The organism is Streptomyces geranii (assembly GCF_002954775.1).
Taxonomy (GTDB): Bacteria; Actinomycetota; Actinomycetes; order Streptomycetales; family Streptomycetaceae; genus Streptomyces; species Streptomyces geranii.
In genome coordinates, this window is sequence record NZ_PJME01000014.1 from 1 (window position 1) to 205,794 (window position 205,794).

Sequence of the window (205,794 nt, forward strand, 5' to 3'; positions counted from 1 at the left end):
CTCGTCCTCAAACGCCGGACGGGCTAGGTATTCAGCCCGTCCGGCGTTTGAGGACGAGCGCGTTCAGCGCGATGCGGGGGTTCGGGGGCGGAGCCCCCGAAGGATGGGACGGGTAGGGGCGGCGGGGGCGAGGAAAAGTCGGTCAGGCCGGACCTACCCGCCGTTCGCCGCCGCCAGCCCCCTCCCGAACAAACTCCCGTGCTCCGAACTCCCCCCGAACAACGCGGAGTCCGCACCCCCCGCCGCCGCCAGCCTCAGCCCGTACCACAGCACCGCCTGGTTGGCGGTGATCACCGGCAACCCCAGCTCCCGCTCCAGCGGCACAACCGCCCCCTGGGCACGGAATCCGCTGCCCGGGACGAGGATGCCGTCGATCGAGTCGCCCTCCGACACCCCCTCCAACATCTCCTCCGCCACCGCCTCCACAGCGGCCAGCGTCTGGCGGCGAACCTCCTCCGCGTCCACCACCCAACGAGCCCCCTCGTCAAAGGCGTTGTACTTCGCCACCCCCGCCCACTCCGCCCCCAGGTCGAACTGGGCGATCCGCACACGCTCGACGCCCACGGCGGTCAGGTACCTCTCCGTGGCCTCGAAGGTCGGGGGAGTGAACCACGGCGGCATCATCACCAGCGGTCGCCGCACCCCGGAGGCCCGAAGCGCCGCCGTGATCGCCACCGCCGCCGTGTGGACCGGCGTGCCGTGCGAGTGGGTCTCCGCCTCGGCGACGAACTCCGCGTCGAAGGCCGGCCCGCCGAAGAAACTGCTCGACCCGAAGCACAGCGCGATACTGTCCGCGCCGAGCCGCCCGAGATGGTCCAGGCCCCGGGCCACCTCCGGATCCGCCGCGAACGCCCGCGCGGGACTGCCGACATACTCGGTGTCGACCGGCCGGGGGCACTCGAAGCGGGCGGTGTGGACGGAGACCCCGGGCGGGGCCATCGTCCACAACTCGGTCTCGGGGACAGGGTCGTTGTGGATGACGAGGATGCCGATGCGCGGGCCGCTATCGCCAACTCGCCTGTCCGTAGCCGAGACTGACGCCTCCTCAGTTGCCGCGCCCGCCGTCATGCCGTCCGCCCCTTCTCGTGCGCCGTCACCGGGTCCCCGGCCGACGCCCGCTCACCAGCTCCCGCTGCCCCCGCAGCCCCCACAACTCCCTGCTCCCCGACCGGAGTACGGAAGCCGAACCACGACCACACCGTGCCGGCCAGCGCGACCGCGCCCGCCAGCAGGAACGCGGGCAGGAAGGCGCCGTCGTCCGGGTTCGTGCCCAGGACGATCACCAGGACCGCCACCCCGAAGGCGCCGCCCGCGTACTGGGTGGTGGTCATCAGGGCACCCGCGACGCCCTGGTTCTCGTCGGCCACGTCCCGCGTGCCGCCGACGAACATCGAGGTGTAGATCATGCCGTGGCCCAGGCCGCTCACGACCAGGCCCGGCAGCAGCGCCACCCAGTAGGAGTGGTTGTGCACGGACACCGCCAGCAGCACCAGCCCCACCGCGCCGATCGTGAACGCCAGCGGCAGCGTCCGCCCCACGCCCAGCGTGTTGACCAGTTTGCCCGCGATGATGTTGCCGAGGGTGATGCACACGGCCAGCGGCAGGAAGGCGACGCCCGCCGCCAACGGCTCGAAGTCGCGGTTCTCCTGGAGGAACAGGGTGACCAGGTAGAACTCCGAGCCCGCCACGCTCGCCATGTACAGCGCGGAGGAGCCGCAGCCGACCAGGAGCGTACGGGTGCCGCGCAGCGCCGGTTCCACCAGCGGCTGGGCGCTGCCGCGCTCCCGTACGACGAAGAGCGCGAGGAGGACGACGGCCGCGCCGAAGCTGCCCAGCGCCAGCGGGTCGGTCCAGCCGACGTCGGCTGCGAGGGTCAGGCCCAGCACCGAGACCAGCACGGTCGCCGTGCAGAGCGCCGCGCTGAGGACGTTCAGCGGCGACGACGTACGCGAATCGTTTCTGCCCGGCAGCAGTCGCGGCGCCGCCAGGGCGCAGACGATCGCGAACGGCAGGTTCACGAAGAAGGTCCAGCGCCAGGAGACCGTGGTGAGCAGGCCGCCCAGGACCACACCGGCGGCCAGGCCGCTCGCGCCCACCGTGCCCCAGACAGCCAGCGCGCGGGTGCGCTCCCGGCCCGGCGCGAACGTCGTGTTGACGAGCGCGAGGATCGACGGCTGCAGTGCCGCCGCCGCGACTCCCTGCGCGCCTCGGGCGATCAGCAGCAGCGACGCGTCCCCGGCGATGCCGCCGGCCAGCGAGGCCACGCCGAACAGCAGCAGCGCGGCGATGAACATGTTGCGCGCGCCGATCCGGTCGGCGGCCCGTCCGCCGACCACGAGGAACCCGGCGAAGAAGACGGAGTAGGCGCTGACCACCCACTGGATGGCGCTGGCGGACAGATCGAGGTCCGTGCCCATGCTGGGCAGGGCCACGAAGATGACCGAGAAGTCGAGCGCGATGAGGAACTGGGCCGCGGACAGCGTGACCAGCCCGCCGATGGGACTGCCCGGCACCGCCCGGTCCGGTGTCGTGGGTGACGTCATTTCTCGGTAACCGCCTTGTCGTATCGTCCAGTTGTGTGCCGGTATCGGTGCCGGCACGGGGGTCGCCACACCGGTGCGTTCATGGCGCGTGCTGCCTCGGTGCAGTGGATCAGCTGCGATGAGTGATCGCGGCAGAAGATCGAAGACTACCCAGCGCCTCGCCGAGCGCCAGTACGGATTCGGACACCGATTCCGCCCCCGCGCTGGTCAACTGCCCCGCCGTGGCCACCCCGTACGCCACTCCGAGCGCACGCATCCCGGCCGCACCGGCCATCCGCATGTCGTCCACCGCGTCCCCGACGACCACGCAGTCGCCGGGCTCACGGCCCAACTCCCGTGCGGCCAGCAGCGCGAGGTCCGGATGCGGCTTGCCGCGCGGCGCCATGCCGTGGCAGACGACGGCGTCGAAGTGGTGGACCAGCCCGGCCGGTTCGAGCAGCTCCAGGGCACTGGGCCGGATCTTGCTCGTCACGATGGCCAGAGCGAGCCCCTGCGCGCGCAGCCGCTCCAGCAGCTCCGGGACGCCCGGGAAGATCAGCGACCTCGCCCCCGGCACCACGTCCTCGCGGAACAACTCCCGGAAGCGGGCCACCGATCGCTCCACCTCCCCGTGCTCCTGCTCCAGCTCCAGCAGCTCGGCGAAGACGGCCGCCAGCGGCCTGCCCACGGTCGCCCGCACCCGCTCCGGCGACGGCACGGGCCGCCCCGACTCCGCGAGCACCTTGTCCAGTACGGACACGATGGCGCCCGGCGTGTCCAGCAGCGTCCCGTCGAGGTCGAACAGCACGGCGGTTTCCTGAGGCGTGCCCGGCGTGCCCGGCGTGTTCGGAGTGCTCATACGGCTGCCGCCTCCCGCCGGGCGGTCTCCTCCGCGAGCCGGACCGCGAACTCGCCCGCCAGCGCCGTCGTCGACAGCAGCACCGAACGGTTGGCGGCGGCCGTCCGGCCCTCCGTCGCCCGCGCGATCGCCTTCAGCAGGTACGGGGTGATGGCCGGGCCCGTGATGCCGTCGCGGGCGGCGAGCGCGGTGGCGTCGGCGAGGGCCGCCTCGACGTCCTCGGAGGGGATGCCGTCGGCCGCCGTGATCGGGTGCGTGACCAGCACCGAGGTCTCGGTACCGGTGTCCCAGTGGGCGAGCGCGGCCGACGCGATCTGCCCGAGGTCGTCAAGGCGGTGCGGGTTGCGGACCCCGCTGCTCACACTGAAGTACGCCGGGAAGTCGTCGCAGCGGTAACCGATCACGGGGACCCCGGCCGTCTCCAGCCACTCCACCGTCCACTGCGGATGCAGCATCGACTTGGCCCCGGCGCACACCACGGCCGTACGGCTGCGGGTGAACTGGACCAGGTCCGCCGAGATGTCGAAGGTGAGCGGGGCGTCCCGGTGGACGCCGCCGATGCCGGCCACCGAGAACACCCGGATGCCCGCGAGGTCGGCGGCGACCAGCGACGAGGACACCGTGGTCGCCCCGGCCCCGCCACCCGCCAGGGCGATGCCCAGGTCGCGGGTGCTGACCTTGGGCATCTCCGGGTCGGCCGCGAAGCGCTCCAGGTGCTCCTTGGTCATCCCGACGAGGATCCGCCCGCCGAGGACGCCGACCCGGGCCGGGACGGCGCCCGAGGCGCGGACGGCGGAGTCGATGTCGTGGGCCAGCGCCAGATTGGCCGGGTACGGCAGACCGTGCGGGATCACCGACGATTCGAGGGCGACTACCGGCCGCCCCTCGTGCAGCGCCTCGGCGACTTCCTCGTCGATGGCGAGGGGTGCGGTGCGGGGCATGCGGGACTCCTCAAGGAAGGAAAGGAAGGGTGAGCGACTCGGGTCTCAGGAACGGGAGTTGGCCTCTGCCGCCAGTGAGCCACCGGCGACCGTCCCCGAGCCGTCCAGGAAGCGGGGGTGCGAGCGGCGCATGCTGTCCAGCACGAACTCGTAGGGCAGGTCGTCGAATTCGCCGTGCTCCTTGAGGAACTCCATCTGCGCGGACGGGCCTTGTGCGCCTGTGCCGTCGTACGGGTGGTACTGGCTGTCGGTGACCCCGTCGAAGTCCAGCGCGGGCATCCCGTACAGCCGGCACAGCAGCTTGTTGAAGACCGGAGTCGCCCTGATCCAGCGGCCGTTGAGATGCACGGACGTCAAGGAGTGGAAGAAGACCTCGCCGCCCACCAGCTCCTTGAGGCGGTCCGAGGCGAGATGGTTGCGGACGTCGGCGTAGACCAGCCTGCTCGGTACGCCCACGGCCCGTACGGCGGCGGCGAACAGTACCGACTTGTGCAGGCAGAAGCCCTGCCCGGCCGCGAGCACCGAGCTGGCGCTCAGGCCCCGCCGGGACAGGTCGGCGCCGTACACCTCGTAGAACAGGCCGTCGCGGACGGCGTAGTAGAGGTCGACGACCTGGCGTACCGGGTCGCCGGCCGAGGAGTCCTGGACGGACTTCGCCACGAACTCCCGTATCTGCGGGGACTCGTGGTCCAGGAACTCGGTGGAGCGGAGGAGGGGCGTCAGATCCTCGTGCTCGTCACTGTCGGGCATGTGTGGCATCCCTTCTCTCACAGGCCGGTCTCTCACAGGCCGAGCATCGCGGCGATGCGGGTGCGCTGGATCTCGGAGGTGCCCGAGTAGATGGTTCCGGCGAGGGCGTTGCGGACGTCCTTCTCGATGCCGTACTCGGTCATGTAGCCGTAGCCGCCGAAGATCTGCAGCGCGGACAGGGCGCTCGCGGTGTTGCCCTCGCTGGTGAGGATCTTGGCGATGGCCAGGTCGACGGTGACGTCCTCGTGGCGCAGCAGCTTGGCCGCCGTGTCGTACAGCCACTTGGCGGCCGTCTCGGTGGCGATCTTCATCTCGACGATGCGGTGGGACACCGCCTGGAACTTGCCGATGCTCTGCCCGAACTGCCGCCGCTCGCCCGCGTATTGGATGCAGCGGTCGAGGCGGTGGCGCATCTCGCCGAGGTTGACGGCGAAGGAGCAGAGGATCTCCCACTTCATGACGTGGTCGAGGACCAGGAACCCGGCGCCGGGCGAGCCGACCAGGTTGCGGGCCGGGACCCGGCAGTCGTCGAGGAACACCTCGGCGAGCGGGGAGGTCTTGAGGCCCATCTTCTCGATGGGCTCACCCACGGTCAGTCCGGGCGTGCCGCGTTCGACGAGGAAGGCGCTGAGGGCGGCCGGGCCGGCGGCGGCGCCCGTGCGGACGTACACCGTGAACAGGTCGGCGACCGGCCCGTTGCTGATGAAGATCTTGCTGCCGTTGAGGACGTAGTCGTCGCCGTCGCGCACGGCGGAGGTGCGCATGCTCATCGCGTCGGAACCGTGGTCGGGCTCGGTGATGGCGTGCGCGCCGATCGTCGTGCCGTCGCAGATGCCTTGCAGATAGCGGGACTTGAGATCCCTGGAGCCGAACCGCTGCAAGGGCACGCCGACGCTGACCATGTGCGTCGTCACCGAGAAGCTCAGGCCGCCGTCGCGGTTGGCCTCGCCGAGTCCTTCGAGGACGTACATGGTGGTGAGGAGGTCCTGGGCGAGGCCGCCGTACTCCTCGGCGAAGGGGAGCCGCAGCAGGTCCGACTTCATGACGGCCTGCCACTTCTCCCGGGGGAACTCCCCCCGTTTGTCCCAGGCGAGGTGGTCCTCGCCCAGCGACTCGAACACCGGCCGCATGGCGCTGCGGAGTTCTCGCTGGTCGTCGTTCCAGATGGTCACGCCGTTGCTCCCTGGTCGGTCAGCGGCCGAGGTGGTCGGACGGTCCGGCTGGTGCGGCAGCCGGACCGGCGGAAGGGGTCTGCGCGGGGCTCAGTAACGGGAGAAGCCGTCGGCCGTCAGATCGTGGACCTCGTCCCCGCGCAGGGCCGGCGTGAAGACGCACACCAGCCGCAAGTCCTCGTCGGCGGCGGCCAGTTCATGGGCGTCGTGCTGGTCGAGGGCGTAGAGCGTGCCGGGGGTGATCGGGTGCCTGGTGCCGTCGGTGGCGACGACCCAGCCGCTGCCCGAGATGCAGTAGCAGGCCTCCAGATGGCGCTGGTACTGGAGGTTGGAGGAGGTGCCGGCGCGGACGACGGTGTCGGTCACCGAGTACCCCATGCCGTCCGACTCCAGCAGGAAACGGCGGCTGATGCCGTTGCCCCAGTCGACGGTCTTGACCTCGTCCAGGCTGCGAACGATCATTTTCTCCCCTTGATGTGATCGAGCGGTGTCCAGAGTTGAGCCGAGCCGGTGCGGGTGGCCGGGGCGCGGTGGTGACCGGGCTCCGGAGGCCGGAAGTCGCCGGGACGGCCGGTTCACCCGGTGGCCGCCGGACTCGCCTGGCTCTGGGCGCTGCTCTCGACGAACGCCCGGATCGCGTTGACGCTGCGGAAGTTGTCCGGGGTGATCGGGACCTCGTCCAGCGGGATGCCGTTGGCGTCGCAGACCCAGGAGATCAGCCGCAGCAGCCGCAGACTGTCCACCACCCCGCTGTCGATGAGGTCGTAGTCGTCGTCGAGATCGGCGGGCGTGATGTCGGGTACGAACTGCTGGACGATCCAGGCCTTCAGGGGCGCGGAGTTCATGTCATCCCTTCGCGAGCTGGTGCTCTTCGGCGAGTTGGCGCTCTTTGGCGGACTGGCGTTCCTTGATGGACTGGCGGTCGGGCTTCCCCGTCGACGTGCGCGGCAGCGGCTCGTCGGTGATCTCCAGGGAGCCCGGGATGGCGGTCCGGGGCAGATGCCGGGCGCAATGGCTGCGCAGGACAAGGCTGTTGAGGCGTGCGCTGTCCCGGGTGGGCCGGACCACCGCGTGCAGCCGCGCCCCGGCCTCCGGGTCGGGCAGCGCGACGACCACCGCCTCGTCGACGTCCGGGTGCAGCAGCAGGGCCTGTTCGACGTCCTGGAGGTTGGTGCGCACGCCGCGCACCTTGACCTGGAAGTCGCTCCGGCCCCGCAGGGTGAGCGTGCCGTCGGCGGCCCGGTGCACGAGGTCGCCGGTGCGGTAGTGCACGGCGTCGGCGCCCGGCGGACGCAGGAAACGGTCCCCGTTCAGCGCCGGGTCGAGATAGCCGTCGGTCTGGAAGGGGGTGCGCACGACGAGTTCGCCGGTGCCCTCGCCCGTCAACTCCCGCCCGTCGTCGGCGAGAAGGGTCCAGCTGACGCCGGGCAGGGGCACACCCAGGGGCAGTTCGGTCCGCCCTCCGGCGCGCTCGACCTCGTACACGAAGCTGTCGTTGGTCTCCGTGCAGCCGTACACGTTGTGGATCCGGGCCGACGGGAAGAGCCGGGCCGTCCGCGCCAGCAGCTCCGGCGGGGTGGCCTCGCCGGTCAGCAGGACATGCCGTACGTCGGGCAGGGTCCGGCCGGCGCCCTCCGCCGCGTCGGCCAGCAGCCGGAACAACATCGGTACGGACTGCACGAGTTGGACCCGGGCGGCGGTCAGCGTCGCCAGCAGCCGCGCCGAGTCGGTGGCCCGCTCCGGCGGTACGAGGACGACGGTGCCGCCGACGGAGAGCGTGGCCCAGACGTCGAGCAGCGAGAGGTCGAAGTTGAGGGGCGCGTACGAAAGCACCCTGGTCCCCGGCGCCGTACCGAAGTGTGTGGTGGCCCAGGCCATGAAGCGGTCCATGCCGTCCTCGGGCAGCGGCACGATCTTGGGCAGTCCGGTGGAGCCGGAGGTGGTGAGGAGGAGGGGTGCCGAGGGGGCGGGGGACGCGGGGGGTGCGGGAGGTGTGGGGATGGTGTTCAGCGGGGTGACGGACAGGGCGTCGGTCGTCCCCTCGGGCGGGATCGACACGAGGTGGGTGCAGCGGGCCTGGGCGGCCAGCCGGTGCAGTACGTCGGTGCCCAACTCCGGGGAAGGCAGGAGCACTTGGCGCCGGTCCCGGAAGCAGGCCAGCAACAGGGCGACCGCTTCGGGGGACTTGGGGGCCACCACGCACAGGGGGCCGGCGCCGGTGTCCGGCGGGAGCAGGCGGGCCAGTTCGATGGACCGGTCGGCCAGTTCGCGGTAGGTGAGCCGGGTGTCGCCGGACACCAGGGCTTCGGCGTCGGGCGACTCCTGTGCGTGACGGCTCAGTGACATGACGAGACTGCTCGTGGGCACGGCTGATCCCCTTCGGAACCCGGACGGCGGAGGTGGCGGAAAGGCCTGCCGCCGGAGTCGGGGCGACGGCTCGATGGTTGTTCAGTGATCATTGAGTGGTCAATCAGGCCCGGAAGGGTTGACCTGAATTTGATCGCCGGGATTGGCCACCGGAGTGCGCGGAAATCGGCCATCGCGCAATGTTCTGGAAATCAAGGACCCGTCAAGAGCCCCTGGATTTGCGCCCGCGAGGTGCGGAGAGAGGTATTCCGCTTGTCTGTCCGGCAGGTGCCGGAATCAATCGCTGCGCTGTCGCTTTCCGGCCAGGTCTACGCGGGTCACTTGTCAGTAACCTGTGCCGGAGGTTTCCATGGGTGCAGGTCAGGGGCATGGTGTGACCTGGGCCATAGGCGATTGTGTACGTAGGTCCACTGTACTGGCGAGGCCGATGTGTTTCTATCACCCGAAGGGGGCGCACGACCGTGCAAGGCAATGGGGGACGCGTCGAGGCGTTGCGCAGGTTCAGTTCGCTCATCGGTGAGAGCGAGACCGGGTGGATGCATGGTCCGATTCGACGGTCGGGAGAATTGACGGACCGTGAATTCGAGGTATTCATCCTGCTGGGCCGGGGACTGTCGAACCAGGGGATTTCCGAACTGCTCTTCGTCACCGAGCGCACGGTCAAGGCCCATGTGACCCGGATACTCGCCAAGCTGCAGCTGGAGTCGAGACTGCAGGTAGGCCTGGTCGCCCAGGCCTACCTGTTCGGCGTGGCACTCACCGCCCGCGCGGACCGGACGGAGCGGGCGGAGGCGCCGCAGGCCTACGCGGTCTGAGCGGCGGGTGCGCCCCCGCCGCCCGTTCCACCTGCTGCGCCTGTTGTGCCTGCCCCGCCCGTCCCACCCGTCAGGCGTTCGGGTCGAACGAGATGCCCGACGGCAGGGCCTTGGTGAGGTGGGCGGCGAAGTTGGCGTCCTTGAGGCCGAAGTTGGCGCTGCCGAAGTCGTACGCGCTCAGGATGTCGCGCAGCCCCGACGGGTAGCCGTTCCAGCCGACCAGGTCCGGGTACTGCCAGGTGCCGTAGGCGTTCTCCGGCGGCTCGTCGTTCGAGCCCGCGAGCCGGAAGGTGTGGGTGCTCACCCCGTCCTTGTGGTAAACGATCTTGGGGTGCTTGCCGTCCCAGAGCACCGCACTGGCGGCGTAGGTGTTGAACTCGCCGTGCGCGGACGTGGAGACGTACTTCGCCGCGCCGTCCTGCACCCACACCACGACGTGCTCCCAGTCGTGCCGGTGGCCGCCGATCGTCGCCTGGTCCTTCTCGAAGTACAGGGCGTACATGATCGCGCACCAGCCGTTGTTGCACTTCTCGCGCGAGTAGCCGTTGGTGTTGTCGAGGTCCGAGGTGTCGTGGCACTCGCCGCTGACCGAACCGGACGGGTTGAGACCGCCGTTGACGGTTCCGGTGGGACCGATGGCCGGTGTGGGGTAGCAGCCGTCGGTGTCGTAGTCGTAGGCCGGCTGCCAGGTGTTCTCCAGCGTGTCCGCGTTGGCGGGCAGCGCGGACGGCGGGGCGGCGAAGGCGCTGCCGGGAACGGCCACGACCAGCGCGACGGCGCTGCCGAGAACCAGCGAGGCTCTGCGGACGCGCGAGGTGATCTTCACTGCGTGCTCCTGATGACCGTGGGGGGTGCGGGTGGAGGGCAACGCTCCGGTTGGCGTGCCCGGGTCAAAGTTGCCGCATCACCCGAAGGTCGGGAAGGTGACAGGTGTCACTGTGATGAAAACTCAACCAATAGTGGGGGTGAGGGAGTTGGGGCCGGAGGGAGCGGCCTCTTGTCAGGCCGGGCCGATCTCTTTATTGTTTGACCTCAAATGAAATGATGGGAGTGTGTACGGCCATGACCATGACTCCTCGTATGCAACTGGTCCTCAGCGAGAACTGGACCATGACCGGCGGGCGCGTGGACCTGCCGCTGCTGGTGCGCTGGGCCCGGGAGGCCGAGGACGCCGGGTTCGACTCGGTGATGGTCAGCGAGCACATCGTGCTCGGGCCCGACGCCGGCGTGAACGGCGTCATGGGCAACCCGCGCGACTGGGCGCTGCCGGGCAACCAGGACCCGTACACCCCCTGGCCGAACTCCCTGATGCTGCTCAGCGCGATAGCGGCGGTGACCGAGCGGGTCCGGCTCGCCGCCTCGGCGGTGATCGCCCCGCTGCGGCATCCCCTGCTGCTGGCACGGGAGTTGGGCACCCTCGACCTGCTCTCCGAGGGCCGTCTGATGGTGCTGCCCAACGTCAGCTGGAGCCGGGACGAGTACGACGCGCTCGGGGTGCCCTTCGCCCGGCGGGGCCGGCTGCTGGACGAGCATCTGGAGATCTGGGCCAAGCTGTGGAGGGCCTCGCCGGTGTCCCACGAGGGCGAGCACTACCGCTTCGAGGACGTGTACTTCGAGCCCAAGGCGTACTGGCCGGATGGGCCCCGGCTGTGCTTCGGCGGGGCGGGGATGCACGCGGCGATGGTGCGGCGGCTGGTGCGGTACGGGCACGCCTTCAATCCGCTGGGGCGGCCGACCGCCGAGGAGATGGGGGTGCTCGCGGCGGCGATGAAGGAGGCCGGGCGGGACGTCTCCGAGCTGGAGATGATCGGGGGGATCCGGGTGGAGTTCCCCGACGACCGCTCCTGTGCGGATCTCGGGGCGGCGCTGAGTTCCATCCCGGAGCAGGTGGAGCTGGGATTCACGACGTTCTGCGTGAAGCCGTCGCAGTTCACCGACGACCCGGCCGGTGTCGGTGGATTCTGCCGGGAGGTGATGCGGCGGGTCGCCCGAGGTTGACCCTCGTACAATTCGGTGCCGAACGACAACGGGCGCTCGGAACGGACCCTCGGAACGGACGGGTGGAACGGACGGGTGGAACGGACGGGTGGAGGGGAATCGCCGGTGACGCAGCGACCGATCGTCGAGACCGAGCAGCTGGTCAAGGCCAAACTGGGGGACATCGCCATCCGGCACGACCAGATGGCCGTCGTCGCGAACATCCACCGGGCCGCCTCCGCCGTGCGGCAGCATGTCGAGAACTCCGTGCTCCGGGGCGCCGATCTGACCTGGACCGGGTTCGTCGTGCTGTGGGTCGTCTGGATCTCCGGGGAGACCGAGACGCGGCTCGTGGCCGAGGAGGCCGGGATCTCCAAGGGGACGCTCACCGGCGTGGCCCGGACCCTGGAGTCCCGGGGACTGGTCCGCCGTATCGAACACCCCTCGGACGGCCGGCGGGTGCTGCTCGGGCTCACCGACGAGGGCGAGGAGCTGATGCGGACGCTGTTCCCCGACTTCAACGCCGAGGAGGCGTTCGTCGCCGCGCCGCTCAGCGCCGAGGAGTGCCGGTCCACCGCCGACGCGCTCCGCAAGATCGTCGTCCAGGTCGAGACCCACGGCGAGGAACGCAGGCTGGAACTGCTGGACGGTGCCGAACCCGCGCCGCGCCGCAGCGGACGGCGGGCCAAGGGCTGAGCCGTCACGCGTGCGGGTGCGGAACACGTGTGCAAGTACAGAACTGGAGAACCTCCGTGCGTGCCCTCCTCATACGTCACGACCATCTCTCACTGTCCGGTCCCGTCGGCGACCGGATCGCCCAACTCGGCTACGAGACAGACGAGTTGACCATCGTCCCGCCCGACCGGCACGACACCCCCGGCGTCGACTTCACCTTCCCCGACCCGGTCGGCTACGACCTGGTCGTGCTGCTCGGAGCACCCTGGTCGGTCTACGACCGGGCCTCCGTCGCGCCCTGGATCGACGGCGAACTTGAGCTGCTGCGCACCGCGCACGCCGCCGAACTCCCCGTCCTCGGCATCTGCTTCGGCGCGCAGGCCCTCGCCGCGGCGCTCGGCGGCGGCGTCGAGGCGGCACCCCGGCCCGAGATCGGCTGGACGGCCGTCGAGTCGGACGTACCCGGGCTGATTCCGGCCGGGCCGTGGTTCCAGTGGCACTTCGACCGGTTCACGGTGCCGCCGGGCGCGGTGGAGCTGGCCCGCAGCGCGGTCGGTCCGCAGGCGTTCCGGGCCGGACGGGCGCTCGGGGTGCAGTTCCATCCGGAACTCGCTGAGGAAACGTTGCTGCAGTGGCTGGAGGCCGGCGGCCGACGCGAGGCGGTGGCACACGGCGAGGACCCGGACCTGCTGCTCGCCGAGACCCGCGCCCGGAGCGAGGAGTCACGGCAGCGGGCGTACGACCTCGTGGACGCGTTTCTCGCCCAGATCGCGGGGGTTGAGGGGGTTGCGGGGATCGGAGGGATCGCCGGTACTGGTGGAGCTGACGGGGCTGGTGGAGTTGACGGAGCTGGTGGGGCTGGTGGGACTGATGAGGCTGGCGGGGATGCGGGCCTGAACGCCGGTGGTCGGGAGCAAGTGGCCTGAGGGCCTCCGGTTTCCGGGTGAACGAATTCCGGCGCGCTCGCGTCGTACTGGTTGCGGGTGTGCCGCCAGTCACTGGCCGGCAGCCGTTCACTTGTACAGGGGGATCACCATGGGTTCGGTCCGATTGCTGTCGTCCGTCGTGCTGGTCGGAGGGCTGGTGTGCGCGGCGGTCGGCTGCGGCGGTGACTCCGGGGCCTCGGTGGCCGGGGCGGACCCCACCTCCCCGTCACCCTCGTCCTCGTCCTCTTTCCTGTCGTTCGCGGAGTCCTGGGAGGAACCCGCCGCGTACGTCTACACGTTGACGTCGAGCGAGGGCGAGCGCAGCCTGATCGGCACGTTCCGGGTGACGGTCAGGGACGGGAGCGTGGTGAAGGCGGTCGGGCTCGACGAGAGCGGGCGCGGCGCGGTGGCGCGGGCCCCCGAGGAGGTGCCGACCATCGGCGCGCTCCTGGACCGGCTGTCCCGGGCCCACGACGAGGGCGCGGACACGGCGGAGGCGGAGTACGCGCCGGACGGCCACCCGGTGCGGATCACGCTGGACCCGCTGAAGGACGCGGTCGACGACGAGGAGTCGTACGTCATCAGAGGGTACGAGCCCGCTCAGCCCTGACCGGCGCTGCTCTCGGGGACGGGCCCCTGGCTGGCGGCCGTGCCCTGGCCCGTACCGCCCTGGACGCTCAGGTCCTCGACCGTGCCGCCGACCTTCTGGCGCAGCGGTGCCAGCAGCTTGGGGGCCGCGCTGATCACCCACTTGGTGCCGACCAGGTACTTGCCGCCGTACATGGAGGCGCTGTCCAGCCAGGTCAGCTTGAACTTCTCCTGCGGGAACGTGGTGATCAGATAATCGCCCAGACTGGTGTGGCAGACGCCCTCGCGCAGTTCGGCGGCGTCGGTGCGGATCTTCACCTTGCAGCCGGTCAGGTCGGCGATCACCTCGACCTTGGCGGGCGCGACCACGGCGGCGACGGGAGCGGGCGTCATCGACGCGGACGCCGCCTTCTTGCCGCCGTCGCCCGAGTCCGACGTACAGGCGGTGGTGAGGGGGAGGACGACGGCGGTCAGGAGCGCGGCGAGGGCGACGCCCCTGCGGGGGGACGGTCGCCGGGGGTGCTGGTGGGACACTGCGCCTCTCCAGGTCGGGTGAGGTGGCGGCGGACGTACGACTCGACCGAAGGTACGGACGGGCGGTGAACCGTGTTCACAGCCAGCCGTTGCGTTTGAAGCCGCGGTGGACGAAGAAGCAGGCCGTGGCGATGACGGCGAGGACGAGCGGGTAACCGAAGCGCCAGCGCAGTTCGGGCATGTGCTCGAAGTTCATGCCGTAGATCCCGCAGACCATCGTCGGTACGGCGACGATCGCGGCCCATGACGTGATCTTCCGCATGTCCTCGTTCTGGGCGACGGTGACCTGGGCGAGGTGGGCCTGGAGGATCGAGTCGAGCAGCGCGTCGAAGGCGTGGATCTGCTCGGTGGCGCGGATGAGGTGGTCGGAGACGTCGCGGAAGTAGGCCTGTATGGCCGGCTCGACGGAGGGCATCGGCTCGGTCGCGAGTTGCTGGAGGGGCCGGCCGAGGGGCACCACCGCCCGCTTGAGTTCGAGGAGTTCGCGCTTGAGCTGGTAGATGCGGCCGGCGTCGGCGGTGCGCGGGCTCTGCGGGGAGAAGACGTCCGACTCGACCTGGTCGATGTCGTCCTGGACGGAGTCCGTGACGTTCAGGTAGTCGTCGACGACGTGGTCGGCGATGGCGTGCAGGACGGCCGCCGGGCCCCGGCCGAGCTGCTCCGGGTCGGCCTCCAGCTCCTCGCGGAGGGGGCCGAGGGAGCCGTGCCTGCCGTGCCGGACGGTGACGACGAAGTCGGGGCCCGCGAAGACCATGATCTCGCCGGTGGTGACGACCTCGCTGGTCGCGGTGAGTTCCTCGTGCTCGACGTAGCAGACCGTCTTGAACACGGCGAACAGGACCTCGCCGTACCGCTCCACCTTCGGCCGCTGATGCGCCTGGACGGCGTCCTCGACGGCGAGCGGGTGCAGCCCGAACAGCTCGGCGACACGGGCGAACTCCTCCTCGCCGGGCTCGTGCAGCCCGAGCCAGACGAAGCCGCGGTTGTGCTTGCGGACGCGGGCGACGGATTCCTCGACGGTGGGGGCGGTGTCCTGGCGGACGCCCTCGCGGTAGATCACGCAGTTGACGACGGTCGAGCCGAGCGGTGAGCGGGCGGGGTGACTGAGGTCCACCCGCCGCCGCCCGCGCCGCGCCAGACGGGCCACTTTGCGCAGGCTGCCGACCATCGACATGCGGTTGCTCCTTGTCCGGGGTGGGACGGACAGTGTGGCAGGTGGGGGTAAGGGGGCAGTTTTCCGCCCCCGCCGCCCTTACCCGTTCCCATCCTTCTGGGGGCTGCCGCCCCCAGACCCCCGCTGTCGCGCTGGACGCGCTTGTCCTCAGGCGCCGGACGGGCTGGGGGCGGGGGCTGGGGTGAGTGGGTGAAGGGGAGGTCGGTGGGTGGGGAGTGTCGGTTGTCAGATCGTCAGGGGTTCCAGGTCGTGGTAGACGCGTTTTCCTGTTGTTGCCCGGCGGGTGACGTCGTTCTCCTCGCCGAGCAGCCTTGGTAGTTCCTTGAGGGCGCTTTCGCGGATGCGGCGGGCCTCGCTCTCGCGGCCGAGGGCTGTAAGGGTGAGGGCGAAGTTGGCGGCTGCGGCCAGGACCACCGGATGGTGCTGGCCGAGGATGCCGCTCAGGCTGTCCACGGCGTGTCCCTCCAGGATGCGTGCCTCCTCCAACTGGCCCTGGTCCGCGAGGACGTTGGCTTGGTTCATGGCGCAGACGAGGGTGTACGGATGCTGCTCGCCCAGCAGCTCCGCCATGCGCGGGCCCGCTTGGTGGAACGCCTCCTGCGCGAGGGCGATGTCACCGCATCCCCAGTGGTAGATGCCCAGGTTGTTGAGCGCGGCCTGGGTGTACGGGTGGGCCTCGCCCGGCACCCTCCTGTACTCCGCCAGCACCTCCCCGGCGACCCGGCGGGCCTCCTCGCGCTCGTCGGCCGCGAACAGGTCGGCGGCGAGGTTGAGGTCGCAGGCCAGCGAGTCCGGGGTCGGGTCGGGGTACTGGGCGAGGTAGTGGGCGCGGGTCGCCGTGGTGAGTCGGCGGGCGTCCTCGAACCGGCCCGCCCGGCGGAGCGACACGGCCAGCGACTTGGCGCAGCGCAGGGTGCCCGGGAACTCCTTGCCGAGGAGGCGTTTGCACGCGTCGTACGTCCGGGACAACAGGGCGACGGAGTCGGCGTAGCGGCCGACCTCGCGCAGGTCGCGGCCGAGGCGTTCGGCGGAGGCCAGGGTGTAGGGGTGGTCGGGGCCGAGGACTTCCTTGCGGCGGTCCAGGGTGTCCTGGTCCACGGCACGGGCGTCGCTGTAGCGGCCGACCATGCGCAGCGCGAGCGCCAGGTTGTTGGCGGCGCTCAGGGTGCGGCGGTGCGACTCGTGGAAGATCTGGGCGAACCCGTCGTGCGCCTCGCGCGCGAGGTCCACCGCGGACCTGTAGTCACCGAGGGCGGCGAGGTCGCTGGCGAGACTGGAGGTGGTGACGTAGGTGTGCGGATGGGACGTACCGAGGACCTGGCGCTGGCGTTCCAGCGTCCCGGCGTCCATGTCGCGGGCCTCCAGATAGTGTCCCTGCGAGCGCAGGACGCTGGCCAGCTGGCAGCGCAGATAGAGGTACTGGACGTCGTCCTCGCCGAGCGACTCCTTCCAGTGGGCGAGGAGTTCCTCGGCGCGGCGCTGGGCGCCGGGGAAGTCGCCGCGCTTCCAGAGGTAGCGGATCCGGTCGATGAGCAGCCGGCGGGGTGCGGGGTCGACGCAGTCGCGGGCGTCGGAGGGGGCGAGGTGCGGCCAGACGACCGCGAAGCGCGGCCAGTTCTCCGGATCGTCGGTCGGTTCGTCGCCATCCGGGCGGGCTCCGGCCAGCACCGTGTGGACGACGTGCCGGGCCTCCTGCTGCTCCTCCTCCGTCAGCTGGGCGCGGATCACCGCCTGCACCAGCCGGTGCACCTGGATGCTGCCGCTGACCTGGTCGACCTTGGCGAGCGCGAACCGGCCGATCTCCCGGATGACCCGCCCGAGCAGCAGAGTCTCCTGGAGCGAGGCGTCGTACGGCCGCAGGGCGTTGATCATCTCCTTGCCGTAGAGGAGGCGCGAGGAGATCGGCTCGGGGGCGAGAAAGGCGCACAGCTGGAGCAGCCGTACGGACGCGGGGGAGCTTTCCCTGAGCCGGGCGATGGAGACGTTCCAGGCGGCGGCCACCGAGTGCGGGTAGTCGACGGGCTGGTTGAGGGCAAGTACGTCGGTGGTCCGGTCGGCGAGCAGACGCAGGTACTCGTCGACCGGGGTGGCCGTCTCGGCGAGCCAGGCCGCCGTTTGCTCGACCGCGAGGGGCAGGTCGCCCACCGCCTGCGCGACCAGGTCGGCCTCTTCGAAGCTGAGACCCGGGGCCCGCTGGGTGAGGTGCGTGACGCTCTCCTCGCGGAGGAACACCTCTATCGGGATGGATGCCCCCAGCCGCGCCCAGGCCTGGTCGCGGGAGGTGACCAGGACATGCCCGCTGCCCTGTGGGATGTGGCGGGCCAGTGACGCCGGCTCTTCGGCGTTGTCGAACACGAGGAGCCACCGCTTCGTCGGCAGGCCCCGGGCGAGCATCTGTACGGCTTCCTGACCGGCCAGTGTCAGGTCGTCGCCCCCAGGTGCGCCGATGCGGGCGCCGAGTTCGGCGAGGGAGGCGGTCACGTCGTCCTCGTGCTCGGCCGGGACCCACCAGACCAGGTCGTAGTCGGCCATGAACCGGTGCGCGTACTCGACGGCGACCTGGGTCTTGCCGACCCCGCCGAGGCCGAACAGCGCGAGTGGCTGCCGAGCCGTCGCGGCCGTATCGCTGCCGAGCAGGTCGCGGACCTGGTCGAGGACGGTGCTGCGGCCGGTGAACGAGGTGTTGCGCTGGGGCGCGTTCCAGATCGCCGGGGTCGATTCGGGGAAGCGCGGACCGCTGGATCCGGGGTCGGCGGTCTGTCCCGGCAGACCGACGGCGCCGAGCAGTGCGCGGAGACTCGATGCCTCGTCGAGCCGGTGCAGGTCGACCGGGTCGTGGTAGAGGTGGGCGGTGGGCCGCGGCCGGGCCTCGTCGACTCTGAGCGCCACCACCGTGCCGGGCGGGACGGCCACTTCGGTTTCGGTGCCGGTGTCGGTGCCGGAACCGGTCGGGGCGTGCCAGACCGTGTCCGCGTACCGGGATTTCTGGAAGGCGTTCGACAGCAGGACGAGGGTGCGGGTCGAGGTGCCCGGGCGGTCGACGGGGCCAGTCGAGATGTCATGCGGCAGTACATTGCAGCCGGAGCGCTTCAGCACGGCCTCGATCCAGTCCGCCCACATGCGGTTCTCGGCGGCGTACACGACGACGACGTCCAGCGTGGTGGTCGTCGGCCGGCGCCGGGTGAACGCGTCGCGGCAGCGCTGCCGTACCGGTTCGGGGACGCGCGGCAGCGAGGTCACCCTGCCTTCCGAGATCACCGCGGTGAGCCGTTCGAACGCGGACAGCAGCGAGTTGGCGATGCCGCTCTCGTCGCCGACGGTGGCGAGGGTCTCCTCGTAGGCGTAGTAGGGGCGGTAGGGGATCTCGACGTTGCCCCAGTACGCGGTCAGTTCCTCGGGGCTCAGCCGGCTGCCGTCGAGATGCGTCGGCAGCCCGTCGAACCTCAGCCGGGCCAGCGCCCGCCCGGCGTCGGCCTTCTCCTTCTCGCCCTCGTCGATGCGCATCGGTACGGGGAGCACCCGGATCAGGCGCCGACGGTAACCGGCCTGGACGCTGCGGGCCACGGCGGCGGCGCCGTCCATCGACTGGTCGCTGAGGGTGAAGCAGTCCACGAGGACGTCCGGCAGCTGAAGGGTGCAGATGTCGGCGGTGTCGGACAGCCCGGTCCGGCTGTCGATGAGCACGTAGTCGTACGACGCCTTCATGCTGTCGCGCAGCGCGTCCAGGAAGATCCCGCCGCCGAGCCGCTCGTAGAAGTTGTCCCATTCGAACGACGAGACCGTCGCCGTGTACGAGCGGTCCTGACGCCCCGCGGAGAGGAAGTCGAGTGAACCGCCGTCCGCGAACCGAAGGCCCAGCCGCTCCGGAGTGAGCGACACGGCGTGCTGCTCGGCATTCGCGAAGTCCAGGTGCCAGGGGCCCGAGCGCTGTGTTCCGGTGGTCGCGGCCCAGGCGTACTCGCTGATGATGTCGATGACACCGGGAGTCGCGGCCAACGCGTCGGAGTCCAGGAACGGATGGAAGAAGCGGTGCAGCCCGGGCGCCTCCAGGTCCCAGTCGACGGCCAGGACGCGTTTGCCGCCCGCGGCCAGGATCCACGCGGTGTTGGCCAGGGCCATCGTGCGGCCCGTGCCCCCCTTGTACGAGTAGAAGGTGATGATCCGTCCGTCCCGCACGGCCGTCATGCTTCTCCTTCTCCTCCGTTGCCGGGTTCCGCCTCCGGAGCCGGCGGGTGGGTGGGGTCCATCAGCCGGGGCCGGGGCACATACGGGCCGGCGGGCGGGTGGGCCACGGCGTGCTTGAGGTACTGCTGGGTCGTATGCGCCACGACGGTCGGGAGGATGTCGGTGAAGGCCTTGAGGCTCGACACACCGTTGACGGCGATCCGGCAGTCGGTCCGTCTGCCCCGGTCGAGGATCAGCGGCAGCGTGAGTTCCAGCTCGGTGGTCAGCTGCCGGCCCTCCTCGCTGTGGCACTGAAGGTCCGCCCGGTTCCAGGGGATGATCGCGCTGACCCAGGGGCGGGCGCCGAGGTCGAACGCCCGCAGCCGGTACCGGCGTTCCTCATCGGTGAGCGCCCACCGGTCGATGAGCAGGATGCCGGGCCGCCCGGGCGGCGCCTTCTCGATGTCGCCGTCCGCAGGGTTCGTGGCGCTGCCGCCGCCGTGCCTGCCGTGGTCCTCGTCGTCGAAGGAGGAGATCGTGATCCGGTAGTCCAGCGACCGGATCAGCTCCTCGGCGAGGGCGGGCAGCGGCCGGGTGCTCTCGGAGTGGTACGGGTTCCAGTCCTGCGCGTCCTCTCCGTAAGGGCGCTTGTCCCGATGCGCCGGGATGCTGTCCCGGGTCGGCGCCGCCACGGTCAGATGGATACGGCGGGGGCCCTCGCCGCGCGGTTTGAACGCGCTGGGTGTGGACTCGTACGGCCTGGGCCGTACGGCAGGCAGCGGTGAGTCCTCGGCGACCCGCACGATCCGCTGGGCGAGGTCGAGCACGATCTCCTCGTACTCGTCGCGCAGCCGCTTCAGCTTGATCAGCCCGTAGATCCCGTGCGTCGCGTACCGGTCCCCGTAGGCGGCCTGGTCGAAGTGGATGTGCCTTACGGAGTCCGGGAGTTGGCCGTAGTCGACGTGCGTCCACATGGCCGGGACGATGGCGGGCACGTCACCGGCTCCCATGTTCCGGGCGTGCAGGATGCGCTCGTTGAACGCGAACCACTCCCGCCCGCACATCTCGCTCGTGAAGTAGCGCGGCGAGAACAACGGCACGAACACCCGGCAGGCGGCGAGGTTCTCGCTGAGCTTCTCCGGCCAGCCGTCCCCGGAACGCATCTCCCGGTCCATGAACCCCACGGCGCCCGCGGGCAGATCGGTCAGCGCCATGATGTGGTCGCACAGATCCGTGAACAGCATGCGCACCCAGCGGTCGGGATCGCCCCCGCCCGATCCCCAGGCCGGTGTGTGCGCGTAACTCAGGAAGAAATAGGGCCGGTTGTCCGGCCCATGATCCCGTGCGAGTGTGTTCACACGCCCCCCTGCCTGTTGACGAGCCGACCGTGCGTGTCGTTGGTTTCACGTCATTCGACGGCGATATCCGGACGCGACCCGGTATTCCGGGGCCCGCTTCGCGTCGAATTCCCGGAGGGCCTCAGGAAGAGGCCTGTGCAACAGAATTAGCAGTGATCGCAAGCGATGTGCTTTGCCGTGGTTGGGATGGCTGGATTCCGGTCAGAGCGCGGAGACGAGCGGGGCGTGACGCCGCCGCTTCGGTTGGGAGTCGGTGCATTCGAGACGGCTCTGGGTGCTCTTGTGCATAGTGATCTCGTCGCTCCCATTCAGCAGTTCGGCGTGCCAGGTCATCATGGTAGGAGATTCACGCGGAACTTATTGCAAGCTCGGGGGAGCCATGTATACCGGAACTCCAGGACCAAGTGTCACTTTGAGCGACAGTGATCTCCCACCGCTCTTCCGGATAAGTGATCACCGCGCGCTCGCCCGCCAGGGAGAATCGTTTCGCGCGGTGCGCACCCAACTCGTCACCCTGCTGATGGCCACCGGCGCCGCCCAGGTCGCGGAACGCCTCGACAGCCATGTCCCAGCGGTGCTGGCCCTTCTGCTGTACGCCGCCGCGATCGGCGTGGGCCTGCACATCACCCGGCGCCGGGCCCGGGCCCACTGGCGGGCCCACCGGGACGTCGCCGAGCTGCTCAAGTCGCTGGCCTGGCAGTACATGGTGCACGGCGGCCCCTTCCACTCCGGGGTCGCCGATCCCGACGGGCTGTTCGCGGAGCGGCTCGAAGGGCGGCTCGCGGAACTCCGGAAGGTCGGGTGGGTCGACGAATCGCGGCAAGGCAGCCGGGCCCGGGGGATCGCCCAGATCACCCCGGCCATGCGGGCCGTACGCGCCAAGCCGTTCGAGGCGCGACGGGACATCTATCTCCGTGACCGCCTCCTCGAACAGTTCGTCTGGCACTGCAACAAGGCCGCCCTGACCCACCGTTCGTCCGTGCACTGGTCGTACGTCACCGCTGTACTGACCTTCCTCGCCCTGGTGTCCGCCGGTCTGAGGGCCTTCGGGGTGGTCGAGGGCTGGGATCTCACCGGACTGCTCAGTGCCGCCGCGGCGGCGGGCGTGGCGTGGCAGGAGGTGCGCAGGCACCGGCCATTGGCTTACGCGTACGGGCTCATCAAGGACGATCTCGACATGCTGCGCATCACGATGACCAGGACCGTGACGGAGGCGAACTGGGCGCAGGCGGTGGAGGACGCCGAGCGGCTGGTGTCGCCCCAGCACACCGACTGGGTGGTGCGGTTCGGCGGCTGAGGCGGCTGAGGCGGCTGACGCTGCTCAAGGGGCTGAGGTGGCGGTGGCGGCCGGGGGCCGACAGGGCCGGGGGCTTGATGGGTCGAGGGCTTGAGGGGTTGGGCGGGTCGGCGGATCAGGACCGTAGCGTCCCCGGTCGCCACAGCACCGTCACCGGAACCCCCGTGCGCCGCGCGTACGCCACCACGTCCCCGGTGCCGCCGAGGCCCCGCGCAGGCAGTCCGTCCCATACCGCTACCAGCCGGTCGGCGTGGTCGACGATCCAGCGGCCCGCCGCGAAGTAGGCCTCCTCGTGGGTCGCCTCGACGGGCAGATTCACGCGCCTGCGGCAGGAGTTGAGGAGGCGGCGGTACGAGGCGCGGGTGTCGGCGTCGCCGAGGTGGGCCTCGTAGTCCATGCCGGGGATCACTGCCGTGAGCGGGATGCCGCGCTCCAGCGCGATGTCCGCGAACAGCTGGTCGGCGCCGGCCGCGAGGCTGCTCAGCGCCTCCAACTCCTCGTCGCCGGGCAGGAGTCGGCGGATGCCCGTCCGGATGGCGGGCAGGACGGCGGCGGGGATCGAGCGATGTCCCGTCACGCCGATCCGGGTACGGACGCGCGAGGCGGCGCGCGCTCCCGTGCCGGTGCCGGTGTCCATTCCCGTGTCGATGCACGCGCTGATGCGAGTGCCGATGAGCGTGCCGTTACGCGTGTCAGTGTCCGTCACTGGCTGCTCCTCCGCGTCGACGTTCCGTCACATCACCCCAGAGTGCCGTCTTCGAGCGGTGTCTGCCAGGTCGCCGTCGTCCCCGCGTGTTCGCCCGGAGCGTCATCGCCGGTGCCGCCACCGTCGTCGTGGACCGTCAGCCGTACGCCGTCCCGTCCGTCCGGCAGAACCGCCGTCGCGTCGACCGTGATCTCGACGCGGGTGACCCCGGGGCGGCGTACGGCGGAGGCGAGCGCCCGGCGCAGCGCAGTGAGGAGTCGGGCCGCCACCGGAGGCGGGATGCGGTGCTCGACGGGGCCGGTGAAGTGCACGGACGGCCGGCGGCCGAGCACCGCCGCCGCACCGGCCGTCTCCCGAAGTACCCTGCCGCGCAGGCTCGTCGGCGCGTCGGCCGGCGGCTGCTGGAGGGCGAAGATGGTCGTACGGACCTCCTGGACCGTGGCCTGGAGTTCGTCGACCGCCCGCCCGAGGATCTCGCGCACCCGTTCGTCCGACCCGGCCCGGCGCTGGGTGGACTCCAGCATCATGCCGGTGGCGAACAGCCGTTGGACGACGAGATCGTGCAGGTCGCGGGCGATCCGGTCGCGGTCCTCGTACACCGCGAGCCGGGCCTGCCTGCGCCGGGCCTCGGCGAGGACGAGCGCGAGGGCGGCCTGCGAGGCGAACTGTGTCGCCAGCAGCCGTTCCGTGTCGGTGTACGGGCGGTCTCCGCGCCGGCGCGGCAGCGCGAGCGTGCCGATCAGTCGCCCCTCGGCCTGCAACGGCAGCAGCATGCTCGGCCCGAACCGGTGCCGTACCGGGGTCGTCATGCGCGGGTCGGTCGCCGAGTCGTCGACGAACACCGGCTCCCCGCCGAGGAGTTGGACGAGTACCGGGCTCCCGGGCGCGATGGTGGTCCCGACGATGTCACCGTCACCCTCACCGCCACCGGTACGGGGATCGCCGCCGGGGGCGTCGAGCGTGGCGGCGGTCACGATCTCCATGCCGCCCTCGTCCGTCGGCTGCAGGATGACACCGGCGGCGGCGTCGGCGAGGAACCGGGCGCGGTCCGCGACCGTGAGCAGCGCGTCGTCGTCGGCCCCGCCGGTGAGCAGCGCGGTGGTGACTGCGGCGGCGCCCTCGATCCAGCGCTCGCGCTGCCGTGCGGTCTCGTACAGCCGGGCGTTGCCGATCGCGATCCCGGCCTGTGCGGCCAGCACGCTCAGCAACTGCCGGTCGGAGTCGGTGAACTGGCCGCCGTCCCGCTTCTCGGCGAGATACAGCCGCCCGAACTCCCCGCCCGCCACCGGGATCGGCACGTCGAGGACGGCGATGCCCTCCCGCTCCGCGCGCGCCAGATCGGCCTTGCGGATCTCGACGAGTCCGTCGGGCCCGGGGTCGGTCATCCCGAGCCCCGCGTACCGGGCACCGGTCAACTCGGCGGCGCCGTCCACGATGTGCTGGAGCGTGGTGCGCAGTTCGAGATCGGTACCGATGCCGAGCACGGCTTCGAGGCGGGGCGGAAGCGGAGGGGGAGGAGGAGAAGGGGGAGGCGGCGCGTCGCCCGGCATGTGGGTGGAGGTGCGGTGGTCGGCTCAGGTGGCCAGCGGGTCCAGGACCAGCGGCTCGATCTTGCCCTCCAGCATGTACCCGAGGCCCTGCACCGCGCACACGTCCGGCCGTTCGGCGATGTGCACCGGCATGCCCGTGGCCTCGCGGAGCATCTGGTCGAGGCCGGGGAGCAGCGCGCTGCCGCCGACCATCATGATCCCGCGGTCGGCGAGGTCGGCCACCAGGTCGGGCGGGCAGTCCCGCAGCACCTTGCCGATCCCGTCGAGCACGGCGGTCAGCGGCGTCTGGATGGCGTCGCGTACGGCGGCGGTGTCGACCTGGACGGAACGGGCGAGCCCGGTGGCGACATCGCGGCCGTGGATCTCGGTGGACGACGGGCCCTGCGCGGTGAGGCCGTTGCCGGAGAGGGCGAGCTGCAGCGGGCGTACCGACTGGCTCGGCAGCATCAGCTCGTGCTGATGCCGGAGATGCTGCACGATCGCGTGGTCCACGGCCTCGCCGCCGACCGGGATGCGCTCGGCGGTCACGATCGAGCCGAGGGAGAGCACGGCGAGCTGGGTGGCGGCGGCCCCGCACACCATGACCATGGTCGCCTCGGGCTGCTCGACGGGCAGTCCGCAGCCCACGGCGGCGGCGATGAGCGTGTCTACCAGCTCCACGCGCCGGGCGCCGAGTCCGACGAGCGTCTCGATGGCGGCGCGCTGGGCGAGCGGGTCGGCGTCGTGCGGGTAGCAGGCGGCGGCCCGCAGGAAGGGCTTGCGGCGCAGCGTGCGCCGTACCTTGTCGCCGATCAGGTGCCGCAGCATGCGCTGCGCCATCTCGATGTCGACGACCGTTCCGCCGGACACGGGCCGTACGACGCGGATGTAGTGCGGCGTACGTCCCGTCATCTTCTCGGCGAACTCCCCGACCGCGATCAGCGCGCCGGTCTTGGTGTTCACGGCGGCGACGGACGGCTGGTCGACGACCAGCCCCGCCCCCTTGACGTAGACGCGGGTCCGCGCGGCCCCGAGGTCGACGGCGAAATGGCAGCGGCGCATCTGTTCCAGACTGACGGTCATGGCAGATCCTCCCGAGAGCGCAGACCGTACGGGCCCGCCGGTCGGCGGGCCTCCACTGGCATCGTGCGGGGGGTGGGGGAGGGGGCGCCTGTTGTAGGGGGCCGGGTGGGGTGCCGCCGTATGGGTAATTTATCCGTTATGTCGCAATCAGGACCAAGGTCCCGAGCCGCCGGGTCCTGAGTCGTCTATTCCTGTGATGCCGCGTACCACGCCCAGCTCCACCAGGTCCTGCGGCCGGATCCGGAGCTGGTCGGCCGTCGCCTCCACCTCGTCCTCCGGCCGCTTGAGGATGGCCGCCGCCAGTTCCGGGGCGATGACGGAGAAGTAGCTGTCCGGGGTGGCCCAGGTGTTTCCGGGGGCGGCCAGCGCCAGGGCGCCGCCCGAGCCGCCCTCGCCGATCAGGAGGGTGGTCACCGGCGTACGGGCTGCGGCGACCGCGCCGAACAGATCCGCGATGGCGGCGCCCGCGCCCTCGCGCTCGGCGTCCGCGTCGTTGGCGGCGCCCGGGGTGTCGACCAGGGTCAGCACCGGGATGCCGAGCCGGTCCGCGAGCCGGATCAGCCGGGCGGCGGTGCGATAGCCGGCGGGACGGGTGGCGGTGCCGAGCTGGGCGGCGTACGCGACGGTCCGCCCGTCCGCCGCACTCTCGCCGAACCCGCACGCCATCCCGGCGTCGGTCCCGCCGCAGCGGTCGCCGCTGATCGCGACACGGTGGGCGAAGTAGGCGTCCAAGTAGGCGTCGGCGCGGGGGCGTTGGGGGGAGCGGGCACGCTGCACCGCGTCCCAGCCGGTGGTGGGGAGGGGGGTGGTGGCGCCGGGGAGCGCGGGAGGTGGGGCGGCTTCCGCCAACTCCGGGGAGCCGCCTGCGCCCGCTGTGCCCGTCGTACCGGCTGCACTCGCCGTGCCCGTTGTACCGGTTGCACCTGCTGTGCCCGTCGTACCGGCTGCGCCCGCCCTAGCCGTCGAATCGGCTGCACCCGCCGTACTCGCCGTATCGGCTGTGCCCGCCGTCCCGCCTGTTCCACCGCCTGCCGTTGCCGTGCCCGTGCCCGTGCTCAGCAGCCGCAGCCACAGTGCCAGCGTCTCCCTGAGCGCCTCCGGCCGTACGACCGCGTCCGCCGCGCCCGCCGTCACCTGGGCCTCCGCCGTGTACGCCGTCGGGTCCGCGTCCGGTGGTCGGACCCGGGAACCCGCGAAGCCCACCTGGGCGCCGGGGAGTGCGAGCACGATGTCGGCGCCCGCGCCCAGGGTTGCCCAGCCGCCGCCGGTCGTCGGGTCGCGGAGGACCGCGATCTGGGGGAGGCCCGCCTCCCGCGTGAGCACCGACTGCCTTGCCACGCGCTGGAGTTGGGTGAGTGCGAGCATGCCCTCCTGTATCCGGCTGCCGCCTGTCGCGACGAGCGGGACGACGGGGAGGCGGTGGGAGCGGGCGTGTTCGTACGCCGACTCCAGGCGGTCTCCGGTGCGTTCGCCCAGGGAGCCGCCGAGGAAGCCGAACTCGAAGACGATCAGGAGGGCCGGGGTGCCGCCGATGCGCGCGGTGCCGCAGACGACCGACTCCTCCTCGCCGGTGCGGGCGGCGGCGCGGGCGCGGGAGGCGTCGTAACCCTGCCAGGCGAGGGGGCCGTCGGTCTTGGACTCCCGTACCGGGTAGGGGAGTTCGGTGAAGGTCGAGCTGTCGCAGACGAGGTCGACGATCTCGCGGGCGGAACGGCGTCCGGGGGTCTGGTCAGTCACCGGGCAGGGCCCGCTTCATGATCTTCCCCATGTCGTTGCGCGGGAGGGCGTCCAAGTAGCGCACGACCCGTGGGCGTTTGTGCGGGGCGAGCCGACCGGCGACATGGTTCGCCAACTCCTCGGCGTCCGGAGGCAATTGGGGATCGGCGGGCACGATCCAGGCGACGATCCGCTCGCCCAGGTCGGCGTCCGGCTCCCCGGTCACCGCCGCCTCGCGCACCCCCGGGTGCTCAAGCAGCGCGTTCTCGATCTCACCCGCGCCGATCTTGTAACCCCCGCTCTTGATCAGGTCGGTGGCCTTCCGGCCGACGATACGGACGTACCCGTCGGGATCGCGCACCGCCATGTCGCCGGTGCGGAACCAGCCGTCGGCCGTGAAGGCGGCGGCGGTGGCGTCCGGCCGGTTCAGGTACTCGGTGAACAGGTTCGGCCCGCGCACCTGGATCTCGCCCACGGTCTCGCCGTCGTACGCCGTGATGGGCGCCCCGTCCTCCTCGACGAGCCGCACCTCGACGCCCGGCAGCGGTACGCCGACCGTGCCCGCGCGCGGCTCGCCGTCCGCACGGACGCTCGTGTTCATCAGGGTCTCGGTCATGCCGTAGCGCTCCACGACCCGTCGGCCGGTCGCGGCCGTGATCCGCTCGTGGTCGTGGACGGGCAGCGCCGCCGAACCGGAGACGAGGAGGCGGGCCCGGCCGAGTGCCCCGGCGAGGTCCGGGTCGCCGGGGAGGGTCTCCGCGATCCGGTGGTACATCGTCGGTACGCCGAACAGCATGGTCGCCCCGTCGGTCAGCTCCCGGGTCACGCCCTCCGTGCTGAACCGCCCGAGATGCCGCACCGAGCCGCCGCGCCGCAGCGGGCCGAGGATGCCGAGAATCAGCCCGTGCACATGAAAGAGCGGAAGCCCGTGCACCAGCACGTCCTCGGAGGTCCACTGCCAGGCGTCGGCGAGCGCGTCCAGGGTCGTGGCGATGGCCCGGCGCGGGATGACGGCGCCCTTGGGCGGGCCGGTGGTGCCGGAGGTGTAGACGATCAGGGCGGGGGACTCGGGATCGAGATCGGGCTTGGGCTTGGGCTTGGGATCTGGGGCTTCGGCGGGCACGGTCTCCGCCCCGGACGTACCCACCTCCACATCAACGCGCTCCAACGAACCGAAGGCGGACGGGAGTTGCTCACCCGGCCCGGCGAGCACGAGCGCCGGTGAGCTGTCCTTGAGGATGTGCCCCAGCTCGCTCTCGCCCGACTTCGGGTTGAGCGGCACCGCGGGCACCCCGGCCAGCAGTGCGGCGACGACACCCACGGCCGTCTCCAGCGTCGGCGTCGCCCACACCGCGACCCGGCCGGAGCCGCCGCCCACCCCGGAGATCCGCCCGGCGAGGGCTCCGGCGGTGGCGGCCAGCTCGGCGTACGTCAGCGAGCGCTCACCGAAGCGGAGGGCGGGCCGCTCGTCCGGGGTACCGGTCGGGCCGCCGGTCAGGCCGGGAAAGAGGGAGGACACGGCTGTCGTACTCCTTTGGTCGTCGATCGTCACGCCAGTCGATCAGGTGTAGCGGCGACTGTCACCCCCAGCCGGGCACCGCGAGGGCTCGGACGGCACGTACATCCGTCCGAGCCCTGCGCGACACTGGTCCGGTGATCGTCGAACGCGCGTATGCCCATCTCTCCTCGTACGACGAGGACACCTGGCCCTGGTCGGTGCCCTGCGTCCGGCAGTTGCTCGACGAAGGGCTGCGCTTCACCGCACCCGTGACCTTCCTGGTCGGTGAGAACGGTTCGGGGAAGTCGACTCTCGTCGAAGCGCTGGCGGAGGGGTTCGGTCTGGACTCCTACGGCGGCTCCCACGACTGGCGTTACGCCTCCCCGCGGGCCAAGTCGGTGCTCGGCGAGCGGGTGCGGTTCGACGCCGCCGCGCGTGGGCGCCGTATGGTCACCAGCTGGTCGGCCCGCAAGGGGTTCTTCCTGCGGGCCGAGACCGCGCTGGACGCCCTGGACCGGGAGGGGTTCTCGCCGGAGTCGCGCAGCCACGGTGAGGGATTCCTCGCGGCGTTCCGCGGCAAGTTCCTGCACGCCGGGCTCTATGTCCTCGACGAGCCCGAGGCGGCGCTCTCCTTCTCCTCCTGCCTCGAACTGATCGGCCACATCGACCGGTTGACCAAGGAGGGCGGCCAGGTCATCTGCGCCACGCACTCCCCGCTGCTGACCGCACTGCCGGGCGCGGACATCGTCGAGGTGGGCGAGCACGGCATGCGGAGGGTCGCCTGGCAGGAACTCGGCGTCGTGGATCACTGGCGCCGCTATCTCGCCGACCCGCAGGCCTATCTACGGCACATCGTCGAGCCGTAGTCAGCCCGCCCGCACCACATCGGCCACCACACAACTCACGTTGTCCGGGCCCCCGTTCGCGTTCGCCGCCGCGATCAGCGCGGCCGTCGCCGCGTCCGGGTCCGGGATCGTGGTGAGGACGTGGCGGATCGTCGTGTCCGGCACCGCCCTGGTCAGACCGTCCGAGCAGAGGAGGTAACGGTCGTCGGGGTGTGTGTCGTGCAGGCGCAGGTCCGGGGTGGCCGGGGTGCTGGTCAACGCCTTGCGGAGCAGGGTGCGTTGGGGATGCGTCGCCGCCTCCTCGGGGGTCAGGCTGCCCTCGTCGATCATCGACTGGACGAGGGTGTGGTCGTGGGTGATCAGGAACAGTTCGCCGTCCCGGAGCAGGTAGGCGCGGCTGTCCCCGATGTGTACGAGGGCCAGGCGCGAGCCCGTCCACACCATCGCCGTCAGCGTCGTGCCGACCTCGTTCTCGCCCTCCGTTCCCGTCGGACCGGCGATGTCCCTGACCGCCTGGGCGGCGCCCTGGACCGCGTCCTCCAGGAGGTTCAGGATGCTGCCCGCGGTCGGCAGCGGTTCCGTGTCCAGGAACTTCAGCGCCGCCACGGCCGCCGTGCCGGCCTGTGCGCCCTCGGGGCCGAAGCCGTCGGCGACGGCCAGGACCCGGGAACCGGCGTACGCGGTGTCCTGGTTGGCGGCCCGGACCAGACCGATGTCGGTGCGGGCGGCGTAACGCAGTTCGAGCAGTTCGGTGCCTGTCATGGGTGGGGTGTCCTTCCTCGGTGGTGTCGAGAGGTGGTCGACGAGGAACATGGCGAGGTCCCGCCGGGTCGCCGTCTCCGCCTCGACCCGGGCCCAGAAGGCGCGGATCTCCTGGGCGGCGGCCGGCGGTTCCATGGCCCCCACCTCGCGGATACGGGCCAACGGCATCCCCAGCCGGCGCAGCCAGGCCACCAGCCGGGCCTGCTCCAGCTGCTCGGCCGCGTAGTAGCGGTAACCGGTGTCGGGGTCGACGCGGGCGGGACGGAGCAGGTCCAGCTCGTCGTACAGCCGCAGCGCCTTCGGCGACAGCCTGCACGCCCTCGCGAACGCCCCGATCGTCAGCGTCTCCGGCGTCTCCGGCGTCTCCGGCTTCTCCGACAGCTCCGGTTTCTCCGGCCGTGTCATGGAGTACCTCGCTTCCTCGTTCCGCCACCGATGCTGGGGCTTCCCCGAAGGTGAAGGTCAAGCACCGGTTAATCTTCATTCGATACCAACAACAGTGGTGAAATGGCAGTACGCGCCTTACAGCACGCTCTGCAGCCCGCCTTACCGAGGGAGTCCCCGTGGTCCGCATCGCCGTCGTCACCTACGACCCCCGTCCGGAGCCCAGCAAGGACCGTGACTTCCCGGTCCTGGTGGAGGCGCTGACGGCGGCCGGCGCCGACACGGACGCCGTGTACTGGGACGACACCGACATCGACTGGGCGTCCTACGATCTCGCCCTGGTCCGCTCCACCTGGGACTACACCTGGCGCGCGGAGGAGTTCGCGGGCTGGCTGGATCGGGTCGGGAAGGCCACCCGGGTCGCGAACCCGGTCGATGTCCTGCGCTGGAACATGGACAAGCGGTACCTCGGCGAGCTGGCCGCCGCCGGTGTCCCCACGGTCCCCACCACCTACCTCGCCCCCGGCGACGCCCCCGACCTGCCCGACGACCGCGAGTACGTCGTCAAGCCGACATCAGGCGCGGGCGCCCGGTACGCCGCCCGCTACACCCCCGCGGACCGGGAGACGGCGGTACGGCATCTCGCGCGCATGCACGCCGAGGGGTTCACCGCGATGGTGCAGCCGTACGTCGGGAGCATCGACGTCACCGGGGAGCGTGCCCTGCAGTTCTTCGGGGGGCGGCTGCTGCACGCCAGCCGCAAGGGGGCGGTGCTGGCTCCTGGCACGGCGTACGACGCGGACAAGGTCGCGCATCCCGACCTCACCGTGTGGGACCCGACCCCGGCGGAGCTTGCTCTCGCGGAGAGGGCGTTGGCTGTTGTGCCGGGTAACTCCGGGTTGCTGTACGCGCGTGTGGACCTTGTGGTCGGTGAGGGGGGTGAACCTCTGGTCATGGAGCTGGAGTTGATCGAGCCCAATCTGTTTCTCGATCTGCATCCGGGGTCTGTGGTGGGGGTTGTTGAGGCGGTTCTGCGGGCTGCTGTCGACTAAGGGGGCGGGAGGGGCTGTGGTGTGTCGGCTGCCGGCTCGTCGTGGCTGGTCGCGCAGTTCCCCGCGCCCCTTTAGGGCGCTTCCCTCACCTCCACTCTCTGCAGCAGGCCCCACGTGAACTCCGCCGCGCACTCCCGTCTCGTCCCCGTCCCGTCCGGCGCTGTGAACGACAGGCCCCAGCGGGTCGGGGCCGTGCCCTCCAGGGGGCGGGCCGGGGCGAAGGCTCGGGCTACCTCGTCGACCGTGCAGGTCCAGGGGTGGAGGTCGGCCAGGGTGGTCAGGGCGGGGGAGGGGGCGCCCGGGGCTCGTACCAGCCACTCGTTCCAGGCGACGCCGTTCGCTGCCACGAGCACCTCGAAGCGCAGGTCGGGCCAGAGCGGGACCGGCCACAGCCAGGACTCGCACTCCAGGTCGCCGATCCTGCGGGGTGTCACCGACTCGGGGGTGCCCAGGACCGAGCGGTAGCGGGAGGCGGCGGCGCGGGCTCGGGGGGAGCGGAGCATCGCCTGCCAGCGCTTGTTCGCCTCGCGCATGTCCGCGAGCGAGACGCCCAGTTCATGGCGGGCGTCCTCCACCAGGTCCGGGTTGTGGTCGGCCATGCGGCGCAGCAGCACCAGCTGGAAGTCGCTCACCGTGAACATGCGGACCATGTTCTCGTACCCCGCACGCCCATTGCCCGCCCGGGACCTAGTGGTTAGCCTGTGCTCTGTTCGTCATGCCGACCGCGTGTTGAAATCTCGAACGCCACCATCGCTGTCGTCACCGAAAAGCAATAAAAAACAGAGGGGGCCGTCATGGGACGCCTCGTACCTGCCGTGACCCGGGCTCTCGACATCCTTGAGCTCTTCCTGGACGGAGACGGCACGCTCTCCGCCCCGGACATAGTGCGCCGGCTCCAGCTGCCGCGCACCACCGTGCACGAACTGGTGACGACGCTCGCCGCCCGTTCGTACATTGTGCAGGTCCCCGGCCAGCCGGGCCGCTACCGCCTGGGCGTACGCCCGTACCAGCTCGGCAGCCGTTACGCCGAGCAGCTCGACCTCGCGGCGGAGGGCCAGCAGGTGGCCAGGTCCGTCGCCGAGACCTGCGACGAGACGGTGCACGTGGCCATCCTCGAAGGCACGGACGTCATCTACATCGCCAAGGTGGACTCCACCCACGCGGTACGGATGGTGTCGGCCGCCGGGCGCCGCCTACCCGCCCACTGCACCTCCGTCGGCAAGATGCTGCTGGCCTCGCTCCCCGACCACGAGCTGAGCGCCCGCGTCCCCGACAACGTTCCCCTCACCGGGATGACGCCGAACAGCATCACCGACCCGGCGGCCCTGCGCGAGGCCCTCGCGGAGATCCGCCGCCGGGGCGTCGCCGTGGAGAACCGGGAGTCGAACCCGGACGTGAGCTGTGTCGCCGCGCCGGTGCACGACCGGACGGGCCGGGTGGTCGCCGCGCTGTCGATCTCCGTCCCGATGATCCGCTGGAGCGACGACCACCGTTCGGAGCTGGAACAGCTCGCCGCCAAGGGCGCCGCGGAACTCTCCGAGCGCCTCGGTCACCGGAGCGTGGCATGACGACGTACGAACCCGGGCTCGAAGTGGCCGTCCAGGCGCAGGCGACCCTCGGTGAGGGCCCCACCTGGGACGCGGCGAGGTCCCGTCTCATCTGGATCGACATCCTCGGCTCCCGCGTCAACACCTACGACCCGGCGACGGACCGCCGCACGGTCACGGCGACGGAACAGCACGTGGGCGCCGCCAAGCCCCGCACGGGCGGCGGCCTGGTCCTGAACCTGCGCGACGGAGTCGCCCTGTACGACGGGGAGGACGCAGCCACCGGCTTCCGCTGGCTGCACCACGACCCGACTCCCGGCCGCCGCGCCAACGACGCGGCCGTGGCCCCCGACGGCTCGCTCTGGGCGGGCACGATGCGCTACGACGAGGCCCCGGGCGGCGGCACCCTCTCCCGGCTCACCGGCGACGGCGAGGTCACGACCGTCCTGGACGACGTCGCGGTCAGCAACGGCACCGGCTGGAGCCCGGACGGCCGGCTCATGTACTACATCGACTCCCCGACCCGCCGCGTGGACGTCTTCGACGTGTCCGCCGACGGTCAAAGTGTCACCAACCGGCGTCAGTTGGCGGTCATCGAAGAGGGCGCGGGCTTCCCCGACGGCCTCACGGTCGACGCGGACGGCTGCGTCTGGGTCGCCCTCTGGGACGGCGGAGCGGTCCGCCGCTACACGCCCTCCGGCGCCCTCGACCGTACGATCACGCTCCCCACGGTCCGCCCGACGGCCTGTGCCTTCGGCGGTGCGGACCTCACGGACCTGTACATCACCACGGCCCGCGTGGGCCTGTCCGCCCCGCACCCGATGTCGGGCTCGCTGCTCGTCGTACCGGGCGCGGGCAAGGGGGTTGCCCAGCCCGCGTTCACGGGCTGAACTCCCCCCGAACTCCCCCGACTCGCCTACTCCGAGGCGGCCTTCCACTCCTCCGGCCGCAACGGCGGCCCGCTCAACGGTGGTTTGAGCGGGCCGATCGCCGCCGCGAGGAGCACGCTCGGCGCGAGCAGCACCTCCGAGCCCCGCTCCAGCGACGTCACGTCGGTGACCCGGCGTGCGATACGGCCGTTGCCGGTGGCCGTGCGCATCAGCCGGCCCACGTACGCCGCCAGCAGCCGGTCCCGAACCGTCGGGCCCTGCTCGGTGGCGCCGGGGTAGAAGATGTCCTGGCTGGTCGCCAGGTCCCAGGCCGCCGCGACCGGACCGGCCACCGCCTTCTGGACACGACGGGACAGCCCCGGCGAGCCCCAGCCCTGACGGCGGATCACATCCCGTAGCGCCACGGCGCTCTGGGCCGCGACCGACATGCCGTGGCCGTAGATCGGGTTGTACGCGGCGAGCGCGTCGCCGAGGACGGTGAAGTTCTCGGGCCAGACCGGCATGCGTTCGTAGTAGTGCCGCCGGTTCGACGTCGTACGGGTGACGGAGACCTCCGTCAGGGGCTCGGCGCCCGCGAGCAGGTCGGCGATCACCGGGTGGCGCAGTTTCTCGCGTGCGAAGCGGGTGAACTCGCCGCTGTCGGAAGGGGGTTCACCGCCCCGGGTGCCGGACAGGGAGACCAGCCAGCAGCCGTCCTCGATCGGCATCAGCACGCCCGCGCGGCCCGGACCGCCCGCCCTCGGGTCCGCCTGGACGTTGACCACCGGGAAGCCGTGCCTGGCCGGTTCGGGCGCCCGGTACATCCGGCTCGCGTACACCAGCCCGGAGTCGACCACCCGGCGGGCCGGTTCGGGCAGGCCCAGTTCGCGCAGCCAGTGCGGGGCACGCGAGGCACGTCCGGTGGCGTCGACGACCAGGTCGGCGTGCAGGGTGCGGCTGCTGCCGTCGCGGCTCCGCAACCGGACGCCGGTGACGGCCTCGTCGGTGCCCTTGAGGCCCAACACCTCGGCGTGCTCGACCAGTTTGATCCGGTCGTCGTCCAGGATCTGGGCGCGGAGCGTCGCGTCCAGCAGGTCCCTGCCGCTCAGCAGGACGTGGTGCGACTCCTGCCAGCGCCGGAACCAGCCCTGCGGTGCCAGCGCGACCATGTCCGTCGTGACCGCCAGCCGGTGCGCACCGGCGTCCAGGAGCAACTCGCCCGCGCCCGGCACCAGTTCCTCGACGGCGCGGGCACCCCCTGACCACAGCATGTGCACGTGCCTGGCCTGCGGGAGGTTGCGGCGCGGCTCCGGGCCGTCCGGCAGGACGTCACGCTCCACGACGGTCACGCGGTCGGCGAACTCGACCAGGGCACGGGCCGCGAGCAGCCCGGCGAGCGATCCACCGAGCACGACGGCGGATCTGACAGGGGACGGTTGATCACTCATATACGTGCAGGCTCTCTGCTGGGGCGGTCGCGAGGGTGCGCACCGCCTCGATCTCATCGGGGTGACTCAGGACCCGCGACACGGACTCGATGCCCTGGAGCAGGTCCGTGAGCAGATCCGTGGGCAAGTCCGTTCCGTGGTCCGGGACTTGGGGCCTGGGCGGCCGGGACCCGGCCCGCGCCTCGATCGCCTCCCGGATCGTCACCGCCGCCGCCAGCGCCCGCGCCCGGCCCGGTCCGCAGCCCAGGTCAAGCGCGGCCCCGTAGGCCCGTCGCCGCAGTTCCCCGTCGAAGTGGCGGGAGAGCTGGAGCAGGGCGTCGCGGATGAACGTCTCCCTGCGGGTCAGCCGCAGCTCCGGGGTGGCCCGCAGCGAGAAGGGGACGCCCTTGCCGGTGGCGGTGCGCAGCAGCTCGTACAGCGGACCGAGCCGCAGATGGGCGCGGCGGAGCTGCCAGCGGTCGCGCAGGTACTGGCCGGCGTGCGGCAGCACGAACCCCGTGGCGATCAGGACGGCGGCGAACCCCCCTGCGGCCGGGGCCAGTTCGGTGGAGAGCGGGTCGAGGTCGTGGCCGGTCCAGCGGGCGGCCACGGCCGTGCCCTTCGCCGCGTCGAACACCAGGTTGGCGGCGTAGCCGACGGCCAGGGACCTGAGGCCCCGGCGCAGCCACACGTCGAGCCCGGCGGTGTGGATCCAGTCGCGGATCAGCCGGTACGTCAGCACGCAGGACGTGGTGTGCGCGAGCAGGTAGAGCACGATCAGCTCACGCATGAAGGGCGTCCGGGCGTAGTACGTGTCCAGGTCCCGGCGGCGCTCCACGGGTACGTCGGCGAGCCCGAACAGCGTCCACAGCGTGAGGATCACGCCCGCGTGGCCGACGGCGACCCAGCGCATCGCGCACCGCGCCCGGGCCGATCCGCCCGACGGCCCGGCCAGGCCCCCGCGCCAGGCGATCATCAGCAGCAGGCTCGCCCCGCAGAACGCGACGATGATGCTGTAGACCAGCGGCGCCGCGAGGTTGGGCACGCCGGTGGCCCGGTTGACCCAGGCGATGACCGGCGGCGCCGCGAAGACGAAGATGCCGCAGGCGAGTAGCAGCAGCCCGCCGACCGCCCGCCGCAGCGGATCGCGCCACAGCCTGACGATGCTGGGCAGCTTGAACACCAGGGCGGCGGTCAGCACCGCGATCGGTGTCCCGAACACGAGGACGGAGTACGGCTCGCCCAGGAAGCCGGAGCCGGAACCGGAGCCGAGGGGGTTCATCGCCGGGCGTTTCCGCTTCCCCGGCCGCGATACCCCAGGGAGGCCTGCACCCCGCTGCTGCCCGGACTCGCCGTACGGCCCGCCACCCACGGCCGGAAGACGGTGGCGAGCCGGTGCCCGAACTCCTCGGCGTCGGCCTCCTCGGCCTCGCGGGAGCCGTTGCGGGCGGCGACGGTGAGCGCCAGATCCGGCCCCTGCGCCCACTGTTCGTCGGCGAGGACACGGGCGGCGGTCGCGCCGACGCTGTGGTGGTGACAGTGCCCGGCGTGCAGATGCCACAACTCGTGGCCCAGGATGACGAGTTGCTGCACGGCCTCGGCGCGCTCCTCGACGATCACGAGGTCGAAGTCGTGGAACTCCACCCACAGACCGGTGACTTCGATCTCGTCCGGGAACCGCTCGAAACGCAGCTCGACCCGCCGCCCGCGCCGCTCGCTCATCTCCTCGCACAGGGCCCGGCACAACTCCCGCACCCCGGAAGGGCCGTTGTCCCGCTCTCGATCCCGCTCTCGATCCCGCTCTCGAACCCGGTCCCGCTCCTGCTTCCGCAGCGCGGTGGTGAGCGCGCCCGTGAGGTCGCGCATCGCACCCCGGGTCCGCAGCCGGTGCGCGGCCCGGGCGGGCAGCAGCGCCGCCAGCGCATCCCTCGCAGTTGCCCGCGTCCCCCGTTTCGGCGTCATCGTTCCGACTCCTCGTCCGGTTCCTCGGCGCCGCTCAGCAGCCCTTCGAGCATCACCGCGAGGGCCTCCTGCTTGCGCGGGGTCAGCCGCCGGCCGCGCAGGGCCAGGGTGACGACGCCGTGCCGGGTCGCGAGCCGGACCAGTGGGCCCTCCTCGGCGCCGCCGAGTTCCGTGAGCAGCCGCCGGAGTTCACGGTTCAGGACGATCGGCGCGGGGTCGGTGAAGAAGCCGGTGCCCTGCTCGACGCCGAAGTACGCGGCGAGCGCGGTGAGATCGGGGACGTTCGGCATCTTCTTGCCGAGGAGCAGCTGACGCGCCCACTCGGGGCTGATCGACAGCGCGTCCGCGACCTCCTTGCAGACCTCGGCGCGCTTTCTGCCGTTCGCCGCGAGCCGCGTCTCGTGCAGCGTGCGCACCCGGCGCCGGATGCGGCCCTCGATGTCGTCGGCCGCCGCCTGCGCGTCCCCGGCCAGCAGGGCCTGGATCTCGCCCTCGGTGAGCGCGGTACGGGCCGACAGTCCTCGTACGTCGAGGACTTCGGCGCGATCGAGACGGGCGTCGGCGATGCGCTCGTCGAGGAGCGCGAGGGTGTTCGAGAGGGGGTCCGGAAGGTTCTCACTCACGGGCCGACCTTACGTGCCCGGACCCCTCCGCACCAGGAAAATCCAACGATCGTTGGAGGCGGCGGAACGATCGTTGGACAGGCGGGCCATTGACGTGCGAACACTCCAAAATTACGGTTTTGTTCGAAGTTACGAGCGGATACCGAGATACCGAACGCCGAAGTATCGAACGCCGAGAGGAACCCATGTCCCGCAGCGCCCGCTTCACCCTCGACCCCGCCTTCAAGGTCGGCGAGGTCAACCCCCGGCTCTTCGGCTCGTTCGTCGAACACCTCGGCCGCTGCGTCTACACCGGCATCCACGAGCCGGGCCACCCCGCCGCCGACGAGGCGGGCCTGCGCACCGACGTGCTGGAGCTGGTCCGGGAGCTGGGCGTCACCGCGATCCGCTACCCCGGCGGCAACTTCGTCTCCGGCTACAAGTGGGAGGACTCGGTCGGCCCGGTCGAGGACCGCCCCCGCCGCCTCGACCTCGCCTGGCGCTCCACCGAGACGAATCGTTTCGGCCTCGCCGAGTACATCGCCTTCCTGAAGAAGGTCGGCCCGCAGGCCGAGCCCATGATGGCCCTCAACCTCGGCACCCGGGGCGTCGCCGAGGCCATCGAACTCCAGGAGTACGCCAACCACCCGGCCGGCACCGCCCTGTCCGACCTCCGTGCCGCCCACGGCGACAAGGACCCCTTCGGCATCAAGGTCTGGTGCCTGGGCAACGAGATGGACGGCCCCTGGCAGACCGGCCACAAGACGGCCGAGGAGTACGGCCGGATCGCCGCCGAGACGGCCCGTGCGATGCGCCAGATCGACCCGGGCGTCGAACTCGTCGCCTGCGGCTCCTCCAGCCAGTCGATGCCGACGTTCGCCGAGTGGGAGGCGACGGTCCTGGCGGAGACGTACGACCTGGTCGACTACATCTCGCTGCACGCCTACTACCAGCCCGAGAACGGCGACATCGACTCCTTCCTGGCCTCGGCCGTCGACATGGAGTCCTTCATCGAGAACGTGGTCGCCACCGCCGACCACGTGGGCGCGAAGCTCAAGTCGAAGAAGAAGATCAACCTCTCCTTCGACGAGTGGAACGTCTGGTACATCTCGGAGTGGCACGAGATCGAGAACTCCGGCGAGCGGGACTGGGCGGAGGCCCCGCGCCTCCTGGAGGACGTCTACTCCGTCACCGACGCCGTCGTCTTCGGCTCGCTCCTGATCGCCCTGCTCCGGCACGCGGACCGCGTCACGGTCGCCTGTCTCGCCCAGCTCGTCAACGTCATCGCCCCGATCATGACCGAGCCCGGCGGCCCGGCCTGGCGCCAGACGACGTTCTTCCCCTTCGCGCAGGCCAGCAGGTACGGGCGCGGCGAGGTGCTCGACGTACGGGTGGACTCGCCGACGTACGAGACGAAGAAGTACGGCGAGACGGACCTGCTGCACGCCACCGCCGTGCGCGCCGCCGACGGCACGGTCACCGTCTTCGCCGTGAACCGCGACCGCACGCAGCCGCTGCCCCTCGAAGTCGCCCTGAACGGACTCGACCTGACCTCGGTCGTCGAGCACAGCGTGATCGCCGACGCCGACCCGGACGCCCGCAACACCCTGACCGACCCGGAGCGCGTCACCCCGCACCCGGCCACGGGCACCGCCCTCCAGGACGGCACGCTGACCGCCGTCCTGGAGCCGCTGTCCTGGAACGTGATCCGACTGGCCTAGATCCGACTGGGCTGGCCCGTACGGCGGTTCAGCGGCCGGGGGAGGGCACCACCGTCACCGGAACTCCCCCGGCCGAGCTGCCCGTCAGCGTCAGGCGTACGTCCCCCGGTCCCGACTCCGTCGTCCCGTCCGAAAGCACCGCCAGGGCAAGGGTGTTGGTGCCCCGGGTGCGCAGGATGCCGTTGGGGAGGGCGAAGGTGTGCTGGGGGCCCACGTCGTTGATGTACTGGCCCATGTTCCAGCCGTTCAGGAAGAGTTGGACGCGGTACGCGCGCGCCGGGTCGTCCGTCAGTTCCAGGCCGATCGACGCGTCGACCCCCGGGTCCACGGCGAGCCGGAACCCGGTCCGGTACCAGGTCACTCCTTGCCGCCGCCCCTCGGCGCGCGGCAGGGAGACCGCCTCCCAGCCCTCGTCCGCGTGTCCCGGCAGATGCCAGCCCGACCGTTCCCCGTACAGCCCACCGGTGTTGAGCGGCCCGCGCACCGGATCGGCGGCCGTGTCGCCCTGCAGCCGCCACCGGACGGCGGGCTTCGCGCCCTCGAAGGTCACGGCAGTCAGCCCCCGCGCGACCTTGTGCGTGTCCAGCGACTTCCCGTCCATGTCGTGCTGCATCCGCCGCACCAGCACGGACAGCACATGTCCGCCGCCCTTACGTGCCTCCTCCGGTACGGCGAAGGTGGCCGTAGCCGCCCAACTCCCCTTCCGTACCGTCTTCTTGTCCGGCACCGGCATCCGGTGCGCCCCCAGCGGCACCCCGTCCAGCCAGGCCAGCAGCAGCCCCTGCGTCCCAGTGCTGTAGGAGAGGGACACGGACTCCGCGCCCGTGGCGTCGGTGAGGCGGCCCCGGTACCAGACGTCCCCGTAGTGGAAGCCGTAGTCGTCGGCGAACAGCACGGGCTGCCCGTCGGGTACGGCGGTCGTGCTGAACGTCGAAGTGCGGTCGGCGAGCGTCCACTTGGAGTCGTCGAAGCCGGGCTCGGCCTCGGGGTTCTCCGTACGCCGCCGCCAGCCGCCCAGCGCGGGAAGCGTGACCGCCGGGACCCCCGCCAGCCGCCGCCCGGCCCGCAGACTCCCGGAGCCGGTCGCCGACACCGGCAACACCCCCTGGTTCCAGGTCACTTCACGCGTCCCGCGCGGCGCCCACACCTCCAGGTCGGCCGCCTCGACGGTGTCCCCGGTCAACCGCGCGACCCCGTCCCGCAGTTCGACGGTCCGCACCAGCGACGGCCCGTACACCAGCACCGACCCGGACGGGGTCTCGCGCGGCCACAGCCGTACGGAGGTGTCGTCGTCGGCGAGGAGGAGCAGGAGAGGTGCCTGGACCCCGCCGCCCTCCACCAACACCCTGGTCAGGCCGTCGAGTCGGGCGCTCACCCGGACCAGCCCGGCCGTGTACGAGACCTCCGCGGCGCCCGCCAGTACGGTCACCTTCGGCTCGCTCGCGCACTCCAGCGCCGTCACCGTCGGCTCGCCCGAGCGTCCCGTGAGCACGGCGATGTCCTGGCGCCCGGCGGTCAGCCACAGCATCGGCTGGGCGTTGGAGTACGCCAACTTCCGCCGCCCCAGGGCGATTCCGGCGGCCAGGAGGCGGGCGTCGGCGGCGGGCACGGTGACCGGCAGCGCGGTTCCGGCGACCGGGAGCGTCGAAGTGACCGCCTCCGTCGTGTCGTTGCGCACGACGTACACGTGGGCGTGCGTGTCGGGGTTGGTGAGGTGGTAGACCCTGAGCCGGTTGTCGGCCGCCGACACCTGCCGGGCGGCCCGGTCCAGTTTGGCCAACTCCGGTACCCGGCCCACCAGATGGCCGAACTGGTGCATGGGCACGACCTTCGGGGTGGCCCGGCGGCCCTCGTCGAAGGCGGCGCCGTAGTCGTACGACGTGTACACCTGCGGGGCGGGCAGCCAGCCCCAGCTGGTGCCGCCGTAGGTCATGTAGACGTTGTGCAGGGTGATGCCGTTGGCGAGGTTGGTGAGGTAGAAGCGCCGCTCGTAGGCCGCGTCCCGGGTGCGGGCCGAGCCCGCGTAGCCCGCGCCGTCGAACTCCGCCCCGCCCCACGGATCGAACCAGCCGCCCCCGAACTCCGGGATGAACCCCGGGGTCCCCGGACTCGCCGTCGCCCCGCCCTTCCGGCCGCCGATGCCGAAGTGCCCCCAGTCCGGCGGGAGTTGCTCCGGGTCCGGGTAGCCGTCGAAGCCGTACAGCCAACGGCCGCGCTCGCCACCGGTGTCGAAGGTGCCGGGGGCCCAGTAGCCGTTCCTGCCCAGGTCGTTGTGGAAGAGGGGGACGTCGATGCCGTCGGCGCGGACCTTGGCGTAGAGGTGGGACATGTAGTCGATGCCGGCGCGCTGGGTGACGTACGAGCCGTACTCGTTCTCGATCTGGTAGAGCAGGACCGTGCCGTCGCCCTGCGTGTAGAGGTGCCGGGCGGCGATCTCGTTCACCGCCGTCAGCCATTCGTCGACGTACCGGAGATAGGTGGGGTCGGAGGTGCGGGCCCGGCCCCTTGTCGCGGTCAGCCAGCCGGGGAAGCCGCCCGCGTCGACCTCGGCGTTGATGTAGGGGCCGGGGCGCAGGACGACGTACAGGCCCGTCTCGGCGGCCTGGCGGAGGAACAGGTCCAGGTCGCGGACGCCCGTGAAGTCGTACCTGCCGGGGGCGGGGGAGTGGTAGTTCCAGGCGACGTAGACGCTGACGGCGTTGTAGCCGTGTGCGCGCATCTTCTGGAGGACGTCCAGCCACAGGGACGGGCTGGGCAGCCGGAAGGGGTGCTTTTCGCCCGACCAGAGGACCAGCCGCTCGCCGTCGACGAGGAGGGAGTGGCGGTCGAAGTCGACCGTGTGGCGGCGGCCGGTCGCCGGGCCGCCCGTTCCCGTGCCCGCGCTGGCGCTGAGGGAGAGGCCGAGGGCGGCGGCGCCCGCGGCTGCGGTGAAGGTTCTTCTGCTCAGCACCAACGGGAATCTCCTCGTACACGTGTCCGGTCATTGTCCACACACCGCGACGACCGACAATGACCGCATGAGGATCTCGGCACGGGCGGACTACGCGGTGCGAGCGGTACTGGAGCTGGCCGTCCGGCAGGACGAGGGGCCGGTGAAGGCGGAGACCGTCGCCGCCGCGCAGGTGATTCCGCACAAGTTCCTTGAGGGCATCCTCGGGGATCTGCGGCGCGGCGGGATCGTCGACTCCCGGCGGGGCGGGAACGGGGGGTACCGGCTGGCGCGGGCCGCCGGGGAGATCACCGTCGCGGACGTCGTCCGGGCCGTCGACGGGCCCATCGTGTCGGTGCGCGGCGAACGCCCGACCGGCCTCGCCTACACCGGACCCGCCGAACCCCTGCTGCCGCTGTGGGTCGCGCTGCGCGCCAACGTCCGCAAGGTGCTGGAGGGGGTGACCTTCGCCGATCTGGCGGCGGGGGAGCTGCCCGAGCCGGTACGGGGGCTCGCCGAGGAACCGGCGGCCTGGGAGAACCCGTAGCCGAACCGCCTTTGGAGGAACGGCTCGTTGGGGCTTTAAGACAATCTTTCAGTCTTTCAGGGCAGTTTAGTGTGCTCCATCGGAGCGCTCGTAAACCACCGTGAAGGATGAGGCTCCGAGTTGATTGTTGACGGACACCACTCTCCCGATACCTTGACCCCGGCATGTGCATGTAATGCGTGGGGCTCAAGTGAAGGGTGTGCGTACGGGGATGAGTCTGCTGAGATCGCGTCGAGGGTGGGGCATCGGGGCCGTCGTGGCCGCCGGAGTGTCCGGGGTTCTGATCGTGCAGGGCGTGGGCGGCGGTGGCGCGGACAGCGCGGCCGACGACGGCAAGCCGGGCTCCGGGCCGATCGCGAGCGAGGAGTACGCGGCGGCGCTGAAGGTCGACGCCGACGGCGACTCGGCCACGCTGGCCAAGCGGGACACCAAGCCGTTCAGCATGCTCGGCGTCACCTGGTCCGACCCCAAGGCCAGCATGGCGGGCAAGGTCGAGGTCCGTACGCGTGACGCCGGCACCGACAACTGGTCGTCCTGGCTGGAGCTGGGCACGGACAGCGGACCCGGCGAGGAGGGCGCGACCCGCGCCGGTACCGAGCCCGCGTGGGTCGGCGCGTCCGACGGCGTGGAGGTCCGGGTCGACGGCAAGGAGGCGGCCGAGCTGCCCGCCGGACTGCGCGTCGACATGATCGACCCCGGCACCGGCTCGGTCTCCGACCTGGAACCCGCCGCGTTCGTGGCGGACGAGACCGCGACGCCCGACGCGACGGTGTCGCCCGAGGTGACGGAGTCGGTCTCGCCCACGGCGACGGACGCGGCGTCGTCCTCCGCCACCCCGACCGACGCGGCTTCCTCGTCCTCCGCCACGCCGACCGGGTCGCCGAGCGCCTCCACGGTGACCTCCGCCCCCGCGACGACCTCGGCCCCGGCCTCGCCGTCCGCCTCGGCGAGCAGCGGCCCCGCCGCCCCGACGTCCAGCGCCGCCAAGCCACCGATCACCTCGCGCGCTGGCTGGGGCGCGGACGAAAACCTGAGCCCCGAATCGCCGGACTACCTGGCCAACGGGATCAAGGCGGTGGCCGTCCACCACAGCGCGGGCACGAACGAATACACGTGCGACGAGTCGGCGTCGATCATCCGTGGCATTTACACGTACCACGTGAAGACGAACGGCTGGAAGGACATCGGCTACAACTTCCTGGTCGACAAGTGCGGCACCATCTTCGAGGGCCGCAAGGGCGGGGTCGACAAGGCGGTCCTGGGCGCGCACACCTACGGCTTCAACACCCAGACCACCGGCGTCTCCGTCCTCGGCGACTACAGCAAGGTCGCCCCGCCGACCGCCGTACTGACCTCCGTGGCCCGCGTCGCGGCCTGGAAGCTCGGCCAGTACGGGATCGACCCGACCGGCACGACCACGCTCACCGCGGGCGCCGGCGGTACCAGCGAGTACAACACCCGGACCTGGAAGACGGGCGACCAGCTCAGCTTCCCGACCATCTTCGGCCACGGCGACAGCTACGCCACCGAGTGCCCGGGGGTCAACCTGCACGCCGCGCTGCCCACCATCCGCACCTACGCGGCGGGCCCGGTCACCGGTCTCGCCGTCAAGTCGGTTACGGGCGCCGGTACTTCGGGCACCCGGACGTACACGAAGTCGGCCGCGACGATCAGTTGGGCGGCGACCACGCCCGCCGCGCTGATCGCCAAGTACGAGGTGCTGGTCGACGGCAAGGTGGTCGCGGCCCCGGCCGGTACGGCGACCTCCGCGCCGGTGACCCTGGCGCTCGGCACGCACGCCGTGGCCGTACGGGCCGTCCACATCTCCGGGAAGACGACGACCACCCCCGCCGCGACCGTCGTCGCCGAGACGACCCCGCCGACCTTCACCACGGCGCCGAACCTCGCCCTGGCCACCGGCACGGTGAACACGACGGCCGTCCCGGTCACCCTGAAGTGGAAGGCCACGGACACCGCCGCCCTGAAGGAGGTACGCCTGACGGCCCCGGTCGCCAAGACGTACGGCCCGACGGTGACCAGCGCCGCCCTGACCGCCAAGTCCGGTGCTGCGACCACCTGGTCGATGACCGCCTACGACCAGGCGGGCAACACCAGGGCGGCCTCGGTCGCCGGTACGCCGGTGATCCTCCAGGAGACCTCGGCGACCCGCACCGGCACCTGGACGACGAAGTCGTCGACCAGCTACCTGGGCGGCAAGTCGTACTCGAGCACCGCCAAGAATGCCTCGCTGACCTGGACGTTCACCGGCCGCTCGGCCGCCCTCGCGGTGTCGCGGGCCGCGACGTCCGGTCAGGTCAACGTGTTCGTGGACGGCGTCAAGGCCGCGACGGTGGACCTGAAGTCGGCGACGACGAAGTACCGCGACGCGATCTGGACGAAGACCTGGAGCGCGAGCGCCAAGCACACGGTCAAGATCGTGGTCGTCGGCACGACGGGCCGCCCGGCGGTCACCACGGACGGTCTGGTCTACCTGAAGTGACGTACTGGATCAGCTAGTTGACTGGATTGCCCGAACAGCCTGAGCCCCGTCCTCGCACGGGGCTCAGGCTGTCGGCGTTCCCGGCCCAGCAGATCCGCTACGGTCGCGGACCTTCTGGCGGGCGGGGGGCGGGTCAGTCGCTGTCGACGCCCACGGTGAGGGTGGCCTTGTAGCCGTCCGAGACGCTGGAGCCGAGGGCGGTGAGCGTCAGCAGGCCGGAGGAGGCGCCACCGTCGTCGTAGATGCTGTCGTTGGAGAGGGTGGTCTCCCTGGTGGTGTTCGCGGAGTACGGCGAGGTCGCCTGGATCTCCGTGTTGATGGCCTCGTCGAAGAAGAGCTGACCGGTGTGGATGACCTCGCCGCCGGTGTACGAGGTGTCGGTGAGCGTGACGTCGGTGTGCACCTGCATGTGGACGTGGGTGCAGCGCGAGACGTAGTGCCCGGGCCAGATCGAGGTGATGTTGGCCTGGCCGTTGGCGTCGGTCAGCACACCGCCGCGCAGGAAGGTGCCGTTGTCCGCCTCGGTGTGGCCGTTCTTGCCGACGAAGCCGGAGTACTCGCCGAGCGCGTCGGCGTGCCAGATCTCGACGAGGGCGCCCGCCAGCGGGGCGCAGTCGTTGGCGACGTCGACGACGGTGAAGGTGTACTGGACCTCGAAGCCCTCCTTGTCCTCGCGGATGTCCTCACGGACGAGCGCGCCGTCGAGGGAGTAAGGGCCTTCGGTGACCTCGGCGTTGAGGACGCAGACGCTCGCCGTGGTGGACGTGGAGCTGTCCTCGGTGGTGGTGGAGGAGGAGTCGGACTCCGTGGTCGTCGTGGTCTCGCTGGCGGAGGCGAATCCAGCCACCGCGAGGCCGCCGACCACCGCTGCCGTACCGCCGCCGATCAGGACGCGACGCCGCTTGAGGGTCTTGTCCAGCCGGTGCTTGCCCACGGAAGGGGCGGAGTCGGAGGAGGCTTCGAGGGCGCTGTTCTGGGGGTTCGTGTTCTCTGTCATGTCCCGGAAACTTAGGGGCGCACCTGAGGATTACCTTAAAACCGGGCTATGAATGCCCTGGGGACCTACCGCCCAACTCCATTGGTTTGGTGCGGAGTTGGGGCACACTCCGCGTGGCGTGAGGGCCGCCTGGGTGTCGCGTGATTGGCCGGAGATCGACCTGCCCGGTATCCGCCAGGACACCTATGCTGCGACCGCTCGACCTTCACAGGTATTTCACTGCTCAATCACAGGTTGAGTGCACAGTTCGCGTGATTCTCACCCCCCACGGCACCACCACGAAAGGGAGAAACATGGCTGCTGGCCTGATAGTCGGCGGAGCGATAGCCGCTCTGCTCGCCGCTGCGGTACCGGCGCAGAGCGCCGACGCGTTCGACGACCCGCCCGCCGACAAGATCGTGATCAGAGTCGCCACCGTGAACGGCTCCGGCTGTCCCGCGGGTACGGCCGCGGTCGCCGTCTCCGGCGACAACACTGCCTTCACCGTCACCTACAGCGACTACCTCGCCCAGGCCGGCGGCAACTCCGACCCGACGGCGTTCCGCAAGAACTGCCAGCTCAACCTGCTGGTGCATGTCCCGGCGGGCTTCACGTACGCCATCGCGAGCGTCGACTACCGAGGCTTCGCGGCACTGCAGCGGGGCGCGAGCGCCATCCAGCGGGCCTCGTACTACTTCCAGGGCTCGTCGAGCACGGCGTTCCGCACCCACTCGTACAACGGCCCGCTGAACGACAACTGGCAGGCCACCGACTCCACCGAGTGGGCCCAACTGGTCTGGGCGCCCTGTGGAGTTCAGCGCAACTTCAACATCAACACGGAGCTGCGGGTGAACGCCGGCACCTCGACGGGCACCAGCTTCATGGCGATGGACTCGACGGACGGCGAGATCAACACCATCTACCACCTGGCCTGGCAGCCCTGCCCGGCGAAGTGAGCGATGTGGGCGTAAGAACCGCAGGGGAGTTGTAGACCCGGGCGGCGATACGTTCTCTGGCCGTGGCGGTCGGCCGGTTCGCCGGCCGGCCGCCCGGCTGGTAACCAGGTGACGCGGAGTGCGGGGTGTGGGCATCACGGTCGTGTCCACACCCCGCCTCGAAGGGCTTACGTCGGTGCTGCGGGCGTCAGCTGCTCTCGACACCCACGGTCAGTGTCCCCGCGTACCCCGCCGAGGTCGAACTCCCCAGTGCGGTAAGGGTGAGCAGGCCGGAGGCGGCGCCGCCCTCGTCGTAGATCGAGTCCTGGGCGAGGGTGGTGCGGGTGACGGTGTTGGCCGCGTAGGTCGAGAGTGCGGCGACCTTGGCCGTGATCGTCTCGTCGAAGAACAGCTGGCCGGTGTGGAGTTCCCGGCCGCCGGTGAACGAGCCGTCGGACGTGAGGGTGACGTTCGTGTGGACCTTGAGGTGGATGTGGACGCAGCGGCCCCGGTACCAGCCGGGGTAGACGCTGGTGATGGCGGCGACACCGCTGGAGTTGGTCAGCACGCCGCCGCGCAGGAAGGTGCCGTTGTCCGGTTCGGAGTGGCCGTTGTTGCCGACGAAGCCGGAATACTCGCCGAGGGCGTCGCAGTGCCAGATCTCCACCAGCGCGTTGCTCAGCGGCGCGCAGGTGTCGTCGTCGACGACGGTCAGGGTGAGCTTCAGCGGGATGCCGGTCTTGGTCTCGTGGATGTCGGCGCGGACGAGCTGGCCGTCGAGGTAGTAGGGGCCTTCGGTCATCTCCTTCGTGAGCGTGCAGACGGCCGCGGCGGCGACCGGGGCGGTGGTGTCCGCGGTGGGGGTGGACGATTCGGGTACGGCGGCTGCCACGGCCAGGGTGGCGGCGGTGGCGCCGGTCGCGATCAGTACGGTGCGGCGGCCGATCGCCGTGGGGGGCGTTTCCGAAATCTCTGTCATGAACACGGCAAGATAGAGGTGGTTGCTGTCGATGAGCTGTCGGAGAGCTGGGGATCAGGTAAAGTGACGGGCCGTCAAGTCTCTTGTGAGACAAGGAGATCCGTCCCGGAAGCGTCAGTATTTGAAGGGCACCGGGCGGCCGGTGAACGCGTCCAGGAGGATGCGGTCGCCCAGCGGGCGGTCCAGCTTCACGGTCACCTTCTTGGAGAGCAGTTGGGCGGTGCAGGCGCCCTCCTGGTGGCCCCCGTTGACCGACGCCGACAGCACGACACTGCCGTCCGTCTCCAGGACGTCCACGGCGGGGCCGTCGTCGCAGGCGCCGTGGTGGGCGGCGACGGTGACGGAACGGCCGTCCTCGGAGGCCTCGATGAACTGGTCCAGCTCCCAGAGCCCGTCACGTGTCGTGATTCCGCCCGCGGCCACGCCTATCGGCGGCTTCGGGGCCTTCGACGACTTCAACGCGACCCGCTTGAGCGGCTCGTCGTACCCCTCAAGCGTGAACAGCCAGGCGGGCACGGTCGCCGGGCCCCGGCTGGTGGGGATCGTCATCTCCCCCAACTTGGCTCCGGTGACGGTGAGTTGGGGGTCCTCGGAACTGTCCACGCGGTCCAGGGCGGTGTACGTCTGCCGCGCGTCCAGCAGCGGGAGGGTGAGCGACTTGCCGCCCGCCCACTTCACCTGCCCCTTCTCCGGTGCGGTGGTGGGGAGTTCGCCGCGCAGGACGTAGTTCTCCAGCATGTGGGCGATCTTGTCGTCGTCGCTGTGGAACCCGTCGGCGGGCGAGGGAGCGGCCGGGCCCATCGGGTAGTAGCCGCCGCGCCACACCTCGGCGGCCTCGGAACCGTCCCAGGCGTCGGCGACCTGCTGGGCCCGGCCCGAGCTTTTCGCCGGGGCGGAGGGCTTCGAGACGTTGCTGTCCTCGGACGCCTTGTCGCCGCAGGCGGCTGCCATGGGCAGAACGAGGGTGAGGCTGAGCAGGAACTGGGCGGTGGTGCGGTTGAGGCGCGTGCGCATGGGTTCCCCCGGGTCCGGCGCTGACACTGTCGTGACTGTGACGCGTCGGACCCGGTATGCGTTCGTTCTTCTTACTTGCCGGTGTGTGCGACGAATCCGGCCCAGGTGGTGGGAGAGAGGGCGAGTTGGGGGCCGGTCTTGTCCTTGGAGTCGCGTATGTGGACAGTGCCGGGGCAGGTGGCGACCTCGACGCAGTCGTCGCCGGAGCCGCTGCTGTACGTGGACTTGCGCCAGGAGAGGGCGACTTCAACACAGTCGCCGGAACCGCTGCTGCTATAGCTCGACTTGAACCAGGTCGGCCCACCAGTACTCATAGTTCCCCTCGCATCCGCTCCAACAGGCTCATGGAGTCCTCAAGCGTGAGAGCCTGTGCACGCATCCTGGCATATCGCTGCTGGAGCACGCTGATCACTTTGGCATTGGAGATGAGCTGGCCGGACTCCGGGGCTTCGGTGTAGGCGTACCACTTGTTCTCTGGAGTTTCGAGAAGCTGCAAGGGGCCGTGCAGCCCGGCGTGCGACTTGCACACCAGCGGCATGACTTGGATCTCCACGTTTCGCTGCTGCGCGATCCGCAGTACGTGATCGATGAGGTCCAGTGTGACGTCCACGCCGCCCGTGCAACGACGGAACAGGTGCTCTTCCAGGATGAAGCTGAAGGCGGTGTTCGGGCGCTGCCGGAGCAGTTCCTGACGCTTGGCACGCGCGATCCAGTTGGCCTCGATCTCCTGGTCGCTCAGCGGAGGCAACTCGTCGACGAACAACTGCCGTGCGTACGCCTCTGTTTGCAGCAAGCCCGGAAGCATGCGGCACTCGTAGGTGCACAGGGAGATCGCCTTGGCCTCCAGCAGTGCCCAGCGGCGGAACCATGCCGCCAGACCCGGCTGGCGGTTCAGGAACTCCGCCGCCTTCTTGAGCGCACCCGTGTTGCCGAGGGCGGCGTCGGCCCGCTCGACGAACACCGGGTCCGGCATCCGCCTCCCCAACTCCACGGACGCCACCGTATGTTCGGAGAACTGCACCAGCCGTGCCAGTTCCTTCCTGCTCATCCCCATGTGCTCGCGCAGCGCCTGGACCACTGCTCCGAACGTCCGCAGGCTGTCCGAGATCTCCGGCTCGCCGCCCGTCGTCCCCCACGTACCTTCACCCATCGTCGGTCACCTCTCGCGCACTCGCCCCGCTGCACACTCCCGATCCGTCCATGGTCACGCCCGGTGACCGGTACTGTCCAGTCCGTGACCACGTACGCTGCCCCGGAGTACATGGCCACGACCTGGCGAAGTCCTGTTCCCGCCCGGCACATTGGGCCCATGAGCGCACCTTCAGCCCCTCAACTCCCGGTTACCGTACGTATGTTCAGGCAGCGGCTCAGTGCCACCCCGCGAGGCGCCCGCCTCGCCCGACGCCTCGCCGTGGGCCAGCTGAACGCCTGGCACATCCCGTACGGCTCCGACGCGTCCGAGGCCGTCGCGCTGATCGTCGCCGAGCTGGCGGCGAACGCGGTGACCCACGGACGTGTCCCCGGACGGGACTTCGAGCTGCGGCTCTCGCTCGTCCCGGGCAGCGTGCGCGTCGAGGTCACCGACAGCCGCAGCGGCTCACGTCCGCCGGGGCCGAAGGACGTACAGGCGCCGTTTCCGCTGGCGGAGTCGGGGCGCGGGCTGCTCGTGGTGGACGCGGTGGCGGACCGCTGGGAGGTGCTGGACCGGGAGCCACCCGGGAAGACGGTCCGGGCCGAGGTGGACGTACCGCAGTGGTGGTCGCTGGTGGGGCGGCGGGGGTAGGCGTGGATCCCCCCTCTCCCGTGACCGGCCTGTCACTCCTCTCTGCCACTCCTCTCTGTCACTCCTCGCGCCACCTGAGGGAGCCGTCCACCACCAGCGGGCGCTGAACGTCCCAGTTGCCGCGTTCCGTTCCGTCGGCGAAGGAGCTGAGCAGCTCGCCCAGGGAGAGGGAAGCCGTCGGGTCGGTCTCGTCCGAGCCGACCTCGGTGTACTGCAGCACGCGAGGTCCGGAAGGCCCGAGGGAACCGGACGTCTCCAGGGCGTAGCCGTAGCAGGCGCCCTCGAAGTCCCAGACGACCGGGATCAAGGAGGGCTGCCAGTAGCCCTCGGCCTCCTGTGCGATGTTCAGCAGCCGGGCGCGCGTCGCGACCAGCTCCTCGCAGCCCAGGAGCACCTTGCCGAACGGGAAGATCGCCGAGTCCAGGTGCTTGACGGGCACCACACGCCCGTTGGGGAGAGTCCGCGCGGTGTCCTTCGCGCCGCTGCCGTTGTTCAGCCGCAGCAGCGCCTCCAGTACGTCGGGGACGTCGAACCCCAGCGCCGTACGCAGACCGGCGATGTCCTCGTCCGTCGCCGGACCGCGCAGTGCCCGCGCCGAGACCGGCGCGTTCTCCGTGAGCCAGCGCACGATCCGCCGCCACGCCGACCGGACTTCCTCGGTCCCGTACATTCGACCCTTTCTGGTTGGGCAGTGCCGGACTGATCCCTCAGCCCGTACCGGCGACCAGTGCCTCGCCGAGCGGGGTGCGCCGGTAGAGCACCGAGCGGCCGGACCGGCCGCGGACGAGAAGGCCCGCGTCTCGCAGGATGGCGAGGTGGTCGCCCACCGCGCCGGGGGTCATGGCGAGGCTTCGGGCGAGGTGGCTGGTGCTGGCCGGGGCGTCCAGCGCCAGCAGCAGCCGGGCTCGGGCCCGGCCGACCAGGGCGGTCAGGGCGTCCGGCCGGGGGACGCTCTCCTGTTCGCCCCAGAGGGCGGCGGTGCCGCGGGCACGGTAGACCAGGGTCCTGGGCCAGGGGTCGTCCAGGTGGGCGGCGATGTTCGCGACGAAGACCGAAGGGATCAGCAGGAGCCCGTCACCGGCGAGGCGTACCGCTCCGACGTCGGAGAAGTGGCCGATCTCGATACCGCCGGTCTGCCAGGCGATGCTCGGGTGCAGGCTCTCGATGGCGGTGACCCAGCCGTGTTCGCCGATCACACCCACCCTGTGTACGACATCGCGCTCACAGATCGCGCGCAGTTGCGGCCAGTCCGCGGCGAGCAGCTCGTGCCAGGCCCGGTCCATCGCCTCGGCGATCCGGGCGACGGCGTCCGGCGAGTCCAGCACCGCGCGTACGCGGGGGTCGCGGGCGGTCGGGCCGGTCGCGTTGGTGGCGATCTCGTGGCGGGCCGCTTCCAGCGGGGTGGCCCGGATCGTGGCCAGGTCGTCCGCCCAGGTCTGGTTGAGGCCGCGCGGGGGCGGGGCGACGAAGTTCGGTCCGGACCGGGGGGTGTGCAGGGCGAGGACGACGTCCAGTTCGGTCTCGCGGCGAAGCCGTTCGAAGGCCGGCAGCAGCCGGGTGGCCCAGGCTCGCGGCAGCGGTCTGTCCTGGCCGGCGAGCGAACGCAGCAGGAAGCACAGGTCCATCGTGGGCGACAGGGCGAAGCGGCTGCGCAGCAGGTCCTCGACGGAGACTTCGAAGCGGAGCACCGCGCCATGCTACCGAGGGCCGCCGAGGGCCGCCGAGGGCCACTGAGGGCTATCGAGGGACGTCTGCTCCGATTCGTCCAGCGACGAATCATTGGTGAGCGGCGCGGGCGCACGCCGAGGCTGGGCGTCATGACCCAGACCGTCGGACCCGAACCCGGACCCGGACCCGAACCCGAACCCGAACCCGGACCCGAACCCGGACCCGTGCAGGGCGACCACCGTGCCACCTACCGGGAGGTGCTGGCCGAGCCACGCTTCCGGCTGCTCTTCTCGACCCGCACCGTCGCGATCACCGCGGACGCGCTGCGGATCACCACGTTCTCGGTGCTGGTCTTCTCGGCCACCGGCTCCGCGCTGCTGAGCGCGCTGGCCTTCGGCATCGGCTTCATCCCGCAGCTGTTCGGCTCGCTGCTGCTGGGCTCACTGGCCGACCGGCTGCCGCCCCGCGCGCTCATCACCGGCGGCTACGCCCTGACGTGCGCCGCCGCCCTGCTGCTCGCCCTGGTGCCGATGCCGATCGCGGCAAGCCTCGGTGTCGTCGCGCTGGTCGCCCTCGCCACACCGGTGTTCCACGGCGCGTCGAGCCGACTGGTCGCGGAGTCGCTGGAGGGCGACGCCTACGTACTGGGCCGGTCGCTGAACAACATCGCCGGTGCCGGCGCGCAGTTGTTCGGCCTGGCACTGGGAGGCGCGGCGGTCGCGGCACTCGGCCCGCGCCGGGCACTCGCGGTGAGCGCTGTCCTGTACCTCGGCTGCGCGCTCGCCATCCGCATCAGACTGCCACGGCTGCGACCGGGAGGGTCCGGGGGCGAACCTGGCAGCGCGCGGGGCGACGGCGGGGCCGTCCGGACAAGCCTGCGCGGTACCGGCCTGCTGCTGCGCGGACGCACGGTACGACGACTGATGCTGGCCCAGTGGCTGCCCGTCACGTTCGTGGCGAGCGCGGAGGGCCTCATCGTCGCCTACGCGGGAGAACGCCACTTCGCGCCCGGCTGGTACGCGGTACTGATGGGCTGTCTGCCGGTCGGCATGCTGGTCGGCGACCTACTGGTGGGCCGCCTGCTACGGCCGCCCACCCGGGAGCGACTGGTGGTCCCGTTGGCCGCGCTGATGGGCCTGCCGCTGATCGGCTTCGCCGCCGAGCCCGGAGTGCCCGTCTCGTCGGCTCTGCTGCTGCTCAGCGGCCTCGGCTACGCCTACGGCCTGGGCCTGCAACGCCCCTTCCTGGACGCCCTGCCACAGGACGGCCAGGGCCAGGCCTTCGGCCTGCTCGGCTCCGGCAACATGACACTGCAGGGCGTCGGACCGGTCTGCTTCGGCGCGGTGGCCGCGGGCACGGGAACAGGCGGAGCGATCGCCTTGGCGGGCGGCGCGGCGGCGCTCACCGCCGGGTGGATCCTGACCTGGCACTCGCCGGCCTCTCCGGTTCCCGTCCCGAAGGGAGGGTTGACCCCCGCTGGCGGCGAAACGATATCTCTCTAGGTGTCTACGCGGTATCGTTTTATGTCGGCAACCTCTCTGGAATGGCGGTAAGGACCATGGCGCGGACAGTCATCGACCTCGACGAAGAGATGGTCGCCCAGGCCATGCGCATCTTCGGCACCAAGACGAAGGCGAAGGCCGTGCGCCTGGCCATGGAGGACGCGGTCAAGCGCCATCTGCGCCAGGAGTTCTTCGACGCCATGGACTCGGGCGAACTCGATTTCAGCGAGATCGTCGAGAACACCGGCCCTCGCAACGCCGACGGCTCGCTCAAGCGAACGGGTGGCCGGGCAGCCTGATGCGGGACCGCTATCTGATCGACAAGTCCGCTCTGGCGCGATGGTCGAAACCGCAGGTCAAAGAGGTGCTCAAACCGTTGCACGAGCGCTACCTGCTCGCCGTGTGCCATCCCACCGAATACGAGATGGTGCACTCCGCCCGCACCACCGCAGAGGCCACCCGCATCAGTACCTGGCTCCACGCCTTCGACTACCTGGCCTGTGACGAGAACACTTTCACCCGCGCGCTGGAAACCCAACGCCACGCCCTGAACGCGGGCTTCCATCGGGCCCTGTCCCTGCCCGATCTGCTCATTGCCGCCACGGCGGAACTGCACCGGCGGACGGTCCTTCACTACGACGGCGACTTCGACATGATCGGCGACATCACCGGACAGCCGACCCAATGGGTGGTTCCCCCGGGTTCCGCCGACGGGTGAGGACGCCGCCACCGTCCTGACCGGGTTGGTGTGCGGCTACGGCTACGGCTACAGCTACGGCTGACCGGGGCCCAGGGACACCTCGGCGGAGTACACGGGCTCGGTGTCCGGGGCCGGGGTCGGCTCCGTGAAGCATTCCAGGAGCAACTCGCCCCGCAGGTCTTCCAGTTCGTCGCGCGCCTCCGCGAGGAACCTGGTCGCCCACGCCTCCAGGGACGAGTCGCGCAGGGCGGCGTTCGACACCTGGTTGAACTCCGGCCCGCCCAGCCCCTGCCAGCCGAGCCACTGCTCCTGGGCGACGCGGATGCGGACGCGGTACCAGTACGGCTGCCAGTACGGCTTCCTCATCGCGAGTCCGGGGCGGGGACGGCGTTGTCGACCAGGACGGTCGCGATCGCGGCGGCGGTGGTGAACGCCTCCGTGTCGAGGACCCGGCCGCGGGCCGAGGCGCCGTCCAGGAGCAACGCCAGCTGCTCGCCCAGCTGTTCGGGGTCGGCGGCGCCGGCCTCGCGCGCGGTGTCGGTGAGCCGGGCCGCGAAGGCGATCTTGTAGTCGCGGGCGTACACACGCGCCGGGTGCGCCGGGTCGGGGATCTCGACGGCCGCCGCGATGAACGGACACAGGGGCGCGTGCGCCTCGAACGCGGCGAGGAGCCGTTCGCGAGGTGTGAGGTCGGTGCGGTCGAACACCTCGGGCAGGATCTCCGGATCGAACCGCCGCAGACACTCGGCGACCAGCTCGTCCTTGCCGCCGAAGTGCTGGTAGAGCGTGCGCTTGGACACCGCGGCCACCGCGCAGAGCTGGTCCATGCCGGTGCAGTTGATGCCCTGCTCGCGGAACAACCGCTGTGACGCGCTGACGATCCGCTCACGCGCGCCCCTGCCGCGACGCAGCCCCCGCGGCCCCTTCTCCGACTCGGTCACATGCCCAACGTAGCCCACTGCGGTACGGATCGGTGTGCATAGCTTCCTGCGGAGCCTGATGGGCGAGGGCACCCTTCAGGTTTCCCTCAGCTGGGCCCCTCACCGTGTGTCCATGACAGCACACCGCCCCCGTACTCCCGAAGCCGAGCGCAGCCGCCGCTGGTTCATGAACAAGGCGCTGCTCACCGGCGGAGTCGCCGCCCTGGCGACCATGACCGGCTGTTCCTCCGGTTCCTCCGACTCTTCCGGCACCGCTGGTTCCGCCTCCTACGGCGGGCCGCCGAGCGGTATGCCCTCCGGCGGGCCCGGTGGCGGTGCCCCCGGTGGCGGGGGAGGCATGGGGCCCGGGGCCAGTGAGGTCAAGTACGCCGACTTCACCGGGGTCACCACCGACGGGAAGGTCGTCGACGACCTCTACTCCGTCCACTCCACCGGCGTCTCCACCGACGCCCTCGTCAAGGCCGCGCAGGCGTTCCTCGACGGGCTCTCCAGCGCCCAGCGGAAGTCCTGCGTGTTCGACGTGGACGACGACGAATGGCTGAAGTGGAGCAACGTCGACGGGTACGAGCGCCAGGGCGTCCGGATGGGCGACATCACCGACAAGCAGCGCGACCTCGGGTACGCGCTCCTCGGCACCGCGCTCTCCGCCGACGGGCTCACCCAGACCCGCAACATCATGAAGCTCAACGCGTTCCTCGGCGACTACAGCGGCGGTGGCCGGGACACCCTCACCGAAGGCGCCTACTTCTTCACCTTCATGGGGACCCCCTCCACCAGCAAGCCCTGGGGGTTCCAGTACGAGGGTCACCACGTCGCCATCAACTACTTCGTCCTCGGCGACCAGGTCGTCATGACCCCGACCTTCATGGGCTCCGAGCCGACCTCGGCCACGTACAAGGGCGAGAAGATCACCACCTTCAAGAAGGAGACCACCGCCGGTCTGGCGGCGCTGCGCGCGCTCACCGACGCCCAGCGCAAGAAGGTCATCTCCTCCGAGACCAAAGCCGGCGACAACCTCAAGGCCGGTGCCGGTCAGGACAACCTCAAGCTCGCCTACCAGGGCCTGGCCGCCGCCGAGTTCGGTGACACCGCGCGCGCAAAGCTGCTCGACCTCGTGCGCGTCTACGTCGGCAACATGGCCGACGCGCACGCCGAGGTACGGATGTCCGAGGTGGAGGAACATCTCGACGACACGTACTTCTACTGGATCGGCGAGACCAAGGATTCGTCAGCCTTCTACTACCGCGTGCACAGTCCCGTCGTACTCATCGAGTACGACGCCCAGTCGCCCCTCGCCTACGGCAACAAGTCGTCGAGCGGGAACGGCGGCGGAGGCATGGGCGGGCCCGGTGGTACGCCCACGCAGCAGCACATCCACACCATCGTCCGCACCCCCAACGGGGGCGACTACGGTGTGGATCTGCTCAAGCTCCATCTGCAGAACGACCACTGAGCCCCCAGCCGGCCCCATGGGCCGGTGGGATCAGCTGACCTGGCCCATGCCCGCCGCGTTCGGCCAGCTCTGGGCGGCGGGCCAGCCCGTCGCCGGGGCCGGGGCAAGGCCAGGGCCGGTCGTGCCGCGGACCTGGGCGGCCGTGAGGCCGTTGCGGGCCGGGACGCCGGACGGGGTCGGCTGCTGCTGGCCCATCGGCATCTGGGGCTGCTGCATCTGCATCTGCGGCTGGGGGACCGGCTGCTGCGGCTGCTGCATGGGTGCCTGCATCTGCATCTGCATGCCCGGACCGCCGTAGCTCTGCATGCCCTGGCCGCCGTAACTCTGCGCGGCCATCGCGGCCGGCATCTGCATGGCGGCGGGCATCGGCATCGGGGGTGCCATGCCCGGTATGCCGGTACCGGCTGCCGCGGCGGCTGCGAGCCCCGGCATACCGGTACCGAGGGCCTGAGCGGCTAGGCCCGGCATACCGCCCCCGTTGGTGGCACTGACCAGCCGGTCCACGGCCGCCGTACCCGAGCTGTAGTTGGCCGCTGCGGCCAGCTCGGGGACGGCGGCTCCCCTCCGGGTCCCGTAGAGCACCTGTTCCAGGCCGGACACCAGGCGACGTACGTCCGTCTGGGGGCGCACCACGAGACGTACGAAGCGGCTGGAGGAGCCGATCTTGTTGCCGCACTCGCGGATCAGGATGCGGTGCTCGGTGAGCATCCGGTCCCGGACCACGGTGCCCTCGGCGCCGACGGGAAGGCGCACGAAGAGGAAGTTGCCCTGCGACGGGTAGACCGTCAGACCGGGCAGGGAGGAGAGCTGGCTCGCCATGTCGAGGCGGTCGCGGCGCACCTGCTGGAGGCTCTGCATGTACTCGGCGCCGTGCTCCTTGAGCATGAACACCACGTACTCGGCGAAGGCGTTGAGGTTCCACTTCGGCAGCATGGAGCGGACGCGGCCCGCGAGCGACGGGTTGGCGACCATGTAGCCGAAGCGGATGCCGTGCAGACCGAAGTTCTTGCCGAGGCTGCGCAGGACGATCACGTTGGGGCGGATCATCGCCTCCTGCACGACGCTCGGCTCGGCCTCCGCGTCGGCGAACTCCAGGAACGACTCGTCGATGATGATCAGGTCGAGGTCGGCCATCGCGTCCATGAACTGCACGAGCGCGTGCTTGTGCAGGAAGCCGCCGTCGGGGTTGTTCGGGTTGCAGATGACGGCGACCCGGGTGCCGCGCGCGCGGATGAACTCGGCGTACTGGGCGAGGTCGAGGTTGAAGCCGCTGGACTCCTGGAGCGGGAACATGTCGACCCGCTTGCCGGTCTCCATGGGCTGGTCGGTCCAGCGGCCGAAGGTGGGGACGGGGACGGCGAGGGATTCACGCACCAGCAAGTGGTCGATCCACGTGATGAGTTCGGTCGAGCCGTTGCCCATCGCCACCGCCTGCGGCGGCAGTTGGAGCAGGTTGCACAGCTCGGCCGTGATCGTGTCGGCGCTGCTCGGGTAGTACGTGATGATGTCCCGCAGCCGTGCGGACATGGTGTCCATCATGGCCGGGGTGGGGAAGTACGGGTTGCACGGGATGCAGAAGTCGACCGGACCGGTCCCGTCGCTCTCTCGCGCCAGCGCAGCCATCGAGGGGCTGTGCGCCGCCGTGCTGCGAAAGAGCGAGGTGACGTTGTCGGCCATGGAACCTCCGTGTGTGGCGGACCCGTTGGGGAGGACGGGCCCTCCGACTCTTGGGTGGCCCGCGCGGGGGAGCACGGGCCGCCACTAGATACGGATGCCTGTGGGGCGCTGTTCAACCGCTGTGGTTTTGGTAGGAAATTGTGAAACCCCTGTGAAACCGATGACCATTCTCCGGCATCCGCCACCTCGGTCGACGACGCTCACGTCCCGAATGAGTGGATCGTCGATGTGTGATAGGTCTCACCGGGACGCAGCACCGTGGACGGGAAGTCCGGCCGGTTGGGGGAGTCCGGGAAGTGCTGGGTCTCCAGGCACAGCGCGTCGCCCTGGCGGTGGATCGCGCCGCCGCTCCCGACGAGGGTGCCGTCGAGGAAGTTGCCCGAGTAGAACTGCAGGCCGGGCTCGGTGGTCGCGATCCTCAACGTCCGCCCGGAGACGGGGTCCTTGAGGGTGGCGATGTGCTCGGGCTCGGCCGTGACGCCCTTGTCGAGCACCCAGTTGTGGTCGAACCCCTTGGCGTACAGCAGCTGTTGGTCGGCGGTGCGCAGATCGGCGCCGATCGTCTTCGGCACCCGGAAGTCGAAGGGCGTGCCCGCGACCTCGGCCGGCGCACCGGCGGGGATCAGACCGGCGTCCACGGGGGTGTAGCGGGCGGCGGCGATCTCCAGTTCGTGCCCGAGGACCGAACCGGCGTTCTCGCCCGCCAGGTTCCAGTAGACGTGGTTGGTGAGGTTGACGACCGTGGCCCGGTCGGTCGTCGCCTCGTAGTCGATCCGCCAGTCGCCGTCCCCGGTGAGGGTGTAGGTGACGGTCGTCGTGAGCGTGCCGGGGAAGCCCATCTCGCCGTCGGCGCTGGTGAGTCGGAGGACCAGCCCGACATCCGTACCGCGCTCGAAGGGCTCGACCTCCCACACGGCCTTGTCGAAGCCCGCGCTGCCGCCGTGCAGGCTGTTCTCGCCGTCGTTGACCGACAGTTGGTGGTCCGTGCCGTCCAGGGTGAAGCGGCCCGCGCCGATCCGGTTGCCGTACCGGCCGATCAGCGCGCCGAAGTAGGGGCTCGCCGCGACATAGTCGTCGAGGTCGTCGAAGCCCAGGGAGACATTGGCGTACCGGCCCTCGCGGTCCGGGATCTCCAGGGACTGCACGATCCCGCCGTACGACAGGACCCGCAGCCGGGTGCCGCCGTTCTCCACCGACCAGCGGTGGATCTCCGTACCGTCGGGGAGTTTGCCGAAGAGTTCCTTCACGGTGTTCCCGCCTCCATGACCACGTACAAAGCCGAAGGGTCCCGTGGGCGGACCGCCCACGGGACCCGCGGCACCACGTGCTTACGAACCGACCTTGCGCTTGTTCCACACGTCGAAGCCGACCGCCGCCAGCAGTACCAGGCCCTTGATGACCTGCTGCCAGTCGGTGCCGACGCCGACGAGGTTCATGCCGTTGTTGAGGACACCGAGGACGACACCGCCGATGATCGCGCCGAGGACGGTGCCCACCCCGCCGCTCATCGACGCGCCGCCGATGTACGCGGCGGCGATCGCCTCCAGCTCGAAGTTGAGGCCCGCCTTGGGCGAGGCCGCGTTGAAGCGGGCGGCGAAGACCAGACCGGCCAGCGCGGCCAGCATGCCCATGTTCACGAAGAGCAGGAAGACGACCTTCTTGTCCTTCACGCCGGACAGCTTGGCCGCGGGCAGGTTGCCGCCGATGGCGTACACATGGCGGCCGATGATCGCGTTGCGCATCACGTAGCCGAAGCCGACGACCAGCGCGCCGAGGATCAGCAGGACGATCGGGGCGCCCTTGTAGCTGGCGAGCAGCATCGTGACGGTGAGCACGGCCGCGGCGATCGCGACGAGCTTGAGGACGAACAGGTTCATCGGCGGCACGTCGAGCGCGAACTCCTGCTGCCTGCGCCGGTCGCGGAACTCCTGGAACACCACGAACGCGAGGAGGGCGAAGCCCAGCAGCAGCGTCAGGTTGTGGTAGTTGGTGTCCGGGCCGACCTCGGGCAGGAAGCCGTTGGCGACCTTCTGCAGGCCCTCGGGGAACGGGCCGAGGGTCTGGCCCTTCAGGAAGATCTCGGTCAGCCCGCGGAAGACGAGCATGCCCGCCAGGGTCACGATGAACGACGGGATACCGAGATACGAGATGAAGAAGCCCTGCGCGGCACCGGCGGCGGCGCCCACGGCCAGACACAGCAGGACGGCCAGCGGCCAGGCTATGTCGTTGTCGACCATGAAGACGGCGGCCATCGAGCCGATGAACGCGGTCAGCGAGCCCACGGACAGGTCGATGTGGCCCGCGATGATGATCAGCATCATGCCGATCGCGAGGATCAGGATGTAGCTGTTCTGCAGCACCAGGTTGGAGACGTTGCGCGGCAGCAGCAGGTCGCCGTCGGTCCACACGGCGAACAGCGCCACGATCAGACCCAGGGCGATCAGCATGCCGTACTGCCGCATGTTGCGGCGCAGGCCGTCCAGCACCAGCTGGAGCAGTCCGCCGCCCGCCGCCTCCCCGCTCCTGCCGGGCGCGGGGGCCGGGCTCTTGGCGGTCACATCCGTGCTCATCGCGTTACCTCTTTGTCCTTCGTCATCTGACGCATCAGCGATTCCTGCGTGGCCTCGGCACGCGAGAACTCACCGGTCAGCCGTCCCGCGGCCATCGTGTAGATGCGGTCGCACATCCCGAGCAGCTCCGGCAGCTCGGAGGAGATGAAGACGACCGCCTTGCCCTCGGCCGCCAGCTTGTCGATGACCGTGTAGATCTCGAACTTGGCGCCCACGTCGATCCCGCGGGTCGGCTCGTCCAGGATCAGCACATCCGGACCCGTGAAGATCCACTTGCTGAGGACGACCTTCTGCTGGTTGCCGCCCGACAGCTTGCCGACCGGCTCGAAGACGGTCGGCGCCTTGATGTTCATGGACTTGCGGAAGCCCTCGGAGACCTTCCGCTCCTCGTGCTCGTCGACCACACCGCGCTTGGTGACCTTGCTCAGGGCACTGAGCGAGATGTTGCGGTTGATGGTGTCGATGAGGTTGAGGCCGTAGTGCTTGCGGTCCTCGGTCACATAGGCGATGCCGTGCTTGACCGCCTCGGAGACGGTCTTCGTACGGATCTCCGTGCCGTCCTTGAGGACCGTCCCGTGCGTGTACCGGCCGTAGGTGCGCCCGAAGACGCTCATCGCGAGTTCGGTGCGCCCGGCGCCCATCAGGCCCGCGATACCGACGATCTCCCCGCGCCGCACGGAGATCGACACATCGTCGACCACCTTGCGCTGCTGGTCGATCGGGTGGTGCACGGTCCAGTCGCGGATCTCCAGCGCGGGCGCGGAACCCTCCTGCGCGTCGTGCGGGGTCCGCTCCGGGAAGCGGTGTTCGAGGTCGCGGCCGACCATGCCGCTGATGATCCGGTCCTCGGTGGTCTCCGCGGCCTTCACGTCGAGCGTCTCGATGGTCTGGCCGTCGCGCAGGATCGTCACCGAGTCGGCGACCGTCTCGATCTCGTTCAGCTTGTGCGAAATGATGATCGAGGTGATGCCCTGGTCCTTGAGGCCCAGGATGAGATCCAGGAGCTTGCCGCTGTCCTCGTCGTTCAGGGCGGCCGTCGGCTCGTCCAGGATGAGCAGCTTCACCTTCTTCGACAGCGCCTTGGCGATCTCGACGAGCTGCTGCTTGCCGACACCGATGTCGGCGACCCGCGTCTGCGGGTTCTCGTCCAGACCGACCCGGCGCAGCAGCTCGGCGGCGTGCTTCAGCGTGTCGTTCCAGCTGATGAACCCGCGGGTGGCGTGCTCGTTGCCGAGGAAGATGTTCTCCGCGATGGACATGTACGGCACCAGGGCCAGTTCCTGATGGATGATCACGATGCCGCGGTGCTCACTGGCCCTGATGTCCCTGAAGGAGACGACCTCACCCTCGAAGAGGATGTCCCCCTCGTAGGTGCCGTGCGGATGGACGCCGGAGAGGACCTTCATCAAGGTCGACTTGCCGGCGCCGTTCTCCCCGCAGATGGCATGGACCTCGCCCTGACGGACCGTCAGGTTGACGTCCGACAGCGCTTTGACGCCGGGAAAGGTCTTGACGATCGAGCGCATTTCCAGGACGGGTCCCGCCATGGTCGTGCCTTCCAATCTCTGGAGTGCGGGGGTTACTTGAGGTCGCTTTCCTTGATGTAACCCGAGTCGACGACGACCGTCTGGTAGTTCGTCTTGTCCACGCTCACCGGGGTGAGCAGGTAGGCCGGGACGACCTTCGAACCGTTGTCGTACGTCTTGGTGTCGTTGGTCTCCGGCGTCTTGCCGGTGAGCGCAGCGTCCACCATGTTCGAGGCCACCTTGGCGAGTTCGCGGGTGTCCTTGTAGACGGTCATCGACTGCTCGTCGGCGATGATCGACTTCACCGAGGCGACCTCGGCGTCCTGGCCGGTGACGATCGGCAGCGGCTTGCTCTTGGAGCCGTAGTCGTCCGACTTCAGCGCGGACAGGATGCCGATGGAGATGCCGTCGTACGGCGAGAGCACCGCGTCGACCCGGGACGACTTGTAGGCCGCGGTCAGGATGTCGTCCATGCGCTTCTGCGCGGTGCCGCCGTCCCAGCGCAGCGTGGTGACCTGGGTCAGCGCGGTCTGGCCGGAGCCGACGACGAGCTGCTTCTTGTCGATGTAGGGCTGCAGGATGTTCATCGCGCCCTGGAAGAAGTACTTCGTGTTGTTGTCGTCGTTCGAGCCGGCGAACAGCTCGATGTTGAACGGGCCCTTCTTCGAGCCGTCCGCGAGACCGAGCTTCTCGACGATGTACGTGCCCTGCAGCTCGCCGACCTTCTCGTTGTCGAAGGACGCGTAGTAGTCGACGTTCTTCGTGCCGAGGATCAGGCGGTCGTAGGAGATGACCGGGATCTTGGCGTCGGCGGCCTGCTGGAGCACGTTGTTCAGCGACTTGTTGTCGATGGCCGCGACGATCAGGGCCTTCACACCCTGCGTGATCAGGTTCTCGATCTGCGAGACCTGCTGGTCGGGGTCGTCCTCGCCGTAGACCAGCTGGGTCTTGTAGCCCTTGGACTCGAGGTCCTTGACCACGTTGGCGCCGTCGGCGATCCAGCGCTCCGAGGACTTGGTCGGCATCGCGATGCCGATGGTGCCGCCCTTGGCGTCGTCCGACGTCGACTCGCTGCCACCCTCGCTGCTCTGGCCGCAGGCCGTGAGGGAGAGGGCGAGGACGGCGGAGGAGGCTATGGCGGAGAGAGCGGCTCTGCGAGTACGCATGATCATCATCCTTGATGTCTTGAGGCGTGGGGCTTGTCCGGTCCCGCTCCGGCGAGGGTAAGAGGAGACCAAGAGAAGTCGTGTCGGAGTCTGTTCGACTGCGTCGCGTTTTGTGAAGGGGCGTTGTCCGTAACGTTATGCAGGCGTTTCGAACCGCTTCAGATCGCCGGGCAGTCGCGAGCCGAGCGGCGCCATGTCGCCGTCCGCCCCGTGCCGCGCGAGCAGGTCCAGGGCGAGCCGGCCGCGCCGCACCCGCTCCTTGGCCGTGGCCAGCGTCAGGTCGCGCATGTGGTTGCCGTAGGGGTAGATCCCGGGAGCCTTCGACAGACCGAACTTGAGGTAGAGCGGGGCGCCGCGCCGGATCAGCTCGGCGACCTCGTACATCCGGATGTAGCCGCCCAGATCGTCCGGCGCCTCGATGTACATGTCCATCGGAGCGCCCGACACCCGCCGGATCTCCGTGAGGTGATCGAGCGTCAGGTCGCTCGGCACGTTGATCGAGTCGCCGCCGAGGTTCTCGTACACGGCGTACGCGGTCGGGTTGACCGGACCGATCAGCGCCGACACCTTGAGCGTCGTGTCGGCCGGGATGATTCCGGCGACGCGCGCCCGGTGCAGGGTCCACAGCACACCCTCGTCGGCGACGAGCAGGCACTTGACGCCCAGCTCCGTCGCCCGCACGGCGTCCTCGACACACCCGGCGACCGCGTCGGCGCCCCGGGCGCGCAGCCCGCCGCCCTTGGAGTCGGTCCGGGTGGAGCCGCCGATGTCCCAGGTGCCGCGCGGACCGGTGAACAGGCACAGCTCGATGTCCCGCTCGGCCGTCGCCTCCACCATCTCGGTGATCTCGGCGTCGGTCAGCATCCAGATGCCGCTGCCCTGGCTGACCCGGTGGATCGGCACATCGAGCCGCGAGGACTCCTTGAGGACGACCCCGAGCGCCTCGGGCCCCTCCACGGAGGGCACCTCGGTACGCCAGCGACCGCCGCCGGGGAAGGTGTGCGGGGAGGAGTCCGCGGGGTCGAGGGCGGGCGCGTCCAGGCCGAGCGCGGCGAGCGCCTGCTCTCCCGGGCGGCGGGCTGCGGAGGCGGTGGTGTCGGTCACAATCTGTCCTTCAGGATCGGCCGGTTCGGCGTGTTCGGCATATCGGATGAGGTTCGCGGCTCTGGGTGCACAAGGCTTTGGATGTACGCCGGTACGGGGTCGTCAGGTACCCCGTACCGGCGTACGGCTCAGGGGTGTGTCACGGCCGCAGAAGGACCTTGCCGACCTTCGGGTCGCCGGACCCCACCAACTCGATGGCCTGCGGAAACTCCTCCAGCGGCAGCTCGTGCGTGACGAGCGGCAGCGGATCGAGCAGCCCGGCGCCGAAGACCCGCACGGTGTGCGCCCAGGCGTCCGGGGCCGCACCGAACACGGTGTGCACCTCCAGCTGCCGTACGACGAGATCGGTCGGGTCGAGCCCGTCCGCACCCGGCGCCGGAATCCCCGTGAGGACGAGCCGGCCACCGCGCCGCAGCAGGGCGGCGGCGGTACGCGCGGCGTCCGCGGACCCGGCGGTCTCGATGACGACGTCGAAGTCGTCCGGGAGTTCCTGGTCCTTCGTACGGAAGTCCGTGGCACCGAACTTCTTCGACAGCTCGGCCCGGTCCGGGCGCGTGCCCACGACGAGCAGTTCGGAGGGCGAACCCGCCTTCAGGAACTGCACGGCGAACATCCCGAGCGTCCCGGTGCCCACCACGGCCACCCGCTCACCCGGCACGGCGTTCGCCTTCAGCGCGGCGGCGGCGATGCACGCGGCCGGCTCAAGGAGCGCAGCCGCCGTGAGGTCCGCGTCGTCCGGCAGTACGTGCAGCAGCCGGGCCGGCAGCGTCAGCGTGGTCGCCATCGCGCCGGGCTCGGTGAACCCGGTCTCCTCGTACCCGGCACTGCACAACGTTGTCTCGCCCGCGTGACACCGGTCGCACACCTGGCAGTTGCGGAAACCCTCGCCAACCACCTTGCGGCCGAGCAGAGTTGGCGGCACGCCGGCGCCGACCGCAGTCACCGTGCCGGACCACTCGTGGCCCGGGGTGAGCGGGTAACGGACGTACCCCTCGGGCCTGTTGCCCTGGTAGACCTCGCGGTCGCTGCCGCAGATCCCGGCGGCATGGACCCGTACGAGGGCCTCGCCGGCCTCCGGCTGCCGAGGCTCGTGCGGCACCAGACGGTGCTCGCCCGGAGCCTCGATCACCACGGCGCTGCTCACTCGGTCCCCTTGGGCTTGCGCTGCTCCCAGCCCTCGGCCCACAGGTCGAAGCGGGCCTGCTGCTGCGGGAACTCCGCCGCCGCGTCCACGTCCAGCTCGACACCGAGGCCGGGCTTGTCGGAGAGGTGGAAGTAGCCGTCGATCACCTCGGGGGCGCCCGAGACGACCTTCTTGATCTCCGCGTCCGCGAAGTCGTTGAAGTGTTCGAGGACCTTGAAGTTCGGCGAGGTGAACCCGACCTGCAGCGAGGCCGCCGTCAGCACCGGCCCGCCCACGTTGTGCGGCGCGACCAGCACGTAGTGCGTCTCGGCGGTCGCGGCCAGCTTGCGGGTCTCCCAGATGCCGCCGATGTGACCGACGTCCGGCTGGATGATGTCCACGGCCTGGCTCTCGAAGAGCTCGCGGAACTCGATCCGGTCGTGGATGCGCTCACCCGTGGCGACCGGGATGTCGACCTTCGCGGCGACCTTCTCCAGCGCCTTCAGGTTCTCCGGCGGGCACGGCTCCTCCAGCCACGCGGGCTTGAAGGGCGCCAGGTCCTTGGCGAGCCGGATCGCGGTCGCGGGCGAGAAGCGGCCGTGCATCTCCAGCATCAGCTCGGCGTCCGGCCCGATGGCGTCGCGCACGGCCTCGATCAGGGAGACCGCGTACAGGCTCTGCTCGTGGTCCAGCTCGAAGTGGCCGGTCCCGAAGGGGTCGATCTTCAGCGCCTTGTAGCCGCGCTCGACGACGCCCTTGGCCGCCTTGTGGTACGCCTCGGGCGTGCGCTCCGTGGTGTACCAGCCGTTGGCGTACGCCTTGACCTTGTCGGTGACCTTGCCGCCGAGCAGCTGCCAGACCGGCACGCCGAGGGCCTTGCCCTTGATGTCCCAGCAGGCCATCTCGATGACGGCGATGCCGGACATCACGATCTCGCCGGCCCGGCCGTAGTCGCCGTACTTCATGCGCTTGACCAGATCCTCGACAGCGAACGGGTCGGAGCCGAGAATGTGGTTCGTCTTCGCCTCGTGCAGATAGCCGAGCAGCGCGTCGGTGTGGCCCAGCATGCGGGTCTCGCCGACGCCGGTGAGTCCCTCGTCGGTGTGCACCTGGACGTAGGTCAGGTTCCGCCACGGCGTCCCGACCACGTGCGTGCTGATTCCCGTGATGCGCACGGTACTCCCTAAGTCCTTGGCCTGTTCGAGATTTCGTCACTTGTTCGAAATGCTGTCGCGACAGTAAGGATGCTTCGGGCGGAGTGTCAATGGGTCGAACGCACAACCCTTCGCCGTGTCGTGGACGGCCGTCATGTGCGCCCACATTCCGGTGCCGCACCCCCGCTGCCCGCCGCTGACCGCGTTATCCAACCGTGACGCCTTCCTGACGCAGCCCTCTTGACCGCCATGAATTGTTAGCGCTCACAATGACCTCCGCTTCACCAGTTGTCATGCACGGCGTCCGAAGGAGGTACCAGCGTCATGTCGGCAGTGCCCCAACCGGCCGTCCCGCCGGGTGCCTCGGGGCAACCCGGAGCCCCGCAGTGAAGCGGGCGGCACGCCAACGACCGCCCGCGCCACAGGACTTACCCGCAGACGACCGCCAAGGAGGTGCAGCCGTGACCGAGTCGAACCACTCACCGCTCCGGCCGCCCACCATGGCCGACGTGGCACGCCAGGCAGGCGTGTCCCACCAGACCGTGTCCCGCGTACTGGGCGACCACCCCAACGTACGCATCGAGACCCGGGCAAAGGTGCTGCACGCCATCGAGGAGATGGGCTACCGTCGCAACTCCTCCGCACGGGCCCTGGCGACCAGACGCACCCTCACCCTGGGTGTGGTCGCCTCCAACACCACGCTCTACGGACCTGCCAGCACGCTCTTCGCGCTGGAGGACGCGGCCCGCGCGGAGGGGTATCTCGTCTCGACGGTCAGTCTTCGCGAACTGACCGTGGAGACACTGTCCGAGGCTCTGGACCGGCTCAGCGAAGGCGGGGTGGAGGGGGTGATCGCCCTCGCCCCCCAGCGCTCGGCGGTCGAGGCCCTCACCGAACTCCGCCACCCCTTCCCGGTGGTGGCCGTCGGAACCGGCTCCGGCGTGGAGATCCCCAGCGTCAACGTCGACCAGCGGCTGGGGGCCGAACTGGCCACCAACCATCTGCTCGCCATGGGCCACCGCACGGTCTGGCACCTCGCCGGACCCGAGGACTGGCACGAGGCGGCGGACCGGGTCGACGGCTGGCGGGCGACCCTCGAAGCGGCCGGCGTGGAACCGCCCGCGCCGCTGCGGGGGGACTGGAGTCCGCTGTCGGGCTACCGGGCAGGCCAGGAACTGGCGGGCTGGGTGGGCCGGGGTCTGACGGCCGTCTTCGTGGCGAACGACCAGATGGCACTGGGGGTGCTGCGGGCCCTGCGCGAGGCGGGCGTCCGTACTCCCCAGGACGTCGCGGTGGTCGGCTTCGACGACATCCCGGAGTCGGAGTTCTTCGCCCCGCCGCTCACCACCGTCCGGCAGGACTTCTCGGCGGTGGGCACGAGGTCCATCGCCCTGCTCCTCGACCTCATCGAGGGCCGGACGCCCTCGGGGACTTCCCGGGTCGCCATCGAGCCCCAACTCCTCGTCCGGGCAAGCACCTTCCCGTACCACCCCTAGGCAGCAACCCGATCGTCCCCACGTCACCAACGCGGTCGATATCTCGAACAATGATCGGCAGGCTGGACGCAGTGTGTGCGTCGGCTCTTCAAAGGAGAAGAACATGCTCAACAGACGGAACTTCCTCACTGCGGCGGTCGGCGTGGCGGCGGCGACGGGCCTGGCGGCCTGCGCGAAGGAGGACGACAGTTCCTCTGGCTCCACCTCCGGTGGCAGCAAGGCGATCGTCCTCGGCTTCTCCCAGGTCGGCTCCGAGAGCGGCTGGCGCAGCGCCAACACCGACTCGGTGAAGTCGGCGGCCAAGGAGGCGGGTTACACCCTCAAGTTCTCCGACGCGCAGCAGAAGCAGGAGAACCAGATCTCCGCGATCCGCAGCTACATCACCCAGGGCGTCGACGTCATCGCCTTCTCCCCGGTGGTCGTCACCGGCTGGGACGCGGTGCTCAAGGAGGCCAAGGCCAAGAAGATCCCGGTCGTCCTCACCGACCGCTCCGTCGAGACCTCCGACGAGTCCCTGTACGTCACCCTGGTCGGCTCCGACTTCACCGACGAGGGCCGCCGCGCGGGCAAGATCCTGGAGAAGGTCATCGCGAAGGCCGGCCTCAAGGGCGACGTGAAGATCGCCCAGCTGGAGGGCACCACCGGCGCGGCCCCCGCGATCGAGCGCGCCAAGGGCTTCAAGGAGGTCATGGACGCCGACCACGCGGACGACTGGAAGATCGTCGTCAGCCAGACCGGCGACTTCACCCGCGCCGGCGGCAAGCAGGTCATGGCCGCCTTCCTGCAGTCCAACCCGGACATCAACGTGCTGTTCGCGCACAACGACGACATGGGCATCGGCGCCATCCAGGCCATCGAGGCGGCCGGCAAGAAGCCCGGCAAGGACATCCTGATCGTCACGATCGACGGCGTGAAGGACGGCTTCATCGCGATGTCCGAGGGCAAGATCAACGCCATCGTCGAGTGCAACCCGCTGCTCGGCCCCCAGCTGATGGAGGTCGTCCAGAAGGTCAAGAACGGCGAGACGGTCGAGCGCTGGATCAAGACCAAGGAAGGCGACTTCATGCAGGACCAGGCCGCCGCCGCGCTCCCCACCCGCAAGTACTGACCCGCGTCCGCGAGTACTGACCGGCCGCACCCATCGGCAGGGAGCCCCCTCCACGAGCGGGGGCTCCCTGCGGGCCCGAACGCGGTTCAAGATCCAAGGCGATTCAAGAAGATTCAAAAGGAGCGCTGCCATGGCAGAGCCACGGCCCGTCCTGGAAATGACGGGCATAGTCAAGGAGTTTCCAGGGGTACGGGCTCTGTCGGGTGTCGACTTCCGGCTCTTCCCCGGCGAGATCCACGCCCTGATGGGCGAGAACGGAGCCGGCAAGTCCACCCTCATCAAGGTGCTGACCGGCGTCTACCCGCTGGACGGCGGCACGATCGCCCTCGACGGGCAGCCCGTCCGCATCGACAGCCCCTTCCAGGCCCAGCAGGCCGGCATCAGCACCGTCTACCAGGAGGTGAACCTCTGCCCCAACCTCTCGGTGGCGGAGAACATCTTCATCGGACGTGAGCCCACCCGCTACGGCCGCATCCAGTGGAGCCGGATGCGCAAGGAGGCCGCCGAGCTGGTCGACCGCCTCGGCCTGGACATCGACGTCACGGCGCCGCTGTCCTCGTACCCCCTCGCGGTCCAGCAACTGGTCGCGATCGTACGGTCGGTGGGCACCGGCGACAGCGACGGCGCCGGAGCCGGCACCAAGGTGCTGGTCCTCGACGAGCCGACGTCCAGCCTCGACCGCGACGAGGTCCTCGAACTGTTCCGCCTCATGCGGCAGTTGAGGGACGAGGGCGTGGCGATCCTGTTCGTCTCGCACTTCCTCGACCAGATCTACGAGATCTGCGACCGCATGACGGTCCTGCGCAACGGCACCCTCGTCGGCGAGCACCTGGTCAGCGAGCTGGACCAGGTCGGTCTGATCCACCTGATGATCGGCAAGGAGATGGACCAGCTGGAGGGCCTGCACGAGCAGCAACTCCACGCCGACGTGGGCGAACCGCTGGTCAAGGCGGACGGTCTCGGCCGCCAGGGCGGTATCTCCCCCTTCGACCTGGAGATCAAGAAGGGCGAGGTCGTCGGCCTCGCCGGACTGCTCGGCTCCGGCCGCACCGAACTCGCCCGGCTGCTCTTCGGCGCCGACCAGCCCGACAGCGGCAAGGTCAGCATCGACGGCAAGCAGGTCTCGATGAGCGCCCCGAACGACGCGATCGCCGCCGGGGTCGCCTTCTGCTCCGAGAACCGCAAGACCGAGGGCCTGGTCCCCGACCTGACGGTCCGCGAGAACATCATCCTGGCCCTCCAGGCGTCCCGCGGCTGGACCCGGCCCATCCCGGTCGCCCAGCGCGACGAACTGGTCGCCAAGTACATCAAGGCGTTGGACATCCGCCCCGCCAACCCGGAAGCCCGGGTAGGGCAGTTGAGCGGCGGCAACCAGCAGAAGGTGCTGCTGGCACGCTGGTTGATCACCCAGCCCAAGCTCCTGATCCTGGACGAGCCCACCCGAGGCATCGACGTCGGCGCGAAGGCGGAGATCCAGAAGCTCGTGGTCTCGCTCTCCGAGGAAGGCATGTCCGTGCTGTACATCGCGGCCGAGTTGGAGGAGGTGCTCCGGCTCAGCCACACCATCGGCGTGCTGCGCGACCGCAAGCTGGTCGCCCAGCTCGCCAACGGGCCCGAGATCACCCCCACCCGGATCCTGGAGACCATCGCGAGCGGAGAGCACCAGTGACCACCACTCCCCGCCTGCGGGCGCTGACGCAGCACCACCTGTTCTGGCCGGTGGCCGTACTCGTCGTCCTGCTGCTGATCAACGTCCCCTTCACCCCCGACTTCTTCTCGATCAAGATGACGGACGGCCACCTCTACGGCAGCCTCGTCTCGATCGTGCTCTTCGGCTCGCCGCTGATCCTGGTGGCGGTCGGCATGACCCTGGTCATCGCGACCGGCGGCATCGACCTCTCGGTCGGCGCGGTGGTCGCCATCACCGGCGCCCTGACCTGCTCGTACATCAGCGACCAGTCCGACCAGGGCGCCCTCGCCGGGGTCTTCCTGGCGATGGGCATCGGCCTGGTGGCGGCGGTCGTCTGCGGCCTCTGGAACGGCTTCCTGGTGGCCAGGATGGGCATCCAGCCGATCATCGCCACGCTGATCATCATGGTCGCGGGCCGAGGCGTGGCCCAGCTGATCACCGACGGCCAGATCATCACGATCAACAGCGAGCCGTACAAGCTGATCGGCGGCGGCTACTGGCTGACCCTGCCCTTCTCCATCTTCGTGGTGGCTGCGGTCGTCGCGGTCACGGTCGCCCTGACCCGCAAGACGGCCCTCGGCCTCCTGGTCGAGTCGGTCGGCGGCAACGCCGAGGCCAGCCGCCTGGTCGGCATCCGCTCCCGCCGTATCAAGATCATGTGCTACGTGTTCTGCGCGCTGTGCGCCGGTATTGCGGGCCTCATGATCAGCTCCAACACCTCGGCGGCGGACGGCAACAACGCCGGCCTGTGGATCGAGCTGGACGCGATCCTCGCGGTCGTCATCGGCGGTACGTCCCTGCTGGGCGGCCGGTTCTCGATCGGCGGCACGGTGGTGGGCGCCCTCGTCATCCAGACCCTGACCACCACGATCTACACCATCGGCGTACCGACCCAGACCAACCTGGTCTTCAAGGCCGCCGTCGTCATCGTCGTCTGTCTGCTGCAGTCGCCGAAGTTCCGCGCGAAGGTCTTCGGTAACAAGTTCGGCCCGGGGAAGCGCACCAAGGGCGGCGACACCACGTCCACCGCTCCGGCGGACGCCGCCCCGACGACCACGGCAGCCCCCAAGATGGAGGTGTCGTGATGAGCACGACCACACAGCCCCCCAAGATCCAGGACAGCCGTACGGGGACGTCCAGGGCCGCCCAACTGCTCGGCGACCGGCGGCTGCCCGTCGTCGTGACGGCCACGCTCTTCCTCGCGATGTACATCGTGGGCCTGAGCCGCTACCAGAACTACGGCTTCGGCGAACCGCAGGTGTTCCTCAACCTGTTCATCGACAACGGCTATCTGCTGGTCGCGGCCGTGGGCGCCACCTTCGTGATCCTCTCGGGCGGCATCGACCTCTCGGTCGGCTCGGTGATCGGCTTCACGACGATGCTGACGGCGTGGCTGGTGGAGAAGCAGGGCCTGCCGATCCTGGTGGTGATCCCCATCGCGCTGGGCGTGGGAGCGTTCGGCGGCTTCCTGATGGGCTACGTGATCCACAACTTCGAGATCCAGCCGTTCATCGTGACCCTGGCGGGACTCTTCCTCTTCCGGGGCCTGTGCCTGGTCATCAGCAAGGAGTCGATCGCCATCGACGACTCCTCGGTGAGCAGCATGGCCCAGGCGCAGGTCCAACTGGGCGCGGGCTTCCTGTCGATCGGCGCGATAGTCGCGCTCGTCGTCCTCACGGCGGCCTTCTACATCCTCCACTACACCCGCTTCGGCCGCCGGGTGTACGCCATCGGCGGCAACGAGCAGTCGGCGCTGCTGATGGGCCTCCCGCAGGGCGGCACGAAGATCGCGGTCTACACGGTGAGCGGCTTCTGCTCGGCCCTTGCAGGCCTCCTCTTCACCCTCTACATCCAGTCCGGCGACCCGCTGCACGCGACGGGCATGGAGCTGGACGCGATCGCCGCGGTCGTCATCGGCGGCACCCTGCTGACGGGCGGCTCGGGCTATGTCCTGGGCACCCTCTTCGGTGTCCTGGTGCTGGGCCTGATCAAGAGCATCATCCAGTTCGAGGGCACGCTCAGCTCCTGGTGGACGAAGATCGCGACGGGCGTGCTGCTCTGCGCGTTCATCCTGATCCAGCGGGCGATGACGGCACGCGGAAAGACGTGAGCCGGAGAGGGCCGCGATGATCTCCGACCATTCCGCGTCAGAAGATGACGGGGAATGGTCGGACTTGCTCCCGGTAGCTCAAACATGAAACGCCGCTTCCACACGGAATCTTCACAGGACCCCCTAGGAACGCACCCTTCAGGGAACTTATTCTTCCCGCGTCATGGACTACTGCGACCAGTGCCGACGGCACCTCGACGGGGCACTTGCCTGCCCGGAGTGCGGCACGCCGGACGAGGGCGGTTCCGCCGAGTCGCCGCGCCCCGGGCGGGCGGCTGCCCGGAACCGCGCACGCGGCGGTGGACGTGGCCGTGGACGCGCACGTGGACGTGGCCGTCGCCGTACGCGGCCCATGGCCCAGGATGTCGAGGACTCCCAGGACTCCGATGACGCCGAGGACACCCAGGACGTCGAGGTCCCGCCGGACGCCGAGGGCGTCGAGGGCACCGGCCGGGCGGGCGTCAGCAGGCGTGACCGCAAGGCGGCGGCGCACCGGCGGCGACGGAAGCGGGCGCTCCTCGTGGTCGTGGGGTTCGTGCTCGCGGCGGGTGGACTGAGCCTCGCCGAACTGGGCGTGGACGCCCCGGGGAGCACCCCGAACCCCGCGGCGGCGACCGACGAGGCGGCGGACGGTACGGCGACGGCCGAGGCCGACGACACGGAGTCCCCCGGGTCCGGCGAGTCGGCCGCGACGGACGACGAAGCGCCGGACCCGGCGTCCGCGGACACGCCGAAGTCACCGTCCGCGCCGGAGAGTTCGGGATCGAAGGCGCCCTCGGACTCGTCGAGCGGCAGCGCGGCCCCACAGTTGACGCCGGTCGTCGTGGCGCCGACGCCGACGAGGGCCGAGTCCTCGGCGTCCCCCTCCGCGTCGGCGTCCCCCTCCGCGGACCCGACGACAGCGGACCCGACCCCGGAGGCGTCCCCTTCGGAGACGTGCGAACTCCTTCTGGGCTGCGGCTGAGAGCTGCCGGCCGGAGGCCGCCGCAGCGGACCTCGGGGGCGAGGCCCGGTCCTCCCCGCTCACACCGGCCGAAGCCGAGGGAGCCGGCCAGGCTGTTCGCCCCTCATGACAGGGCCTAGGCCCTGTCGGGGCGGCCCTACGCCTCCACCATCCGCACCAGCAGCCCCCGCAGCAGCACCCGCTCCTCGTCCGACAGCCCCGCCAGCGGCTCCCGCGCGAAGTCCAGCGACTCACGCAGACTCCGCGCGACCCGGACCCCCTCCTCCGTGCACGCGGCCAGCTTCACCCGGCGGTCCGAGGGGTCGGGGCGGCGCTCGACCAGGTCCCGGGACTCCAGCCGGTCGACGATCCCGGTGACGTTCGACGGCTCGCAGCGCAGCTTCCGGGCCAGCTGCCGCATGGGCAGCGGGCCCAGTGACAGCAGGCTCAGGAGGCGGGCCTGCGCCCCGGTGAGGGAGTGCTGGGTGGCCGCCTCCTCGTACTCCTGGTGGTAGCGGGCCACGACCGCGCCGATGAGGTCGACGACTTCAAGGGTCAGGGGGTCGGGGCGGCGGGTCTTCTCCGGTGTGGCCATGCCCTCCAGGCTACCCCGTTACTTGACAACATGAAATATTCAGAGGCATTGTTGTTTCACGCACTGAAGTATTTGAGCCGCACCGGAGGGTCCCCCATGTCCGACAGCCCCGCTCCCGCACTCCCCACCGTCAACCGCGAATGGCACCTCCTCAGCCGTCCGGTCGGCGTGCCCAGGGCCGAGGACTTCGCCCTGGTCGAGTCCGAGGTCCCGCAGCCCCGCGAGGGCCAGGTGCTGGTGCGGAACCTGTTCGTCTCCGTGGACCCCTACATGCGCGGCCGGATGAGCGACGCCAAGTCGTACGTCGCCCCCTTCGAGCTGGGCAAGGTCATGCAGGCCGGCGCCGTCGGCGAGGTGATCGCCTCCAACGCCGAGGGCATCTCCGTCGGCGACCACGTCCTGCACTTCCTCGGCTGGCGCGAGTACGCGGCCGTGAACGCGAAGGACGCCGTCAAGGTCGACCCCGAGGCCGCCCCGCTCTCCACGTACCTCGGCGTCCTCGGCATGACCGGCCTCACCGCCTACGCGGGCCTGCTGCGCACCGCCTCCTTCAAGGAGGGCGACACCGTGTTCGTGTCCGGCGCCGCCGGCGCGGTGGGCGGCCAGGTCGGCCAGATCGCCAAGCTCAAGGGCGCCGCCCGGGTCATCGGCTCGGCCGGCTCCGACGAGAAGGTCAAGCTGCTGGTGGAGGAGTACGGCTTCGACGCCGCCTTCAACTACAAGGACGGACCGGTCGGCAAGCAGCTCCGCGAGGCCGCCCCCGACGGCATCGACGTCTACTTCGACAACGTCGGCGGCGAGCACCTTGAGGCGGCCATCGGCTCCCTCAACCTGCACGGCCGGATCGCCATCTGCGGCATGATCTCCGTCTACAACAACACCGAGGCCGCCCCCGGCCCGAAGAACCTCGCCCGCCTCATCGCCACCCGCGGCCGGATCGAGGGCCTCCTCGTCGGCGACCACTACGACCTCCAGCCGCAGTTCGTCCAGGAGGTCGGCGCCTGGGTCCGCTCCGGCGAACTCAAGTACCGCGAGACGGTCGTCGAGGGCATCGAGAACAACCTGGAGGCCTTCTTCGGCGTCCTGCGCGGCGACAACACCGGCAAGATGATCGTCAAGTACTGAGTCGCGCGGTGAAGTGACCTTCGCACGACGGTAGTTGTCGAGTACGACCGAGGCCGCACCCCTGGACGTGGGGTGCGGCCTCTCGCAGTCGGCTGTTCAGCCGCGCAGCGCCGCCTCGTGCGCCGCGCTCACGAACCGCTCGTTCTCCGGCGCCGCCCCGCCCGGGAAGGCGAACCGGCGGCGCGTGTAGCCGTAGGCCAGACCGCTGTGCGGGTCGGCGAAGGCCTGGGAGCCGCCCGCGCCGCTGTGCCCGATCGTGCCCGCGCCCAGGAACGGGTAGGCCACGTCCGCCGTCTTCTGGAAGCCGAGCCCGAACGACCGGTGGGCCCGGGACACCAGGTCGTAGCCGGTCGAGTGGAACTGCCCGAACTCCGCCACCGTGTCCGGCTTCAGCAGCGGAGCGTGCTCGCCCACCGCACTGATCGCCGCCGCGTACAGCCCCGCCAGCCCCCGCGCCGACGCCACCCCGCCGACCGACGCCGGACCCTTGGCGCGGACCACCCGGTGGTTGGGCAGCGACTCCAGATCGGTCGGTTCGGCCCCGTGCCGGTTGAAGGCGATCGACGCGAGCGTGTGCGGCCCGGAGGGCAGCGAGTCGAGCAACTCCCGCTCCTGAGGCGTCGGTCGCATCGGCTGTACGGACCTGAAGCGCGGCTCCAGCGCCTCGGGCAGCCCCAGATAGAAGTCCAGGCCGTACGGGACGCGCACCCGCTCCTCGTGCACCTGCTGGAGCGTACGGCCGGTCGCGCGCCGGACGATCTCACCGGTCAACGCCCCGATGACATAGGCGTGGTAGCCGAACGCCGTGCCCGGGCGCCAGAACGGGCGCTGGTCGGCGAGGCGTTCGGCGATCAACCGGTCGGAGGCCAGCTCCTCCAGGGTGAAACCGGCGTCGGCGCCGACCAGGCCCGACCGGTGTGCGAGCAGATCACGCAGGGTCAGTGTCGACTTGTCCTCGGCGGCGAACTCCGGCCAGTAGTAGGTGACTTTGCGGTTCAGCTCCAGCGTGCCCTCCTGGACCAGGACGGCGACCACGAGATGGGCGGCGCCCTTCGTGGACGAGTACACGCCGTAGAGGGTGTCGGGTCCGGTGTCCGGTCCCGCCCACAGGTCGACGACCCGCCTGCCGTGCACATACGCGCACAACTGGCCCTCGTAGTCGGGCTGTTCACCGGCGACGTACGCGGCGAACTCCTCCCGTACCGCCTCGAACCCGTCGCTGACAGTGCCGTGGATCTCCTGCGTCATCCGCTCTCCTCACCTACCGCAGCCGTGCTGTGCGGGGTACCACCGTGAACAACGCCCGTGCGACCTGCGCGAACTCCCCCTTGGGATGATCTCGGAAGAGCGGCTCCGTACCGAACAGTACGGCTCCCGGGCCGCTGACCACGGACGGCCGCCCGGCAGCGGCCGTGGGCCCGCCCGAGCCGTCCGCCAGCGCCCGCCAGTGCCCGGAGACGAGCGGATTGCCGCTCGCGTACGACTGCTCGACCCGGACGGAGGGGCCGAGACCGGTGAACCAGACGGGCGCGTACACGAAGCCGTGCCCGGGGGCACCGGCGGTCACCGGTCCCGAATTCACCACCCGTACAACGCCGTTGGCGTCCCCGTTCCCCTCGACCGCCGTGGCCGCCAGCACCCCGGCGGCGGAGTTCAGCGCGGCCCCGGCGGCGCCCCGGCCGACCAGCCCTCGGGAGCCGAGGAAGGCGCCGAGTGCCGTACGGGCGGCCGGGTTCAGCCCCTCGTACTCGACCCCCTGCGACACGAACAGCACCTCCACCCCCGACCAGTCGAAACCGGCGTTGAGGACGGCCGTCGACACCGGGGTCACCTCGAAGTTCATCTCCCGCAGCGCGAACAGCTCCCCGGGCGTGACGGCAGCCGCGACACGGGTGCGCCGCAGGGGAGTCGTGCCGACGGCCTTCGTCGCGTCGAAGGCCACGTCGTAGGTACGGGCGGCCACGACCGCCTTCGCCCGCGCCGACGCCGGCACGATCGCACTCCCGTCCGCCGCCCGCCGTACCGAAACCCCGGCCCGCAGCAGGGAGTTGAGGGCGGCGATCTCCCGCGCGTCGTCCAGCCGCAGCCGCAGAGTGCCACGCGGGGCGACGTACCCGACCCGTGCGGCGGCGCTCACGGCACGCACGGGCACGCCCGACAGGCTTCCGCCGCTGACCGGTTGGACGGTCGCGCCCCACAGCCTCCCCAGGCTCCAGCCCGAGATGTCGTACATCACCGACACCTTGTCGCTGATGTCCCGCCCGTCGGCGAGCAGCACATTGGCGAGCCCGCGCTTCGGCTGGCGCATGTCGACGACGTACGAGCCCTTCGCGTACGTCCGTCCGCCGAGCCGGAAGTCACGGGTGGCGCGGCCGACCCTGACATCGTTGGCGAGGAGATGGTCGACGAGCCGGGCTGCGGCGGGCGCCGAGCGCTGGGCCGAGGCGCCCGCCGGAATGACGTACGCCCGGGGGAAGTCGGCGGTGTACACGTCCTCGGGCCCGATCCCCGGAACCCCCGGGACTGTCTCGGCCGACACCGGCACCTGCGCGGCCCCGACCGCCCCGCGCCGGAAGACCTCGATCTGGTCGGCGACGAGTGAAGTCCGGTGCTTCTGGACGTAGTCGAGGGTCGCCGTGATGGCCGCACCCGCCACGGCCGTGTTGATCGCGGACCGGCGGCGCAGTTCGGTCACCGAAAGGGTGTCGTAGGCGCGGTTGTTGACTGTCAGCGGGATCTCGACGGTGTGCGCGGCGACCGTGCCGTGGAAGGCCGCGTACTGCGGGGTGAAGATCGGCGGCCAGTCGTCCCAGCCCTCCTCCTGGTCCCTGAACGGGATCTGGGCGGGCTCGACGCCGTCCTTCGCCGGGGTGTAGCCGAGGCCGTTGACGGCGGCCTCCATGCCGAGGGCGTTGGCGTAGGTGTTCTTCAGGAAGAGGTCGTACTCGTAGTTCTCGCCGTGCGGGGGAGTGGTCGGCTCGATGAGCGTGCCGTTGACGTAGCCGTGCAGATCGAGCATGACCGTCGGCTGCTTGTCGATCTCGATCTGCCGCATCGCCCGCCCCTCGGGCTGCGAGGAGGTCACGAAGTCCCGGTTCAGATCGAAGCCGTTGGCGTTCGCCCGGGTACCGGCGATCCGGCCGTCCGGGTTCGCGGTGATGTTGAAGTAGAGCCGGGAGTGGGCGAGCAGGTCCTTCGTGCCGGCGTCCGTCGCGGTCGCGAGCCGCTCGATCAGCTTCAGGGAGGCGTCGGTGCCCTCCCACTCGTTGCCGTGGATGTTGTTGTTGAAGAAGACGGGAGCCTTGTAACTCCGCTTGACGGCCTGGCTCTTGGCGGCGATCGCGGGCGCGTTCTCGATCAGCTCGCGCATGCCCTCCTGGGCGCGCGTCTGGGCGGCGCTCTCCGGCGCGGTGACCGTGACGAGGTAGAGCCGGTGCCCGCCCGCCGACCGGCCCGCGACCTCGACGCTCACCCGATCGCCCAGCCCCTGAAGGGAGTTCAGCTTCGGCGCGATGGCGTGGTACGGGGTCAGCCCCAGCTTGATGGACTTGTCGGCCGGGTTCACCGGGTCGGGGGACAGGGTCTGTTCGCGGGGGTAGCCGCGCCCGGCGCCGGTGAGTTCGGTGACGGGCGCGGCGAGGGCGCGGGTGGCGGCGCCGACGGGGGCCGTGGCGGCCCGCTCACCGCCCGCCTCCTCACGGGTGACGGGCCTGCGGTCGGCGGTGGCGGTGGTGCTGAGGGGGGTGAGCAGGAGCGAGCCCGCCGTGGTGACGGCGAGCACGGCGAGCAGGACAGGCCGGTGAACCGGTGTCGGCGGAACGGGTCTTGTGAGACGCACGCTTGGCTCCTCCAGTGCTTCCTGGGATCGGTACGCGAGATGTACCTTCCCGACTCAACGCCAACAAGAGGGCCTTCGCGCCACGCGTCCCCCGGACGGATCACCCGCCCCCGATAGAGTTCCCCCATGAGCGATCTCGCGACAGGTTTCCGCTACCTCCTGAAGGGCCAAGGCTGGGTCGCCCGACACGGCAAGCAGTACGGATTCGGGCTGCTGCCCGGCCTCCTCACCCTCGTCCTCTACCTCGCCGCCCTGGTCGCCCTCGCCCTGTACGGCACCGACCTCACCACCTGGGCCACCCCCTTCGCGGACGACTGGTCGAGCCCCTGGCAGGGCCTCTTCCGGGGTTTCCTGACCGTCCTGCTCTTCGCCCTGGCGCTGCTCCTGTCGGTCCTCACCTTCACGGCGATGACTCTCCTCATCGGCCAGCCCTTCTACGAGAACCTCTCCGAGAAGGTCGACCGTGACGTGTCCCCGGACGGCACGGCCCCCGAGTCGGGCCTGCCGCTGATCAGGGAGCTGTGGATCTCGGCCCGCGACAGCCTCCGGGTCCTCGTCCGGGCCCTGTGCTGGGCCGTGCTCCTCTTCGCTCTCGGCTTCGTCCCGTTCGTCGGGCAGACCGTCGTACCCGTGATCGGCTTCATGGTCACCGGCTTCTTCCTCACCGAGGAGCTGACCGGGGTCGCCCTGCAGCGCCGCAAGGTCGAACTCCGGGAGCGGCTCGCCCTGTTGCGCTCCCGCAGACTGCTCGTGTGGGGCTTCGGCACACCGCTCGCGCTGGCCTTCGTGGTGCCGTTCGTGGCCGTCTTCCTGATGCCGGGCGCGGTCGCGGGCGCCACGCTGATGGCCCGCGACCTGCTCGGCGAGGAGACGGTGGATCAGGAGACGCCGGAGGAGGCGACCGCCTGACCGGACGCGTCGACGGCCACGGTCAGGATCGACCGCACCTGGTCGATGATGTCCAGCCGGTTCCGCACGAACTCGGGATCGGTCACCGCCCCGGTCGCCGGATCGGTGTTGCCGGTCCCGAACTGCAGTACAGGCGTGTGCACATGCCCGCCGGGCAGCGTGCCGCCGAGCCCGAGCCGGTCGCGCAGCAGGGTGGCCCGGTAGGCGATCTCGTTGGACAGGTAGTTCCCGCCGCCCCCGGCCCGCGCCGTGGACCCTGCGGTGGGCCCGTCCGCCCGTACGACGGGATCGGTGCCGCCCGCCGGTATCTCGGTCACGCTCGTGTTGTCGTACACCGGGAAGCGCCCGGTGTTCGCGGCCACAATCGCCTTGTACGGCAAGGTCGTCGACGTCCACTGCGGCTGCGAGGCCGGGTCGGTGACCGGGACCGTCTCGGTCCGCCCGATGTTCTCGTTGTCCGGGAAGCCGCCCCGCCAGGCCCCGTTGGTCCGCTCCACGTCGAACCGCCCGACCCGCCCCTGACTCACGGTCGCGAACAGATCGACCTTCGGCAGGACCGGCTTCAGCGTCCGCTCCACCGTCCGGTCGGCGAAGTCCTGCCAGCGCACCGGGAACACGGCGGTCTCGACCCGGGCGGGCCCGTCCGCCGTCTGGATCACCGTGCCGTCGAGCGCGAGCGCGGTGGCCCCGGACGGATTGGAGATCCGCACGTCCCGGTCGAGCGTGAACGGATCGAACCCGGTCACCAGCACCCGCTTCACCGCCCCGCCCCCGCACGGATACCGGATCGCGGTCTGCCCACGCGAGTTCCGCTCCAACTCGCCCAGCAGCGCGGCCCGTTGTGTGTCGCTCACCCCGAACGACGGCGCCCAGAGCCGCAGTTCACGCACCAGCGCGAGCCGCGCCCAGTACAGCGGCCGGTCGTCGTCCCGGCTCAGATCACCCCCGGCCGGTCCGCGCCCCTGCGCCCGGTCGACGGCCCGCTGCCACAGCGCCGACGCCTGCCGTACGACGACCCCGCGAGCCCGCGCGTACGAGCGCGCGTGGCCGAGCGCCCGCGCGAACTCCGGTGCCACCGCGTCGAATCCGGACCGCCGCAGGATCTCCTGCGGCGCCGCCCGGTCGAGCCGCTGCTCCTCGACGGTCGGCGCGGCCGGGGCCTCGGCGGCGGAGGCGGTGACGGGCGCGGCGAGCCCGGCCAGCAGGGCGAGCCCGAGCACGCCGATCCGGACCCGTGCGGAGGGAAGCAGAGGAGAGAGAAGCGGGGGGAAACGCAGCTGACTCAAGGGAGTTCAGACCTTCCGTCGCCGTGGGGAGCAAGCAGTGAGGTGCTGTCGACGGCGGCAGTATTACGTGACGGAAGTGGTCTACGCCATAGCGCCGGGGTCGTTCCCGGCACCGGAGCCGTCCGCGCCGCCCAGCAGCGTGACGAAGTCCCGGAACGCGGCGGGCATGTCCACCGCCTCCGGATCCAGCAGCCACTGGTACTGGAGCCCGTCCATCACCGCCACGAGCAGGGGAGCGGCCCGCTCGGGGGTGAGCCCGCTCGGCAGCCGGTCGCCGAACTCGGTGCGCAGGGCGCCCGCCATGCTTGTACGGACGTCGGTGTACCGCCCGGTGAAGAACTCGCGCGCCGGATGCCCCTCCGTGACGCTCTCGCCGAGCAGGGCGGAGAAGGTCTGGATGATGCCGGGCCGCATGGCGTTGTACTCGACGAGCTGGGCCAGCAGATCGACCCGCCACCGGGTCTCGGGGAGGGCGTCCCACTGGTCCCGTTCCCTGAGCACCGCCACCAGCAGCGCCTCCTTGGTGGGGAAGTGGTGCAGCAGCCCCTGCTGGGTCAGCCCGACCCGCTCGGCCACCGCCGCAAGGCTCGCCCCCCGGTAACCGCGCTCGGCGATCACCTCCAGGGCGGCCCGGACGATCTCGGCCCGCCGCTCCTCGCTCCTGGTCGTCCTGGCGCTCATGCCGTCACCGTACGGCATCCGACCCCTACGGGTAACGTCAGGGTAACGAAACCTACCGCTTTACAGGTAATCGATGCACGATGGGGACACAGCACTCGCACTCAATGAGGAGGCACCCCCATGTCGGGTACGGAAGCGGCTGTCGAGGCGGCCCTCGGCAAGCTCGATCTGGACGCCAAGGCCCGGCTGCTGGGCGGCCAGGACATGTGGTCGCTCCCCGAACTGCCCGAGATCGGCCTCGGCTCCCTGGTGATGTCCGACGGCCCGATCGGCGTCCGGGGCACCCGCTGGACCGCCGACGACCCCTCCGTCGCCCTGCCCTCCCCGACCGCCCTCGCCGCCACCTGGGACCCCGGACTGGCCTACCGGGCGGGCGTGCTGCTGGCCCAGGAGGCCCGCCGCAAGGGCGTCCACGTCCTCCTAGCGCCCACCGTCAACCTGCACCGCTCCCCGCTCGGCGGCCGGCACTTCGAGGCGTACAGCGAGGACCCGTATCTGACCGGCCGGATCGGCGCGGGTTATGTGAACGGCGTCCAGTCCGGCGGCGTCGGCACCACCGTCAAGCACTTCGTGGCCAACGACGCCGAGACCGACCGCTTCACCGTCGACAACCTGGTCTCCGCCCGCGCCCTGCGCGAGCTGTACCTGGCCCCCTTCGAGGCGATCGTCGAGAACGCCCACCCCTGGGGCATCATGACCGCCTACAACACGGTCAACGGCACGACGATGAGCGAGCACCGCTACCTGGTCAACGAGATCCTGCGCGGCGAATGGGGCTTCGACGGCTACAACGTCTCCGACTGGACGGCCGCCCGCTCCACCACCGGCGCCATCACCGGCGGCCTCGACGTCGCGATGCCCGGCCCGAAGACGGTCTACGGCGCCCCGCTCGCGCAGGCCGTCCGGGACGGCGAGGTCTCCGAGGACACCCTCGACGGCGCCGTGCGCAACGTCCTGCGCCTCGCCGCCCGCGTCGGCATCCTGGAGGGCGCCGAACCCGCCGTCACCGAACTCCCGGCGACCGTCGACGGCGAGGCATTGGCCCGCGAGATCGCCCACCGCTCGTTCGTCCTGGTCCGCAACGAGGGCGACGCCCTGCCGCTGCCCGCCGGACACACCGTCGCCCTCAGCGGAGCCGCCGCCCGCGACGCCCGCGTCCTCGGCGGCGGCTCCGCCACCGTCTTCCCGGCCCGGATCGTCTCCCCGCTCGACGGCCTCACCGCCGCCCTCCCCGAAGGCGCCCTGACGTACGCGGTCGGCGCCGACCCGAACACCGAACTGGCCGTGGCGGACAAGGGGTTCACCCTGCACGCCGTCTGCCGCGACGCCGCAGGCACGGTCCTCGGCACCGGCTCCGCGCCCAACGGCCAGATCAACTGGATGGGTGCGGACCTCCCCGAGGGAGTCACCCACGAGTCGCTCCACACCGTCGAACTCACCGGAACCTTCACGCCGCGCCACACCGGCCGGCACAGTTTCGGCATCAAGGGCCTCGGCGCCTTCGCCCTCACCATCGACGGCACGACGTACTACGACGACGTCCAGACCACCGACAGCGACGACCCGTTCATCTCGTTCTTCGGCGACCCCGAACTCCGTGCCGAGGTGCGACTCACCGCCGACACACCGGTCGAGGTGTCCCTCACCTATGTCGTCGACATCCCCGAGGACGCGGCGCTGAAGTCCGTCGGCTTCAGCCTCTGCCACCAGGAACCGCAGCGCGCCGCCGACGAACTGATCGCCGAGGCCGCCGAGGCCGCCCGCGCCGCCGACACCGCCGTCGTCGTGGTCGCCACCACCGACCGTGTCGAGTCCGAGGGCTTCGACCGCGCCGACCTCCGCCTTCCCGGCCGCCAGGACGACCTGGTGCGCGCGGTTGCCGCCGCCAACCCGAACACCGTCGTGGTCGTCAACGCCGGCTCCCCGGTCGAACTGCCCTGGCGCGACGAGGTGGCCGCCGTGCTGCTGAGCTGGTTCCCCGGCCAGGAGGGCGGCGCGGCCCTCGCGGACGTCCTCACCGGCGCCGAGGAACCCGGCGGCCGGCTCCCCACCACCTGGGGCGCCCTGGCCGACGCCCCGGTCACCCAGGTCGTCCCGGTCGACGGTGAACTCCCCTACACGGAGGGCGTGTTCATCGGCTACCGCGCCTGGGAGAAGGAGGGCAAGGTCCCCTCGTACCCCTTCGGCCACGGCCTCGGCTACACCGACTGGACCTACGGGACGGCGGAGGCGGACGGCCTGACCCTCACGGTCCGGGTCACCAACTCCGGTACGCGCCCCGGCCGCGAGGTGGTCCAGGCGTACCTCGCCCCGTCCCTCGCCGAATCCCAGGCCCCCGACCGCCCGGCCCGCTGGCTCGCCGCCTTCGCCGGGATCGAGGCCGGACCGGGCGAAACGGTGGAAGTCGTCCTCGAACTCCCGCGCCGCGCCTTCGAGATCTGGGACGAGCAGGCGAACGCCTGGTCCTTTGTGAAAGGTTCGTACGAAATCCAGGTCGGCCGCTCGATCACCGACCACCGGCTCACCGCGCCGATTACGGTCTAGCGCGAGGGCAGTCGGTCACACCGGCCGCCCCCACCAGCCGGCCCCGGTCCGGGACCTGACCCCCGGACCGGGGCCAACCTCACCCCTCAGTCCCGCACCACTCGGCCCCGCAGCCCTCAGTCGCGCACGCCGAACCCGTACACCGTCTCCGAGCGGTACGTGCTTCCCGGCCGCAGCTCCGTGCTCGGGAACCCGGGCCGGTTCGGGGAGTCGGGGAAGTGCTGGGTCTCCAGCGCGACGCCCCGCCGGGGACCGAACGGCTCGCCCAGGTGGTCGGCGGTGTAGAGCTGCAGGCCCGGCTCGGTCGTCGCCACCGTCAGGAAGCGCCCCGAGGCCGGGTCGAACAGCTCGGCGACCTCCACCGCGTCCGCTGTCCGGCCCTTGTCGAGGACGAAGTTGTGGTCGTACCACGCACCCACCTCCCGGTCCTTGCCGAAGTCGAAGCGGGAGCCCGCCACCGGCTCGATGCCCGCCGGAATCCGGTCCGCGTCCACCGGGGTGTACCGCGAGGCGTCGATGCGCAGTTCGTGCAGGGAGGCGCTGCCGGAGGCGTGCCCCGACATGTTCCAGTACGTGTGGTTCGTCAGGTTGATGATCGTCGGCGCGTCCGTGACCGCCTCGTACGAGATCCGCAGCGCCCCGTCCGCGTCCAGCGCGTACGTCGCCGAGACCGTCAGCCGCCCCGGGAACCCCTCCTCGCCGTCCGGGCTCACCCGGGACAGCCGCACCCCGTGCTCGACCGGCTCCGCGTCCCACACCCGCTTGTCGAAGCCGTGGACGCCGCCGTGCAGGGAGTTGGGGTCGTTGTTCCGCGCCAGCTCGTAGGTCCGCCCGTCCAGCGGGAAGGAGCCGCCCGCGATGCGGTTCGCGTACCGGCCCACCAGCGCGCCGAAGTACGGCTCCGGGTGCGCCAGATAGCCGGCCAGGTCAGCGAAGCCCAGCACCACGTCCACGGCCCGCCCCTCCCGGTCCGGGACCTCCACCGACTGCACGATCCCGCCGTACGTCAGCACGCGCACCCGGACCCCGGCCCGCTCCAGGGTCCAGCGGTGGACCGGAGTGCCGTCGGAAAGTGTGCCGAAAAGTTCGTTCATGTGGGCCATACGGAAAACCCTAGGTCACCGCCTTCGCGGCCGTGACCCCGCGATACGCGATCTCGGCGAGCCGCGCCTGGCCGTCCCGGCTCGGATGGAACCAGTCCCAGGGGCTCAACTGCCGGGTCCCGAAGGCGTAGTCGAAGACCGCGCCCCCGTCGAACCGGCACAACCGGTCCGTCGCGCACACCTCCTCCAGCGCCGAGTTGTACGCCTCCACCCGCCCCCGCACCTCGTCCCGCCGCGCGGTCGCCGCCGGGTCGACCGCGTCCGGATCGGCCAGCATCGACTGGCACAGCCCCAGCTTCCACACCGTCCTGCTCATCGAGTTGGTCCGCCCCTCCGACCAGAGCCGCTTCAGATCCGGCACGCTCGCCACGTACACCTGGCTCTTCGGCGAGGCCGTACGCAGGGTCCGCAGCGCCTGCTCGAACGACGCCCGGAAGTCCGCCACCGACGTCATGTCCGCCACCGACGACCGGCACGCGTCGTTGGCCCCCGCCATCACCGTGACCAGCGCGGGCCGGTGCACGGCGGCCTTCGTCATCTGTGCGGGCAGATCGTCCATCAGGGACCCGGTGACGGCGTGGTTCCAGCTCCGCCGAGCGGCCCCGGACGCCCCCAGCAGCCGTACCGCCAGACTGTTGACCTCCTTGTCGCTGCCGGTCGCCCAGGACACCTCGGGACAGTCGGACAGCACCGAACAGGCGTCGAAGCCACGTGTGATGGAGTCGCCCACGGCCGCCACGGACGCCGGACTGCGGTCCCAGGCGGACGCCGGACTCGCCGACGGCTTCGCCTTCGCCCGCGTCCCGTCCGGAGCCGGCGATCCGTCACCACCCGAACCGCACCCGGCGACACCCAGCAGAACCGCCGCCGACCCCACGGCAACGACGGCCCGCGAACGACGACTTCGTTTCCGCATCCCCTGGGTCCCCTCGGTCGGCCTGCAACGCCCCTCGCCCATAACAACGCACGCAAGTTCCCGAACCGAAAACAACTAATGCCCCAAACATCGCAACGTCGCACACCCGTACAAGCGTCCCCCTGGGTGAATGGCGGGCGTTTCATGGCATCGGGACCGACCGTACGTCGCACTCCTCGTGCCGCCGCACGGTAGCCTCGCCATCAACGTGGCTGCCCTGCCGCCGCCGCTCAGCCAGTTAGCAAGATGTCCCGCTCTGTCCGGAGGTCCCAGTGACGACACGTGGAGTTCTGTACGTGCACTCCGCGCCGCGCGCGCTGTGCCCGCACGTCGAGTGGGCCGTCGCCGGGGTGCTCGGCACCCGCGTCAGCCTCGACTGGATCCGCCAGCCCGCCGCGCCCGGCACCTGGCGCTCCGAGTTCTCCTGGAAGGGCCAGGTCGGCACGGCCTCCAAGCTCGCGTCGGCCCTGCGCGGCTGGCAGTTGCTCCGCTTCGAGGTCACCGCCGAACCCTGCGCCACCGCCGAGGGCGAGCGCTACAGCTGCACCCCCGACCTCGGCATCTACCACGCAGTCACCGGCATCCACGGCGACATCCTCATCCCCGAGGACCGCCTCCGCGCCGCCCTGACCCGCTCCCAGCGGGGCGAGACGGACCTGGAGGCAGAGTTGGCCAAACTCCTGGGCAAGCCCTGGGACGACGAACTGGAGCCCTTCAGATACGCGGGCGAGGGCGCCCCGGTGAGATGGCTCCACCAGGTCGTATAACCAGGCGTTCAGTGGTGTCTTTAGGGGCGCGGGGCTGTGCACATTTGCGGCTCCGCCGCGGGGCGCGACCAGCCCCCACCGACCGGCGGCCGACACACAACGAAAAGTGGCCCGAACTCCAACAAGGAGTCCGGGCCACACCCGCGTTCACGGCAAAGATCAAACCGACCGGAACGCCAGCACCACGTTGTGCCCACCGAACCCGAACGAGTCGTTCAGCGCGGCGATTCGCCCGTCGACAGGCAACTTACGAGCCTCACCACGCACGATGTCCGCATCGGCCTCGGGATCAAGGTCCTCGACATTGATCGTCGGCGGAGCAACCCGGTGGTACAGCGCGAGCACGGTCGCAACCGTCTCGACCCCACCCGCACCCCCCAGCAGATGCCCCGTCATCGACTTCGTCGCGGACACGGCCATGTGGTCGACGTCATCGCCGAACACATTCCGCAGCGCCTTCAGCTCGGCCACGTCACCGGCCGGGGTGGACGTGGCGTGCGCGTTGACGTGCACGATCTCCGCCGGATCGAGATCCGTCGCGGCCAGCAGATTCCGCAGTGCCGCGGAGATCCCGCGCCCCTCCGGCTCCGGCTGCACGATGTCGTGACCGTCGGCCGAGATGCCCTGGCCGACCGCCTCCGCGTACACCCGCGCACCGCGCGCCGCGGCGTGCTCGGCGGACTCCAGCACGATCACACCGGAGCCCTCACCCATCACGAAGCCGTCGCGGCCCGTGTCGTACGGACGCGAGGCGCCCTCGGGGTTCTCGTTGTTCTTGGACATCGCCATCATGTTGCCGAAGGCGGCGATGGGCAGCGGATGGATGGCCGCCTCCGTACCACCGGCGACGACGACGTCGGCGCGGCCGGTGCGGATCATCTCGATGGCGTACCCGATGGCCTCGGCGCCCGACGCGCAGGCGGAGACCGGGGTGTGCACACCGGCGCGGGCGCCGACGAGCAGACCCACGTTGGCGGAGGGGCTGTTGGGCATCAGCATCGGCACGGTGTGCGGGGAGACGCGGCGTACGCCCTTCTCCTTCATCACGTCGTACTGGTCGAGCAGGGTCGTCACTCCGCCGATGCCCGAGGCGATGACCGTACCGAGCCGGTCGGGGTCGACGGCCGGGCTCTCGCCCTCGGCGGCGCCCTCGCCCGCCCGCTCGGTGAAGCCTGCGTCGGCCCACGCCTCCTTGGCCGCGATCAGCGCGAACTGCGCCGAGCGGTCCAGCCGGCGGGCCTGGGGCCGCGGAATGATCTCGGACGGTTCCACGGCGATCTGTGCGGCGATACGGACGGCCGACTCGGCCGCCCACTCCTGCTCCAGGGCACGGACACCGGACTTGCCGGCGACCAGCCCCTCCCAGGTAGAGGCCGCGTCGCCACCCAGCGGTGTGGTTGCGCCGATACCGGTGACGACCACGGTGCGATTGGTCGGGCTCACGGGAATTCCTTCTCCAACGGATACGGGAGGACAACCCCCGCACAGGCGGGGAGAACGGCGCCACCGCCGGGTGGCGGGGCTGAGGGACTGAGGAAACCGGTCAGCGGACCGGCGCTCCAGCCCCCGCGGTCAGTCCTGGTTCTTGAGGATGTACGCGGTCGCGTCGCCGACCGTCTTGAGGTTCTTGACGTCCTCGTCGGGGATCTTGACGTCGAAGCGCTCTTCGGCGGCGACGACGACCTCGACCATGGACAGCGAGTCGACGTCCAGGTCGTCGGTGAAGGACTTGTCCAGCTGGACGTCCTCAACCGGGATGCCGGCGATCTCGTTCACGATGTCGGCGAGACCGGCGACGATCTCTTCCTGAGTGGCGGCCATGGCAGGCGCTCCTTCTTGTGTATCTATCCAGAGAGGGTTGGCAGTTGTCCCCGTGCCGGTTCCGGGGATCCGGATCCGGTGCGGGGTGCCTAGGGGAGGGTAACGACCGTCGCGGCGTACACGAGACCCGCCCCGAAGCCGATGACGAGCGCGGTGTCGCCGCTCTTCGCCTCGCCGGTCGCCAGGAGCCGCTCCATCGCGAGCGGGATCGAGGCTGCCGACGTGTTGCCGGTGGTGCGCACGTCGCGTGCGACCGTGACGTGCTCCGGCAGTTTCAGTGTCTTCACCATCGAGTCGATGATCCGCTCGTTGGCCTGGTGGGGAATGAAGACGTCCAGGTCGTCCGGGGTGATCCCGGCCGCGTCCAGGGCCTGCTGCGCGACCTTCGCCATCTCGAACACGGCCCAGCGGAACACCGCCTGGCCCTCCTGCGTGATCGCAGGAAACTTGCCGGAACTGTCGTACTCGTTCCAGGGAACGGTCTGCTTGATCGTGTCCGACTTGTCGCCCTCGGAGCCCCATACGGTCGGACCGATGTGCGGTTCCTGGGAGGGGCCCACGACGACCGCGCCCGCGCCGTCACCGAAGAGGAAGGCGGTCGCCCGGTCCTCCAGGTCGGTCAGGTCGGACAGCCGCTCGACGCCGATGACGAGTACGTACTCCGCCGAGCCGTCGACGATCATGCCCTTGGCGAGGGTCAGGCCGTAGCCGAAGCCCGCGCAGCCCGCCGAGATGTCGAACGCGGCGGCCTTGGCCGTACCCAGCTTGTCGGCGATCTCGGTGGCCACGGCCGGGGTCTGCTTGAAGTGCGACACGGTCGCGACGACCACGCCGCCGATCTGCTCGGCGCTGATGCCGGCGTCCGCGATCGCCTTGCCGGACGCCTCGATCGACATCGCGGCGACGGTCTCCTCGTCGGAGGCCCAGTGCCGGGTCTCGATGCCGGAGCGGGAGCGGATCCACTCGTCGGACGAGTCGATCGTCTCCAGGATCACGTCGTTGGGCACGACCCGGACCGGCCGGTACCCGCCCACACCCAGGATGCGCGCGTACGGTGCGCCCTTACCGGGCTTGATCTTCGACATTGCGCGGAGCTCCTCTCAGGCACCCGCCGCGTCAGCGGCAGAGGTCGGGATCAGCGACTCGGCGATCAGCTCACGAGCGGCGTCGAGATCGGCGGGGGTCTTCAGGGCCAGGGTCTTCACGCCGGGCAGCGCCCGCTTGGCGAGCCCGGTGAGGGTGCCGCCGGGGCACACCTCGACGAACGCGGTCACGCCCAGCGTCTTGAACGTCTCCATGCACAGGTCCCAGCGCACGGGGTTGGCGACCTGCCCGACCAGCCGCGCGAGCACCTCGGAGCCGTCGGCGACGGTCTGCCCGTCCTTGTTCGAGACATACGTGATCGTCGGGTCGCCGGGCGTCAGGGAGTTGGCGGCAGCGGCGAGCACATCAACAGCCGGAGCCATGTGATGGGTATGAAAAGCCCCGGCCACCTGCAGCTTGACGACCTTGCGCACACCTTCGGGCTTGTCGTCGACGAGGGCGTCGATCTGCTCGATCGTCCCCGCGGCGACGATCTGCCCGGCGCCGTTGACGTTGGCCGGGGTCAGCCCCAGCTTCTCCAGATGGGCCACGCTGACCTCGGGGTCACCACCGAGGAGCGCCGCCATACCGGTCTTCGTGACGGCGGCGGCCTCGGCCATGGCCAGGCCGCGCTTGCGTACGAGGGTCAGCGCGGCGGTGTCGTCCAGTACCCCCGCGAAGGCGGCGGCCGTGATCTCACCGACACTGTGCCCGGCGACGGCGCCCGGGACGAGGTCGCCGCCCATGGCACCCAGTGCCGAGGCGGACAGTATCCCGGCCGCGACCAGCAGCGGCTGGGCCACCGAGGTGTCACGGATCGCGTCGGCGTCGGCCTCGGTCCCGTAGTGGACGAGGTCGAGCCCGATGGCGTCGGACCACGCGGCGACGCGCTCGGCGGCACCGGGCAGTTCGAGCCAAGGAGTCAGGAAGCCGGGCGACTGGGCGCCTTGGCCGGGAGCGACGAGTACGAGCACTCTCACACTCTCTCTTGGTTACGGGCACGGCCGCCCGTGGGGACAGGGACGAAGAACGGCAGGGGGTTTTGTAGGGGCCCGACAAAAGCCTAGAGCTGGAGATCTCCATCGGCCAGGCGCCCGAGAATCAGCGCGATCCGCAATGTGAATGCGGATCGTACATCTGAAGGCGACCAGCCGGTGACGTCAGTCACACGTCGAAGCCGGTAGCGCACGGTGTTGGGATGAACGAAGAGCATTCGTGCCGCGCCCTCCAGACTGCTCGCCTGTTCGAGATAGACGGAGAGCGTTTCCAGGAGCGCGGACCCGGCCTCCTCCAGTGGTCTGTAGATCTCCTCCACCAACTGGTCACGCGCGCCGGGGTCGCCGGCGATGGCGCGCTCCGGCAGCAGATCGTCGGCCAGCACGGGTCGCGGAGCGTCCTGCCAGGCGGAACAGGCCTTGAGCCCGGCGGCGGCGGCCTGCGCGGACCGGGTGGCGGCGAGCAGATCGGGCACGATCGGCCCCGCGACGACGGGCCCGGCGGCATAAGGCCCGATCAGCGACTTGGCGACGGCGAGGGGGTTGTCGTTCCCGCCCGCGATGACGACAAGCCGGTCCCCGAGCACCCCCGTGAGCACCTGCAACTTGGCGTGCCGGGCGGCCCGCCGGATCGCCTCGACGGTCAACTCACTGTCACCGTCGGGGGCGGTTCCGAGCACCACACACACATGGTCGGGCGAATTCCAGCCAAGCGCGGCGGCCCGCGAAACGGCCCCTTCGTCGGCCTCCCCACTGAGCACGGCATTGACGACGAGGGACTCAAGCCGGGCGTCCCAGGCACCCCGTGCCTCGGCGGCCTGGGCGTACACCTGTGCGGTGGCGAAGGCGATCTCACGGGCGTAGACGAGCAGAGCCTCACGCAGCACACCTTCATCACCGGGAGCGGCAACTTCGTCAATGGCGCTCTCCATGACCTCGATGGTCGTACGGACCATCTCGACGGTCTGCCGCAGGGTGATCGCCCTGGTCAGCTCACGGGGAGCGGTACCGAAGACATCGGTGGAGATGGCTTGGGGCGCATCAGGATGCCGAAACCACTCGGTGAAGGCGGCGATACCGGCCTGGGCGACCAGCCCGATCCAGGAACGGTTCTCCGGTGGCATCACCCGGTACCACGACAGCGTCTCGTCCATGCGCGTGATCGCCTGCGCGGCAAGACTCCCGGACGACTTCTCCAGCCGCTTCAGAGTCGCCGGGTGCGGGTGCTCGGGACGGGCGGTGGGCGCGGGGCGATGGGATTCGGGTTCGGGCACGGGACAAGACTGCCTTATCAGGACGGGGGCGTGCGGCGTCGGGTCTACGGTGGGTGCGTGATGGACGTACGGCGCGCGGACGAGCGCTATCCAGGGGGTGACCCGGCGGCCGGTATCGAATCCTGGCACGCCTTCTCCTTCGGCCCCCACTACGACCCGGACAACCTGCGCTTCGGCGCGATGATCGCCTGCAACGAGGAGCGGCTGGCTCCCGGCGCGGGCTTCGACGAGCACCCGCACAGCCACATGGAGATCGTGACGTGGGTGGTGGAGGGGGAGCTGACCCACCGCGACTCGACGGGCAGGGAGACGGTGGTGGTCGCCGGGGACGTGCAACGCCTGAGCGCGGCGGCGGGGGTACGCCACGTGGAACGCAACGCCGGACCGGCGCCGTTGACGTTCATCCAAACCTGGCTGGCCCCCTTGCACCCCGGTGGCACCCCGTCCTACGAGACGGTCCACGGCATCGCGGACTCCACGCCGTACGCGATCCCGGAGGCGGGCGCGATGCTGCACATCCGCCGCCTGTCGGCGGGCGAACGAACGGCGGTACCGGACGCGGCGTGCGTGTACGTCCACGTGGTGCGGGGGGAGGTCCGCCTGGGGGCGGAGAAGCTGGGGGAGGGGGACGCGGTGAGGCTGACGGGGGAGGAGGGGGCGGAGGCGATAGGTGTGACGGCGACGGAGTTGCTGGTGTGGGAGCTACCGAGCTAGGACCAGCATTTCCCTCGCCCCCGCCGCCCCTACCCGTCCCATCCTTCGGGGGCTCCGCCCCCGAACCCCCGTATCGCGCTGAACGCGCTCGTCCTCAAACTCCCCCAGAGGGGGGACCCCCAACGGGCTGGGTATGTCAGCCCGTCCGGCGTTTGAGGACAAAGCGGGGGTCCGGGGGCGGCAGCCCCCGGGGATGGGACGGGTAGGGGCGGCGGGGGCGAAAAAGATCAAGGCCTCAGCCCCGCAGCTCACCCACCACCCCATCCGTGAACCCCGGCCAAACCCCCACCGCCCACGCCCCGAACGCCCGATCCGTCAGCGCCACGCACCCCACCCCCACCACCGGGTCGACCCACACGAACGTCCCCGCCTGCCCGAAGTGCCCGAACGTCCGAGCCGAAGACGAACTCCCCGTCCAGTGCGGCGACTTCGAGCCCCGGATCTCGAACCCCAGACCCCAGTCGTTCGGGTTCTGGTGGCCGTACCCGGGAAGCACCCCCTTCGTCCCGGGGAACTGCACCGTCATCGCCTCGGCCACCGTCCGCACATCGAGCAACCGAGGCGCCTGCACCTCCGCGAGGAACCGCACCAGGTCCCCGGCGGTCGACACACCGTCCTTGGCCGGCGAACCCTCGACCCCCGTGGCCCCCATCCCCAACGGCTCAAGCACCGCCTGCCGCACATACTCCGCGAACGGCATCTCCACCGCCTTCGCCACATGATCCCCCAGCACCTCGAACCCGGCGTTGGAGTACAGCCGCCGCTCCCCGGCCGGCGCCATCACACGGTGCTCGTCGAAGGCGAGCCCCGAGGTGTGCGCGAGGAGGTGCCGGACCGTCGATCCGGGCGGCCCGGCCGGCTCGTCCAGCTCGATCGCGCCCTCCTCGTACGCGACGAGCACGGCGTACGCGGCGATCGGCTTGGTGACCGAGGCCAGCGCGAACCGGTGGTCGAGCGGACCGTGGCCGCCGAGAACGGCACCGTCCGCCCGTACGACGGCCGCGGCGGCGGTGGGCACGGGCCAGCTCTCGATCGACGCGAGGCTCTTCAACGAATCCGACGACTTCGACGACATGCCGTCGAGCTTAGGAGCTGGGCAACCTCAGCCGCAGGTAGGGGTCCGGCTGACGCGTGAACCCCAGCGACGCGTACAGCGGCTCCGCCTCCGGGGACGCGGTGAGGTCGATCTGCCGTACCCCCTGCTCCCGGTACCACTCCAGCAGCGCCTCCATGCACGCCCGCGCGTACCCCCGCCGACGCGCGTCCGGATCCGTGGCGACGCTGAACACGAACCCGACCCGCCCGTGCGGATTGCCCGCCCGTCCGATCCGGTACTCGATGGTCCCCACGACCAGCGCGGCCAGCGCGCCCGGCCGCTCGGGCCGGTCCGGATGGTCGACGACGAACGCCGCGAAACCGCTGTCCGGATCGGCCAGCCTCGCGGTCACGGTGGCCAGGGACTCCGACTGCCAGGCGGGGTCGGTGTTCGCCCCGTGCATCGAGTCGATCATCACCTGACGCAGTCGCAGCAGCTCTTCGGCGTCATCGGGAGTGGCACGGCGTACGAGAGTCATGATCCGTACGCTAATGAGCCGGGACCGGCCAAGTCTCCGCAATATCGAGGATTCCGCTTGCTTGGAGTGCACTCCAAGGTTTTAGCGTGGGGACCATGACGGTGCTGGAGACCACGAACCCCACCACGAACTCCGACGACTGTGCGGGCCCGAGGCGCCAGGACCGGCGCCCGGACGGACAGGACCGCTACACGATCAGCGAGGTCGTCGTCTTCACGGGACTGACCGCGCACACCCTGCGCTGGTACGAGCGCATCGGGCTGATGCCGCACATCGACCGCTCCCACACCGGCCAGCGCCGCTACAGCAACCGCGACCTCGACTGGCTCGATTTCGTCGGCAAGCTCCGGCTCACCGGGATGCCGGTCGCGGACATGGTGCGGTACGCCGAACTGGTGCGCGAGGGCGACCACACGTACGGCGAACGCTTCGAACTCCTCGAATCGACCCGCCGGGCCGTCCTGGACCGGATCACCGAACTCCAGGACACCCTCGCCGTACTCGACCGGAAGATCAGTTTCTACGCGGAGGCGGACCTCGACGCGGGTCTCGCCCGACAGGTGGAGAGTGCCCGATGACGAACGACGACACCACCAGGCTGACCACCGCCCCGCTCGGCGCCGACGGCCCCGAGGTCGGCGTACAGGGCCTCGGCTGCATGGGCATGAGCGTCGCGTACGGCCCCACGGACGCCGACGAGGCCCGCGCCACCCTGGAGCGCGCCCTCGAACTCGGCGTGACCCTCTACGACACGGCGGACGCCTACGGCGACGGCGAGAACGAACGTTTCCTGTCCCCGTTCTTCAAGGCCCACCGCGACGAGGTCGTCGTCGCGACCAAGTTCGCCCTGGCGATGCCGGCCGGCATCACGGGCCCACGGGTCGTCAACAACGACCCGGCCTACATCCGCCAGGCGGTCGAGGCCAGCCTCCGCAACCTAGACCTCGACGTCATCGACCTCTACTACATGCACCGCCGTGACGTGAACATCCCCATCGAGGACACCGTCGGCGTGATGGCCGACCTGGTGCGCCAGGGCAAGGTCAAGCAGCTGGGCCTGAGCGAGGTCACGGGCCCGGAGCTGCGCGCGGCCCAGGGCGTGCACCCGATCGCCGCCGTCCAGTCGGAGTGGTCCCTGTTCAGCCGGGACATCGAGGCCTCGGTCGTCCCGACGGCCCGCGAACTGGGCGTCACCCTGGTCCCGTACTCCCCCCTGGGCCGGGGCTTCCTCACCGGCAGCTTCACCAACGCCGACCAGGAACTCACCGAGGACGACTACCGCCGCACCCAGCCCCGCTTCACCGGCACCAACGCCACCACCAACGCGGCCCTCCTGACCCCCATCCGAGCGGTGGCAGAGTCCCACGGCGCCTCGGCCGGCCAGATCGCCCTGGCCTGGGTCCAACAACAGGCGGCCGTGCACAACCTCCCGGTGATCCCGATCCCGGGCACACGGAGGAGGACAAGGGTCGAGGAGAACACAGCGGCGACACGCATTGTGCTCACCGAGCAGGACCTGGCCCTACTGACGCCGATCGCCGCAGCGGTCGCAGGCACCCGCTACCCCGACATGAGCTTCGCATCGGCGGGACGAGAGGTCTTCTAGGGGCGCGGGGAACTGCGCGAGCAACCACAACGGACCCGCACCCGCCGACGACCGCAGCCCCCCACCCCCGTAGGCGCCTACAACTCCGCCAACAACTCAGCCTTCTTCAAAGAGAACTCCTCATCCGTCACCAGCCCCGCCGAGTGCAACTCCCCAAGATGCCGAATCCGTTCAGCCACATCCCCCGGATCACGCCGCCCGGAGTTCAACTGAACCGCAGCCGCCCCACCCGCGGAGCGAACCGCCGCCAACACCGCCGCCGCGAACGGCAACGACTCGTGCACCGGCCCGTACCCCAGCCCGAACATCACCGACGCCGGATCCTGGTCGACCGGCGCGGCCTGATCGACCGGCGAAGCCCCCCGCAGCAGCCGCAGATACCCCTCGAACACCTCGGGTGACCGCCACTCCACCCCGCTCAGGTCGGCGACCGGGAACGTCTGGTCGCCGGCCTTCCACTTCGCCGACGACGCGCCCGTCCAGAACCAGCGGAAGGACACCGCGCGGCCGTCGAAGGACGCCTTCGCGTCGTACGCCTTGAAGGCCCGCGGCACCTCGGGCGCGGCCACCAGGAACCTTTCAGCAGGGCCCTGCTGGGTCAGCTGGGCGCGCAACTCGTCGGCGTAGTACTCGGCGAGCGTCTCCTTGTCGGCCGGCAGTACCAGCCGGTACGGGTCGCAGCCCTCCTTTAGCTGGCCGTCGGCCGCCTCCATCAACGGGTCGGCGCCCGGCCGGGGTTCGGCGCGCAGCACCACCGTCCCGCGCTTGCCCGGGGTCAGCGTCACCCCCGCGATCGCCTCCAGCGGGATCCGGCGTTCACCGAGTGCCTGGAACAGCTTCGGCGTACGGATTCCCCGTTCGAAGCGGATGAGCACGGAGTCGGACTCGAACTCCCAGGCGGCATGAAATCCGGCCAGTACGTCACCCATGCGGCTCATCGTATGCGGCAAGAGCTTCATAGTCCCCTCCCCGGGCACACCGTGATTTCTGCGTCTTCTACGCGCGTCCGGCCATCGCCCCGTCGGACAAACCCTTCAGACACACGTCATCCTTGCGGTTCTGCTGATCGCTGCCATCGTTCTGATCCCGCCGGTCGCAGCGCACGGCGTCGAACGCGCCGACGCCGATCTCGGCGAAGTTGTACAGACTCTCCGTACCCGGTTCGAAATAGCCGCCGTGCCCCTTCGCGCCCCGCGCGGACAGCACCCGGGCGCCGAACGCGGACGACACCGGATCGGCGCCGTGTCCGAGGCCGCCGACCTCCAGGTACGGCACGTCCTGGATCCAGTCGTCGGCGTCCCGCATCGACCACACCCGGGCCGAGGTGCGCAGTTGAGCCGCGTTCTCGACCCGCATCCCGGGGCTGCCGGCCACCGCGATGTCCGTCACCCGGCCCGGCAGCGCGTGCGCGGCGACCCCGCACACCACCGAGCCGTAGCTGTGGCAGTACAGCGCGACCGGCGCCCGGCCGGGCAGGGCGCGCACCAGCGCGTTCAGCCGCAGCGCGCCCGAGTTGGCGCGCATCGCGGTCGCCGCGTCCATGCCGAGCCCGTTGGGCGCGGTGTAGTCGGCCCAGGCGATCACGGCCGTACGCGTCGTCGGGCTCGCCTCCCACTCCGCGCGGTACAGCGCCGAGGCCATGCCGACCGGCGCCGAGTACTTGCGGTTGGTGCGCTGGAAGGTGAGGACGTCGGTGTCCACGCCGGGCACGACCACCGAGACGCGCTGTGCCCGGTCGAGGTCACCGAGGACCTCGGCGACCCGGCCGTTGCCCTCGGGGTCGAAGGCCAGGATCTGGCGGCCGTACGCCAGCAGGTCGTCGTAGCGGTTCATCCGGCGGCCCGCCTCGTGCTGGCCGACGGGTGAGAGCCGGTTGTCGTGCATGCGCACCCGCTCGGTCTCCCGGGCCGCGTGCAGCGCGATCCGGTTGGCGCGGTAGCGCAGCGCGACGGGGGCGCCGTTCATGTTGCCGACCGCCAGCGGATAGCTCCGGACGAGCCGGGTCTGCTGGTGGACGGTGAGCGAGGCGAAGAACCTGGCCAGCCGGCCGGGTGCCGCGTCCGGGTCGGGCAGCGCGTGGCCGCCGATCCGGCCGTGCTCCCACGCGGAGAGCGACGCCTGGAGCGGTGAGGGCGTGCGATGGCTGCGGACCGCGGTCCAGCCGGTCGTCGCGAGCATCACGAAGACCACGGCCAGCGCGAGCAGTGCGCGCCAGACGTTCAGTTGCGGGGAGGTGTCGAAGGAAGTCACTGAAAGGACACACTAGGAGAACGAGAGGGTCTCGCGTTAACCGAGTGACGGGGATCACGTTTCGATAACCGTCACTGGGAATATCAGCGCGTACGCACACGCGTACGGCCCGTCATTGCGGTTCCGTACGCCAGTTCCCCGCCAGCGCCGGCCCCATCGCGTCGAGGTACGTGCTGGTCAGCTCGCGCATCGCGGCCACACTCAGGTCCGTTCCCGCGCCCCACCGCCGTTCCGTCAGCCGCATCAGCCCGCTGAACAGGGCCACCACCACCCGTGGCCGCAGATCCACGTCCACGTCGACGCCCTCGCGCTCGGCGATCAGTCGCGCCACCGCCTCCTCCGTCTCCGCGGAGCGGCGCATGTGGGCGGCGAGCAGCGCCGGAGTCGACTCGATCACGTGGTACATGCGCATCTGCAACTCGGGCGGTACGACGGACTCCACGGCCTCGTTGATGTGGTGCCAGCCGTCCAGCACGGCCCGGCTCAGTGCCTCCAGCGGGGCCTCGTGGGACGGGCGTCCGCGCACCGCCTCGATGAAGTGCGCCTCCGCGATGCGGTGCACGGCGAAGGCGGCGTCCTCCTTGCCGGCGAAGTAGCGGAAGAAGGTGCGCTGCGAGACCTCGACGGCCTCGGCGATCTCGTCGACGGTCGTGTGTTCGTATCCCTTGCTGGTGAACAGCACGAGGGCGGCGCGCACCAGCGCGTCCCGGGTGCGCTGCTTCTTGCGCTCGCGCAGACCGCTCATGGTGATCAGGCCTCTTCGTTCTTATCGGGCGACGACGTGTCAGTTACCGGCTTGTGAACTCGTTTGTCAATTGTCAGTGGCTGTCACTAGCCTCGAACGCATGACTAGTCAGACCACCATCGAGACGACCGGACCGGGGGACAAGGCACCTGTCTCGCCCCTGGATCCCACGCCTGCCAAGGGGCTGCGCGGCCATCCGTGGCTGACCCTGATATCCGTGGCCGTCGGGGTCATGATGGTGGCCCTGGACGGCACCATCGTGGCCATCGCCAACCCGGCCATCCAGAAGGACCTGGGCGCGAGTTTCCCGCAGATCCAGTGGATCACCAACGGCTACTTCCTCGCGCTCGCGGTCACCCTCATCACCGCGGGCAAGCTCGGCGACCGCTTCGGGCACCGGCAGACCTTCCTGGTCGGCATCGTCGGCTTCGCCGCCGCGTCGGCGGCCATCGGACTGTCCAGCAGCATCGCCCTGGTGGTCACCTTCCGGGTGTTCCAGGGGCTGTTCGGCGCGCTGCTGATGCCGGCCGCGCTCGGCCTGCTGCGGGCCACCTTCCCCGCCGAGAAGCTGAACATGGCCATCGGCATCTGGGGCATGGTCATCGGCGCCTCCACCGCGGGCGGCCCGATCCTCGGCGGACTGCTCGTGGAGCACGTCAGCTGGCAGTCGGTGTTCTTCATCAACGTGCCCGTGGGCGTCCTGGCCCTCGTCATCGGCCTGGTGATCCTGGTCGACCACCGCGCGGAGAACGCCCCGCGCTCCTTCGACCTGCTCGGTATCGCCCTGCTCTCCGGCGCGATGTTCTGCCTGGTGTGGGCGCTCATCAAGGCTCCGGCGTGGGGCTGGGGCGCCGGCTGGACCTGGCTGTTCCTGCTGGTGTCGATGGCGGGCTTCGGGGCCTTCGCGTTCTGGGAGCAGAGGGTCAAGGAGCCACTGATCCCGCTCAACCTCTTCCGCTCGGTCCCGTTGTCGGCGGGCGTGGTGCTGATGGTCCTGATGGCCATCGCCTTCATGGGCGGCCTCTTCTTCGTCACCTTCTATCTGCAGAACGTGCACGGTATGAGCCCGATCGACGCGGGTCTGCATCTGCTCCCGCTCACCGGGATGATGATCGTCGGCTCGCCGCTGGCGGGCGCGATGATCAGCAAGACGGGTCCGCGCATCCCGCTCGCGGGCGGCATGGCCTGCGTCGCGATCGCCATGTTCGGCATGTCCACGCTGGAGACGGACACCGGCAGCGGCATCATGTCCGTCTGGTTCGCCCTGCTCGGCCTCGGCCTCGCCCCGGTCATGGTCGGCGCGACGGAGGTCATCGTCGGCAACGCCCCGATGGAGCTGTCCGGTGTTGCCGGCGGCCTCCAGCAGGCGGCGATGCAGATCGGCGGCAGCCTCGGTACGGCGGTGCTGGGCGCGGTCATGGCCTCCAAGGTCGACAACGACCTCGCGGGCAACTGGACGGCCGCGGGTCTCCCGGAACTCACCCCGGAGCAGCAGGCGCAGGCCTCGGAAGCGGTCCAGGTCGGGGTGCCCCCGGTGGCACCGGGCACTCCGGAGACGGTCGTCGCCCAGATTACGAAGGTCGCCCACGACACCTTCATCTCCGGCATGAGCCTGGCCTGTCTGGTCGCGGCCGGCGTGGCCGTGGTGGCCGTAGCGGTCGCGTTCCTGACGAAGCGTGGGGAGAACGCCGGGGCGGGGGCGGGCGCCGCGCACATCTGAGGCGCGTACACCGGCACACATGGCTATGCGCGGCGCATATATCTATGCGATGTGCGGGGAAATTCCCCTATCCGAGTGACTCCCCTAAAGATTCCTCCCCATCGGCACTCGGGGCAGGTCACAGTTAGTCAAGTCCTCCGCACGGCATGGTCCGTAAGACATGTACGACACGGAGGATCGCCGGGCCGCGGCGCGCTGCCGGAGGGGGACAGCGCGCCGACGGGCCCGTCGGACAGGGCGGCCACCTCGGCCCGCAGTGCCCGCACCTCGTCGGTGAGCGCGGCGATCGCCGCCGTCTGGCGCCGTTCCTCCGCGTCGTCCATCTCGAACCGGGAGATGAACCACGCGGCGATGTTCGCGGTGACCAGACCGAGCAGCGCGATCCCGGAGAGCATCAGCCCGACCGCGAGAATCCGGCCCACTCCGGTCGTCGGCGCGTGGTCCCCGTACCCCACGGTCGTCATCGTGGTGAACGACCACCACAGCGCGTCATCCAGCGTTCGGATGTTCCCTTCCGGTGACGCGCGTTCCACGGACAGCACGGCCAGCGAGCCGAACATCAGCAGCCCTACCACGGCCCCGCCGACATAGGTCGTCAGCCGCACCTGAGACGCCATCTGGGCCCGCCGGCCCACCAGCATCAGCGTGGACACGACCCGCAGCAGCCGCAAGGGCTGGAGCAGCGGCAGCAGCACGGCGAACAGGTCCAGCCAGTGCCGCCGCACATAATCCCGCCGCCGCTCGGCAAGAGCGACCCGCACGAGGTAGTCGACGGCGAAGGCGCCCCACACCACCCACTCGGCGACCGTGCACGCCACCGACACGGACCGGCTCGCGGGACTGTCCACGATCGGCACCGCATAGGCACCGGCGAACAAGACCGCCAGCACCATCAGGGGCCGCTGCGTCGCCCTCTCCCAACGAGCCTGCGCAGACTCATCCTTCATGCTGCGCATATTAAGCGCCCCTGTAGAGCGCCCCGAAGGGGCAGCTCTACAGGGGCGCGGGGAACTGCGCGACCAGCCACAACGAACCGCCAGCCGAAGTACTACAACTACGCGTCGCCACCTGCCGCACCCGGGTCAGCCGCAGCCACATCCAGCAACTGATACCGATCAATCGCCTGCTTCAGCACCGACCGATCAACCTTCCCCTCCCGAGCCAACTCCGTAAGCACCCCCACCACGATCGACTGAGCGTCGATGTGGAAGAACCGCCGAGCGGCCCCACGAGTGTCGGCGAACCCGAACCCGTCCGCCCCCAGCGACTGGTAAGTCCCCGGCACCCACCGAGAGATCTGGTCCGGAACAGACCGCATCCAGTCGGAAACGGCCACGAACGGACCCTCGGCGCCGCTCAACTTCCGCGTCACATACGGAACCCGCTGCTCCTCCTCCGGGTGCAGCAGATTGTGCTGCTCCACCGCGACCGCCTCGCGCCGCAGCTCGTTCCAGGAGGTCGCGGACCACACGTCCGCCTTGACGTTCCAGTCCTCGGCGAGGATCCGCTGCGCCTCCAGCGCCCACGGCACAGCGACCCCGGACGCGATGACCTGCGCCGGAATGGTGCCCGAAGTCCCTTCGCCCACCCGGTGGATGCCCTTGAGGATGCCGTCGACATCCACATTCTCGGGCTCGGCCGGGTGCTGGATCGGCTCGTTGTAGACGGTGAGGTAGTAGAAGACGTCCTCACTGTCCGGCCCGTACATGCGGCGCAGACCGTCCTGCACGATGTACGCGATCTCGTACGAGTACGCCGGGTCGTACGCCACACAGCCCGGGTTCGTCGAGGCGAGCAGCTGCGAGTGGCCGTCGGCGTGCTGCAGACCCTCGCCGGTCAGAGTCGTACGGCCCGCGGTCGCGCCCAGTACGAAACCGCGCGCCAACTGGTCGGCCATCTGCCAGAACTGGTCGCCGGTGCGCTGGAAACCGAACATCGAGTAGAAGACGTAGACCGGGATGAGCGGCTCGCCGTGCGTGGCGTACGCCGAACCCGCCGCGATCAGCGAGGCCGTGCAGCCCGCCTCCGAGATGCCGTCGTGCAGCATCTGGCCGGTCGGCGACTCCTTGTACGCGAGGAGCAGCTCGCGGTCCACGGCCTCGTACTGCTGGCCGAGCGGGTTGTAGATCTTCGCGCTCGGGAAGAACGAGTCCATGCCGAACGTGCGGTACTCGTCCGGCGCGATCAGCACGAAACGCCTGCCGATCTCCTTGTCCCGCATGAGGTCCTTGAGCAGCCGGACGAACGCCATGGTCGTGGCGATCGACTGCTGGCCCGAGCCCTTCTTCACACTCGCGTACGTCTTCTCCGGCGGCAGCTCCAGCGGCTTGGCGCGGACGACGCGGGTGGGGACGTAACCGCCGAGGGAGTTGCGGCGGTCGTGCATGTACTGGATCTCCTCCGAGTTCCGGCCCGGGTGGTAGTACGGCGGTGCGCCGCCCTCCAGCTCCTGGTCGGAGATCGGCAGGTGCAGCCGGTCGCGGAAGCCCTTGAGGTCGGCGACCGTCAGCTTCTTCATCTGGTGCGTGGCGTTGCGGCCCTCGAAGTTGGGGCCGAGCGTCCAGCCCTTGACCGTCTTGGCGAGGATGACCGTCGGCTGGCCCTTGTGCGCCTTGGCCGCCGCGAACGCCGCGAAGATCTTCCGGTGGTCGTGGCCACCGCGCCCGAGGTGCAGCACCTGGTCGTCGCTCATGCCCTCGACCATCGCGCGCAGCCGCGAGTCGTCACCGAAGAAGTGGTCGCGGATGTAGGAGCCGGTCTCGGTGGCGTACGTCTGGAACTGCCCGTCGGGGGTGGTGTTCATCTTGTTGACGAGCACGCCGTCCCGGTCCTGCGCGAGCAGCGGGTCCCAGCTGCGGTCCCAGACCAGCTTCACGACGTTCCAGCCGGCGCCCCGGAACTGCGACTCCAGCTCCTGGATGATCTTGCCGTTGCCGCGCACCGGGCCGTCGAGCCGCTGCAGGTTGCAGTTGACGACGAAGGTCAGGTTGTCGAGGCCCTCGCGGGCGGCGATCGACAGCTGGCCGAGCGACTCCGGCTCGTCCATCTCGCCGTCGCCGAGGAACGCCCACACATGCGACTTGGAGGTGTCCGCGATCCCGCGCGCCTCCATGTAGCGGTTCATCCGCGCCTGGAAGATCGCGCCGAGCGGGCCGAGGCCCATCGAGACGGTCGGGAACTCCCAGAAGTCCGGCATCAGGCGCGGGTGGGGGTACGAGGACAGGCCGTACGGCGCCTTCGACTTCTCCTGGCGGAACGCGTCGAGCTGCTGCTCGCTGAGCCGGTCCAGGAGGAAGGCCCGGGCGTAGATACCGGGGGAGGCGTGGCCCTGGAAGAAGATCTGGTCGCCGCCGTCGCCCTCGTCCTTGCCCCGGAAGAAGTGGTTGAAGCCCACGTCGTAGAGGGAGGCGGAGGAGGCGAAGGTCGCGATGTGGCCGCCGACGCCGATACCGGGCCGCTGGGCGCGCGAGACCATCACGGCCGCGTTCCAGCGGGTCGCGTTGAGGATGCGGCGCTCGATCTCCTCGTTGCCGGGGAAGAAGGGCTCGTCCTTCGTCGCGATCGTGTTGACGTAGTCCGTGCTCCGCATCTCGGGCACGGCCACGCGCTTCTCGCGGGCCCGCTCGATCAGCCGCAGCATCAGATAGCGGGCCCGCTCCCGGCCGCGTTCGTCAACCGCGGCGTCGAGGGAGTCGAGCCACTCCTGGGTTTCTTCGGGATCGAAGTCAGGAACCTGACTCGGAAGGCCGCCAATGATGATCGGGTTGCGATCTGATCCGGAAGCCACGCTGTTCCTTCGCTCTCGGGAGACTTGTTCCGGGGCACGCTGTGGGCCTGTCCCGGGGCTGCGAATGCACTGGCCCCATCGTGTACCCCGAGGCCGGGTACGTCACCTCTACTCAGAGGTAGCCCCGGAGGAGATGTCCGGGCCGGGTGTGGGCCGGGGTGGTCGCAGCCAAATCGCAACGATACGCCCAGTCCGTGACGTGTTCCGTAAAGCGATTCGGATCTCGCACGTATGTGTGAGAGGTTCGGGAGCCACCGGTGAGCAGCAAAACCGCAAAGCGGGCAGAATGGCGTGACGTGGGTCACTTGTTCCCGGGAACCGCTGTCTGAAGTTGCGGCGACACCGCCAGGATCGTCACCGTTTCGGCGGTCTGAACGGCCGGGTACTTGCGCGATCCGCCCCGCCCGTGTGGACTACGGCCAATGCTTCGCGCACGCGCGTGGCTGGACATTTCTCGAACATGATCAGGAGGCAACCCGTGAGCGCGACCGCGGACCACGCGGAGGAGCGGACTAACCCTGCCGCAAGGCTGGGGTTCCTGCCCGAGCAGGTGGTCCAGGAGATCGGCTACGACGACGACGTCGACCAGGAGCTCCGCGAGGCCATTGAGGAAGTCATCGGCAGCGATCTCGTGGACGAGGAGTACGACGACGTCGCAGATGCCGTGGTGCTGTGGTTCCGCGACGAGGACGGCGACCTGACCGATGCGCTGGTGGACGCCACCACGTACATCGAGGAAGGCGGCGCGATCCTGCTCCTCACGCCCAAGACGGGCCGTGACGGCTACGTGGAGCCGAGCGACATCTCTGAAGCCGCGACGACGGCGGGTCTGTCGGCGACGAAGAGCGTCAGTGTGGGCAAGGACTGGAGTGGGAGCCGCCTGGCGACACCCAAGGCAGCCAAGTCCAAGAAGTAGGCAGTGACCGTGGCCGAAGCGGGCCGTCGTCCGGGGGCTGCCGCCCCCGGACCCCCGCTTCGGCCCTGAACGGGCCTCCCGCGATCGGTGGTCACTAGGGTGTCCTCACCCGAACAGCCCACCGAAGGGATGCAGGAATCATGGCGATCGAGGTCGGCGACAAGGCCCCGGACTTCGAGCTCAAGGACAACCACGGCGCCACCGTGCGGCTCTCGGACTTCCGCGGCGCGAAGAACGTGGTGCTGCTCTTCTACCCCTTCGCCTTCACCGGCGTCTGCACCGGCGAGCTGTGCGCCCTGCGCGACAACCTGCCGAGGTTCGCCGACCGCGACACCCAGCTGCTCGCGGTCTCCAACGACTCCATCCACACCCTGCGCGTCTTCGGCGAGCAGGAGGGCCTCGAATACCCCCTGCTGTCCGACTTCTGGCCGCACGGCAACATTTCGCGCGCGTACGGCGTCTTCGACGAGGACAAGGGTTGCGCGGTGCGCGGGACCTTCGTCATCGACAAGGAGGGTGTCGTGCGGTGGACCGTCGTCAACGGCCTGCCCGACGCGCGCGACCTGAACGAGTACGTGAAGGCACTCGACACCCTGTGATTCTTCGGGTCCAAGCCCTGCGAGGGGCGGGAACCCGTCACTAGGATCTGCACGTTGATCCGATAACGGCGCACGACGGGGCACACCGCCCCCGGCGGCAGACGAGACACCAATGGAGGACTCGTGGGAGTCAGCCTCAGCAAGGGCGGCAACGTATCGCTGACGAAGGAGGCCCCGGGTCTCACCGCGGTCATCGTCGGTCTGGGGTGGGACATCCGTACCACCACCGGCACCGACTTCGACCTCGACGCCTCCGCGATCCTGACGGGCGCGGACGGCAAGGTCAGCAGCGACGCCAACTTCGTGTTCTTCAACAACCTCAAGAGCCCGGACGGCTCGGTCGAGCACACCGGTGACAACACCACCGGTGAGGGCGAGGGTGACGACGAGCAGATCAAGGTCAACCTCGCGGCGGTCCCCGCCGACATCGACAAGATCGTGTTCCCGGTCTCGATCTACGACGCCGAGAACCGCCAGCAGTCCTTCGGCCAGGTCCGCAACGCGTTCATCCGCGTCGTGAACCAGGCCGGCGAGGCCGAACTGGCGCGCTACGACCTCTCCGAGGACGCCTCGACGGAGACCGCCATGGTCTTCGGCGAGCTGTACCGGCACGGCGCGGAGTGGAAGTTCCGCGCCATCGGCCAGGGGTACGCGTCGGGCCTGCGCGGCATCGCGCAGGACTTCGGGGTGAACGTCTGAGCCGGACGTCCTCCGGCTCCGAGGTCCGGCGTCGCATCTCCCGGTGCGGCGCCGGACGCGCTCGGTTCCACGATGTCCGGTACGACCGCGATCTCCGGTAACACCACGATCTTCAGTACGACCACGATCTTCGGCATGACCAGGCTTCACCTCGGGGAGGACCAGCAGCATGGGCGTCACACTTGCCAAGGGGGGCAATGTCTCCCTCTCCAAAGCCGCACCGAACCTCACCCAGGTGTTGGTCGGGCTCGGCTGGGACGCGCGTTCCACCACCGGCGCTCCGTTCGACCTCGACGCCAGCGCGCTGCTGTGCGGCGGCGGTCGGGTCCTCGGCGACGAGTGGTTCATCTTCTACAACCAGCTCACCAGCCCCGACGGCTCGGTCGAGCACACCGGCGACAACCTCACCGGTGAGGGCGAGGGCGACGACGAGTCGCTGATCGTCGACCTCTCCAAGGTGCCGGCCGCCTGCGACAAGATCATCTTCCCCGTCTCCATCCATGACGCGGACAACCGCGGCCAGACCTTCGGCCAGGTCAGCAACGCCTTCATCCGGGTCGTCAACCAGGCCGACGGCCAGGAACTGGCGCGCTACGACCTGAGCGAGGACGCGGGGACCGAGACCGCGATGATCTTCGGCGAGCTGTACCGCTACCAGGGCGAGTGGAAGTTCCGTGCAGTAGGACAGGGGTACGCGTCGGGTCTGAGGGGCATCGCTCTAGACTTCGGAGTCAACGTTTCGTAAAGCCGAGTACGGCAGCGGGGGAGACCCGTAAACACACGATTGGGTAGCCAGTGATTCTGAAAACCTTCGGCTGGTCGTTCGCGGTCACCGCGCTCGGCCTGGTCGCGGCGGTCTTCTACGGGGGGTGGACCGGCTTCGGTGTCGTGGCGATCCTCTCCATCCTCGAAATCTCGCTGTCCTTCGACAACGCGGTGGTCAACGCCGGAATCCTGAAGAAGATGAGTGCCTTCTGGCAGAAGATCTTCCTCACCATCGGTGTCCTCATCGCCGTCTTCGGTATGCGGCTCGTCTTCCCGGTCGTGATCGTGGCCATCAGCGCCAAGATCGGTCCCATCGACGCGGTCGACCTCGCGCTCAACAACAAGGACCACTACCAGGAACTGGTCACCGACGCCCACCCGGCGATCGCCGCCTTCGGTGGCATGTTCCTGCTGATGATCTTCCTCGACTTCATCTTCGAGGACCGTGACATCAAGTGGCTCGGCTGGCTGGAACGCCCGCTCGCCAAGCTCGGCAAGGTCGACATGCTGGCGGTCTGCATCGCGCTGATCGTCCTGCTCGTCTCCGCCATGACCTTCGCGACCAACGCCCACCAGCACGGCGGCGCCCATGTCGACAAGGCACAGACGGTCCTCATCTCCGGTGTCGCCGGTCTGATCACCTACATGATCGTCGGCGGACTCTCCGGCTACTTCGAGAACAAACTCGAAGAAGAGGAGGAGCGAGAGCACGAGGAGGAGGAAGAGGCCGAGCGCACCGGCAAGAAGAAGCCGGCCATCGTCCTCGCCGGCCAGGCCGCGTTCTTCATGTTCCTCTACCTCGAAGTCCTCGACGCCTCCTTCTCCTTCGACGGTGTCATCGGCGCCTTCGCCGTCACGAACGACATCGTGCTGATGGCCCTGGGCCTCGGTATCGGCGCGATGTACGTCCGTTCGCTGACCGTGTACCTGGTCCGCCAGGGCACCCTCGACGACTACGTCTACCTGGAGCACGGCGCGCACTACGCGATCGGCGCCCTCGCCGCCATCCTGCTCATCACCATCCAGTACGAGATCCACGAGGTCATCACCGGCCTCGTCGGCGTCGTCCTCATCGCCTGGTCCTTCTGGTCCTCGGTGCGCCGCAACAAGGCGCTGGCAGCGGCAGAGGGAAAAGCGACGGGCTCGGACGAGAAGACTGAGGTCCCGTCCGGGGTGTGACAACCTCCGCAGTGAGGGAACGCTCTGAGCGGGGCGGCTACGAGGAATCGTCCTCGTAGCCGCCCCGCCGCGTTCACGGGCGGCGGAGTGACGGAATTGCGGGGGCGGGACAGGTGGGGGCGGGATGAGTTTCTGGGAAGATCTGTGGCGCAGGCGCCAGGCGGACTTCGACGCCGGCAGCGCGGCGAGCAACTCCATCGAGCTGACCAAACGGCACCAGCGGGTCTCACTCACCAGGCAGGGCGCGGCCACCGGCCATCTGCGCATCAACCTGTCCTGGCGGATGCGTACGTCGGACATCGGCGGCCCCAAGCGGCAGAGCCTGTGGCGGCACCCCTTCCAGGCCCTGAAGCCCGAGGAAGTGCAGGGGCACACCCAGAGCATGGTGAACGTCGACCTCGACCTGGGCATCCTGTACGAGCTGGCGGACGGCACCAAGGGCGTCGTACAGCCCCTGGGCGGCTTCCTCGGCGACACCAACGCGCCGCCGTACGTGAAGCTGAGCGGGGACGACCGGTTCGGGTCGGCGTCCGGGGAGACGGCGTACGTCAATCTTGATCACCGGGACGAGATCAAGCGGTTGCTGGTCTTCGTCTACATCTACGACCAGACGCCGGCGTTCGACCGGACCCACGCGGTCGTCACGCTCTACCCGAGCAACGGGCCGCGGATCGAGATAGGCCTTGACGAGCGGCACTCGCAGGCGCGGTCGTGTGCGGTCGTGATGATCGAGAACGTGAAGAACGAGCTGATCGTCCGGCGGGAGGTCAAGTTCGTCTACGGGTTTCAGGCGGAGCTTGATCGGTTGTACGGGTGGGGGTTGCAGTGGGGGCGGGGGTACAAGAGCAAGGCTGAGCGGTGATCTTGGGCGCCTCTGAACTCGGGGGGTTCTGTTCGATGGCGGGTGCGGGTTCGTCGTGGTTGCTCGCGCAGTTCCCCGCGCCCCTTTGGGGCGCTCCCCTCAGCGTCCGATGAACTGTGGCCCTTGCGGCGGCAGGCTGAAGTCCGGGTACGGCGGGGACTGGGGTACCGGTACCGGCTGGGGGTAGCCGTACGCCGGCTGCGGGGGGAGTGTCGGGGGCTGCTGGACCGTCGTGGCCGCTGAGGGGTCCGCTGTCGGGGTGGCCTCCGGGAAAGGGGCCGTCGAGGGGGGCTGGTCCTCCACCGAGATGCCGAAGTCCGTCGCCAGGCCCTCCAGGCCGTTCGAGTAGCCCTCGCCCAGCGCGCGGAACTTCCAGCCCTCGCCGCGGCGGTACAGCTCGCCGCAGATCAGGGCCGTCTCCTCGCCCGTCTCCGGCTTGACGTCGAAGTACGCCAGCGGTTCGCCGTCCGCGACGGTGGCGTCGTACAGCAGGATGCGCAGGGAGCGTACGCGGTCGAACGCGACGCCGTCCGCCGAGGCGACCAGCAGAATCTGTCCGACTCCGGACTCGACACCGGTCAGATCCGTCTGGATCGTGTCGGTCAGACCCTCGGCCACCCGTTTCTTGCCGAGCCGCCAGACCTTGCCCGAGGGGTGCCGGGGCTGGTTGTAGAAGACGAAGTCCTCGTCGGAGCGCACACGACCGTCGGGGCCGAGGAGCAGCGCCGAGGCATCGACATCCGGAACCCCCTGCCCGGGCGTCCAGCGCAGCACGGCGCGCACCGTCGTGGCTTCGAGCGGGACGTTCGATCCCTTCAGCATCGCGTGCGTCATGCGGTCATCCTGCCCTCTCGGTCCTGGTCACGACAACGCGGGGGCATCGGTTCTGCGTGTTCGCGTTACCTGAACTTCATTCCCGGTGGGAACCCTCGACATGGATCCCTACGTACTATTACCGGCCACCCATAAACACCCGGCACACATCCGATCAACACCCGACCGGCAGTCCAGCCGCCACAGGGGAGTCTCATGCGTCATTTCGGGCACATCGCCCCCGAGGTACGACAGCGTCTGTTCCACCAGGAGCCGTGCGAGTTCACCGCCGCCTCCCCGGCCCGGCTGCTCTCCGCGGCCCTGGGCGCGACCCTGTACAGCCCGGCCACCCGCCCGCGTCTCGCCGACGCCGTCGTCAAGCAGGTCGCCCGCGGTGTCGTCTCGATGGTGCTGTGCCTGGAGGACTCGATCGACGACTCGGAGGTCCCGGCCGCCGAGGAGAACCTCGTACGGGAGCTGGGTGTGCTCGCCGAGCGCCCCGACGCCGCCACCGGGCTGCCCCTGCTGTTCGTCCGGGTGCGTACGCCCGAACAGATCCCCGACCTCGTCCGGCGCCTCGGGCCCGCCGCCCGGCTGCTCTCCGGCTTCGTGATGCCGAAGTTCACCGAGGAACGCGGCATGCCCTTCCTGGAGGCCCTCGCCGACGCCGAGGCCGCCAGCGGCCACCGCCTGTTCGGCATGCCCGTGCTCGAATCCCCCGAGCTGATGTACCGCGAGACGCGCGTAGAGACCCTGGAGGGCATCTCCCGCGCCGTCGACAAGTACCGCGACCGCGTCCTCGCCCTGCGCCTCGGCGTCACCGACTTCTGCTCCTCGTACGGCCTGCGCAGAGCCCCCGACATGACCGCGTACGACGTCCATGTCGTCGCCTCCGTCATCGCCGACGTCGTCAACATGCTGGGGCGGGCCGACGGCACCGGGTTCACCGTCACCGGGCCCGTCTGGGAGTACTTCCGGGTGCAGGAACGTATGTTCAAGCCGCAGCTGCGCCGCAGCCCCTTCCTGGACGGCCAGGCCGAGGAACTGCGCGAGAAGCTCATCGAGCACGCCATGGACGGGCTGCTCCGCGAGATCAGCCTCGACCAGGCCAACGGACTGCTCGGCAAGACCTGCATCCACCCCTCGCACGTACTGCCCGTGCACGCCCTGTCCGTGGTCAGCCACGAGGAGTTCAGCGACGCCCAGGACATCCTGCGGCCCGAGCGCTGCGGCGGAGGTGTGCTGCGGTCGGCGTACACGAACAAGATGAACGAGGTGAAGCCGCACCGCGCCTGGGCCGAGCGGACGCTGCTGCGCGCCGAGGTCTTCGGCGTCGCCAACGAGGACATCGGCTTCGTGGAGCTGCTCACGGCAGGTATCCCCGACTGACCCGATCGTCCTTCCCCCCAACCACCATCCACTAGGGACTCATGAACAACGCTGTGCACAACGGGGTCTGGTCCGGCACCTGGGTCGCCGAGCGGCTCGGGGTCGAGCTGGTCGGCGGCGACGACCTGCGCGAGATGCTCGGACTGGCCCTGCGGCGCAACCCCAAGCGGGCGCACCTGCTGGTGTCGAACGTGCTCGGCAAGCACGTCCCGCAGTCGCCCGCCGTCGTCTACGGCCACGGCTTCGCCCTGGGCGAGCGGGTGCGCGAGCTGCTCGGCGCCGACGAGTCCCGGCGCGCGGTCGTCCTCGGGTACGCCGAGACGGCCACCGGGCTCGGCCACTGCGTCGCCGACGGCGTGGGCCTCGCGCCCTACCTGCACTCCACCCGGCGGCCGGTCGAGGGCGTGGCCCGGGCGGGCGGCTTCGAGGAGTCCCACTCGCACGCCACCTCCCACCTCCTCCTCCCGGAGAACCCCGCGCTGCTGGCCGGCCCCGGCCCCCTGGTCCTGGTCGACGACGAGTTCTCCACCGGCAACACCGTCCTCAACACCATCCGCGCCCTGCACGAGCGCTACCCGCGAGAGCGGTACGTCATAGTCGCCCTGGTCGACATGCGCGCCCCGGCGGACGTGGCCCGCCTGGACGAGTTCGCCGACGAGATCGGTGCGCAGATAGACCTGGTGGCGGCGGCGAACGGCACCGTAAGCCTGCCTGAAGGGGTCCTGGAGAAGGGCCAGCAGCTGGTAGCAGAGTTCGAGGCCCCCCACCCAGGGGCGCGGGGCTCTGTTGAATTTGCGGCTACCGCCGCGTGGGCGCGACAAGCCACGACGGCGCCGCAGCCGCCACACAACCGCTCCACCCGAGTCGATCTGCGCTGGCCGGCACGACTGCCGGACGGCGGCAGACACGGCTTCACCCCAGGCCACCGAATACGCCTGGAGACCGCCCTCCCCACGATGGCCGCAAGCCTCGCCGAAACCCTCCCCGAAAACGCCCACCGCATCCTGGTCCTCGGTTTCGAAGAGCTGATGTACGCGCCCCTCCGCCTCGCCCTCGAACTGGAACAGGTCGCGCAGGGTGTCGAGGTCCGCTACTCGACAACCACCCGCTCACCCGTCCTCGCCGTGGACGACCCGGGCTACGCCATCCGCAGCAGCCTCGTCTTCCCCGCCCACGACACCCCCGCCGACGGCCCCGGCGAGCGCTACGCCTACAACGTGGCCGGCGCCGGCTTCGACGCCGTCGTCGTGGTCGTCGACTCCACCGCCGACACCCCCGAACTGCACGCCCCCGACGGTCTGTTGGCCACGCTCGCCGCGCACACGCCGAACGTCGTGCTCGCCGTCGTCCCCTCCTACGTACCCGCACTTCCGCACGTACCCGAAAGGCCCCGCATGCTGCCAGAGCCCCTCCGCGGACCCGCGTTCTCCTCGTACCCACCGGACGAGGTCGGCTGGCTGCTGCGGGACCTCTCGGACGTCAGCCTGGAGGCGCCGACCGAGGAGCGCGAGGAGGCGATCCAGGCGGGCGGCGCGCACTACGCCGAGTCGCTGCCGGTCGAGTACCAGCCCAGCGACCAGTACCAGGAGCTGTTCCGCGCCGCCCTCGATACCTCCGCCGCCCGTATCGCCCAAGCCGTGGGCGCCGTAACGGAGTTGGTGCTCGCGGAGCGCTCGCCGCGTCCCGTGCTCGTGTCGCTCGCCCGGGCCGGAACGCCCGTCGGTGCGCTGATGCGGCGCTGGGCCCAGCACCGGCACGGGCTCGAACTGCCGCACTACGCCGTCTCGATCGTCCGGGGCCGGGGCATCGACGCCAACGCGCTGCGCTGGCTCGCCGCCCACCACGACCCCGCCGACGTCGTGTTCGTCGACGGCTGGACCGGCAAGGGCGCCATCACCCGCGAACTCGCCGACGCCATCGAGGAGTTCGAGGCCTCCGACGGCATCACGGGCTTCGACCCGGAGATCGCGGTCCTCGCCGACCCGGGTTCATGTGTCCGGACGTACGGCACCCGCGAGGACTTCCTCATCCCCTCCGCCTGCCTCAACTCCACCGTGTCGGGGCTGATTTCACGGACCGTGCTGCGCGCCGACCTCGTCGGCCCGGGCGACTTCCACGGTGCCAAGTTCTACCGCGAACTCGCCGGCGCCGATGTCTCGGTCGACTTCCTCGACGCGGTCTCCGCCCGCTTCCCCGAGGTCGCGGACGCCGTCGGCACGGCGGTGAAGGAGCTGCTGGCCGCCGACCGCAGCCCGACCTGGGAGGGCTGGGCGGCAGTCGAGCGCATCAGCGAGGAGTACGAGATCCACGACGTGAACCTCGTCAAGCCCGGCGTCGGCGAGACCACCCGGGTGCTGCTGCGCCGCGTCCCCTGGAAGATCCTGGCCCGGGCCGGGGCGGGCGCCGACCTCGACCATGTCCGGCTGCTCGCGGAACAGCGGGGCGTACCTGTCGAGGAGGTCGCCGAACTCCCGTACACCTGCGTCGGGTTGATCCACCCCAAGTACACGCGCGGCGCGACCGGTGCCGACGGCAAGGCGGTGTCCGTATGAGTCCCGTGCTCGTCGCCAGCGATCTCGACCGTACGCTCATCTACTCCGCCGCGGCCCTCGCGCTGACCATGCCGGACGCCCGCGCGCCCCGGCTGCTCTGCGTCGAGGTGCACGAGGCCCGGCCGCTGTCCTACATGACGGAGACCGCCGCCGGGCTGCTCACCGAACTCGGGGACGCGGCCGTGTTCGTGCCGACGACCACCCGGACCCGTAAGCAGTACCAGCGGATCAATCTGCCGGGTCCGGTACCGAAGTACGCGATCTGCGCGAACGGCGGGCACATCCTCGTCGACGGGGTCGCCGACCTGGACTGGCACGCGAGTGTGCAGGCGCGGCTGGCGGCGGAGTGCGCGCCGCTGGACGAGGTCCGCGACCATCTCGCGGCCACCGCCGATCCGCTCTGGGTGCGCAAGCACCGTATCGCCGAGGACTTCTTCGCCTATCTCGTCGTCGAGCGCGAACTGTTGCCCGAGGAGTGGGTGAAGGAGCTGGCGGTGTGGGCGGAGAACCGGGGGTGGACGGTGTCGTTGCAGGGGCGCAAGATCTATGCGGTGCCGAAGCCGCTGACGAAGAGTGCGGCGATGAGGGAGGTCGCGCGGCGTACCGGTGCGACGCTCACTCTGGCTGCCGGTGACTCCCTGCTGGACGCCGATCTGCTGCTTGCCGCGGATCGTGGGTGGCGGCCTGGGCATGGGGAGTTGGCGGAGACGGAGTTCGTGGCCGAGACGGTTACCGCGCTTCCCGAGCGGGGGGTTGCTGCGGGGGAGCGGATTCTTCGGGAGTTTCTTCGGGAGACTCGTTAGGGGTTGTCGGGGGGCTGCTGCGCCGTCGTGGCTTGGCGCGCAGTTCCCCGCGCCCCTTTGGGGCGCTCCCCTGAGCGGCGTTTGATTCGTACCGTTACGAAGGCGGCCAGGGCCAGCGCCGCTCCTGCCAGTACCACCTTCGAGTACGCGGAGACGACTGTCGTCACCTCGGTCCAGTTGTCGCCCAGCGAGTAGCCCGCGCAGACGAACGCCGTGTTCCACAGGGCGCTGCCCAGGGTGGTGAGGGTGAGGAACACCGGCAGGGGCATGCGTTCCACGCCCGCGGGGACGGAGATCAGGCTGCGGAAGACCGGGATCATGCGGCCGAAGAACACCGCCTTCGTGCCGTGGCGCAGGAACCACGCCTCGGTCTTCTCGATGTCCGTCACCTTGACCAGCGGCAGCCGGGCGGCGATGGCCACCGTGCGGTCGCGGCCGAGCAGGGCGCCGACGCCGTAGAGGGCGAGTGCGCCGATCACCGAGCCCGCTGTCGTCCAGAGCAGGGCGGCGAGCAGGGTCATCTGGCCCGTGCTCGCCGCGAAACCGGCCAGCGGCAGGATGACCTCGCTCGGCAGCGGTGGGAAGAGGTTCTCCAGCGCGATGGCGAGACCCGCGCCGGGGGCGCCCAGCGTGTCCATGAGGTCGGCGACCCATTGCGGGGCGCCCGGCGTGGCTGTCGTCATACGGCCACGCTAGGGAAGCCAACCTGAAGGGACCCTGAACCTCCCCTACGGGCGGTCCCTAGCCGCAGCAGCCCCCGCCGCAGCAACCGCCCCCGCCGCCCCCGCCGCTCGGGCGGGCGGCCGGTGCGGAGGCTGAGCCGCCGACGGCGACCGTCGACAGCAGCTTCACGGTGTCTCCATGACCGGAGGGGCAGTCCGCGGGCGCGGCCGACTCGGCCATCGGGCGGCTCAGTTCGAAGGTGTCTCCGCAGGTGCGGCAGCGGTACTCGTAGCGAGGCATGCGGACAGGTTAATGCCCATTTGCTCGGGCCGGGCGACCGGGGTTTCGGCCCTGTCTTCTTTTGTTCATTCCCCATGTGGAGACCTTGCGAAGATCGCTGGTAATTTGTGTACGCCGCGATGAGCCGTGTGGCCGGGGAATTCGGGGTTTTCGTGGAGTGCGGAGGACTGTGTCGTGACTCATGAACCGGGTGAATCGGACGTCACTCTGCAATTACGGATACCCGTTCCGGGAAACAGGCGTAAAGCCCGATTGGCTCGTAAAACCCGCAGATTCTCCCTTCCCGCACCGAAGTATCCGCGACCCGGCCGCACCGGCTGGCGGCGCTGGATACCCTCCTGGCGGCAGTGGACGGGCGGTGTCCTCGCCTCCGTGGGGCTGAGTGCGCTGCTCCTGGGTATCGCCTACGCGGCCACCGACATTCCCGCCGACCTCAACACGTACGCCACCCAGCAGGACAATGTGTACTTCTGGGCCGACGGCACTCCTATGGCCCGTACCGGCTTCGTCCAGCGGCAGGCGATGCCGCTGAACGAGATTCCCGAGGATGTCCGCTGGGCGGTGCTCGCCGCCGAGAACGCGAGTTTTTACAGTGATTCCGGCATTTCCGTCAAGGGCATCAGTCGCGCCCTTTTCCGTACCGTCGGCCAGGGCGACACCCAGGGCGGATCCACGATCACCCAGCAGTACGTCAAGAACGTCTACCTCAGCCAGGAGCAGACGGTCAGCCGGAAGTTCACCGAGGCGATGATCGCCCTCAAGCTCGACAACCGGATGAGCAAGGACGACATCCTGGAGGGCTACCTCAACACCAGCTGGTTCGGCCGCGGCTGCTACGGCATCCAGCGCGCCGCCCAGGCCTACTACGGCAAGGACGTCAGCGAACTCGACGCGAGCGAGGGCGCGTTCCTCGCCTCCCTGCTCAAGGGCGCAGGGCTCTACGACCCCACCCTGAGCGCCGCCAACCGGGCCCGGGCCGAGGAGCGCTGGGCCTGGACCCTCGACCGGATGGTCGACCTCGGCAGACTGACCAAGGCCGAGCGGGCCGGGTACACGGAGTTCCCCGAGCCGCTGAAGAGCAACCCGCTGTACGACACCGGCGAACAGACCGACTACCTGGTGGAAGTGGCCTCGCAGTACGCCAAGAAGGCCGGCGGGATCTCCGACAAGGACTTCGACCTCGGCGGCTACCAGGTCTACACGACCTTCGACCGCACCCGGGAGCGCAAGCTCGCCGACGCCGTGACCAAGGCCCGCAAGCAGGCCGTCCAGGACGACCCGAGCGCCGCGAAGACCGCGCACTACGGCGCCGCCTCGGTCACCGCCGACGGACGGGTCCTCGCGGTCTACGGCGGCCCCGACCACCGTACCCAGGGCTACAACGAGTCCAACTCGACCACCGTGCCAGCCGGTTCGGCCTTCCTGCCGTTCGTGTACGCCGCGGGCCTCGAACACGGTGTCACCAAGAGCCGCGACGAGGAGGCGACACGTGTAACGGGGGAGACCCTGTACGACGGGAACGACGACGTGCCGGTGACCACCCCCGAGGGCCCCTACTGGGACCGCAGCGGCAGGAAGGTGGCCGCCAGCAACGACGGCGACCTCTCCTACGGGCAGATCTCCCTGCGCCGGGCGCTGGAGCTGTCGGTGAACACGCCGTTCATGCAGCTCGGCGTGGACACCGGCCTCGACAACGTCCGTGCGACCGCCGAGGCCGCCGGGCTGCTGCCCGCCAGCATCGGGGCACAGGTCCCCGCGCTGTCGATGGGCACCTCCACACCCAGCGCGATCCGGATGGCCGGCGGCTACACGACCTTCGTCGCGGGCGGCAAACGCACCGAGCCGTACTCGGTCCGCAAGGTCACCCACAACGGCCTCGGCGTCCCGCTGGACACCCCCAGGCCCACCCGCGCGTTCGGCGCCGACGTCGCCGCGGAGGTCACTTCCGCCCTCACCGACGCCTTCCGCACCGCCCACCCCGCCGCCGCGGCGTCCACCGACGCGACGGTGACCGGGAAGGCGGGCACCACCTCGGACGACACCGCCTCCTGGTACGTCGGCACGCACAAGTTCGTGTCCACGGCCGTCGTCGTCTACCGCATCGACCTGGCCAAGAGCCTCGAACCGCTGCCGCTGAAGGGCCTCGCAGGCACCGCCGACGACAGCGTTCCGTACGGCATCTGGTCAGGCGCAATGGGACCGCTCGGCTGACCACCGGCGGGGCCCCCACCCCCCTCGAAATGAGCAGCACATGACACATCCGTCGGGCCGCCGTCGCAAGGCCCCGGCAACGCCTCCCCCCGTCAGCAACCGCCCGCGGATCGCGGCGTATCTCGTCGTCGCGTCCCTGACCGTCGCCTCCCTGACCGCCGGATACCTGACGCTGGTCCGCGCCGACCGGACCGTGCCGACGGCCTCCGTGGGGCACGAGGGAACCACCAAGGCCTCCGCGAAGGCGACCCAGGAACCGCAGTGGGACGGCAGGACCGAGGTCCTCGGGGACGGTTCCACCTCCTACACCGGGCCGCAGCAGGGCCGGTTGAAGCCGGTGCCGCTCAAGCCCGGTGAGAAACCACCCCAGTTCGTCGTCTTCTCCTGGGACGGCGCGCTGTCGGGCGACGACGAACTCTTCGCCCACTACCTGGAGTTGTCCGAGAAGTACAACGCCAACATGACGTACTTCCTCACGGGCATCTACCTGCTGCCCAAGGACAAGGCCGACCTCTACCAGCCCCCGCAGCACCCCGAGGGCTCGGCGGCGATCAGCTACGCCACCGACGACCACATCCGCACCACCCTCGAACAGCTGGGCAGGGCCTGGGAGTCGGGCAACGAGATCGGCACCCACTTCAACGGCCACTTCTGCGGCGAGAAGGGCGGCGGCGACTGGAGCGTCGCCGAGTGGAAGAGCGAGATCGACCAGTTCTTCTCCTTCGTGGAGAAGTGGAAGACCAACACCGGCTACACCGACCTCGATCCGCTGCCGTTCGACATCAGGGAAGAGGTCACAGGCGGGCGCGCGCCCTGCCTGGAGGGCCAGGCGAACCTGCTGAAGGCCGCCGAGAGCTACGGCTGGCGCTACGACGCCAGTTCGGCCGGTGACTTCCAGATCTGGCCGGCGAAGAAGAACGGCATGTGGGACTTCCCGCTGCAGATGCTCCCCTACGAGGGCGGCGACTACCAGGGCCTCTCCATGGACTTCAACTTCCTCTACAACCAGTCCGACGGCGAGACCGACGGCGCCCCGGCCAACTACCCGCAGTGGCAGCAGGAGACCGTCGACTCCTACATGGCCGGCTTCGACCGCGTGTACTACGGCAGCCGCGCCCCGCTGTTCATCGGCAACCACTTCGAGGACTGGAACGGCGGCATCTACATGAAGGCCGTCGACGAGGTCATCGCGACCATGTGCACGAAGGCGGAGGTCAAGTGTGTCTCCTTCAAGGAACTCGCCGACTGGCTCGACGTGCAGACCCCGGCGACGCTGGAGCGGCTGCGCGGCCTGGACCCGGCGCAGTCGCCGGACTGGTCGACCGTTGTGAAGTGATCGTCCCGACCTGACAGTCCTGACCTGATTGTCCGTCAACTTCCTTATGAGTAAAGGGAGTTCAAAGGGCATCCCCCTTCACGGGGCCTTCACAGGGCATGCAAAAATTCCACGACCCGGCATCCCCCATCGCCGGGCCAAGAGGGGAACATTCGTGAAGTCAAGCAACATGGGCCGTACGCGCCGACGCGCCGCCATAGTCGTCGCGGCGGCTGCCTCGGCCGCCGTGGGAGCGACGCTGCTGCCGGCCGCGAGCGCGAGCGCGGCGGACCGGCAGGTGGACCAGCGGACCAGGGCCACCTTCCAGCGGCTGGCCGACGCGGTCCTCACCGACCGTACGGACGCGCTGGTCGACCGCGGACAGGGCACCCGGAAGAAGCCGCTGACCAACGGCTTCTCCGGTCACGTCCGGCTGTCCGCCGCACTGGCCCGCAGCGAGGGCACCGCGCTGTCCTCGCTGGAGACCCGCAGGAACCGGCTCGCCGCACTCGGCGAGAAGTACGGCAAGGCCGACACCGCCGTCACCCTGAACAGCACCCGCCTCCAGGGCGGCAAGGCCGAGGTCGAGGTCACCGAGACCACGACCCTGACGTACAAGAAGGTCCGCGGCGACGAACCGGCGACCACCGGCTTCCAGGCCCACCACCGGCTGACGTTCACCGCCGACGCGCGCGGCGACTGGCAGCTCACGGGCATCCGGAACACCGACCCGGCCGCCGGTGTCGCGGTGAACCAGCCGACCGCCGACGCGACCGCCAAGCCGTCCGTCTCCGCCATGGTCGCGACCGTGGCCGCCGCCGACGACACCATGCCCAACGCCCCCCGCGCGGCCCTCACCCGCCCGGCCCCGGCCAACGCCAAGACCCTCACCGGCGGCGCCTACGACTACAAGGCCATGGCGACGTACGCGGAGAAGTACTGGAGCACCTACAACCCCGACTACCCCAACTTCAACGGGCACGGCGCGGGCGGCGACTGCACCAACTTCGTCAGCCAGTCCCTGAAGGCGGGCGGCTGGAAGCACGCGCCCGGCTATGTGTACGACTACACCAAGTGGTTCGGCAACGCCGAGATCCAGTCGGACTCGTTCGTCGGCGTCAACGAGTGGTCCTGGTTCGCCCAGAACTCCAAGCGCACCAAGAGCCTCGCGAACGTCTACCAGATGGACGTCGGTGACGTCCTCCAGATGGACTTCGACCGGGACGGCTCCAAGGACCACACGATGATCGTCACGTACCGCAACGCCCAGGGCGTGCCGTACCTGACCTACCACTCCGCCAACACCTACCGCAGGTCGCTGGCGAGCATCATCTCCTCGGAACCCAACGCCTGGTACTACGCCTACCGCACCTGACCGGCCCGCCCCCGCCGCTCCGGCCCCCTCCAGGGCCGGGCGGCGGTCGCGGCAGGTGGTGGCTCAGTGGGCGGTCATGCCGCGCTCCTCGCGGATGAGGGCCACCACACCGGCGACCACCTGCCGCACGGCCTCCGTCTCCGTCAGGAAGTGCCAGTAGTCGGGGTGCCGGCCCTCCAGCGAGGCGATCGCCCGGTCCAGCCGGGCCACCGACTCGTCCAGCGGACGGGCGTGCCGGGGGTCCGGGGTGTTGCGCCCCGACATGGCCAGCCGCTGCGCGTCCCGGATCGCGAAGCGCGTACGGTCGATCTCGCCCTGCGGGTCCTTCTGCACGGCGTTCAGCCGCCGCAGCCGCTCCCCGGCCGCCGACACCGCCTCGTCGGTGGTGTTCAGCAGCGCCCGCGCCGTCGACAGCAGTGACGTCGCGTCCGGCCAGCGCTGGGCGTCCCGCGCCGTCTGCGCCTCCTTCAGCCTCGCCTCGGCCTGCCGTACGTGGTCAGTGGCCTGCTCCGGCACCTGCTGGAGGTCCTGCCAGCACGCCGCCGAGAACCGCCGCCGCAGCTCGCTCAGCACCGGCTGCACCTGCCCCGACCTGGTGGTCAGCGCCTCGGCGCGAGTCCGCAGCGACACCAGCCGGTGGTCGATCTCCGCCGCCCGCTCGGGCAGCCGCTCCGCCTCCGCCCGCACCGCCTCCGCCTCACGCGCGACCCGGTCGGCCCGCTCCAGCGTGTCCGGTACGCCGTGCTGCCCCGCGCCCTGGTTGAGGCGCGTCAGTTCGGGCCCGAGGGCGGCGAGCCTGGCGGCCAGGTCGTCCGCCCGCAGCCCCGAGCCCCGTGCCGTGTCCAGCGCGTTCGACGCGGCCAGCAGCGACTGGCGGGCCCGCTCCACCGAGGGCGCCAGCCGGGCCAGCTGCGTCTCCGCCTTGCCGAGCAGCGGCCCGAGTCCGTCCGCGAAGCGGTCCAGGTCCTGCTTGACCCGCCCCAGCTCCTCCTTGGCCCGGGTCAGCTCACCACGGGCCTGGTTGGCGGCCGAGGCCTCCAGATCGTCACGGTCGAGATCATGCGCGTCCACGGCGTTGATGTACTGGCCGCTGGCCTCGTCGATCCGGCGCCCGAGCCCCTCGAAGTCGGCGACGGCACGCCGGGCGGCGGGGGTGTCGTCGACGGCCCTGATGGTCTCTATCGAGATCCGCAGATCCCGCTGGGCGGTGTCCAGTTCGTAGAAGGCAGCGGCGGCGGCGTCCTTCGCGGCCTGCGCCTCGGCCCGCTGACTCTCGGCCCGCCCACCGAACCACCGCCGCGTACCGCCCCCGGCGAAGGAGGCGGGCAGGGCGAGGAGCAGCGGCAACGGCAGCAGTACGAGCGTCAGCGCGTCCCGGGCGGCGGCGCGCACGCCGGTGCGGGGTGCCGCGGGCGGGCGGCGCGGTGCCGAGGGTTCCGGGGGACGGGGCGACCGGTGCGTGCCTGACGCAGGCGGCGCAAGCGACGCGGTCGGCGCAATCGGCGTGTACGGCTCAGAATTGGTCGCCGTCACATCCCTCTCCCGTGCTGTGAACTGCCCTGCCCGGTTCATTCTCCCACCGGTAGAGGACGAACACACGGCCCGGTCGGTTCGCGCTGCGCGTACCCGGCCGTACTCCGGGGTGCGCACCGGGCCACGGCGAGGCTCACTCCCCGGCGACGCGCACCCGTATGCTCCCGTCCTGCGTCTTCGCCGACACCACGTGGGCACTGCTCTCGGCGCGCGGTACGGACACCTTCACGGAGCCGTCGTCCGAGTCGGCCGTCACGCGGTACGTCTCGCGGGGCAGCTCGATCGTGAGCGAGCCGTCGTCGCTGCTCGCCTCGACGAGGTCGGGCGCGGAGCCGAGTTCGAGCCGCACCGAGCCGTCCTCCGAGTGCGCCCGCACCTGCTGGGAACGTACCCCGAGGGCGCGGATCGCCCCGTCGTCCGTGTACAGCTTCAGCGGTCCCGTGGAGTCCTTGACGGTGACGGAGCCGTCCTCGGAGCGGATGTCGAGGGGCTGCTCGAAGCCGCGCGCGGTGACCCTCCCGTCGTCGTTCCGCACGACCACCGAGACACCGGCGGGCACCTCGATGCGGTGCTCGGCGGAGCAGTCGGCGACCACGCCCGAGCACTTCACCCGCAGCTTGAGCCGGTCGTCCTTCATGGACCAGGTCACCTTGGGATCCTTGCCGAGCGTGACGGAGCCCTGGAACCAGCGGGTCACCTCGATCCGCCCCGGCTCACCCGAGTCGACGGCGACGATGTCGAGCGCCGACTCGTTCGACTCGACGGTGAGCGTCCGCCCCTCCAGAGCGAAGGAACGCCGCTCCGGATCCTTGTCGTCCCCGGCGGACGCACAGGCCGACGCGGTGAGGACGAGCGCGGCCACGACGCCGGTGACGGCGACGGAACGGGTGCGCGGAAACGCTGATACTGACGCTGATCGGGCCATGGTCCTGCTCCCCCAGAGGCGAATGCCGAGACTCTTCGACGACTCTTCGACCGTACGGATCCGTCACCCGCCGGGGCATCCGGGACGCTCCCCGATTCGTACGGGGGAAAACCCCCGAAGACCTCCGGGTCGGATACGGGTTTGGTGGGCAGTGCCCCGGGCAATGTAGGCTGACGACTCGTCCTGGGCGCGTAGCTCAGTGGTAGAGCGCCGCCCTTACAAGGCGGATGTCGGCGGTTCGAAACCGTCCGCGCCCACCAGGGCTGGACAGCAGGATCAGGTAAGAGGCCCCCGGCGGTTCGCCGGGGGCCTCTTCGTGTGGTGAACGCGACCTTCGCATCGGCCCCTTACGCACGCCGGTTATCGTGAGCTGCAATTGCGCTGGGATCGGAGAGGCCGGAGAGGGCTGACGTGTCGGACGTGTCGGACGAGGGGCGGCTCATCGCCGGGCGGTATCGGCTGACCGAGCAGATCGGCCGGGGCGGCATGGGGACCGTATGGCTCGCCGCCGACGAGATGCTCAACCGGCGGGTCGCGCTCAAACGACTGCACGAGGACTCGCGGTTCGCCGACGACGAGCTGGCCCTGATGTACGAGCGGACCCGGCGCGAGGCGCAGAGCGCCGCCCGGATCGCGCATCCGAACGTGGTCGTCGTCCATGACGTCGTCGAGGACGACGGGCTGCCCTGCATCGTCATGGAGTACGTCCCCTCCACCACCCTGGGCGCCCTGCTCAAGAGCGGCGGAACCGTTTCGCCCGAGGAGGCCGCCCGGGTCGGCCGGGGCATGGTCGGCGCGCTGCGGGCCGCTCACGAGGCCGGCGTACTCCACCGCGACGTCAAGCCGGGCAACGTCCTGCTCACCGAGGGCGGCCGGGTCGTGCTCACCGACTTCGGCATCGCCACCGCGACCGGCACCACCACCCTCACCCGGACCGGCGAGATCGTCGGCTCCATCGACTACATGGCACCGGAGCGCATCCAGGGCGACACCCCAGGACCCGCCTCCGACCTCTGGGCGCTCGGCGCGACCCTCTACCAGGCGGTGGAGGGACGGCCGCCGTTCCGCAGGCTCACGCCGGTCGAGACGGCGTACTCCATCGTCACCGCACCCGTGGAGCCGATGAAGCTGGCCGGACCGCTGGAGCCGCTGATCACCGCCCTGCTGGCCAAGGACCCCGCCGAGCGGCCCTCGGCCGAGGAGACGGAACTCGCGCTGCGCGGGGTGACCGCGGACACCGAGCCGCGCGCGTGGACGGCGTCCGCCCCGATGTCGATACCGGGCCCCGACCCCGACCGTACCGGGGGCACCCGGAGGCGGACCGGCACGGGGAAGGCGGCCCCGGTGAAGCCCCGGCGCGGGCGCCTGACCGTCCTGTGGAGCGCGGTCGCGGTGGTCCTGATCGCCGGGGGCACGGCGGGCGGCGTCTACTACGTGAACTCCTCCGGCGCCGACAGCACGGCGAACGCGGGCCCGGCCTCGACTCCGGCCACGACGTACGCGCCCTCGCCCGTCCCCGACGGCTACCACCTGGTCACGGAGAAGGCGCTCGGCATCGCCTTCCCGGTGCCGGACGGCTGGACGCTGAACAAGCGGACGTCCGGCGCGGTGGTCTACATCGACGAGACCAGGCTGGCCAGCGTCACCGTCGGCATCGTGGACCCCGCGGGCGACACCCTCGCGCACTTCAAGGACATCGAGGCGAACACCAAGCTCAACTACCCCGGGGGCAAGTACCGCAAGCTCTACATGCAGCGCACGACCTACCGGGGTCAGAAGGGCGCCATCTGGGAGTTCACCTTCCAGGGCCGGGCGCGTGTCTTCCACGCCATCAACCTCGGCTTCGGGCAGGAGGGCGGCCGGGAGTACGACATCTACGTCTCGGCGCCCGAGAAGCAGTGGGACACCTACCGGCCGGTCTTCGACCGGGTGCGGGAAGGTTTCCGTACCACTCCCTGATTACTCCCTGACCGCTTCCCGACTGCTTCCTGAGGGTCACTCACCGCTGTCCCCGGCCCCTCGGTCCCCGCTGTTCTCGCCGTCCTCGTGCGCGTGCTTCAGCCGGGTGCGGGCGTCCACCCGGTCCGGTCCCGTGACCTCGGCCCAGAAGCGGTGGCCGCTCACGAACACCGCCAACTCGTGCTCCCGGCGCCGGAGTTTCTCCACCTCGGCCTGTTCGTCGGCCGTCCAGCCCGGCGACGCGGGGCGCTCCACCTTGCGCCAGCCGCCGGTGTCACTGAACCCGTCCAGCGGCTCGACCGACCAGGGGAGCCGCTTCAGCAGGATCGACAGCTCGGCCCGGACCTGATGCAGCTCCTCCTGACCGGCCAGGAGGTCACTCGGGAAGTCATAGGTCGTCGCCACGCGGTAATGGTACGCCTGTTCGATTTTGGGATGCGAGTTCCTTCGGGGACTTCCTCCGCTCCTTCACTCGAACGTGTCCGGCCTCCCGCGGACGGCGGTCGGTCAGCGCGCCCCGGCCGTCAGCTCCCGCACCACCCGAGTCGCCACCGGTACGGCCACGCCGTGCCGTTCGGCCGCGCGCAGCAGGGCTCCGCCGATCGCGTCCAGCTCCAGCGGCCGGCCCGCCTCGGCGTCGCGCTGCATCGAGGACTTCGTGGCCGGGGCGAAGGCGTCGTAGCGGGCCAGGGCCTCGGCGGCGCCCGACGGGCCGCCGGAGGCCAGGCTCACCGCCGCCGTCTCCTCGACCAGGGCGGCCAGTTCGTCGCGGTGGCGGGTGCGGACCTCGCCCAGCGGGAGGCCGTACCGGGTGGTCAGCAGGGCGAAGGGCGCGAGGAACGACATCTTCGCCCACAGCGCCGCCGTCTCGTCCGGCAGGACGCGGGTGACCGGTCCGGCGGCCGTGAAGGCGGCGGCCAGCGCGTCCAGGCGCTCACGCGGTACGGGGTCACCGGCCACGTCGATCTCCACGAAGGGGCTCGTGTGTTCGATCACGCCGGGTGCCGTACGGGTCGACTCGACGCGGATCACGGCCGGGGCGACGCGGTCGGCGCCGTAGCGGGCGCGCAGTGCGGCCGGGTGTTCGACACCGTTCAGGAACGGTACGACCAGGGCGTCGCCCAGCGCCTTCGCGGGGACGCGTTCCAGGGCCGCGTCGAGGTGGGTGTGCTTGACGGTGACGAGAACGGCATCGAGAACGGCGTCGAGGGGGCCTGATGTCTCCGTCAGGCCGGTCGACGCGTCCACCGGTGCCGTGAACTCGCCGAACCGGCCGCTGCGGACCCGTATCCCGCCCTCGCGGAGCGTGCGCGCGGTGTCCTCACCGGCCAGGCAGAGCACACGGTGGCCGGCCCGGGAGAGCAAAGCGGCGAGGAGGCCGCCGACGCCTCCGGGGCCGAGTACGGCGATGGTGAGCGGGTCCTGACGTACGCCTGCGGGTGTGTCCGTCTGCATGTCTGGTCGAGCCTCTCCTCGGTCGGCCCCTGAACAGGTGGCCGCTTCGCGGAGCATGATCGCAGCCGGTACGGCCGCAGGGAACGCCCCTTTCAGCATGCGGGCGGCGCGGATCGCCACGTACGCGCGAAACTGGACGTATGTGCCGCAGCATCAAGACCCTCCGCCCGCCCGTCCTCCCCGAAGAGGCCACCGAGGACGAGATCAGGGCCGCCGCCCTCCAGTACGTCCGCAAGGTCTCCGGCTTCCGGGCCCCCGCCGCCCACAACCAGGAGGTCTTCGAACACGCCGTCGACGTCATCGCGGCGGCCACGGCTGAGCTGCTGGCGGGAATAGAGGTACGGGGCGGAGGCGGTGGTACGACAACAGCTCGGCACGCGTCCTGAGGACGCGTGCCGAGCTGCAGCCTTTAGGGGCGCGGGGAACTGCGCGACCAGCCCCCACGGACCCGCGGCAAAAGAACTGCCTCCATCAACGGAGCGCTAGCTCAAGGTCCACTTCTGGTTGGCCCCAGTGCCGCAGGCCCAAAGCACCAGCTGCGTACCGTTCACCGTGCCCGCCCCGTACGCGTCCAGGCACAGCCCCGCGTTGACGTTCGTGATCGTCCCGTCGCTGTTGACGTTCCACTTCTGGTTGTTGCCGCCGTGGCAGTCCCAGATGACGACCTTCGTGCCGTTGGCCGTGCCGCTGTCCCAGGCGTCCAGGCACTTGTTGCCGTAGACGACCAGTTCCTTGCGGGCGGTGTACGTCCACGCCTGGTTCCGGCCGCCGTTGCAGTCCCACAGCGCGGCCTGGGTGCCGTTGGTGATCGTGTTGTTGTAGATGTCCACGCAACGGCTCGACTGGGTGCCGACGACCAGGTTCCCGTTCGTACCGGGCACCGGCTGGACGGTCAGCGTGCCCAGGGTCGGGCCGTTGGTGACGGTGAGCGTGTTGGCGGTGCCCTTGGTGAGGGAGACCTGGACGGAGATCGTGCCCGGGGTCGAGCCCGTCGGCGGGAACGACACCGCGGTCGAGGTCTGGCCGTTGACCTGGAGGGTCGCCTTGCGGGCCGTGCTCGTGTTGTTCGTGTACGTGAAGTCGGCGACCGCGAGACCGGTGTTCGCCGCGCTCACCGCGGTGTAGGCGGCGGCGGAGTTGGGCTCGTACGCGGTGCTCGCCGCCTCCGTACCGCCGGTGATGGAGAGCAGGACCGAGCCGCCCGCCGGGACGCTGGCGGTGTAACTCGTGGCGTACGTACCGATGTTCGTACGGCTCCACAGGTCACGGACGGTCGCGGACGCGCTCGTCAGGCCCAGGTCGGCCCAGCGGACGGTGATGTTCTGGGCGGAGGAGGTGCGGTTGAGCAGCACGGCGGCGCGCTTGCCGGTGCCGGCCAGCACCTTCCCGTACACCTGTGCGCCCGAGACGTCCTCGGCGACCTTGACGCCCTGGAGGCCGCGCGGGTCCTGGTCGACCGCGATGACCTCGGGGTTCTTGAGGATCGCGGCGGACTCGGCGGTCATGGTGGTGAGGTCGTTGCCGGCCAGCAGCGGGGCGCCGGAGATCGCCCACAGGGCCATGTGGGTGCGGTCCTGGGCGGCGGTGAGCCCCTTGCCGACCATCAGCATGTCGGGGTCGTTGTAGTACCCGGTGTGCTGGGCCGTGGGGTGCAGGTTCCGGTCGTGGGCCGTCAGTACGTTGGCGTACGTGAAGGTCTGGCCGTGGTAGAAGATGTCCGTGTTCGTACGCCACATCGGGCCCATGCCGGGCGCCCAGTTCCAGGGGTTGGAGTAGCCCCAGTTGCACAGGGAGAGGGCGAGCGGGCGGCCGGTGGTGGCGGTCGCGGTGGCCACGGCGTCACTGATCGCCTGGTAGGTCGTCTTCGGGTCGAGGCCCTCGGCGTCACCGCCGCACCAGTCGACCTTCACGAAGTCGAAGCCCCACTGGGAGAACTGGGTCATGTCCTGGACGTAGTGGCCCTCGCTGCCGCTGCCCGGGGCGGCGGGGCGGCCGGTCGGGAAGTAGTAGCCGCAGCCGTCCTTGCCCGCGTCGGTGTAGATGCCGGCCTTGAGACCCTTGCTGTGGATGTAGTCGGCGATGGCCTTCATCCCGCCGGGCCACTCGGCCTCGTCGACGGTGATGTTGCCGGCACTGTCCCGGGTGCCCTGCCACCAGCCCTCGTCGATGTTGATGTAGTCGTAGCCGGCCTCGGGGAGTCCGGCCGCGACGAACGCGTCGACCTGGCCCTTGATGACGTTGTAGTCGACGACCGCCGCGAAGCTGTTCCAGGAGGCCCAGCCCATGGGGGCGGCGGGGACCGGGATCTGACGGGTGGAGGCGGCCACGGGGGTGGTGTTGTCCAGGGTGGTCGTCTTCTCCGCTTGCGGCTGAGCGAAGACGAGGGCGGCTGCTGCGGCTGTCGCCAGGGCGAGGGTGCGTATCGCTGTGCGCCTGAAGAGGGATGAGCGCGGCGGGGGGTACATGCGGCTCCCGGGAGGAATGGTCGGTATTTCGAACCGCGATCGGCGAACCGAACGAGGGGGCGCGCTGAAATTAGAGCGGGGGGAGGGCGAAGTCAACGGTTGTGACAGAAGTGGTCTTCTCAACCGGGGGGATTCGGAGGGGGGTTGGGGTGCCTAAGGGGGTGGGGGGTTCTGTCGGGGGGCGGGTGCGGGCTGTGTGTGGTTGGTCGCGCCCCGCGGCGGAGCCGCACAATGACACAGCCCCGCGCCCCTTTGGGGCGCGTCTCCTGGAAACAGTTATCCGTGTGCGCCCGCTGTTCTCGGGCGGCGCATGAGGAAGGCTGCTGCCGCTCCCGCGCCGAAGAGGGCCGCCACCGATACGGCCGTCGCCAGCCAGGTCGCGCCCAGCCACTGGCCGCCGAAGTAGCCGAGGGCGACGCTGTACGCCGCCCAGGCCAGGCCCGCGACGATGGACCAGGGGAGGAACTCGCCGACCTTGCGGTGGGCCGCGCCGGCGCCCAGGGAGACGACCGAGCGGCCGGCCGGGGCGAAGCGGGCCACGACGACCAGGATGCCGCCGCTGTGGGCGAGGGCCTGGCCGAGACGTTCCTGCGCGTCGGTCAGGCGGCGGGAGCGGGCGATGGCGCGGTCCAGGCGGGCCCCGCCGTGCCAGGCCAGCCGGTACGCCACCAGGTCGCCGAGGACCGACGCCGTGGCTGCGCACAGGGTGAGCGCGAGGATGTCGGGGACCTCCTGCGGCACCTGCCCGGTGGCCGCGCCCGAACCGGCGGCGGCTGCCGTGGCGGCCGTGATGACCAGGACTCCGCTCGGCAGTACCGGCACAAGGACGTCGAACAGGACGGACACGCCCACCAGGGCGTAGATCCAAGGGGTCCCGGTCAGTGACCCCACACTCTCAAGCACCGCAGACTCCCCGAGACTCCCCCGTTCGCCCGATCTCGTGCCGCTACCTCGCGGGGGAGCGGCGGGCGGCGTGTGACAGCCATACAGCGTACGCCGGGGGTCCGACAGGAGATCCACCGGGGGCTCATGTGTTCGGCACACCATGTTCACTCTGACGTACGCCGTGCACGCCGCGTACGTCACGTGTGCCGCGAACGCCGGTGCCCGCCCCCGGGGATGCGGGGACGGGCACCGGCGTACGGGGTGCGGGGTGCGGCGGGTGGTGTCAGGCCGCTACCGGGGTCTTGTCCCGGGACGCCTTCGTCGCCGACGACGCGCGCTTCGTGAAGAAGCGGTCCAGGCCGAAGGCGCCGGAGCCGGTGAAGACCAGCAGGAAGAACGCCCAGCAGAAGGCGGCGGCCAGTTCGCCCTGGTTCTGGATCGGGAACAGGGCGCTGGGCTGGTGGACGTCGAAGTACGCGTACGCCATCGCGCCGGAGGCGATGAACGAGGCGACGCGGGTGCCGAGGCCCAGCAGGACCAGGGTGCCGCCGACCAGTTCGATCACGGCCGCGTACCAGCCGGGCCAGGTGCCGGCCGCGACGGTCTCCCCGCCGCCGAGGACGCCGAAGAGCGAACGGGCGCCGTGGCAGGCGAAGAGCAGGCCGACCACGATCCGGAAGAGGCCGATGGCGTAGGGCTGAGCCTTGTTGAGGCGAACGGACATGGCTGACATGTGGGGGATGTCTCCTTCGGTCTGGATCGATCCGTCCGGGGACGGATCGGTCGTGGGGGGAACCGAGCGGGTAATCCACCGTAGGGGCGCTCAATCAATGCTTGCAAGTTCAACATTTAGCCACGGCTTTGCGCCAAGACGGGCCTCCGTTTCCTCTTCCCATGCGTCAATCGCCGCATGTGGGGCGGCCGGTGGGGGCATCCGCAGCACCGCGCGAGCCACCGCATCCGCGTCCGAAAGTGTGACCGAATCCGCGCCGGGCCTGACCCCGGCCGCCGTCACCCAGTGCACCCCTTCCGTGGGCACCCCGAACGCCAACCGCCTTGACTGCGGCCTTCCTTGACGATCCATCAGGTAGTACGGGCGCGCTGTCACGTCCAGTCCGCCGGTCTCGTAGCCGTCGATCATGTGGGGCCGGGCCCGGCCCGTCCGCAGCAGCCCGGCGAGGAGCGGGTCCGCCGTGCGGCGCAGATCGGCCTCCGGGAGGCGGGCCTCCACGAGGGAGGTCACGCGTACGGCCGAGCCCGGCACGTCGGGGGAGTGCGCCACCCAGGCGCCGTCCTCGGCCCGTACACCGAGCCGGGGTCCGAGCACCTCCACCACGCCCGCCGTCACCAGCGCCGCCAGCTCCCGCACCCGGCGCCGGGGCGGGCCGATCGACAGGAAGGCGTTGAGCGGGGTGTACCAGCGGTCCAGGTGGTCCCGGCGCGAGTCGCCCGGCAGCCCGCCGTGGTCGACGATCAGCCGCAACTCGTTGCGCAGGTCGCGCAGTACGTCCTGGGCGGCCTTCACCGGCCCGTCGACATTGCCCAGCGCGGCCTGGGACACGTCCTCGCGGAGATGGCCCAGCAGCCAGCTCCGCCAGTCGGCCGGACCGGCGAAGACCTCACCGGCGTACGGCCTCGACGTCCGCTCCCACGACCAGCGTTCGGCCGCCGGGACACCGAACTCGTCGAGTACGGCGGCCTCTTGGGGGGTGCCGTGCGGGGCGGCGAGGAAGCCGTCCCGGAAGTCGTCGAGCGGACGGTGTCCGGTCGTCTCGGTCGACTCCCGTGTCCTCAGCAGGGTTTCGTAGTAGACCGTCTCGACCTCCTTCGCCACCAGCGGCCAGATCTCCGTGCGGAAGTCGGGTGCCTCGCCGGAGTCGGCGCGCTTGCGGAAGCCCGTTATCGCCGCGTCGGTGAGGACGAGCGGGACGTGCCTGCCGTACGGGCCCTTCGCGTTGTCGCCGCGTGCCTGGTGCGGGATGCCGCGCCGCGAACCGGCGTACAGGCGCGGTTCGCGACCCGAGGGCAGATAGCGCAGCTCGCCGTCCGGGCCGTCGGCGAAACGGCCGCCCCGGCCCGTCGTCAACAGGGTGACGTGGTCGAAGAAGTTGAGGCCCAGGCCGCGCAGCAGGACCGGTTCGCCCGGGGCGAGCGAGGAGAGGTCCACGTCCGCCGGGTTGGCGGGCGGGATGTGGCACAGGCCGTGCCAGCGGGCGTACGAGGTGAGCTGCCGCTGCTCCTCGTCCGGGAGGACGGGGAGGTGGCCCTGGGTGAGGACGACGGCCGAAAGGGCGGACAGCGTACGGCCGTTGTCGAGCGTGAGCGTCTGGCTGCCGTCGGGGGCGTCGTCGAGGCGGACCGCGCGTGCCCGGTGCGTCTCGACGCGTACGGCGGGCGGCGCCTCGCGCACGGTCTTCGCGAACACCCACTCCAGGTACCGCCCGTAGTGGGCGCGGGTCGGATAGTCGTCCGGCCCCAACTCGCCCTCTCCGTCAGGTGCGTCGAGCGCCCACTCGTAGAGGCTCGGGCCCGGCCGGACGGGGCCCGAGCAGTCCACGCTGTCGTCGGTGAACAGGGTCACCTGGCAGGCCACGGTGTTCATCAGCAGCCGGGGCGACTGCGAGGTGCGCCAGACCTGGCCCGCGCCCGGCGGTGCCGGGTCGACGACATGGACGGTCAACCGGGCCCCGGGCCGCAGGAGTTCCGGTGCGGAGGCACACAGGCGCTCCAGTACGCAGGTGCCGCGCGGCCCGGCACCGACCAGGGCGACGGACACGGAGGGGGGCCGGGGCGTGGCCTCCGGGGCGGTCCTGGACGGCGGCTCGACGGGCGCTGGAGACAAGGGAGTTACTCCCGGGGCGTGTGGGGGCGCGATGGCAGCAGGCCGTCCACGGGAAGCGGACGGTCCGCCTCATCATGCCGCCGGGAGGTGCGGGAGCAGGGCGACAAGGGCCGGTGGAGCCGCGGGTGTGGGAAGCCTCACCCGCTCACCTGGGACTCCGTGACCGTCTCCAGCCGCGCCTTCCCGCCCTTCACCTCGCGCACCCGGTCCAGCCGCAGCCGGGCCGAACGCCCGCTCAGGGTCAGGGTCATCAGCATGTTGCCGAACCAAGGGCCGCCCGTCCGGCGCCACTTGACCGGCGGACGCGGCACCCGGCCGTGCCGGGCGAAGCGCCGGCCCACCGCGCGGCCCAGGCCGCTCCAGCCGAGCCGGAAGCCGACCTTTATGTAGAGCGGTATGGCGTTGTGGACGGGGGAGCAGGTGAGTTGGAGGACACGGGCGTCCGGTCCCTCGGTCCCGGGCCAGGTCGGCTCGGCGGCGTAGGCGTGATGGACGTCGCCCGACAGGACCAGCACCGTCGCCGGGGCGTCGGGGCCGGAGCCGGCCTCCGCGATCAGTTCGGCCAGGTCGGTGAAGGAGGTGGTGAACGCCGCCCAGTGTTCTAGGTCGGCGGCCCGGCGCAGTTTCTCCCCGAACCGGGCCCATCGGGGCCCCCGTTCACCCCGGCACAGGGCCTCGTCCCAGGCCTCGGCGTCGTGCACGAGGTGCGGCAGCAGCCAGGGCAGCGACGTACCGATGAGGAGGTGGTCGTAGGAGCCGGGGGCGTCCAGCGCCTGCTCCCGCACCCAGGCCGCCTCGCCCGGGTCCAGCATCGCGCGGCTGTCCTCGTCGAGAACGCGGGCCGCCCTGGTGTCGACGATCAGCAGGCGTACGCGGCCGAAGTCGCGCCGGTAGCTCCAGCGGACCGAGGCCGGGTCGGCGTCCGCCCGGGCGGCGAAGGCCCGCAGGACGTCCGTACCGTCGGGGCTCTCGCGTACGGCCGTATACAGCGGGTCGGTGGCCAGCTCGGCCGGGGTGAGGTTGCCGAGGTGCTGGTGCACCCAGTACGACATCAGCCCGCTCAGCAGCCGCTCGCGCCACCACGGGGTCCCGCGCATGTCGGCGAGCCAGGAAGCGCTGGTGTTCCAGTCGTCGATCACGTCATGATCGTCGAAGATCATGCAGGTGGGGACGGTGGAGAGGAGCCAGCGGACCTCGGGGTCGAGCCAGGACTCGTAGTAGAGGTGGGTGTACTCCTCGTAGTCCGCGACCTCGGCGCCCGGAGGTTCGGACAGATCGCGGCGGGCGCCGAGCCAGCGGCGCGTGGCGTCGGACACCTCGTCGGCGTACACCTGGTCGCCCAACAGCAGGAGTACGTCCGGGCGTTCGCCCGTGGGGTCGGCCGCGATGCGCGCGGCCAGGGTGTCGAGGGCGTCCGCGCCGACCGGGTCCTTGTCGTTCGCGGGCGGCGCGGCCCAGCGGCAGGAGCCGAAGGCGACGCGGAATCCGTCGGCCAGGGCGTCGGCCTTCCCTTCGGCCGCTCCGTCGGCGGCGGTGCGGATGACGGAGGGCGGGAACCGGGAGGAGCCGGTGTCGGGCAGCGGCCACACCCGGACGCCGTCCAGGAACACCTCGTACGGAGTCGTCGTGCCCGGGGTGAGGCCGGTGACCGGGATCAACGCGTAGTGATGGCCCGCCACTTGGAAGGTACGGGCCTCGCCGCCGGAACCGTCCGCACAGCGTGCCTCGGCGGTGCACGGGCGGCTCGCCTCGACCCAGACGGTCGCGGACGATTCGTCGGCGTACCTCAGCAGTGGTCCCAGGCGAAGTGTCGCCAAGCTGATCACCCGACTCCTTTCATGGTCGGGCTCGCCTCCGGGGCGCCTCAGCCGGTGTCGAGACGGCGAACGTGCTCAGCCCTTCGGGCCTCCGCGCGTTCGCCGTCTCGACACCGGCGCACCCCTTCAGCTCGCCCTCCGACGTCGCACCGTACGGTACGGACGACGGGGGAGGGCGGGGAGGTTCCGTGCATGATGCAGTTGATCAGTGGTTCAGCCAGTGAGCCATGCGATGGCTGATCAGCAGCCGCTGAGTACCGAGCTGAGCTTCGTCTTCTCGGCCGAGTCGATCGAGAGGTCGTAGTAGTACTTCACCTGGACCCAGGCGCGCACGTACGTGCAGGCGTAGGAGCTGACGGGCGGCATCCACTCGGCCGGGTCCTGGTCGCTCTTCGACTGGTTCACGTTGTCCGTGACGGCGATGAGCTGGGGCCGGGTGAGGTCGTTGGCGAACGCCTGGCGCTGGGCGGTGGTCCAGCTGTCGGCGCCCGAGTCCCAGGCCTCGGCGAGCGGGACCAGGTGGTCGATGTCGAGGTCGGAGGCGGCGGTCCAGGTGGCGCCGTCGTACACCGAGTACCAGGAGCCGCTGGTCGCGGCGCAGGCGGAGCTGGTGACGACGTTCGTACCGTCCCGCTTGAGGACCGTCTCACGGGTGTTGCAGGTGCCGGAGATCGTGATCCAGTGCGGGAAGAGGTCGCGGTCGTAGCCGGTGCGGTCCTCGGTCGCCACGGTGAGCGAGGCGAGGTAGGTGCGGGCGGTGGCCGCGCTGACCGGGGTGGGGAGAGCGGCGGAGGCGGTCGGACCGTTGAAAAGTCCGACCGAGGCTATGAGCCCGGTGAGCGCGGCGAGTATGCTGAGCCGTCGACGCGCGTAGAACTTCGGCATGCGAACTCCCTCGGGGGATGGGGGTGTTGAGCGCCAGCGAGTGAATGGTGGCGTCGCCGGATTGCCGTGAGATGTGCGGTTGGTAAGAAGTTAGTGACGTGGGCATGACATGACAACCCTTTGCGGTCGGCTATCCTGGACCGCGCAGAAGGGGAGTAGCTCTTCGCCGGACCGTCGACATACTGCTCAGCTCGTCTGAGCCGGCGCCCGGAGGCAGGTTCCGCACGGATGTGCGGGGACCGGCCAGCGAGACCTTCGGCCAGTAGTGCACTGACTGTGTGCTGCCGTGCCGAGGTGTCGTTCAGCGGTAACACTCTCGGTGGGGCGGCCCCGACCGATTGAGGAACCTTGATCAGCTTCACCGTGACGGCGCTCGTCTTCGGCGTCGTCTTCCTTGCCGAACTGCCGGACAAGACCGCCCTCGCCGGGCTCGTCCTCGGCACCCGCTATCGCGCCTCGTACGTCTTCGCCGGTGTCGCCGCCGCGTTCACCCTGCATGTCGTGCTCGCGGTCGCCGCGGGCAGTGTCCTCACGCTGCTGCCGCAGCAGCTTCTCCACGCGCTGACCGGTGTGCTGTTCCTGGGGGGCGCGGCCGTGCTGCTCATGAAGAAGGGGGAGGACGAGGCGGAGGTGCGGCGGCCCGAGGACCAGTCCTTCTGGAAGGTGTCCGGGGCCGGGTTCATGCTCATTCTCGTCGCCGAGTTCGGTGATCTCACGCAGATCATGACGGCCAACCTCGCCGCCCGTTACGACGATCCGCTGTCCGTCGGGCTCGGTGCGGTGCTCGCCCTGTGGGCCGTGGCGGGGCTGGGGATCGTGGGCGGGCGGGCGCTGATGAAGCGGGTGCCGTTGGAGTTGATCACCAAGATCGCGGCCGTGCTGATGCTGGGGCTCGGGGTGTGGAGTCTTTGGGAGGCGGTGGCCGGGTAGGGGAGTGGCGTCTCCCTCGGGTGGCCGGTTGGTGAACTGTTGTCGACAGCGGTGGCGGGCGGTGCCGTTTCTTTTGTACCGTGTAGGAACAAAGTGGCTCCCGCCCGTTCTCCCTGACCGGCGGGCGGGGCCGCCTTGGTCCCCCCTGCCTGGGTCTCAGCCCGCGCCTGCGCTTGGAGCCTGCCGATGACGGTCCCCGTCGTGCTCACCGCCCGTGCCCTTCTGCTCGACATGGACGGCACCCTCGTCAACTCGGACGCCGTCGTCGAGCGCATCTGGCGGCGCTGGGCCGACCGGCACGGGCTGGACGGCGACGAGGTCATGAAGGTGGTGCACGGGCGGCAGGGGTACGCCTCGATGGCCGTGCTGCTGCCCGACCGGCCGATGGAGCGGAACCACGCGGACAACGCGCGGATGCTCGCCGAGGAGACCGCGGATCTTGACGGGGTCGTCGCGATACCGGGGGCGGTCGAGTTCCTCGCCTCGCTGGCGGGGCTGCCGCACGCGCTGGTGACCTCGGCGGATGTCGCGCTGTCCGCTGCGCGGATGGGGGCGGCGGGGTTGGGGTTGCCCGATGTCCGGATCACCGCGGAGTCGGTGGGGGCGAGCAAGCCGGATCCTGAGGGGTTTTTGAAGGGGGCGGCGGAGTTGGGGGTCGATCCGGCCGACTGTGTTGTTTTCGAGGATTCCGGGGCTGGGATCTCGGCGGGGCGCTCCGCGGGGATGCGGGTGGTGGGGGTTGGGCCTCGGGCCCGTCGTCATCGGCCTGATGTGGTGGTGGGGGATTTGACGGGGGTGCGGGTTGTTGGTGTTGGGGGTGGGGAGTTGCGGGTGTACGTGGGGTGAGTGGGTGTGGGGAGGGGAGGGGAGGGGTGAGTGGGTGTGGGGTGTTGAGTTTTGGGTGCCGGTCGGTGGGGGCTGGTCGCGCAGTTCCCCGCGCCCCTAAAAGCAGGTGGGTCCAGTTGCCCGGCGCTTTCCCGTGCCCCTAGTGGGCGCTCCGCGCCCCCTCGTGGCCCTACGGCTCTGTTGTTTCTGATTCCAGGCGTTCTCGGGTTGTCCTGTCGTAGACGCCCTGTTCCTCCGTGTTGATGTTGCGGGTCGTCTGGTAGGCCGTCACCGCGTTTTCGACGTTGTCGTCGTAGACGCCGTCCAGGTCGTTGACGTACAGGGCCAACTGGCGCAGGCGCAGCTGGAGTTCCAGGACCTCGTCGCCCTGGTCGCCGGGGCGCAGGACCGGGCCGTTGTCCTTGTCCTCGTTGCCCGGGGACGGGCTGATCGTGCCCGTGGCCTGGGCCGTCGTCGGTGCCTGGGTCGGGGTGGGCGAGCTGGACGGGGTCGGGGCCGCCGTCGACCGGGTCGGGGCCGGGGCCGGGGCCTCGCTCAGGGTCGGGGTGGGGGTGAGGGTGGGGGACTCGGACTCCGTGGGGCTGCTGGACGGGGTCGGAGTCGTCACGCTGGACGTCGTCGTGACCGGGACGCTCTCCCGTACGTCCTGGGCTGCCGTGTCGTCACGGGACGGCTTGTCGTACGTGAACATCCCGCCGGCCAGTCCGCCCGCCGCCAGGACGGCGACCACCGCTCCGGCCACGCCCAGGAGGAGGACCTTGGGGCGAGCGCGCGAGCCGCCGTTCCGCTCGTCGTCCTCGTCGCCCTCGTCGGGCTCGGTCGCGTATCCACCCGTGTAGTCGGCCGGGGGCTGCGGGATCGCCGTCGTCGGGGTCCCGTCAGGGTGGTCCGGCTCCCGTATCGGTGGCAGCGGCATCGTGACGTCGGACGCCTGGGGCGGGGGTGGCGGCTGCGATTCCGGGGTCAGTTCCACGTACGGGCGTATGCGCAGGGGGTCGAAGTCCTCCGCCGCCGCTGCCTCCGCCGTGCGGTTCTCTATGTGTGCGTCGGCCGCGCGTTCGGCGCAGGCGCAGGAGGGCGTGTTGTCGGCTCCCCGGGGCGTGCCGCACTCCGGACACACATGCCCCTTCGGATCGTTCACTGCGCGTCTGTTCCTTCCCCGTGCGTTGCTCCGCACGAACCCCCGTGCGAATGCCAGAGATTATCCGGCGCCCCTTCACACCTTCTCCCGGAAGCCCCCGGAATCCGGGATTCCGCCGAATCTCGTGGGGGTTCGACAGGCCATAACCGGTCACACCGCCCACGATGGGGGTGTAACGAGAGTCACTGGAGGACTTCATGGCCGGGGAAGCACGCGGTAGGACGGGAGACGTGGCGGACGAAAGGCGGACGGCTCCCGGGTCCGAACACGTGCCCGGGAACGTTCTCGTCTCCATCGGCGCCCTGCTCCTCGGCATGCTGCTCGCCGCCCTGGACCAGACCATCGTGTCGACCGCGCTGCCGACCATCGTCAGCGATCTCGGCGGGATGGATCACCTGTCCTGGGTGGTCACCGCGTATCTGCTGGCCTCCACCGCGGCCACCCCGCTCTGGGGCAAACTCGGCGACCAGTACGGCCGGAAACAGCTCTTCCAGGCCGCGATCGTGATCTTTCTCATCGGCTCCGCGCTCTGCGGCATGGCGCAGAACATGCCCCAGTTGATCGGGTTCCGGGCGCTTCAGGGGCTCGGCGGCGGTGGGCTGATGGTGCTGTCGATGGCGATCGTGGGGGATCTCGTCCCGCCGCGCGAACGCGGGCGCTACCAGGGGCTGTTCGGTGCCGTGTTCGGGGCGACCAGCGTGCTCGGGCCGCTGCTCGGCGGGCTCTTCACCGAACACCTCAGCTGGCGCTGGGTGTTCTACGTCAACCTGCCCGTCGGCGCCGTCGCCCTCGCCGTCATCGCGACCGTCCTGCGCATCCCGCGCAGGTCCGAACGGCACGTCATCGACTACCTCGGCACCCTTCTCATCGCCTCCGTCGCCACCTGTCTGATCCTCGTCACCTCGCTCGGCGCCTCGTGGGGATGGGGCTCGGTCCGGATCGTCGGGCTCGCGGTGCTGGGGGTCGTCCTCGCCTTCGTCTTCGTCCGCGTCGAGCGGCGGGCCGCCGAGCCCGTCCTGCCGCTCAAGCTGTTCCGGCTGCGCACCTTCACCCTCACCGCCGTCATCAGCTTCATCGTCGGTTTCGCCATGTTCGGCGCGATGACCTATCTGCCGACCTTCCTCCAGGTCGTCCACGGCGTCTCCCCGACGATGTCCGGCGTGCACATGCTGCCGATGGTGTTCGGGCTGCTCGTCGCCTCCACCGCCTCCGGCCAGATCGTCAGCCGCACCGGCCGCTGGAAGGTCTTCCCCATCGCGGGCACCGGCGTCACCGCCCTCGGCCTCCTCCTGCTCCACCGGCTCGACGAGCACAGCTCCACCGCCGAGATGAGCGCCTACTTCCTCGTCTTCGGCATCGGCCTCGGCCTGGTCATGCAGGTCCTCGTGCTGATCGTGCAGAACGCGGTCTCGTACGCCGACCTGGGCGTCGCCACCTCCGGCGCCACCTTCTTCCGCTCCATCGGCGCCTCCTTCGGCGTAGCCGTCTTCGGTACGGTCTTCGCGAGCCGCCTCGGCGACAAGCTCACCGACGCCTTCCGGGGGGCCCAACTGCCCACCGGGGTCTCGGTGGACGCCCTGGAGTCCGACCCGCGCGGCCTCGCCGCCCTTCCCTCGGCGCTGCGCCCGGCCGCGCTGGAGGCGTACGCGTCCGCAATCACCGACGTCTTCCTGTACGCCGCCCCGGTCGCCGTCCTCGGCTTCGTCCTCGCCTGGTTCCTGCGCGAGGACCGGCTGCGCGGCTCGGTGACCGCCCCCGACGTCACCGAGACCCTCGCCAGCAACCCCGTACAGCGGTCCTCCTACGACGAGGTGTGCCGCGCCCTGTCCGTGCTCGGCACCCGCGAGGGGCGCCGCGAGATCTACCGGACGATCACCGAACGGGCCGGCTACGACCTCTACCCGGCGGCCAGTTGGCTGCTGCTGCGCATCCGGCGGTACGGCTGGGCGGAGCCCGCGGTGCTGGCCGAGCGCAGCTCCGTACCGCTCACCGTGATCATCGAGGCCGCCCGGCAGGTCGAGGAACGGCGGCTCGGGGTGCGCGAGGGGCTCGACATGGTCCTCACCGACGAGGGGCGCGAGGTCGCCGAACGGCTGGCGCGGGCCCGGGAGGAGTCCCTGGCCGAGCTGCTGGGCGACTGGTGGGGGCCTGACCGGCCCACCGACCTGGTCCAGCTGGTGAAGCTGCTCAACGAGGAGCTGTGCGGCTCGGACGCGGAGCAGCCGCACAACGGCTCGGCGGACAAGGCCGGTTGAGGCTCAGCCGAGGCCGTCCGAACTCCTCAGGGTCTTCCGGAACCAGTGCTCCGCGTACTTGTCGTCGTTGTGGGGCCCGGTCTCCGTGTACCCCAGGCGCGCGTACAGGGCGCGTGCCTCGACCAGGTCGGCCCGGGTGTCGAGGACCAGGTGCCGGGCGCCGAGAACCCGTGCCGCGTCCTCCGCCGCGGCCACGAGGAGCGCGGCGCCGCCCCTGCCCCGCATCCTCTCGTACAGGAAGACCCGGGTCAGCTCGGCGGTCGTGGCGTCGAGGAGCCGTACGCCCGCACTGCCCGCGGGCTCGCCCTTGTGCCGGGCGACAAGCAACCGCCCGCCCGGCGGGGCGAGTTCGGCGCCGGAGTGGGTCGCGACCTCCCGATCCAGCTCACCGGGGTCCGTGGGCCGGCCCTCGTGCAGGAGGTACCAGCGGTCGCTGACCTCCGTGTAGTACGCCCGCCAGAGCGCGACGGCGATGGGGGAGTCGAAGGGTTCCGGGGCGACGGTCCAGGTCATGGGCGGCATTCTCCACCGGGTCGTTTGGGGAGCGGCTTCCGGGCAACTCGGTGACTGAACCGGCCTGTTCGTCGAGGAAATCCGGAAGGCAGCCATGTCCACACCAGTGCTCATCGTTCTGATCGTGATCGTCGTCGCGGTCCTCGCCGTCGGCGCGGTCACCCTGAACCGGCGGGCCGCCGGTAGTCACGGCCCACGCAGTCTGAAACGGCGCTTCGGGCCCGAGTACGACCGGGTCGTCTCCCGGCACGACGGGGACACCAAGGCCGCCGACCGCGAACTCGCCGAGCGCGTCCAGCGCCACGGCGACCTGCGGGAACTGCCGTTGGAGCCCGCCGAGCGCGAACGCTTCGAGGCCCGCTGGGCAGCCGCCCAGGAGCATTTCGTCGAGTCGCCGCAGCAGGCGCTCGCCGATGTCGACCGGCTCCTCGCCGAGCTGGCCGGCGCCCGTGGCTTCCCGGACGGCGACCGGCACGCGGACCGCATCGACGCGCTCTCCGTGCACCACGCCCAGCATGTGCACGGCTACCGGCGCCTGCACGACGCGACCCAGGGGGAGCAGGCCGACACGGAGGAGATGCGCGAGGCGATGATCGACGCCCGGGCTCTCTTCGACGACCTGGTCAGCCAGCCGGAGCAGCACCGACCGAGGTCGAAGTCACGGCACAACAAGCTTCAATTGAAGGGGAGTTGACCCACATGGCGGACATCGAGAACCGTGACGTGAAGAAGCTGGACGCCCAGCAGCAGGACTCACGGCAGCAGCAGGACCCGAGGCAGTCGGACACCCGGCAGCCGAACTCCGAGAGGCCCGGCGCCGAGCGGGCGGGTACCGAGCGGCCCGACAGTGACAAGTCGGACTCCGGGAAGCCGGACATCGCGCGGTCGGACGGCGAGAGGGCTCGCACCGACCGGGCGGCCACCGAGCGCGTGGCCACCGGGCGGCCCGAGGCGGGCAAGACGCACGGCGGCGCTCCCGTCGTACCGCCGCCGTCCGCCGCACCCGCGCCCGTCAGGCCGTCGGTGGACGGGGCCGACCGGGCCGACCGGGCCGACCGGGCCTCCGGTCAGTCGTCGCACGGGATGGCGCTGCTCGCGCAGGACGAGCGGGACAAGCTCACGCTCCGGCTGCAGCACGCCGTCTCCGGGTTCGTGGACGGGCCCAAGGACTCCGTCGAGGAGGCCGACCGTGTGCTCGCCGAGGTCGCCGAGCGGTTCACGGAGGCGGTGGAGCGCACTCGTCGTACCGTGCGCGGGTCCTGGCAGTCCGGCGGTGGCGCCGCCGGCGACAGCGACACCGAGAAGCTCCGGCTCGCCCTGCGCGACTACCGCGAACTGGCGGAACGCCTGCTCCACAGCTGAGCCGGCCGCACCCCCGCTTCGCCGCTACTCCGCCCGCGCCTCCCGCCACTGCCGTACGACCTCGTCGATGTCGTACGGCTTGAGACCCAGCGGGGGGCCGGGCGGCGGCTTGAACATCATGTCGCGGATCTTGGCGTTGATCTCCGTCACGATCCGGCGCACCGCCCCCTCCGAGGGGGCTTTGTGCGCTGCCGCGAGCGCGTCCTCCGCCTCCTTGCGCAGGGCCAGCGTCGGCGGCAGCACGGAGAGGCCCTCGCGGGCCATCTTCTGCTTGACCCACCACAGTTCGTCGTACGACGTGTCAGGACCGTCGGCCAGTGGCTTGCCCGCTCCGGGCAGCTCGGCGAACTCCCCGCGGGCCTCCGCCTCGCGGATCTGTCGGTCGACCCAGGTCTCGAAACTCACACCAGGCGGTTTGCGATCGGTCATGTGTCCATTGTGCCGGACCTTGCCCGACCCGACGATGGGACGAATTATCATGCGGCGGCGGTGCGTCAACATTGCTGCCGTACAGGAATTGCTCATCTGAAGGAGCGCACGTGCTCGAACTCACCATGGCTACCGTCTCAGGGACGGACGCCGGCGCCACGGCCGGCATGCTCATGGCCGAGGCGCCCAGCGAACCGGGGGCCATCATGCGGGTGGGCAGGGACAAGGCAGTGTGCCGTCTCGTCACCCCGGACGACTGGCTGTTCGTCTCAAGGGTCCATCTGGAGTTCCTGTGCGGCCCCGACAACACCTGGCATCTCTCCTGGCTGCAGGGCTCGCAGCCCGACCCGTCCTCGGAAGTCCGCCTGGTGGTGGGCGAGTACGCCCAGACCGTGCCGTACGGCGGGAGCGTGCCGCTGCCCCGGGGCGGGGCCGGCGAGATCATCGTCCAGGACCGCACCGGGCCGCGCAGCGTCAACGTGGGCTTCTACCACGAGGGTTGAGACCAGGGCCCAGGGCTCCCGGTTACGCCACGACCCGCGCCAGCGCGAAGCCGTCGTACCCCTTGCTGCCCACCGTCTGGATCGCCGTGCCGCTCAACCTCGGGTGGTCGGCGATGAGTTGGAGGGCGGCGCGGGTGCCGCGCACGCTCGGGTCGGCGGAGTCCGCGTCGGTCACCTCGCCGCCGCGGACCACGTTGTCGACGATGATCAGGCTGCCGGTGGTGGTCAGCCGCAGCGCCCACTCCACGTAGTGCGGGTTGTTGACCTTGTCGGCGTCGATGAAGACCAGGTCGAAGGGCTCGGGGTTCTCGTCGGCCAGCTTGGGCAGCGACTCCAGGGCGGGACCCGTGCGCACCTCGGCGATGGCGTCGAGGCCCGCGCGGGCGAGGTTGCGGCGGGCGACCTCGGCGTGCTTCCCGTCGTACTCCAGGGTGACCAGCCGGCCGTCGGCCGGGAGCGCGCGGCCCAGCCAGATGGTGCTGTAGCCGCCGAGGGTGCCGATCTCCAGGATCGTGCGGGCGCCCTGGAGCTGGGCGAGGAGCTGGAGCAGCTTGCCCTGGTTCGGGGCGACGTTGATGGGCGGCAGTCCCGCCGCGTCGCTGTCGCGCAGCGCCGCTTCCAGGGTGTCGTCCGCCGGGGCCAGGAGGCCGGCGAAGTAGTCGTCGACGTCATCCCAGCGCTGGGACTCGCTCATGAGAGTCGTACCTTCCGGTCGTGACCGGCGTGACCGGCGTGATCGGGGTGATCAGGGTGATCGGGGTGCGAAGTACGCAGTGTGTGTCCAAGTGTGTGCCGAAAGTGTGAACCGCGTCAGTCGTGGCCCTCGCGGGCGATCACTTCCCTGATCCGCGCCGCGTCGAGTTCGTAGACCGTCTCGCCCGCGCGCGGGTCGCGGGCGTGCAGCGTGTGGAAGAGCGGGCCGTGCGGCGACCCCAGGTCGACGAGCGTGGCCGAGGCCCCGCGCACCGCCCGTTCGGTGCCCGCCGGGCCGGTCAGGTCGACCCGGTTGTACACGCCAGGCGTGACCCACACCGGCACCGCCTCCAGGAAGCCCATGATCTGGAGGTGGAAGTGCCCGCACAGGATGAGTCGTACGTCGCTGCCACGCACGGCGTCGGCCAGGTCCGCCGGGTCGGCCAGCCCGAGGGCCCGCTGGAGCGGGTTGTCGAGGGTGATCGGCGGATGGTGCAGGACGACTGTGGTGCCGTGCGGCGCGGGGGTGCGCAACAGCTCGCGCAGCCAGTCGAGTTGGGCGGCGCCGAGGCGGCCGTACACCTTGCCGGGGACGAGCGAGTCGAGGGTGACCATCCGATGCCCGTCGACGGTGCTCGCCGCCGCCAACTCGCCGCCGGGGGAGGTGAGTCGGAGGTCGGCCCGGTCGCCGCCCGCCGGATCGAGATGCCCGCTGCCCAGCACTTTCGCGAAGGCGCCGCGCTCGTCGTGGTTGCCGGTGGTGCAGAACACGGGGATGCCCCGCTCCCGGGCGAACCCGCCCACGAGGTCCCGTACGACCGTGTACTCCTCGGCGGCTCCGCTGTCCGCGAGATCCCCGCTGACGACGACGGCCCCGAGCCCGGCGAGCTGCCCCGCGTCGGCCAGCATCCGGCGGAGCGACGCGGTGGTGTCGACGCCGTGGCGGTTGGGGGCGCCGGCGTGATCGATGTGCGTGTCGGAGAGATGCAGGATGCGCATCCCGCCGACGCTACTCCCGGTGCCCGGCCGACCACGATCGTCTTTGGGCCGAGGCTGTCCGTTCCGGCATGAAAGCGGACGGTTTCTCGCCTCTGTGCGATCTGTGGCGGTGCCGGGGGAGGGAACCCCGCCCCAGGCCGACTATCGTCGTCCGGACGAAAGCCAGGGGTCCCTCAGGTAAAGAGGGGGTTGCTCGCGTCCTTCATCGGAGGCAGTGCGATTCTCTAGGGATTCGTACAGGATGAGACGCGTGGGACAGACGGTGCCCATGGGGCGTATGGGACGAACGGGGCGGGAGGCCTACGGCGCGTGGCGAACGCAGAGCACGGTGGTGGAGCGGGAGGTGCCTTCGGAGTGGGCGCCGCCGGGGCGGCGCAGGCACGGCTGAAGGCGGCCCGTGCGGCGCTGTGGCTCGTCGTCGCCGTCCTCGCGGCACGGCAGGTGGCCGCAGTCCTCAGCACCCCGAAGGCGGACCGGCTCACGGATCTGGAGACCTGGGTCGGGACCAACGGCGTCCTGCATGTCAACGGCTCGCTCTACGACTCCACGCAGTTCACCGGCACCCCCTTCGGCGGACTCGTCCTCAAGCCCCTCACCCGCGCCGCCGAGCAGGCCCTCGGCTGGGGCTGGACCTTCGGCACCCTGCTCCTGGTCGTCGCCCTCGGCGTGGTCGCCGCCCGCGCCCTGCCGCAGCCCGTGAGCCGCCGTACGGCGCTGCTAGCCGCGCCCGTCGCCATCAGCCTGCTGATGCTGTCGCTGCCCGTGCGCAACACCCTGCACCTTGGCCAGACCAGCATCATCCCCGTCCTCCTCGTCCTGCTCGGCTGCTTCGTCGCCCGTGAGGAACGCGCCGCCGGTGCCCTCATCGGCCTCGCGGCGGCCCTCCAGCCCACCGTGCTGCTCTTCGCGCCGCTGCTGTACTTCACCGGCCGACGCCGGGCCGCCGCCTCCGCCGGGATCACCTTCGCCGCCTGCACCGCGCTCGCGTGGGTCACCATGGCGGACGACTCGTACACCTACTGGGTCCACCACATGGGCGGCGTCGGACTCGGCGGCGCCGCCGACGACCTCGCCAACCAGTCCCTGCACGGCGCGCTGCTGCGGCTCGGCGTCGAGGGGCCGCTCGAAATCACCCTGTTCCTCGTGCTCGGCGCGGGCGTCGCCGTCCTCGGGCTGCGGCGGGCCGTGCGGTACGCGCGGGACGGGCAGCTGCTGCTCGCCGTCGCGATCACCGGGTGCGCCGCCATCGCCGTGTCCCCGACCACCTGGCAGCACCAGCTGCTGTGGCTGCTGCTCGCGGTCGTCGGGCGGGTCGGCAAGCGGGCCTCCGACCGCTACATGTGGCCGGTCGCCGTCATCATCGTGATGACGCTGCCCGCCAAGATGGTCATCCCGAACATGGGCGCGCTGCACCCGGTCCGGGACAACGTCGTACTGCTCGCCGCGGTCGCCGCCGCGACCGTTGTGCCGTTCCTGTCCCGCACCTCGGAGCACTACCGCTCACCGGTGCCGACGGACTACGCCGCGCCGGTCCCGGCCCGCTTCGGCTGGGTGCCGCTGCTGCCGTTCATGCGGCGGGTGCTCACGCGGCCCAACCTGCTGCTCGAACTGCTGCTGATCCGGGTCACGTACGCCGCCTACCAGAAGGTCCGGCTCGCCGCGACCGGCGGGACGACCACGGGCGGGCGGTCCACCGCCGAGGCGCACGGCCACGAGATCCACGACATCGAGAAGTTCCTGCACATCGACATCGAGCACTGGGTCAACCACACGGTCGTGAAGATCGGCTGGCTGCGGGACTTCTTCGACTTCTACTACACGTCGTTCCACTTCGTGGTGCCGCTGACCGTGCTGGGGGTTCTGTACTGGCGGCGGCCGGTCGACTACCGGTGGGCGCGGGCGTCTCTCGGGTTCGCGACGCTGCTCGCGCTGGTCGGGTTCTGGCTGTATCCGCTGGCTCCGCCCCGGTTGATGCCGGGGCTGGGGATCATCGACACGGTGCACGGCGTGCAGGACTTTTCCAAGCCGGACTATGGGACTTTGACCGCGCTCACCAATCAGTACGCCGCGATGCCCTCGCTGCACTTCGGGTGGTCTTTGTGGTGTGGGCTGGTGATCGCGATCGTGGCGCCGAAGTGGTGGATGAAGGTTTTGGGGTTGCTGCATCCGTTGTTCACGGTGTCGGCGATCGTTGCTACCGGGAATCACTGGGTGTTGGACGCGGTGGGTGGGGCTGCGGTGGTTCTGGCCGGGTTCGGGCTGTCGTATGCGTTCATGGGGCCGCGGGCTCGGGTGGGGGCGGGTGGTGAGGTTGTTCGTCGGGTGCCGGCCGGTGGGGGCTTGTCGCGCCCACGCGGCGGAGCCGCACATTGATACAGCCCCGCGCCCCTAAAAACCTTCGGCGCCCCTCGGCTCAAGTGCAGGTAGGTCCAGTGGGCGTCGGCCCGCTGCCAGTATCCGGACGCACTCGATCGGGTTGTCCCGTACGGGGCCCCGGGTCACTGCCGCGCCCATCGCACTTGCCCGGCGCAGGCGGTGGTCGTGCAGGAGGATCACGAAGCGGGTCAACGGGCGTTGTTCCTCGGGGAGTTCGGCGATGATCCTCGTCGCCTCGCGGAGGGTCGCGTGGGCCGTCGACGCCGTGGCCGCGAGCAGGGAACGTACTCCGGGGAGGTCCCGGCCCCGCTCCAGGTCCGCCCGTACGACCCCGTGTTTCTCCAGGTCGTCCGTCGGGAGGTAGAGGCGGCCGTCGCGGAGGTCCTCGGCCAGGTCGGTCAGGAAGTCGGTGCGCTGGCAGGCGTCCGCCAGCAGGCGGCAGCTGTCCGCGTACGCCCTGCTGCCGCCGCCCGGCATCGACAGGCCCGAGGTGATCATCAGGAACGGCCAGGTGAGGGTCTCGATGTACGCCTGGTAGTCCTCCTCGGTCGTGAAACCGCCGAAGTCCAGGTCGATTCGGGCCCCGACCAGGTACGAGTCCACCCAGGCGCGCGGCAGTTCGCGTTTCTCGGCGGTGTGCAGGAAGGCGCGGAGGAGGGGGTGGCGGGCGGTGCCCGTGTCCAGGGCCGCCCGGACCTGCTCGGCCCAGCCCTCGTAGCGGCGCGTCCGCTCCGGGACCGTGCCCCTGTCGCACAGGTCGTCCGTGAACGACGCGAACGCGTATCCGGCGAGGATGTGGGGCTGCAGGCGGGGCGGGATCAGCAGCCGTACCGCCAGATGGCCGGCGGGTTCCCGGCTCAGCATGAACTGCTTGGCCTTCAGGTAGGCGGCGCGGTCACTGCCGCTCGTCACTCCCGCCGCGTCCAGACAACGTTGCCAGGATCGCACCGGCACGCCTCACCGTCGTAGTTGCAATTGCAGTCGTCCAAGAAGTCTACGGGCGGTGCGAGGCATGGCCGGAGGCAGGGGCGGGGCGCAGGGGTTGGCCCCTGCCTCACGTGAGGACGGGCCGGCGGCGCCGGGATGCCGCCGGCCCGAGTCTCTTCGGGGTGTTCCGGGTTTTGCCGTGTTCGGTCTCAGTGGGCGTTCACCTGGAGTTCCTTGACGCCGTTGACCCAGGCCGAGCGCAGGCGGCGGGGGTCTCCCGCCAGGGTGAGGCCCGGCATGGCGTCGGCCAGGGCGTTGAAGATCAGGTTGATCTCCATGACGGCCAGCGACTTGCCGAGGCAGAAGTGCGGGCCGCCGCCGCCGAAGCCGAGGTGCGGGTTGGGGTCGCGGGTGATGTCGAAGACGTCCGGGGATTCGAAGACCTCGGGGTCGCGGTTGGCGGAGGAGTAGAACAGGCCTACCCGGTCGCCCTCCTTGATCTTCTGGCCGCCCAACTCCGTGTCCTGGGTGGCCGTTCGCTGGAAGGAGACGATGGGTGTGGCGAAGCGGACGATCTCCTCGGCGGTGGTGGCCGGGCGTTCGCTCTTGTACAGCTCCCACTGGTCGGGGTGGGTGAGGAAGGCGTGCATGCCGTGGGTGATCGCGTTGCGGGTCGTCTCGTTGCCCGCCACCGCCAGCATGAGGACGAAGAAGCCGAACTCGTCCGAGGCGAGGTTGCCCTCGTTCTCCGCCGCCACCAGTGTCGTGACGATGTCCTTCGCGGGACACTGCTTGCGGTCGGCGGACATGTTCATCGCGTACGCGATGAGATCCATGGCCGACTGCTGGCCGACCTCCTCGGTGATCGCGTACTCCGGATCGTCGTACGAGATCATCTTGTTGGACCAGTCGAAGATCCTGAGCCGGTCCTCCTGCGGGATGCCGATCAGCTCGGCGATGGCCTGCAGGGGCAGTTCGCAGGCGACCTCCGTGACGAAGTCGAAGGGGCCGCCCAGGGCGGCGGCGTTCGCCGCTATCGCGAGTGCCCGGCTCCGGAGGTTGTCCTCCAGGGCGCGGATCGCCCGCGGGGTGAAGCCGCGCTGCACGATCTGGCGGACCCGGGTGTGCTCGGGCGGGTCCATGTTGAGCAGGATCAGCCGCTGCGCGTCGATCGCGTCGCGCTCGATGCGCTCGTTGAAGCGGATGATCGCCGTGTTGGTGGTGGACGAGAACAACTCCGGGTGCGTGGACACGTACTTGACGTCCGCGTGCCGGGTCACCGCCCAGTAGCCCTCGTCGGCGAAGCCCGCGATACCGGGGTGCTGGGATATCCAGTGGACCGGTTCGGTGGCGCGTAGCTCGGCGAACTCCGGCAGGGGTATGCGGTGTTGGAGCACGTCAGGGTCGGTGAAGTCGAACCCTTCGGGCAGCGCGGGGCATCGCGCCATCGGAAACTCCCGTCATCTGAGCAGTATCTGACGGTCCATCAGGAATAGTGGTGCCGTGAAGGTAGTAACGGGTTCTAGAAGAGGCAAGGGGTGCGACGAACCCAATTCCGGGCACCACTTGTGGTATCGGGCGCTGCAAGGGGGTTGCGATGTCGGACGGCCCGTCAGCAGACTGCAACCAGAACTAGAACGCGTACTAGTTCTGCGTGGCGGGTGGCCGGGACGCCCGCGCCGCGCGGGTGACCTGAGGAGAGGAACTCCCCACCATGGCCGCGGAACCCGTGATCGTCGAAGCCGTACGCACCCCCATCGGCAGGCGCGGCGGCGCGCTCGCCAACCTGCACCCCGCCTATCTGCTGGGCGAGACCTACCGCGAGATCCTCGGCCGCACCGGCATCCCCGCCGACTGCGTCGAGCAGATCGTCGGCGGCGCGGTCACCCAGGCCGGCGAACAGTCCGCCAACCCCACCCGCACGGCCTGGCTGACCATGGGCCTGCCGTACGAGACCGCGGCGACGACCGTCAACGCGCAGTGCGGGTCCTCGCAGCAGGCCTCGCACATGGTCGCCAACATGATCTCGGCGGGAGTCATCGACGTCGGGATCAGCTGCGGGGTGGAGTCGATGTCGCGGGTGCCGCTGGGGGCGGCGTCCAAGCACGGGCCCGGGAAGCCGTTCCCGGAGGAGTGGAACATCGACCTGCCCAACCAGTTCGAGGCGGCCGAGCGGATCGCCCGCAGGCGTGGGCTGAGCCGCGAGGACGTGGACGGGCTGGGCCTGCTCTCGCAGGAGCGGGCCGCCGTCGCCTGGGCGGAGGAGCGGTTCAAGCGGGAGACGTTCGCCGTCCAGGTGCCCACCACGGAGGAGGAACAGGGCGCGGGGCAGGGCATGTGGCGGCTCGTCGACCGTGACGAGGGGCTGCGGGACACCACCGCCGAGGGGCTGGCCCGGCTCAAGCCGATCATGCCCACGGCCGTGCACACGGCGGGCAACTCCTCCCAGATCAGCGACGGTTCGGCCGCGCTGCTGTGGGCGTCCAAGCGGATGGCGCGGGCGCTGAAGCTGCGGCCGAGGGCACGCGTGGTGGCCCAGGCGCTGGTCGGCGCCGACCCGCACTTCCATCTGGACGGTCCCGTCGACGCGACCCGGGCCGTGCTCGGCAAGGCGGGCATGACGCTGAAGGACATCGACCTGATCGAGATCAACGAGGCCTTCGCCTCGGTGGTGCTGAGCTGGGCGCGGGTCTTCGGCCAGGACCTGGAGAAGGTGAACGTCAACGGCGGGGCCATCGCCCTCGGGCACCCGGTCGGCGCGACCGGGGCCCGGTTGATCGCCACCGCCCTGCACGAACTGGAGCGCGCGGACAAGGAGTTCGCGCTGATCACCATGTGCGCGGGCGGGGCGCTCGCCACGGGGACGATCATCCAGCGGCTGTGAGGCCCCGGAGAGCGGCAGGTCGCCCGTCAAGAGGGCGATCACCCGCAGAGGGGGTGTCCTGACCTTTTCCTGTGCCCTGCGCATCCATTGAACTACCGTGCGTGAGAATCATGGGTGCGCAGGGTAGGGATGCGATGTCACAGCGACCACAGCGACCGCAGAGACGTACGGTGACGAGTCGCAGCCAGGAGCCCCGGGCGCGGTTCGCCGAGGAACTGAGGGCGCTGCGCGAGCGGAACGGCGACAGTCTGCGGCAGTTGGGCGACCGCGTCGGCTGGGACTTCTCGCTCTTCGGGAAGATGGAGAAGGGCCACACGCTGGGCAGCGCGGACGTGGTCGTCGCGCTGGACCAGTACTTCGGCGTGGACGGCTTCCTGGTGACGCTGTGGGAGCTGGCGCTCGGGGACAGGTCCGAGTTCAGGGAGCCCTACCGCGAGTACATGCGGCTGGAGTCCGAGGCGGTGAGCCTGTGGCACTTCGGTGTCACCAGGGTGCCGGGCGTGCTCCAGACCCGGGGGTACGCGACCGAGGTACTGGGCGCGGGCGACATCCGGGGCGACGAACTCGCCCAGCAGGTCGAGGCGCGGCTCGGCCGGGGGGAGTTGCTGACCCGGGAGGGCGGTCCGCGCTTCCGCACCATCCTGTACGAGGCCGTCCTGCGCGTGGCGCTGCGCGAACGGGGCGCGTGGCGCGAGCAGTTGGAGCATCTGCTGCGGGCCTCCGAGCTGCCGTACGTCACCATCCAGGTGCTGCCTTTCAGCGCCGGGCCGTGCAGCCTGGACAGCACCGACGTGATGTTCCTGCAGCTGGCGAACGGCCGTACGGTCGCCTATGTGGAGACCGCCCAGTGGGGTGAACTCGTCCAGGAGCACACCCCGCTCGACCGGCTGCAGCACGCCTACGACGCGCTGCGCGACCAGGCTCTGTCCCCGGCCGGGTCGCGCGCGTACCTCGGGCGGCTGCTGGAGGAAGCACCGTGCGAGGCATCGACCTGAAGGCGGCGAGATGGCGCAGGAGCAGCTACAGCAACTCCGAGGGCGGCCAGTGTGTCGAGGTCGCCGCCGACCTCCCCGTCGTACCGGTCCGTGACTCCAAGAAGCCGGACATTCCAGCCCTTGTCTTCCCCGCCCCCGCCTGGACGTCCTTCGTTGCCGCGTTCGTGACCCCCGGTTCTGATCGAAACCCTGTGCGTAAGCGCGGGCTGGGTTAGCCTCGTTGCTGCCAGTAGCACGAACTGGCGTTCCCAGCACATCACTTCGGGGGTTCCGTGACGGACGAAGCTGCCGCACTGCGGCAGACGGGCGCCGCGCCGTTGCGCCCCACCGACCCCGAACGCGTCGGCCCCTACGTGCCGTTGGCGCTGCTCGGCAGCGGTGGGATGGGGCGCGTCTATCTCGCGCGCCCCTCGGACGACACGCTCGGCCTGTTCGCCGTCAAGGTGATCCGCCCGGAGTACGCCGAGGACGCGATGTTCCGCCGCCGCTTCGAGCAGGAGGCACTGGTCCACGGCCGGGTCCGCACCCCGCGCGCACCGAGGCTGTGCGGTACGGGGTTCCAGGACGAGCTGCTGTGGATGGCCACGGAGTATCTCCCCGCGATCGACCTCTCCGACGCCGTACGGGAGGGCGGCGCCCTCACGCCGGGCGCCGTCTGGCGGCTGGTGGCGGAACTGGGCCAGGCGCTCGCCGATCTCGCGGCCACGGGAATCGTGCACCGGGACCTGAAGCCGTCCAACGTGCTGCTGTCCCTGGGCGGCGCCCATGTCATCGACTTCGGCATCTCCAAGGCCGCCGACGCGAGTTCGATCACCGGCACCGGCAACCGGGTCGGCACACCCGCCTACATGTCACCCGAGTACCTGCGCACCGGCCACAGCGACGCCGCCTCCGACGTGTTCTCGCTCGCGGGCACCCTGATCTACGCGGCGGCCGGCCGGGCCCCCTTCGGCGACGGCACCGGCGTGGACGTGATGCACCGGGTCGCCTTCGAGGAACCCGCCGCCGAGGTGATCGCCGAGATCACGGCGGCGGACCCGGCCCTGGGCACCCTCCTGTCGGCCTGTCTGGCGAAGGAACCGGAACGCCGCCCGGCCCCGGCGGCACTGATCGACGCGGCGACGGCGGCGCTGGCCCGAGGGGCGGCTTGGCGGTCGGCGTCGGGAAGGCAGACGGACGGGGGCGGCGGGCAGCGTGCGCTGGGCCCGGGCGGGCGCGGGCAGGGTGACGTGCGTTCGGGTGGGCATGCGAGTGGCTCGCCGGAGGCGCCCCTGTGGCCGGACCCGCCGCGCGACGGCAACGACGGGCGTGGGCAGCGTGGTGACATGCGTCCGGGTGGGCGTGCGGACGGCTTGCCGGAGGTGGCCCCCTGGCCGGACCCGTTGCTCGGCGGCGGTGACGACGGCCATGGCGGCCGGCGTGCCGTGGGTCCGGGTGGGCGTGCCGGTGGTTCGGTGGCCGACTCCCCGTGGCCCGAGCCCCTGCTCGGCCGGGTGCTGGAGCGGCAGCGGGCGTACGACGTGCTGTACCGCGTCCCCGTCGCGCGGGCGGCGGAACTGCGCTCCCCGGGGCACCGGCCGAACCCCGCGCTGCCCGTCCCGGTCGCCGCCGGGGGCGCCGAGCCGTCGGCTGCCGAGCGGGCCGAGTCGGCCGGGGCCGCGTCCGCCGAGACGTCCCCAGGGCAGCGGCGGCCGGGGGGAGTTGTCGCCTGGGTCCGGGGCAGACCCGTACCGGCCGTTGCCCTGGTCCTTGCCCTGGGTGCCGTGGCCGCGCTGGTCGTCGTACTCGCCCGCCCGGCGGACGACGCGAGCGCCGCGCCGCCGGAGACCCTCGCGACGGACTCCGCAGGCACCGTGGCCGAAGGCGGTGCCTCCGCGCCGGTGCGGGAGAAGGCGGACGGGAAGTCGGGCCCGACCACGTCCGGCAGCGGTACCGAGAGCGCCGACGGCCCCGCCGTACCCTCGCAGTCCGCCGGTTCCGGAGGGGGCGGTGACGACGGCGAGGACGACCCCGCGAACCCCGACACCGGCACGGACCCCACCACGGGCACGGACGACACGGACACCGGTACCGGTACCGGTACCGACGGGGGAACGGACGGCGGCACCGGCACCACCCCCACTCCCACGCCGTCCCCGGTCGTCTCCACGACCGAGCCCGCGAACACCGCACCCTGGGTCACCGACTGCACGTACTACGCGGGCAAGGTCCGCACGGCCATCGGCAACACCGGGGTGCGCGTCAAGCAGGTCCAGTGCATCCTCATGCTGCGCGGGTACGACATCGGCGGCACCGGCGTGGACGGTGTGTTCGGTGAGGGGCTGGAGACCGCGATGAAGAACTTCCAGATCGACAAGGGACTGGCCGTGAACGGCATCGTCAAGCGGGCGACCTGGGACAACCTGCGGGCGTCGAAGTGACTCCGCCCCGGTGACGGGACGGAGTCACCCGGCAGTTGTCGCCGGAGAGGATCCAACCAGAGTTTGACGAGTCGTCAGCAGGTCGACCTGTACACGTACTTGCTCACGTTCGCGTCGCCCAGGTTGTCCGCCGTGATCGACACGAACGACGTCCCGATCGTCTTCGTCACCTTCTTGCCCTGAACCGCGTTCACCGCCTGCCGCACCGCCTCCGCGCCGATCTCCTCCGCCTTCTGCGCGATCAGCGCCTGCACCGTGCCCTTCTTCAGCTGCTCGACCTGCGCCGGGCCCGCGTCGAAGCCGACGACCTTCACCTTGCCGACCTTGCCCGCGTCCTTGATGGCGTTGTTGGCACCGTCGCTCGCCGGGGTGCTGATGGAGAAGATGCCCGCCAGGTCCGGGTCCTTGGAGAGGGAGGCGGCGGTGAGGCGGGCGGCCTCGACCACGCCGCCGCTCGGGGTGGAGGGCTGGACGCCGACGAAGGTGATGTCCGGGTACTTCTTGATCTCGGTCTCGAAGCCCTTGATCCGCTGGTCGGCCGTGGTGACACCCGGGGTGCCGCCGATGATGACGACCTTGCCCTTCTCGCCGACCAGCTTCGCGAGGGTACGGGCCGCCTCGGCGCCGCCCTCCTCGTTGTTGGAGGAGACGGCGGAGGAGATGAAGCTCGTGTCGTCGAGGCCCGTGTCCGCCGTCACGATCTTGATGCCGGCCTCGTTGGCCTGCTTCAGCGGCGTACCCAGCGCCTTCGAGTCGGTCGGCGCGATGACGATCGCGTTCGGCTTCTTCGCGACCGTGCTGGTGAGGATCGGGGTCTGGGTCGCCGGGTCGAAGGTGGTCGCGCCCTGGACGTCCACCGTGGCGCCGAGCTTCTTGCCCTCGGCCTTCGCGCCGCAGCCCAGGGTGTTGTAGAAGGAGTCGGACGCGGTGCCGAGGATGACGGTCACCTTGGGGTTGGCGGTGGAGGAGGCGGAGTCGCCGGACCCGCAGGCGGTGGCGCCCAGGAGGACGGCGGTGGCGAGGGCGGCGCCTCTGAGGGTGAGGTTGGCGGTCTTCATGGTGCAACTCCATTGGTGCGACGGGGCGTTGAGCGGGGACCAGCAAGTGAGGGGGGTTTAGGGGGTTAACGGAGCGTGCGGCGGCGCCGGTTGACGTGGTCGACGTACACGACCCCCGCCAACACCGCGCCCACGGCGACCTGTTGCCAGAACGGCTGGAGGCCGATGATGACCAGGCCGTTGCTGAGCACGGCCGGGATGAGGGAGCCGAAGGCGGTGCCCAGGACGCTGCCGACGCCGCCGAAGAGGCTGGTGCCGCCGAGGACGGTGGCGACGATCGCCTGGAGGTTGTCGCCGGTGTGGCCGCCGACGGTCGTGGTGGAGAAGCGGGCCAGGTTGACGTACGCGGCGATCCCGGCGAGGAGTCCGCACAGCGCGTACACCTTGATGAGGTGACGGTCGACGGCCACTCCGGCGCGGCGGGCGGCCTCGACGTTGGAGCCGATCGTGCGGGTGTAGGTGCCGAAGCGGGTGAGGCCGAGGACGATCGCGCCCGCGATGGTGAGGCCGATGGCCAGCCACACCGTGTACGGGATGCCCAGGAAGCGGCCGAAGCCGAGGCCGCTGACCAGGGAGTCGGGCACACCGCGCAGGTCCAGGCCGTTGGTGAGGACCAGCGCGCCGCCGCCCGCCGCCGACAGGGTCGCCAACGTGGCGATCAGGGGCGGGAGTTTGGCCTTCGTGACGAGGAGGCCGTTCAGGACGCCCCAGGCCAGACCCGTTGCCATCGTTGTCACCAGGCCCGCGAACAGGGTCAGCGGGCCCTCGCCGCCCAGCGCCGACATCACCTTCACGCCCACGACCCCGGAGAAGATCAGCACCGAGCCGACCGACAGGTCGATGCCGCCGGTGGTCATCACGAACGTCATCCCGATGGCCAGGACGCAGTAGGACGCGGCCTCGATGGCCACGCTGCGCAGGTTGTACGCGGTGAGGAAGTTGTCGGGGTAGGCCGCGCCGAACACCGCGAGGAGCACCAGCAGGACGACCAGGGCGAGGCTCCGGGTGCCCTTCATGTTCCGCCAGGCTGCGGCCAGGGCGGCGGAGCGGAGGGGACGGGGGCCGTCCTCGCCCGGTCCTGCGGGCGCGGACTTCACCTCGGTACCGGGGGTCATGACTGTTCCTCGCTGTCTGCCGGGGTGAGGGCGGGATCGGACGCGTCCTCGAAGGTGAGGGCGCCCGTCATGGCGCCGAGGACGTTCTCGCTGGTGGCCGTCGCACCGGACAGCCGGGCCACCCGCTGCCCGAGCCGCAGCACCTCGATGCGGTCCGCGTACTCGAAGACGAACGGCAGGTTGTGGCTGATCAGGACCACCGCGACGCCCGAGGACCGGACCCGCTGGATCAGCTGTCCGACCCGCTCGGTCTGTACGACGCCCAGTGCGGCCGTCGGCTCGTCCATCAGCAGCACGCGGTCCGCCCAGTTGACCGCCCGGCCGACCGCGATGCCCTGGCGCTGGCCGCCGGACATCGTGACGACCTGCGCGGCGGTGTCCTGGATGCCGACGCCGAGCGAGCCGAACGCCTCGTCGGCCTTGGCCCGCATGGCCTTCCGGTCCAGGAAGCCGAGCTTGCCGAGCAGCCCGGGGCGCATGATCTCGCGGCCGAGGAAGAGGTTCTCGGCGGGGTCCAGGTCGGGCGCGAGGGCGAGATCCTGGTAGACGGTCTCGATGCCGAGGCGACGGGCGGCGATCGGGTCCGGGATGGTCACCGGCCGGCCGTCGACCCTGATCTCGCCCGCGTCGGGCTGGATCACCCCGGAGATGACCTTGATCGTCGTACTCTTCCCGGCGCCGTTGTCACCGACCAGCGCGACGACCTCGCCCGGATAGACGGTGAGCGCGGCCCCGCGCAGCGCCTGGACCTGGCCGTAGCTCTTGACGATGCCGGACAGTTCGAGGACCGGGGTGGCGAGGGCGGTGGCCCCGTGCGGAGCCGGGCCGACCGAAGCTGTGCCGGCCGGAGCCGGGCCGGTCGGAGCCGGGTCTGCGGGACTGGGGGTGCTCATGGCTTCTGCTCTCCGCTTCCACGGGGGATCAGTACGGTGCCTAGCTCGACCCGGCGGGGTGGTCCGCTCTGGCCCGCGATCCGGGTCAGCAGCAGTCGGGTCGCCTCGCGGCCCATCTCGTCGGCGTCCCCGGACACGACCGTCACGGGGGTGGGCAGCAGGTCGGCGAAGGGGAAGTCGTCGAAGCCGACCAGCGCCGTGCCCTGCCCCGGGCCCATGGCGCGCAGGGCGCCGTGGGTCAGGAAGTTGGTGGTGGTGAACAGGGCCGTGGGGCGCCGGTCCGGGGGCAGTGCGAGGAGTTCGGCGGCGGCCTGCTCGGCCTCGGCGCGGGTGCCGTGCTCCAGCCTCGCGACCAGGGCCTCGTCGACCTCGCCGAAGGCGGCGCGCATGGCGTCCAGATAGCCGTCGAGGCGGCGCCCCGTGGTGTGGTGGCTGGCGGCCACGACGACGCCGATCCGCCGGTGGCCCGCCGCGATCAGATGCTCGGTGGCCTTACGGGCACCCCCGTGGTTGTCCAGCAGCACGGTGTCCGCGTCCAGGCCCAGCGCGGGCCGGTCCAGGAAGACCACCGGGGTGCCCTGGTCGACCTCGCGGCCGAGGTAGCCGTAGTCCATGGCGCCCGGCACGATCAGCAGCCCGGCGACCCGCTGCCCGAGCAGGTCGTCGATGCCCCGGCGCTCGGCCTCGGGGTCCTCGTCGGAGCTGGCCAGCACGACGTTGTGGCCGTGGGCGCGGGCCACGCCCATGACGCCGTTGGCGATCGAACCGTAGAACGGGTTGGTCAGATCGCCGACCAGCAGCGCCAGCGTGGTGCTGCGCTGGCCGGGGCGCAGGCTCCGGGCGAGGTCGTTGCGGCGGTAACCGGTCTCGTCTATGGCAGCGCGCACCCGCTCCGCGATCGCGGGGGAGACCGTCTCGTCACCGTTGACGAACCGGGAGACGGTCTTGATCGACACCCCGGCGAGGGCGGCGACCTCCCGCATGGTGGGCGTTCGCATGTCCGGCATCACTCCGAAAAGGCTTACTTCGCGACAAAGGCCGCTGCGCGTCGTTGCGTGCCGCACAGCAAACCCCCGTGAAACAACGTTGTCAATGGAATGGAACCGGGATTTTGCACGCCTTGCGCGGCCCGGGGGTCGGTACGTATGGTCCGACAACGTTGTTTCAAAACAACGTTGTCTCAGCTCGCGACGGAGTACGTGGAGGATGATCATGCGGCTTGCCAACGAGTCGGGAAGCGAGCTGCCGGAAGGCCTCCGCGCCCTGAGCGCCGACGTCCACCGCGAGCTGCGCTCCCTCGACCCGCGCGCCGCCGACCGCTTCACCGGGCTGCTCACCGGCACCTGGGGCCGCGCCATGCGCCCGCAGCCCGACGGCGAGGTCTTCGTCCTCACCGGCGACATCCCCGCGATGTGGCTGCGCGACAGCACCGCCCAGGTCCGCCCCTACCTCCTCGCCGCCGACGACCCGGCCGTCGCCGCCGCCCTCACCGGCGTCCTGCGCCGCCAGCTGCGCTACGTCCTCGCCGACCCCTACGCCAACGCCTTCAACGCCGAACCCGACGGCTCCGGCGCCGGCTACGTCGACGACCCGGTCCCCGCCCCGCTGGTCTGGGAGCAGAAGTACGAGATCGACTCGCTCTGCGCCCCGCTCCAGCTGGCCTACGGCATCTGGCGGGCCACCGGAAGCCTCGGCCACCTCACCGCCGACGACCGCTTCGTCCGCGCCGCCCGCCGGATCATCACCCTGTGGCGGGTCGAGCAGGACCACGAGAACAGCTCGCCGTACGAGTTCCGGCGCGAGGGCGACTGGGAGTACGACACGCTGGCCCGCGACGGTCGGGGCGCCCCGACCGCGCCCACCGGGATGACCTGGTCCGGCTTCCGCCCCAGCGACGACCGCTGCGAGTACGGCTACCTCGTCCCCGCCAACGCCATGGCGGCCGTCGCCCTGCGCGGCCTCGCCGAACTGGCGACCGCCCTCGGCTACCCCGGCCTCGCCGCCGACGCCACCGCCCTGTCGGGCGAGATCGCCACCGGGATACGTACGCACGGGGTGACCTCCGGGGCAGACCCGGCGGTGTACGCGTACGAGGTCGACGGTCTCGGCGGGCAGTCGCTCATGGACGACGCCAACATCCCGAGCCTCCTCTCGCTGCCCTACCTCGGCTGGTGCGACCCCGGCGACCAGCTCTACCTGCGCACCCGCGAGTTCGTCCTCAGTGACGCCAACCCCTTCTACTACAGCGGGAGTTCGGCCTCCGGCATCGGCAGCCCGCACACCCCGCCCGGGCACGTCTGGCCGCTCTCCCTCACCATGCAGGCCCTGACCAGCGACGACGAGGCCGAACGGGTCCGCCTCGCCGAGCAGTTGCTGCGCACCGACGCGGGCACGGGTTCCGTGCACGAGAGCTTCCACGTCGACGACCCCGCCAACTACACCCGCCCCTGGTTCGGTTGGGGCGACGCCCTCTTCGCCGAACTGCTCCTCGACCTCACCGGACGCTCGACCGCCCGGCTCCACCCCCGGCCGCCGGTGGCCGAACGGCCCGTACGGTAGGGCCGCTCGCGGTCCTCGCGGCGGCGCCGCTCGCTACGATCGCGGCGTGTGCGCAAACATCGTCGTCGCCGAAGACGACCCGAAGCAGGCCGAACTGGTGCGCCGCTATCTGGAGCACGAGGGCCACACCGTCACGGTCGTCGAGGACGGCCGGACCGCCCTGGAGACGGTCCGGCAGCAGAGCCCCGACCTGGTCGTCCTCGACGTGATGATGCCCAGAGCCGACGGCCTGGACGTCGTACGCATCCTGCGCGCCGAACGCCGCGAGGTGCCGGTGCTGATGCTCACGGCCCGCAGCACCGAGGACGATCTGCTGCTCGGCCTCGACCTCGGCGCCGACGACTACATGACCAAGCCGTTCAGCCCCCGCGAACTGACGGCCCGGGTACGGACGTTGCTGCGCCGCCACCGGCACGGCACCGAGCCCGACCCCGGGCCCGCACCCGCTCCCGAACCCCAAGCCGCCCCGGACGACGAGGTGTTGGCGGTCGGCGCGCTCCGGGTCGACCCCGCGCGGCACGAGGTGTCCGTCGGGGGCGCGGCGGTCGAGTGCACGCCCGGTGAGTTCCGGATCCTCGCGGCGATGGCCGCCGAGCCCGGCCGGGTCTTCACCAGGGCGCGGCTGCTGGAGGAACTGCACGGCTTCGACAAGTACATCAGCGGCCGGACCGTCGACGTGCACATCATGAACCTGCGCAAGAAGATCGAGCGCGCTCCCCGGCGGCCGTCCCGCATCGTCACCGTCTTCGGCGTCGGCTACAAGCTCCTTGACCCGGCGAGGAACGTGCGCCATGCGTCGTCCTGACCGGGGGAAGGGCGCGGCGGGCGGCCGGCTGCCGCTCCGTAGGAGCCTGGCCGGGCGGCTGCTGACGGTGACCGCGCTGGTCGCGTCCTGCTCGGTGGCCGCCACCGCCTGGCTCGCCGTGCAGACGACCACCGTCGCGATCCGACAGGAGCAGGGGCAGAACCTCAAGTCCGACGCGAAGATCTACAACACCCTCCTCGGCTATGCGGCCACCCACCCCGACTGGGACGGCGTCGACGCGACCGTGCGCGAACTGGCCCGGCAGTCCGGGCGCAGGATCGTGCTCACCACCCCGGGCCGCCGCCCGTTCGCCGACTCGGCCGAGTCCCAGTCCGAATCCGAATCCGAGTCCAACTCTGCTTCCCGCAAGGGGAGTTCGGCGGCGGCCTCGCTCGCCGGCCAGCCCTCGGCGATCGTCGACCCGCTGGCCGTCGACACCGTGCTGGTGCCCGACGCCGCCGAGACCGGCGCGGACCGCGTCGACCCCCGGGCCGTCGGCCCGTTCCGGCTGCCCGCGAAGGAACGTTCCGTGCTGCGCAAGGCCTCCGCCGGGCGGGTGCAGTGCCTCGGCAAGATGGGCATCGCCGCGGACATCGTCGAGAGCCCGGCCGGCCGGCCCCGCGTGGAGTTCGTGAGCAACGAGACGGACAGCGCGGCCGAGGACGAGATCGCCCGCGCCACCGAGGCGAAGTGCCTGGACGCCTTCCCGGTGTCGCCCACCCCGACCGAGCGCAAGGCCCTGCGCGCCCTCAACCAGCTCGCCGACTCCTGCCTGACCCGGCAGGGCCGTACGGGCGTGACCCTCAACCTCGACCTCTCCTGGGACCGGAGCTGGGGATACGGCCAGGACGGCGCGAGCCGGGTCACCGGGGAGGGCATCGACCGCGAGACGGCGGTGAAGGCGGCGCAGGACGAGCGGCTGGCCGCCAAACTGGCCGAGGACGCCAGGGTCGCCAAGGCCGCCGCGGCTGCGGAGGCGGCCGAGGCCGCCAAGCGGAGGGCCGCCGCCGTCGACGGCAAGCTCTACGACGACCCGGCCGAGACCCTGGACAGCGGGTACGACCGGGCCATCGCCGAGTGCGTCGGCAGCGCCCGCCGGGAGCAGCTCAGCGCCTATGTCGCCGAGTCCGCACTGCTGTTCATCGACGGCCCCGGCGCCGCCGGAGTCCCCGGCCTCGACCTCTCCCCGGCCAGCACCGCCCGGATCGCCGGGGTCACCGCCCTGGTGCTGGCCCTCACCGTCGGCGCCTCGGTCCTCGCGGGCGGCAGGCTCGTACGCCCCCTGCACGCGCTGACCGGCGCCGCCCAGCGGATGCGGGACGGCCTCGACTCGACGCCGGTGCCCGTCCCTGTCGGCTCCGACAACGAGATCGGGCGGCTGGCGGCGGCCTTCAACGACATGGCCGCCCACCGGGCCAGACTGGAGGAGCAGCGCAAGGTGATGGTCAGCGATGTCGCGCACGAGCTGCGTACGCCGCTGAGCAACATCCGGGGCTGGCTGGAGGCCGCCCACGACGGGCTCGCCGAACCCGACCCGGCGTTCGTCTCCTCGCTCCTGGAGGAGGCGGTGCAGCTCCAGCACCTCATCAACGACCTCCAGGACCTGGGCGCGGCCGACGCGGGCGCGCTGCGACTGCACCGCAAGCCGGTGCGCGTGGCCGAGCTGCTCGCCCAAGTCGCCTCCGCACACCAGGGGTTGGCGGAGACGGCGGGCGTCACGCTCACCCTCCCCGAGCCCCCGCCGGGCACCCCACCCCTCCCGCTCCTCGACGCCGACCCGGTACGGCTGCGCCAGGCCGTCAGCAACCTCGTCTCCAACGCGGTCCGCCACACCCCGGCGGGCGGCAGGGTGAGTCTGCGCCCGTACGTCACCGGCGCGGGCGCTTCCGGTGACGAACTGGCGGTGGAGGTGGCCGACACCGGCAGCGGCATCCCGGCGGCCGATCTCCCGTACGTCTTCGACCGGTTCTGGCGGGCCGAGAAGTCCCGCAACCGCAGCACCGGCGGCAGCGGGCTGGGCCTGGCGATCGTCCTCAAGCTGGCCGAGGCGCACGGCGGCACGGTCGACGTGGTGAGCACGGAGGGGGAGGGGGCCGCCTTCACCCTGCGGCTGCCCGTGAGCAGCGCGGCCGGCCCTGATCGGATGACGACGGCGATCTGACAGATTCCTCACAACTGGCGGCCAGGGTGGGGGCATGCCCGGAACCTGGTGCGGATCGAGCACCCAGGTACGACCAAGGCCGGGCTGGAACTGGAGTCCCACATGTCCCGCCGTCTCACCCTGCGCCCGCTGCGTCTCGCCGTACTGACCGGCGTCGCGGCCGGCGCGCTGCTCGTCCCGGCCTCCGCGGCCTTCGCCACCGACCCGACCCCGACGCCGGGCGCGACCGACCTGACCCCGGAGCAGAAGGAGGCCCTGGAGAAGAAGAAGGCCGAGGACGCCAGGACGCTCAAGGAGGCCGAGGCCAGGAAGGCGGAGGCCGCCAAGAAGGGCGGCAAGGACTACCCCCGCGGCGGCGTCGCGGCGGGCGAGGCCCCGGCCGACGACAACAACACCACCACCCTGATCGGCACGGCCACGGGCACCCTGCTCCTCGCGGGCGCGGGCACCTACGTCGTACGCCGCCGCACGGCGGCCCGCCGCTAGATCCTGGGCCGTGTCCGCCAGGGGGTGCCCCCCCGGCCCGGCGACGCCCGGCGCGTGCTCCGGGCCGGAGGCGACGGGACCTCGCGGACGTGAGCCGCGGCCGGCCGGCCAGTACCACCTCTCGTACGGCACGGCGGCGTCGTCCTTCATCGGGCGGCGCCCTGTGCGTTCCGGCGTACCTCCCCGCACCCTGTTCTGGAGCCCGAGTTGTCCCCTGCACACCGTCCGGCCCTGTCCCGGTCCCGTACCGTCGTCGCGTTGTTCGCGACCCTCGTCCTTCTTGTGCTCGTCGGCCTGCTCACCGGGTGTTCGGCGGTGCCCGATCCGAAGGTCCGGGTCGCCACCGGCGCCTCGGTGCCCGGCGCGGGGGTCGCGACCGCCGGCGCGTCCGACGCTCCGGCGGACCCGGCCGCGCCGGCCGAGGTCGCCGTGCCCTCGCTCGGGATCAGCGGTTCGCTGATGGAGCTGGGGCTCAACGCGGACGGCACGGTCGAGGTTCCGCCGGCCGAGCGGGGGATGACCGCCGGCTGGTACACCGGCGGGGTGCTGCCCGGCCAGGTCGGTGCGGCCGTCGTCATCGGGCACAACGACACCCGCTTCGGCCGGGCCGTCTTCCACGACCTCAAGAAGATCGCCAAGGGCGCCGACATCACCGTCACCGACACGAACGGCGACACGGCCCACTTCACCGTCACGGCTACGGAGAGTGTCGGCAAGCACGCCTTCCCCACCGAGAAGGTCTACGGCCCGACCCAGGACCGCGCCCTCCGGCTGATCACCTGCGACGGCGACTTCGACGCCCAGGGCCATCCGGTCAACAACCTCATCGTCTACGCCGAGTTGAGCTGACTGTCGTACCGAGAGGGCGCAGATCCGGAACGAGTCGTGCCGGATTCGTCCCGGCGTCACGAGTAACGTCCGGACAGTCCCTGCCTGAAGTCTCAAGTAATGGCCACGACTTGGCCGGTTGCGTACTCCAACTGCCCCTCCAGCACCTACTCTCCCTCCAAGTCCATATGAACGGGGAACAGGCGAGCTGAGGAAAATGGAGCCACTTCGTCCCACGGATCCGGAGCAGTTGGGGCCGTACCGTACTGTCGCGCGACTGGGCGCCGGGGGGATGGGGGAGGTCTTTCTCGCCAAGGACGACCGGCAACAGACCGTGGCCGTCAAGGTGATCCGGCCCGAACTGGCCTCGGGCCGGGCCTTCCGCAACCGCTTCCGCCGCGAGGTCGACGCGGCCCGGGCGGTGAGCGGCACCTACACGGCGTCCGTCCTGGACGCCGACCCGGACGGCCCCGTCCCCTGGCTGGCCACCACGCACATCCTCGGCCCGACCCTCGCCGAGGCCGTCGAGGCGTACGGCCCGCTGCCGCCGAGAACCGTGCTGGCCCTCGGCGCCGGACTCGCCGAGGCGCTGATCGCCGTGCATTCGGCGGGACTTGTGCACCGCGACCTCAAGCCGTCCAACGTGCTGCTCTCCGCCGAGGGCCCGCGCGTCATCGACTTCGGCATCGTCCGGGCCACCGACGGCTACGAACTCACCCTGTCCGGCGTGCTGTTGGGCTCCCCGCGCTACATGTGCCCGGAGCACGCCACGGGCGATCCGATGGGCCCGGCGGGGGACGTCTTCTGTCTGGGCTCGGTGCTGGCCTACGCGGCCACCGGCAAGTCGCCCTTCGACGGCTCGTCGGCGGCCACCCTGCTCTACCAAGTCGTGCACGGCACACCGGATCTGACGGGTGTTCAGGACCCCCTGGACACGATCATCGGGCTCTGTCTCGAAAAGTCCCCGGCGGCCAGGCCCAGCCCCGACCGGGTGTCGGCGGCCTGCGCGCCCGCCGGCGCCGACGCGCTGAACTGGCACGACTGGCTGCCGGACCCCGTGAACTCCTGGATCCGGCACCAGGCAGCCGCCCTCATGGACCTCGACCTCGACTTCGGGGCGGGCGGGACGACAGCCCTCCACGGACGCGAGCGCGGACGCGAGCACGGACGGGAACGTGAGCGGGAGTCCGCCCGCGTCGGCGCCACCGCCGCCCCCGTGCCGGCCCCCGCCGCCGGATCGGCCCCCGGTGGCGTGCGCGTCGACCCGCGCCTCGCCGCCGTACAACGACTGATCACCGAGCGCCGCCCGAGCGGCCCCCAGCGCGTGGTCTTCCCCGACCACGCCGAACACCCCGAGCACCCCGGCGGCCCCGACCGCCCGGGGCCGCCGAAGACCGGCGGGGACACCCGCGAGCGCACGCCCGTGCCCCCGTCGCCCGCCCAGTCGCCCAGCGAGCGCGGCACCCATCGTGCCCGGCGGTCGCTGAACCCCGGCCCCTCCCGGCGCGGGGTCCTCGCGGCCGGCGCGCTCGCCCTGGGCGTCGGCGCGATCGCGCTGCTCCACGGCTCGGGCGACGACCGGGCGAACGGCGGCGGAGCGGCCAAGCCGTCCGGCCGGGCGCCGGAACCGCTGTGGACGTACGACAGCAGCCCGCTCGTACAGGCACCGGCGGTCTTCTACAACGACACGGCCCTGATGAAGACGCAGTCGGGCACGATGTTCAGCCTCGGCCTCGTCGACGGCACCAAGCCCCGCTGGATCTACCGGGGCATCAGCCAATCGCCCACCCCGCCGCTGCTCGTCTCGGACGTCGCCGTCGCCCTCGGCACCGGCGCGACCGTGATCGGCGTCGACCCGGTCACCGGCGCCGAGCGGTACTCCCTGGACTTCGGGTCGGACTTCCGCTTCGACACCCTGCTCGGCGGGGTCGGCACCACCGTCTCCATCATCGGACTGCGGTTCGACCGCCAGCAGGGCCCGGACGGCGCGCAGGGGTCGGGTTCGGCCACCTCGACCAACGTTGTCCTCGGTACGAATCTGCGGGCACGCCTGGCCAGCGTCATCCCCATCGACGCACAGGACATCGGGCTCGACCTGAAGCCGGTCATCGACGCCAACCGCTTCGTCTACCTCGACGGACTGCACCGTCTCACGGCCCGCAGCAGCGACGGGCGCGGAACCGTGGTGTGGAGCCGGCGGATGACGTCCGAGTCGGAGACCCGTTCGGCGCCGGTCCTGCTCGACGGGACCGTCTTCGCCGCCGACAGCGAGCTGATCGCCGTGGACCTGGACTCCGGCGCGGTGCGCTGGCGGGCGAAGCGGGACAACGGCGGCTTCGCCTCCGTCGCCGCCGCGGACGGCACGGTGTACGGCATGACCAGGAACCCGCACGGCGTCGAGGCGTTCGACGCCGTCAGCGGTGCCCGGCGCTGGTTCCGCGAGACGCCCCGGCTGGACCTGGAGAACCCGCTGATCGCGGGCGGCGGCTCGGTCTTCGTCACGGCCGAGGCCAACAAGGACGGTTTCTACGCGCTCGACGCGCGACAGGGCGAGCTGCTCTGGAACTTCACCGACGGCCGGGACACCGGCATCAACGACTGGCAGCTCTCCTGCGACCCGGGCGCCGACGGTGACCACCCGCTGATCGCCCAGCACTTCGACAAGGTGTACGCGCTGCCGATGCCCCGGATCTGAGAGGCATCGACAGCGCTACTCCGCGGCGCCGAGATCCTCCGCCGGGTCGGCGTCGAATCCAGGAGTGCCTTCGGCGAAGGCCGGCGCCTGGAAGGGGTTGAGCACCGGAGTCGGGGTGTCGGTCCGTTCGTGGACCGGCAGCTGTTCCGGAGCGGAGAACAGTGAGGTCGTCCCTACGGCAGAGCTCACAGAACGGTCAGCTTGGCGTAGGGGCTGGTGATCCGCTCCTGCATGCCGCCGAAGTCGACGAGCACCGCGATGCCGTCCTCGACGGTGGTCACTCGGCCGAGGCCGAACACGTCGTGAGTGACCCGGTCTCCTACCGCGAACCGCTTGGCAGGTGGGGCCACAGGGGCTTTGAAGGGACTGGTGGGCAGATGGGCCTTGGTCACCGCTGTCTTAGTCATTGACGTCAGTATGCTCCGCTTCCGACCGGCGCGGGCCCGTCGAGCGCCTCTGACTCTCGCCGGCCACTTCCGCGCCCGCCGCGGGAACGGCCCCGCGCACGCCGGAAAATCCCGCCCGCCGACACAGCACGCGCAGGTCAAACGGGGTGCGGCGGACCGATCCCGGCCCATACGGGCATCCGCGGGACGGAGGGACCCGACCCCGGGCGATCCCCAAGCGTTATCGATCGGTAGCCACTTTCGACAGCCACTCGGGGCCTTCGAACGACAGTGCCGGCCCGCGAAGCCGGGCCGGCGGGCCCCGCCGGGGGCTTCCGGCCCGCGTTCCGTCCGGCTTCCGGCCCGGGCGGCGTCGACGGTTCGGACCGCTTCCTCGTCCTCACTCCCGCCCCGAGGCGCACACCGCCAGTACGCCCACCACCACGGCCGTGACCAGCAGCGGGAGCCCCAGGCCGTGGTGGAGGTACAGCCACGCGCCGAGCAGCGCGCCCAGGGCCATCGCCGCCACCGAGGCCGAACGGCGCGGGGAGTGCCGGCCCGTGCCGCCGGCCGCGCGGGAGTCGGCGGCGAGGCCGGTCAGGGTCATCGTCAGGACGGTGGTCGTCAGGTCGGGGACGCCCAGTCTGCGTACGGTCGCGTTGCGCAGGCCCATCGCGAAGGCGGTGACCGAGATCAGGGCGTACACGGTGGCCGTCGCGTCCGGCGCGGCGAAGGCGACCGCCGAGGACACGCCCAGGAGCAGCGCCTCGACGGCCAGGGTGATCCGGGCCCACCGCCGGCGCGAGCCGCCGCCGAGGCGCCCCGCGACCCGGCCGCCGGCCACGGCGCCCACCACGAACGACGTCAGGGACACCAGCGTGTGCGGTACGGAGAAGCCGGGCGCACCGGCGGCGGCGAAGCCCAGGACGACGACGTTGCCGGTCATGTTCGCGGTGAACACATGCCCGAGCCCGAGATAGCTGACGGCGTCGATCAGCCCGCTGACCACCGTCAGCACCAGCAGGACGGCCACGAGCCGCAGACCGCGTGATTCGGGGTCGTACGACGGAGACTGCAGCGTCGGCCCGCTTGCCTCGGTACTCATGCGAGCCAGTTCACCACGGACGGCCGGGGAGGGACACGGAGGGAAGGGCGCTGAGGGAGGGACACGGCGGGTGGGACGGGAAAGGCGACGGCCCCCGACTCGGGTGAGTCGGGGCCGTCGCGCCGGTCGAACCGGGTCGGGCGGCTCAGTACCAGCCGTTGGCCTGCCAGAAGTTCCAGGCGGCGACCGGGCTGCCGTAGCGGTCGTTCATGTAGTCCAGGCCCCACTCGATCTGGGTGGCGGCGCTGGTCTTCCAGTCGGCGCCGGCCGAGGCCATCTTCGAACCGGGGAGGGCCTGGACCAGGCCGTACGCGCCGGAGGACGAGTTGGTGGCGTCGACGTCCCAGCCGCTCTCGTGCTCGACGATCTTGCTGAACGCGTTGTACTGGGCGTCGTCCGGGATCATCTTCTGCGCTATCGCCTTCGCGTCGGAGGCGGAGGCGGTGGTCGCCGCCTGGGCCGGGGCCGCGGCCAGGACCATACCGGCGGTGGCGGCGGCCACGGCGGCGGTGGTGAGGGCCTTCTTCGGGGAGGCGATGGTGCGGGCGATGCGGGAGACGAACACGGAGAACCTTTTCCTCGGGGTCAGGGCGGTCGCGGGCTGTCCGACGCCACGTGTGCTGCGTACTGCCGGTGCGGCGGTGACATGCGGCGGCGCCGCGACCCGTGAGGGTTCGTCGGCGCCGTGCGACTGCTCCAGAGAAACAGGCTGGACCGGCGTCCGCAATCACCCCTTTTGCTAGTTGTGGTCGTATGTGGGGTATAGGCGGCGTTTGTGACCTGGCTCTCAATGCGCAGGTCAGCGGCGGTTTCTGTGTGGGCATGACACGCGCATCGAGCTACTACTCCGCCTAGTAAGTGACCTGCGTCCTATGGGCCGCTTCACGCGCCGGGCGCCTCGAAAGTGACCTGGGTCTCGAAGGCGGCCCGGCGGGTGGCCCTCCGGAGCGCCTTGAGGAGGGTCGGGCCGAGGGTGATCGTCAGGACGACGGTGAGCACCGCGCGTCCCAGGTCCCAGCCGAGCGAGGTGGCCAGGCAGTACGTGACGAAGCGGGCGAGGTTCGCGGGGACGGGGGCGTCCGGCACGAAGGCGATGTTCGAGGCCAGCTCGCCCATGAAGGGCCAGCCCGCCAGGTTCATGACCGTGCCGTAGGCGAAGGCGGCGAGGAAGCCGTACCCGGCGAGAAGGAGCAGCTCGGCCCGGCCGCGCAGCCGCTCCGCGCCCGGCAGCAGGCCCGCGCCCATCGTGAACCAGCCCATCGCGAGCATCTGGAACGGCATCCAGGGCCCCACCCCGCCCGTGAGCAGCGCGGACGCGAACATGGTCACCGACCCGAGGACGAACCCGAACCCGGGCCCCAGCACCCGCCCGCTGAGCACCATCAGGAAGAACATCGGCTCCAGCCCGGCCGTACCGGCACCCAGCGGACGCAGCGCCGCCCCGGCCGCCGCCAGCACACCGAGCATCGCCACCGCCTTCGGCCCGAGCCCCGACTCGGAGATCGCCGCCGCGACGACGGCGACGAGCAGCACGAGCAGCCCCGCGAAGAGCCAGGGCGCGTCCTGGGCGTGCGCGCTCACGGCGGAGCCGGGCGGCGCGAGAAAGGGCCACCCGAAGCCGGCCACTCCCACGGCACCGACGAGAAGAAGCGCGGCGGTGGAGCGCGGCCCGAGCCGGACGGGACGCGGCTTGCGGATGCCGTTCATAGGAGGCCCTCCCCGAGGCGGGTGGCAGTGAAGCGGGCCGTGGGCCGGGCAGGGCGTGACTGCCCGGTCGGCCCGCTCATCGGAGGGCCTCCGCCACCTGGGCCACCGTGAGCCAGCGCTGCGGGGCCAGGATCTTGGTCACCTGCGGCGCGAAGGACGGCGACGCCACGACCACCTCGGCCGTCGGACCGTCGGCCACCACCTCGCCGTCGGCCAGGATCACCACCCGGTGGGCCAGCTCGGCGGCCAGTTCCACGTCGTGCGTGGCCAGCACGATCGCGTGCCCCTCGGCCGCCAGCGCACGCAGCACGCCGACCAGCCGGGCCTTCGCCGCGTAGTCGAGCCCCCGGGTCGGCTCGTCGAGCAGCAGCAGGGGCGGCCGGGCGGTCAGTACGACGGCCAGCGCGAGCGCCAGCCGCTGCCCCTCGGACAGATCACGCGGGTGCGTGTCGTCGGTGATGCCCGGCAGCAGCTCGGAGACCAGGGCCCGGCAGCTCCCCGCCCCGGCGCCCGCATCGGCGTCGGCCGCCGCGCACTCGGCGGCGACCGTGTCCGCGTACAGCAGATCGCGCGGCTCCTGCGGTACGAGACCCACGCGGCGTACGAGGTCCCGGGGCGCCGTCCGGTGCGGCACAGCGCCCCCGACCCGCACCGAACCGCCGACCGGCTCGACGAGCCCGACCAGCGCGCCGAGCAACGTGGACTTCCCGGCGCCGTTGCGCCCCATCAGGGCGACGGTCTCGCCGGGGGAGACGGCGAGCGTGACGCGCCGCAGCGCTTCGACGCGGGCGTGGGCGCGGCGGACGGTGAGGGCGTGAACTTCGGCCGGGGGAAGGGGGGTTGGGGGAGTCGGGGGCGGCGGGGCCTTGCGGAAGAACCGGCGAGGTGTGATCGACGACGGCTCCACTACGGGTTCTACGGGCTTTACGGGTTCTACTGCGGGCGCTGGTGCGGGAGTTGGCGTAGGTGCCGGATACGGGCGGTCCGCGAGCCGTTCCCGCAGCTCTCCGGCGCTGCGGCGGGCGTCGCGGACGGTCAGCGGGAGCGGGGACCAGCCCGCCAGGCGGCCGAGGGCGACCACGGGCGGGTACACCGGCGAGGACGCCATCACCTCCGCCGGGGTGCCGACGACGGGCGCGGCGCCGGGGGCGGGAAGGAGGACGACGCGGTCGGCGTACTGGACGACCCGTTCCAGCCGGTGCTCGGCCATCAGGACCGTCGTCCCGAGGTCGTGGACGAGGCGCTGCAGGACCGCCAGCACCTCCTCCGCAGCCGCCGGATCGAGCGCCGACGTCGGCTCGTCGAGGACCAGGACCCTCGGGTGCGGGGTGAGGACCGAGCCGATCGCCACCCGCTGCCGCTGGCCCCCGGAGAGCGTGGCGATCGGGCGGTCGCGCAGCTCGGCCAGGCCCAGCAGGTCCAGGGTCTCCTCCACCCGGCGCCGCATCACGTCCGGGGCGAGGCCCAACGACTCCATGCCGTACGCGAGTTCGTCCTCGACGGTGTCCGTCACGAAGTGGGCGAGCGGGTCCTGGCCCACCGTGCCGACCACGTCGGCGAGTTCACGCGGCTTGTGGGTACGGGTGTCGCGGCCGGCGACGGTCACCCGGCCGCGCAGGGTGCCCCCGGTGAAGTGCGGGACGAGCCCGCTGACGGCTCCCAGAACCGTCGACTTGCCGACGCCCGACGGGCCGACGAGCAGCACGAGTTCGCCCTCCGGCACCTCGAAGTCGACGTGCTGGACGGCGGGTTGGGGTGCCTCGTCGTAGCTGACGGAGACGTCCTCGAAGCGGATCACGACGGCTCCTTCACGGCGATCGGCCTGACTGGCTCTGGGGGTGTAGGACTTGGGGCGACGAAGGCCGGGAGCAGGCCCAGCAGCACGGCCGCGGCCGGCCACAGCGGCAGGGTCGGGGAGACGAGCGGTACGACGCCGGGACGCAGCGCCGCCGAGCCGCCGGAGCGGACGGAGGCGAGGACCATCAGCGCCGCCACGGCCACCCCCGACCCCGCGACCAGCCACGCCCGTACGCCCCACACGTCCGGCCGGTACCGGGTGCGCGGCGAACGCCGGCCGCCGAGCCACAGCCCGCCCAGCGCCGCCGCCAACCCGGCCAGCAGCACCGGCAGTCCGTACGTCCCGCCCGCCGCCGTGAGCAGTCCGTACGTGCCCGCGCAGACGCCGAGCAGGCCGCCCAGGGTGAGGGTGGCGGTCGTACGGCGTACGGCGGCCGGTACTTCGGCGGTGCGGCCGTATCCGCGCGCCTCCATGGCTGCCGCCAGTGCGACCGACCGCTCCAACGCGCCCTCCAGTACCGGGAGTCCGACCTGCAGCAGCCCCCGTACACCACGGTCCGGACGGCCGCGCAGCCGACGGGCGGCGCGCAGTCGCTGGACGTCCGCGATGAGGTTCGGCGCGAAGGTGAGGGCGACGACGACCGCGACCCCGATCTCGTACAGCGCGCCGGGGAGCGACTTGAGGAGCCGGGCCGGGTTCGCGAGGGCGTTCGCGGCGCCGACGCAGATGAGGAGCGCGGCGAGCCGCAGCCCGTCGTACAGCGCGAAGACCAGCCCCTCGGCGGTCACCCGACCACCGACGCGTACCCCCTGCGCCCAGTCGGGCAAGGGGAGTTCGGGGAGCGTGAGGAGAACGTGCGAGCCGGGGATCGGCGAGCCGAGGACGACGGCGAACACGAGCCGGATGACGAGCACGGCGAGCCCGAGCTTGACGAAGGCGGCGTAGGAACGGGCCCAGGGGGCGTCGGTGCGGCGCGCGGCGACGACGTAACCGGCGACGGCGATGAGGAGGCCGAGGAGGAGGGGATTGGTGGTGCGAGTGGCAGCGGCACCGAGCCCGAGCGACCAGACCCACCAGGCGCCCGGGTGGATGGTTGAAGGGGCGCTCGCGCCCCGAAACCGAAAGGGGCGCGGCCGGCCCCCACCGGCGCGCGGCCGAAGAACCGCCCACCCATCGGCCCGCTCAGACATGCCGACGACGCCGCGTCTGCCAGACGGCCGCCGAGCCGAGCAGCAAGACAGCGCCGATGCCCGCGAACAGGCCGACGGACGGGCCGCCGTCCGAATCCGTGGCCCCGGCGGACTCGCCCGCCGACACCGCCTCACCGCACCCCGTACGCGGATACCCGGCGATGGCGCACAGCAGCGCACCGGAGTTGTAGCGCAGGGGCTTGGCGACGGAGGCGAGGGCGTCGGCGCTGGTCGCGTCGGCGGAGACGCGGGCGCAAACCGTACGCGTCGCGGGCGGACGCTCACCGGCAGGCGCGTCGGCGGACGTGCCGAAGTCGATGACGAGCGCGACCCGCTTCTGCCCCTCCCGCGCGGGAGTCCGGGCACAGATGACCCCGAACACCGCACCGCCGCGCGGCTGTACGGCGTCCGCGGAGTCCTCGCTGACGGCGAACCGGAACCCCTGCACGTCACCGTCGGAGGGCCGCGCGGCGGACGGCCCGAGCGTGGCGTAGGTCCAACTGCCGCCGCCGCGCTCCCAGAAGGACCAGTAGCGATAGCCGGTGGCCTGGGCGGACCCGGCGCCGACCCAGAGAAGGAGCGAGGCAAGAAGAACAAGAAGAAGGGGCGGAACCAGAACCCGGCGCCGAATCACGACTGCTGCCGCTTCCGCCGCCCACTGAGCAGAAACCCGATACCGATACCGGCGACGAGGAACACACCGACGGTCCACCACACCCCGAACCTACTGTCGTCGTCCTCGGCGGAGGCGGAGGCGGAGGCGGAGGCGGACGGGGACGAGGAGGAGGCTGGAGAAGCGGGCACGGAAGCGGGCGCGGGTCCGGTCGAGTTGAGGAGGCTCACGAGATCCTGCCCGCCGAAGTCACGCGGATCGGCGGACCCGGCGTCGGCGGCGAGGATCAGCTGCGCGTACGCGGCGGGCCCGGACTCCTTCGCCCACTGCGCGGAGTTGGCCTCCAGCCAGCCCAGCGAGTCGGCGGCCCGCTCACCCTCGCCGACGGCCGCGAGGGCGACGACGGCATCGGCGGTGTTGCCGTGGTCGGGCTGGTCCTCGGCCCCGGCCAGCGCGGAGGTGAGGTGCTTGTCCTTGGCGAGGGCCTGTACGAGATAGGCGGCGCCGTTACGGGCGACCTGTGCGGGCGCGGTGGACTTGGCGCAGCTCAGGGAGCCGTCCGTCGCACTCCCGGCCGCCGAGGCCCCACCGAACCCTTTCCCCAGCAGGCCGACCACGGCCGCGGCGGTGGCATCGGCGTTGGCGACGAGCGTGCCCTTCTTGTCGGGCTGATAGGCGAAGGCACCGCCACCGCTCCCACCGCACGGCAGAGCGAACTTCACGAGCAGGTCGTACGGGGACTTGCCACCCTTTCTGACCTCGCCGGGCTTCTCACCGGCGGCGGCGAGGGCCCCGATGACCACGGAGGTGGAGTTGGCATCGCTGGCGCCACCGGCCGCGTACCCCCAGCCGCCGTCCGCGTTCTGCACCGACTTCAGCCAGCCGACGGCCTTGCCGACGACGGCGTCCTGCCCGCCGAGCGCGGCGAGGGCCTGGACGGCGGCGCCGGTGCTGTTGGTGTCGACGAGGGTCTTGGCACCGCAGGCCGCACCGGCATCGCTCCGGAAGGCGGCGAACCCGCCGTCGGCACACTGCTGCCCGGCCAGCCACGCCACCCCCGATGCGGCGGGCTTCACCCCCACCGCGTCCTGGGCGAGCAGGGCGAGGGACTGCCGCCAGACACCGTCGTAGGTGGGATCGCCGGAACCGTACAACCCGGAGGGAAGGGAGACAGAGGGAGAAGAGGAAGGAGAAGGAGAGGCGGCAAAGGCCGGACCGCTCCCGCTCCCGCTCCCGGCGAGGGCGACGACGACGGCGATGACGGCCGGAACCGCGGCGCTGCGGCGGACATTCATGATCGGCGGATGCCTCTCCCTGCACGGGGAGCCGGACAGCACGGGGAGACCCACCCCGGGCGGCTCGGCTCCGTATACCTCGACGGTGCCGTACACCGGCGGACCACCGGTGACACGAGCCGGTCACGATCCACACGGGGCGATCCGGCTCACGGTTCCCGCCCGACACGACCAGGACCGCTCACGGTTGCGGGTCAGCGCCGGATTCGCACCGGCTTCTCCCCGTACGGGTGTGATGACGACCCGCTCACTGTACCGGCCCGTAGCAAAGCGCTGAGAGGACCCTGTGACGGCGGATAGGTTCACCGCATGGGGACAGAAACGGGGATGGGGCCGGGTATGAGTACGAGTACGGGGAGACTGCTCGGCTCCGGGCGTACGGCGGATGTGTACGAGCTGGCCGGGACGGCGTGGGTGCTCCGCCGCTACCGGGACGGATACGGGGACCCGGCGGCGGAGGCGGCCGTCATGGAGCACGTACGGGGCCACGGCTACCCGGTGCCCGAGGTGCGGGCGGGGACCGGTACCGATCTGGTCCTGGAGCGGCTGTCCGGCCCGACGATGCTGGAGGCGCTGGGCGCGGGTCTGCTGGCCGCGAGCGAGGGCGGCGAGATGCTGGCCGTCCTGCTGCACAGCCTGCACGCCGTCCCGCCGCGTCTGCCGGGTGCCGGCCCGGGGACGTGCGTCCTCCACCTCGACCTGCACCCGGAGAACGTGATCCTTACTCCCGACGGCCCCCGCGTCATCGACTGGGCCAACGCCGAGGAGGGGCCGCCGGGTCTGGACCGGGCCATGTCCGCCGTGATCCTGGCCCAAGTCGCGGTGTCCGTCGACCCGTTGGCCGCACCCGCCCGCGAGATGCTCACCGCGCTGCTGACGGCTCCGTCCGCTGTGCCGGAGGCGGGCCGTACGGCGGAGGGCCTGCCGGAGGCGCGCAGGCGCCGCGCGGCGAACCCGACGATGAGCCGGACGGAAGTCGAACTGCTGGGCACGGCAGAGGACTTGATCCGAACACTGCTGCCGTGAAGCCCCCTGCCCCCTGCCCCGGGCCCGCTTCCCTCTGCCCGCGGCCCGTTGGGTCGGCCGGAGCCGCGCGGGTCAAACCGCCACGTAAGTAACCGGATCGCTCCCCGTGACCGCCTCCGCCTGACCCAGTTTGACCAGGCGGCGGACGTGGGCCTCGGCCTCCGAGACCGCGATGTTTCTTGAGCCCGGGGGGATTTCGGGCCAGGGGCGGTTCCACTCCATGCGTTCCGCCAGTTGCCAGGGGGTGAGGGGGGTGGTGAGGAGGGCGCGTAGGTCGGCCAGGCGGTCGTCGTGGTGGGTGAGGAGTTCCTGTACGCGGGTTGTCGCGTCGGGGAAGGGGTGGCGGTGGGCCGGGAGGACCTCTGACGGGGTCAGGCGGCCGATGCGTTCCAGGGAGGCCAGGTAGTCGCCGAGGGGGTCGGCGATCGTCGTGTCCTCCGGGTCCTCGTACAGGCCGATGTGCGGGGTGATGCCGGGGAGCAGGTGGTCGCCGGAGAACAGGCGGCCGTTGCCCGGGAGTTGGGCGGGGTGGGTCTCCTCCAGGTGGAGGCAGACATGGCCGGGGGTGTGGCCCGGGGTCCAGATCGCGCGCAGGCGGCGGCCGGGGAGGTCGAGGAGTTCGCCGGGGACGATCTCGCGGTCGGGGAGGGCGGGGGAGAAGCTCGGGAGGGTGCCGAGCTGGGTCGTGCGGAGGGTCTCCACGTGGTCGGCGGGGGCGCCGGCCGCCGCCAGTTTCGCCGTCATGTACGTGAACCAGCGCTCGGCGCGGTTGTCCCGGGTCCGCCTGACCAGGGAGATGTCGGCCTCGTGCATCGCGATCCAGGCCCCGGACGCCTCGCGGACCCGGCCCGACAGGCCGTGGTGGTCCGGGTGGTGGTGGGTGATCACCACGCCCTTGACCTCGGCGGCCGAGGTGCCGCAGGCGGTCAGGCCCGCGGCGAGGGTGTCCCAGGACAGCGGGTCGTCCCAGCCCGTGTCGACGAGCACCGGTCCGGTGTCGGTGTCCACGACGTACACGAGCGTGTAGCCGAGGGGGTTGTTCGGGATCGGGACCCGGATGGACCGTACGCCCCCGCCGTGATCGGTCACCTGCGTCGACACCTGTGTCATGTGCTCCCCCGTGGCCGGTTGCCGCAACTATAACTAGAACCAGTTTCAATGGGAGCCCAAGTCACTCACCCCGTATGCCCCGTAGTCGCGCTTGGTGCTGTGAGGGCTGTGGACTCCTCCGGGGGGAACTGGTAACTGTCTCGGTACCTATCTATCTGACGAACCGTCAGAGACGGTATCCGGAGAGGCAGTCGGCCATGACCGAGCTCGTGGAACACGGACAGCTGTTCATCGGCGGGGAGTTGACCGACCCCCTAGGCAAGGACGTCATCGAGGTCATCTCCCCGCACACCGAAGAGGTCATCGGCCGGGTGCCGCACGCCTCCACGGCCGACGTCGACCGGGCCGTCGCCGCCGCGCGCACCGCCTTCGACGAGGGACCCTGGCCGCGCACGACCCTCGACGAGCGGATCGCCGTCGTCACCCGCATCAAGGACGGGATCGCCGCCCGCTACGAGGAGATCGGCCGCGTCATCTCCTCCGAGAACGGCTCCCCGTACTCCTGGAGCATCCTCGCCCAGGCCCTCGGCGCGGTGATGGTGTGGGACGCGGCGATCACGGTCGCCCGCGACTTCCCGTACGAGGAGTCGCGCGACGGAGCGCTCGGCAGGATCCTCGTCCGGCGCGAGCCGGTGGGTGTCGTCGCGGCCGTGGTCCCCTGGAACGTCCCCCAGTTCGTGGCCGCCGCCAAGCTCGCGCCGGCGCTGCTCACCGGCTGCACGGTGGTGCTGAAGCCGTCGCCCGAGTCGCCGCTCGACGCGTACATCCTGGCGGAGATAACGAAGGAGGCGGGTCTTCCGGAGGGCGTCCTGTCCATCCTCCCGGCCGACCGCGAGGTGAGCGAGTACCTGGTCGGACACCCCGGCATCGACAAGGTGGCGTTCACCGGCTCGGTAGCGGCAGGCAAGCGCGTCATGGAGGTGGCGGCCCGCCGACTCACCCGGGTGACACTGGAGTTGGGCGGCAAGTCGGCGGCGATCGTCCTCCCGGACGCGGACCTCGACACCACCGTCCCCGGCATCGTCTCCGCCGCCTGGATGAACAACGGCCAGGCGTGCGTCGCCCAGACCCGCATCCTCCTCCCGCGTTCCCGCTACGACGAGTTCGCGGACGCCTTCACCCAGGCGGCGAGCGCCCTGGTGGTGGGCGACCCGCTCGACCCGGCGACCCAGGTCGGCCCGCTCGTCGCGAAGCGCCAGCAGCAGCGCAACCTCGACTACATCCGCATCGGCCAGGAGGAGGGCGCCAAGATCCTCACCGGCGGTGGCCGCCCCGCCGGCCTCGACCGGGGCTGGTACGTGGAACCGACCCTCTTCGGGGACGTCGACAACTCGATGCGCATCGCCCGCGAGGAGATCTTCGGCCCGGTGATCTGCCTCCTCCCGTACGGCGACGAGACCGAGGCCGTGAAGATCGCGAACGACTCCGACTACGGCCTGAGCGGCAGCGTGTGGACGGCCGACGTGGCGCACGGCATCGAGATCGCGAGGCAGGTCCGTACCGGAACGTACTCGGTGAACACCTTCAGCCTGGACATGCTCGGCCCGTTCGGCGGCTACAAGAACTCGGGGCTGGGGCGGGAGTTCGGCCCGGAGGGGTTCGGCGAGTACCTGGAGCACAAGATGATCCACCTCCCGGCCGGCTGGGAGGGCTAGAGGCCATGGGCGACCGCTGGCACGTGGAGGTGGACCGCTCGCTGTGCATCGGCTCGGCCCAGTGCGTCCACCGGGCGCCGGGCGGGTTCCGGCTGGACGCCGGGATGCAGTCACATCCGGTGGAGCCGGACCTGGACGCGAACGAGAGGGTGCTTGCGGCGGCGGAGAACTGTCCGGTGGAGGCGATCATGATCACGCTGGTGGGGGGCGGAGAGGGGGTGTTTCCGCCGGAGGACTGAGGGTCCCTGCGGGTGGCGGCGGGGGCGAAAAAACGCCCTACCGTTCCGCCGTCCCCGACGGATCCGTCAGGTCGATCAACCGGCACACCGTCTCGATGTCGATCTTCACCTGGGCGATCGACGCCCGCCCCGACAGCCACGTGATCAGCGCCGAGTGCCACGTGTGCTCGATGACCCGCACAGCCGACAACTGCTCGGGCGTCGGATGCCCCGCCCCCGGCTCACCCAGCCCCATCGAGTCCAGGATGATCGCCGTCGTCTGACGCGAGACCTGGTCGACCTCCGGGGAGACACTGCGGTCCGCGAACGTCAGCGCCCGCACCATCGCGTCCGCGAGATGCGGCTCCCGCTGCAGCGCCCGGAACGCCCGCATCAGCGTCTCCGCCACCCGCTCCGCCGCCGTCTCGCCCGTGGGCGGCTTCTTCCGCAGCGTGCCGTGCATGTGCTCCAGCTGGTCCTGCATCGTCGCGACCAGCAGATGCACCTTCGACGGGAAGTACCGGTACAGCGTGCCGAGCGCGACCTGCGAGGACTCCGCGACCTCCCGCATCTGCACCGCGTCGAAACCGCCCCGCGCCGCCAACTGCGCGCTCGCGTGCAGGATCCGGCGCCTGCGGGCCTCCTGCCGCTCGGTGAGCGGAGCGGAGGGCGGCGGCGAACCCGGTCGCGCCGTACGTGCTTCCACCTTCGCGTCGGCAGCCATGGGTCGTCCCGTTCCGTGACAGTCGGTGATCGCGCGGGCGATCGGGCAGTCATGTGTCGGCAACAGCCGGCAACAGTTTGCGACCGGTCAGCATTCGGTCAGCGATCCGTCAGCATGGCACGTCCGCGTCGTGCGTCCGCCGTGGCGCGAATCACCTGATCCACCGCTCACAGCCGAGGTGCCTGCCGGTAGATTCGGAGCCTCCTGAACGATCAAGTCTGAAACTTGTTCTAGATTAGCGTCCCGACGTAGTCTCGCGGGAAAACGCGGGCAGAAGGGGGCCGGGAGTGACCGCTGAGGCCAGCGAGGCGGGTCCTCTTGGGGATCTCGGGGATCTTGCCGCGGACGGCGAGCGACCGCTCAACATCGCGCTTCTGACCTATAAGGGGAACCCGTTCTGCGGCGGCCAGGGCGTCTACGTACGCCACCTGTCCCGCGAACTGGCCCGCCTCGGCCACCGCGTCGAGGTCATCGGCTCGCAGCCGTACCCCGTACTGGACGTACTCGACGGCCGAGCCGGGGCCGAGGCAGGTACGGACCCGGGCCCCGACCCCGTCCTCACCGAACTCCCCAGCCTCGACCTGTACCGCCAGCCCGACCCCTTCCGCACCCCGGCACGGGACGAGTACCGCGACTGGATCGACGCCCTCGAAGTCGCCACCATGTGGACCGGCGGCTTCCCGGAGCCCCTCACCTTCTCCCTCCGCGCACGCCGCCAACTCCTGGCCCGGCGCGGTGAGTTCGACGTCGTGCACGACAACCAGACGCTCGGGTACGGCCTGTTGGGCGACCTCGGTGCCCCGCTCGTCACGACGATCCACCACCCCATCACCGTGGACCGCCAGTTGGAGCTGGACGCGGCCGACGGCATACGACGCCGGATGTCCGTACGCCGCTGGTACGGCTTCACCCGGATGCAGAAGCGCGTCGCGCGCCGGCTGCCCTCCGTGCTCACCGTCTCCGGTACGTCGCGCCAGGAGATCGTCGACCATCTCGGCGTACGGGACGAGCGCATCCACGTCGTGCACATCGGCGCCGACACCGACCTCTTCTCGCCCGACCCGGCGGTACGCCAGGTGCCGGGCCGCATCGTGACCACGTCAAGCGCGGACGTCCCCCTCAAGGGCCTGGTCTTCCTCGTCGAGGCGCTCGCCAAGGTACGTACGGAACATCCCGCCGCCCACCTGGTGGTCGTCGGCAAGCGTGCCGAGGACGGGCCCGTCGCCCAGGCCATCGAGCGGTACGGCCTCGAAGGCGCCGTCGAGTTCGTCAAGGGCATCTCGGACGGGGAACTCGTCGACCTGGTGCGCTCGGCGGAGATCGCCTGCGTACCGTCCCTGTACGAGGGCTTCTCGCTCCCGGCGGCGGAGGCGATGGCCACCGGTACGCCCCTGGTCGCCACGACGGGCGGCGCGATCCCGGAGGTGTCGGGCCCCGACGGCGAGACCTGCCTCTCCGTACCCCCCGGCGACCCCGGAGCCCTGGCCACCGCCCTGGCCACCCTCCTCGCCGACCCGGAACTCCGCGCCCGCCTCGGCCGCGCGGGCCGTGAGCGCGTACTGACCCGCTTCACCTGGGCCCGAGCGGCAGAGGGCACGGCGGCCCACTACCGCGAGGCAATGGCCCGCTCCGCGCCCCACACCCCACCTTCGGCCCGCTCCGCGCCCCCCACACCCCCTACGGGCCGCTCCGCGCCCAAGCCACCCCGCCGCTCCGCGGCCACCCCCGCCCCTGACACGACCCCTGACGCGACCCCCGACCCCGCCTCCGAGGTCACCCCCGACCCCACCCCCACCGTGACCCCCGACCGCGAAAGCAGGACCCCGTGCTGACCGTCGATTTCACCCGGTTCCCGCTCGCCCCGGGCGACCGCGTACTGGACCTCGGCTGCGGAGCCGGCCGGCACGCGTTCGAGTGCTACCGGCGCGGCGCCCAGGTCGTGGCGCTGGACCAGAACCGGGACGAGATCCGCGAGGTCGCCAAGTGGTTCGCGGCGATGGAGGAGGCGGGCGAGGCACCGGCGGGGGCAACCGCGACAGCCATGGAGGGCGACGCCCTGGCGCTGCCGTTCCCGGACGAGTCCTTCGACGTCGTGATCATCTCCGAGGTCATGGAGCACATCCCGGACGACAAGGGCGTACTCGCGGAGATGGTCCGGGTGCTCAAGCCCGGCGGCCGGATCGCGATCACCGTGCCGCGCTACGGGCCCGAGAAGGTCTGCTGGTCCCTCTCCGACGCCTACCACGAGGTCGAGGGCGGCCACATCCGCATCTACAAGGCGGACGAACTCCTCGCGAAGATCGAGGAAGCCGGGCTGAAGCCGTACGGCACGCACCACGCGCACGCGCTGCACTCGCCCTACTGGTGGCTGAAGTGCGCGTTCGGCGTCGACAACGACAAGGCGCTGCCGGTCCGGGCGTACCACCAGCTGCTGGTCTGGGACATCATGAAGAAACCGCTGGTCACCCGGGTCGCCGAACAGGCGCTCAACCCGGTGATCGGCAAGAGTTTTGTGGCGTACGCGACCAAGCCGCACCTGCCCCCGGTGGAGGCCGACGCGGATACCGAGGCGGATACCAAGACGGACAGCAAGACGGACAGCAAGACGAAGGCCAAGGTGGCGGCGAAGTGACGACGCCCCGGACAGAACACCTCGTCCTGCCCGGGGTCCTCACCGCCGAGCAGGCCGCCGTCACCGTCCGCGGGATCCTCGCGGAGCAGCGGGCGGACGGGGCCCTTCCGTGGTTCCGGGGGCACCATCTCGACCCGTGGGACCACATCGAGGCCGCGATGGCCCTGGACGCGGCCGGCGAGCACGAGGCCGCCGAGCGGGCGTACCTGTGGCTGGCCGCCCATCAGGTGGAGGACGGCTCCTGGTACGCCGCGTACGCCGACGGGGACGCGGACGCCGTCACCGACCGGGGCCGGGAGACCAACTTCGTCGCCTACATAGCGGTCGGCGTCTGGCACCACTACCTCGCCACCGGCGACGACACCTTCCTGGACCGGCTGTGGCCGACCGTCTTCGCCGCCGTCGAGTTCGTGCTCCAGCTGCAGCAGCCCGGCGGCGAGATCGGGTGGAAGCGCGAGGACGACGGTACGGACCTCAAGGACGCGCTGCTGACCGGGAGTTCGTCGATCCATCACGCGCTGCGCTGTGCGCTCGCCATCGCCGACGAACGTGAAGAGCCGCAGCCCGACTGGGAGTTGGCGGTCGGCGCGCTGCGGCACGCGATCCGCAGGCACCCGGAGCGGTTCCTCGACAAGGACCGCTACTCGATGGACTGGTACTACCCGGTCCTGGGCGGCGCGTTGACGGGTACGGAGGCCAAGTCCCGTATCGAGCAGGGCTGGGAGCGCTTCGTCGTGCCCGGGCTCGGGGTGCGGTGCGTGGTGCCCAACCCGTGGGTGACGGGCGGTGAGTCGGCCGAACTCGCCCTGGCCCTCTGGGCGGTGGGCGAGTCCGACCGCGCGCTGGAGATCCTGCAGTCGATCCAGCATCTGCGGGACGCGGACAGCGGGCTGTACTGGACGGGTTACGTGTTCGACGCCCGGCAGATCTGGCCGCGCGAACTCACCACGTGGACGGCGGGTTCGCTGCTCCTCGCTGTCGCGGCACTTGGCGGTCATGAGGCGACGTGCGCGGTGTTCGGAGGCGAGCTGCTGCCGACGGGACTGGACCCCGACTGCTGTACCTGACCGGCGCTCACCGGCATCGGTGCCGGCGCTCAGCCACGGCCCACGCGGCTGAGCGCATGGCCCACGAACAGGTAGACGACGGCGGCCAGTCCGTACCCGGCGACCACCCGCGCCCACTGCTCGTCGAAGGTGAACAGGTCGTACGACCAGCCCGCCAGCCACGTGGCCGCGTCGTGGACGAACTCCACGAAGCCGTTCGCGCGGTCCGCGTCGAGCAGGTAGAACAGGATCCAGAGCCCGAGAATGAGGGCCATGATGTCGGCGACGATCGCGAAGATCGAGCCGGCCCGGGTGGCACTGCGGCGAGTTCGAGGGGACATGTCCTCCGGGTGCCCCCGAATCGGGGATGAAATCAGCGCGGCGAGGGAATGAGGCGGTGGGGACGGCCGCCATTTACCTCCCGTTCGGCCGGAGTTGACGCTTCCAGGGGGCTGAGTTCGATGCCGTACCTGATGATCCTTCACCCGGGGGAGAGGCAGGGACAGCGGTGTCCGACGAGAACAGACCGCCCGTCGTCGAGGAACCGAGACTCACGACCCGGCGCCGCAGATCCAGACGCCGTCTCCCGCGCCATGTCGTCGTGGCGATGCCACTCGCCCTCGCCGGGCTGATCTCCCTGCTGGTCTCCGGCAACGCGCTGCGCCCCTTCGAACGCATCACGACCATCCAGGCCAAGATGGCCTCGAAGTCCGACTACTTCCAAGACCCGGAAGTACGGCGGCTGTTGCTCAGGCACGGCATCCGGGTCGAGGTCCAGCGGCTCGGGTCACGGGGCATCGCCCAGCAGTCGCTGGCGGGTATGGACGTGGTCTTCCCGTCCGGCCAGCCCGCCGCCAAGACCATCCTCGACAAGCAGGGCCGGACCCTCGACTCGGTCCGCCCCTTCGTCACCCCGCTCGTGCTCGCGACCTTCCGGGACTACGCCGAGACCCTGCGGGAGCTGGGCGTGGCCGAGCCCCAGAAGTCCGGCGGGAACACGCTCTACTACAACCTCAGGATGGACGAGTTCACCAAGCTGCTGGACGGCATCAGCGTCGACAGGGCGGGGAAACCGGTCGACCAGGACGGCGACGGGAAGGTCGAACCCGCGGACACCTGGAACGGCATCGGCTTCGACGACGTCAACAAGGGCGAGAGCAACGGCGGCCGGGTCCTCGTCCGCACCTCCAGCGTGTGCGAGTCCAACTCGGCCGGCACCTACCTCAGCATCCTCTCCTTCGTGCGGAACGGGCAGCGTGTGCCGGTTGCCGAGGACCAGGTGGTCGACCTCGCCAAGGCCGTCAAGCCCCTGATCAACCTCCAGGGCATGTGGTCCGACGAGCAGGCCGACAGCTACTTCTCCGGCGAGGGCGAGAGCATCGCGCCCATCGCGGTGATCTACGAGCACCAGTACCTCGCCCACCAACTCGCCTACCGGGAGCGGCACAAGAAGCAGGACACCCAGCGCGTCCTGCTCTACCCCACGCCCTACGCCCTCACCGAGCCCCAGCTCATCGGCCTCACCGACGACGGCGACCGGCTCGTCGAGATCATCCGCACCGACGCCGAACTGCGCCAGCGGGCCACCGAGTTGGGCTTCCGCGTCCGGTTCTCCGGCGAGGACGGCAGCAGCGACCAGCTGAACGCCTACCTTCGCGGACACGGGATACAGGTCCCGGCCCGCAACAGCGACCAGACCAAGGTCGACATCCCCGACCTGAACGTCCTGGAGCGGATCATCGACTACGTCGGCGACTGCCCGGCCGCCGAACAGGCCACCCCGTGAGGCGCGTCTCCCGGGCCGCGACCGCCTGTCTCGCCCTGGCCCTCCTCGCCACGCTCGGCTCCGGCTGCACCCGGGGCCGGGACGACGTCACCCTGACCGTCCTCGCCAGCCCCGAACTCGCCGACCTGGCACCCCTGCTGGCCGACCTGAAGGAGGACACGGGCGTCGAGCTGGACATGCGGTACAAGGCGACCCCCGACCTCACCGCGGCCTCCTCGGACTCCGCCTACGACCTGGCCTGGCCCGCCTCCGACCGCTCCTTCCTGCTGCGCCTCCAGGAGTCCGGCGGCCGGACGGCCCGGCCCGAGTCGACCGCCATCATGCGCTCACCCGTGGTCGTCGGCCTCACCCCCGAGGTCGCCCGGCAGTTGCGGGCGGCCGTCCCCGGCGGCCGGCTCTCCTGGGCGGACATCGCGGACGCCGCCGCCGACGGCACCGTACGGTTCGGGATGGCCGATCCGCGGAGCAGCGACACCGGCCGCGCGGCCCTCGTCGGCGTCGCCACGGCGGCGGCCGGGACGGGCGGCGCCCTGCGCCAACAGGACGTCTCCTGCGACCGGTTGCGGGGCTTCCGCTCGGGCCAGACCCTCACCGCCGCCGGCTCCCGCGCCCTGCTCGACGCCTACACCGCCCACCAGGACGACGCCAACGCCCTCATCGCCCACGAGTCCGAACTGCTCACCCTGAACGCCACCGGAAAGCTCACCGCGCCCCTGGAGATCGTGTACCCCGAGGACGGCATGGTGCTGTCCGACTTCCCGCTGCTGCTCCTCGACCCGGACCGGCACTCCGCGTACGTCAAGGTGGTCGACTGGCTGAAGAGCGCCGACGTACAGCGGAAGTTGATGCAGCGCACCCACCGGCGCCCGGTGAACCAGGACGTCGAGCCCTCGGCGAGCCTGCGCGCCGACGTCGGCAACGCCCTGTCCTACCCCGACAGGACGGCCGTCGTGGATCAACTGGTCGCCGACTACGGCGATCCGGCGAGTACGACCGCCGACCAGGTCGTGTTCGTGCTCGACTTCTCGCCCTCGATGCGCGGCGAACGCATGGCCGGACTCCGCGCCGCCTTCGCGGGCCTCAGCGGCGCCGACACCACCGCCACCGGCAAGTTCGCCCGCTTCTACCGGGGCGAGCGCCTGACGGTCGTCCGGTTCGCGGGCCGCGTACTGGAGGAACGGACCGTCACCGTCCGGGGCGACGGCGATCTCCGCACACTCGACAAGGTGGTGGCGGAAGGGGACTTCGCCGAGGACACCGCCGTCTGGTCGGCCCTCGACCGGGGTTACCGGATCGCCGTCGAGGCGGTGCGCGAGGAGCCCGCCCGGCCGGTGTCGATCGTGCTGATGACGGACGGCGAGAGCAACTCCGGTATCGGCTACGAGGAGTTCCTGCGCCGCCACCGTCAACTGGCCGCCGACGCGGCCGAGGTGAGCGAGGTGCCCACCTTCCCCGTCCAGTTCGGAGAGGCCGACGCCGCCGCCCTGAGGAAGGCCGCCGACGCGACCGGCGGCCGGATGGTCGACGCCGGACTCTCCTCGCTCTCCGACGCGTTCAAGGAGATCCGTGGGTGTCACTGAGAGTCAGTGGTGGAGCCAGTGGTGGCCGTGGCTGGCCGTCTGGGCGGTGACGGCGGTCAGTATCGGCGTCCTGCTCCGGTACGCGCTGGTCGACCGTGGGTGGCCGCGCCGCCGGCGCCGGGGCGTCGGGCGTACCGACCTGGGCATGTGCTTCTACCTGCACAAGCAGCGCGTGATGGACATCTACCAGGCCGGCGGCTTCTCGGAGGCCCTGGAGCAGGAGGTCGCCGACAAGATCAACGTCAACGGCGGCTTCGGGCTGTGGGCCAAGACCCTCGGCCTGCTGGGCATCAACGCCCACCGGGACGTGGCCAAGGAGCGCGTCATCAGGTTCATCCGCGAGAGCACGCCCATCATGGTGATCCGGGTGCTCATGGACACGATGCGGAAAGAGGACGTCGTCGTCGACGCCGACCTCACCACCGGCCGTCTGCTCCCCAACGGGACCCTCACGGAGGCGCTGCGCGACCGCGCCGACGGCGGAACGGGCGCGGGTACCGGCATCGGGACGGTACCGCTGAGCGCGGTGATGACCGAGTTCGTCTCGGTCACCGGCCTGTTCTCCGCCCGCCGCACGGAGAGCGGGGACGTCGTCCTGCGGGCACGGTACGAGGGGGCGCCCGCCGCCCAGGTGAAGGTCACCTGCGCCGAGTCCGAGGGGCTCGGCGAGTTCCGCGACGCGGACTACTACACGGGGGCGTTCCAGGCGCGCTGCCTGGGCAAGGTGCGCACCTGGGACCGGGAGACGGGCGAACTGACCCTGGACCCGATCGCCATCTTCCGCTGACCGGGCACGAGTTGAGACGAGTCGAGACGGCTCTACGAGTTCAGCTCGGCGAGGACCCGCAGGGTGTGCGGATCGGGGGAGAGCACGAGCAGGTCGGTCACCGGGCCCTTGCGCCACAACTCCAGCCGCTCGGCGATGCGTTCGCGCGGCCCGACGAGGGAGATCTCGTCGGCGAAGGCGTCCGGCACGGCCAGCACGGCCTCCTCGCGGCGCCCGGCGAGGAACAGTTCCTGGATCCGCCGGGCCTCCTCCTCGTACCCCATCCGCGCCATCAGATCGGCGTGGAAGTTACGGGCCGCGTGTCCCATCCCGCCGATGTAGAACCCGAGCATCGTCTTGACGGGCAGCAGCCCTTCGGCGACGTCGGCGCAGACCCGGGCCTGCGCCATGGGCGCGACGAGGAACCCGTCGGGAGCGCCGCTGAGCGGCTCCTCGTACAGCCCGGCCCGCAGCGGGGACCAGTACAGGGGCAGCCAGCCGTCCGCGATACGGGCCGTCTGGGCGATGTTCCTCGGCCCCTCCGCCCCGAGCAGCACGGGGAGTTGGGCGCGCAGGGGATGGGTGATGGACTTGAGGGGCTTGCCGATGCCCGTCCCGTCCGGCCCGTCGTAGGGCAGGGAGTGGAAGCGCCCCGACACCTGAACCGGGGCCTCGCGCCTGAGGACTTGGCGTACGACGTCCACGTACTCCCGGGTCGCGGTGAGCGGCGACTTCGGGAACGGGCGCCCGTACCACCCTTCCACGACCTGCGGGCCGGACAGCCCCAGCCCGAGAAGAACACGGCCGCCGGAGAGGTGGTCGAGGGTGAGGGCGTGCATCGCGGTGGTCGTCGGCGACCGGGCCGCCATCTGGGCAACGGCCGTACCCAGCTTGATCCTTGACGTCTGAGCCGCGATCCAGGTCAGCGGGGTGAACGCGTCCGAGCCCCAGGACTCGGCCGTCCACACGGAGTCGTAGCCGAGCCGTTCGGCCTCCTGGGCGAGCGGGACGTGGTCCGGGGAGGGGCCGCGCCCCCAGTAGCCGAGCGCGAGACCGAGCCGCATGCCTGCCTCCTGACGATCCGTCAGATACAAGAGAGCTGGCGGCGACTGTACGACAACGGCCCCTCACCGGGAAGGGTGAGGGGCCGAGGCGGTACGCGGCGGTACGCGACGGGGCTAGCCGCGCTGGATGCCGGACGTGTCCTGGAGGACACCCCGGCGGCCGTCCTGCGTCTGGGCGATGAGGCCCTGGCCGCGCTGCTCGACGGCCAGGTACCAGGTGCCGGGGGCCAGTTCGGCGATCGGCGCGGACGAACCGTCCTCCGCGAAGAGCGGACGCGGCACCGGGACGGCGAACCAGAAGGGGGAGAAGTCGGGGGCCGGGGCCTGCGCCTGCTGCTGACCGGCACCCGCACCGGCACCGGCACCGGCGCCGAAGGGCTGACCGGCCTGCGGCTGGCCGCCGTACGGCTGCGGCTGCGCACCGGCACCCGGGTAGCCGTAGCCGCCCTGGGGCTGGCCACCGGGGTAGGGCTGGCCGCCGCCGTAGGGCTGCGGGGCGGGCGGCTTGGGGGCGCCGATGAGGGCGCCCTTGAGGGCCGGGACCAGCGGGGTGGCGACCGCGGCGGCGGCCATGACGACCGTCGCGACGAGGGAGAGGATCAGACCGGTACCGGCGTCCGGGCCCGAACCGGCGTTGACGCCGACGTTGTCGATGCCGCCCGCCGGGTCGAAGACGTTGCCCAGGGCGCTCCAGGCGGCGAAGACGGTGAAGGCGACACCGAACTGGCCGAGGTCGATGCCCGCCACCTTCGGCACCTGGGGCAGACCGTGCGACACCACGACGAGCGCGGCACCGATGAGACCCGCGAGGACGACGCCCAACAGGACCGGTCCACTGGCCCAGGCGCTAGGCATGTCGACGTTCGTGGCACCGTCGACGGAGTAGATGTCGAGGAACGACGCGATGAACAGCAACACCGCTGCTCCGATCACCACGCCGTCGCCTCGAGTGAGGGAGCGGATATTCACTTCAGGTCCTCAGGTCCTTCGTAGGTCGTGTCGTCGTCAATCGATCGTTCGTAGGGGCACGACATTATCGTCCGTCCGAGCGGACTGTCCGCCGGGATGCACGCGTTGATCACGAACCGCGCAGGAAACTCACGATTCCTTCAGAGATCCCCTCGGCCGCCTTCTCCCGCCAGACCCCACTGGTCAGCAGGGCGGCGTCCTTGCTGTCGCGCATGTTGCCGCACTCGATGAACACCTTCGGAACCGTTGACAGATTGAGACCGCCGAGGTCCGTACGGGTGTCGAGACCGGTGCCGCCGCCGATGTAGTTGGAGGGCGCGGAGCCGGTCTCGCGGGCGAACCCGGCCTTGACGTCCTCGCCGAGCACCTTGGAGGAGGCGACGATCGGCCGGGTGTCGGCGGCGCCCTCGTCCACAACACCCGGCAGGATCACATGGAAGCCCCGGTTGCCGGCCGAACTCCCGTCCGCGTGGATGGAGACGACGGCGTCGGCACGCGCGGCGTTCCCGATCCGGGCCCGCTCGTCCACGCACGGCCCGAAGGCCCGGTCGTCGGTCTTGCCGCCGTCCTGGGTCAACTTCACGGTGGCGCCCAGCTGTTCGAGCACCGTCCGCAGCCGCCGCGCGACATCGAGGGTGAACTCGGCCTCCGTGAACCCGCTGTTGGTGGCGGTACCGGTGGTGTCGCACTCCTTGGAGCCCGTCCCGATGTTCACCTTGCGGTTGATCTCGGCGGTGTGCGTGAAGTTCCCGGGATTGTGCCCCGGGTCGATCACGACGACCTTCCCCGCGAGCGGCGCGGCGGCCTCACTCGGCACGACGATGCCGGGCGTCCCGATGGGCGAGAGGGGCGAGTAGTCGTCGGCGGCCGAACTGCCCTCCTTCCCACCACCGTCGTCGGCGACGGCCCCCCAGACGAACCACCCTCCGCCGCCCAGCACCAGCACGGCGAGGGCGACGGCCAGCGGACGGCGCACGAAGGAACGAGGGGGCTGGGACGGCTCGAAGCCGGGGCCTGCGTAGGACACGTCAGCGACTCTAACCGGCCTCAGACCCCGGCTCCCGTTCGCCGCAGCACACGCAGCGAGCGGGTCGCGGAGACCTCGGTGAAGGCGCCGGAGGCGAGGGCACGGAGGTAGACGCGGTAGGGGGCCTGGCCGGTGAACTCGTCCTCGGGGTCCGGAAAGACGTCGTGGATGAGCAGGAGCCCGCCCTCGGCGACATGCGGGGCCCAGCCCTCGTAGTCGGCGGTGGCGTGCTCGTCGGTGTGGCCGCCGTCGACGAAGACGAGCCCGAGCGGCGAGTTCCAGACCCGCGCGACCTGCGGCGACCGTCCGACGACCGCGATCACGTGGTCCTCCAGCCCGGCCCGGTGCAGGGCCCGCCGGAAGAGGGGAAGCGTGTCCATGACCCCGAGCACCGGGTCGACGGTCTCCGGGTCGTGGTAGTCCCACCCCGGCTGCTGCTCCTCACTGCCCCGATGGTGATCGACGGTGACCGCCGAGACCCCGGTCGCCCGAGCGGCATCGGCGAGCAGAATCGTGGACCGCCCGCAGTACGTCCCCACTTCGAGCAGCGGCAGCCCCAACGCACCCGCCTCGACGGCAGCCGCGTAGAGCGCGAGCCCCTCGTCGGCGGGCATGAACCCCTTGGCCCCCTCGAACGCGTCCAGAATCTCGGGCTTGGGCGCGGTGGGGGCCATGGGGGGTCCTCTCAGTCGTACGTGCGTGCGGGAACCCCCATGCTGCCGCACAACGTGGGTGCCGGAATGACCAGGGGCGCCCGCAAAGGGGCGCGAGGAACTGCGCGACCAGCCACGTCCGGCCCGCAGCCAACACACAACCCCGCGCCGGGCGCGCAGCGCCTAGGCGCTTACGGTCTCCTCGGGCAGGGAGAGGTCCACATCGACCGGCCCGTCCCCACGACCCGCATGCGTCGCGGACGAAGCATGCGGCCCATACCCGGAAGCCCGTGCGGCCAGCACATACGCCCCGTCGGACGGAACCGCGAGCACATAACTCCCGTCCGACGCGGACAACGTCGCCCCCGCCTGCCGCCCCCGCTGGTCGATCAAGGTGACCTTGGCCCGAGCGACGGGCACCCCGTCGGCCCCGAGCACCCGCCCACGGAACCCGGCGCCGGAGCCGGCCCCCGCGCCCAGCACAGCCTCCTCGCTGCCGGCCAGCAGCTGATGCCCGCCCACAGTCCGCCGCCGCCCCGGCAGGAACAGCGCCAGCACCAGCCCGATCGCCACCGCCCCCGTCGCGATCACGAACGACACCCGGAACCCGTGCATGGTCGGGATCGCGACCCCGCCCACATGGTTCGCGGTGTTGGCCAGCACCATCCCGATGACGGCGCTCGACACCGACGTACCGATGGAACGCATCAGGGTGTTCAGGCCGTTGGCCGCGCCGGTCTCGGAGGCCGGGACCGCCCCGACGATCAGGGCAGGAAGGGAGGAGTAGGCGAGCCCGATGCCCGCGCCCAGTACCACCGCGATGACCACCGACTGCCAGGCGGCGGTCATCAGGCCGAGGCCGGCACCGTAGCCGATGCCGATGATCAGCAGGCCGAGGACCAGGGTGACCTTGGGGCCGTACTTGGCGGACAGCCGGGCGTAGACCGGGGCCGTGAACATCATCGTCAGGCCCAGCGGTGCCACGATCAGGCCCGCCGTGACCATGGACTGGCCGAGGCCGTAGCCGGTGGAGGTGGGCAGCTGGAGGAGCTGGGGGAGGACGAGCGAGACGACGTAGAAGGAGACGCCGACCATGATCGAGGCGAGGTTGGTGAACAGCACCGCCGGGCGGGCAGTGGTCCGCAGGTCCACCAGGGGGGCCTTCAGGCGCAGCTCCAGGACGCCCCACAGGAGGAGTACGAGGGCGGACGCGCCGAACAGGCCCAGCGTCGTGCCGGAGGTCCAGCCCCAGTCGCTGCCCTTGGTGATCGGCAGGAGGAAGAGGACCAGGCCGGCGGAGAGGCCGATCGCGCCGAGCACGTCGAAGGTGCCCTCCGCGCGCATCCGGGACTCCGGTACGACGAACAGGGTGAGGGCGATGGCGAGGGCGCCGAGGCCCGCGGCGCCGTAGAAGAGCGCGTGCCAGTCGGAGTGCTGGGCGATCAGCGCGGCGAGGGGGAGGGCGAGGCCGCCGCCGACGCCGATGGAGGAGCTCATCAGGGCCATCGCCGAGGGGAGCTTCTCGCGGGGGAGCATGTCGCGCATCAGGCCGATGCCGAGGGGGATGGCGCCCATGGCGAAGCCCTGGAGGGTACGGCCCACGATCATGGTCAGCAGGTCGCTGGTGAGCGCGCTGACCAGGGCGCCGACCACCATCACGGAGAGGCTGGCGATCAGCAGCCGCCGCTTGCCGTACAGGTCACCGAGGCGGCCCATGATCGGCGTGGCCACGGCTCCGGAGAGGAGGGTCGAGGTCAGTACCCAGGTGGCGTTGCTGGGCGAGGTGCTCAGCAGCTGGGGCAGGTCCTTGATGACCGGGACGAGCAGGGTCTGCATGACCGCGACGACGATGCCCGCGAAGGCGAGCACCGGGACGATGGCTCCGCCCCTTCTACCGGTTTCATGCGTCATGGGGTGGAGCCTCCAGGCAGGGTCGAGCGCGGTGGGACGGGGATACGTGCTGGTTGAACCTGTGCGCCTGGGCAACTATTCCGATGTTTTGGCGTACTAACTATTAACTAACTAATCCTTGACCTTCCCATGGGTATCGCCCCCGCCCGGAGCCGGAGCCGTCAGCGGATCGGGCCCGGCGCTGAGCGCGACGGCGGCCAGGGCCGGGTCGACGACCGTCTCGCCGGTCAGCACCCGGCGGATCGCCGCCGCCAGCTCCTCCACCGGACCGTCCTTGACCAGGAAACCGGCGGCGCCCGCCTCCATGGCCCGGCGCAGATGGCCCGGGCGGCCGAAGGTGGTCAGGATCAGCACCCGGCAGTCCGGGGCCTCGTCGCGCAGCAGGGCGGCGGCTTCGAGGCCGCTGATGCCGGGCAGCTCGATGTCGAGGAGGGCCACGTCCGGGCGGTGCAGCAGCGCCGCGTCGACGATCTCGTCGCCGGTCCCGACCTGGGCGACGACCTGGAGGTCCGGCTCCATCCCGAGCAACAGGGCGAGGGCGCCCCGCGCCATTCCCTGGTCCTCGGCGAGCAGGACCCTGACGGACTTCGCGGGACGGTGGTCCCGGGGCATCTCGTTCACGGGGTCAGCGTAGGACGGATGTGCGCGCTGAGCTGGGCGGACGACAGCTCCACGGGCGGTACGTCCAAGGGCGGCCCGGCGGTCACCAGGAACCCCGCCCCCGGGCACCGGCCCCGCCGCCGGCGAACCGCCCGCCGCCGCCAGGCGCTCCCCGAGCCCCTTGAGCCCGGTGCCGCCGACGCCGGGTCGCGAGGATCCCACGGGCGTGGGCTGTACGCCGGTGCCGTCGTCCTCGACGCTCAGCCGCACCCGCTCGCCCGCGCGTCCGCTCGGCCCGTCGTTCCACAGCCCGGCGGGCGGCCTCTCGCATCCTGAACGTGGGCAAAGGCGTACGAAGCGATCGCCGGGCCGGGCGGAGACCGATGTGCGGACTCCGGCAGGACAAATGTCCCGGCCCGGTGGACCCGGGTGCCTCCCGGCTTCTCTCCGCCCCTCGACACATAGCTGACGAGGCGTCAGGAGCCTTCACAACTCAGGACCGCTCGGCTATACAACAGGGGGCGCCGGACTGGAACGCGTTCTAGAACGGCCCGAAACGACCTCGGTGCGGCCGACGGTGCGGACGACCGTACCGAGGTCTCAGTCCCGCGAGACCGCCGTCAGTTCCCGGCCAGTTGATCAGGAGCCCCATGCCCATTGACGCCGCCAAGGCCGTCGCCGCCGAACCCCGGTCCGCAGAGATCGCCTGGGGCCGCAAGGACGTCCAGCTCTACCACCTGGGCATCGGCGCCGGCGTCCCCGCGACCGATCCCGGCGAACTCCGCTACACCCTCGAATCCCGGCTGCACGTCCTGCCCAGCTTCGCCACCGTCGCGGGCAACGACTCCCCGGACGTGATCAGCGGCCTCTCCATGCCCGGCGTCGACGTCGACCTCGCCCACGTCCTGCACGGCGGCCAGAGCATCGAGGTGCACCGCCCGATCCCGGTCGCGGGCAAAGCACGCGCCACCGGGAGCATCGCCGCCGTGTACGACAAGGGCAGCGCCGCCATCCTCGTCATGCGCACCGAAGTCGCCGACACCGACGGGCCGTTGTGGACCAGCGACGCGCAGATCTTCGTACGGGGGGAGGGCGGCTGGGGCGGCGACCGCGGCCCCTCGACCCGGCTCCCGGCGCCCGACGGCGACCCCGTGAAGGTCGTCGAGCGGACCGTCCGCGAGGACCAGGCGCTGCTCTACCGCCTCTCCGGCGACTGGAACCCCCTGCACGCCGACCCCGAGTTCGCCGCCCGCGCCGGCTTCGACCGGCCCATCCTGCACGGGCTGTGCACCTACGGCATCACCCTCAAGTCGGTCGTCGACACGGTCCTCGGCGGCGACGTCGCCCGGGTCCGCGCCTACCGCACCCGCTTCGCCGGGATCGTGTTCCCCGGCGAGACCCTGCGCATCCGCATGTGGACGCCCGGACCGGACCGCGTCCAGGTGTCGGTCACCGCCGTAGAGCGGGACGACGCGCCGGTACTGGCCGACACGGTCGTCGAACACACCGTATGAACCGCACGCCCCTGGCTTGAAGCTCCAGCCTTCCAGCTCTCCACCCCCAACCCCCCCAACCCCCCTAACCCCCCAACCTCGAACCGAGCACATTCCCGTACGTCCCGAAGGGAGCCGCGTGATGCGCGCAGCCGTACTGCACGAGATCGGGCAGGACAAGCTCGACGTCCTCGACGACGTCGAGGCCGTGGGCTTCGGCCCCGGCAGGGTGAGGATCCGGGTACGGGCCACCGGGCTGTGCCACTCGGACCTCTCCGCCATGAACGGCGTACTGCCGCAGCCCGCGCCCTTCGTCCCCGGCCACGAGGGCGCCGGCGAGATCCTCGAAGTCGGGGACGGGGTAACCCACTTGAAGCCCGGTGACCGGGTCGTCGTCTGCTGGCTGCCCGCCTGCGGTGTCTGTCCCGCCTGCAAGCGCGGCCAGACCGAGCTGTGTCTCGCCGGGTTCATGAACGCGGGCACCCCCAACTTCCGCCGCCCCGGCGGAGATGTCTTCGGCATGGCCGGCACCGGCACCTTCACCGAGGAGGTCGTCGTCGACGCGGGCTGCGCCGTGCCCATCCCCGACGACGTGCCCTTCGACATCGCCGCGCTCATCGGCTGCGGGGTCACCACCGGACTCGGCGCCGCCATCAACACCGCAGCCGTGCAGGCCGGTTCGTCGGTCGCCGTCATCGGCTGCGGGGGCGTCGGCATCTCCGCGATACAGGGCGCCCGGCTCCAGGGCGCCGCCGAGATCGTCGCCGTCGACCCGGTCCAGTCGCGCCGGGAGGCCGCGCTCAAGTTCGGTGCCACGAAGGCGGTTTCACCGGAGGAGCTGGCCGACGCCAAGCAACAGCTCACCGCGGGCGAGGGGTTCGACTACGTCTTCGAGGTCGTCGGCCGCTCCGCCACCGCCCGCACCGCCTACGACACCACCCGGCGCGGCGGCACGATGGTCGTCGTCGGCGCGGGCGCCATGGACGACAACCTCCAACTCAACATGTTCGAGCTGTTCTTCGACGAGAAGCGCATCCTGCCGTCCATGTACGGCGGCGGCGACGTACTGCGCTCCTACGAGCGCACGATCGCCCTCTGGCGGGCCGGCCGCGTCGACCTCGAAGGCCTCATCACGCACCGGGTGCCGCTCTCCGGCATCAACGAGGCCCTCGACCAGATGCGCACGGGGACCGCGCTGCGTACGTGCATCGAGATCTGACAGCTGAAGCCGGAGGACTGTGGATGTCACTGCCACTCGATGGGCTCGCCGCGATCGTCACCGGCGCCGGGCGCGGGCTCGGCCGGGTCGAGGCGCTGGAGTTGGCCCGGCTCGGCGCGGCCGTCGTCGTCAACGACTACGGTCAGCCCGGCCGGGACGGCTCGGGCGAGGCGTCCGCCACCCCCGCCGAGGAGGTCGTCGCCGAGATCCGCACGGCGGGCGGCACGGCGGTCGCCCACACCGGAGACGTCGCCGACCACCAACAGGCCCGGGAACTGGTCGAGTTGGCGATCGCCGAGTTCGGCAAACTGGACGTCCTCGTCAACAACGCGGGCATCCTGCGCGACCGCATGGTCTTCTCCATGACGGAGGGGGAGTGGGACGCCGTCATCCGGGTCCACCTCAAGGGCCACTTCAACACGACCCACTTCGCCGCCGCGCACTGGCGGGGGCGGTCCAAGGCGAGCGGCGCCCCGGTGTACGGGCGGATCGTGAACACGTCCTCGGAGGCGTTCCTCGCCGGTTCGGCGGGACAGCCCAACTACGCCGCCGCGAAAGGCGGAATCGTCGGCCTGACCACCTCCACGGCCCTCGCCCTCGCCAAGTACGGCGTGACGGCGAACGCGATCTGCCCCCGCGCCCGGACCCGGATGACCGAGGACGTCTTCCAGGGCCTGGGCCAACCCGAGGCGGGCCTCGACCCGCTCGCCCCCGAGCATGTCGCCCCGCTCGTCGGCTACTTGGCGTCCCCGGCCGCCGCACACGTCAACGGCCAGCTCCTCGTAGTCCACGGTGGCATGGTCGCCGTCGTCGAACGCCCCCGGGTGGCCGCCAAGTTCGACAGCAAGCAGGACACCTTCACCTACGACGAACTGGACGCCCTCCTCACCCCGCACTACGCGCAGCGGCCCCCGGGCGAGACGTTCGCGGCGGCGGAGGTGCTCGGCCTCAAACGTGCCTGAGACGGCAGCGGCTCCGCCCGTACGAGAGGGGCGGAGCCGTGCCGAACCTGCTTACCGTCAGGCCCTGTTGTCGGCCTGCTCGGACGGCTTGCGGTGCCGGCCGTTCGGGGTCGCCTCGTCGTTGTGGACCGAGACCGGACCCCGGTGCTTGCCGTGGCCGCCTCCGTGACCCGTGCCCTCCTGGGCATCGGCGGACAGCGGGTGCGTGATGCTTGCGTCGTTCATCGGAATGGTTCACCCCGTCAACATGATCTTTCTAACAGCCGGACGATCTTAACCGGCACAGATCGGGGTGACACGAGCCGCACGCGCCGACCGGGACTACTTCGTTACAAGCGTCGTCACTTCGTTACCGGGCTTCCCGCTCTTCGCCACGACCCGTGCCAGCGGCGCCTGTTGCAACGGCACCGGCCGGGCCACCATGACGGGCGCCGGAGCGCTCACCTCGGGCTCCCCGTCCCGTGCGTCGCCCTGCGCGTCGTCCCGCGTCTCGACCCGCACCCGGGCCACCCCGCACGGCACCTCCCCCGTCGCGTACGGCAGTTGAAGCTCCCCGTCCCTGCTCCACAGCCCGACCCCGCGCAACCACCCCTCCGGCGCCGGAAGATGCCGCACCCGTCGCCCGGCCGGCCGCCACACGCCCACCCAACTTCCTGCCGCCCCCTCGACCCGCAGCGCGACCCCGCACCCCTCCGGCGTCAGCACCTGCCCCGGCTGGATCGCGAACGGCGTCAGCGTGCACCCGTCGATCCGCAGGCACTCCGGGAACCGCACCGGCAGCGTGCTGCCGAGCACCCCCCAGCCCAGCCGCTGCGGCCCGCCCGGCGCGGGCGCGTCCGAGCCGATCAGCAGCAGCCCGCTGTCCGCGTCCGCGAGCAGCAGCCGGTCGTCGCTGTCCGCCGAGATCTGCAGCAGCGGCGACACCTCGCCGTCCCGCTCCAGATCGACCACGACCGCCTTCGTCCGCCCCCCGACCTCCCGGTCAAGGGCCAGCAGCCGCCCCGTACGGTCCAGCCAGACCCCGCCCGAGCAGCGCCCGGGCACCTCCGTGACGTACTCGGGCCCGAAGGCGCCGCCCGCGACCAGCCACACCGTCGTCGAACGCCGGCCCAGCGCGAGGGCGTACGCGCGGTCGCCGCCCGGCGCCGGGGGCAGCAGCCGCAGCGGGGTGGCGGGGTCGGGGCACTCGACGGCGCCGAGGGGGAGTTCGCCGGTGCCGGGCCCGGTCGGATAGAGCAGCGCGAAGGTGTGCCTGCCGTCCACCAGCCGGTGGATCAGCACCCGCCCGTCGCCCATCGGCAGCACCTGCGTGCCGGGCTCCTCGGGCTGGTTGCCGGGCAGCGGTACGGCGTACGGCTCGGGTCCGTCGAGCGTCCAGCGCTCCGGGAACCAGGAGTCGCCGCTGCGCGCGAGCCGGGCCGCGTAGGCACCGTCCGCGGTGATCACGCACTCCGCCGCCGGGGACAACCCGTCCTCCGTGCCGGGTTCGATCGCACAGGCCGTCATCGATCGGTCACCTCCGGCGACGAAACTAGTTATCGCACGTACAGACGTGGGACCGGGCGGCGACCACTTCACACATAAGGGTGGCCAAGTAACGATTCACCTGAGGAAACGGTGGCGCGTGTGCTGGCCGGGACCGGGGCGACAACGGGAGAGCCGCACCGGTTCAGCCGTACGGACCAGCCAGGTAGCCTTGCGTTCGTGCCCCGTCTGTCTGTGCCCCGTCTGTCGGAAGTCATCGCCGCGCTCGACGCCCTCTGGCCCCCCGAGCGGGCCGAGAGCTGGGACGCGGTCGGCACCGTCGCGGGCGACCCCGACCAGGAGGTCTCACGGGTCCTGTTCGCGGTGGACCCCGTCCAGGACATCGTCGACGAGGCGGTGAAGCTGGGCGCCGACCTGCTGGTCACCCACCACCCGCTCTACCTCCGGGGTACGACGACGGTCGCGGCGGACACCTTCAAGGGCCGCGTCGTGCACACCCTGATCAAGCACGACATCGCCCTGCACGTCGCCCACACCAACGCCGACCGCGCCGACCCGGGAGTCAGCGACGCCCTCGCCGGCGCCCTGGACCTGCGGGTCGTACGCCCCCTGGTCCCGGACCCCGCCGACCCGGCGGGCCGACGCGGCCTCGGCCGGGTGTGCGAGCTGGACCACCCGCTGACCGTCCGCGAGTTCGCCGCCCGCGCCGCCGAACGGCTGCCCGCGACCGCGCAGGGCATCCGCGTCGCGGGCGACCCCGAGGCCCTCGTCCGCACGGTCGCCGTCAGCGGCGGCTCCGGCGACAGCCTCTTCGACGACGTACGCGCGGCCGGTGTGGACGCCTTCCTCACCGCCGACCTCCGCCACCACCCGGTCTCGGAGGCCCGCGCCCAAAGCACCGACGGAAACCACCAGCCCCTCGCGCTGCTCGACGCGGCGCACTGGGCCACCGAGTGGCCCTGGTGCGAGCTGGCCGCCGCCCAGCTCGACGAGATCTCCGACCGGCACGGCTGGGGCCTGCGGGTCCACGTCTCCGCCACGGTCACCGACCCCTGGACCGCCCACGCGGCGTCCACCACCACCTCTGAAGCACTGGGAGCCCCCAACTGAACGCCGCGCCCGCCGACCAGATCCGCCTTCTCGACGTCCAGTCCCTCGACGTTCGCCTCCAGCAGCTCACGCACAAGCGCAAGTCGCTGCCCGAGCACGCCGAGATCGAGTCGCTGACCAAGGACCTCACCCAGCTGCGCGACCTGCTGGTGGCGTCGACGACCGAGGAGAGCGACTGCGCCCGCGAGCAGACCAAGGCCGAGCAGGACGTGGACCAGGTGCGCCAGCGCGCCACCCGCGACCAGCAGCGCCTGGACTCCGGCGCCGTCAGCTCGTCCAAGGACCTGGAGAACCTGCAGCGCGAGATCGTCTCCCTCGCCAAGCGGCAGGGCGACCTGGAGGACGTCGTCCTTGAGGTCATGGAGCGCCGTGAGTCCGCCCAGGAGCGGGTCGCCGAGCTGACCGAGCGGGTCGGCGCCGTCCAGGGCAAGATCGACGACGCGACGGCGCGGCGCGAGGCGGCGTACGAGACCCTCGACGGCGAGGGCGCCACGGTGACCAAGGAGCGCGCGGTCATCGCGGGTTCGGTCCCCGAGGACCTCCTCAAGCTGTACGACAAGCTGCGCGCGCAGCAGGGCGGCGTCGGCGCCGCGCGCCTCTACCAGCGCCGCTGCGAGGGCTGCCGCCTGGAGCTGAACATCACCGAGGTCAACGAGGTGAAGGCGGCGGCTCCGGACGCCGTACTGCGCTGCGAGAACTGCCGCCGCATCCTGGTGCGTACGTCGGAGTCGGGTCTCTAGACCCACGAACGGATAGCCAACGGGTAGCTAAGGAGCTTGTGGCGTGCGGGAGTTCATCGTCGAGGCGGACGGCGGTTCCCGGGGCAACCCGGGACCCGCGGGCTACGGTTCGGTCGTCATCGACGCGGCCACGGGCGAGACACTGGCGGAGACGGCCGAGTACATCGGCGTCGCCACGAACAACGTCGCTGAGTACCGGGGCCTGATCGCCGGCCTGCGCGCGGCCCACGAACTGGACCCGACCGCCGCGATCCGGGTCCGGATGGACTCCAAGCTGGTCGTCGAGCAGATGTCGGGCCGCTGGCAGATCAAGCACCCGGCCATGAAGCCGCTGGCGGCGGAGGCCGCCATGGTGTTCCCGGTCGTGCAGGTGACGTACGAGTGGATCCCGCGCGAGCAGAACAAGCACGCGGACAGGCTCGCCAACGAGGCGATGGACGCGGGCAAGCGCGGCGAACAATGGATCGCGGGCTCAGGCCGGCAACCCAAGGGGCGCGAGGAACTGCGCGACCAGCCCCCACCGGCCGCAACCGCGACGACTACCGCTGAGGCGAAAGCCGAAGCCGACGCCCGCGCCGCAGGCAAAGTAGCCACCCCCCGCACAGGTTGGGCCCCCGCGGACATGGGCGCCCCCGCCACCTTCGTACTGCTCCGCCACGGCGAAACCCCCCTCACCCCCCAGAAACGCTTCTCGGGCAGCGGCGGCACGGACCCGTCCCTCTCGGACGTGGGCCGGGACCAGGCCGAGCGGGCGGCGGCGTCGCTGGCCGTGCGCGGCACGATCGAGGCGATCGTCGCGTCCCCCCTGACCCGCACCCGCCAGACCGCCGCCGCCGTCGCGACCCGCCTCGGCCTCGACGTGACGATCGACGACGGCCTGCGCGAGACGGACTTCGGCGCGTGGGAGGGCCTGACCTTCGGCGAGGTGCGCGAGCGCTACCCGGACGACATGAACACCTGGCTGGCCGACCCGGAGGCCGAACCGACCGGCGGCGGCGAGAGCTTCGCGGCGACCGCACGCCGGATGGCGGTCACCCGCGACAAGCTGGTGGCGGCGTACGCGGGCCGTACGGTCCTGCTGGTCACCCACGTGACCCCGATCAAGACCCTGGTCCGGCTGGCCCTGGGCGCCCCGCCCGAGTCCCTGTTCCGCATGGAACTCTCGGCGGCCTCACTGTCGACGGTGGCGTACTTCGCGGACGGCAACGCGAGCGTACGACTGTTCAACGACACGTCCCACCTGCGCTGAGCCGCGCCACCACCTACTTGAGGGCGGCTGCCTCGCGGGCCAGCGCCTCGACCCGACCCCAGTCGCGGGCGGCGACGGCATCCGCAGGAAGCATCCAACTCCCGCCCACACAGGCGACGTTGGGCAACGCGAGGTAGTCGGGTGCGTTGGCGGGCCCGATCCCCCCGGTCGGGCAGAACCGGGCCTGGGGGAGCGGCCCGGACAGCGACTTCAGATAGGCGGTCCCGCCGGCGGCCTGCGCCGGAAAGAACTTCATCTCCGACACGCCGCGCTCCAACAGCGCCACGACCTCCGAGGCCGTGGACACCCCCGGCAGGAACGGCACCCCGGACGCCCGCATCGACTCCAGCAGTACGTCGGTCCAGCCCGGGCTGACGAGAAAGCGCGCCCCGGCCGCCAGCACGTCGGACACCTGCGCGGGCGAGATGACGGTCCCGGCGCCGACCACGGCGCCCGGCACCTCGTCGGCGATGGCCCGAACGGCGTCCAGGGCGACAGGCGTACGCAGGGTGACCTCAATGGCGGGCAGCCCCCCGGCGACGAGCGCCCGGGCGAGCGGCACGGCATCGCCCAACTCCTCGACGACGACCACGGGGATGACGGGGGCGAGATCGAGGACGGAGGGGGCGGGTGAGGCGCTCATGCCTCACATCCTGCCGAGCCTTTGCGTGACATGCAAAGGACGTTGCACATGTTGCAATGCGACCAGGTCGTCCACCTAGGTCGTGTCCGCAAAGTGGTTGGCGCGTTGGTCTGTTCGTGGTGCGTCGTCATGAGCTGACTGATCAGGCATGGGCAGTGATCGAGCCGCTGCTGGTTCCGCCTCGGATGGGACGGCCGGTGCGG

General features: G+C 70.7%; 187 protein-coding genes, 1 tRNA gene, 1 pseudogene and 1 riboswitch. Of the genes and pseudogenes, 81 read left to right on the forward strand and 108 right to left on the reverse strand.

Annotated elements, in window-relative coordinates; genetic code table 11:
• Window positions 1-153: 153 nt before the first annotated feature.
• The 9 genes from CW359_RS20030 to CW359_RS20070 form a co-directional block, all read right to left on the reverse strand.
• Window positions 154-1,068: a maleate cis-trans isomerase family protein gene (locus CW359_RS20030; RefSeq protein WP_105971355.1), complete on the reverse strand. Its 915-nt coding sequence runs from the start codon at window positions 1,066-1,068 to the stop codon at window positions 154-156.
• On the reverse strand, window positions 1,065-2,543 hold the full coding sequence (locus tag CW359_RS20035) for an MFS transporter (RefSeq protein WP_105971356.1): 1,479 nt from the start codon (window positions 2,541-2,543) through the stop codon (window positions 1,065-1,067). Before CW359_RS20035 ends, CW359_RS20030 begins: the two co-directional genes overlap by 4 nt.
• Before the next feature lie 109 nt (window positions 2,544-2,652).
• Entirely contained in the window at window positions 2,653-3,381 is a 729-nt protein-coding gene (locus tag CW359_RS20040; RefSeq protein ID WP_105971357.1) for an HAD family hydrolase, read from the reverse strand.
• Entirely contained in the window at window positions 3,378-4,322 is a 945-nt protein-coding gene (locus tag CW359_RS20045; protein ID WP_105971358.1) for a pseudouridine-5'-phosphate glycosidase, read from the reverse strand. The genes CW359_RS20040 and CW359_RS20045 overlap by 4 nt, the downstream gene beginning before the upstream one ends.
• Window positions 4,323-4,367: 45 nt before the next feature.
• Window positions 4,368-5,072, reverse strand: a complete 705-nt coding sequence (locus CW359_RS20050) for a transglutaminase-like domain-containing protein (protein WP_105971359.1) — start codon at window positions 5,070-5,072, stop codon at window positions 4,368-4,370.
• A gap of 32 nt (window positions 5,073-5,104) precedes the next feature.
• The gene (locus CW359_RS20055; RefSeq protein ID WP_105971360.1) at window positions 5,105-6,244 is read right to left on the reverse strand and encodes an acyl-CoA dehydrogenase family protein; all 1,140 of its coding nucleotides are present in this window, start codon (window positions 6,242-6,244) and stop codon (window positions 5,105-5,107) included.
• A gap of 90 nt (window positions 6,245-6,334) precedes the next feature.
• The gene (locus CW359_RS20060) at window positions 6,335-6,706 is read right to left on the reverse strand and encodes an ectoine synthase (protein WP_105971361.1); all 372 of its coding nucleotides are present in this window, start codon (window positions 6,704-6,706) and stop codon (window positions 6,335-6,337) included.
• Window positions 6,707-6,819: 113 nt separating this feature from the next.
• The gene (locus CW359_RS20065; RefSeq protein ID WP_105971362.1) at window positions 6,820-7,089 is read right to left on the reverse strand and encodes an acyl carrier protein; all 270 of its coding nucleotides are present in this window, start codon (window positions 7,087-7,089) and stop codon (window positions 6,820-6,822) included.
• A gap of 1 nt (window position 7,090) precedes the next feature.
• Window positions 7,091-8,611 carry an AMP-binding protein gene (locus tag CW359_RS20070; protein WP_105971363.1) on the reverse strand — a complete coding sequence of 507 codons (1,521 nt, stop codon included), beginning with the start codon at window positions 8,609-8,611 and terminating at the stop codon, window positions 7,091-7,093.
• A gap of 566 nt (window positions 8,612-9,177) precedes the next feature.
• Here CW359_RS20070 and CW359_RS20075 point away from each other — a divergent pair.
• Window positions 9,178-9,426, forward strand: coding sequence for a response regulator transcription factor (locus CW359_RS20075; protein WP_232838480.1), 249 nt, complete (start codon window positions 9,178-9,180; stop codon window positions 9,424-9,426).
• 70 nt (window positions 9,427-9,496) lie between these two features.
• Here the strand turns inward: CW359_RS20075 and CW359_RS20080 are convergent, their stop codons facing one another.
• Window positions 9,497-10,252 carry an NPP1 family protein gene (locus CW359_RS20080; protein ID WP_105971364.1) on the reverse strand — a complete coding sequence of 252 codons (756 nt, stop codon included), beginning with the start codon at window positions 10,250-10,252 and terminating at the stop codon, window positions 9,497-9,499.
• Between the two features lie 236 nt (window positions 10,253-10,488).
• Here CW359_RS20080 and CW359_RS20085 point away from each other — a divergent pair, with 236 nt between their 5' ends.
• From CW359_RS20085 to CW359_RS20100, 4 genes are all read left to right on the forward strand, one after another.
• Window positions 10,489-11,424: a TIGR03619 family F420-dependent LLM class oxidoreductase gene (locus tag CW359_RS20085; protein ID WP_105971365.1), complete on the forward strand. Its 936-nt coding sequence runs from the start codon at window positions 10,489-10,491 to the stop codon at window positions 11,422-11,424.
• Window positions 11,425-11,529: 105 nt separating this feature from the next.
• A complete protein-coding gene (locus tag CW359_RS20090; protein WP_105971366.1) occupies window positions 11,530-12,099 on the forward strand; it encodes a MarR family winged helix-turn-helix transcriptional regulator in 570 nt (189 codons plus the stop codon).
• 56 nt (window positions 12,100-12,155) lie between these two features.
• Window positions 12,156-13,004, forward strand: a complete 849-nt coding sequence (locus CW359_RS20095) for a type 1 glutamine amidotransferase (protein WP_105971367.1) — start codon at window positions 12,156-12,158, stop codon at window positions 13,002-13,004.
• 109 nt (window positions 13,005-13,113) lie between these two features.
• On the forward strand, window positions 13,114-13,614 hold the full coding sequence (locus CW359_RS20100) for a DUF6174 domain-containing protein (RefSeq protein WP_232838481.1): 501 nt from the start codon (window positions 13,114-13,116) through the stop codon (window positions 13,612-13,614).
• On the opposite strand, the gene CW359_RS20105 is transcribed toward CW359_RS20100, so the two are convergent.
• The 5 genes from CW359_RS20105 to CW359_RS47135 all read right to left on the reverse strand — a co-directional run bounded on the left by CW359_RS20105 (window position 13,605) and on the right by CW359_RS47135 (window position 21,158).
• Window positions 13,605-14,126: a hypothetical protein gene (locus tag CW359_RS20105; protein ID WP_232838482.1), complete on the reverse strand. Its 522-nt coding sequence runs from the start codon at window positions 14,124-14,126 to the stop codon at window positions 13,605-13,607. The genes CW359_RS20100 and CW359_RS20105 overlap by 10 nt on opposite strands.
• A gap of 76 nt (window positions 14,127-14,202) precedes the next feature.
• Window positions 14,203-15,300 (reverse strand): magnesium and cobalt transport protein CorA, encoded by a 1,098-nt coding sequence (locus CW359_RS20110; RefSeq protein WP_105971369.1) that lies wholly within the window; start codon window positions 15,298-15,300, stop codon window positions 14,203-14,205.
• Between the two features lie 225 nt (window positions 15,301-15,525).
• Window positions 15,526-19,485: an FxSxx-COOH system tetratricopeptide repeat protein gene (gene fxsT, locus CW359_RS20115; protein ID WP_105971370.1), complete on the reverse strand. Its 3,960-nt coding sequence runs from the start codon at window positions 19,483-19,485 to the stop codon at window positions 15,526-15,528.
• The gene (locus CW359_RS20120; protein WP_232838483.1) at window positions 19,482-20,822 is read right to left on the reverse strand and encodes a TIR-like protein FxsC; all 1,341 of its coding nucleotides are present in this window, start codon (window positions 20,820-20,822) and stop codon (window positions 19,482-19,484) included. The genes fxsT and CW359_RS20120 overlap by 4 nt, the downstream gene beginning before the upstream one ends.
• Before the next feature lie 201 nt (window positions 20,823-21,023).
• Window positions 21,024-21,158, reverse strand: a complete 135-nt coding sequence (locus CW359_RS47135) for a hypothetical protein (protein WP_269805603.1) — start codon at window positions 21,156-21,158, stop codon at window positions 21,024-21,026.
• A 43-nt stretch (window positions 21,159-21,201) separates the two neighbouring features.
• Between CW359_RS47135 and CW359_RS20125 the strand changes: the two genes are divergently transcribed.
• Window positions 21,202-22,119: a DUF4231 domain-containing protein gene (locus tag CW359_RS20125; protein ID WP_105971372.1), complete on the forward strand. Its 918-nt coding sequence runs from the start codon at window positions 21,202-21,204 to the stop codon at window positions 22,117-22,119.
• 115 nt (window positions 22,120-22,234) lie between these two features.
• On the opposite strand, the gene CW359_RS20130 is transcribed toward CW359_RS20125, so the two are convergent.
• The 5 genes from CW359_RS20130 to CW359_RS20150 form a co-directional block, all read right to left on the reverse strand.
• Window positions 22,235-22,756: a hypothetical protein gene (locus CW359_RS20130; protein ID WP_105971566.1), complete on the reverse strand. Its 522-nt coding sequence runs from the start codon at window positions 22,754-22,756 to the stop codon at window positions 22,235-22,237.
• A gap of 101 nt (window positions 22,757-22,857) precedes the next feature.
• Window positions 22,858-24,375 (reverse strand): sensor histidine kinase, encoded by a 1,518-nt coding sequence (locus CW359_RS20135; protein WP_105971373.1) that lies wholly within the window; start codon window positions 24,373-24,375, stop codon window positions 22,858-22,860.
• 24 nt (window positions 24,376-24,399) lie between these two features.
• Entirely contained in the window at window positions 24,400-25,437 is a 1,038-nt protein-coding gene (gene mreB, locus CW359_RS20140) for a rod shape-determining protein (protein WP_105971374.1), read from the reverse strand.
• A gap of 147 nt (window positions 25,438-25,584) precedes the next feature.
• Window positions 25,585-27,174: a carboxyl transferase domain-containing protein gene (locus CW359_RS20145; RefSeq protein ID WP_232838484.1), complete on the reverse strand. Its 1,590-nt coding sequence runs from the start codon at window positions 27,172-27,174 to the stop codon at window positions 25,585-25,587.
• Window positions 27,167-28,672, reverse strand: coding sequence for an acyl-CoA synthetase (locus CW359_RS20150; protein ID WP_105971375.1), 1,506 nt, complete (start codon window positions 28,670-28,672; stop codon window positions 27,167-27,169). Before CW359_RS20150 ends, CW359_RS20145 begins: the two co-directional genes overlap by 8 nt.
• Before the next feature lie 134 nt (window positions 28,673-28,806).
• On the opposite strand from CW359_RS20150, the gene CW359_RS20155 reads away from it, so the two are divergent.
• Complete coding sequence (locus CW359_RS20155) at window positions 28,807-29,517, forward strand: AAA family ATPase (protein ID WP_105971376.1); 711 nt, start codon at window positions 28,807-28,809, stop codon at window positions 29,515-29,517.
• On the opposite strand, the gene CW359_RS20160 is transcribed toward CW359_RS20155, so the two are convergent.
• Window positions 29,518-30,663: a MerR family transcriptional regulator gene (locus CW359_RS20160; protein WP_105971377.1), complete on the reverse strand. Its 1,146-nt coding sequence runs from the start codon at window positions 30,661-30,663 to the stop codon at window positions 29,518-29,520.
• Between the two features lie 158 nt (window positions 30,664-30,821).
• On the opposite strand from CW359_RS20160, the gene CW359_RS20165 reads away from it, so the two are divergent.
• Window positions 30,822-31,694 carry an ATP-grasp domain-containing protein gene (locus CW359_RS20165; RefSeq protein WP_105971378.1) on the forward strand — a complete coding sequence of 291 codons (873 nt, stop codon included), beginning with the start codon at window positions 30,822-30,824 and terminating at the stop codon, window positions 31,692-31,694.
• 71 nt (window positions 31,695-31,765) lie between these two features.
• Here CW359_RS20165 and CW359_RS20170 read toward each other — a convergent pair whose 3' ends face one another.
• Window positions 31,766-32,344 (reverse strand): hypothetical protein, encoded by a 579-nt coding sequence (locus CW359_RS20170; RefSeq protein ID WP_105971379.1) that lies wholly within the window; start codon window positions 32,342-32,344, stop codon window positions 31,766-31,768.
• A gap of 144 nt (window positions 32,345-32,488) precedes the next feature.
• Here CW359_RS20170 and CW359_RS20175 point away from each other — a divergent pair, with 144 nt between their 5' ends.
• Window positions 32,489-33,262, forward strand: a complete 774-nt coding sequence (locus CW359_RS20175; RefSeq protein WP_105971380.1) for an IclR family transcriptional regulator — start codon at window positions 32,489-32,491, stop codon at window positions 33,260-33,262.
• Window positions 33,259-34,131, forward strand: coding sequence for an SMP-30/gluconolactonase/LRE family protein (locus CW359_RS20180; RefSeq protein ID WP_105971381.1), 873 nt, complete (start codon window positions 33,259-33,261; stop codon window positions 34,129-34,131). The genes CW359_RS20175 and CW359_RS20180 overlap by 4 nt, the downstream gene beginning before the upstream one ends.
• 26 nt (window positions 34,132-34,157) lie before the next feature.
• On the opposite strand, the gene CW359_RS20185 is transcribed toward CW359_RS20180, so the two are convergent.
• The 4 genes from CW359_RS20185 to CW359_RS20200 are packed head-to-tail and all read right to left on the reverse strand — an operon-like array spanning window position 34,158 to window position 38,122.
• Window positions 34,158-35,558, reverse strand: coding sequence for an FAD-dependent monooxygenase (locus CW359_RS20185; RefSeq protein WP_107503114.1), 1,401 nt, complete (start codon window positions 35,556-35,558; stop codon window positions 34,158-34,160).
• Window positions 35,551-36,819 carry an MAB_1171c family putative transporter gene (locus CW359_RS20190; RefSeq protein WP_105971382.1) on the reverse strand — a complete coding sequence of 423 codons (1,269 nt, stop codon included), beginning with the start codon at window positions 36,817-36,819 and terminating at the stop codon, window positions 35,551-35,553. The genes CW359_RS20185 and CW359_RS20190 overlap by 8 nt, the downstream gene beginning before the upstream one ends.
• On the reverse strand, window positions 36,816-37,499 hold the full coding sequence (locus tag CW359_RS20195; protein ID WP_232838485.1) for a toxin-antitoxin system, toxin component family protein: 684 nt from the start codon (window positions 37,497-37,499) through the stop codon (window positions 36,816-36,818). Before CW359_RS20195 ends, CW359_RS20190 begins: the two co-directional genes overlap by 4 nt.
• Window positions 37,496-38,122, reverse strand: coding sequence for a transcriptional regulator (locus CW359_RS20200; protein ID WP_105971384.1), 627 nt, complete (start codon window positions 38,120-38,122; stop codon window positions 37,496-37,498). Before CW359_RS20200 ends, CW359_RS20195 begins: the two co-directional genes overlap by 4 nt.
• Before the next feature lie 185 nt (window positions 38,123-38,307).
• On the opposite strand from CW359_RS20200, the gene arfA reads away from it, so the two are divergent.
• The gene (gene arfA, locus CW359_RS20205; protein WP_105971385.1) at window positions 38,308-39,822 is read left to right on the forward strand and encodes an arabinosylfuranosidase ArfA; all 1,515 of its coding nucleotides are present in this window, start codon (window positions 38,308-38,310) and stop codon (window positions 39,820-39,822) included.
• Window positions 39,823-39,850: 28 nt separating this feature from the next.
• Here the strand turns inward: arfA and CW359_RS20210 are convergent, their stop codons facing one another.
• Complete coding sequence (locus CW359_RS20210) at window positions 39,851-42,775, reverse strand: beta-galactosidase (RefSeq protein ID WP_105971386.1); 2,925 nt, start codon at window positions 42,773-42,775, stop codon at window positions 39,851-39,853.
• Window positions 42,776-42,839: 64 nt separating this feature from the next.
• On the opposite strand from CW359_RS20210, the gene CW359_RS20215 reads away from it, so the two are divergent.
• On the forward strand, window positions 42,840-43,298 hold the full coding sequence (locus CW359_RS20215) for an RrF2 family transcriptional regulator (protein WP_105971387.1): 459 nt from the start codon (window positions 42,840-42,842) through the stop codon (window positions 43,296-43,298).
• Window positions 43,299-43,509: 211 nt separating this feature from the next.
• Window positions 43,510-45,798 (forward strand): peptidoglycan recognition protein family protein, encoded by a 2,289-nt coding sequence (locus CW359_RS20220; protein ID WP_198655300.1) that lies wholly within the window; start codon window positions 43,510-43,512, stop codon window positions 45,796-45,798.
• 133 nt (window positions 45,799-45,931) lie between these two features.
• Here CW359_RS20220 and CW359_RS20225 read toward each other — a convergent pair whose 3' ends face one another.
• Window positions 45,932-46,795 carry an intradiol ring-cleavage dioxygenase gene (locus tag CW359_RS20225; RefSeq protein WP_105971388.1) on the reverse strand — a complete coding sequence of 288 codons (864 nt, stop codon included), beginning with the start codon at window positions 46,793-46,795 and terminating at the stop codon, window positions 45,932-45,934.
• 293 nt (window positions 46,796-47,088) lie between these two features.
• On the opposite strand from CW359_RS20225, the gene CW359_RS20230 reads away from it, so the two are divergent.
• Window positions 47,089-47,730 carry a DUF4360 domain-containing protein gene (locus tag CW359_RS20230; RefSeq protein WP_105971389.1) on the forward strand — a complete coding sequence of 214 codons (642 nt, stop codon included), beginning with the start codon at window positions 47,089-47,091 and terminating at the stop codon, window positions 47,728-47,730.
• A gap of 187 nt (window positions 47,731-47,917) precedes the next feature.
• On the opposite strand, the gene CW359_RS20235 is transcribed toward CW359_RS20230, so the two are convergent.
• The 4 genes from CW359_RS20235 to CW359_RS20250 form a co-directional block, all read right to left on the reverse strand.
• Window positions 47,918-48,688, reverse strand: coding sequence for an intradiol ring-cleavage dioxygenase (locus CW359_RS20235; RefSeq protein WP_105971572.1), 771 nt, complete (start codon window positions 48,686-48,688; stop codon window positions 47,918-47,920).
• A gap of 114 nt (window positions 48,689-48,802) precedes the next feature.
• On the reverse strand, window positions 48,803-49,702 hold the full coding sequence (locus tag CW359_RS20240; RefSeq protein WP_105971390.1) for a hypothetical protein: 900 nt from the start codon (window positions 49,700-49,702) through the stop codon (window positions 48,803-48,805).
• 71 nt (window positions 49,703-49,773) lie between these two features.
• Entirely contained in the window at window positions 49,774-50,016 is a 243-nt protein-coding gene (locus CW359_RS20245; RefSeq protein ID WP_105971391.1) for a DUF397 domain-containing protein, read from the reverse strand.
• Entirely contained in the window at window positions 50,013-50,852 is an 840-nt protein-coding gene (locus tag CW359_RS20250; protein ID WP_105971392.1) for a helix-turn-helix domain-containing protein, read from the reverse strand. The genes CW359_RS20245 and CW359_RS20250 overlap by 4 nt, the downstream gene beginning before the upstream one ends.
• 159 nt (window positions 50,853-51,011) lie before the next feature.
• Between CW359_RS20250 and CW359_RS20255 the strand changes: the two genes are divergently transcribed.
• The gene (locus CW359_RS20255; protein ID WP_105971393.1) at window positions 51,012-51,485 is read left to right on the forward strand and encodes an ATP-binding protein; all 474 of its coding nucleotides are present in this window, start codon (window positions 51,012-51,014) and stop codon (window positions 51,483-51,485) included.
• A 58-nt stretch (window positions 51,486-51,543) separates the two neighbouring features.
• Here the strand turns inward: CW359_RS20255 and CW359_RS20260 are convergent, their stop codons facing one another.
• Both CW359_RS20260 and CW359_RS20265 read right to left on the reverse strand, forming a co-directional pair.
• On the reverse strand, window positions 51,544-52,155 hold the full coding sequence (locus CW359_RS20260; protein ID WP_105971394.1) for an SMI1/KNR4 family protein: 612 nt from the start codon (window positions 52,153-52,155) through the stop codon (window positions 51,544-51,546).
• A 37-nt stretch (window positions 52,156-52,192) separates the two neighbouring features.
• A complete protein-coding gene (locus CW359_RS20265; protein WP_105971395.1) occupies window positions 52,193-53,173 on the reverse strand; it encodes a winged helix-turn-helix domain-containing protein in 981 nt (326 codons plus the stop codon).
• 129 nt (window positions 53,174-53,302) lie between these two features.
• On the opposite strand from CW359_RS20265, the gene CW359_RS20270 reads away from it, so the two are divergent.
• Genes CW359_RS20270 through CW359_RS20280 form a run of 3 tightly spaced genes read left to right on the forward strand, consistent with a single transcriptional unit; the run spans window position 53,303 to window position 55,373 of the window.
• A complete protein-coding gene (locus CW359_RS20270; protein WP_105971396.1) occupies window positions 53,303-54,655 on the forward strand; it encodes an MFS transporter in 1,353 nt (450 codons plus the stop codon).
• 56 nt (window positions 54,656-54,711) lie between these two features.
• The gene (locus CW359_RS20275; protein ID WP_105971397.1) at window positions 54,712-54,954 is read left to right on the forward strand and encodes a type II toxin-antitoxin system VapB family antitoxin; all 243 of its coding nucleotides are present in this window, start codon (window positions 54,712-54,714) and stop codon (window positions 54,952-54,954) included.
• The gene (locus CW359_RS20280; protein ID WP_105971398.1) at window positions 54,954-55,373 is read left to right on the forward strand and encodes a PIN domain nuclease; all 420 of its coding nucleotides are present in this window, start codon (window positions 54,954-54,956) and stop codon (window positions 55,371-55,373) included. The genes CW359_RS20275 and CW359_RS20280 overlap by 1 nt, the downstream gene beginning before the upstream one ends.
• A 54-nt stretch (window positions 55,374-55,427) precedes the next feature.
• On the opposite strand, the gene CW359_RS20285 is transcribed toward CW359_RS20280, so the two are convergent.
• Together CW359_RS20285 and CW359_RS20290 are read right to left on the reverse strand one after the other, a co-directional pair.
• Complete coding sequence (locus tag CW359_RS20285; RefSeq protein ID WP_105971399.1) at window positions 55,428-55,721, reverse strand: hypothetical protein; 294 nt, start codon at window positions 55,719-55,721, stop codon at window positions 55,428-55,430.
• Window positions 55,718-56,296: a TetR/AcrR family transcriptional regulator gene (locus CW359_RS20290; protein ID WP_105971574.1), complete on the reverse strand. Its 579-nt coding sequence runs from the start codon at window positions 56,294-56,296 to the stop codon at window positions 55,718-55,720. Before CW359_RS20290 ends, CW359_RS20285 begins: the two co-directional genes overlap by 4 nt.
• Before the next feature lie 112 nt (window positions 56,297-56,408).
• On the opposite strand from CW359_RS20290, the gene CW359_RS20295 reads away from it, so the two are divergent.
• Window positions 56,409-57,749, forward strand: a complete 1,341-nt coding sequence (locus tag CW359_RS20295) for a DUF3500 domain-containing protein (RefSeq protein ID WP_105971575.1) — start codon at window positions 56,409-56,411, stop codon at window positions 57,747-57,749.
• Between the two features lie 30 nt (window positions 57,750-57,779).
• Here CW359_RS20295 and CW359_RS20300 read toward each other — a convergent pair whose 3' ends face one another.
• The 8 genes from CW359_RS20300 to CW359_RS20335 all read right to left on the reverse strand — a co-directional run bounded on the left by CW359_RS20300 (window position 57,780) and on the right by CW359_RS20335 (window position 68,090).
• A complete protein-coding gene (locus CW359_RS20300) occupies window positions 57,780-59,426 on the reverse strand; it encodes a pyridoxal phosphate-dependent aminotransferase (RefSeq protein ID WP_105971400.1) in 1,647 nt (548 codons plus the stop codon).
• 200 nt (window positions 59,427-59,626) lie between these two features.
• Window positions 59,627-60,733: an aldose epimerase family protein gene (locus CW359_RS20305; RefSeq protein WP_332874987.1), complete on the reverse strand. Its 1,107-nt coding sequence runs from the start codon at window positions 60,731-60,733 to the stop codon at window positions 59,627-59,629.
• Window positions 60,734-60,754: 21 nt separating this feature from the next.
• Complete coding sequence (mmsB, locus tag CW359_RS20310; RefSeq protein ID WP_105971402.1) at window positions 60,755-61,996, reverse strand: multiple monosaccharide ABC transporter permease; 1,242 nt, start codon at window positions 61,994-61,996, stop codon at window positions 60,755-60,757.
• Complete coding sequence (gene mmsA, locus CW359_RS20315) at window positions 61,993-63,543, reverse strand: multiple monosaccharide ABC transporter ATP-binding protein (RefSeq protein ID WP_105971576.1); 1,551 nt, start codon at window positions 63,541-63,543, stop codon at window positions 61,993-61,995. The genes mmsB and mmsA overlap by 4 nt, the downstream gene beginning before the upstream one ends.
• Window positions 63,544-63,575: 32 nt before the next feature.
• Window positions 63,576-64,688, reverse strand: coding sequence for a multiple monosaccharide ABC transporter substrate-binding protein (chvE, locus tag CW359_RS20320; RefSeq protein ID WP_408647501.1), 1,113 nt, complete (start codon window positions 64,686-64,688; stop codon window positions 63,576-63,578).
• A gap of 135 nt (window positions 64,689-64,823) precedes the next feature.
• Entirely contained in the window at window positions 64,824-65,792 is a 969-nt protein-coding gene (locus CW359_RS20325) for a glycosyltransferase family protein (protein WP_105971405.1), read from the reverse strand.
• A gap of 139 nt (window positions 65,793-65,931) precedes the next feature.
• Window positions 65,932-66,936: a zinc-dependent alcohol dehydrogenase gene (locus tag CW359_RS20330; protein WP_105971407.1), complete on the reverse strand. Its 1,005-nt coding sequence runs from the start codon at window positions 66,934-66,936 to the stop codon at window positions 65,932-65,934.
• A complete protein-coding gene (locus CW359_RS20335; RefSeq protein WP_105971408.1) occupies window positions 66,933-68,090 on the reverse strand; it encodes a mandelate racemase/muconate lactonizing enzyme family protein in 1,158 nt (385 codons plus the stop codon). The genes CW359_RS20330 and CW359_RS20335 overlap by 4 nt, the downstream gene beginning before the upstream one ends.
• Window positions 68,091-68,569: 479 nt before the next feature.
• Between CW359_RS20335 and CW359_RS20340 the strand changes: the two genes are divergently transcribed.
• The 6 genes from CW359_RS20340 to CW359_RS20370 all read left to right on the forward strand — a co-directional run bounded on the left by CW359_RS20340 (window position 68,570) and on the right by CW359_RS20370 (window position 75,437).
• The gene (locus CW359_RS20340; protein WP_105971578.1) at window positions 68,570-69,565 is read left to right on the forward strand and encodes a LacI family DNA-binding transcriptional regulator; all 996 of its coding nucleotides are present in this window, start codon (window positions 68,570-68,572) and stop codon (window positions 69,563-69,565) included.
• A 103-nt stretch (window positions 69,566-69,668) separates the two neighbouring features.
• The gene (locus CW359_RS20345; RefSeq protein ID WP_105971410.1) at window positions 69,669-70,673 is read left to right on the forward strand and encodes an ABC transporter substrate-binding protein; all 1,005 of its coding nucleotides are present in this window, start codon (window positions 69,669-69,671) and stop codon (window positions 70,671-70,673) included.
• Between the two features lie 130 nt (window positions 70,674-70,803).
• Complete coding sequence (locus CW359_RS20350) at window positions 70,804-72,342, forward strand: sugar ABC transporter ATP-binding protein (protein WP_105971411.1); 1,539 nt, start codon at window positions 70,804-70,806, stop codon at window positions 72,340-72,342.
• Window positions 72,339-73,448, forward strand: a complete 1,110-nt coding sequence (locus CW359_RS20355) for an ABC transporter permease (protein WP_105971413.1) — start codon at window positions 72,339-72,341, stop codon at window positions 73,446-73,448. Before CW359_RS20350 ends, CW359_RS20355 begins: the two co-directional genes overlap by 4 nt.
• Window positions 73,448-74,473, forward strand: coding sequence for a galactofuranose ABC transporter, permease protein YjfF (gene yjfF, locus CW359_RS20360; RefSeq protein WP_105971414.1), 1,026 nt, complete (start codon window positions 73,448-73,450; stop codon window positions 74,471-74,473). The genes CW359_RS20355 and yjfF overlap by 1 nt, the downstream gene beginning before the upstream one ends.
• Before the next feature lie 163 nt (window positions 74,474-74,636).
• Window positions 74,637-75,437, forward strand: a complete 801-nt coding sequence (locus tag CW359_RS20370; protein WP_456300556.1) for an SCO2400 family protein — start codon at window positions 74,637-74,639, stop codon at window positions 75,435-75,437.
• Window positions 75,438-75,573: 136 nt separating this feature from the next.
• On the opposite strand, the gene CW359_RS20375 is transcribed toward CW359_RS20370, so the two are convergent.
• Window positions 75,574-76,011, reverse strand: a complete 438-nt coding sequence (locus CW359_RS20375) for a MarR family winged helix-turn-helix transcriptional regulator (RefSeq protein ID WP_105971419.1) — start codon at window positions 76,009-76,011, stop codon at window positions 75,574-75,576.
• A gap of 96 nt (window positions 76,012-76,107) precedes the next feature.
• Here CW359_RS20375 and CW359_RS20380 point away from each other — a divergent pair, with 96 nt between their 5' ends.
• Window positions 76,108-77,136 (forward strand): NADP-dependent oxidoreductase, encoded by a 1,029-nt coding sequence (locus tag CW359_RS20380; protein ID WP_105971421.1) that lies wholly within the window; start codon window positions 76,108-76,110, stop codon window positions 77,134-77,136.
• Window positions 77,137-77,232: 96 nt separating this feature from the next.
• Here the strand turns inward: CW359_RS20380 and CW359_RS20385 are convergent, their stop codons facing one another.
• Window positions 77,233-78,384 carry a serine hydrolase domain-containing protein gene (locus CW359_RS20385; RefSeq protein ID WP_105971422.1) on the reverse strand — a complete coding sequence of 384 codons (1,152 nt, stop codon included), beginning with the start codon at window positions 78,382-78,384 and terminating at the stop codon, window positions 77,233-77,235.
• Window positions 78,385-78,397: 13 nt separating this feature from the next.
• Window positions 78,398-80,974 (reverse strand): M14 family zinc carboxypeptidase, encoded by a 2,577-nt coding sequence (locus tag CW359_RS20390; RefSeq protein WP_105971423.1) that lies wholly within the window; start codon window positions 80,972-80,974, stop codon window positions 78,398-78,400.
• Window positions 80,975-81,100: 126 nt separating this feature from the next.
• Here CW359_RS20390 and CW359_RS20395 point away from each other — a divergent pair, with 126 nt between their 5' ends.
• The gene (locus CW359_RS20395; RefSeq protein WP_105971424.1) at window positions 81,101-81,883 is read left to right on the forward strand and encodes an EI24 domain-containing protein; all 783 of its coding nucleotides are present in this window, start codon (window positions 81,101-81,103) and stop codon (window positions 81,881-81,883) included.
• Here CW359_RS20395 and CW359_RS20400 read toward each other — a convergent pair.
• On the reverse strand, window positions 81,853-83,160 hold the full coding sequence (locus CW359_RS20400) for a pyroglutamyl-peptidase I family protein (RefSeq protein ID WP_105971580.1): 1,308 nt from the start codon (window positions 83,158-83,160) through the stop codon (window positions 81,853-81,855). The genes CW359_RS20395 and CW359_RS20400 overlap by 31 nt on opposite strands.
• Before the next feature lie 90 nt (window positions 83,161-83,250).
• The gene (locus CW359_RS20405; protein WP_105971426.1) at window positions 83,251-83,868 is read right to left on the reverse strand and encodes a TetR/AcrR family transcriptional regulator; all 618 of its coding nucleotides are present in this window, start codon (window positions 83,866-83,868) and stop codon (window positions 83,251-83,253) included.
• A gap of 102 nt (window positions 83,869-83,970) precedes the next feature.
• Here CW359_RS20405 and CW359_RS20410 point away from each other — a divergent pair, with 102 nt between their 5' ends.
• Window positions 83,971-86,394: a beta-glucosidase family protein gene (locus CW359_RS20410; protein WP_105971427.1), complete on the forward strand. Its 2,424-nt coding sequence runs from the start codon at window positions 83,971-83,973 to the stop codon at window positions 86,392-86,394.
• Window positions 86,395-86,510: 116 nt separating this feature from the next.
• Here CW359_RS20410 and CW359_RS20415 read toward each other — a convergent pair whose 3' ends face one another.
• Window positions 86,511-87,488, reverse strand: coding sequence for an aldose epimerase family protein (locus tag CW359_RS20415; protein WP_105971581.1), 978 nt, complete (start codon window positions 87,486-87,488; stop codon window positions 86,511-86,513).
• 19 nt (window positions 87,489-87,507) lie between these two features.
• Entirely contained in the window at window positions 87,508-88,413 is a 906-nt protein-coding gene (locus tag CW359_RS20420) for an SGNH/GDSL hydrolase family protein (RefSeq protein ID WP_105971428.1), read from the reverse strand.
• 272 nt (window positions 88,414-88,685) lie between these two features.
• On the opposite strand from CW359_RS20420, the gene CW359_RS20425 reads away from it, so the two are divergent.
• The gene (locus CW359_RS20425; protein ID WP_006374635.1) at window positions 88,686-89,180 is read left to right on the forward strand and encodes a DUF3145 domain-containing protein; all 495 of its coding nucleotides are present in this window, start codon (window positions 88,686-88,688) and stop codon (window positions 89,178-89,180) included.
• Window positions 89,181-89,339: 159 nt separating this feature from the next.
• Here the strand turns inward: CW359_RS20425 and CW359_RS20430 are convergent, their stop codons facing one another.
• The 5 genes from CW359_RS20430 to CW359_RS20450 all read right to left on the reverse strand — a co-directional run bounded on the left by CW359_RS20430 (window position 89,340) and on the right by CW359_RS20450 (window position 94,353).
• Window positions 89,340-90,623 carry a beta-ketoacyl-[acyl-carrier-protein] synthase family protein gene (locus CW359_RS20430; protein WP_105971430.1) on the reverse strand — a complete coding sequence of 428 codons (1,284 nt, stop codon included), beginning with the start codon at window positions 90,621-90,623 and terminating at the stop codon, window positions 89,340-89,342.
• A 129-nt stretch (window positions 90,624-90,752) separates the two neighbouring features.
• Window positions 90,753-91,001, reverse strand: a complete 249-nt coding sequence (locus CW359_RS20435) for an acyl carrier protein (RefSeq protein ID WP_105971431.1) — start codon at window positions 90,999-91,001, stop codon at window positions 90,753-90,755.
• Window positions 91,002-91,090: 89 nt separating this feature from the next.
• Window positions 91,091-92,086, reverse strand: coding sequence for a ketoacyl-ACP synthase III (locus CW359_RS20440; RefSeq protein ID WP_105971433.1), 996 nt, complete (start codon window positions 92,084-92,086; stop codon window positions 91,091-91,093).
• A gap of 15 nt (window positions 92,087-92,101) precedes the next feature.
• Window positions 92,102-93,058 (reverse strand): ACP S-malonyltransferase, encoded by a 957-nt coding sequence (locus CW359_RS20445; protein WP_105971435.1) that lies wholly within the window; start codon window positions 93,056-93,058, stop codon window positions 92,102-92,104.
• 89 nt (window positions 93,059-93,147) lie between these two features.
• Window positions 93,148-94,353, reverse strand: a complete 1,206-nt coding sequence (locus CW359_RS20450; RefSeq protein ID WP_105971436.1) for a PucR family transcriptional regulator — start codon at window positions 94,351-94,353, stop codon at window positions 93,148-93,150.
• A gap of 60 nt (window positions 94,354-94,413) precedes the next feature.
• Between CW359_RS20450 and CW359_RS20455 the strand changes: the two genes are divergently transcribed.
• Window positions 94,414-95,067 (forward strand): pirin family protein, encoded by a 654-nt coding sequence (locus CW359_RS20455; protein ID WP_105971438.1) that lies wholly within the window; start codon window positions 94,414-94,416, stop codon window positions 95,065-95,067.
• 235 nt (window positions 95,068-95,302) lie between these two features.
• Here CW359_RS20455 and CW359_RS20460 read toward each other — a convergent pair whose 3' ends face one another.
• Window positions 95,303-96,142 (reverse strand): serine hydrolase domain-containing protein, encoded by an 840-nt coding sequence (locus CW359_RS20460; RefSeq protein ID WP_105971440.1) that lies wholly within the window; start codon window positions 96,140-96,142, stop codon window positions 95,303-95,305.
• Window positions 96,143-96,152: 10 nt separating this feature from the next.
• The gene (locus tag CW359_RS20465; RefSeq protein ID WP_105971441.1) at window positions 96,153-96,641 is read right to left on the reverse strand and encodes a GNAT family N-acetyltransferase; all 489 of its coding nucleotides are present in this window, start codon (window positions 96,639-96,641) and stop codon (window positions 96,153-96,155) included.
• A gap of 95 nt (window positions 96,642-96,736) precedes the next feature.
• Between CW359_RS20465 and CW359_RS20470 the strand changes: the two genes are divergently transcribed.
• Together CW359_RS20470 and CW359_RS20475 are read left to right on the forward strand one after the other, a co-directional pair.
• Complete coding sequence (locus CW359_RS20470; RefSeq protein WP_198655301.1) at window positions 96,737-97,219, forward strand: MerR family transcriptional regulator; 483 nt, start codon at window positions 96,737-96,739, stop codon at window positions 97,217-97,219.
• Window positions 97,216-98,247 (forward strand): aldo/keto reductase, encoded by a 1,032-nt coding sequence (locus CW359_RS20475; protein ID WP_105971444.1) that lies wholly within the window; start codon window positions 97,216-97,218, stop codon window positions 98,245-98,247. Before CW359_RS20470 ends, CW359_RS20475 begins: the two co-directional genes overlap by 4 nt.
• 77 nt (window positions 98,248-98,324) lie before the next feature.
• Here CW359_RS20475 and CW359_RS20480 read toward each other — a convergent pair whose 3' ends face one another.
• The 3 genes from CW359_RS20480 to CW359_RS20490 all read right to left on the reverse strand — a co-directional run bounded on the left by CW359_RS20480 (window position 98,325) and on the right by CW359_RS20490 (window position 101,242).
• Window positions 98,325-99,185: a DUF4429 domain-containing protein gene (locus tag CW359_RS20480; RefSeq protein ID WP_105971583.1), complete on the reverse strand. Its 861-nt coding sequence runs from the start codon at window positions 99,183-99,185 to the stop codon at window positions 98,325-98,327.
• A 58-nt stretch (window positions 99,186-99,243) separates the two neighbouring features.
• Window positions 99,244-100,497 carry an alpha/beta hydrolase gene (locus tag CW359_RS20485; RefSeq protein WP_105971445.1) on the reverse strand — a complete coding sequence of 418 codons (1,254 nt, stop codon included), beginning with the start codon at window positions 100,495-100,497 and terminating at the stop codon, window positions 99,244-99,246.
• Between the two features lie 112 nt (window positions 100,498-100,609).
• On the reverse strand, window positions 100,610-101,242 hold the full coding sequence (locus CW359_RS20490) for a TetR family transcriptional regulator (protein ID WP_105971446.1): 633 nt from the start codon (window positions 101,240-101,242) through the stop codon (window positions 100,610-100,612).
• A gap of 100 nt (window positions 101,243-101,342) precedes the next feature.
• On the opposite strand from CW359_RS20490, the gene CW359_RS20495 reads away from it, so the two are divergent.
• Window positions 101,343-102,962: an MFS transporter gene (locus tag CW359_RS20495; protein WP_105971448.1), complete on the forward strand. Its 1,620-nt coding sequence runs from the start codon at window positions 101,343-101,345 to the stop codon at window positions 102,960-102,962.
• 128 nt (window positions 102,963-103,090) lie between these two features.
• Here the strand turns inward: CW359_RS20495 and CW359_RS20500 are convergent, their stop codons facing one another.
• Both CW359_RS20500 and aceE read right to left on the reverse strand, forming a co-directional pair.
• Window positions 103,091-103,909, reverse strand: coding sequence for a potassium channel family protein (locus CW359_RS20500; RefSeq protein ID WP_198655302.1), 819 nt, complete (start codon window positions 103,907-103,909; stop codon window positions 103,091-103,093).
• Between the two features lie 107 nt (window positions 103,910-104,016).
• Window positions 104,017-106,749 (reverse strand): pyruvate dehydrogenase (acetyl-transferring), homodimeric type, encoded by a 2,733-nt coding sequence (gene aceE, locus CW359_RS20505; RefSeq protein WP_105971450.1) that lies wholly within the window; start codon window positions 106,747-106,749, stop codon window positions 104,017-104,019.
• Window positions 106,750-107,227: 478 nt separating this feature from the next.
• Between aceE and CW359_RS20510 the strand changes: the two genes are divergently transcribed.
• The 6 genes from CW359_RS20510 (at window position 107,228) to CW359_RS20535 (ending at window position 111,769) form a co-directional block, all read left to right on the forward strand.
• Entirely contained in the window at window positions 107,228-107,665 is a 438-nt protein-coding gene (locus CW359_RS20510) for a DUF3052 domain-containing protein (protein ID WP_198655303.1), read from the forward strand.
• 140 nt (window positions 107,666-107,805) lie between these two features.
• Window positions 107,806-108,264, forward strand: coding sequence for a peroxiredoxin (locus tag CW359_RS20515; protein WP_105971452.1), 459 nt, complete (start codon window positions 107,806-107,808; stop codon window positions 108,262-108,264).
• 123 nt (window positions 108,265-108,387) lie between these two features.
• Window positions 108,388-108,963, forward strand: a complete 576-nt coding sequence (locus CW359_RS20520; RefSeq protein ID WP_105971453.1) for a TerD family protein — start codon at window positions 108,388-108,390, stop codon at window positions 108,961-108,963.
• A gap of 169 nt (window positions 108,964-109,132) precedes the next feature.
• Window positions 109,133-109,708, forward strand: a complete 576-nt coding sequence (locus CW359_RS20525) for a TerD family protein (RefSeq protein ID WP_105971455.1) — start codon at window positions 109,133-109,135, stop codon at window positions 109,706-109,708.
• Window positions 109,709-109,758: 50 nt separating this feature from the next.
• The gene (locus CW359_RS20530; RefSeq protein WP_105971456.1) at window positions 109,759-110,907 is read left to right on the forward strand and encodes a DUF475 domain-containing protein; all 1,149 of its coding nucleotides are present in this window, start codon (window positions 109,759-109,761) and stop codon (window positions 110,905-110,907) included.
• Window positions 110,908-111,031: 124 nt separating this feature from the next.
• On the forward strand, window positions 111,032-111,769 hold the full coding sequence (locus CW359_RS20535; RefSeq protein WP_105971458.1) for a TerD family protein: 738 nt from the start codon (window positions 111,032-111,034) through the stop codon (window positions 111,767-111,769).
• A 99-nt stretch (window positions 111,770-111,868) separates the two neighbouring features.
• Here CW359_RS20535 and CW359_RS20540 read toward each other — a convergent pair whose 3' ends face one another.
• Window positions 111,869-112,603, reverse strand: coding sequence for a TerD family protein (locus CW359_RS20540; RefSeq protein ID WP_105971459.1), 735 nt, complete (start codon window positions 112,601-112,603; stop codon window positions 111,869-111,871).
• 195 nt (window positions 112,604-112,798) lie between these two features.
• Between CW359_RS20540 and CW359_RS20545 the strand changes: the two genes are divergently transcribed.
• From CW359_RS20545 to CW359_RS20555, 3 genes are read left to right on the forward strand one after another with little or no spacing between them, the layout of a single operon-like run.
• Window positions 112,799-113,971 (forward strand): HpcH/HpaI aldolase/citrate lyase family protein, encoded by a 1,173-nt coding sequence (locus tag CW359_RS20545; protein WP_105971461.1) that lies wholly within the window; start codon window positions 112,799-112,801, stop codon window positions 113,969-113,971.
• 41 nt (window positions 113,972-114,012) lie between these two features.
• Window positions 114,013-116,523 carry a phosphoribosyltransferase gene (locus CW359_RS20550; protein ID WP_105971463.1) on the forward strand — a complete coding sequence of 837 codons (2,511 nt, stop codon included), beginning with the start codon at window positions 114,013-114,015 and terminating at the stop codon, window positions 116,521-116,523.
• Window positions 116,520-117,326 (forward strand): HAD family hydrolase, encoded by an 807-nt coding sequence (locus tag CW359_RS20555; protein ID WP_105971464.1) that lies wholly within the window; start codon window positions 116,520-116,522, stop codon window positions 117,324-117,326. The genes CW359_RS20550 and CW359_RS20555 overlap by 4 nt, the downstream gene beginning before the upstream one ends.
• Here the strand turns inward: CW359_RS20555 and CW359_RS20560 are convergent.
• Window positions 117,323-118,009 carry a DedA family protein gene (locus CW359_RS20560; protein ID WP_105971465.1) on the reverse strand — a complete coding sequence of 229 codons (687 nt, stop codon included), beginning with the start codon at window positions 118,007-118,009 and terminating at the stop codon, window positions 117,323-117,325. The genes CW359_RS20555 and CW359_RS20560 overlap by 4 nt on opposite strands.
• A gap of 58 nt (window positions 118,010-118,067) precedes the next feature.
• Window positions 118,068-118,289 (reverse strand): FmdB family zinc ribbon protein, encoded by a 222-nt coding sequence (locus CW359_RS20565; protein WP_105971467.1) that lies wholly within the window; start codon window positions 118,287-118,289, stop codon window positions 118,068-118,070.
• Between the two features lie 252 nt (window positions 118,290-118,541).
• Between CW359_RS20565 and CW359_RS20570 the strand changes: the two genes are divergently transcribed.
• The 3 genes from CW359_RS20570 to CW359_RS20580 all read left to right on the forward strand — a co-directional run bounded on the left by CW359_RS20570 (window position 118,542) and on the right by CW359_RS20580 (window position 123,190).
• Window positions 118,542-120,500 carry a transglycosylase domain-containing protein gene (locus CW359_RS20570; protein WP_232838487.1) on the forward strand — a complete coding sequence of 653 codons (1,959 nt, stop codon included), beginning with the start codon at window positions 118,542-118,544 and terminating at the stop codon, window positions 120,498-120,500.
• A 40-nt stretch (window positions 120,501-120,540) separates the two neighbouring features.
• Entirely contained in the window at window positions 120,541-121,836 is a 1,296-nt protein-coding gene (locus CW359_RS20575) for a polysaccharide deacetylase family protein (RefSeq protein ID WP_105971470.1), read from the forward strand.
• A gap of 154 nt (window positions 121,837-121,990) precedes the next feature.
• Window positions 121,991-123,190: an amidase domain-containing protein gene (locus CW359_RS20580; protein WP_232838488.1), complete on the forward strand. Its 1,200-nt coding sequence runs from the start codon at window positions 121,991-121,993 to the stop codon at window positions 123,188-123,190.
• A gap of 63 nt (window positions 123,191-123,253) precedes the next feature.
• Here CW359_RS20580 and CW359_RS20585 read toward each other — a convergent pair whose 3' ends face one another.
• Together CW359_RS20585 and CW359_RS20590 are read right to left on the reverse strand one after the other, a co-directional pair.
• Window positions 123,254-124,723 (reverse strand): hypothetical protein, encoded by a 1,470-nt coding sequence (locus CW359_RS20585; protein WP_105971473.1) that lies wholly within the window; start codon window positions 124,721-124,723, stop codon window positions 123,254-123,256.
• 133 nt (window positions 124,724-124,856) lie between these two features.
• Window positions 124,857-125,648, reverse strand: coding sequence for a DUF4097 family beta strand repeat-containing protein (locus CW359_RS20590; protein ID WP_105971475.1), 792 nt, complete (start codon window positions 125,646-125,648; stop codon window positions 124,857-124,859).
• Between the two features lie 185 nt (window positions 125,649-125,833).
• Here CW359_RS20590 and CW359_RS20595 point away from each other — a divergent pair.
• Window positions 125,834-125,908 (forward strand) — tRNA-Val (locus CW359_RS20595).
• A gap of 160 nt (window positions 125,909-126,068) precedes the next feature.
• Window positions 126,069-127,607: a serine/threonine-protein kinase gene (locus CW359_RS20600; RefSeq protein WP_105971584.1), complete on the forward strand. Its 1,539-nt coding sequence runs from the start codon at window positions 126,069-126,071 to the stop codon at window positions 127,605-127,607.
• A 36-nt stretch (window positions 127,608-127,643) separates the two neighbouring features.
• On the opposite strand, the gene CW359_RS20605 is transcribed toward CW359_RS20600, so the two are convergent.
• Together CW359_RS20605 and CW359_RS20610 are read right to left on the reverse strand one after the other, a co-directional pair.
• Window positions 127,644-128,012, reverse strand: coding sequence for a hypothetical protein (locus tag CW359_RS20605; protein WP_105971476.1), 369 nt, complete (start codon window positions 128,010-128,012; stop codon window positions 127,644-127,646).
• Between the two features lie 102 nt (window positions 128,013-128,114).
• Window positions 128,115-129,062, reverse strand: coding sequence for a ketopantoate reductase family protein (locus tag CW359_RS20610; protein WP_105971478.1), 948 nt, complete (start codon window positions 129,060-129,062; stop codon window positions 128,115-128,117).
• Between the two features lie 140 nt (window positions 129,063-129,202).
• On the opposite strand from CW359_RS20610, the gene CW359_RS20615 reads away from it, so the two are divergent.
• A complete protein-coding gene (locus CW359_RS20615; protein WP_105971480.1) occupies window positions 129,203-129,448 on the forward strand; it encodes a DUF2277 domain-containing protein in 246 nt (81 codons plus the stop codon).
• Window positions 129,449-129,544: 96 nt separating this feature from the next.
• On the opposite strand, the gene CW359_RS20620 is transcribed toward CW359_RS20615, so the two are convergent.
• From CW359_RS20620 to CW359_RS20650, 6 genes are all read right to left on the reverse strand, one after another.
• The gene (locus CW359_RS20620; protein WP_105971481.1) at window positions 129,545-131,527 is read right to left on the reverse strand and encodes an RICIN domain-containing protein; all 1,983 of its coding nucleotides are present in this window, start codon (window positions 131,525-131,527) and stop codon (window positions 129,545-129,547) included.
• 276 nt (window positions 131,528-131,803) lie between these two features.
• Window positions 131,804-132,430 (reverse strand): DedA family protein, encoded by a 627-nt coding sequence (locus CW359_RS20630; RefSeq protein ID WP_105971483.1) that lies wholly within the window; start codon window positions 132,428-132,430, stop codon window positions 131,804-131,806.
• A gap of 265 nt (window positions 132,431-132,695) precedes the next feature.
• Window positions 132,696-133,136, reverse strand: a complete 441-nt coding sequence (locus CW359_RS20635) for a DoxX family protein (protein ID WP_105971484.1) — start codon at window positions 133,134-133,136, stop codon at window positions 132,696-132,698.
• Between the two features lie 99 nt (window positions 133,137-133,235).
• Window positions 133,236-135,188, reverse strand: a complete 1,953-nt coding sequence (locus tag CW359_RS20640) for an FAD/NAD(P)-binding protein (protein ID WP_105971486.1) — start codon at window positions 135,186-135,188, stop codon at window positions 133,236-133,238.
• A 203-nt stretch (window positions 135,189-135,391) separates the two neighbouring features.
• The gene (locus tag CW359_RS20645) at window positions 135,392-137,071 is read right to left on the reverse strand and encodes an alkaline phosphatase D family protein (RefSeq protein ID WP_105971586.1); all 1,680 of its coding nucleotides are present in this window, start codon (window positions 137,069-137,071) and stop codon (window positions 135,392-135,394) included.
• 240 nt (window positions 137,072-137,311) lie between these two features.
• Complete coding sequence (locus CW359_RS20650; RefSeq protein ID WP_105971487.1) at window positions 137,312-137,956, reverse strand: HNH endonuclease family protein; 645 nt, start codon at window positions 137,954-137,956, stop codon at window positions 137,312-137,314.
• 348 nt (window positions 137,957-138,304) lie between these two features.
• On the opposite strand from CW359_RS20650, the gene CW359_RS20655 reads away from it, so the two are divergent.
• Window positions 138,305-138,886 (forward strand): TMEM165/GDT1 family protein, encoded by a 582-nt coding sequence (locus CW359_RS20655; RefSeq protein WP_105971489.1) that lies wholly within the window; start codon window positions 138,305-138,307, stop codon window positions 138,884-138,886.
• Between the two features lie 186 nt (window positions 138,887-139,072).
• Entirely contained in the window at window positions 139,073-139,732 is a 660-nt protein-coding gene (locus CW359_RS20660) for an HAD family hydrolase (protein ID WP_105971490.1), read from the forward strand.
• A gap of 169 nt (window positions 139,733-139,901) precedes the next feature.
• On the opposite strand, the gene CW359_RS20665 is transcribed toward CW359_RS20660, so the two are convergent.
• Window positions 139,902-140,873 (reverse strand): peptidoglycan-binding domain-containing protein, encoded by a 972-nt coding sequence (locus CW359_RS20665; RefSeq protein ID WP_105971492.1) that lies wholly within the window; start codon window positions 140,871-140,873, stop codon window positions 139,902-139,904.
• 197 nt (window positions 140,874-141,070) lie between these two features.
• Between CW359_RS20665 and CW359_RS20670 the strand changes: the two genes are divergently transcribed.
• Window positions 141,071-143,128, forward strand: a complete 2,058-nt coding sequence (locus CW359_RS20670) for an MDR family MFS transporter (protein WP_105971493.1) — start codon at window positions 141,071-141,073, stop codon at window positions 143,126-143,128.
• A gap of 3 nt (window positions 143,129-143,131) precedes the next feature.
• Here the strand turns inward: CW359_RS20670 and CW359_RS20675 are convergent, their stop codons facing one another.
• Window positions 143,132-143,650: a GNAT family N-acetyltransferase gene (locus tag CW359_RS20675; RefSeq protein WP_198655304.1), complete on the reverse strand. Its 519-nt coding sequence runs from the start codon at window positions 143,648-143,650 to the stop codon at window positions 143,132-143,134.
• Window positions 143,651-143,735: 85 nt separating this feature from the next.
• On the opposite strand from CW359_RS20675, the gene CW359_RS20680 reads away from it, so the two are divergent.
• Window positions 143,736-144,335 (forward strand): hypothetical protein, encoded by a 600-nt coding sequence (locus tag CW359_RS20680; protein ID WP_157968600.1) that lies wholly within the window; start codon window positions 143,736-143,738, stop codon window positions 144,333-144,335.
• Window positions 144,336-144,340: 5 nt separating this feature from the next.
• Entirely contained in the window at window positions 144,341-145,003 is a 663-nt protein-coding gene (locus CW359_RS46585) for a hypothetical protein (RefSeq protein ID WP_232838489.1), read from the forward strand.
• A gap of 24 nt (window positions 145,004-145,027) precedes the next feature.
• Here the strand turns inward: CW359_RS46585 and CW359_RS20690 are convergent, their stop codons facing one another.
• Window positions 145,028-145,432 (reverse strand): DnaJ family domain-containing protein, encoded by a 405-nt coding sequence (locus CW359_RS20690; RefSeq protein ID WP_105971498.1) that lies wholly within the window; start codon window positions 145,430-145,432, stop codon window positions 145,028-145,030.
• A gap of 110 nt (window positions 145,433-145,542) precedes the next feature.
• Here CW359_RS20690 and CW359_RS20695 point away from each other — a divergent pair, with 110 nt between their 5' ends.
• Window positions 145,543-145,935, forward strand: coding sequence for an FHA domain-containing protein (locus tag CW359_RS20695; protein WP_105971499.1), 393 nt, complete (start codon window positions 145,543-145,545; stop codon window positions 145,933-145,935).
• Between the two features lie 22 nt (window positions 145,936-145,957).
• Here CW359_RS20695 and CW359_RS20700 read toward each other — a convergent pair whose 3' ends face one another.
• Together CW359_RS20700 and CW359_RS20705 are read right to left on the reverse strand one after the other, a co-directional pair.
• Window positions 145,958-146,629: an O-methyltransferase gene (locus CW359_RS20700; protein WP_105971500.1), complete on the reverse strand. Its 672-nt coding sequence runs from the start codon at window positions 146,627-146,629 to the stop codon at window positions 145,958-145,960.
• A 116-nt stretch (window positions 146,630-146,745) separates the two neighbouring features.
• Window positions 146,746-147,627: a metallophosphoesterase family protein gene (locus tag CW359_RS20705; protein ID WP_105971501.1), complete on the reverse strand. Its 882-nt coding sequence runs from the start codon at window positions 147,625-147,627 to the stop codon at window positions 146,746-146,748.
• 309 nt (window positions 147,628-147,936) lie between these two features.
• Here CW359_RS20705 and CW359_RS20710 point away from each other — a divergent pair, with 309 nt between their 5' ends.
• Window positions 147,937-150,000 (forward strand): bifunctional glycosyltransferase 87/phosphatase PAP2 family protein, encoded by a 2,064-nt coding sequence (locus CW359_RS20710; protein WP_232838490.1) that lies wholly within the window; start codon window positions 147,937-147,939, stop codon window positions 149,998-150,000.
• Between the two features lie 15 nt (window positions 150,001-150,015).
• On the opposite strand, the gene CW359_RS20715 is transcribed toward CW359_RS20710, so the two are convergent.
• Both CW359_RS20715 and CW359_RS20720 read right to left on the reverse strand, forming a co-directional pair.
• Window positions 150,016-150,915, reverse strand: a complete 900-nt coding sequence (locus tag CW359_RS20715; protein WP_105971503.1) for a phytoene/squalene synthase family protein — start codon at window positions 150,913-150,915, stop codon at window positions 150,016-150,018.
• A 224-nt stretch (window positions 150,916-151,139) separates the two neighbouring features.
• Complete coding sequence (locus tag CW359_RS20720) at window positions 151,140-152,378, reverse strand: cytochrome P450 (RefSeq protein ID WP_105971504.1); 1,239 nt, start codon at window positions 152,376-152,378, stop codon at window positions 151,140-151,142.
• Window positions 152,379-152,644: 266 nt separating this feature from the next.
• Here CW359_RS20720 and CW359_RS20725 point away from each other — a divergent pair, with 266 nt between their 5' ends.
• From CW359_RS20725 to CW359_RS46590, 4 genes are all read left to right on the forward strand, one after another.
• On the forward strand, window positions 152,645-153,814 hold the full coding sequence (locus CW359_RS20725) for a steroid 3-ketoacyl-CoA thiolase (RefSeq protein WP_105971506.1): 1,170 nt from the start codon (window positions 152,645-152,647) through the stop codon (window positions 153,812-153,814).
• A 134-nt stretch (window positions 153,815-153,948) separates the two neighbouring features.
• On the forward strand, window positions 153,949-154,809 hold the full coding sequence (locus CW359_RS20730; protein WP_105971508.1) for a helix-turn-helix domain-containing protein: 861 nt from the start codon (window positions 153,949-153,951) through the stop codon (window positions 154,807-154,809).
• Window positions 154,791-155,024 (forward strand): DUF397 domain-containing protein, encoded by a 234-nt coding sequence (locus tag CW359_RS20735; RefSeq protein WP_105971510.1) that lies wholly within the window; start codon window positions 154,791-154,793, stop codon window positions 155,022-155,024. The genes CW359_RS20730 and CW359_RS20735 overlap by 19 nt, the downstream gene beginning before the upstream one ends.
• Before the next feature lie 57 nt (window positions 155,025-155,081).
• Window positions 155,082-157,229: a serine/threonine-protein kinase gene (locus tag CW359_RS46590; RefSeq protein WP_232838491.1), complete on the forward strand. Its 2,148-nt coding sequence runs from the start codon at window positions 155,082-155,084 to the stop codon at window positions 157,227-157,229.
• Between the two features lie 74 nt (window positions 157,230-157,303).
• Here CW359_RS46590 and CW359_RS20750 read toward each other — a convergent pair whose 3' ends face one another.
• From CW359_RS20750 to CW359_RS20765, 4 genes are all read right to left on the reverse strand, one after another.
• Entirely contained in the window at window positions 157,304-158,287 is a 984-nt protein-coding gene (locus CW359_RS20750; protein WP_105971512.1) for an ABC transporter substrate-binding protein, read from the reverse strand.
• A 65-nt stretch (window positions 158,288-158,352) separates the two neighbouring features.
• Window positions 158,353-159,402, reverse strand: a complete 1,050-nt coding sequence (locus tag CW359_RS20755) for an ABC transporter permease (protein WP_105971513.1) — start codon at window positions 159,400-159,402, stop codon at window positions 158,353-158,355.
• Window positions 159,399-160,295 carry an ATP-binding cassette domain-containing protein gene (locus CW359_RS20760; protein WP_232838492.1) on the reverse strand — a complete coding sequence of 299 codons (897 nt, stop codon included), beginning with the start codon at window positions 160,293-160,295 and terminating at the stop codon, window positions 159,399-159,401. Before CW359_RS20760 ends, CW359_RS20755 begins: the two co-directional genes overlap by 4 nt.
• Window positions 160,292-161,293, reverse strand: coding sequence for a LacI family DNA-binding transcriptional regulator (locus CW359_RS20765; protein WP_232838493.1), 1,002 nt, complete (start codon window positions 161,291-161,293; stop codon window positions 160,292-160,294). The genes CW359_RS20760 and CW359_RS20765 overlap by 4 nt, the downstream gene beginning before the upstream one ends.
• Window positions 161,294-161,507: 214 nt before the next feature.
• Here CW359_RS20765 and CW359_RS20770 point away from each other — a divergent pair, with 214 nt between their 5' ends.
• The 6 genes from CW359_RS20770 (at window position 161,508) to CW359_RS20795 (ending at window position 169,829) form a co-directional block, all read left to right on the forward strand.
• A complete protein-coding gene (locus CW359_RS20770) occupies window positions 161,508-162,854 on the forward strand; it encodes a glycoside hydrolase family 125 protein (RefSeq protein ID WP_105971592.1) in 1,347 nt (448 codons plus the stop codon).
• A 46-nt stretch (window positions 162,855-162,900) separates the two neighbouring features.
• Window positions 162,901-163,659: a response regulator transcription factor gene (locus tag CW359_RS20775; protein ID WP_105971516.1), complete on the forward strand. Its 759-nt coding sequence runs from the start codon at window positions 162,901-162,903 to the stop codon at window positions 163,657-163,659.
• A complete protein-coding gene (locus tag CW359_RS20780) occupies window positions 163,646-165,820 on the forward strand; it encodes a sensor histidine kinase (protein ID WP_105971517.1) in 2,175 nt (724 codons plus the stop codon). The genes CW359_RS20775 and CW359_RS20780 overlap by 14 nt, the downstream gene beginning before the upstream one ends.
• Window positions 165,821-165,868: 48 nt before the next feature.
• Window positions 165,869-166,306 carry a hypothetical protein gene (locus CW359_RS20785; protein ID WP_112410734.1) on the forward strand — a complete coding sequence of 146 codons (438 nt, stop codon included), beginning with the start codon at window positions 165,869-165,871 and terminating at the stop codon, window positions 166,304-166,306.
• Window positions 166,307-166,513: 207 nt separating this feature from the next.
• Entirely contained in the window at window positions 166,514-167,155 is a 642-nt protein-coding gene (locus CW359_RS20790; protein WP_105971519.1) for a class F sortase, read from the forward strand.
• Window positions 167,156-167,426: 271 nt separating this feature from the next.
• Window positions 167,427-169,829, forward strand: coding sequence for a protein kinase domain-containing protein (locus tag CW359_RS20795; RefSeq protein ID WP_232838494.1), 2,403 nt, complete (start codon window positions 167,427-167,429; stop codon window positions 169,827-169,829).
• 15 nt (window positions 169,830-169,844) lie between these two features.
• Here CW359_RS20795 and CW359_RS45350 read toward each other — a convergent pair whose 3' ends face one another.
• The 9 genes from CW359_RS45350 to CW359_RS20835 all read right to left on the reverse strand — a co-directional run bounded on the left by CW359_RS45350 (window position 169,845) and on the right by CW359_RS20835 (window position 177,923).
• Window positions 169,845-170,018, reverse strand: coding sequence for a hypothetical protein (locus CW359_RS45350; RefSeq protein ID WP_157968601.1), 174 nt, complete (start codon window positions 170,016-170,018; stop codon window positions 169,845-169,847).
• Window positions 170,015-170,236, reverse strand: a complete 222-nt coding sequence (locus CW359_RS20800; protein WP_105971522.1) for a hypothetical protein — start codon at window positions 170,234-170,236, stop codon at window positions 170,015-170,017. Before CW359_RS20800 ends, CW359_RS45350 begins: the two co-directional genes overlap by 4 nt.
• 379 nt (window positions 170,237-170,615) lie before the next feature.
• A complete protein-coding gene (locus CW359_RS20805; protein WP_105971524.1) occupies window positions 170,616-171,320 on the reverse strand; it encodes a YoaK family protein in 705 nt (234 codons plus the stop codon).
• Window positions 171,321-171,465: 145 nt separating this feature from the next.
• A complete protein-coding gene (locus tag CW359_RS45900; protein ID WP_198655305.1) occupies window positions 171,466-171,885 on the reverse strand; it encodes an aggregation-promoting factor C-terminal-like domain-containing protein in 420 nt (139 codons plus the stop codon).
• 317 nt (window positions 171,886-172,202) lie between these two features.
• Window positions 172,203-173,027, reverse strand: a complete 825-nt coding sequence (locus CW359_RS20815; protein ID WP_105971525.1) for an ECF transporter S component — start codon at window positions 173,025-173,027, stop codon at window positions 172,203-172,205.
• Between the two features lie 76 nt (window positions 173,028-173,103).
• On the reverse strand, window positions 173,104-174,825 hold the full coding sequence (locus tag CW359_RS20820; RefSeq protein ID WP_105971527.1) for an ABC transporter ATP-binding protein: 1,722 nt from the start codon (window positions 174,823-174,825) through the stop codon (window positions 173,104-173,106).
• Entirely contained in the window at window positions 174,822-176,015 is a 1,194-nt protein-coding gene (locus tag CW359_RS20825) for an energy-coupling factor transporter transmembrane component T (protein WP_105971528.1), read from the reverse strand. Before CW359_RS20825 ends, CW359_RS20820 begins: the two co-directional genes overlap by 4 nt.
• Window positions 176,008-176,649 (reverse strand): SCO2322 family protein, encoded by a 642-nt coding sequence (locus tag CW359_RS20830; protein ID WP_232838495.1) that lies wholly within the window; start codon window positions 176,647-176,649, stop codon window positions 176,008-176,010. The genes CW359_RS20825 and CW359_RS20830 overlap by 8 nt, the downstream gene beginning before the upstream one ends.
• Window positions 176,646-177,923: a prenyltransferase/squalene oxidase repeat-containing protein gene (locus CW359_RS20835; protein ID WP_105971595.1), complete on the reverse strand. Its 1,278-nt coding sequence runs from the start codon at window positions 177,921-177,923 to the stop codon at window positions 176,646-176,648. The genes CW359_RS20830 and CW359_RS20835 overlap by 4 nt, the downstream gene beginning before the upstream one ends.
• A gap of 120 nt (window positions 177,924-178,043) precedes the next feature.
• A riboswitch (cobalamin riboswitch) is annotated at window positions 178,044-178,192 on the reverse strand.
• Between the two features lie 70 nt (window positions 178,193-178,262).
• On the opposite strand from CW359_RS20835, the gene CW359_RS20840 reads away from it, so the two are divergent.
• Window positions 178,263-178,949, forward strand: a complete 687-nt coding sequence (locus CW359_RS20840) for a phosphotransferase (RefSeq protein ID WP_105971530.1) — start codon at window positions 178,263-178,265, stop codon at window positions 178,947-178,949.
• Between the two features lie 72 nt (window positions 178,950-179,021).
• On the opposite strand, the gene CW359_RS20845 is transcribed toward CW359_RS20840, so the two are convergent.
• Window positions 179,022-180,059 (reverse strand): MBL fold metallo-hydrolase, encoded by a 1,038-nt coding sequence (locus CW359_RS20845; protein WP_105971531.1) that lies wholly within the window; start codon window positions 180,057-180,059, stop codon window positions 179,022-179,024.
• A gap of 197 nt (window positions 180,060-180,256) precedes the next feature.
• On the opposite strand from CW359_RS20845, the gene CW359_RS20850 reads away from it, so the two are divergent.
• Window positions 180,257-181,714, forward strand: coding sequence for an aldehyde dehydrogenase (locus CW359_RS20850; protein ID WP_105971532.1), 1,458 nt, complete (start codon window positions 180,257-180,259; stop codon window positions 181,712-181,714).
• 5 nt (window positions 181,715-181,719) lie between these two features.
• Window positions 181,720-181,953, forward strand: coding sequence for a ferredoxin (locus CW359_RS20855; RefSeq protein ID WP_105971534.1), 234 nt, complete (start codon window positions 181,720-181,722; stop codon window positions 181,951-181,953).
• Between the two features lie 37 nt (window positions 181,954-181,990).
• Here the strand turns inward: CW359_RS20855 and CW359_RS20860 are convergent, their stop codons facing one another.
• Window positions 181,991-182,656 carry a TetR family transcriptional regulator gene (locus CW359_RS20860; protein WP_105971536.1) on the reverse strand — a complete coding sequence of 222 codons (666 nt, stop codon included), beginning with the start codon at window positions 182,654-182,656 and terminating at the stop codon, window positions 181,991-181,993.
• Between the two features lie 287 nt (window positions 182,657-182,943).
• Here CW359_RS20860 and CW359_RS20865 point away from each other — a divergent pair, with 287 nt between their 5' ends.
• The 3 genes from CW359_RS20865 to CW359_RS20875 are packed head-to-tail and all read left to right on the forward strand — an operon-like array spanning window position 182,944 to window position 186,355.
• Window positions 182,944-184,488 (forward strand): glycosyltransferase family 4 protein, encoded by a 1,545-nt coding sequence (locus CW359_RS20865; protein ID WP_105971537.1) that lies wholly within the window; start codon window positions 182,944-182,946, stop codon window positions 184,486-184,488.
• Window positions 184,482-185,288 carry a class I SAM-dependent methyltransferase gene (locus tag CW359_RS20870; protein ID WP_105971538.1) on the forward strand — a complete coding sequence of 269 codons (807 nt, stop codon included), beginning with the start codon at window positions 184,482-184,484 and terminating at the stop codon, window positions 185,286-185,288. The genes CW359_RS20865 and CW359_RS20870 overlap by 7 nt, the downstream gene beginning before the upstream one ends.
• On the forward strand, window positions 185,285-186,355 hold the full coding sequence (locus tag CW359_RS20875) for a prenyltransferase (protein ID WP_105971540.1): 1,071 nt from the start codon (window positions 185,285-185,287) through the stop codon (window positions 186,353-186,355). Before CW359_RS20870 ends, CW359_RS20875 begins: the two co-directional genes overlap by 4 nt.
• Window positions 186,356-186,384: 29 nt before the next feature.
• On the opposite strand, the gene CW359_RS20880 is transcribed toward CW359_RS20875, so the two are convergent.
• Entirely contained in the window at window positions 186,385-186,675 is a 291-nt protein-coding gene (locus CW359_RS20880; protein WP_105971542.1) for a hypothetical protein, read from the reverse strand.
• A gap of 167 nt (window positions 186,676-186,842) precedes the next feature.
• Here CW359_RS20880 and CW359_RS20885 point away from each other — a divergent pair, with 167 nt between their 5' ends.
• From CW359_RS20885 to CW359_RS20895, 3 genes are read left to right on the forward strand one after another with little or no spacing between them, the layout of a single operon-like run.
• Complete coding sequence (locus CW359_RS20885) at window positions 186,843-188,120, forward strand: hypothetical protein (RefSeq protein WP_105971543.1); 1,278 nt, start codon at window positions 186,843-186,845, stop codon at window positions 188,118-188,120.
• On the forward strand, window positions 188,117-189,700 hold the full coding sequence (locus CW359_RS20890; RefSeq protein WP_105971545.1) for a VWA domain-containing protein: 1,584 nt from the start codon (window positions 188,117-188,119) through the stop codon (window positions 189,698-189,700). Before CW359_RS20885 ends, CW359_RS20890 begins: the two co-directional genes overlap by 4 nt.
• Window positions 189,687-190,487 carry a hypothetical protein gene (locus CW359_RS20895; RefSeq protein WP_105971547.1) on the forward strand — a complete coding sequence of 267 codons (801 nt, stop codon included), beginning with the start codon at window positions 189,687-189,689 and terminating at the stop codon, window positions 190,485-190,487. Before CW359_RS20890 ends, CW359_RS20895 begins: the two co-directional genes overlap by 14 nt.
• 32 nt (window positions 190,488-190,519) lie before the next feature.
• On the opposite strand, the gene CW359_RS20900 is transcribed toward CW359_RS20895, so the two are convergent.
• The 6 genes and pseudogenes from CW359_RS20900 to CW359_RS20925 form a co-directional block, all read right to left on the reverse strand.
• Window positions 190,520-191,530: an LLM class F420-dependent oxidoreductase gene (locus CW359_RS20900; RefSeq protein ID WP_105971548.1), complete on the reverse strand. Its 1,011-nt coding sequence runs from the start codon at window positions 191,528-191,530 to the stop codon at window positions 190,520-190,522.
• Between the two features lie 114 nt (window positions 191,531-191,644).
• Window positions 191,645-192,499 (reverse strand): DUF5336 domain-containing protein, encoded by an 855-nt coding sequence (locus tag CW359_RS20905; protein ID WP_105971549.1) that lies wholly within the window; start codon window positions 192,497-192,499, stop codon window positions 191,645-191,647.
• Window positions 192,500-192,608: 109 nt separating this feature from the next.
• Window positions 192,609-193,526, reverse strand: a complete 918-nt coding sequence (locus CW359_RS20910) for an N-acetylmuramoyl-L-alanine amidase (protein WP_105971551.1) — start codon at window positions 193,524-193,526, stop codon at window positions 192,609-192,611.
• A 20-nt stretch (window positions 193,527-193,546) separates the two neighbouring features.
• The gene (locus CW359_RS20915; RefSeq protein ID WP_105971553.1) at window positions 193,547-194,200 is read right to left on the reverse strand and encodes a class I SAM-dependent methyltransferase; all 654 of its coding nucleotides are present in this window, start codon (window positions 194,198-194,200) and stop codon (window positions 193,547-193,549) included.
• A 162-nt stretch (window positions 194,201-194,362) separates the two neighbouring features.
• Window positions 194,363-196,090, reverse strand: coding sequence for an MFS transporter (locus CW359_RS20920; protein ID WP_105971554.1), 1,728 nt, complete (start codon window positions 196,088-196,090; stop codon window positions 194,363-194,365).
• A gap of 159 nt (window positions 196,091-196,249) precedes the next feature.
• Window positions 196,250-196,702, reverse strand: a pseudogene (locus CW359_RS20925) (response regulator); the annotation flags it as partial.
• A 27-nt stretch (window positions 196,703-196,729) separates the two neighbouring features.
• On the opposite strand from CW359_RS20925, the gene CW359_RS45355 reads away from it, so the two are divergent.
• The 4 genes from CW359_RS45355 to CW359_RS20940 all read left to right on the forward strand — a co-directional run bounded on the left by CW359_RS45355 (window position 196,730) and on the right by CW359_RS20940 (window position 200,364).
• Window positions 196,730-197,026 (forward strand): hypothetical protein, encoded by a 297-nt coding sequence (locus CW359_RS45355; protein ID WP_157968602.1) that lies wholly within the window; start codon window positions 196,730-196,732, stop codon window positions 197,024-197,026.
• A gap of 314 nt (window positions 197,027-197,340) precedes the next feature.
• Complete coding sequence (locus CW359_RS20930; RefSeq protein ID WP_105971555.1) at window positions 197,341-198,204, forward strand: MaoC/PaaZ C-terminal domain-containing protein; 864 nt, start codon at window positions 197,341-197,343, stop codon at window positions 198,202-198,204.
• Window positions 198,205-198,325: 121 nt separating this feature from the next.
• The gene (locus CW359_RS20935; RefSeq protein ID WP_105971556.1) at window positions 198,326-199,402 is read left to right on the forward strand and encodes a Zn-dependent alcohol dehydrogenase; all 1,077 of its coding nucleotides are present in this window, start codon (window positions 198,326-198,328) and stop codon (window positions 199,400-199,402) included.
• 23 nt (window positions 199,403-199,425) lie between these two features.
• Window positions 199,426-200,364: a 3-oxoacyl-ACP reductase gene (locus tag CW359_RS20940; protein WP_198655306.1), complete on the forward strand. Its 939-nt coding sequence runs from the start codon at window positions 199,426-199,428 to the stop codon at window positions 200,362-200,364.
• 57 nt (window positions 200,365-200,421) lie between these two features.
• On the opposite strand, the gene CW359_RS45905 is transcribed toward CW359_RS20940, so the two are convergent.
• Both CW359_RS45905 and CW359_RS20945 read right to left on the reverse strand, forming a co-directional pair.
• Window positions 200,422-200,589, reverse strand: a complete 168-nt coding sequence (locus tag CW359_RS45905; RefSeq protein WP_198655307.1) for a hypothetical protein — start codon at window positions 200,587-200,589, stop codon at window positions 200,422-200,424.
• Window positions 200,590-200,685: 96 nt separating this feature from the next.
• Window positions 200,686-201,870, reverse strand: a complete 1,185-nt coding sequence (locus tag CW359_RS20945; RefSeq protein ID WP_105971558.1) for a hypothetical protein — start codon at window positions 201,868-201,870, stop codon at window positions 200,686-200,688.
• A gap of 213 nt (window positions 201,871-202,083) precedes the next feature.
• Here CW359_RS20945 and CW359_RS20950 point away from each other — a divergent pair, with 213 nt between their 5' ends.
• The 3 genes from CW359_RS20950 to CW359_RS20960 are packed head-to-tail and all read left to right on the forward strand — an operon-like array spanning window position 202,084 to window position 204,948.
• A complete protein-coding gene (locus CW359_RS20950) occupies window positions 202,084-202,959 on the forward strand; it encodes a Nif3-like dinuclear metal center hexameric protein (protein ID WP_105971560.1) in 876 nt (291 codons plus the stop codon).
• A complete protein-coding gene (locus CW359_RS20955) occupies window positions 202,956-203,699 on the forward strand; it encodes a zinc ribbon domain-containing protein (RefSeq protein ID WP_105971561.1) in 744 nt (247 codons plus the stop codon). The genes CW359_RS20950 and CW359_RS20955 overlap by 4 nt, the downstream gene beginning before the upstream one ends.
• 43 nt (window positions 203,700-203,742) lie before the next feature.
• Complete coding sequence (locus tag CW359_RS20960; RefSeq protein ID WP_105971562.1) at window positions 203,743-204,948, forward strand: bifunctional RNase H/acid phosphatase; 1,206 nt, start codon at window positions 203,743-203,745, stop codon at window positions 204,946-204,948.
• 13 nt (window positions 204,949-204,961) lie between these two features.
• Here CW359_RS20960 and eda read toward each other — a convergent pair whose 3' ends face one another.
• Window positions 204,962-205,591, reverse strand: a complete 630-nt coding sequence (eda, locus tag CW359_RS20965) for a bifunctional 4-hydroxy-2-oxoglutarate aldolase/2-dehydro-3-deoxy-phosphogluconate aldolase (protein WP_105971563.1) — start codon at window positions 205,589-205,591, stop codon at window positions 204,962-204,964.
• Window positions 205,592-205,794: the final 203 nt, after the last annotated feature.

Excerpts from the sequence above, each read along its gene's own strand:
- CW359_RS20500 (WP_198655302.1), bottom strand. The coding sequence starts at position 103,909 with ATGAAGGATGAGTCTGCGCAGGCTCGTTGGGAGAGGGCGACGCAGCGG.
- CW359_RS20680 (WP_157968600.1), top strand. The coding sequence starts at position 143,736 with ATGTCCACACCAGTGCTCATCGTTCTGATCGTGATCGTCGTCGCGGTC.
- CW359_RS20380 (WP_105971421.1), top strand. The coding sequence starts at position 76,108 with ATGTCCGACAGCCCCGCTCCCGCACTCCCCACCGTCAACCGCGAATGG.
- CW359_RS20045 (WP_105971358.1), bottom strand. The coding sequence starts at position 4,322 with ATGCCCCGCACCGCACCCCTCGCCATCGACGAGGAAGTCGCCGAGGCG.
- CW359_RS20935 (WP_105971556.1), top strand. The coding sequence starts at position 198,326 with ATGCGCGCAGCCGTACTGCACGAGATCGGGCAGGACAAGCTCGACGTC.
- CW359_RS20220 (WP_198655300.1), top strand. The coding sequence starts at position 43,510 with ATGAGTCTGCTGAGATCGCGTCGAGGGTGGGGCATCGGGGCCGTCGTG.
- CW359_RS20705 (WP_105971501.1), bottom strand. The coding sequence starts at position 147,627 with ATGCGCATCCTGCATCTCTCCGACACGCACATCGATCACGCCGGCGCC.
- CW359_RS20255 (WP_105971393.1), top strand. The coding sequence starts at position 51,012 with ATGAGCGCACCTTCAGCCCCTCAACTCCCGGTTACCGTACGTATGTTC.
- CW359_RS20295 (WP_105971575.1), top strand. The coding sequence starts at position 56,409 with ATGACAGCACACCGCCCCCGTACTCCCGAAGCCGAGCGCAGCCGCCGC.
- CW359_RS20160 (WP_105971377.1), bottom strand. The coding sequence starts at position 30,663 with ATGACACGGCCGGAGAAACCGGAGCTGTCGGAGAAGCCGGAGACGCCG.
- CW359_RS20535 (WP_105971458.1), top strand. The coding sequence starts at position 111,032 with ATGAGTTTCTGGGAAGATCTGTGGCGCAGGCGCCAGGCGGACTTCGAC.
- CW359_RS20185 (WP_107503114.1), bottom strand. The coding sequence starts at position 35,558 with ATGAGTGATCAACCGTCCCCTGTCAGATCCGCCGTCGTGCTCGGTGGA.
- CW359_RS20590 (WP_105971475.1), bottom strand. The coding sequence starts at position 125,648 with ATGGCCCGATCAGCGTCAGTATCAGCGTTTCCGCGCACCCGTTCCGTC.
- CW359_RS20285 (WP_105971399.1), bottom strand. The coding sequence starts at position 55,721 with ATGAGGAAGCCGTACTGGCAGCCGTACTGGTACCGCGTCCGCATCCGC.
- CW359_RS20370 (WP_456300556.1), top strand. The coding sequence starts at position 74,637 with ATGGACTACTGCGACCAGTGCCGACGGCACCTCGACGGGGCACTTGCC.
- CW359_RS20250 (WP_105971392.1), bottom strand. The coding sequence starts at position 50,852 with ATGGGTGAAGGTACGTGGGGGACGACGGGCGGCGAGCCGGAGATCTCG.
- CW359_RS20660 (WP_105971490.1), top strand. The coding sequence starts at position 139,073 with ATGACGGTCCCCGTCGTGCTCACCGCCCGTGCCCTTCTGCTCGACATG.
- CW359_RS20670 (WP_105971493.1), top strand. The coding sequence starts at position 141,071 with ATGGCCGGGGAAGCACGCGGTAGGACGGGAGACGTGGCGGACGAAAGG.
- CW359_RS20565 (WP_105971467.1), bottom strand. The coding sequence starts at position 118,289 with ATGCCTCGCTACGAGTACCGCTGCCGCACCTGCGGAGACACCTTCGAA.
- CW359_RS20620 (WP_105971481.1), bottom strand. The coding sequence starts at position 131,527 with ATGTACCCCCCGCCGCGCTCATCCCTCTTCAGGCGCACAGCGATACGC.
- CW359_RS20515 (WP_105971452.1), top strand. The coding sequence starts at position 107,806 with ATGGCGATCGAGGTCGGCGACAAGGCCCCGGACTTCGAGCTCAAGGAC.
- CW359_RS20375 (WP_105971419.1), bottom strand. The coding sequence starts at position 76,011 with ATGGCCACACCGGAGAAGACCCGCCGCCCCGACCCCCTGACCCTTGAA.
- CW359_RS20860 (WP_105971536.1), bottom strand. The coding sequence starts at position 182,656 with ATGGCTGCCGACGCGAAGGTGGAAGCACGTACGGCGCGACCGGGTTCG.
- CW359_RS20170 (WP_105971379.1), bottom strand. The coding sequence starts at position 32,344 with ATGGTCCGCATGTTCACGGTGAGCGACTTCCAGCTGGTGCTGCTGCGC.
- CW359_RS20805 (WP_105971524.1), bottom strand. The coding sequence starts at position 171,320 with ATGAGTACCGAGGCAAGCGGGCCGACGCTGCAGTCTCCGTCGTACGAC.
- CW359_RS20650 (WP_105971487.1), bottom strand. The coding sequence starts at position 137,956 with ATGCCGAAGTTCTACGCGCGTCGACGGCTCAGCATACTCGCCGCGCTC.
- chvE (WP_408647501.1), bottom strand. The coding sequence starts at position 64,688 with ATGCGTACTCGCAGAGCCGCTCTCTCCGCCATAGCCTCCTCCGCCGTC.
- CW359_RS20475 (WP_105971444.1), top strand. The coding sequence starts at position 97,216 with ATGACGAACGACGACACCACCAGGCTGACCACCGCCCCGCTCGGCGCC.
- CW359_RS20915 (WP_105971553.1), bottom strand. The coding sequence starts at position 194,200 with ATGGCCCCCACCGCGCCCAAGCCCGAGATTCTGGACGCGTTCGAGGGG.
- CW359_RS20845 (WP_105971531.1), bottom strand. The coding sequence starts at position 180,059 with ATGACACAGGTGTCGACGCAGGTGACCGATCACGGCGGGGGCGTACGG.
- CW359_RS20415 (WP_105971581.1), bottom strand. The coding sequence starts at position 87,488 with ATGAACGAACTTTTCGGCACACTTTCCGACGGCACTCCGGTCCACCGC.
- CW359_RS20420 (WP_105971428.1), bottom strand. The coding sequence starts at position 88,413 with ATGCGGAAACGAAGTCGTCGTTCGCGGGCCGTCGTTGCCGTGGGGTCG.
- CW359_RS20725 (WP_105971506.1), top strand. The coding sequence starts at position 152,645 with ATGGCCGCGGAACCCGTGATCGTCGAAGCCGTACGCACCCCCATCGGC.
- CW359_RS20460 (WP_105971440.1), bottom strand. The coding sequence starts at position 96,142 with ATGTCGTCGAAGTCGTCGGATTCGTTGAAGAGCCTCGCGTCGATCGAG.
- CW359_RS20060 (WP_105971361.1), bottom strand. The coding sequence starts at position 6,706 with ATGATCGTTCGCAGCCTGGACGAGGTCAAGACCGTCGACTGGGGCAAC.
- CW359_RS20085 (WP_105971365.1), top strand. The coding sequence starts at position 10,489 with ATGACCATGACTCCTCGTATGCAACTGGTCCTCAGCGAGAACTGGACC.
- CW359_RS20855 (WP_105971534.1), top strand. The coding sequence starts at position 181,720 with ATGGGCGACCGCTGGCACGTGGAGGTGGACCGCTCGCTGTGCATCGGC.
- CW359_RS20125 (WP_105971372.1), top strand. The coding sequence starts at position 21,202 with ATGTATACCGGAACTCCAGGACCAAGTGTCACTTTGAGCGACAGTGAT.
- CW359_RS45905 (WP_198655307.1), bottom strand. The coding sequence starts at position 200,589 with ATGAACGACGCAAGCATCACGCACCCGCTGTCCGCCGATGCCCAGGAG.
- CW359_RS20340 (WP_105971578.1), top strand. The coding sequence starts at position 68,570 with ATGGCCGACGTGGCACGCCAGGCAGGCGTGTCCCACCAGACCGTGTCC.
- mmsA (WP_105971576.1), bottom strand. The coding sequence starts at position 63,543 with ATGGCGGGACCCGTCCTGGAAATGCGCTCGATCGTCAAGACCTTTCCC.
- CW359_RS20385 (WP_105971422.1), bottom strand. The coding sequence starts at position 78,384 with ATGACGCAGGAGATCCACGGCACTGTCAGCGACGGGTTCGAGGCGGTA.
- CW359_RS20770 (WP_105971592.1), top strand. The coding sequence starts at position 161,508 with ATGCGGCTTGCCAACGAGTCGGGAAGCGAGCTGCCGGAAGGCCTCCGC.
- CW359_RS20435 (WP_105971431.1), bottom strand. The coding sequence starts at position 91,001 with ATGGCCGCCACTCAGGAAGAGATCGTCGCCGGTCTCGCCGACATCGTG.
- CW359_RS20275 (WP_105971397.1), top strand. The coding sequence starts at position 54,712 with ATGGCGCGGACAGTCATCGACCTCGACGAAGAGATGGTCGCCCAGGCC.
- CW359_RS20675 (WP_198655304.1), bottom strand. The coding sequence starts at position 143,650 with ATGCCGCCCATGACCTGGACCGTCGCCCCGGAACCCTTCGACTCCCCC.
- CW359_RS20880 (WP_105971542.1), bottom strand. The coding sequence starts at position 186,675 with ATGTCCCCTCGAACTCGCCGCAGTGCCACCCGGGCCGGCTCGATCTTC.
- CW359_RS20835 (WP_105971595.1), bottom strand. The coding sequence starts at position 177,923 with ATGAATGTCCGCCGCAGCGCCGCGGTTCCGGCCGTCATCGCCGTCGTC.
- CW359_RS20610 (WP_105971478.1), bottom strand. The coding sequence starts at position 129,062 with ATGCAGACGGACACACCCGCAGGCGTACGTCAGGACCCGCTCACCATC.
- arfA (WP_105971385.1), top strand. The coding sequence starts at position 38,308 with ATGTCCCGCAGCGCCCGCTTCACCCTCGACCCCGCCTTCAAGGTCGGC.
- CW359_RS20760 (WP_232838492.1), bottom strand. The coding sequence starts at position 160,295 with ATGAGCACCCCCAGTCCCGCAGACCCGGCTCCGACCGGCCCGGCTCCG.
- CW359_RS20480 (WP_105971583.1), bottom strand. The coding sequence starts at position 99,185 with ATGAGCCGCATGGGTGACGTACTGGCCGGATTTCATGCCGCCTGGGAG.
- CW359_RS20575 (WP_105971470.1), top strand. The coding sequence starts at position 120,541 with ATGACACATCCGTCGGGCCGCCGTCGCAAGGCCCCGGCAACGCCTCCC.
- CW359_RS20920 (WP_105971554.1), bottom strand. The coding sequence starts at position 196,090 with ATGACGCATGAAACCGGTAGAAGGGGCGGAGCCATCGTCCCGGTGCTC.
- CW359_RS20615 (WP_105971480.1), top strand. The coding sequence starts at position 129,203 with ATGTGCCGCAGCATCAAGACCCTCCGCCCGCCCGTCCTCCCCGAAGAG.
- CW359_RS20035 (WP_105971356.1), bottom strand. The coding sequence starts at position 2,543 with ATGACGTCACCCACGACACCGGACCGGGCGGTGCCGGGCAGTCCCATC.
- CW359_RS20395 (WP_105971424.1), top strand. The coding sequence starts at position 81,101 with ATGAGCGATCTCGCGACAGGTTTCCGCTACCTCCTGAAGGGCCAAGGC.
- CW359_RS20940 (WP_198655306.1), top strand. The coding sequence starts at position 199,426 with ATGTCACTGCCACTCGATGGGCTCGCCGCGATCGTCACCGGCGCCGGG.
- CW359_RS20110 (WP_105971369.1), bottom strand. The coding sequence starts at position 15,300 with ATGTCGATGGTCGGCAGCCTGCGCAAAGTGGCCCGTCTGGCGCGGCGC.
- CW359_RS20245 (WP_105971391.1), bottom strand. The coding sequence starts at position 50,016 with ATGAGTACTGGTGGGCCGACCTGGTTCAAGTCGAGCTATAGCAGCAGC.
- CW359_RS20550 (WP_105971463.1), top strand. The coding sequence starts at position 114,013 with ATGAACAACGCTGTGCACAACGGGGTCTGGTCCGGCACCTGGGTCGCC.
- CW359_RS20465 (WP_105971441.1), bottom strand. The coding sequence starts at position 96,641 with ATGACTCTCGTACGCCGTGCCACTCCCGATGACGCCGAAGAGCTGCTG.
- CW359_RS20700 (WP_105971500.1), bottom strand. The coding sequence starts at position 146,629 with ATGAGCGAGTCCCAGCGCTGGGATGACGTCGACGACTACTTCGCCGGC.
- CW359_RS20945 (WP_105971558.1), bottom strand. The coding sequence starts at position 201,870 with ATGACGGCCTGTGCGATCGAACCCGGCACGGAGGACGGGTTGTCCCCG.
- CW359_RS20130 (WP_105971566.1), bottom strand. The coding sequence starts at position 22,756 with ATGGACACCGGCACCGGCACGGGAGCGCGCGCCGCCTCGCGCGTCCGT.
- CW359_RS47135 (WP_269805603.1), bottom strand. The coding sequence starts at position 21,158 with ATGATGACCTGGCACGCCGAACTGCTGAATGGGAGCGACGAGATCACT.
- CW359_RS46585 (WP_232838489.1), top strand. The coding sequence starts at position 144,341 with ATGGCGGACATCGAGAACCGTGACGTGAAGAAGCTGGACGCCCAGCAG.
- CW359_RS20100 (WP_232838481.1), top strand. The coding sequence starts at position 13,114 with ATGGGTTCGGTCCGATTGCTGTCGTCCGTCGTGCTGGTCGGAGGGCTG.
- CW359_RS20795 (WP_232838494.1), top strand. The coding sequence starts at position 167,427 with ATGGGGGAGGTCTTTCTCGCCAAGGACGACCGGCAACAGACCGTGGCC.
- CW359_RS20525 (WP_105971455.1), top strand. The coding sequence starts at position 109,133 with ATGGGCGTCACACTTGCCAAGGGGGGCAATGTCTCCCTCTCCAAAGCC.
- CW359_RS20135 (WP_105971373.1), bottom strand. The coding sequence starts at position 24,375 with ATGCCGGGCGACGCGCCGCCTCCCCCTTCTCCTCCTCCCCCTCCGCTT.
- CW359_RS20840 (WP_105971530.1), top strand. The coding sequence starts at position 178,263 with ATGAGTACGAGTACGGGGAGACTGCTCGGCTCCGGGCGTACGGCGGAT.
- fxsT (WP_105971370.1), bottom strand. The coding sequence starts at position 19,485 with ATGACGGCCGTGCGGGACGGACGGATCATCACCTTCTACTCGTACAAG.
- CW359_RS20755 (WP_105971513.1), bottom strand. The coding sequence starts at position 159,402 with ATGACCCCCGGTACCGAGGTGAAGTCCGCGCCCGCAGGACCGGGCGAG.
- CW359_RS20440 (WP_105971433.1), bottom strand. The coding sequence starts at position 92,086 with ATGTCGAAGATCAAGCCCGGTAAGGGCGCACCGTACGCGCGCATCCTG.
- CW359_RS20215 (WP_105971387.1), top strand. The coding sequence starts at position 42,840 with ATGAGGATCTCGGCACGGGCGGACTACGCGGTGCGAGCGGTACTGGAG.
- eda (WP_105971563.1), bottom strand. The coding sequence starts at position 205,591 with ATGAGCGCCTCACCCGCCCCCTCCGTCCTCGATCTCGCCCCCGTCATC.
- CW359_RS20280 (WP_105971398.1), top strand. The coding sequence starts at position 54,954 with ATGCGGGACCGCTATCTGATCGACAAGTCCGCTCTGGCGCGATGGTCG.
- CW359_RS20900 (WP_105971548.1), bottom strand. The coding sequence starts at position 191,530 with ATGCGGCTCGGTCTCGCGCTCGGCTACTGGGGGCGCGGCCCCTCCCCG.
- CW359_RS20765 (WP_232838493.1), bottom strand. The coding sequence starts at position 161,293 with ATGCGAACGCCCACCATGCGGGAGGTCGCCGCCCTCGCCGGGGTGTCG.
- CW359_RS20350 (WP_105971411.1), top strand. The coding sequence starts at position 70,804 with ATGGCAGAGCCACGGCCCGTCCTGGAAATGACGGGCATAGTCAAGGAG.
- CW359_RS20225 (WP_105971388.1), bottom strand. The coding sequence starts at position 46,795 with ATGACAGAGAACACGAACCCCCAGAACAGCGCCCTCGAAGCCTCCTCC.
- CW359_RS45355 (WP_157968602.1), top strand. The coding sequence starts at position 196,730 with ATGTGCGCGCTGAGCTGGGCGGACGACAGCTCCACGGGCGGTACGTCC.
- CW359_RS20850 (WP_105971532.1), top strand. The coding sequence starts at position 180,257 with ATGACCGAGCTCGTGGAACACGGACAGCTGTTCATCGGCGGGGAGTTG.
- CW359_RS20040 (WP_105971357.1), bottom strand. The coding sequence starts at position 3,381 with ATGAGCACTCCGAACACGCCGGGCACGCCGGGCACGCCTCAGGAAACC.
- CW359_RS20405 (WP_105971426.1), bottom strand. The coding sequence starts at position 83,868 with ATGCCGTACGGTGACGGCATGAGCGCCAGGACGACCAGGAGCGAGGAG.
- CW359_RS20495 (WP_105971448.1), top strand. The coding sequence starts at position 101,343 with ATGACTAGTCAGACCACCATCGAGACGACCGGACCGGGGGACAAGGCA.
- CW359_RS20270 (WP_105971396.1), top strand. The coding sequence starts at position 53,303 with ATGACCCAGACCGTCGGACCCGAACCCGGACCCGGACCCGAACCCGAA.
- CW359_RS20780 (WP_105971517.1), top strand. The coding sequence starts at position 163,646 with ATGCGTCGTCCTGACCGGGGGAAGGGCGCGGCGGGCGGCCGGCTGCCG.
- CW359_RS20815 (WP_105971525.1), bottom strand. The coding sequence starts at position 173,027 with ATGAACGGCATCCGCAAGCCGCGTCCCGTCCGGCTCGGGCCGCGCTCC.
- CW359_RS20345 (WP_105971410.1), top strand. The coding sequence starts at position 69,669 with ATGCTCAACAGACGGAACTTCCTCACTGCGGCGGTCGGCGTGGCGGCG.
- CW359_RS20180 (WP_105971381.1), top strand. The coding sequence starts at position 33,259 with ATGACGACGTACGAACCCGGGCTCGAAGTGGCCGTCCAGGCGCAGGCG.
- CW359_RS20470 (WP_198655301.1), top strand. The coding sequence starts at position 96,737 with ATGACGGTGCTGGAGACCACGAACCCCACCACGAACTCCGACGACTGT.
- CW359_RS20300 (WP_105971400.1), bottom strand. The coding sequence starts at position 59,426 with ATGGCCGACAACGTCACCTCGCTCTTTCGCAGCACGGCGGCGCACAGC.
- CW359_RS20750 (WP_105971512.1), bottom strand. The coding sequence starts at position 158,287 with ATGAAGACCGCCAACCTCACCCTCAGAGGCGCCGCCCTCGCCACCGCC.
- CW359_RS20560 (WP_105971465.1), bottom strand. The coding sequence starts at position 118,009 with ATGACGACAGCCACGCCGGGCGCCCCGCAATGGGTCGCCGACCTCATG.
- CW359_RS20410 (WP_105971427.1), top strand. The coding sequence starts at position 83,971 with ATGTCGGGTACGGAAGCGGCTGTCGAGGCGGCCCTCGGCAAGCTCGAT.
- CW359_RS20635 (WP_105971484.1), bottom strand. The coding sequence starts at position 133,136 with ATGTCCGTTCGCCTCAACAAGGCTCAGCCCTACGCCATCGGCCTCTTC.
- CW359_RS20930 (WP_105971555.1), top strand. The coding sequence starts at position 197,341 with ATGCCCATTGACGCCGCCAAGGCCGTCGCCGCCGAACCCCGGTCCGCA.
- CW359_RS20235 (WP_105971572.1), bottom strand. The coding sequence starts at position 48,688 with ATGACAGAGATTTCGGAAACGCCCCCCACGGCGATCGGCCGCCGCACC.
- CW359_RS20555 (WP_105971464.1), top strand. The coding sequence starts at position 116,520 with ATGAGTCCCGTGCTCGTCGCCAGCGATCTCGACCGTACGCTCATCTAC.
- CW359_RS20260 (WP_105971394.1), bottom strand. The coding sequence starts at position 52,155 with ATGTACGGGACCGAGGAAGTCCGGTCGGCGTGGCGGCGGATCGTGCGC.
- mreB (WP_105971374.1), bottom strand. The coding sequence starts at position 25,437 with ATGACCGTCAGTCTGGAACAGATGCGCCGCTGCCATTTCGCCGTCGAC.
- CW359_RS20800 (WP_105971522.1), bottom strand. The coding sequence starts at position 170,236 with ATGACTAAGACAGCGGTGACCAAGGCCCATCTGCCCACCAGTCCCTTC.
- CW359_RS20190 (WP_105971382.1), bottom strand. The coding sequence starts at position 36,819 with ATGAACCCCCTCGGCTCCGGTTCCGGCTCCGGCTTCCTGGGCGAGCCG.
- CW359_RS20825 (WP_105971528.1), bottom strand. The coding sequence starts at position 176,015 with ATGTCTGAGCGGGCCGATGGGTGGGCGGTTCTTCGGCCGCGCGCCGGT.
- CW359_RS20240 (WP_105971390.1), bottom strand. The coding sequence starts at position 49,702 with ATGCGCACGCGCCTCAACCGCACCACCGCCCAGTTCCTGCTCAGCCTC.
- CW359_RS20230 (WP_105971389.1), top strand. The coding sequence starts at position 47,089 with ATGGCTGCTGGCCTGATAGTCGGCGGAGCGATAGCCGCTCTGCTCGCC.
- CW359_RS20540 (WP_105971459.1), bottom strand. The coding sequence starts at position 112,603 with ATGACGCACGCGATGCTGAAGGGATCGAACGTCCCGCTCGAAGCCACG.
- CW359_RS20490 (WP_105971446.1), bottom strand. The coding sequence starts at position 101,242 with ATGAGCGGTCTGCGCGAGCGCAAGAAGCAGCGCACCCGGGACGCGCTG.
- CW359_RS20030 (WP_105971355.1), bottom strand. The coding sequence starts at position 1,068 with ATGACGGCGGGCGCGGCAACTGAGGAGGCGTCAGTCTCGGCTACGGAC.
- mmsB (WP_105971402.1), bottom strand. The coding sequence starts at position 61,996 with ATGAGCACGGATGTGACCGCCAAGAGCCCGGCCCCCGCGCCCGGCAGG.
- CW359_RS20690 (WP_105971498.1), bottom strand. The coding sequence starts at position 145,432 with ATGACCGATCGCAAACCGCCTGGTGTGAGTTTCGAGACCTGGGTCGAC.
- CW359_RS20455 (WP_105971438.1), top strand. The coding sequence starts at position 94,414 with ATGGACGTACGGCGCGCGGACGAGCGCTATCCAGGGGGTGACCCGGCG.
- CW359_RS20175 (WP_105971380.1), top strand. The coding sequence starts at position 32,489 with ATGGGACGCCTCGTACCTGCCGTGACCCGGGCTCTCGACATCCTTGAG.
- CW359_RS20720 (WP_105971504.1), bottom strand. The coding sequence starts at position 152,378 with ATGGCGCGATGCCCCGCGCTGCCCGAAGGGTTCGACTTCACCGACCCT.
- CW359_RS20065 (WP_105971362.1), bottom strand. The coding sequence starts at position 7,089 with ATGAACTCCGCGCCCCTGAAGGCCTGGATCGTCCAGCAGTTCGTACCC.
- CW359_RS20195 (WP_232838485.1), bottom strand. The coding sequence starts at position 37,499 with ATGACGCCGAAACGGGGGACGCGGGCAACTGCGAGGGATGCGCTGGCG.
- yjfF (WP_105971414.1), top strand. The coding sequence starts at position 73,448 with ATGAGCACGACCACACAGCCCCCCAAGATCCAGGACAGCCGTACGGGG.
- CW359_RS20545 (WP_105971461.1), top strand. The coding sequence starts at position 112,799 with ATGCGTCATTTCGGGCACATCGCCCCCGAGGTACGACAGCGTCTGTTC.
- CW359_RS20730 (WP_105971508.1), top strand. The coding sequence starts at position 153,949 with ATGTCACAGCGACCACAGCGACCGCAGAGACGTACGGTGACGAGTCGC.
- CW359_RS20050 (WP_105971359.1), bottom strand. The coding sequence starts at position 5,072 with ATGCCCGACAGTGACGAGCACGAGGATCTGACGCCCCTCCTCCGCTCC.